General features: G+C 66.8%; 192 protein-coding genes and 2 pseudogenes (1 of these 194 cut by a window edge). 111 read left to right on the top strand and 83 right to left on the bottom strand.

Annotation, left to right across the window (positions count from 1 at the left end):
- Together ASC91_RS25780 and ASC91_RS25775 are read left to right on the top strand one after the other, a co-directional pair.
- Positions 1-237, top strand: the end of a protein-coding gene (locus tag ASC91_RS25780; protein WP_056204150.1) for a DUF3683 domain-containing protein. 3618 nt of this gene lie to the left of the window's left edge; only the last 237 of its 3855 coding nucleotides appear in the window; the start codon falls outside the window, past its left edge; its stop codon occupies positions 235-237.
- Positions 234-674, top strand: coding sequence for an HIT family protein (locus tag ASC91_RS25775; protein ID WP_056204147.1), 441 nt, complete (start codon positions 234-236; stop codon positions 672-674). Before ASC91_RS25780 ends, ASC91_RS25775 begins: the two co-directional genes overlap by 4 nt.
- Here ASC91_RS25775 and ASC91_RS25770 read toward each other — a convergent pair.
- Positions 647-1144: a hypothetical protein gene (locus ASC91_RS25770; protein WP_056204144.1), complete on the bottom strand. Its 498-nt coding sequence runs from the start codon at positions 1142-1144 to the stop codon at positions 647-649. The genes ASC91_RS25775 and ASC91_RS25770 overlap by 28 nt on opposite strands.
- 438 nt (positions 1145-1582) lie before the next feature.
- Here ASC91_RS25770 and ASC91_RS25765 point away from each other — a divergent pair, with 438 nt between their 5' ends.
- A complete protein-coding gene (locus ASC91_RS25765) occupies positions 1583-3400 on the top strand; it encodes a S8 family peptidase (protein ID WP_082533013.1) in 1818 nt (605 codons plus the stop codon).
- Positions 3401-3674: 274 nt separating this feature from the next.
- Here ASC91_RS25765 and ASC91_RS25760 read toward each other — a convergent pair whose 3' ends face one another.
- Complete coding sequence (locus ASC91_RS25760) at positions 3675-5705, bottom strand: M13 family metallopeptidase (RefSeq protein WP_056204141.1); 2031 nt, start codon at positions 5703-5705, stop codon at positions 3675-3677.
- Between the two features lie 114 nt (positions 5706-5819).
- Between ASC91_RS25760 and pstS the strand changes: the two genes are divergently transcribed.
- From pstS to ASC91_RS25665, 20 genes are all read left to right on the top strand, one after another.
- Positions 5820-6863, top strand: coding sequence for a phosphate ABC transporter substrate-binding protein PstS (pstS, locus tag ASC91_RS25755; RefSeq protein ID WP_157282116.1), 1044 nt, complete (start codon positions 5820-5822; stop codon positions 6861-6863).
- An 11-nt stretch (positions 6864-6874) separates the two neighbouring features.
- Positions 6875-7267 carry a gamma-butyrobetaine hydroxylase-like domain-containing protein gene (locus ASC91_RS25750; RefSeq protein ID WP_056204136.1) on the top strand — a complete coding sequence of 131 codons (393 nt, stop codon included), beginning with the start codon at positions 6875-6877 and terminating at the stop codon, positions 7265-7267.
- 17 nt (positions 7268-7284) lie between these two features.
- Entirely contained in the window at positions 7285-8016 is a 732-nt protein-coding gene (gene ubiE / locus ASC91_RS25745; protein ID WP_056204133.1) for a bifunctional demethylmenaquinone methyltransferase/2-methoxy-6-polyprenyl-1,4-benzoquinol methylase UbiE, read from the top strand.
- A 458-nt stretch (positions 8017-8474) separates the two neighbouring features.
- Positions 8475-9467 (top strand): EpsD family peptidyl-prolyl cis-trans isomerase, encoded by a 993-nt coding sequence (locus ASC91_RS25740; protein WP_056204130.1) that lies wholly within the window; start codon positions 8475-8477, stop codon positions 9465-9467.
- Positions 9468-9571: 104 nt separating this feature from the next.
- Complete coding sequence (gene epsE / locus ASC91_RS25735) at positions 9572-10309, top strand: polysaccharide export protein EpsE (RefSeq protein WP_235532104.1); 738 nt, start codon at positions 9572-9574, stop codon at positions 10307-10309.
- Between the two features lie 24 nt (positions 10310-10333).
- On the top strand, positions 10334-11764 hold the full coding sequence (epsF, locus tag ASC91_RS25730; RefSeq protein ID WP_056204127.1) for a chain length determinant protein EpsF: 1431 nt from the start codon (positions 10334-10336) through the stop codon (positions 11762-11764).
- On the top strand, positions 11764-12621 hold the full coding sequence (locus ASC91_RS25725) for a CpsD/CapB family tyrosine-protein kinase (RefSeq protein WP_056204125.1): 858 nt from the start codon (positions 11764-11766) through the stop codon (positions 12619-12621). Before epsF ends, ASC91_RS25725 begins: the two co-directional genes overlap by 1 nt.
- Positions 12622-12681: 60 nt before the next feature.
- A complete protein-coding gene (xrtB, locus tag ASC91_RS25720; protein ID WP_056204122.1) occupies positions 12682-13581 on the top strand; it encodes an exosortase B in 900 nt (299 codons plus the stop codon).
- A 4-nt stretch (positions 13582-13585) separates the two neighbouring features.
- On the top strand, positions 13586-14293 hold the full coding sequence (gene epsI, locus ASC91_RS25715) for an exosortase-associated protein EpsI, B-type (protein WP_082533011.1): 708 nt from the start codon (positions 13586-13588) through the stop codon (positions 14291-14293).
- 91 nt (positions 14294-14384) lie between these two features.
- Complete coding sequence (locus ASC91_RS25710; RefSeq protein WP_056204117.1) at positions 14385-15638, top strand: lipopolysaccharide biosynthesis protein; 1254 nt, start codon at positions 14385-14387, stop codon at positions 15636-15638.
- Positions 15635-16771 carry a glycosyltransferase family 4 protein gene (locus ASC91_RS25705; RefSeq protein WP_162247866.1) on the top strand — a complete coding sequence of 379 codons (1137 nt, stop codon included), beginning with the start codon at positions 15635-15637 and terminating at the stop codon, positions 16769-16771. The genes ASC91_RS25710 and ASC91_RS25705 overlap by 4 nt, the downstream gene beginning before the upstream one ends.
- An 11-nt stretch (positions 16772-16782) precedes the next feature.
- On the top strand, positions 16783-17997 hold the full coding sequence (locus tag ASC91_RS25700) for a glycosyltransferase family 4 protein (protein ID WP_157282113.1): 1215 nt from the start codon (positions 16783-16785) through the stop codon (positions 17995-17997).
- Between the two features lie 6 nt (positions 17998-18003).
- Positions 18004-19359, top strand: a complete 1356-nt coding sequence (locus ASC91_RS25695) for a hypothetical protein (RefSeq protein WP_056204108.1) — start codon at positions 18004-18006, stop codon at positions 19357-19359.
- On the top strand, positions 19349-20359 hold the full coding sequence (locus ASC91_RS29060; RefSeq protein WP_162247865.1) for an acyltransferase family protein: 1011 nt from the start codon (positions 19349-19351) through the stop codon (positions 20357-20359). The genes ASC91_RS25695 and ASC91_RS29060 overlap by 11 nt, the downstream gene beginning before the upstream one ends.
- Before the next feature lie 32 nt (positions 20360-20391).
- The gene (locus ASC91_RS25690; RefSeq protein ID WP_056204106.1) at positions 20392-22824 is read left to right on the top strand and encodes a hypothetical protein; all 2433 of its coding nucleotides are present in this window, start codon (positions 20392-20394) and stop codon (positions 22822-22824) included.
- A gap of 12 nt (positions 22825-22836) precedes the next feature.
- Positions 22837-23922 (top strand): glycosyltransferase family 1 protein, encoded by a 1086-nt coding sequence (locus tag ASC91_RS25685; RefSeq protein WP_056204101.1) that lies wholly within the window; start codon positions 22837-22839, stop codon positions 23920-23922.
- A 28-nt stretch (positions 23923-23950) separates the two neighbouring features.
- Entirely contained in the window at positions 23951-24775 is an 825-nt protein-coding gene (locus tag ASC91_RS25680) for a glycosyltransferase family 2 protein (protein WP_056204099.1), read from the top strand.
- 146 nt (positions 24776-24921) lie between these two features.
- Entirely contained in the window at positions 24922-25929 is a 1008-nt protein-coding gene (locus ASC91_RS25675) for an NAD-dependent epimerase (RefSeq protein ID WP_056204523.1), read from the top strand.
- 66 nt (positions 25930-25995) lie between these two features.
- Positions 25996-27321 carry a UDP-glucose/GDP-mannose dehydrogenase family protein gene (locus ASC91_RS25670; protein ID WP_056204096.1) on the top strand — a complete coding sequence of 442 codons (1326 nt, stop codon included), beginning with the start codon at positions 25996-25998 and terminating at the stop codon, positions 27319-27321.
- 72 nt (positions 27322-27393) lie between these two features.
- Positions 27394-28497: a sugar phosphate nucleotidyltransferase gene (locus tag ASC91_RS25665; protein ID WP_056204092.1), complete on the top strand. Its 1104-nt coding sequence runs from the start codon at positions 27394-27396 to the stop codon at positions 28495-28497.
- Positions 28498-28514: 17 nt separating this feature from the next.
- Here the strand turns inward: ASC91_RS25665 and rfbC are convergent, their stop codons facing one another.
- From rfbC to ASC91_RS25625, 8 genes are read right to left on the bottom strand one after another with little or no spacing between them, the layout of a single operon-like run.
- Positions 28515-29066, bottom strand: a complete 552-nt coding sequence (gene rfbC, locus ASC91_RS25660; RefSeq protein ID WP_056204089.1) for a dTDP-4-dehydrorhamnose 3,5-epimerase — start codon at positions 29064-29066, stop codon at positions 28515-28517.
- Between the two features lie 5 nt (positions 29067-29071).
- Positions 29072-29956 (bottom strand): glucose-1-phosphate thymidylyltransferase RfbA, encoded by an 885-nt coding sequence (gene rfbA / locus ASC91_RS25655; protein WP_056204086.1) that lies wholly within the window; start codon positions 29954-29956, stop codon positions 29072-29074.
- An 8-nt stretch (positions 29957-29964) separates the two neighbouring features.
- On the bottom strand, positions 29965-30846 hold the full coding sequence (gene rfbD / locus ASC91_RS25650) for a dTDP-4-dehydrorhamnose reductase (RefSeq protein ID WP_056204084.1): 882 nt from the start codon (positions 30844-30846) through the stop codon (positions 29965-29967).
- Positions 30847-30850: 4 nt separating this feature from the next.
- Positions 30851-31906 carry a dTDP-glucose 4,6-dehydratase gene (rfbB, locus tag ASC91_RS25645; protein WP_056204081.1) on the bottom strand — a complete coding sequence of 352 codons (1056 nt, stop codon included), beginning with the start codon at positions 31904-31906 and terminating at the stop codon, positions 30851-30853.
- Entirely contained in the window at positions 31903-33336 is a 1434-nt protein-coding gene (locus tag ASC91_RS25640) for a mannose-1-phosphate guanylyltransferase/mannose-6-phosphate isomerase (protein WP_235532102.1), read from the bottom strand. Before ASC91_RS25640 ends, rfbB begins: the two co-directional genes overlap by 4 nt.
- On the bottom strand, positions 33333-34352 hold the full coding sequence (gene galE, locus ASC91_RS25635) for a UDP-glucose 4-epimerase GalE (protein WP_056204078.1): 1020 nt from the start codon (positions 34350-34352) through the stop codon (positions 33333-33335). The genes ASC91_RS25640 and galE overlap by 4 nt, the downstream gene beginning before the upstream one ends.
- Positions 34352-35611, bottom strand: a complete 1260-nt coding sequence (locus ASC91_RS25630; protein ID WP_157282107.1) for an outer membrane beta-barrel protein — start codon at positions 35609-35611, stop codon at positions 34352-34354. The genes galE and ASC91_RS25630 overlap by 1 nt, the downstream gene beginning before the upstream one ends.
- Positions 35592-36980 carry an undecaprenyl-phosphate glucose phosphotransferase gene (locus ASC91_RS25625; protein ID WP_157282104.1) on the bottom strand — a complete coding sequence of 463 codons (1389 nt, stop codon included), beginning with the start codon at positions 36978-36980 and terminating at the stop codon, positions 35592-35594. Before ASC91_RS25625 ends, ASC91_RS25630 begins: the two co-directional genes overlap by 20 nt.
- A gap of 133 nt (positions 36981-37113) precedes the next feature.
- On the opposite strand from ASC91_RS25625, the gene ASC91_RS25620 reads away from it, so the two are divergent.
- The 10 genes and pseudogenes from ASC91_RS25620 (at position 37114) to clsB (ending at position 47822) form a co-directional block, all read left to right on the top strand.
- Positions 37114-37668, top strand: a complete 555-nt coding sequence (locus ASC91_RS25620) for a hypothetical protein (protein ID WP_056204072.1) — start codon at positions 37114-37116, stop codon at positions 37666-37668.
- A pseudogene (ubiB, locus tag ASC91_RS25615) lies at positions 37665-39128 on the top strand (ubiquinone biosynthesis regulatory protein kinase UbiB); the annotation flags it as partial. The gene ASC91_RS25620 and the pseudogene ubiB, both read left to right, overlap by 4 nt.
- 159 nt (positions 39129-39287) lie before the next feature.
- A complete protein-coding gene (locus tag ASC91_RS25610) occupies positions 39288-40751 on the top strand; it encodes a sodium:solute symporter family protein (protein WP_056204064.1) in 1464 nt (487 codons plus the stop codon).
- A gap of 46 nt (positions 40752-40797) precedes the next feature.
- Positions 40798-41103 carry an FmdB family zinc ribbon protein gene (locus ASC91_RS25605; protein WP_056204061.1) on the top strand — a complete coding sequence of 102 codons (306 nt, stop codon included), beginning with the start codon at positions 40798-40800 and terminating at the stop codon, positions 41101-41103.
- Between the two features lie 12 nt (positions 41104-41115).
- On the top strand, positions 41116-41796 hold the full coding sequence (locus ASC91_RS25600; protein ID WP_056204058.1) for a DUF502 domain-containing protein: 681 nt from the start codon (positions 41116-41118) through the stop codon (positions 41794-41796).
- Positions 41797-41883: 87 nt separating this feature from the next.
- A complete protein-coding gene (aspS, locus tag ASC91_RS25595; RefSeq protein WP_056204055.1) occupies positions 41884-43677 on the top strand; it encodes an aspartate--tRNA ligase in 1794 nt (597 codons plus the stop codon).
- A 718-nt stretch (positions 43678-44395) separates the two neighbouring features.
- Complete coding sequence (locus ASC91_RS25590) at positions 44396-45187, top strand: CsgG/HfaB family protein (protein ID WP_056204052.1); 792 nt, start codon at positions 44396-44398, stop codon at positions 45185-45187.
- Positions 45188-45221: 34 nt separating this feature from the next.
- Positions 45222-45692 carry a dihydroneopterin triphosphate diphosphatase gene (gene nudB / locus ASC91_RS25585; protein WP_056204049.1) on the top strand — a complete coding sequence of 157 codons (471 nt, stop codon included), beginning with the start codon at positions 45222-45224 and terminating at the stop codon, positions 45690-45692.
- A 79-nt stretch (positions 45693-45771) separates the two neighbouring features.
- Complete coding sequence (locus ASC91_RS25580; protein ID WP_056204046.1) at positions 45772-46563, top strand: endonuclease/exonuclease/phosphatase family protein; 792 nt, start codon at positions 45772-45774, stop codon at positions 46561-46563.
- Entirely contained in the window at positions 46560-47822 is a 1263-nt protein-coding gene (gene clsB, locus ASC91_RS25575; RefSeq protein ID WP_056204043.1) for a cardiolipin synthase ClsB, read from the top strand. Before ASC91_RS25580 ends, clsB begins: the two co-directional genes overlap by 4 nt.
- Here the strand turns inward: clsB and hutH are convergent.
- Both hutH and hutU read right to left on the bottom strand, forming a co-directional pair.
- The gene (hutH, locus tag ASC91_RS25570; protein ID WP_056204040.1) at positions 47816-49321 is read right to left on the bottom strand and encodes a histidine ammonia-lyase; all 1506 of its coding nucleotides are present in this window, start codon (positions 49319-49321) and stop codon (positions 47816-47818) included. The two genes, clsB and hutH, sit on opposite strands and share 7 nt — an antisense overlap.
- 8 nt (positions 49322-49329) lie before the next feature.
- Positions 49330-51006: a urocanate hydratase gene (gene hutU, locus ASC91_RS25565; RefSeq protein WP_056204038.1), complete on the bottom strand. Its 1677-nt coding sequence runs from the start codon at positions 51004-51006 to the stop codon at positions 49330-49332.
- Between the two features lie 67 nt (positions 51007-51073).
- On the opposite strand from hutU, the gene hutC reads away from it, so the two are divergent.
- From hutC to ASC91_RS30825, 6 genes are all read left to right on the top strand, one after another.
- Positions 51074-51793 carry a histidine utilization repressor gene (gene hutC / locus ASC91_RS25560; protein ID WP_056204511.1) on the top strand — a complete coding sequence of 240 codons (720 nt, stop codon included), beginning with the start codon at positions 51074-51076 and terminating at the stop codon, positions 51791-51793.
- A 69-nt stretch (positions 51794-51862) separates the two neighbouring features.
- The gene (locus tag ASC91_RS25555; RefSeq protein WP_056204036.1) at positions 51863-52402 is read left to right on the top strand and encodes a HutD family protein; all 540 of its coding nucleotides are present in this window, start codon (positions 51863-51865) and stop codon (positions 52400-52402) included.
- The gene (gene hutI, locus ASC91_RS25550) at positions 52399-53586 is read left to right on the top strand and encodes an imidazolonepropionase (protein ID WP_056204033.1); all 1188 of its coding nucleotides are present in this window, start codon (positions 52399-52401) and stop codon (positions 53584-53586) included. The genes ASC91_RS25555 and hutI overlap by 4 nt, the downstream gene beginning before the upstream one ends.
- Positions 53583-54383, top strand: a complete 801-nt coding sequence (hutG, locus tag ASC91_RS25545) for an N-formylglutamate deformylase (RefSeq protein WP_056204031.1) — start codon at positions 53583-53585, stop codon at positions 54381-54383. Before hutI ends, hutG begins: the two co-directional genes overlap by 4 nt.
- Entirely contained in the window at positions 54371-55768 is a 1398-nt protein-coding gene (gene hutF, locus ASC91_RS25540; protein ID WP_056204028.1) for a formimidoylglutamate deiminase, read from the top strand. The genes hutG and hutF overlap by 13 nt, the downstream gene beginning before the upstream one ends.
- Positions 55769-55918: 150 nt before the next feature.
- Positions 55919-57472, top strand: coding sequence for a methyl-accepting chemotaxis protein (locus tag ASC91_RS30825; protein WP_056204025.1), 1554 nt, complete (start codon positions 55919-55921; stop codon positions 57470-57472).
- Here ASC91_RS30825 and ASC91_RS25530 read toward each other — a convergent pair.
- From ASC91_RS25530 to ASC91_RS25515, 4 genes are all read right to left on the bottom strand, one after another.
- Positions 57459-60557 carry an efflux RND transporter permease subunit gene (locus ASC91_RS25530; protein ID WP_056204022.1) on the bottom strand — a complete coding sequence of 1033 codons (3099 nt, stop codon included), beginning with the start codon at positions 60555-60557 and terminating at the stop codon, positions 57459-57461. The two genes, ASC91_RS30825 and ASC91_RS25530, sit on opposite strands and share 14 nt — an antisense overlap.
- Positions 60558-60569: 12 nt before the next feature.
- Entirely contained in the window at positions 60570-61658 is a 1089-nt protein-coding gene (locus tag ASC91_RS25525; RefSeq protein ID WP_056204019.1) for an efflux RND transporter periplasmic adaptor subunit, read from the bottom strand.
- Between the two features lie 5 nt (positions 61659-61663).
- The gene (locus ASC91_RS25520; RefSeq protein WP_056204015.1) at positions 61664-63115 is read right to left on the bottom strand and encodes an efflux transporter outer membrane subunit; all 1452 of its coding nucleotides are present in this window, start codon (positions 63113-63115) and stop codon (positions 61664-61666) included.
- A gap of 155 nt (positions 63116-63270) precedes the next feature.
- Entirely contained in the window at positions 63271-63927 is a 657-nt protein-coding gene (locus ASC91_RS25515; RefSeq protein WP_082533008.1) for a TetR/AcrR family transcriptional regulator, read from the bottom strand.
- Between the two features lie 228 nt (positions 63928-64155).
- Here ASC91_RS25515 and ASC91_RS25510 point away from each other — a divergent pair, with 228 nt between their 5' ends.
- Positions 64156-64647, top strand: coding sequence for a hypothetical protein (locus ASC91_RS25510; protein WP_157282101.1), 492 nt, complete (start codon positions 64156-64158; stop codon positions 64645-64647).
- 12 nt (positions 64648-64659) lie between these two features.
- On the opposite strand, the gene ASC91_RS25505 is transcribed toward ASC91_RS25510, so the two are convergent.
- Together ASC91_RS25505 and ASC91_RS25500 are read right to left on the bottom strand one after the other, a co-directional pair.
- Complete coding sequence (locus ASC91_RS25505; protein WP_056204005.1) at positions 64660-65691, bottom strand: asparaginase; 1032 nt, start codon at positions 65689-65691, stop codon at positions 64660-64662.
- Positions 65692-65723: 32 nt separating this feature from the next.
- Entirely contained in the window at positions 65724-66131 is a 408-nt protein-coding gene (locus tag ASC91_RS25500; protein ID WP_056203999.1) for a RidA family protein, read from the bottom strand.
- A gap of 119 nt (positions 66132-66250) precedes the next feature.
- On the opposite strand from ASC91_RS25500, the gene ASC91_RS25495 reads away from it, so the two are divergent.
- Positions 66251-67159, top strand: coding sequence for a LysR family transcriptional regulator (locus ASC91_RS25495; RefSeq protein ID WP_056203997.1), 909 nt, complete (start codon positions 66251-66253; stop codon positions 67157-67159).
- Between the two features lie 5 nt (positions 67160-67164).
- Here ASC91_RS25495 and ASC91_RS25490 read toward each other — a convergent pair whose 3' ends face one another.
- Positions 67165-67824, bottom strand: a complete 660-nt coding sequence (locus ASC91_RS25490; RefSeq protein WP_056204509.1) for an NAD(P)-dependent oxidoreductase — start codon at positions 67822-67824, stop codon at positions 67165-67167.
- A gap of 102 nt (positions 67825-67926) precedes the next feature.
- Between ASC91_RS25490 and ASC91_RS25485 the strand changes: the two genes are divergently transcribed.
- Positions 67927-68847, top strand: a complete 921-nt coding sequence (locus ASC91_RS25485) for a LysR family transcriptional regulator (protein ID WP_056203994.1) — start codon at positions 67927-67929, stop codon at positions 68845-68847.
- Here the strand turns inward: ASC91_RS25485 and ASC91_RS29710 are convergent.
- The gene (locus tag ASC91_RS29710; protein ID WP_157282098.1) at positions 68844-69203 is read right to left on the bottom strand and encodes a hypothetical protein; all 360 of its coding nucleotides are present in this window, start codon (positions 69201-69203) and stop codon (positions 68844-68846) included. The two genes, ASC91_RS25485 and ASC91_RS29710, sit on opposite strands and share 4 nt — an antisense overlap.
- Positions 69204-69350: 147 nt before the next feature.
- A complete protein-coding gene (locus ASC91_RS25480; RefSeq protein WP_056203991.1) occupies positions 69351-71057 on the bottom strand; it encodes a diguanylate cyclase in 1707 nt (568 codons plus the stop codon).
- A gap of 38 nt (positions 71058-71095) precedes the next feature.
- Between ASC91_RS25480 and ASC91_RS25475 the strand changes: the two genes are divergently transcribed.
- The 4 genes from ASC91_RS25475 to ASC91_RS25460 all read left to right on the top strand — a co-directional run bounded on the left by ASC91_RS25475 (position 71096) and on the right by ASC91_RS25460 (position 75592).
- The gene (locus ASC91_RS25475) at positions 71096-71908 is read left to right on the top strand and encodes a DUF429 domain-containing protein (RefSeq protein ID WP_056204507.1); all 813 of its coding nucleotides are present in this window, start codon (positions 71096-71098) and stop codon (positions 71906-71908) included.
- A 171-nt stretch (positions 71909-72079) separates the two neighbouring features.
- Positions 72080-72538 (top strand): cache domain-containing protein, encoded by a 459-nt coding sequence (locus ASC91_RS25470; protein WP_056203988.1) that lies wholly within the window; start codon positions 72080-72082, stop codon positions 72536-72538.
- A 52-nt stretch (positions 72539-72590) separates the two neighbouring features.
- Positions 72591-74150 carry a methyl-accepting chemotaxis protein gene (locus ASC91_RS25465; protein ID WP_056203985.1) on the top strand — a complete coding sequence of 520 codons (1560 nt, stop codon included), beginning with the start codon at positions 72591-72593 and terminating at the stop codon, positions 74148-74150.
- Between the two features lie 146 nt (positions 74151-74296).
- Positions 74297-75592 (top strand): sensor histidine kinase KdpD, encoded by a 1296-nt coding sequence (locus ASC91_RS25460; RefSeq protein WP_235532101.1) that lies wholly within the window; start codon positions 74297-74299, stop codon positions 75590-75592.
- Positions 75593-75663: 71 nt separating this feature from the next.
- Here the strand turns inward: ASC91_RS25460 and ASC91_RS25455 are convergent, their stop codons facing one another.
- From ASC91_RS25455 to ASC91_RS25435, 6 genes and pseudogenes are all read right to left on the bottom strand, one after another.
- Positions 75664-77085 carry an amidohydrolase family protein gene (locus tag ASC91_RS25455; protein WP_056203978.1) on the bottom strand — a complete coding sequence of 474 codons (1422 nt, stop codon included), beginning with the start codon at positions 77083-77085 and terminating at the stop codon, positions 75664-75666.
- Between the two features lie 29 nt (positions 77086-77114).
- A complete protein-coding gene (locus ASC91_RS25450) occupies positions 77115-77948 on the bottom strand; it encodes a phosphodiesterase (protein ID WP_056203975.1) in 834 nt (277 codons plus the stop codon).
- 90 nt (positions 77949-78038) lie between these two features.
- Positions 78039-78959: an arginase gene (gene rocF, locus ASC91_RS25445; protein WP_056203972.1), complete on the bottom strand. Its 921-nt coding sequence runs from the start codon at positions 78957-78959 to the stop codon at positions 78039-78041.
- Positions 78956-79831, bottom strand: a complete 876-nt coding sequence (locus tag ASC91_RS25440) for an LOG family protein (protein ID WP_056203968.1) — start codon at positions 79829-79831, stop codon at positions 78956-78958. The genes rocF and ASC91_RS25440 overlap by 4 nt, the downstream gene beginning before the upstream one ends.
- 47 nt (positions 79832-79878) lie before the next feature.
- A pseudogene (locus tag ASC91_RS30510) lies at positions 79879-79911 on the bottom strand (hypothetical protein).
- Positions 79899-80645 carry a HesA/MoeB/ThiF family protein gene (locus ASC91_RS25435; protein WP_056203966.1) on the bottom strand — a complete coding sequence of 249 codons (747 nt, stop codon included), beginning with the start codon at positions 80643-80645 and terminating at the stop codon, positions 79899-79901. The pseudogene ASC91_RS30510 and the gene ASC91_RS25435 overlap by 13 nt, the downstream one beginning before the upstream one ends.
- Before the next feature lie 56 nt (positions 80646-80701).
- Between ASC91_RS25435 and ASC91_RS25430 the strand changes: the two genes are divergently transcribed.
- Complete coding sequence (locus tag ASC91_RS25430; protein ID WP_056203961.1) at positions 80702-81868, top strand: MFS transporter; 1167 nt, start codon at positions 80702-80704, stop codon at positions 81866-81868.
- A 3-nt stretch (positions 81869-81871) separates the two neighbouring features.
- Here ASC91_RS25430 and ASC91_RS25425 read toward each other — a convergent pair whose 3' ends face one another.
- On the bottom strand, positions 81872-82489 hold the full coding sequence (locus ASC91_RS25425) for a TetR/AcrR family transcriptional regulator (RefSeq protein ID WP_056203959.1): 618 nt from the start codon (positions 82487-82489) through the stop codon (positions 81872-81874).
- A gap of 45 nt (positions 82490-82534) precedes the next feature.
- Between ASC91_RS25425 and ASC91_RS25420 the strand changes: the two genes are divergently transcribed.
- Together ASC91_RS25420 and ASC91_RS25415 are read left to right on the top strand one after the other, a co-directional pair.
- Positions 82535-83002, top strand: a complete 468-nt coding sequence (locus ASC91_RS25420) for a VOC family protein (protein ID WP_056203956.1) — start codon at positions 82535-82537, stop codon at positions 83000-83002.
- Positions 82999-83388 carry a nuclear transport factor 2 family protein gene (locus ASC91_RS25415; RefSeq protein ID WP_056203953.1) on the top strand — a complete coding sequence of 130 codons (390 nt, stop codon included), beginning with the start codon at positions 82999-83001 and terminating at the stop codon, positions 83386-83388. The genes ASC91_RS25420 and ASC91_RS25415 overlap by 4 nt, the downstream gene beginning before the upstream one ends.
- A gap of 82 nt (positions 83389-83470) precedes the next feature.
- On the opposite strand, the gene ASC91_RS25410 is transcribed toward ASC91_RS25415, so the two are convergent.
- Complete coding sequence (locus tag ASC91_RS25410; RefSeq protein WP_056203945.1) at positions 83471-84907, bottom strand: S41 family peptidase; 1437 nt, start codon at positions 84905-84907, stop codon at positions 83471-83473.
- A gap of 194 nt (positions 84908-85101) precedes the next feature.
- Positions 85102-86481 carry a metallophosphoesterase gene (locus tag ASC91_RS25405; RefSeq protein ID WP_056203944.1) on the bottom strand — a complete coding sequence of 460 codons (1380 nt, stop codon included), beginning with the start codon at positions 86479-86481 and terminating at the stop codon, positions 85102-85104.
- A gap of 95 nt (positions 86482-86576) precedes the next feature.
- On the opposite strand from ASC91_RS25405, the gene pelA reads away from it, so the two are divergent.
- Positions 86577-87875 carry a pectate lyase gene (pelA, locus tag ASC91_RS25400; RefSeq protein ID WP_056203940.1) on the top strand — a complete coding sequence of 433 codons (1299 nt, stop codon included), beginning with the start codon at positions 86577-86579 and terminating at the stop codon, positions 87873-87875.
- Here pelA and ASC91_RS25395 read toward each other — a convergent pair.
- The 6 genes from ASC91_RS25395 to ASC91_RS25370 all read right to left on the bottom strand — a co-directional run bounded on the left by ASC91_RS25395 (position 87859) and on the right by ASC91_RS25370 (position 94923).
- Entirely contained in the window at positions 87859-89223 is a 1365-nt protein-coding gene (locus ASC91_RS25395) for an MFS transporter (protein ID WP_056203938.1), read from the bottom strand. The genes pelA and ASC91_RS25395 overlap by 17 nt on opposite strands.
- A gap of 64 nt (positions 89224-89287) precedes the next feature.
- The gene (locus tag ASC91_RS25390; protein ID WP_056203932.1) at positions 89288-90727 is read right to left on the bottom strand and encodes an aldehyde dehydrogenase family protein; all 1440 of its coding nucleotides are present in this window, start codon (positions 90725-90727) and stop codon (positions 89288-89290) included.
- Between the two features lie 10 nt (positions 90728-90737).
- Complete coding sequence (gene gudD / locus ASC91_RS25385) at positions 90738-92066, bottom strand: glucarate dehydratase (protein WP_056203929.1); 1329 nt, start codon at positions 92064-92066, stop codon at positions 90738-90740.
- Between the two features lie 114 nt (positions 92067-92180).
- Positions 92181-93143, bottom strand: a complete 963-nt coding sequence (locus ASC91_RS25380; RefSeq protein WP_056203927.1) for a tripartite tricarboxylate transporter substrate binding protein — start codon at positions 93141-93143, stop codon at positions 92181-92183.
- Positions 93144-93174: 31 nt separating this feature from the next.
- Positions 93175-94086 carry a 5-dehydro-4-deoxyglucarate dehydratase gene (kdgD, locus tag ASC91_RS25375; RefSeq protein WP_056204504.1) on the bottom strand — a complete coding sequence of 304 codons (912 nt, stop codon included), beginning with the start codon at positions 94084-94086 and terminating at the stop codon, positions 93175-93177.
- 111 nt (positions 94087-94197) lie between these two features.
- Positions 94198-94923, bottom strand: coding sequence for a FadR/GntR family transcriptional regulator (locus ASC91_RS25370; RefSeq protein ID WP_056203925.1), 726 nt, complete (start codon positions 94921-94923; stop codon positions 94198-94200).
- Between the two features lie 111 nt (positions 94924-95034).
- On the opposite strand from ASC91_RS25370, the gene garD reads away from it, so the two are divergent.
- The 3 genes from garD (at position 95035) to pgm (ending at position 99838) form a co-directional block, all read left to right on the top strand.
- The gene (gene garD, locus ASC91_RS25365; RefSeq protein ID WP_056203922.1) at positions 95035-96624 is read left to right on the top strand and encodes a galactarate dehydratase; all 1590 of its coding nucleotides are present in this window, start codon (positions 95035-95037) and stop codon (positions 96622-96624) included.
- A gap of 270 nt (positions 96625-96894) precedes the next feature.
- The gene (locus ASC91_RS25360) at positions 96895-98058 is read left to right on the top strand and encodes a TerB family tellurite resistance protein (RefSeq protein ID WP_056203919.1); all 1164 of its coding nucleotides are present in this window, start codon (positions 96895-96897) and stop codon (positions 98056-98058) included.
- Between the two features lie 124 nt (positions 98059-98182).
- The gene (gene pgm, locus ASC91_RS25355; RefSeq protein WP_056203916.1) at positions 98183-99838 is read left to right on the top strand and encodes a phosphoglucomutase (alpha-D-glucose-1,6-bisphosphate-dependent); all 1656 of its coding nucleotides are present in this window, start codon (positions 98183-98185) and stop codon (positions 99836-99838) included.
- On the opposite strand, the gene ASC91_RS25350 is transcribed toward pgm, so the two are convergent.
- On the bottom strand, positions 99839-100639 hold the full coding sequence (locus tag ASC91_RS25350) for a class II glutamine amidotransferase (protein ID WP_056203912.1): 801 nt from the start codon (positions 100637-100639) through the stop codon (positions 99839-99841). It abuts the gene before it with no gap.
- A gap of 169 nt (positions 100640-100808) precedes the next feature.
- Here ASC91_RS25350 and ASC91_RS25345 point away from each other — a divergent pair, with 169 nt between their 5' ends.
- Positions 100809-101765 (top strand): tripartite tricarboxylate transporter substrate binding protein, encoded by a 957-nt coding sequence (locus ASC91_RS25345; protein ID WP_056203908.1) that lies wholly within the window; start codon positions 100809-100811, stop codon positions 101763-101765.
- Here the strand turns inward: ASC91_RS25345 and ASC91_RS25340 are convergent.
- Positions 101762-102349 (bottom strand): TetR/AcrR family transcriptional regulator, encoded by a 588-nt coding sequence (locus ASC91_RS25340; protein ID WP_056203906.1) that lies wholly within the window; start codon positions 102347-102349, stop codon positions 101762-101764. The genes ASC91_RS25345 and ASC91_RS25340 overlap by 4 nt on opposite strands.
- 89 nt (positions 102350-102438) lie before the next feature.
- Between ASC91_RS25340 and ASC91_RS25335 the strand changes: the two genes are divergently transcribed.
- Positions 102439-103437 carry a saccharopine dehydrogenase NADP-binding domain-containing protein gene (locus ASC91_RS25335; protein ID WP_056204501.1) on the top strand — a complete coding sequence of 333 codons (999 nt, stop codon included), beginning with the start codon at positions 102439-102441 and terminating at the stop codon, positions 103435-103437.
- Here ASC91_RS25335 and ASC91_RS25330 read toward each other — a convergent pair.
- From ASC91_RS25330 to ASC91_RS25300, 7 genes are all read right to left on the bottom strand, one after another.
- Positions 103409-104443, bottom strand: a complete 1035-nt coding sequence (locus ASC91_RS25330; RefSeq protein WP_056203904.1) for a glycoside hydrolase family 5 protein — start codon at positions 104441-104443, stop codon at positions 103409-103411. The two genes, ASC91_RS25335 and ASC91_RS25330, sit on opposite strands and share 29 nt — an antisense overlap.
- Positions 104444-104446: 3 nt before the next feature.
- Positions 104447-105583 (bottom strand): glycoside hydrolase family 5 protein, encoded by a 1137-nt coding sequence (locus tag ASC91_RS25325; RefSeq protein WP_056203900.1) that lies wholly within the window; start codon positions 105581-105583, stop codon positions 104447-104449.
- A 4-nt stretch (positions 105584-105587) separates the two neighbouring features.
- The gene (locus tag ASC91_RS25320; RefSeq protein WP_056203898.1) at positions 105588-106886 is read right to left on the bottom strand and encodes an AGE family epimerase/isomerase; all 1299 of its coding nucleotides are present in this window, start codon (positions 106884-106886) and stop codon (positions 105588-105590) included.
- On the bottom strand, positions 106883-108952 hold the full coding sequence (locus tag ASC91_RS25315) for a GDSL-type esterase/lipase family protein (RefSeq protein ID WP_162247864.1): 2070 nt from the start codon (positions 108950-108952) through the stop codon (positions 106883-106885). The genes ASC91_RS25320 and ASC91_RS25315 overlap by 4 nt, the downstream gene beginning before the upstream one ends.
- A gap of 85 nt (positions 108953-109037) precedes the next feature.
- Complete coding sequence (locus ASC91_RS25310) at positions 109038-109916, bottom strand: carbohydrate ABC transporter permease (RefSeq protein ID WP_056203891.1); 879 nt, start codon at positions 109914-109916, stop codon at positions 109038-109040.
- Positions 109913-110797 (bottom strand): carbohydrate ABC transporter permease, encoded by an 885-nt coding sequence (locus tag ASC91_RS25305; RefSeq protein ID WP_056203888.1) that lies wholly within the window; start codon positions 110795-110797, stop codon positions 109913-109915. Before ASC91_RS25305 ends, ASC91_RS25310 begins: the two co-directional genes overlap by 4 nt.
- Complete coding sequence (locus ASC91_RS25300; protein WP_056203886.1) at positions 110794-112026, bottom strand: extracellular solute-binding protein; 1233 nt, start codon at positions 112024-112026, stop codon at positions 110794-110796. Before ASC91_RS25300 ends, ASC91_RS25305 begins: the two co-directional genes overlap by 4 nt.
- Positions 112027-112343: 317 nt before the next feature.
- Between ASC91_RS25300 and ASC91_RS25295 the strand changes: the two genes are divergently transcribed.
- Positions 112344-114842 (top strand): glycoside hydrolase family 2 protein, encoded by a 2499-nt coding sequence (locus ASC91_RS25295; protein ID WP_056203883.1) that lies wholly within the window; start codon positions 112344-112346, stop codon positions 114840-114842.
- A gap of 158 nt (positions 114843-115000) precedes the next feature.
- A complete protein-coding gene (locus ASC91_RS25290) occupies positions 115001-118081 on the top strand; it encodes a TonB-dependent receptor (RefSeq protein WP_056203880.1) in 3081 nt (1026 codons plus the stop codon).
- Positions 118082-118186: 105 nt separating this feature from the next.
- Here the strand turns inward: ASC91_RS25290 and msrA are convergent, their stop codons facing one another.
- The 5 genes from msrA to ASC91_RS25265 form a co-directional block, all read right to left on the bottom strand.
- Positions 118187-118882, bottom strand: coding sequence for a peptide-methionine (S)-S-oxide reductase MsrA (msrA, locus tag ASC91_RS25285; protein ID WP_056203877.1), 696 nt, complete (start codon positions 118880-118882; stop codon positions 118187-118189).
- 395 nt (positions 118883-119277) lie between these two features.
- On the bottom strand, positions 119278-120810 hold the full coding sequence (locus tag ASC91_RS25280) for a tryptophan halogenase family protein (RefSeq protein ID WP_082533003.1): 1533 nt from the start codon (positions 120808-120810) through the stop codon (positions 119278-119280).
- A 41-nt stretch (positions 120811-120851) separates the two neighbouring features.
- Positions 120852-122342 (bottom strand): tryptophan halogenase family protein, encoded by a 1491-nt coding sequence (locus ASC91_RS25275; RefSeq protein ID WP_056203874.1) that lies wholly within the window; start codon positions 122340-122342, stop codon positions 120852-120854.
- A 2-nt stretch (positions 122343-122344) separates the two neighbouring features.
- The gene (locus ASC91_RS25270) at positions 122345-123730 is read right to left on the bottom strand and encodes a GH1 family beta-glucosidase (protein WP_056203871.1); all 1386 of its coding nucleotides are present in this window, start codon (positions 123728-123730) and stop codon (positions 122345-122347) included.
- 13 nt (positions 123731-123743) lie between these two features.
- Complete coding sequence (locus ASC91_RS25265; RefSeq protein ID WP_056203868.1) at positions 123744-124667, bottom strand: PfkB family carbohydrate kinase; 924 nt, start codon at positions 124665-124667, stop codon at positions 123744-123746.
- 181 nt (positions 124668-124848) lie between these two features.
- Between ASC91_RS25265 and ASC91_RS25260 the strand changes: the two genes are divergently transcribed.
- The 3 genes from ASC91_RS25260 to ASC91_RS25250 all read left to right on the top strand — a co-directional run bounded on the left by ASC91_RS25260 (position 124849) and on the right by ASC91_RS25250 (position 128712).
- Positions 124849-125895 carry a LacI family DNA-binding transcriptional regulator gene (locus ASC91_RS25260; protein ID WP_056203865.1) on the top strand — a complete coding sequence of 349 codons (1047 nt, stop codon included), beginning with the start codon at positions 124849-124851 and terminating at the stop codon, positions 125893-125895.
- Positions 125896-126004: 109 nt separating this feature from the next.
- Complete coding sequence (locus ASC91_RS25255) at positions 126005-127480, top strand: MFS transporter (RefSeq protein ID WP_157282095.1); 1476 nt, start codon at positions 126005-126007, stop codon at positions 127478-127480.
- Positions 127481-127500: 20 nt separating this feature from the next.
- The gene (locus tag ASC91_RS25250; RefSeq protein WP_056203860.1) at positions 127501-128712 is read left to right on the top strand and encodes a glycoside hydrolase family 27 protein; all 1212 of its coding nucleotides are present in this window, start codon (positions 127501-127503) and stop codon (positions 128710-128712) included.
- On the opposite strand, the gene ASC91_RS25245 is transcribed toward ASC91_RS25250, so the two are convergent.
- Positions 128696-129553, bottom strand: a complete 858-nt coding sequence (locus ASC91_RS25245) for a LysR family transcriptional regulator (RefSeq protein ID WP_056203856.1) — start codon at positions 129551-129553, stop codon at positions 128696-128698. The genes ASC91_RS25250 and ASC91_RS25245 overlap by 17 nt on opposite strands.
- A 174-nt stretch (positions 129554-129727) precedes the next feature.
- On the opposite strand from ASC91_RS25245, the gene ASC91_RS25240 reads away from it, so the two are divergent.
- Complete coding sequence (locus tag ASC91_RS25240; protein WP_056204496.1) at positions 129728-130561, top strand: DMT family transporter; 834 nt, start codon at positions 129728-129730, stop codon at positions 130559-130561.
- Here the strand turns inward: ASC91_RS25240 and ASC91_RS25235 are convergent.
- Positions 130558-131427, bottom strand: coding sequence for an NmrA family NAD(P)-binding protein (locus tag ASC91_RS25235; RefSeq protein ID WP_056203853.1), 870 nt, complete (start codon positions 131425-131427; stop codon positions 130558-130560). The genes ASC91_RS25240 and ASC91_RS25235 overlap by 4 nt on opposite strands.
- A 141-nt stretch (positions 131428-131568) precedes the next feature.
- Here ASC91_RS25235 and ASC91_RS25230 point away from each other — a divergent pair, with 141 nt between their 5' ends.
- A complete protein-coding gene (locus ASC91_RS25230; RefSeq protein WP_056203850.1) occupies positions 131569-132477 on the top strand; it encodes a LysR family transcriptional regulator in 909 nt (302 codons plus the stop codon).
- A 77-nt stretch (positions 132478-132554) separates the two neighbouring features.
- On the opposite strand, the gene ASC91_RS25225 is transcribed toward ASC91_RS25230, so the two are convergent.
- A complete protein-coding gene (locus tag ASC91_RS25225; RefSeq protein WP_056203847.1) occupies positions 132555-135257 on the bottom strand; it encodes a TonB-dependent receptor in 2703 nt (900 codons plus the stop codon).
- Between the two features lie 146 nt (positions 135258-135403).
- On the opposite strand from ASC91_RS25225, the gene ASC91_RS29705 reads away from it, so the two are divergent.
- A complete protein-coding gene (locus ASC91_RS29705) occupies positions 135404-135568 on the top strand; it encodes a hypothetical protein (protein WP_157282092.1) in 165 nt (54 codons plus the stop codon).
- Positions 135569-135737: 169 nt separating this feature from the next.
- On the opposite strand, the gene ASC91_RS25220 is transcribed toward ASC91_RS29705, so the two are convergent.
- Positions 135738-136463 (bottom strand): IclR family transcriptional regulator, encoded by a 726-nt coding sequence (locus tag ASC91_RS25220; RefSeq protein ID WP_056203845.1) that lies wholly within the window; start codon positions 136461-136463, stop codon positions 135738-135740.
- A gap of 69 nt (positions 136464-136532) precedes the next feature.
- Here ASC91_RS25220 and ASC91_RS25215 point away from each other — a divergent pair, with 69 nt between their 5' ends.
- The 7 genes from ASC91_RS25215 (at position 136533) to ASC91_RS25185 (ending at position 145994) form a co-directional block, all read left to right on the top strand.
- Positions 136533-137501, top strand: coding sequence for an MBL fold metallo-hydrolase (locus tag ASC91_RS25215; protein WP_056204493.1), 969 nt, complete (start codon positions 136533-136535; stop codon positions 137499-137501).
- Positions 137502-137507: 6 nt separating this feature from the next.
- A complete protein-coding gene (locus ASC91_RS25210) occupies positions 137508-139088 on the top strand; it encodes an FAD-dependent oxidoreductase (protein WP_056203842.1) in 1581 nt (526 codons plus the stop codon).
- Entirely contained in the window at positions 139081-139281 is a 201-nt protein-coding gene (locus ASC91_RS25205) for a DUF2783 domain-containing protein (protein WP_056203839.1), read from the top strand. The genes ASC91_RS25210 and ASC91_RS25205 overlap by 8 nt, the downstream gene beginning before the upstream one ends.
- Positions 139274-140566, top strand: a complete 1293-nt coding sequence (gene hmgA, locus ASC91_RS25200) for a homogentisate 1,2-dioxygenase (RefSeq protein WP_056203836.1) — start codon at positions 139274-139276, stop codon at positions 140564-140566. Before ASC91_RS25205 ends, hmgA begins: the two co-directional genes overlap by 8 nt.
- The gene (fahA, locus tag ASC91_RS25195) at positions 140563-141792 is read left to right on the top strand and encodes a fumarylacetoacetase (protein WP_056203833.1); all 1230 of its coding nucleotides are present in this window, start codon (positions 140563-140565) and stop codon (positions 141790-141792) included. Before hmgA ends, fahA begins: the two co-directional genes overlap by 4 nt.
- Before the next feature lie 252 nt (positions 141793-142044).
- The gene (locus tag ASC91_RS25190) at positions 142045-144600 is read left to right on the top strand and encodes a TonB-dependent receptor (RefSeq protein ID WP_235532100.1); all 2556 of its coding nucleotides are present in this window, start codon (positions 142045-142047) and stop codon (positions 144598-144600) included.
- A 74-nt stretch (positions 144601-144674) separates the two neighbouring features.
- Positions 144675-145994, top strand: a complete 1320-nt coding sequence (locus ASC91_RS25185; RefSeq protein WP_056203828.1) for a sugar MFS transporter — start codon at positions 144675-144677, stop codon at positions 145992-145994.
- 71 nt (positions 145995-146065) lie between these two features.
- Here the strand turns inward: ASC91_RS25185 and ASC91_RS25180 are convergent, their stop codons facing one another.
- Positions 146066-147031: a LysR substrate-binding domain-containing protein gene (locus ASC91_RS25180; protein ID WP_056204490.1), complete on the bottom strand. Its 966-nt coding sequence runs from the start codon at positions 147029-147031 to the stop codon at positions 146066-146068.
- Positions 147032-147180: 149 nt separating this feature from the next.
- Between ASC91_RS25180 and ASC91_RS25175 the strand changes: the two genes are divergently transcribed.
- From ASC91_RS25175 to ASC91_RS25160, 4 genes are all read left to right on the top strand, one after another.
- A complete protein-coding gene (locus ASC91_RS25175) occupies positions 147181-148200 on the top strand; it encodes a TRAP transporter substrate-binding protein (RefSeq protein WP_056203825.1) in 1020 nt (339 codons plus the stop codon).
- A gap of 114 nt (positions 148201-148314) precedes the next feature.
- The gene (locus ASC91_RS25170; protein ID WP_056203822.1) at positions 148315-149529 is read left to right on the top strand and encodes a fumarylacetoacetate hydrolase family protein; all 1215 of its coding nucleotides are present in this window, start codon (positions 148315-148317) and stop codon (positions 149527-149529) included.
- Positions 149530-149557: 28 nt separating this feature from the next.
- Complete coding sequence (locus ASC91_RS25165; protein WP_056203818.1) at positions 149558-150172, top strand: TRAP transporter small permease; 615 nt, start codon at positions 149558-149560, stop codon at positions 150170-150172.
- A complete protein-coding gene (locus tag ASC91_RS25160) occupies positions 150169-151446 on the top strand; it encodes a TRAP transporter large permease subunit (protein WP_056203816.1) in 1278 nt (425 codons plus the stop codon). The genes ASC91_RS25165 and ASC91_RS25160 overlap by 4 nt, the downstream gene beginning before the upstream one ends.
- A 250-nt stretch (positions 151447-151696) precedes the next feature.
- Here ASC91_RS25160 and ASC91_RS25155 read toward each other — a convergent pair whose 3' ends face one another.
- The 12 genes from ASC91_RS25155 to ASC91_RS25105 form a co-directional block, all read right to left on the bottom strand.
- Positions 151697-153289, bottom strand: coding sequence for a beta-xylosidase (locus ASC91_RS25155; protein ID WP_082533000.1), 1593 nt, complete (start codon positions 153287-153289; stop codon positions 151697-151699).
- 199 nt (positions 153290-153488) lie between these two features.
- A complete protein-coding gene (locus ASC91_RS25150; RefSeq protein WP_082532999.1) occupies positions 153489-155153 on the bottom strand; it encodes a glycoside hydrolase family 5 protein in 1665 nt (554 codons plus the stop codon).
- 225 nt (positions 155154-155378) lie between these two features.
- Positions 155379-157025 (bottom strand): glycoside hydrolase 43 family protein, encoded by a 1647-nt coding sequence (locus ASC91_RS25145; RefSeq protein ID WP_200955340.1) that lies wholly within the window; start codon positions 157023-157025, stop codon positions 155379-155381.
- A gap of 77 nt (positions 157026-157102) precedes the next feature.
- Positions 157103-158152, bottom strand: coding sequence for a family 43 glycosylhydrolase (locus tag ASC91_RS29055; protein ID WP_394326342.1), 1050 nt, complete (start codon positions 158150-158152; stop codon positions 157103-157105).
- Positions 158101-158649: a family 43 glycosylhydrolase gene (locus ASC91_RS30975; RefSeq protein WP_394326339.1), complete on the bottom strand. Its 549-nt coding sequence runs from the start codon at positions 158647-158649 to the stop codon at positions 158101-158103. Before ASC91_RS30975 ends, ASC91_RS29055 begins: the two co-directional genes overlap by 52 nt.
- Positions 158650-158946: 297 nt before the next feature.
- On the bottom strand, positions 158947-159999 hold the full coding sequence (locus ASC91_RS25135) for a LacI family DNA-binding transcriptional regulator (protein ID WP_056203808.1): 1053 nt from the start codon (positions 159997-159999) through the stop codon (positions 158947-158949).
- A gap of 566 nt (positions 160000-160565) precedes the next feature.
- Positions 160566-162035 carry a tryptophan halogenase family protein gene (locus ASC91_RS25130; protein WP_056203806.1) on the bottom strand — a complete coding sequence of 490 codons (1470 nt, stop codon included), beginning with the start codon at positions 162033-162035 and terminating at the stop codon, positions 160566-160568.
- A 3-nt stretch (positions 162036-162038) separates the two neighbouring features.
- Positions 162039-163550: an ATP-binding protein gene (locus ASC91_RS25125; RefSeq protein ID WP_082532997.1), complete on the bottom strand. Its 1512-nt coding sequence runs from the start codon at positions 163548-163550 to the stop codon at positions 162039-162041.
- Complete coding sequence (locus ASC91_RS25120) at positions 163534-164259, bottom strand: response regulator (protein ID WP_056203803.1); 726 nt, start codon at positions 164257-164259, stop codon at positions 163534-163536. Before ASC91_RS25120 ends, ASC91_RS25125 begins: the two co-directional genes overlap by 17 nt.
- Positions 164256-165548: an ABC transporter substrate-binding protein gene (locus tag ASC91_RS25115; protein WP_056203801.1), complete on the bottom strand. Its 1293-nt coding sequence runs from the start codon at positions 165546-165548 to the stop codon at positions 164256-164258. Before ASC91_RS25115 ends, ASC91_RS25120 begins: the two co-directional genes overlap by 4 nt.
- A 149-nt stretch (positions 165549-165697) precedes the next feature.
- A complete protein-coding gene (locus ASC91_RS25110; protein ID WP_056203798.1) occupies positions 165698-168040 on the bottom strand; it encodes an FtsX-like permease family protein in 2343 nt (780 codons plus the stop codon).
- Entirely contained in the window at positions 168033-168731 is a 699-nt protein-coding gene (locus tag ASC91_RS25105; RefSeq protein WP_056203794.1) for an ABC transporter ATP-binding protein, read from the bottom strand. The genes ASC91_RS25110 and ASC91_RS25105 overlap by 8 nt, the downstream gene beginning before the upstream one ends.
- A gap of 131 nt (positions 168732-168862) precedes the next feature.
- On the opposite strand from ASC91_RS25105, the gene ASC91_RS25100 reads away from it, so the two are divergent.
- The 10 genes from ASC91_RS25100 to ASC91_RS25055 all read left to right on the top strand — a co-directional run bounded on the left by ASC91_RS25100 (position 168863) and on the right by ASC91_RS25055 (position 177627).
- Positions 168863-169447, top strand: coding sequence for a hypothetical protein (locus ASC91_RS25100; RefSeq protein ID WP_056203791.1), 585 nt, complete (start codon positions 168863-168865; stop codon positions 169445-169447).
- A gap of 13 nt (positions 169448-169460) precedes the next feature.
- Positions 169461-170477, top strand: a complete 1017-nt coding sequence (locus ASC91_RS25095) for a sensor histidine kinase (RefSeq protein ID WP_082532995.1) — start codon at positions 169461-169463, stop codon at positions 170475-170477.
- The gene (locus tag ASC91_RS25090; RefSeq protein WP_056203785.1) at positions 170474-171223 is read left to right on the top strand and encodes a LytTR family DNA-binding domain-containing protein; all 750 of its coding nucleotides are present in this window, start codon (positions 170474-170476) and stop codon (positions 171221-171223) included. Before ASC91_RS25095 ends, ASC91_RS25090 begins: the two co-directional genes overlap by 4 nt.
- Before the next feature lie 231 nt (positions 171224-171454).
- On the top strand, positions 171455-172705 hold the full coding sequence (urtA, locus tag ASC91_RS25085; protein WP_056203781.1) for an urea ABC transporter substrate-binding protein: 1251 nt from the start codon (positions 171455-171457) through the stop codon (positions 172703-172705).
- A gap of 113 nt (positions 172706-172818) precedes the next feature.
- Complete coding sequence (gene urtB, locus ASC91_RS25080) at positions 172819-174360, top strand: urea ABC transporter permease subunit UrtB (RefSeq protein WP_056203778.1); 1542 nt, start codon at positions 172819-172821, stop codon at positions 174358-174360.
- Positions 174357-175403 carry an urea ABC transporter permease subunit UrtC gene (gene urtC, locus ASC91_RS25075; RefSeq protein ID WP_056203775.1) on the top strand — a complete coding sequence of 349 codons (1047 nt, stop codon included), beginning with the start codon at positions 174357-174359 and terminating at the stop codon, positions 175401-175403. Before urtB ends, urtC begins: the two co-directional genes overlap by 4 nt.
- Positions 175400-176233 (top strand): urea ABC transporter ATP-binding protein UrtD, encoded by an 834-nt coding sequence (gene urtD / locus ASC91_RS25070; RefSeq protein WP_056203771.1) that lies wholly within the window; start codon positions 175400-175402, stop codon positions 176231-176233. Before urtC ends, urtD begins: the two co-directional genes overlap by 4 nt.
- A 1-nt stretch (position 176234) precedes the next feature.
- Positions 176235-176927 (top strand): urea ABC transporter ATP-binding subunit UrtE, encoded by a 693-nt coding sequence (urtE, locus tag ASC91_RS25065; protein WP_056204481.1) that lies wholly within the window; start codon positions 176235-176237, stop codon positions 176925-176927.
- 182 nt (positions 176928-177109) lie between these two features.
- Positions 177110-177337, top strand: a complete 228-nt coding sequence (locus ASC91_RS25060) for an addiction module protein (RefSeq protein WP_056204477.1) — start codon at positions 177110-177112, stop codon at positions 177335-177337.
- Positions 177334-177627 carry a type II toxin-antitoxin system RelE/ParE family toxin gene (locus ASC91_RS25055; protein ID WP_056203768.1) on the top strand — a complete coding sequence of 98 codons (294 nt, stop codon included), beginning with the start codon at positions 177334-177336 and terminating at the stop codon, positions 177625-177627. Before ASC91_RS25060 ends, ASC91_RS25055 begins: the two co-directional genes overlap by 4 nt.
- Before the next feature lie 7 nt (positions 177628-177634).
- On the opposite strand, the gene egtD is transcribed toward ASC91_RS25055, so the two are convergent.
- Both egtD and egtB read right to left on the bottom strand, forming a co-directional pair.
- A complete protein-coding gene (gene egtD, locus ASC91_RS25050; RefSeq protein ID WP_200955339.1) occupies positions 177635-178609 on the bottom strand; it encodes an L-histidine N(alpha)-methyltransferase in 975 nt (324 codons plus the stop codon).
- Positions 178606-179748, bottom strand: coding sequence for an ergothioneine biosynthesis protein EgtB (gene egtB / locus ASC91_RS25045; RefSeq protein ID WP_056203765.1), 1143 nt, complete (start codon positions 179746-179748; stop codon positions 178606-178608). Before egtB ends, egtD begins: the two co-directional genes overlap by 4 nt.
- 143 nt (positions 179749-179891) lie before the next feature.
- Here egtB and ASC91_RS25040 point away from each other — a divergent pair, with 143 nt between their 5' ends.
- The 3 genes from ASC91_RS25040 to ASC91_RS25030 are packed head-to-tail and all read left to right on the top strand — an operon-like array spanning position 179892 to position 182670.
- Positions 179892-180911, top strand: coding sequence for a TRAP transporter substrate-binding protein (locus ASC91_RS25040; protein ID WP_056203762.1), 1020 nt, complete (start codon positions 179892-179894; stop codon positions 180909-180911).
- Positions 180908-181363 (top strand): TRAP transporter small permease, encoded by a 456-nt coding sequence (locus ASC91_RS25035; protein WP_056203759.1) that lies wholly within the window; start codon positions 180908-180910, stop codon positions 181361-181363. The genes ASC91_RS25040 and ASC91_RS25035 overlap by 4 nt, the downstream gene beginning before the upstream one ends.
- Positions 181364-181389: 26 nt before the next feature.
- Positions 181390-182670 (top strand): TRAP transporter large permease, encoded by a 1281-nt coding sequence (locus ASC91_RS25030; protein WP_056204472.1) that lies wholly within the window; start codon positions 181390-181392, stop codon positions 182668-182670.
- Here ASC91_RS25030 and ASC91_RS25025 read toward each other — a convergent pair.
- Together ASC91_RS25025 and ASC91_RS25020 are read right to left on the bottom strand one after the other, a co-directional pair.
- Positions 182642-183040, bottom strand: coding sequence for a VanZ family protein (locus ASC91_RS25025; protein ID WP_056203756.1), 399 nt, complete (start codon positions 183038-183040; stop codon positions 182642-182644). The two genes, ASC91_RS25030 and ASC91_RS25025, sit on opposite strands and share 29 nt — an antisense overlap.
- Positions 183041-183061: 21 nt before the next feature.
- Positions 183062-185386 carry a hypothetical protein gene (locus tag ASC91_RS25020; RefSeq protein WP_157282086.1) on the bottom strand — a complete coding sequence of 775 codons (2325 nt, stop codon included), beginning with the start codon at positions 185384-185386 and terminating at the stop codon, positions 183062-183064.
- Positions 185387-185528: 142 nt separating this feature from the next.
- On the opposite strand from ASC91_RS25020, the gene ASC91_RS25015 reads away from it, so the two are divergent.
- The 12 genes from ASC91_RS25015 (at position 185529) to ASC91_RS24960 (ending at position 199214) form a co-directional block, all read left to right on the top strand.
- Positions 185529-185906 carry a hypothetical protein gene (locus ASC91_RS25015; RefSeq protein ID WP_157282083.1) on the top strand — a complete coding sequence of 126 codons (378 nt, stop codon included), beginning with the start codon at positions 185529-185531 and terminating at the stop codon, positions 185904-185906.
- Between the two features lie 125 nt (positions 185907-186031).
- Entirely contained in the window at positions 186032-188125 is a 2094-nt protein-coding gene (locus ASC91_RS25010; RefSeq protein ID WP_056203745.1) for a 3-hydroxyacyl-CoA dehydrogenase NAD-binding domain-containing protein, read from the top strand.
- 30 nt (positions 188126-188155) lie between these two features.
- Complete coding sequence (locus tag ASC91_RS25005; RefSeq protein WP_056203742.1) at positions 188156-189331, top strand: acetyl-CoA C-acyltransferase; 1176 nt, start codon at positions 188156-188158, stop codon at positions 189329-189331.
- Positions 189332-189336: 5 nt separating this feature from the next.
- A complete protein-coding gene (locus tag ASC91_RS25000; protein WP_056203739.1) occupies positions 189337-189762 on the top strand; it encodes a PaaI family thioesterase in 426 nt (141 codons plus the stop codon).
- Positions 189763-189817: 55 nt separating this feature from the next.
- Complete coding sequence (locus ASC91_RS24995; RefSeq protein WP_056203736.1) at positions 189818-191626, top strand: acyl-CoA dehydrogenase; 1809 nt, start codon at positions 189818-189820, stop codon at positions 191624-191626.
- A gap of 15 nt (positions 191627-191641) precedes the next feature.
- The gene (locus tag ASC91_RS24990; protein ID WP_056203733.1) at positions 191642-192433 is read left to right on the top strand and encodes an SDR family oxidoreductase; all 792 of its coding nucleotides are present in this window, start codon (positions 191642-191644) and stop codon (positions 192431-192433) included.
- 7 nt (positions 192434-192440) lie between these two features.
- Positions 192441-192878, top strand: coding sequence for a PaaI family thioesterase (locus ASC91_RS24985; RefSeq protein ID WP_056203730.1), 438 nt, complete (start codon positions 192441-192443; stop codon positions 192876-192878).
- A gap of 133 nt (positions 192879-193011) precedes the next feature.
- Entirely contained in the window at positions 193012-193392 is a 381-nt protein-coding gene (locus tag ASC91_RS24980) for a YXWGXW repeat-containing protein (RefSeq protein ID WP_056204470.1), read from the top strand.
- Positions 193393-193677: 285 nt separating this feature from the next.
- Positions 193678-194319 carry an RpiB/LacA/LacB family sugar-phosphate isomerase gene (locus tag ASC91_RS24975; RefSeq protein ID WP_056203727.1) on the top strand — a complete coding sequence of 214 codons (642 nt, stop codon included), beginning with the start codon at positions 193678-193680 and terminating at the stop codon, positions 194317-194319.
- A 40-nt stretch (positions 194320-194359) separates the two neighbouring features.
- Positions 194360-196681 (top strand): DEAD/DEAH box helicase, encoded by a 2322-nt coding sequence (locus ASC91_RS24970; RefSeq protein ID WP_056203724.1) that lies wholly within the window; start codon positions 194360-194362, stop codon positions 196679-196681.
- A 56-nt stretch (positions 196682-196737) separates the two neighbouring features.
- Positions 196738-197109: a hypothetical protein gene (locus tag ASC91_RS24965; RefSeq protein WP_056203721.1), complete on the top strand. Its 372-nt coding sequence runs from the start codon at positions 196738-196740 to the stop codon at positions 197107-197109.
- The gene (locus ASC91_RS24960; protein WP_056203718.1) at positions 197106-199214 is read left to right on the top strand and encodes a hypothetical protein; all 2109 of its coding nucleotides are present in this window, start codon (positions 197106-197108) and stop codon (positions 199212-199214) included. Before ASC91_RS24965 ends, ASC91_RS24960 begins: the two co-directional genes overlap by 4 nt.
- Positions 199215-199259: 45 nt before the next feature.
- On the opposite strand, the gene ASC91_RS24955 is transcribed toward ASC91_RS24960, so the two are convergent.
- The 3 genes from ASC91_RS24955 to ASC91_RS24945 all read right to left on the bottom strand — a co-directional run bounded on the left by ASC91_RS24955 (position 199260) and on the right by ASC91_RS24945 (position 202490).
- Positions 199260-200750, bottom strand: coding sequence for a tripartite tricarboxylate transporter permease (locus ASC91_RS24955; RefSeq protein WP_394326338.1), 1491 nt, complete (start codon positions 200748-200750; stop codon positions 199260-199262).
- Between the two features lie 10 nt (positions 200751-200760).
- Complete coding sequence (locus ASC91_RS24950) at positions 200761-201270, bottom strand: tripartite tricarboxylate transporter TctB family protein (RefSeq protein ID WP_056203715.1); 510 nt, start codon at positions 201268-201270, stop codon at positions 200761-200763.
- Between the two features lie 257 nt (positions 201271-201527).
- Positions 201528-202490 carry a tripartite tricarboxylate transporter substrate binding protein gene (locus ASC91_RS24945; protein ID WP_056203712.1) on the bottom strand — a complete coding sequence of 321 codons (963 nt, stop codon included), beginning with the start codon at positions 202488-202490 and terminating at the stop codon, positions 201528-201530.
- Positions 202491-202680: 190 nt separating this feature from the next.
- Between ASC91_RS24945 and ASC91_RS24940 the strand changes: the two genes are divergently transcribed.
- Both ASC91_RS24940 and ASC91_RS24935 read left to right on the top strand, forming a co-directional pair.
- Positions 202681-203361 (top strand): response regulator transcription factor, encoded by a 681-nt coding sequence (locus tag ASC91_RS24940; RefSeq protein ID WP_056203711.1) that lies wholly within the window; start codon positions 202681-202683, stop codon positions 203359-203361.
- Between the two features lie 10 nt (positions 203362-203371).
- Positions 203372-204802, top strand: a complete 1431-nt coding sequence (locus tag ASC91_RS24935; protein ID WP_056203708.1) for a sensor histidine kinase — start codon at positions 203372-203374, stop codon at positions 204800-204802.
- Between the two features lie 7 nt (positions 204803-204809).
- On the opposite strand, the gene ASC91_RS24930 is transcribed toward ASC91_RS24935, so the two are convergent.
- A complete protein-coding gene (locus ASC91_RS24930) occupies positions 204810-205541 on the bottom strand; it encodes a siderophore-interacting protein (RefSeq protein ID WP_056204464.1) in 732 nt (243 codons plus the stop codon).
- Between the two features lie 36 nt (positions 205542-205577).
- Here ASC91_RS24930 and ASC91_RS24925 point away from each other — a divergent pair, with 36 nt between their 5' ends.
- Entirely contained in the window at positions 205578-206048 is a 471-nt protein-coding gene (locus ASC91_RS24925; protein WP_056204460.1) for a MarR family winged helix-turn-helix transcriptional regulator, read from the top strand.
- A 6-nt stretch (positions 206049-206054) separates the two neighbouring features.
- On the opposite strand, the gene ASC91_RS24920 is transcribed toward ASC91_RS24925, so the two are convergent.
- Positions 206055-207059 carry an aldo/keto reductase gene (locus ASC91_RS24920; protein WP_056203707.1) on the bottom strand — a complete coding sequence of 335 codons (1005 nt, stop codon included), beginning with the start codon at positions 207057-207059 and terminating at the stop codon, positions 206055-206057.
- Positions 207060-207129: 70 nt separating this feature from the next.
- Complete coding sequence (locus ASC91_RS24915) at positions 207130-208050, bottom strand: LysR family transcriptional regulator (RefSeq protein WP_157282080.1); 921 nt, start codon at positions 208048-208050, stop codon at positions 207130-207132.
- Between the two features lie 88 nt (positions 208051-208138).
- Here ASC91_RS24915 and ASC91_RS24910 point away from each other — a divergent pair, with 88 nt between their 5' ends.
- Positions 208139-209479, top strand: a complete 1341-nt coding sequence (locus ASC91_RS24910) for an aspartate aminotransferase family protein (protein ID WP_235532099.1) — start codon at positions 208139-208141, stop codon at positions 209477-209479.
- Between the two features lie 21 nt (positions 209480-209500).
- Positions 209501-210991: a CoA-acylating methylmalonate-semialdehyde dehydrogenase gene (locus tag ASC91_RS24905; protein ID WP_056203701.1), complete on the top strand. Its 1491-nt coding sequence runs from the start codon at positions 209501-209503 to the stop codon at positions 210989-210991.
- Positions 210992-211019: 28 nt separating this feature from the next.
- Here ASC91_RS24905 and ASC91_RS24900 read toward each other — a convergent pair whose 3' ends face one another.
- The 5 genes from ASC91_RS24900 to ASC91_RS24880 form a co-directional block, all read right to left on the bottom strand.
- Positions 211020-211787: a LytTR family DNA-binding domain-containing protein gene (locus tag ASC91_RS24900; RefSeq protein ID WP_056203698.1), complete on the bottom strand. Its 768-nt coding sequence runs from the start codon at positions 211785-211787 to the stop codon at positions 211020-211022.
- Positions 211784-212812 carry a sensor histidine kinase gene (locus tag ASC91_RS24895; RefSeq protein WP_056203695.1) on the bottom strand — a complete coding sequence of 343 codons (1029 nt, stop codon included), beginning with the start codon at positions 212810-212812 and terminating at the stop codon, positions 211784-211786. The genes ASC91_RS24900 and ASC91_RS24895 overlap by 4 nt, the downstream gene beginning before the upstream one ends.
- 9 nt (positions 212813-212821) lie before the next feature.
- The gene (locus tag ASC91_RS24890; protein WP_056203693.1) at positions 212822-213511 is read right to left on the bottom strand and encodes a hypothetical protein; all 690 of its coding nucleotides are present in this window, start codon (positions 213509-213511) and stop codon (positions 212822-212824) included.
- Between the two features lie 48 nt (positions 213512-213559).
- Complete coding sequence (locus tag ASC91_RS24885; protein ID WP_056203688.1) at positions 213560-214228, bottom strand: hypothetical protein; 669 nt, start codon at positions 214226-214228, stop codon at positions 213560-213562.
- A gap of 169 nt (positions 214229-214397) precedes the next feature.
- The gene (locus tag ASC91_RS24880; RefSeq protein ID WP_056203685.1) at positions 214398-215927 is read right to left on the bottom strand and encodes a tryptophan halogenase family protein; all 1530 of its coding nucleotides are present in this window, start codon (positions 215925-215927) and stop codon (positions 214398-214400) included.
- A 122-nt stretch (positions 215928-216049) separates the two neighbouring features.
- On the opposite strand from ASC91_RS24880, the gene ASC91_RS24875 reads away from it, so the two are divergent.
- From ASC91_RS24875 to ASC91_RS24845, 7 genes are all read left to right on the top strand, one after another.
- Positions 216050-217669 (top strand): hypothetical protein, encoded by a 1620-nt coding sequence (locus tag ASC91_RS24875; protein ID WP_162247863.1) that lies wholly within the window; start codon positions 216050-216052, stop codon positions 217667-217669.
- A 159-nt stretch (positions 217670-217828) separates the two neighbouring features.
- The gene (locus ASC91_RS24870) at positions 217829-220933 is read left to right on the top strand and encodes a TonB-dependent receptor (RefSeq protein ID WP_056203680.1); all 3105 of its coding nucleotides are present in this window, start codon (positions 217829-217831) and stop codon (positions 220931-220933) included.
- A gap of 322 nt (positions 220934-221255) precedes the next feature.
- On the top strand, positions 221256-222995 hold the full coding sequence (locus tag ASC91_RS24865; protein WP_056203678.1) for a tryptophan halogenase family protein: 1740 nt from the start codon (positions 221256-221258) through the stop codon (positions 222993-222995).
- Positions 222996-223190: 195 nt separating this feature from the next.
- Positions 223191-224567 carry a glycoside hydrolase family 43 protein gene (locus ASC91_RS24860; RefSeq protein ID WP_235532098.1) on the top strand — a complete coding sequence of 459 codons (1377 nt, stop codon included), beginning with the start codon at positions 223191-223193 and terminating at the stop codon, positions 224565-224567.
- Positions 224568-224729: 162 nt separating this feature from the next.
- Positions 224730-226412: a glycoside hydrolase 43 family protein gene (locus ASC91_RS24855; protein ID WP_200955337.1), complete on the top strand. Its 1683-nt coding sequence runs from the start codon at positions 224730-224732 to the stop codon at positions 226410-226412.
- Between the two features lie 44 nt (positions 226413-226456).
- Entirely contained in the window at positions 226457-227866 is a 1410-nt protein-coding gene (locus tag ASC91_RS24850) for a glycoside hydrolase family 43 protein (protein WP_056203673.1), read from the top strand.
- A 105-nt stretch (positions 227867-227971) separates the two neighbouring features.
- A complete protein-coding gene (locus ASC91_RS24845; RefSeq protein ID WP_056203670.1) occupies positions 227972-230146 on the top strand; it encodes a galactosylceramidase in 2175 nt (724 codons plus the stop codon).
- Positions 230147-230317: 171 nt separating this feature from the next.
- Here ASC91_RS24845 and ASC91_RS24840 read toward each other — a convergent pair.
- A partial coding sequence (locus tag ASC91_RS24840; protein WP_235532097.1) for a PA14 domain-containing protein occupies positions 230318-230686 on the bottom strand: 369 nt, incomplete at its 5' end.

Below are 230686 nucleotides of genomic sequence, written 5' to 3'. Positions count from 1 at the left end.
ACCGAGACGCAGCTGCGCGACAGCGGCAAGGTCGGCGCGAACGACAACCTGAAGATCCTGACGTCCTGCCCGAGTTGCCTGCAGGGTCTGTCCCGCTACGGTGATGACTTGCAGAACGGCCTGCTGGAGGCCGACTACATCGTCGTCGAGATGGCCAACCAGATCCTCGGCCCCAACTGGATGCCGGAGTACGTGGCCAAGGCCAACAACGGCGGCATCGAGCGGGTGCTGGTGTGAGCTGCCCCTTGTGCGAGGGCGACGGCGGTTTCGTCGTCGCTCGCACGCCGCAGTTCCGCGTCGTGCGCGTCGTCGATGGCGACGAAGCGCAACGTTTCCCGGCCTTTTACCGACTCATCTGGAGCGCCCATGTCGCCGAGTTCAGTGACCTGTCGGTCACGGATAGACACGCCTGCATGGACGCTGTCACCGAGATCGAGCGGACCTTAAGGTCTTTGCTCGCGCCGACCAAGGTCAACATCGCCAGTCTCGGCAATGTCGTGCCTCATCTGCACTGGCATGTCGTCGCGCGTTTCGACTGGGACAGCCATTTCCCGGCGCCAATCTGGGCCATGCCCCAGCGCGAACTGGGCGGCCCGGCGGTAGAGCGCCTGCCGCTGGCGCTTGCTCGCGTCGACGCCGCCGTGCTTCACTCGTTGACCATCGCGATCCGATAGCCACGCCCGGCGCCGGCGACCTGCTGGTTGTTGCGGTCGTCGGGATCGATGAAGTCGACGCGGAAACGATAGATCTGCGCGCCGGCCGTCTTCTGCGGGCCGCACTCCAACATGTTGGCCGCGTTGCGCACGGTGCGCTCGATGCGGTTGGAGATGCCGTCGGTCCTGACAGCAGTGACTTCACCGCCGTCGATGACGATCTGCACCTTCACTTGGCCGACACGGCGCTCGTTCTCCCAGGTGGTCTGCAGCGCGTCCTGCAGTTGGCGGTCGAGGCTGGCGCAGGCGTCGTGAATGTCGTAGCGCACGGGCGCCTCGACGACACGGCCGCTGACTTCGACGCGCTCCAGATCCCCTGGGGCGGCCAGCGCGGGGCCTGCAGTCAGGGTCAGCGCGACTGCACAGGCGACGCCGGCAAACAGGCTGTTGAGCAAAGGGGTGCGCTGGGCAATCGAATAGCGGTTGGACATGACGAGCTCCTGTGGGTTCTTGGTGGGGGGGGCGGGCGCCGCAAAACGCGTCGACCTGTGTTCAGGCTAGGCGCGTGAATGAGCGGCCCCAAGCCGCAAGCGATGAGTTGCCAGTGCCATGCGACGACCCGCTGAAAACCGCGACCGAATTGCAGCCGGCTTGTTTCGCTCGCTCGAGCGTGCGCATGCCATTGGTCACGGGCGCTGTCATCCGTGATTGCCCGCTAGGGTTACTTCCGTCACTGCGGCTGGTGACAAGGCTGCCTTCGCGCCACGGACACACTGCGGCCCGCTTCGGATGCGCCATGTCGGCCAGGACGGTTTTGTTGTTGGGTTGAGTCCTGCCGGCGAGCTGAACACAGTGGTGCTCCTCGTGGAGATCCCGCGGGCCGAGCCGGTGCGCCGTCCGCCACGGTGACTTTTCCGGAACCACCACAAATGAGTTTTGCTTTTGCCAACAAGAGAACCCTGCTCGCACTGGCCTGTGGCCTGCTGACGGCGGGTGCCAGCCAGGCTGGCGTATCCAACACCCAGGTCGACGTGGGCGTTGCCAGCCTGGTGCGTGCGAGCAGTACCGACCGCCTCATCGTCAGCTACCGCGACGCCTCCCAGGTTGATGCCCAGGACGCCACCGTACTGCGCGCCGTCGGCATCGCTACCAACGCACTGGAAGCTCGCCTGAATGTCGTGAACTCGGCACTGGCCCTGCGCGGCGCCAAGGCTCGCGTGCTGCGCCAGATGGGCACTGGCGCCCACATCTACAAGCTCGACAAGGCGCTCTCGCACGGCGAAATGCTGAGCCTGGCCAACCAGCTCAAGGCCGCCGACCCCAACATCGCCTACGCGGAACCCGACCGCAAGATGTACCCGATGTTCACGCCCAACGACACGAGCTACAGCTCGCAGTGGGACCTGTACGAGACGACCGGCGGCATCCGCGCCCCGGCGGCCTGGGACCTGTCCACCGGCTCGGGCGTCGTCGTGGCCGTCATCGATACCGGCTACCGCCCGCATGCCGACCTGTCGGGCCAGATCGTGGCCGGCTACGACATGATCAACGACACGGCCGTCTCCAACGACGGCAGTGGCCGCGACAGCGACCCGAGCGACCCGGGCGACTGGACCGCCGCGGGCGAGTGCGGCACCGGCGAGCCGGCCAGCAACTCCAGTTGGCACGGCACTCACGTGGCCGGCACCATTGCGGCCAAGACCAACAACTCCACCGGCGTGGCGGGCATCGCCTTCAACGCCAAGGTGCAGCCCGTGCGCGTGCTGGGCAAGTGCGGCGGCTACACCTCCGACATCGCCGACGGCATGGTCTGGGCCTCGGGCGGCAGCGTCTCGGGCCTGCCCACCAATGCCACGCCGGCCAAGGTCATCAACATGTCCCTTGGTGGCGGCGGTGCCTGCGACACCACGTCGCAGAATGCCATCAACAGCGCCCGTTCGCGCGGCACGAGCGTCATCGTCGCAGCCGGCAACGAGAACCAGAACGCCAGCAACTCCAACCCGGCGAACTGCTCCGGCGTGGTTGCAGTGGCAGCCACGGATCGCAATGGTGCTCGCGCCTACTACTCGAACTACGGCGCCATCGTGACGTTGGCGGCGCCCGGTGGTGATGTGCGCTCCAGCAGCAGCAACGGCATCCTCAGCACGCTGAACGCCGGTACCAAGGCGCCGGGCTCGGACAGCTATGCCTACTACCAGGGCACGTCGATGGCCACGCCCCATGTGGCCGGTGTCGTCGCGCTGATGATGAGCGCCAAGCCGACCGCCACGCCCGACCAGATCAAGGCTGCGCTGATCAGCAGCGCGCGCGCCTTCCCGGGCAGCTGCTCGCAATGCGGCGCCGGCATCCTGGATGCGGCGGCTGCGGTGGCGGCCATCACGGGCACGGGCGGCCTGCCGACGGTCAACGAGACGGAGTCCAACGGCTCGATCTCGACGGCCAACACCGTCTCGGCACCGGCCAACGTGGCCGGCACGATCAGTTCGACCAGCGACACCGACTACTTCAAGGTGACGCTGCCGGCCGGCAAGACGCTGGCCGCGACGCTGACCATGGGCAGCAGCAGCAACGACTTCGACCTCTACGTCAAGAACAGCTCCGGCACGACGGTGGCCAGCAGCGAGAAGGCGGCGGGGCAGGTCGACAGCGCGAGCTACGCCAATGGCGGCTCGGGCTCGGTGACGCTGTATGTGCAGGTGCTGCGCTACAGCGGCACGGGCTCGTACACGCTGAAGCTGCAGTGGTAAGCGGTTTGGTTGGTTGAATGGGAACGGGGCTTCGGCCCCGTTTTTCTTTGTGGCATTTGCGGTTGTTCTCTTTGTTCGGTGCATTGCCGGGAGTCCGTCCCGGCGGCCGGGTAACTTTCTTCTTCGACACCCTCCTGGCGCGTCAGAGAAAAGTTACCCGCCATCGCGGGGCGGATTCCCGCGGCACTGCACACGGGTCATGAGGACCGCGGCAAGAGCGACCAAAAAAGAAAACGGGGCCGAAGCCCCGTCTCAGTTCAATCAACAACCCGACTCACCACACCGTCAGCGGATCACTCGCCACCATCGCACTCCCCGCCTTGCACGAGAACGCCTGCGCGAAGTAAGCCGAATTGCTCATCGGCGTCAGCACGCGGAACTTGGCCGGCGAGTGCGGGTCGGTTCGCACCTGGTTGATGAGGAACTCGGTGCGCACCTTGGATCGCCAGACCAGCGCGTTGCTGATGAAGAAGCGTTGTGCCGGCGTGTAGCCTTCGATCTTCCGGTCCGCGCCACCGCTGCGCTTGAGCGCGCGCTGCAGGCCTTCGTAGGCGATGGGCAGGCCCGACATGTCGGAGATGTTCTCGCCCAGCGTGAGCCGGCCGTTGATGTTGTAGCCGGGCAGCGGCGAGATTGCGGCGTAGCGGTCGGCCACCTTGTCGGCACGGGCCTTGTAGCCGGCGGCATCGGCCGGCGTCCACCAGTCGGTCAATGAGCCGATGGCATCGAAGTTGCGGCCGCTGTCGTCGAAATGGTGGGTGATCTCGTGGCCAATCACCGCGCCGATGCCGCCGTAGTTGGTCGCGTCGTCGGCCTTGGCATCAAAAAACGGCGGCTGCAGGATGCCGGCCGGCAGGGTGATCTCGTTGAGGCCGCCCGCCTGCGCATTGACGATGTGCGGCGCCATGCGCCAGCGGCCGCGCTCCACTGGCGAATCCAGGTCCTTGACCTGCTGGCCGCTGTGCCACAGCGAGACCCTGAGCCAGTTGCCGGCATAGTCGTTGGCGCTCAGCTGCAGGCCCTCGTATTGCGGCCACTTCTCGGGCGCGCCGATCTTGGCCTGCATGTTGGCCAGTTTTTCCAGCGCCTTGGCCTTGGTGCCAGGTGTCATCCATTCCAGCTTCTCGATGCGCTCCTTCATGCTGGCGCGCACGTCTTCCACGAGCAGCCCCGCGCGCTTTTGCGCCTCGGGCGAGAAGGCGCGTGTGACGAACACTTCGCCCAGCGCCAGGCCCATCGGCTCGCCGCCGGTGCGCCCGCCGATCTGCAAGATGACGTCCTCGCTGCGCGGCGGGGGGGCTTGCAAGCCGGTGATGGTCTTGCCGCGGTACTCGAACGAGGCCGTGGCGTAGGCCTTGGGCAGGCGGGGCGACAAAGTGTCCAGCACGCGTACCGCCAGGTAGCGGCGCCACAGGTCCAGCGGCGCATCAGTGGCCAGCTTGGCCACGCGTGTGGCGAATTCCGGCTGGCCCACGAGGAAGCGCTGCGGCGGCTTGGCGCCCGCGGTCAGCACGGCCAGGTAGGCGCTCCAGTCCAGCCCCGGTGCGGCGGCGGCCAGTTCCGCCGGGCTCATCGGGTTGTAGCTGGCGTTCGGATCGCGCAGCCTGGCGCGCTCGCGGGTGGCCTCGGCCAGTTGGGCCTCGAAGCCGATCAGCGCGTCCAGCTCGGCGTCACTGGCCGGGCGGCCGGCGGCGGCGAGCAGGGTCTGGGCGAAGCTGCGGTAGGCGGCGCCGACGGTGCGGGTGCGCTCGTCGCTGCGGAAGTAGTCGTCACGGTCCGGCAGGCCCAGGCCCGACTGCGAAAGCGCCAGCACGTTGCGGCGCGTGTCCTTGCGGTCGGCCTGCACGCTGAAGTTCAGGGGCGCGTGGATGCCGCTGCGGTTCAGCAGCGCCAGCAGGGTGGGCAGGTCTTCGCGGCGCTGCAGGCCGTCAATCCGGTTCAGCAGTGGCGTGATCGAACTGATGCCGCGCGCCTCGACGGCGGCCTCGTCCATGCCGCTTAAGAAATAGGCCGCAATGAGCTTCAGGCCCGGTGTGTTCTGCAGCGCCGGCTTGTCGGCCAATTCCTTCAGTGCCTTGTCCAGCACCGCGTCGTTGTTCTGGCGCAGCTGATCGAAGTTGCCAATGCGGCCACGGCTGGCGGGCACCTCGGTGGCGGCCTCCCAGTTGCCATTGACGAAGGCGTAGAAGTCGTCGCAGGGGCTGACGTCCTTGGACAGGCCGCTCAGGTCGAGGGCTTGGGCGGTGGCGGCCAGTCCGAGCAGGGCGGTGGCAGCGGCCAGGCAATGGCGGGCGAATCGGGGCATGGAGGTGACGAGCTGGAAGCCGTGAAACCGGGAGATTAGAGCGGCCACCGCCATCGCGGGCCGGAAGACACAAGGCATGATTACGGGTTTTCACCAAGTCACTTGCTCCTGGTCATGCCCGTTTTCCTGCGCCCGATGCTGGCCCTCGCTGCCTCACTTCTGCTGTCCTCAGCGGCCCTTGCCCAACCCGTGCAAGGGCAGGGCGCCACCTTTCCATCCAAGGTCTACGAGACCTGGGCGCGCGCCTTCGAGAAGGCCGGCGGCGGCGCCGTTGCTTACAAGGGCACGGGCTCGGGCGACGGCATCAAGCAGATAGGTGCCCGCAAGGTGGATTTCGGCGGCACCGACGCGCCGCTGCCGCCGTCCGAGCTGGCCAAGCAGAAACTGGTGCAGATCCCGATGCTGATCGGTGGCGTCGTGCCGGTCGTCCATCTGCCGCTGGCCGCGCCGCTACAGCTCGATGGCGAGGTGCTGGCCGACATCTTCCAGGGCCGCATCAAGGTCTGGAACGATGCCCGCATCGCGGCGCTGAACCCGGGTGTCGGCCTGCCGGGCCTGGCGATCAAGCGCGTCGTGCGTGCCGAGAAATCGGGCACCACCGAGGGCTTCAGCCGCTATCTCGCGGGCGCTTCGGCCGCGTTCAAGACCGACGTCGGCATCGGCCAGTTGCCCGCCTGGCCGAGCGACCCGCTGAAGGCCGAGGGCAATGACGGCATGGTGCAGACGCTGCGCGCCACGCCGGGTGCCATCGCCTATGTCTCCTACGACCGTGTGCTGCGCGACAAGCTGGCCGCCGTGAAGCTGCGCAACGCGGCCGGCCGCTTCGTGCTGCCGACCGAGCAGGGCTTTCGTGCCGCCGTCCTGGAGAGCGACATGCACCGCCAGGGCGACGACCTCGCCACGCTGCTGGACCGCCCGGGCAACGACGCCTGGCCGATCACCTTGACCAGCTTCGTGCTGCTTGATGCCGAACCCGCCACGGCCGCCAGGACACAGGGCGCGCTGAAGTTCCTCTACTGGTGCTTCATGCATGGCGACGACCTGACCCGCGGCACCGGCTTCGCGCCGCTGCCCATCAGCGTGCAATCTCGTCTGGCAGCGCGCTTTACCCAGGTGCGGCCCAAGGACGGCCAGCTGCCGGCCTACCAGAGCTTCTAAACTGCCCAGCCATGGCCGCCCCGACAGAACTCACCGTCCACCAGCACTCTCGCGTCCTGGAGATCGCCTTCGACGACGGCGCGCGTTTTCGCATCCCCTTCGAGCTGATGCGCGTCTACAGCCCCTCGGCCGAGGTCATGGGCCATGGCCCGGGCCAGGAAGTGCTGCAGACGGGCAAGCGCGACGTGGGCATCACCGGCCTGGAGCCGGTCGGCCACTACGCCGTGCGGCCCGAGTTCTCGGACGGTCACGCCAGCGGCCTGTTCACCTGGGACTATCTCTACAAGCTGGGCAGCCAGCAGGACGCTCTCTGGCGCGACTACGAGGCCCGCCTTGCCGCCGCTGGCAAGAGCCGCGACGACGCCATGCCCGTCAAAGGTGGCGGCAGCTGCCATTCGCATTGAATCCCGGCACTGAATCCATGACTCAAACGCATTTCGGTTTCCAGCAGGTCGACGAGAACGAGAAGGCCACCAAGGTCCGTGGCGTCTTCGACTCGGTCGCTTCCAAGTACGACCTGATGAATGACCTCATGTCGGCCGGCATGCACCGGGCCTGGAAGGCCTACACCGTGCAGGTCGCCAACCTGAAGCCGGGCGAGCGAGCCCTGGACATTGCCGGCGGCACCGGTGACCTGTCGCGCGCCTTCGCCCGCAAGGTCGGCGAGACCGGCCTCGTCGTGCACACCGACATCAACGAGGCCATGCTGCGCCAGGGCCGCAACCGCTTGTTGGATGAGGGTCTGATCCTGCCCACCAGCCTGGCCGACGCCGAGAAGCTGCCCTTCAAGAGCGAGAGCTTCGACCTCGTCAGCGTCGCTTTCGGCCTGCGCAACATGACGCACAAGGAGCAGGCCCTGGCCGAGATGTGCCGCGTGCTCAAGCCGGGCGGCCGGCTGCTGGTGCTGGAGTTCTCGCGCATCGCCGAGCCGCTGAAGAAGCCGTACGACTGGTACTCCTTCAACATCCTGCCCAAGCTGGGTTCGCTGTTCGCTGGCGACGCCGAGAGCTACAAATACCTGGCCGAGTCCATTCGCATGCATCCCGACCAGGCCACGCTCAAGGCCATGATGAAGACGGCCGGATTCGGCCACGTGGACGTGCACAACCTCAGTGCCGGCATCGTCGCCCTGCACGCCGGGATCAAATGTTGACCCCTCGCTCAGTCTTGCCCTGCTGGACGCGGGCAGCCTGATCGGCCTTGCAGGCCGCGCAGCGGTCAAGCCCGCTGCTCTGCGGCAGGCACGGCGAGTCCACTGGACTCACCATGTCCGGCCTCAGCCCCCGGGGGATGGCGATGCTTGCCGCATTGAGCGGCAAGCGCATCGCCTGAGCGGGCCGGCTAGGGAGCGGCCCGTCGCTCGGCCCGAAAGTCGAATACCGAATATTGCGTATCGAATGACGCCGGAAGGCGTCATCCTCAATCGCAAGCGACCACCCCCCAAGAACGTGGGATCTTGGGAACTTCCCGCTTGTATTTGCTCTAACTGCCGGTCGCCGACGAACCCAGTTATGGCTTCGTGGGCCCCGCAGAAGCGACATATCGCGCCGCTACACTCGTTCGCTCTTTGGGGCGGGTGCCCTTTCTCTGCATAACAAGGACCTTCATCAGATGGCAAACCGACAGAACAAGCACCGTGCCCACCTGCTCTTGGCAGTCGTCGCCGTTGCGGCGCTGCTGACGGCCTGCGGTGGTGACAAGGGCGACAAGGCATCCCAGACGGCGGCCAAGGTCAACAAGGAAGAGATCACCGTCCACCAGATCAATTTCGTGCTGCAGCGCCAGCAGGGCCTCAAGCCGGAGCAGGCCGAGGCCGCCAGCCGTCAGGTGCTGGAGCGCCTGATCGACCAGGAACTGGCGGTCCAGAAGGCGCAGGAGCAAAAGCTCGACCGCGACCCGCGCGTCGTGCAGCAGATCGAAGCCGCCAAGCGCGAGATCATCGCCCGGGCTTACGCCGAGCGCGTTGGCGAAAGCGTTGCCAAGCCCAACAACGAAGAGATTGCCAAGTACTACAACGACAAGCCGGCCCTGTTCAAGGACCGCCGCATCTACAGCCTGCAGGAACTGCAGATCGAGGCCAAGCCGGAGCAGTTCGAGACCATCCGCGCCAAGCTCGCGGCGGCCAAGAACCTCAACGAGTTCGCTGAATACCTGAAGTCCGCCGACATCCGCTTCAACGGCAACCAGGCCGTGCGGGCCGCCGAGCAGCTGCCCCTGGCCGGCCTGGACGCCATTGCCAAGATGAAGGATGGCGACTCCATGGTCAGCCCCAGCCCCAACGGGATGACGGTGCTCTTCCTCGTCGGCTCGCGCAGCCAGCCCGTGGATGAAGTCCGCGCCCGCCCTGCCATCGAAGCTTTCCTGATGAACCAGCGCAAGGCCGAAGTCGTGCAGAGGGACATCAAGGCGCTGCGTGACAGTTCCAAGATCGAATACGTCGGCAAGTTCGCGCAGGCGGCTTCGGCGGCTGGCGGTGTGACGCCTGTTGCGCCTGCGCCCGTGGCGCCGGTCACCTCTGAGGCGCCTGCTCCTGCTCCCGCTGCTGCCCCGGCGGCCAGCGGTCTTGATTCGGCTTCGATCTCCAAGGGTATGGGTCTGAAATGATGAAGATTCGTTTTCACCAACTGCTTCTTGCCGCCACTTTCGGTTTGGCGGCCGCGTGCGTGCAGGCTCAGGCTCCTGCCCCTGCCAAGGCGGCTGCTCCCGCCATGGCTGAATATCATCTGGGCGCTGGCGACGTCGTCCGTGTGGTCGTGTATCAGAACCCGGACCTGACACTCGAAACTCGGGTGTCAGAAACAGGCGTCATCAGCTACCCGTTGCTCGGCAACATCCGCATTGGCGGCTTGGGCGTCAGCGCCGCCGAAAAGCTCATCGCCGAAGGCTTGAAGAGCGGCAACTTCGTCAAGTCGCCACAGGTCACGCTTGTCCTGATGCAGATCAAGGGCAACCAGGCCAGCGTGCTGGGCCAGGTCAACCGCCCCGGCCGCTTCCCGATCGAAACCGCTGACATGCGCATGACCGACCTGCTGGCCAATGCGGGTGGCGTTGCGACGACGGGCGGTGACCAACTCGTGCTGACCGGCATGCGCAACGGTAAGCCCTTCCGCACGGAAATCGACCTGCCCACCGTCTTCGGTCCCGCCGCGGAGCAGGGCCGAGTCAACGATGTGCTGATCCAGAACGGCGACGTGCTCTGGGTGGACCGTGCTCCGCTGGTCTATATCTATGGCGAGGTGCAGCGCCCCGGGCCGATGCGCCTGGAGCGCGGCATGACCCTGATGCAGGTGCTCGCGGTTGGGGGTGGCCTGACCCAGCGCGGTACCGAGCGGGGCGTCCGTGTGCACCGAAAGTCTGCCGATGGGCGCGTCCAGGTCGTCACGCCCGCGATGGACGAGAAGGTCCAGGACGGGGACGTCGTTTACGTGCGTGAAAGCCTCTTCTAAGAGCTCTGAGCCAGGACGGGAACAATGACTTTTGCTCAATTCATCGCTGTCTTGCGCGCCAGAAAGTGGGCGGCGCTTGGTGTTTTCGCGTTTGTTGTCACGGCGATCGTCGTGATCAGCCTGGTGCTGCCCAAGAAGTACAAGGGCGAAGCCAGCGTGGTGATCGACGTCAAGCCCGACCCGATCACCGCGTTCGTCAATCCTTCGGCGATCATGCCCAGCTTCATGGCGACGCAGCTGGATATCCTGATGAGCGATCGCGTTGCGCTGCGCGTCATTCGCGATCTCAGATTGACGGAAGTTCCGGGTATTCGGGAGCAGTGGCAGGACGATGGTGAAGGGAAGGGAACCATCGAGCAGTACGTGATTCTCTTTCTGCAAAACTATCTTGACGTCAAGCCGAGTCGGGAAAGCAACGTCATCAATATTTCGTTCAAGAGCCAGGATCCCACCTTCGCCGCCGCGCTGGCGAATGCATACGCAAAGGCTTATATCGCCACCACGTTGGAACTGCGCGCGGACCCTGCGCAGAATTTCAGGAAGTTCTTCGATACGCAAACCCATGACGCCCGCGAAGCGCTTGAAAGAGCCCAGGCCAAGCTGTCGGCCTTTCAGCGTGAAAAGGGAATCATCGCCACGGACGAACGGCTCGACGTAGAGAACGCGAGATTGAACGAACTCAGCAGTCAGCTGACGCAGTTGCAGGCCATCTCCGCGGAAAGCTCGAGCCGCCAGACCCAGGCCCAGGGCACCCAGACTGATCGGCTCCAAGAGGTGATCAACAACCCGGTGATTGGGGGCCTGAAGCTCGACTTGAGCCGCGCGGAAGCACGGCTGCAGGAACTGTCGCAGCGCCTGGGAGACGCGAATCCGCAGGTGGGCGAAACGAAGGCCAATATTGCCGAACTGAAGCGCAAGATCGACAGCGAAACGACGCGGATTTCGGGCGGCGTCTCGGTCAGCAACACGATCAACAAATCTCGTGAGGGGCAGGTCCGGGCCTCGCTGGATGCTCAGCGCATGAAGGTTCTTGAACTGAAGTCTTCGCGGGACGAGGTCACCGTCCTGCAGCGGGAGGTCGAGAATGCGCAGCGCATCTACGATGGTTTGGCCGCCCGCCTGAGCCAGACCGGACTCGAGGCGCAGAACACGCAGAGCTATGCCAGCATGCTGACCGTCGCGCTGCCGCCCGCGGAACACAGCAGCCCGAAACTCTTGCTGAATACGGCAGTCGGTATCTTGCTGGGCGGTTTGCTGGCGGTGGGCGTCGCGCTCATCCTCGAATTGAACGACCGCCGCATTCGCGCGCTGGAGGATGTGGTGACGGCATTGGGTCTTCCGGTGCTGGGCACGCTTCCCAAGCCAACGGCAAAACGGTTCAACCCCGCACGTCCGATGCTCCATTCGCCTGGCGCACCGGCGCTCAGCGCCCCTGACTCCGGCCGGAGCATTTGATGACGTCTTACGAAAACGTGGCTGACCGCTCCATAGGGAGCATCCTCAAGGACCTGCGGCTGCTGTCTGCCGATCAAGTCGAAAAAATCGTCCAACAGCAACGAAGTGAGGGCCTGCGCTTTGGCGAGGCAGCGGTCGCACTCGGGTTCGCGAGCAATGACGACGTCATGTTCGCCCTGGCCCAACAGTTCCACTATCCGCTGGCAGCGGACGATGAGCGGCGCAAGGCCAATCCCGAACTCGTCGCCCTGAACCAGCCGTTCGGTGTGCAGGCCGAAAGCTTCCGCGCGGTGCGCAGCCAGATCATGATGCGGCTCTACAACGAGGGCCAGCAGCGCAGGGCGATTGCCGTGGTGAGCCCCGACAGTGGTGACGGAAAGACCTACTTTGCGGCGAACCTCGCCGTGGTTCTGGCCCAGCTTGGCGGGCGTACCTTGTTGGTCGATGCCGACATGAGGCATCCGCGTCAGCACGAAGTGTTTGGCGTGAGTAACGATGCCGGCCTTTCCGGCATCTTGAGCGGCCGCGCGGAGGCCAAGGTCATCCAGCAGGTGCCTAACGTGCAAAGCCTGTTCGTCCTGCCCGTGGGCACCACGCCCCCGAACCCGCTGGAACTGGTTGAACGGCCCGCATTTGGCCTGCTCATGCGCGAGCTGGCCACGAAGTTCGATCATGTCGTGGTGGACAGCCCGGCCGCTTGCTATGGCAGCGACAGCGTGGTGATCGCTGCGCGATGTGGCGCGGCGCTGGTTCTTGCCCGCAAGGATCACGGGCGTATCTCGGCGCTACAGGATCTCGTCGGCAACTTGGCGGAAACGCCGGCCGTCGTGGCAGGTGTGGTGGTCAACGAATTTTGAGCAACTCCGGCCAGCGTGCTGGGCAATCCGTCTAACGTTTGAGAATTGGTTCCACGGGACATGTTGAAGGTTTCGGTATCTAGTCCGACGGCTCGAAGCGTCCCGTGGAGCAACTATTGGACGGTGTGGTTGCCCTTGCTCGTTGCCTTTGCGCTCATGTACGTGCCGACCTATGTCGGCCTCTCGCAGACCGTTTGGGCATCGGCGGAACAAGGCCACGGCCCGATCATCCTGGCCATATCGTTCTGGTTGGCTTGGCGGCGGCGTGAGCAGGTTGCTGCGCTGCCCGACAACGAGGGAAGCTTCCTCGTCGCCGGCCTGCTGTTCGCCGTCGGCATGCCGCTCTACCTGCTCGGCCGCACGCAGCAGCTCGATAGCTTCGAAGTGTTGTCTCAGATCTTCGTGCTCGCCGCGGTCTGTCACTTGATGAAAGGGTCGGCAGGCCTGCGAGTATTGGCGTTTCCGCTGTTGTTCATGCTGTTCATGGTGCCCTTGCCCAGCGTGCTCGTGCAGGTGGTCACCACGCCTCTCAAGGCGGCAGTTTCCTATGTCGCGGAATCCATCATGCACATGGCCGGCTACCCGATCGCGCGCAGTGGCGTGATCTTGTCGGTCGGCCCTTATCAACTGCTGGTGGCCGATGCCTGTGCCGGTTTGAATTCCATGTTCACGCTCGAAGCGCTGGGGCTGCTGTACATGAATCTGATGGGCTACACGTCACCGCTTCGGAACGTCTTGCTCGCGTCGGTCCTCATTCCGGTGTCGTTCTGCGCGAATATCGTTCGGGTCATCATCCTGGTGTTGATCACCTACCATTTCGGGGATGAAGCGGGCCAGGGGTTTGTCCACGGTTTCGCAGGGATGGTCCTCTTCATGGTGGCACTCTTCCTGATGCTGGTCGTCGACAAGCTGATCGGGAAATTCGTGCCGGCCACCCGGGCGCACACTGAATTGGGTTGAGCTCATGAACCAGCGATCCCCTCTCCCTTTGCGCCGCCGGGCAGTGCTGGCCGCGGGGCTCATGACCGGCGCCGCCGTGGCGGGCGAGCTGCTCCAGCCCAAGCCGACGATCACGCGGCCCGATCAGATGCCGGATCTTGACCGGATCATCCCGCAAGCTTTTGAGGGCTGGACGCTGGATCGAAGCATCGTGCCGCTGGAGGTGGCGGCGGACGTCGCCAACACGCTCAATGCGATCTACGACAAGATCCTCTCGCGCACCTACGTCAACCGTGCCGGTGAACGGATCATGTTGTCGCTGGCCTATGGAGCCAACCAGTCGCGCGCATTGCAGCTCCACAAGCCAGAGGTTTGTTATGCGGCCCAGGGATTCAGGGTCAGCCAATTGCATCCCGACGTCATGCATGTGGGGGATTCGTCGCTGCCCGTGATGCGACTGATTGGCCAGCTCGGCAGCCGCGTCGAACCGATCACCTACTGGATGCGCATCGGGGATGACGTGGTCAGGGGCTGGTTCGAGCAGAACCGGGCCCGCCTGGCCTACGGGTTGAACGGGAAGATCCCCGACGGTCTGCTGTTCAGAGTGTCCATGATTTCAGGCGACACGAGCGCGGCGTACCAGCTGCAGGACATTTTCGTCAACGCCCTCTTGAGAGGCATTCCGAAACAGCACCGATCGGTGTTGCTCGGCAGTGTCGCGTTCAACGCGTAGCGGCGTCGAACGGCAATCACAGGTCTGAATCTTGCTCGCCGGCTTCGGGCGGTGTTGATGTAGCCCTGCGCCAAACTTTTGATCACCACTCATGTCGAGCGACACCAAAACCAGCCTCCAACGTGCCGCCAGCAAGATGCTGGGCGGCAGCCTGGCTGTGGTCGTGCTGCAGGCGATCAACTTCGCGCTGCTGGCGCGCAGCCTGGGTGCTGCTGAGTACGGCACATTGGCCACCATCAATTCCGCCGCCTCGCTGTTGTTGCCGCTGGCGGGGTTGGGTTATGGCTCCGTGATGCTGATGCGCGTCGCGCGGGAAGCGCAACACGCACCGGTTGCGCTCGGCAATGCGTTGAGCGTCCAACTGGTCACCGGGTCTGCAGGCGCGGCCATTGGGGCTGCTGCGGTGGTGATGATCTCGTCCACGCCGGTCGCCTTCGGCGTTGCCCTGATCGTCCTGCTGGGCGAACTGGTTTTCATGCGAACCGCTGTCACAGCGGCTCAATTGTTCAGTGCCCTGGAGCAGCAGGGGCGCGCCTCCGTGATCAACGTGGCGACATCCTGTGCGCGCGTGGCCAGCGTTCTCGTCGCGATCATCGTTTCCGACCGCGTCACGGCACTGGTGTGGGCCTCGTTGTTCCTGGCGTTCTCGATCATGTTCGCCGCGGCGCTGATCTGGTTCATGGCCCGCGCGGCGGGCGGCCTATCCGTCGACTGGAAGGCGATCGGCAAAGACCTCGGGCATGGCACCGATTTCTCGCTCGGCACGCTGGCCAAGGCCATCTACACCGATGCGGACAAACTCGTTCTGGCGCGTTTCGGCACCGCCGCCGACGTGGGAACCTATGCGGCGGCCTACCGGGTCGCGGCGATGTCGTTCATGCCGGTGCGCGCCATGCTCGACGCGGCGGCGGGCAGGTTCTTCCGGCAAGGGCAAGGCGGAATTGCACAGGCGCTGGCCTTGTCGCGGCGGGTGCTCACGTTCGCTTTGCCTTACTCGTTGGGAGTCGCCGCCGTGTTGGTCCTGGGCGCTGATTATTTGCCTCTTGTTTTTGGCGCGGGCTATGCGAAGGCCATCCCCTTGATCAAATGGCTGGCGGTGCTGCCTGTGATCCAGGCTGTTCACTACACCTTGTCTGACGCCTTGTCCGGCGCGGGGTACCAGCGCTACCGGATGGTGGCCCAGTTTGTCGTCGTCGTTTTCTATCTTGCGACGGCATTGGTCGTGATACCGCAATTCAGGGCGCCGGGTGCCGCCCTCACATGCCTGGCGAGCGAACTGTTGCTCGCGGTCATCATCGCCGCCCTCGTTATCACCCTTTACCGTCGCCAGAAGGAGTCGCGTTGAATATCCTGATCGCCACGCATGAATATCCGCCGTACCCCGGAGGTATTGGTCGGTATTGTGCCGAGGTGCGAAGCGCCGCATTGGCCCGCGGGCACCGCGTCGATGTACTGGCGCCTGATTTTGCGAGAAGTGCTACAGCGCCGTCGCAGGACGACGCTGGGGTGTTCAGATTTCCTGGCGACGTGTATTCGAACCGGACGCTGCTCACCGTCATTCGTGCATTGCGGCGGCAACTGAGGCAGCGGACTTATGACGTCGTCCACGTCGCCGACTGGCCCCTGCTGCTGGCGTTGCCGTGGAGCGGCGTGCCCCGTGCGGTGAAGACCGTCATGACCTTCCACGGCACGGACGCCATCGTCCTCGGGCGGTCTCGTTCGGCGAGATGGTTGAGGGCTCGCCAGGCCGTCCATCGCCTGGACCGCGTGTGCGCCAACAGTGCGTTCACGCTCTCGCTCGTCGAGCGGGAACTCGCGCCGCCCGCATCCGTCGAGCGCCGGGTTACGCCCCTCGGCGTGGCGGAGTACTGGGCTGAGCCGGCCAGCGCCGAAGAGCGCGCGCAAGTCAGGCGGCTGTGCGGGGCGACCGAGGGAGACCGCATCGTCCTGACCGTGGCGCGGCTCGACCCGCGCAAGGGCCATCTCCGGGCGCTGCAGGCTATCGCCCAACTGCCGCCAGGCCAGCGCCAGACAATCTGCTACCTGGCCATCGGACGGCCCGTCGACCCCGTTTACGCGACGCATCTGCAGTCCGAGGCCAAGCGCCTGGGCGTTCGCGCGACCTTCGCGGGCGCGCAGCCCGACGCCATCGTGCGGGCCGCGTATGCCGAGAGCCGCGCCTTCCTGTTGGCCGCAGAGCCGGATCAAGAGCGCGTCGAAGGCTTCGGCCTCGTGTTTCTGGAGGCGGCGTTCCAGGGCCTGCCCACCGTCAGCACCGCCGCCCATGCGGTGCCCGAAGTCGTTCAGGACCGCGTCACCGGTTTCCTCGCGAAACCCGGCGACACCGCCGACATCGCAGCACAGCTGCTCGCCATGCTCGACGCCAACGCCGCCGGCCAGCTTGCCGGCGCCTGCGTGGCGCGCGCCCGCGAGTTCAGCTGGCAACGGTGCGCTGACCTCACTTATGCCGATTTGTAGGAGGGGCTGACGTGCGTGTGTTGATGGTGAATTCCTTTTACTTCCCTGACCAGGTCGGCGGCGCCGAGCGGTCGCTGAAGATCCTGGCGGATGCCTTGACCGCCGACGGGCATGAAGTGGCCGTGCTGGCCACGGGCGAACCGGCGGCCGAGACCGAACGCGTGGGGCAGGTGCGCGTTTTCCGCCGCCCCTCGGCCAACATTGCGCGGCGGCTGCCCGCCAGCCTGCCATCGGGCTTGCGCAAAGCCGCCTTCCACCTCCACAACACCTACACCGCGGGCAGCTTGCGCCATGCCGACGAGGCACTTGACGCATTCCGCCCCGACGTCGTCCACACCAACAACCTCGCCTGGCTGTCGGTATCGGTCTGGGGCGCCGCGTCACGCAGGCGCATTCCCATCGTGCACACGCTGAGGGACTACGCCCTCCTTTGCGCCAACTACGGCTTCTTTCGCGGCGGCCAACCCTGCGGCACCGATCGCTGCTTCCAGTGCAAGCTGCTTTCGGCCAACAAGATTGCCGCGACCCGGCAGGTGACGGCCGTCGTGGGCAACAGCCGCTACACGCTGGACCGTCACCTCGAGGAAGGCGCGTTCCCGCAGGCGCGGCACTCCGTCATCTACAACGGCTACCGCACCGATCAGCCCATCGATGCGCGGCGCCATCCCAGGCGCGACGGGCGCCCCTTCGTGGTGGGCTTCATTGGCACCTTGACGGCGCACAAAGGCGTCGAGATGCTGCTCAAGACCTTTGCCGGCCTCGTTCGCGGCCCTTGGCAGGGCCATGCCGTCGAACTGGTGATTGCCGGAGAAGGAGAACCGAGCTACACCGCTCATCTAAGGGCCTTGGCTGAGGGCTTGCCGGTCAAGTTCCTGGGTGTCGTGCCGCAGCCCGAGTTCTTCAAGCAGGTCGATGTTTGTGTGGTGCCATCGTTGTGGGCCGAGCCCTTGTCGCGGGTTCTGTTCGAGGCTTTCGCCCACGGCGTACCCGTCATCGCCTCCGCAACCGGCGGCAGCGGTGAGCTCGTCAAGCCCGGAGAAACGGGCTGGTTGTTCGACATCCATGCAGCGGATGGCCTGGCTGTTCAGCTCCAGGCCGCCTACGACGACGCTGACCGCTACGAGGCGATCAGCAGGACGGCTCTGGCGCTGGCGGCCACCTTCAGGCCAGAGCGTGTGGTCAGCGAGTACATCGACCTGTACGAAACCGTGCAGCACCGGGGGTAAGGACCTATGGGTTTCATTGCAGCTTCGCTGAAAACGCCGGGCGCTTCCACGCGTCAGCCAGCGTCCACCGGCAACCTCTTCCTGAGCGTCGGAGGGATCCTCTTCGTTGGCATCTGGACCGTGACACTGATGGGCGGCGCCTGGGACTATCTCTTCAAGCGGCTGCATGCACCGACGCCCTCCGTCACGCTGCTCACGCTGCTGGTGCTGGCGATGTTCTCGCTGCGCCTGCTGAATCGCGGTCGCGAGATGGCGATCGGCGCGCCAGACATTATTGCGGCCACGTGGCTGTTCGCCGCTTTTCTATTGCTGGCAGCAATGGTGAACGCAAACACGCAGTCATTGCCCGTGGTGGGGATCCTCCTGTCCTTTCACGTGTATTTCTTCTATCTGATGTTTTTCGCGGTCTCGCCAATAGTTTCGGGCTCGGTGAAATCGGGACCACTGACGATGTATTTGGTCGCTTTTGGTGTCGTTATGGCAGCAATTGGGGTGGCGCAGGCAGTTACTAAAAATCTTTTCTCGTTCGGCTATTACATCACTGCTTCCGTCAATTCCATTAATGCGACGACGGGAGGGCGCGTCAGGGGCTCCGCATTTTTCTCGCATGCAGACGACCTGGGTATATTTTTGTGTATTCCCCTGGTGATCTGTCTTTACAGATCACTTCTCGCGCCGGCATTCTCCAAACGGCTTGCTTGGCGACTTGTCGGGCTCGTTCTTCTCGCTGGCTGCATCGCCACGCTAACCAGAGCGGTCTATCTGACCGCGGTAGCGGTTTCGCTTCTCACAATATGGGGATACTTGCGGTCAAAGGTCAACCGTGCATCGTTGTTTCCGGTGTGGCTGCCCATTGTTTTAATGGTGGCTGGAGTTGGCGTGTTCTTCCTGCGGTATGTGATCGAAGCGTTCATCATGAACGTCGATGCACTCAGGGATTTTAGGTATTTGGTGTCGGCCAAGTCGCTCGACGCTCGACTCTATGGTGTCAACTATTACCTCCACTACTTGAATGTCGAGGGCCCATTGGCATGGCTCTTCGGTTTGGGTTGGGTGTTCAACTCGAACATCAAAGCGGGCGTGCCAATTGACAATGGGTTTCTTGGAATAGTGGTCAGTTGTGGTCTGGCGGGAATGTCCTTTTGGCTGTACCTTTCGTGGCGTATTTGGGTGGTAATTAATCGAATGGCCGGCGCGGGTGGAGGTGCTTTGGCTGTGCCGCTGGCATCGTTCTATTGCGCGTGGCTGATGATGAGCGTGTTTGGGCTTTATTATGAGCCCTTTATGGTCGCTGTATTGCTCGTCGCTACATTGCCTGCTCAAGAAACCGGTAAATTCCTTTTGCCCAGATATGCCCGCTGAGCGTCTTGATTGGATTGACAGGCTGAGAGGGATCGGTATCGTCCTGGTTGTTCTTGGGCACAATCCGTGGCTGAAGAATCATCAGCTCCACGCTGCGATTTATTTGTTCCACATGCCGTTGTTCTTTTATGCGGCTGGCCTAGTGCACAAAGAGGTTCCGCTCACAAGGTATCTTCGCAGCCGTCTTCGGGCATTGTTGGTCCCATATTTGGTTTGTGGTGTATTATTTTCTTTAATAGCTGCGAAATTGGATTGGCGAGCGCTTATTGCGAACTTGATCGGCGTGATTGCAGGCGTAGGCGACCTCATGCCGCAGCCACACATTTGGTTTCTTCCATGTCTCTTCCTGGTCGGCATCGCTCAACTTGTGACGCTTCGCAACACAAGTGAAATGCGCACGCCGCGTTTACTTGTTATTTTGCTTGTTCTGCTAATTTTCGCACAGACGTCCCGTTATGCCATGCCGGGTATTGAAATCGACCGTGATACCGTCACCTATCGGGCACTCCCTTGGTCCTTAGATCTTGTGCCCGTAGGTTTAGCGTTTTTTGCGTTCGGAATTACAGTTAGGCGACGTTATTTACATCTCGTAGGAAGTTCAGCTCATCACCCCGTATGGATCTTAGTGTTGGCCGCCTTGGTGGCTGCCATCGGTTGGTACGCTTCAGGTCTAGGCTTAATGGTTCTCGATTTGAATCATCGGCTCATTGAGGGCGTTGGCACATTGCCCTTCGCTGTTGTTTGCGTCTTGGTCGTGTCAGGACTATGCGTTCTGATCCGCGGTAAGGCGGGTTCGGCATTGGAGTACATAGGGCAACGATCGCTGGTGATTTTCCTGTTTCACTACTATGTGCAAAGCAGGATTAGCACTCGCATAGATGGGTTCGGTGGTGCGATGGTTGGATTTTCATGTGGGTTGATAGTGCCGCTTGCTCTTGATTTCGCAATTCGAAAATATGCTGTTTTGGAATGGATTTTTTACCCCAAGAAGACCACATAAATAGGGGCAATTAAACCCTGAAAGGGGAATATATGTTTAGCATCAAGTTTGTGCGTCGCTTGGGTATCTTCGCCAGCGGAGTTGCCTTTTCCGTCATCGTGTCCGCGGCGACCGCGGATCCGACGCCCGTGAATGGCAGTTTCATCGTCGATACGCTGCCAAGCCAATGGCTCATCGTGCGGGGGACAAAAGGCACCGCATCGGTCACCGTCCGCGATGTCGACGGCCAATTCGCCTACCGCGCCGACAATTTCGTGCTCAATGCGTCGAGCAACCTGCTGACGCTGCCTGCACTCACGCCGGGCTTCTACAGGCTCACCGTCCAGGTGCCCGAAGAGGTTGCGGTCAAGCCGGTCTCCTTTGTGGTCATCCCGGCCACGCGCCCAAAGCTGGACAAGCGTTTCGGCATGGACGCGGGTCTGAGCTGGTACGGCGGCGATGATCAGTCGATAGGCAAGGCCATCGATGCCTTGTCGGCGGCCGGTGTCGGCTCCGTGCGTGACCGACTGCGCTGGTCCCAGGTGCAGCTCACCGCTGCGGTGAACCCGCCGTTGTGGGGGCGATTCCTCAACGTGGCCCGCAGGCTGTCCCTTGCAGGTTTCTCGCAAGTGACGTCGTTCCACGATTCACCGGCCTTTACTCGCTACAGCAGCGACACGGTGACGTCGGGCGACCGCAAGCCGCCACGCGACCTTGCGGCGCTGCAGGCTTTCGGCGCGGCGTTTGCGCGCGACATGGGTCCGTACTTTGACGGGGTCGAATATTGGAATGAGCAGAACACCGATTTCTACCTTGGTACGCCCTGGCAATATGCCTCGCAGTTGAAGGCGTTCTATGCAGGTGTGAAGTCGGCTCGGCCGCAATTGAAGGTGCTGGGTGGAGCGCCGTCCCGCGGGCTCGACGAGTTTTTCAAGGCGACCTACGAGAACAGCGGCGTGGCGTCGCTGGATCTGCGCAACCAGCATTACTACGCCAATCCCGACCAGACGCTGGAGTTCGTTGCGGCCAGCGTCGCTCCAATCGACGCCGCCGGCGGCGCCACGGGTCAGCCGGGCTGGATCACCGAGACCGGCCTGGGCGTGCAGGGTCCGACGGGCACCGCGGGTCCCATCACGGCCGCGACCGAACGGGCGCAAGCGGCTTTCCTCGTGAAGACCTATGCATCCGGGTTCGCTGCGGGCTACGAGCGCGTCTTCTTCTTCTTTTTCCGGGAACTCGTCGAGCAGGGCCGCGCCAACTGGGGCGTGTTGAATGCCGACTTTTCACCGCGCCCGTCCTATGCGGCTCTGGCGGCATTGGTGCGGCACGTGAACGGCAAGCCGTTGGCGGGCTATCGCCACGTGGCGAATTCCGCTTCGTCCGCCGTGTTCTTCGGTGACGGTACTTCCGGTGTCGTCGCGGTGGCCTGGGGTGACGAGGCGGCCTCGGCCAAGTGGCCCGCCGATGCGAAGTTCTGGGACATGTTCGGCCGCCCGCTGAACCGCAGCGAGTTGGGCGGCAGTGAGCCCGTGCTCGTCGCCACGACTTCAACCAGCCTGGTCGGCATCACCAAGCTGCCCGCGGCGGCCGCGTCAGTCGCGGCGCGTGCGACGCTGCGTATCGTCGGCGACATCGAGGCGCCGGGGACCGTTGGCAAGGAGGTCGTGGGTGCTCATGCGCTCGAAGCGGCCACGGTGGCAGGTAGCACCGTTCGCGTCAGCGGTGCCGTGCTGGCGAACTCTTCCATAGTGGCACAGACGCTGAACGTGGATTGCTCGGGCAGCAGCGACATGGTGCCGGTGCAGAGGCAGGTGGCGGTTGGCGTGCGGCCCAATACGTCGACGCCGTTTGCCTGTGAATTCAAGGCCGGCTCGACGGCAGGCGTGCGCGGCTTCATGCGCGCCTCGGTGTCCAGCGGTGGCGTCACGGACGCGCTGGTCGTGCGCACGGTGTCGGTGCCCGACACCAGCGCAGCGGCCTTGGGCGCGAAGTTATCGGCGCCGGTTTGCCTGACCTGGCGTACCCGGTCCGCGCCCATTGTCTCGATGGCGCTGGAGGCGAAGTCCTCGACCGGCAACTCCTGCATGGATGGTTTCATCTCGCGTTCGACGTTGAACATCGCGGGTGACGGCTGGGTGTTCCCGATTGCCGATGTGCCGGCGACCGTCGCATCCACCTTGAACGGGGTTTCGTTCAAGGCAGCCCCGCTTGCCGGCGTGGCCTATCCGCTCAAGCCGCTGATGATGCAGGCCGTGGACAAGGACGGTGCAATCTGGTTGCTGCCACTGGCAACCGAGAAACTGGCGAGCGGCGTAGTCCAGCACACGGCGCTGTTCGCGACGGCGCGGTTGGCGGACTGGTCGACAGTCAAGAAGAGCGCGTTGGCCGCTGGTTCGGTGGCGCAGATGTCGATCGGCTTTGCTGGCGGAGGCGGGACGGCGACCGACAAGACGGCGTTCGTGATTTCGGAGATGCGAGCCCTATAAAGGATGGAGTAGATGCTGGTTGTGAATCTGTCGATGCTGGGCGCGCGCCCGACGGGGCTCGGTGTCTATGCCGAACGCTGTGCGAAGGCGCTGTCGGAGCGGTTTGAGATCTCGGTGGTGGCGGGGCATGGTTTTGTCCCGGATGCGCCGCGGCTGGTTTCGGCTCCCGCCAGCGTGGCGATCGGCGCAAGCCGCGGGGCGGCCATCAAGCGCGCACTGTGGGCGCGCTCGGTGGAGTTGCCCGGCGCCCGGCTGTTGTACTCGCCGACGCACCACGCACTGCCTCGGGCGGCGCGCCAAGTGATCACGATTCACGACCTCATCTGCCTGCGCTTTCCCCAGCAGCATCGGATGCAGTATTGGTACTTCCGGCACCTGCTGCCGCGGGTCTTGAAGCAGTGCGCGGCGGTGTTCACGGTGTCCGAGACCACCCGCCGCGACATTGCCGAGCACTACAAGTTCCCACTGGAACGCATCCATGTGGTGCCCAACGGAGTCGATGCGGCGCGGTTCGCGCCAGCATCGTCTGACGTCTTGCCAGCTGCTGCCCCGCCGTATTTGCTGATGGTTGGTGCACGGTATCCGCACAAGAACGTGCAGGAGGTGCTCTCCGAGTGCGCCGCGTGGTCCGACGAGTACAGGCTGGTGGTGGCGTCCTGCGGTGGCGACTACCGCAAGGCGCTCGAATCGCAGGCCGAAAGCCTCGGCCTGCGGGACCGCATCGAGTTCCTGGACTACGTGGATGACGCCCGGCTGCGCCAGCTGTATCAAGGTGCTGCCGCTTTGCTCTATCCGTCCTTTTGGGAGGGATTTGGCATCCCGCCCCTGGAGGCCCTTGCCAGCGGCACCCACGTCATCGCGGCTGACATCCCGGTGCTTCGCGAGGTGCTGGGCGATGCGGCCCAGTTCGTGCAGCTGGGATCTTCGGCATCGTGGCAGGCGGCCTTTGCGGGTCTAAAAGATGCATGTGCTGGTGCAGCACGCAAGCGCGCGGCAGCAGCCATCCTCGAGACGTTCACGTGGGAACGCTCGGCCGAGGCGTTGCAGTCGGCCTTGCTGTACGTCGATGCCACGCTGCAGCTCAAGCAGCGTCGTTGAGTTCAGAACCTGAGTTGGAGAAGATGCCTTGTCGAAGTTGTCTGCCTTGATCGTCAATTACGCGACGCCCCGCCTGGTGCTGAAGTGCGTCGCCTCGATGCAGCAATACGGTGTCATCGAGCGGGATGCCGACGTGATCGTGGTGGACAACGCGTCCCCGGACGATTCCGTGTCGGTGCTCCGCGCCCAGCTGCCGCCTGGTGTCCGCTTCATCGCTTCCGACCGCAATGGCGGGTTCTCGGCGGGCATCAACACCGGATTGGCCGAGGTTGATTCCGAATATCTGCTGGTGCTGAACCCCGACACCTATTTCGTCGACCAGTCGATCCAGAAGGCGCTGGAGCTCCTGGACACGCAGCCCAAGGTCGGGCTGATCGGCTTGGACCTGGTGAACCCCGATCGGTCGAGGCAGTTTTCCGCGCGGCGCTTCTACAGCCTGATGGACATCATCGGCCGGCGATCCCGTCTGGGGAACCTGCCCTTCATTCGCAAGTCGGTCGCCTCGCACATGATGATGGACGCCTGGGCCAGCGGCGCGCCCTTTCACGCCGACTGGGTGATGGGTACGGGCTTCGTCATTCGTACAGATCTTTTCCGTTCCATCGGTGGCATGGACGAAAGCTACTTCCTGTACATGGAGGACGTGGATCTGTGTGCCCGCGTCTGGAAGTCGGGTCATCAGGTGGTTTGCTGCGCCGGCGCGGTGCTGGTGCACGATCATCAGCGAGCCAGCGTAGACGTCTTCAGCCGCTCGGCGCGTATGCACCTGAAGAGCCTGAAGACATTCATGAGCAACTATCGCGTACCGCTGCTCACCAAGCCGGGAGTCGCCGGTCTGTTCCGGCGCCACTGAACCGGGAGCGTCCCTCTTCGGTCGCGCGGGCGCTCGCTGGCAAGGCCCGGGCCAACTCGAGCGACCTTGTCTCGGGGGTGGGGCAATGATCGCGCCCTGCTGTGCGCTGCACGACAATCGGCGTTGGCTTTTTTGGAGGATTGGTCTTGAAAGTTCTCGTCACCGGCGCTGCCGGCTTCATCGGCATGCATGTCTGCCAGATCCTTCTGGCACGTGGTGACCAGGTCGTGGGCTTGGACAACCTCAACGACTACTACAGCCCGCAGCTCAAGCACGATCGCCTGGCCCGCCTGACGCCCAACCCGGGCTTCAGCTTCGTGCAAATGGATGTGGCCGACCGCGCCGGCATGGCCAAGCTGTTTGCCGATGAGCGCTTCGAACGCGTGGTGCACCTGGCGGCGCAGGCCGGCGTGCGCTACTCAATCGAAAACCCCCACGCCTACATCGACAGCAACATCGTTGGCTTCACCAACATCCTGGAAGGCTGTCGCCACGGTGGTGTGCAGCACCTGGCCTATGCGTCCAGCTCCAGCGTCTACGGTGGCAACACGCTGATGCCGTTCTCGGAGCACCACAGCGTCGACCACCCCATCAGCCTCTATGCCGCGACGAAAAAGGCCAATGAGCTGATGGCCCACACCTATTCACACCTCTTTGGGCTGCCAACGACGGGCCTGCGCTTCTTTACGGTGTATGGCCCGTGGGGCCGGCCGGACATGGCGCTCTTCCTGTTCACCAAGGCCATCATCGAAGGGCGGCCCATCAACGTGTTCAATCACGGCAAGATGGTCCGCGACTTCACCTACATCGACGACATCGCCGAGGGCGTCGTGCGCGTCCTGGACCGCACGGCTACCGCCGACCCCAACTACAACCCCAACAAAGCCGATCCGGCGCGCTCCAGCGCCCCCTACCGCGTCTTCAACATCGGCAACCACGCACCCATCCAGCTGATGAGCTTCATCGAGGCCATCGAGCAGGCCGCGGGCCGCGAGGCTGTCAAGAACTTCATGCCCATGCAGGATGGTGATGTGCCGGCTACGCATGCTGATGTCGAGGAGCTGGCCGAGTGGACGGGTTTCCGTCCGGCGATGCCTGTACCTGAAGGAATCCAGCGGTTTGTCGCCTGGTATCGGGACTACTACAAGGTCTGAATGGCACTGGACCGTCACGTGACTGCGTTACAAACGGGTTAACCGTTTTTTGCACGAGGATTGAGAATGAAAGTCACCGCCATCGGCACCGGCTACGTGGGCCTGGTCACCGGAGCCTGCTTGGCCGAAATGGGCAACCACGTGGTTTGTCTGGACGTGAATCCCGAAAAGATCCGCGTCCTCAACGACGGCGAGATCCCTATTCACGAACCCGGCCTGCTCGAAGTGGTGCGCCGCAATGTGGCGGCCGGCCGCCTGCAGTTCACCACCGATGTGGACATGGCCGTACAGCACGGCACGCTGCTCTTTATCGGCGTGGGCACGCCGCCTGACGAAGACGGCTCGGCCGACCTTCAGTACGTGGTGGCCGCGGCCCGCTCCATCGGCCAGCGCATGACGGACTACAAGGTCATCGTCGACAAGAGCACGGTGCCGGTCGGCACGGCCGACAAGGTCCGCGCTGCGGTCAAGGAAGAACTCGAAAAGCGTGGCCTCGGAGACATGGCATATGCCGTCGTCTCCAATCCTGAGTTCCTGAAGGAAGGTGCGGCGGTCGACGACTTCATGAAGCCTGATCGCGTCGTCATTGGCTCCGACGACGAGCAGGCCACGCTGTTGATGCGCGCCCTGTATGCGCCGTTCAACCGCACGCAGGACCGCATGCTGGTCATGGACGTGAAGAGCGCCGAGTTCACCAAGTACGCCGCCAATGCGATGCTGGCCACACGCATCAGTTTCATGAACGAGCTGGCGCTGCTGGCGGAGCGCGTGGGCGCCGACATCGAGCTGGTTCGGCGCGGCATCGGCTCTGATCCGCGCATCGGCTATCAATTCCTGTACGCCGGCGCCGGTTATGGCGGTTCCTGCTTCCCGAAGGATGTCAAGGCGCTGGTGAAGACCGCCGCCGACAACGGTATTCCGCTGAAGGTGCTGACCGCCGTGGAAGAAGCCAATGAACGCCAGAAGCGCGTGCTGGTCGACAAGGTCGTGGCGCGTTTCGGCGACGACCTCAAGGGCCGCCGCTTCGCCATCTGGGGCTTGGCATTCAAGCCGAACACCGACGACATGCGCGAGGCACCATCGTTGGTCATCATCGATGAGCTGACCCGGCGCGGTGCAACGGTCGCAGCCTACGACCCGGTGTCGATGCCGGAAACGGCTCGCGTGATTGGCCCGCGTGACGACGTGACGCTGGTCGAGCGCGCCGAGGCGGCGCTGCAGGGCGCGGACGCACTGCTGATCGTGACGGAGTGGAAGGAATTCCGCACGCCGGATTTCGACGCCATCAAGTCGAAGCTCAAGGCACCTGTTGTCTTCGACGGCCGCAACCTCTACGACCCCAAGCTGATGAAGGCGCTAGGCATCGACTATCGAGGTATCGGCCGCGGCTGACCCCCTAACTGTGTGCGGCAGGCCTGCCGCTTGCTAGCTTTGGTGCAACCGTCACTACGTTAGGAGGCCGGCATGGCCAAAGCAATGATCCTGGCCGCGGGCCAGGGAACGCGGGTGCGCCCGTTGACGAAGCACACGCCCAAGCCGATGGTGCCCATCCTGGGCAAGCCGGTCATGGAATATCTGGTCGAGCATTTGGCGCGCCATGGCGTCAAGCAGGTCATGGTCAACGTGGCCTTCATGCACTGGAAGATCGAGAACTACTTCGGCTCGGGTCACCGGTGGGGCGTTGAGCTCGGTTACTCCTACGAAGGCGTTCGCGAGCAAGGCGAGGTGATCTGTAAGCCGGTCGGATCAGCAGGAGGCATGCGCAAGATCCAGGACTTCGGCGGCTTCTTCGATGAAACCTTCCTCGTGCTGTGCGGCGACGCCGTCATCGATCTGGACATCGCCGCGGCGCTTGCCGAGCACAAGTCCAAGGGAGCTATCGCAAGCGTCGTTACTCTCGAAGTGCCTCGCGACCAGACCAAAAACTACGGCATTGTTGTCGCGGACGCCGAGGGCCGGGTGACTTCCTTCCAGGAAAAGCCCAAGCCCGAGGAGGCGAAGAGCAACCTGGCGTCGACCGGCATTTACATCTTCGAGCCCGAGGTGCTCGACCTGATCCCGTCGGGCGTCGAGTTCGACATCGGCAGCCAGCTGTTTCCGCTGCTGGTGGAGAAGGGCCTGCCCTTCTTTGCGCAGAAACGGCCGTTCAACTGGATCGACATCGGCCGCGTGACCGATTATTGGGCCGTCACCCAGCAGGTCATGGCCGGCGGCGTCGCGCAAATGGACATCCCTGGGCGCGAGGTGCGGCCGCAGGTGTGGGTGGGGCTGAACACTTCAGTGGACTGGGACAAGGTCCACATCGAGGGCCCGGTGTATATCGGCTCCAACGTGCGTATCGAGTCAGGTGCTCGGGTGATCGGACCTACCTGGATCGGTCACGGATCTCACCTGCGCGCCGGTTCGGTCGTTGAGCGGGCCGTGCTCATTGAGCACACGCGCATCGGTGAAGGCATGACGGTGCGCGAGATGATCATCTCGCCGCAGTACTGCGTGGATCGCACCGGGCACACCAGCTATGTCGGCGACGAGGTGACGCCGCTGCGTTGGGGTGACGCGCGCGCCTGAGCTGCGGGCCGATCGACTCAGGTGAAGGTCTTGGCCTCAACCAGCAGTGGTGCGCTGACGTCCTTTGCCGACAGTTGCGGTATGAGTCCGTCCAGCGGCCATTCGATGCCAATGGTCGGGTCATCCCAGCGCACTGCGCCCTCGCACTCGGGTGCGTAGCGGCCACTGGTCTTGTAGAGGAAGTCCGCGGTTTCGCTGACGACGACGAAGCCATGGGCGAAGCCAGGCGGGATCCAGACTTGCCGCTGGTTCTCGGCCGACAGTTCGAAGCCGACCCAGCGCCCGAAATTGGGGCTGGACCGGCGCATGTCGACGGCCACGTCGAACACGGCACCGGAGACACAGCGCACGAGCTTGCCCTGAGCATGTGGGTCGAGCTGGTAGTGCAGGCCGCGCAGCACGCCGCGCGCGGAGCGCGAGTGGTTGTCCTGCACGAAGTGCACGTCGTAGCCCAGGGCCTGGTTGAAGCGCTCCTCGTTCCAGCTCTCCATGAAAAAGCCGCGGGCGTCGCCGAAGACCTTGGGCTGGATGAGCAGGACTTCGGGAAGGGCGGTTGGCGTGACTTGCATCGTGTTCAGAAGGCCTTGTCGGTCAGCAGCTTGAGCAGGTATTGGCCGTAGCCATTCTTGGCAAGGGGCTTGGCGAGGGTTTCAAGCTGTGCAGCATCGATCCAGCCTGCACGGTAGGCGATCTCTTCCGGGCAGGCCACCTTCAGCCCCTGGCGCTTTTCCAGCGTGGCAATGAACTGGCCCGCTTCGAGCAGGCTGTCGTGGGTGCCGGTGTCCAGCCATGCATAGCCACGGCCCATGATCTCGACATTGAGCTGGCCCTGGCGCAGGTACTGGGCATTGACGTCGGTGATCTCGAGTTCACCGCGGGCGCTGGGCTTGATGGCCGCCGCGATGTCGCAGACCTGCTCGTCGTAGAAATACAGGCCCGTCACCGCGTAATTGCTTTTCGGGCTTTTCGGTTTCTCTTCGATGGACAGCGCACGTTGCTGGGCATCAAAGTCGACCACGCCGTAGCGTTCGGGGTCGGTCACGTGATAGGCGAAGACGCTGGCGCCGCCGTCGCGACCCGTGGCGCTGCCCAGCAGGCCGGCGAAGTCATGGCCATAGAAGATGTTGTCCCCCAGCACGAGGGCGCTCGGCGAGCCATTGACGAAATCGCGGCCGAGGATGAAGGCCTGTGCCAGGCCGTCAGGGCTAGGCTGCACGCAGTAGCTGATGTTCAGGCCCCAGCGCGAACCGTCGCCAAGCAGGGCTTCGAACCGAGGCGTGTCCTGCGGCGTGCTGATGAGCAGGATGTCGCGGATGCCCGCGAGCATCAGCGTGCTCAACGGGTAATAGACCATGGGCTTGTCGTACACCGGCAGCAGCTGCTTGCTCATGGCCAGCGTGGCCGGGTGCAGCCGCGTGCCGGAGCCGCCAGCGAGGATGATGCCCTTGCGGTTTTTCATCGGAGCCCTTAAAGAATTTCGTTCAGCATGCGTTCCACTCCTTGCTGCCAGGGCGGCAGGACGAGGCCGAAGCACTGCTGCAGCTTGGCCGTGGCCAGGCGCGAGTTCAGCGGGCGCATCGCCGGTGTGGGGTAGTCGCTTGTCGGGATGGCGAGGATCTGGTCCGGCGCGACCTTGATGACCTTGCCCTGTGCACGTGCGAACTCGATGACAAAGCGGGCGTACTCGTGCCAGCTCGTCTCGCCGCCAGCGACCGCGTGATAGGTGCCGGTCAGCGCAGGGTTCACGCGCGCGGCGCGCAGCATGTGGACGGTCAGGTCGGCCAGCAGGTCGGCGCCTGTTGGCGCGCCGATCTGGTCGGCGATGACCTTGAGCTGCTCGCGCTCGGCGGCCAGGCGCAGCATGGTCTTGGCAAAGTTGCCACCGCGGGCCGCATAGACCCAGCTCGTGCGCAGAATGAGGTGTTGGCAGCCGCTGGCGCGGATGGCGTCCTCGCCCTCGGCCTTGGTGCTGCCGTAGACGCTGAGCGGGCCGAGGGGCGCTTCCTCATCACGCGCATGGCTGCCACTGCCGTCGAAGACATAGTCCGTCGAGTAGTGCACCAGCAGGGCGCCCATGCGCTTGGCCTCGATGGCCAGCAGGGCGGGCGCGGCGGCGTTGATCTGACGTGCGAGCTCGGGCTCGCTCTCGGCCTTGTCCACAGCGGTGTGAGCCGCGGCATTGACGATCACCTGGGGAGCGACGGCCCTGACGCGCGCCAGCAGCGCCTCGGGCTGCGTGAAGTCGGCGCCGTCGTCATGGTCCATCGCGACGACTTCGCCGGCCACCGCCAGCGAGCGTTGCAGTTCCCAGCCGACCTGGCCACCCTTGCCGAGAAGAAGAATCTTCATGGCTTCAGCTGTATTGCTTGGCAACCCAGTCCCGGTAGGCGCCGCTTTGCACGCGGGCGGCCCAGTCTGGATGGTCCAGATACCACTGCACCGTCTTGCGGATGCCGGTCTCGAAGGTTTCTGCCGGGCGCCAGCCCAGCTCGCGCTCGATCTTGCGTGCGTCGATGGCGTAGCGGCGGTCGTGGCCGGGGCGGTCCTTCACATAGGTGATGAGGCGCTCGTAGGGGCCGTCCGCCGAGGGTTTGAGTTCGTCGAGCAAGGCGCACACCGTCTTGACGATGTCGATGTTGGCCTTCTCGTTCCAGCCGCCGATGTTGTAGGTTTCGCCCAGTTGGCCGCCTGCCAGCACGGCTCGGATGCCGCTGCAGTGATCGGTGACGTAAAGCCAGTCGCGGATCTGTTGGCCGTCGCCATAGACGGGCAGGGGTTTGCCTGCCAGCGCATTGACGATCAGCAGCGGAATCAGCTTCTCCGGGAAGTGATAGGGCCCGTAGTTGTTCGAGCAGTTGGTGGTGACGACCGGCAGGCCGTAGGTGTGGTGCCAGGCGCGCACGAGGTGGTCGCTGGCCGCCTTGCTGGCCGAATACGGGCTGTTGGGCTCGTAGGCGTTGGTTTCGGCGAAGGGCGGATCCGAGGCTTTCAGCGAGCCATAGACTTCGTCGGTCGACACGTGGTGGAAGCGAAAGCCTTGTTTGGCTTCGCCTTCAAGGCCGCCCCAATAAGTGCGTGCCGCTTCCAGCAGCGTGAACGTGCCCTCGACATTCGTCTTCATGAATGCGCCGGGGCCGTGGATGGAGCGGTCTACATGGCTCTCAGCCGCGAAGTGGACGATGGCGCGGGGGCGGTGCTTGGCCAGCAAGCTGTCGATCAGGCCGCGGTCGCAGATGTCGCCCTTGACGAAGACGTGACGCGCGTCACCGTCCAGCGAGGCCAGGTTCTCGAGGTTGCCAGCGTAGGTCAACGCATCGAGATTGACGACGGGCTCGTCGCTCTCACGCAGCCAGTCCAGCACGAAGTTGCTGCCGATGAAGCCGGCGCCGCCGGTGACGAGGATGGTCATGTTCTGCCGTAGGTGTCTTCGAAGCGGACGATGTCGTCCTCGCCGAGATAGGAGCCTGACTGCACTTCGATGATCTCCAGCGGCACCTTGCCCGGGTTGGCCAGGCGATGCGTCTGACCCAGCGGGATGTAGGTGGACTGGTTCTCGGTCAGCAGGATGGTCTTGTCGCCGTTGACGATCTCGGCCGTGCCGCTCACGACGATCCAGTGCTCCGCGCGATGGTGGTGCATCTGCAGGCTCAGGGAGGCACCCGGCTTGACCATGATGCGCTTGACCTGGAAGCGCTCGCCCGAGTCGATGCTGTCATACCAGCCCCAGGGGCGGTGCACCTTGCGGTGCAGGGCATGCTCGCCGCGTTGCTCGGCCCCGAGGCGGTTGACGATCTGCTTGACCTCCTGGCTGCGCGACCGGTCGCTGACCAGCACGGCATCGGCCGTCTCGACGACGATGATGTCCGTCAGGCCGACGACGCCGACCAAGCGGCTGGTGGCGTGCACCAAGGTGTTCTTGCTGTCGGCGATCAAGGCGTCGCCGACGAAGGCGTTGCCGTCGGCATCCTTCTCGGAGACCTGCCAGACCGCTTCCCAGGCGCCGAGGTCGTTCCAGCCGGCATCCAGCGCGACCATGCGCAAGGGGATGTCCGTCCCGGGGCAGCGCTCCATGACGGCGTAGTCGACCGATTCGCTGGGCACAGCGGCAAACTCGGCCTTGCCGGGGCGCACAAACTTGGCGTCGGTCTTGCGCGCATCCCAGGCAGCGCGCGTGGCAGCGGCGATGTCGGGGCGGAATCGTTCCAGCGCCTTCATCCAGACGCTGGCACGCAGCACGAACATGCCGCTGTTCCAGTAGTAGTCGCCTTCGGCCAGATAGCGCTGGGCGGTCTCCAGGTTGGGCTTCTCGACGAACTGTGCGACCACCAGGCCCGCGGCGTCGCCCGAGGTGCGGATATAGCCGTAGCCTGTTTCGGGCCGGTCTGGCGTGATGCCCAGGATGGCGATGGCACCTTCGGCCGCGATGCGGACCGCGTCCTGCAATGCCGCGGTGAAGGCTGCCGGGTTGGTAACGGTCTGGTCGGCCGGCGTGACGACGAGGACGGGGTCCTTGCCGCCCTCGAGTGCGGCCAATGCGGCCAGCGTCAGCGCCGGTGCAGTGTTGCGGCCCAGCGGTTCCAGCAGCACGCTGCTGGGCTCCTGCCGGGTCTCGCGCAATTGATCCAGTACGAGAAAGCGGTGCTCCTCATTGCCGACGATGCAGGGACCGGCGAGCTCGAACTCGGGCGAGGCCAGCGCGGCCAGGCGGCGCGCGGCGAGCTGGAACAGGCTCTCGTTGCCGGACAGCACGAGGAATTGCTTGGGGTAGCCGCTGCGCGACAGAGGCCAGAGCCGGGTGCCGGAGCCGCCGGCCATGATGACGGGTTGAACGTGGGTCATGCGGGATTGAAACCGTGAGGGTTGAGTCGTTGCCAGCGCCAACTGTCTTGGCACATGCGGGCGAGATCGAGCTTGGCCTCCCAGCCAAGCAACTCGCGCGCCAGGGCCGGGTCGGCCCAGCAGGCTGCGATGTCGCCAGGGCGGCGCGGGACGATTTCGTAGGGCACGCTGCGGCCGCTGGCGGCTTCGTAGGCGCGCACCAGGTCGAGCACGCTGTAGCCCTGGCCGGTGCCGAGATTGACGGTCAACGAGCCGGTATTGGCCAGCAGCCAGCGCAGTGCAGCGACGTGCCCTTCGGCCAGGTCGCTGACATGGATGTAGTCGCGCACGCCAGTGCCGTCGGGCGTTGCGTAGTCATTGCCGAAGACGGCCAGCTTGGTGCGCCGGCCCACCGCCACCTGGGCGACATAGGGCATCAGGTTGTTGGGCGTGCCGCGCGGGTCTTCACCGATGCGGCCGCTCTCGTGGGCGCCGACTGGGTTGAAGTAGCGCAGGCAGGCGGCCTGCCAGGTTGGATCGGCGATGCCGAGGTCGTGCAGGATCTGCTCGCCCATCAGCTTGGTCGCGCCGTAGGGGTTGGTCGACGAGGTCGGTGCGTCCTCGCGCAGGGGCAGTTTGTCCGGAGCGCCGTAGACGGTGGCGCTGGAACTGAACACCATGCGCGTGCAACCGTGGCGCTTCATGGCCTCGCAGGTGTTGACGAGGCCGCCCAGGTTGTTGCGGTAATAGGCCAGCGGCTGGGTGACGGATTCGCCAACTGCCTTGTAGGCAGCGAAATGCACGACGGCGGCCGGCTTGTAGCTGCCGAAGACTTCGTCCATTGCCGCGGCGTCGCAGACGTCGGCACGTTCGAACTCGATGGGGGTGCTGGCCAGTTCCGCCAGCCTTTCCAGCACGACGGGCGAGCTGTTGGAAAAGTTGTCCACGCCGACGACGCGATAGCCCGCCTGCTGGAGAGCCAGCCAAGTGTGCGACGCGATGTAGCCTGTCGCACCCGTGAGCAGGATGGTGGTCATCAGAAGAAGATGGCTTGACCCGTGCAGCCGTAGCTGCTGGCGGTGTACACGTATTGGGCAATGCTGCTGTTGCGGCTGGCACGGTCGTACTGGCAGCCCAGGCTGAGGCCGCGTGTGAACGCCCAGCGCATGCTCAGGTTGTACGTCTTGAAGTCGTCCAGCGCATCGGCAACGGCGGCACCTGCCGTGCTGGTGCGTGTGGCGCGGTTCCGGCTCGCCTTGGCGCTGAGACTGACCTTGCCTGTCACGGCGTAGGTGCCGCCCAGCTGATAGGTGGTGTAGACCCGGTTCAGGTCAGCCGTCTGGACGACACTTTCCTGCCCGGTGTCCCGCGCATATTGCAGGTTCAATTGCAACTTGGCTGTGGGCTGCCAGTTCCAACCGATGGCACCGGTGGTGCCGCTGAAATCGCGTAACCGGTCATCGAGGCTGTTTTTTGACTTGCTGCGGCTGATGCGCGTGTTTAGCGTGCTGCGGCCGCCGGTGCTCCACTTGGTGGTGAAGTCGAAGTCGTCCCGGGTGTAGTCATTAGGTACCGAGACGACGACAACCTGCGCCGTCTGCGGGTCCAAGGCAAGGCCAATGGGATAGTGCGGGTTTTTGCCCTTGGTGCGTCGCCCCACCAGGCCCAGCCTGACATTGCCGCCGGGCGTGGCATAGATGCCGAGGGAGCCCGTGTTCTGCTCGAAGTCGAAACGGTCGTACTCCGAGGCGGTGAAGTCCCGGCGGCGGTGCGTCCAACTGCTTTCCAGCGTATACCGCGTCAGTACGCCAAGGCGGACCAAGGCCTGGTATTCGTCCTCGCGTTCGATGTTCTTCTTGAGGATGGGGTCGACGCCGCTACCGATGTTGAAGTCAGCGAGGGATCGGTCCGATTTGGCGCTCAGCACTCCCGACAGATTACCCACCGTCTGCCAATTGAGCGCACTGCGCAAGGTGTAGGAGCGATTGTTGAGCTCGCTAATCGTTGAATAGCGGTTGCTCTGCAGCGAGCCGTCCACCGTCAGATGCTGACGACCGAGCTTCGTGTCGATGCCGCCCAGAACCCCGGCGCTGGTCACTGTGTCATCGTTGGCGGCGTTTGACTGTCGGTACACATTAGAGACATGAGCAACACCTAACGATGCACCGACATAAAAGGGCGTCGTGTCATCGGTCTGAGCGTGCGCGGACTGGACCGCTGAAAGCGCGGCGATCAGCAGCGCAAGCCGGGTCCAACGGTGGCAATGGCGAGCAGGCTTAATAGGCATGGCGATCAAACACCACCAGCCTCACGGTCCGCAAGATGATCTGCAGATCCAGGGCCAGTGACCAGTTGCGCAGGTATTCCAAATCGTATTCGACGCGTGCCACCATCTTGTCGATGGTGTCGGTCTCGCCACGCAAGCCATTCACCTGGGCCCAGCCGGTGATGCCCGGCTTGACCTTGTGGCGCACCATGTAGGCCTTGATGATCTTGCGGTATTCCTCGTTGTGGGCCACGGCGTGCGGGCGCGGCCCGACGATGCTCATGCGACCCTGCAGCACATTGATGAATTGCGGCAGTTCGTCCAGCGAGGTGCGGCGGATGAAGGCGCCAAAGGGCGTGATGCGCGCGTCGCCCTTAGTGGCCTGTTTGACCACGGGACCATTGTCCTGTGTCCGCATGGAGCGGAACTTGTAGACGATGATCTCCTCGCCATCCAGGCCGTTGCGCTTCTGCCTGAAGATGACAGGGCCTGGTGAGCTGAGCTTCACGCCAATGGCCAGGGCAAGCAGGATGGGCGAGATGAGGATCAGGATCAACGTGGCCAGAACGACGTCGCTGACGCGCTTGATCAGCTGGTTGGTGCCGGTGAAGGGCGTCTCGCAGATGCCGACCACCGGCACGCCCGAGATGTCCTGCAGGCGGCCCTGGATGATGCTGATGCCGAACACGTCGGGCACGAAGAACAGCGAGGCCGTCGTGCCCTGCACCTGTTCCAGCAACTCGACGATGCGAGGCTGCGACCCCAGGGGCAGGGTGATGTAGACCTCGCGCACGCCCTTGTCGCGCACGAACTCGCTGAGCTGGGGCAGGGTGCCCAGAATGGAGGCGCCGGCTTCCGGGTGCAGGCGCTCAGGCGCACGGTCGTCGAAATAGCCCAGGCAGACGACGCCCTGAGAGTCGCGCAGCGCTCGCGCCACCTTGTGGCCAAGCACGCCCGCGCCGACGACGACCGCCGTACGGCGCGCGCCCGGGTCGCGTGCCCGCCATTGCTGGATGCGCCGGCCCGTCTCGATGGCGGCGATCTGGACGGCAGGTGTGATGACGGCCCACCACAGCAGCACCTCGTCCTCGAAATAGTGCAGGCTGTTGGTGGCGTAGCCGCACAGCAGCAGGATGCCCAGCAGCACCAGCCAGGAGGACAGCACGTCCACAAGGGCGCTGGCCGGGTGGTCGCTGAAGCGGTTGCGACCCGGGAAGGTGAGGGCGAAGACGAGCAGGCACAGCGTCAGGGTGGGGCGCAGCACCGGCTCGTCGAAGTGACCGTTCACGACAAGAAAGGTCAGAACGATGATGCCGGGCTCCAGGAAAGCGGCGATCAGGGATTCGACCGACTGCGGTGCGCTGTAGAACGTCCTCTTGTAGCTGCGGTCCTCAAACATCTTGGTGGGTTTGGTAGTCCTCGGGTCAGGGTGTACCCGAGGCTGAAAAAGGATCAGGGATTCTCTACCAACAAATTTGACGGCCGAACCGTCGGCGTCCCCTGTTCATGGTCCGCTGCCTACAATCTTGTATATGTCTGCTTCCTGGCCCCTGCCGCCCCTGCCTCCGCTGCCGTCCATCACGCCCTTGCTGATGCCGGCCCTGCAGGATCGCCTTGTTTTGCTGATCAACCATGTCGTGTCGCGGGAGCCCATCGCGGCGCAACGCCTGCGGCCGCTGGCTGGGCGTGGGCTCGTCGTCCACCTGGCAGGCTGGCCTAGCCTGCTGCCGGCGGCGCCTGATTTGATACTCGGTGTCACACCAGCGGGTCTTTTTGAACGCCTGGACGCCGCCCCGGCAGGCGCCGGCGGCCTGCGCATCGAGATCGATGCATCCAACCCCGCCAAGCTGGCTCTGGGTGCATTCACGGGAGAGGCGCCCACCGTCAGCGTGCAGGGCGATGCCGCTTTCGCTGGCGAGATGCACTGGTTGATGGACAACCTGCGCTGGGACATCGAGGACGATCTGGCCGGCATCGTCGGGCCGCTGCCCGCCCGCCAGCTCGCCCAGTTCGGCCGCACCTTGCGGCGCACGTTGTCGGGCATGGCCGCGCGTTTTGCGACGACGACGTCCGGTAGCGGCGCATGAGGTTTGTCTCGCGGCTGCTGGTCATTCTGTGGACGGTCTGGCGCTTCGGTCTCGATGATCTGGCCTTGTCTGGCCTGCGTCGCAAGCGCTTCAGGCTGCTGCGTCGCCTGACCCGGCTGGGCCGGCGCTGGCAGCAGCCGCGCGGCGTGCGCCTGCGGCTGGCGCTGGAGCACCTCGGCCCCATCTTCGTCAAGTTCGGCCAGGTGCTGTCGACACGGCGCGACCTGCTGCCGCTCGATGTCGCGCTGGAACTGGCCAAGCTGCAGGACCGCGTGCCGCCCTTCCCGGCGGCGCTGTCGCGTGAAATCGTCGAGCGCGCCTTCGGCCGGCCGCTGGAGGAACTGTTCGCCACCTTCGACGCCGAGCCAGTGGCCAGCGCCAGCATCGCCCAAGTGCATTTCGCGACGCTGAAGGACGGCCGCGAGGTCGCCGTCAAGGTGCTGCGCCCCGGCATGCTGGACATCATCGACGACGACCTGTCGCTGATGCGCCAGCTGGCCGTCTGGATCGAGCGCTTCTCCGCCGATGGCCGGCGCCTGAAACCGCGCGAGGTGGTTGCCGAGTTCGACACCTATCTGCACGACGAGCTGGACTTGGTGCGCGAGGCCGCCAATGCCGCCCAGCTGCGCCGCAACATGGCCGAGCTGGATCTGATCATGGTGCCCGAGATGCACTGGGACCTGTGCAGCTCCGAGGTCATCGTCATGGAGCGCATGAAGGGCGTGCCGATCTCGCACCACCCGGCGCTGGAGGCGGCCGGCATCGACATCCCCAAGCTGGCCCGCGACGGCGTGACCATCTTCTTCACCCAGGTGTTCCGCGACGGCTTCTTTCACGCCGACATGCACCCGGGCAACATCCAGGTGAGCCTGGCGCCCGAGACCTTCGGCCGCTACGTCGCGCTGGACTTCGGCATCATGGGCACGTTGACCGAGGTGGACAAGGACTACCTCGCCCAGAACTTCATCGCCTTCTTCCAGCGCGACTACAAGCGCGTGGCCGAGCTGCACATCGCCTCGGGTTGGGTGCCGCCCGAGACCCGCGTCGATGCGCTCGAAAGCGCGGTCCGGGCGGTTTGCGAGCCTCATTTCGACCGGCCGCTGAAGGACATTTCGTTGGGCCAGGTGCTGATGCGGCTGTTCCAGACCTCGCGCCGCTTCAACGTCGAGATCCAGCCCCAGCTGGTGTTGCTGCAGAAGACGCTGTTGAACGTTGAGGGCCTGGGCCGCCAGCTCGATCCCGAACTCGACCTCTGGGCCACGGCCAAGCCCTTCCTGGAGCGCTGGATGAACGAGCAGGTCGGCTGGCCGGCGTTCAACAAGCAGTTGATGAAGGAGGCGCCGCGCTTCGCACAGCTCATCCCCGAGCTGCCGCGCCTGCTGCACGACGCCCTCAAGAGCCAGGCCCGGCGTGCCGACGACGCCGAGACCCGCGCTCTCGTGCGCGAGCTGCGGCGCACCAACCGGCTGCTTTCCGGTTTGCTCTGGGGCGCCGCGGGCTTTGCCATCGGCGTCGCCGTGGCCTGGCTGACCGTGCGCTTTCTGGACATCAGCCCCTAGCAAGGCTCGCCAGCCGCGCCCTCATAATCCGCGCCAAATTTTTCGGCCCTTATTGCGCTCATGAACACCACGCTCATCGTTTTCGTCGTGCTCTACCTGCTCGGCACGCTGGGCATCGGTGTCTGGGCCGGCACCCGGATCAAGAACACCAGCGACTTCGCCGTCGCCGGGCGCAGCCTGCCGCTGATCATGGTCGTCACGACGACCTTCGCAACCTGGTTCGGTGCCGAAACCGTCATGGGCCTGCCCGCCAAGTTTGTGCAGGGTGGCCTGGGCGCCGTCGTCGAAGACCCGTTCGGTGCCGGTTTCTGCCTGGTGCTGGTGGGCGCCTTCTTCGCCGCGCGGCTGTACCGGATGAACCTGCTGACCATCGGCGACTTCTACCGCCAGCGCTTCGGCAAGGGCGTCGAGGTGTTCTGCTCGCTGGCCATCATCCTCAGCTACCTCGGCTGGGTGGCGGCCCAGGTCACGGCCCTGGGGCTGGTGTTCAACATCCTGACCGACGGCGCCATGAGCCCGCAGACCGGCATGGTCGTCGGCCTGCTGGCGGTGCTGGTCTACGTCGTCATCGGCGGCTTCCTGGCCGTGGCCTGGACGGACTTCATCCAGATGATCGTGCTGGTCATTGGCCTGAGTGTCATCGCGGTGTTTGCCTCGGACCTGGCCGGCGGCGCAGACAAGGTGCTGGCCCTGGCCAAGAGCCGCGACCTGGGCCGCTTCCTGCCCAACCCGACCTTCACCGAGATGGCCATGTTCCTCGGCTCGGGCCTGACCATGATGCTGGGCTCCATCCCGCAGCAGGACGTGTTCCAGCGCGTCATGTCCGCCAAGGACGCCAAGACGGCACAGCGCGGCGCCATGATCGGCGGCTTCAGCTACATCGCCTTTGCCTTCGTGCCCATGTTCATCGTGCTGGCCGCCGTGGCCGTCATGGGCGACAAGGCGCTGGAGCTGGCCCAGAACGACTACCAGCGCGTGCTGCCCAGCTTCGTCATGGGCCACATGCCGCTGTTCATGCAGATCCTGTTCTTCGGTGCGCTGTTGTCGGCCATCAAGAGCACCTCGTCAGCCACGCTGCTGGCGCCGACGACCAGCTTTGTCGAGAACATCCTGAAGCAGATCCGCCCCGGCATGAGCGACAAGCAGTCTCTCGTGGCGATGCGCGTCACGCTCGTCATCTTCGCCTTCGCCGTGCTGGCCTACGCCATCGCGCTGCAGGGCACGTCCATCTACGACCTCGTCAGCGCCGCCTACCAGGTCACCCTGGTCGCCGCCTTCGTGCCGCTGGTCTTTGGTCTGTACTGGAGCCGCTCGACCACCCAGGGCGCCGTGTTCTCGATCTTTGCCGGCATCGCCGTCTGGGTGGCCTTTTTCCCGCAGGTGACGACCTGGGGCGAGCTCTTCCCGGGGCAACTGGCCGGCCTGCTGGCGGCGCTGGCGGGCATGGTGGTCGGCTCGCTGATGCCCCAGGTGCTGACCGACCGTCGCGAGCACGTCAGCCACCATCTCCAGCCTCATCCCTGAGCGTGTCCCTTAAAATGTCGGGCTTTGCGTCTCTTCGAGCCCGACCATGCCAATCTACGCCTATCGCTGCAGCGCCTGTGGCCACGCCAAGGATGTGCTGCAAAAGCTGTCCGACGCGCCGCTGACCACCTGCCCCGCCTGCGCGGCGCAGAGCTTTTCCAAGCAGGTCACCGCAGCTGGTTTCCAGCTGAAGGGCTCGGGTTGGTATGCAACCGACTTCAAGGGTGGCTCGACCGCCGCCCCCGCGGCCCCGGCCGCCAGCGATGCTGCCAAGCCCGAAGCCGCCAAGGCTGAAGCATCCGCATCGCCGTCTTCCTCCACCTCCTGCGGCGGCTCCTGCGCCTGCCACTGACCGAAAAGCTTCGTGGGCGCTTCCTTACGCAAATACCTCGTTGCCGGCCTGCTGGTCTGGCTGCCGCTGGCCATCACCATCTGGGTGCTGGCCCAGGTTCTGGACGTCGTCAACGGCGTCTTCGGGTCCATGCTGGCCGCGCTGGCCCTGATCATGCCGGCCTCGCTGCGCGAGGCCATCCTGGAGCTGCGCCATGTGCCCGGCCTGGGGCTGGTGATCCTGGTCGGTGGCCTGTTGGCCACCGGCGTCCTCGTTGCCAACATCTTCGGCCAATGGCTGCTGACGCAATGGGACCGGCTGATGTCCCACATCCCCATCGTCAAGAGCATCTACAGCTCGGTCAAGCAGGTGTCGGACACGCTGTTCTCCAGCAGCGGCAACGCCTTTCGCGAAGCCGTCCTCGTGCAGTACCCGCGTGCCGGTAGCTGGACCATCGCCTTCGTGACCGGCACGCCCAGCGGCGAGGTGGCCTGCCATCTGGAGGACGAGCACGTCAGCATCTACGTGCCAACCACGCCCAACCCGACCTCGGGCTTCTTCCTCATCGTGCCCAGGTCGGACGTGAAGCCCCTGCACATGACGGTGGACGAGGCGCTGAAATACATCATCTCCATGGGCACCGTGGCGCCGCTGCCCCATCCCGTGGACCTCGGCGCCATCGCCGACGAGGCGGCGCGAAACCAGCCGGGTTGAACGCCCCGGCAGGCGTTCAATCCTGAGAGCCGAGCGAGCTCGCCAGCGCCCCAAGAACACCCCCTGAAAAGAATTCGGAGAAATCCCATGCGTACCTGCTATGCCGGCCAAGTCAGCGAAAAGCTGCTCGACCAGACCGTGACCCTGATGGGCTGGGCCCATCGCCGCCGTGACCATGGCGGCGTCATCTTCATCGACCTGCGCGACCGTGAAGGCCTGGTCCAGATCGTCTGCGACCCCGACCGCGCCGACAGCTTCAAGATTGCCGAGGACGTCCGCAGCGAGTTCTGCCTCAAGATCGTCGGCAAGGTGCGCGCCCGCCCGGCCGGCACCGAGAACGCCAACCTCGTCAGCGGCAAGATCGAAGTGCTCTGCCACGAGATCGAGGTGCTGAACCCGTCGGTGCCCATCCCCTTCCAGATCGACGAGGACAACCTCAGCGAGACGACCCGCCTCACGCACCGCGTGCTGGACCTGCGCCGCCCCTACATGCAGAACAACCTGATGCTGCGCTACCGCGTCGCGATGGAAGTCCGCAAGTTCCTGGACGAGCACGGCTTCGTCGACATCGAGACGCCGATGCTGACCAAGAGCACCCCGGAAGGTGCGCGCGATTACCTCGTGCCCAGCCGCGTGCATGACGGCCACTTCTTCGCGCTGCCGCAGTCGCCGCAGCTGTTCAAGCAGCTGCTGATGGTGTCGGGGTTCGACCGCTACTACCAGATCACCAAGTGCTTCCGTGACGAGGACCTGCGCGCCGACCGCCAGCCCGAGTTCACGCAGATCGATATCGAGACCTCCTTCCTGACCGAGGAAGAGATCCGCTCGATGTTCGAGGGCATGATCCGCCACGTCTTCCGCAAGAACCTCAACGTCGAGCTGGGTGACTACCCGGTCATGAAGTACGCGGAAGCCATGCACCGCTTCGGCTCCGACAAGCCCGACCTGCGCGTCAAGCTCGAGTTCACCGAGCTGACCGACGCCATGACGACGGTGGACTTCAAGGTGTTCAGCGGCCCGGCCACCACGCCGGGCGGCCGCGTCGTCGCGCTGCGCGTGCCCAAGGGCGCGTCCATGAGCCGCGGCGAGATCGACGCCTACACCGAGTTCGTCAAGATCTACGGCGCCAAGGGCCTGGCCTGGGTCAAGGTCAACGAAGTGGCCAAGGGCCGCGAAGGCCTGCAGTCGCCCATCGTCAAGAACCTGCACGACGAAGCCGTCGCCGAGATCCTGAAGCGCACCGGCGCCCAGGACGGCGACCTGCTGTTCTTCGGTGCGGACAAGGCCAAGGTCGTCAACGACGCCATCGGCGCGCTGCGCCTGAAGGTCGGCCACAGCGAGTTCGGCAAGGCCAATGGCCTGTTCAACGACGTCTGGGCGCCGCTGTGGGTCGTCGACTTCCCGATGTTCGAGCACGATGAGGAGAACAACCGCTGGGCGGCCGTTCACCACCCGTTCACGGCACCCAAGGACGGCCACGAGGACCTGATGACGTCGGACCCGGGCAAGTGCATCGCCAAGGCCTACGACATGGTGCTCAACGGCTGGGAGCTGGGCGGCGGCTCGGTGCGTATCCACCGTGCCGAGGTGCAGGCCAAGGTCTTCGAGGCGCTCAACATCAGCGCGGAAGACCAGCGCATCAAGTTCGGTTTCCTGCTGGACGCGCTGCAGTACGGTGCGCCCCCGCACGGCGGCCTGGCTTTCGGCCTGGACCGCATCGTCACGATGATGACCAAGGCCGAGTCCATCCGCGACGTCATCGCCTTCCCCAAGACCCAGCGCGCCCAGTGCCTGCTGACCGGCGCGCCGTCGCTGGTGGACGAAAAGCAGCTGCGCGAGCTGCACATCCGCCTGCGCAATTCGGCGGCTGCGGCGCAGTAAGCTGAGCAAGCGAATGAACGGGGCCTGCGGGCCCCGTTTTTGTTTGTGGGTTGGCTATGCGACTGTCCTGATCGCTCGTATACATCGCGCCGGGAATCCGCCCCGGCGGGCGGGTAACTTTTCTCTGTCGCGCCAGAGAAGAAGTCACCAAAAGAGAGGCGCTGAACCGCACACGAGCACCAAGTGCCGAGGGCAGGGTTCAAAGCGACAGATGCGTTACGCCCAGACGCGATCCGCTGCGCTCTCGCCGCTGTCCCTGTGAAGAGGGCCATCCATCGCCCCTTCACGCCGCTTAACGTCGGCTGCACGCCGAACTCACCAGGGAATACCGCGTCGCCCGAGCGACGCTGCCTTTGGTTTTCTGGTGAGCTCGGCGTGCAGCCGCGCGTTAAGCGGCCAGGCGGTGCGATGGATGGTGCTGGTGACAGAGACAGCAGCGAGAGCGCAGCGGGTCGCTTCGTCCTGTGGTCCCAGAGGAAGTTTTCGCGCGCCGCTCCTCGCGGCGTCGCGATGGTGTGCGGTTCAGCGCCTCTTCTTTGGTGACTTTCTTCTGGCGCCCCGCAGAAGAAAGTTACCCGGCCGCCGGGACGGACTCCCGGCAATGCAGCGAGTCAAAAGGACAACCGAAAAAACACCCCACCCCTGTCCCCACTTCAAAGCTCAAGCCCCACCTCACACCCAGTGCAGACTCCCGCGTTCGTCCTTCCAGGTGTCCCGCATGAATGTCCGCCCCCTCCTCGCCGCCGGCGTTGTCGCTCTTCTCGCCGGCTGCGGCAAATCGTCCACCACGCTGGGCGATGGCGGCTCCGTCATCAGCGGCTCGGCCGGGCCGGCCGGTGCGCACAAGGCCAGCCGCGAGCTGGTCAAGTGCGATGCACCGGTGGCGACGCTGGCCCTGGTCGAGAACCCCAACGGCTATGCCTACTCCAGCAGCTACCAGCTGCCGTCCAGTCCCGTGCCCCTGGTGCGCCTGCTGGCCCAGCAGAGCGGCTGCTTCCGGGTTGTCGACCGCGCCGCCGGCCTCAAGGCGACCGTGCGCGAGCAGGAACTCAAGGAAGCCGGCATCCTGCGCCAGCAGGGCAACACGGTGAGCAAGGGCAAGGGCTATGAGGCCCAGTACAGCCTGACACCCAGCCTCACCTTCAGCGAGCAGGACGCGGGCCGCCAGATCGGCGGCATCCTGCAGGCCATTCCCTATCTGAACAAGCTCGTCGGCGCGGCCGAGCAGGTCAAGCTCAAGCAGGCCCAGGCAGCCCTGCTGCTGACCGATAACGAGACCACCGAGCAGGTCGCTGCGTCCACCGGTTCGGTCGAGGTGGCCGACCTGGGCGTCGGCGGCGCCGTGCTGGGCAAGCTCGGTGGCGCGGCCGGCGCGGGCTGGAGCAATTCCAACGAAGGCAAGGTCATTGCCGCGGCCTTCCTGGACGCCCACAACCAGCTCGTCGCCCAGGTGCGCGAGCTGCAGGCCAAGGAGCTGCCGCCCGAGGTGGCGCGGCGCAAGAAGACCTGATTCTTCATGGCCTGGCCGGCGCTATGCTGGCCGCATGCCCCCGGCCAAGCCCTTCAAGATCCCCGAGTCCGTCCTCGTCGTCATCCACACGCCGGACCTGCAGGTCCTGCTCATCGAGCGCGCTGACCATCCCGGCTACTGGCAGAGCGTCACGGGCTCCAAGGACACTCCCGACGAGGCGCTCGCGGAGACCGCACGCCGAGAGGTGCTGGAGGAAACGGGCTTCGACATCGCCGCATTGGGCGGTGAGCTGCGCGACTGGCATCTCGCCAATGTTTACGAGATTTACCCTCACTGGCGCCATCGCTACGCCCCGGGCGTCACGCGCAATACCGAACACGTCTTCGGCCTACAACTGCCTGAGGCGTTGACGCCGGTACTGGCTCCGCGCGAGCATCTATCGTGGCTCTGGCTGCCCTGGCATGAGGCGGCCGACCGCTGCTTCTCACCATCCAACGCCGAAGCCGTGCTGCAACTGCCCCGCTTCAGCGCCGCAATCTTATGAAGCCCCCACGCTCACTCCGTTCGCTGCCCCCCGAGGGGGCGCTCAGCGGCTTCGGGCGGCCGCACGCCGCTGAGATGCCATGAGATCCGTCGCCCGCCCCACCCCTCACCCGCCCGGCGAAGTGCTGCGCGTGGCCACCTACAACATCCACAAGGGCGTGCGCGGCCTCGGGCCGGCCAAACGCCTGGAGATCCACAACCTGCAGATGGGTGTGGAGGCCATGGACGCCGACCTCGTCTGCCTGCAGGAGGTGCGTCTCTTCCATCACCGCGAAGCCGCTTACTTCGACCGCACCTGGTTCGGTTGGCCCGAGAAGGGCCAGGCCGAGTTCCTTGCGCCCGAAGGCTATGAGGTGGCCTACCGCACCAACGCGACGACCAAGTTCGGCGAGCATGGCAACGCGCTGCTGTCGCGCTGGCCCATGGGCGACATCGGCCACCACGACGTGTCGGACCACTCCCTGGAGCAACGCGGCCTGCTGCATGTGCCGGTGCATTGGCATGGCACGGTCGTGCACGTCGTCGTCGCGCATTTCGGGTTGATTCATTCCAGCCGCATGCGCCAGGTTGACCGCCTCGCCAGCTTTGTGCGCGACAACGTGCCGGAGGGCGCGCCGTTCCTTGTTGCCGGCGACTACAACGACTGGGGTGAGCGTCTGGACACGCCCATGCGTGCCCACGGCCTGCGTCGCGCGACGGCACCGCACGGGCGGACTCGGGCCCCCACCTTTCCATCGCGCCTGCCCGTGTTCGCGCTGGACCGCGTCTACATGCGTGGCCTGCGCTGCACCGGCGTTCAGGTGCCGCGCGGCCCGAGCTGGTCGCGCATGTCAGACCACCTGCCGCTGATTGTGGAGCTGGCCCTCGAATGAGGCGCCTGGGGTCTAGGCGGCGCCGACGCCACCAGGCCGCCGACCCCGGCTTCGTTGGCGGCAATGAGGTCGAACTGCTGCGCGGCGGCGAGCAGCTTTTCCCGCGCATGCATGCAGCCATCCACGGCGCGAGCCGCGAGGTCTGGCTGGCGACCTATATCTTTCATCACGACGCCACCTCGCTGGCCCTGGCCGATGCCTTGATTGCGGCGGATCAGCGTGGCGTGCGCGTGCGCCTCGTCGTCGATGGCTTCGGCAGCAACGCCAGCATCAGGACGCTGCGCGAGCGCTTTGCCGGCAGCGGCGTGGCCCTGGCGGTGTTCCGGCCCATGGATCGCTGGTGGCGCTGGTTCCAGCCGGGCCAGTTGCGCCGCCTGCACCAGAAGCTTTGCGTTGTCGATGGCGAGCAGGCCTTCGTCGGCGGCATCAACGTCATCGATGATCGCCTGGACATGCACCATGGCGTCACCGAGCTGCCGCGGCTGGACTTCGCCGTGCAGGTGAGTGGCGGCCTCGTTGACCTGGTCGCGCAGAGCGTGCGTTCGATCTGGTCACGCGCCTGGCTGGGCCGGGAGTTCGACGATGCGCTTATCGACTACGTGCCGTTGCGGCGCCGTTTCGGCCTCTGGGTGACTCAGCTCTGGCGTGGGCCGCAGCGGCTGGGCGAGCCGGTGTCGCATCTGCAACCGGTCCGCGCCGCCTTCGTGCTGCGCGACAACCTGCGCCGGCGCCGCACCATCGAGCATGCCTATGCCGATGCCATCACCGACGCCCGCGAGAGCGTCGACGTGGTCTGCCCTTATTTCTATCCCGGTCAACGCATTCGCCATGCCCTGCGCCGCGCCGCCGACCGCGGCGTGTGCGTGCGCCTGCTCCTGCAAGGCAAGCTGGATTACCGGATCGCGGGCTGGGCTGCCGAAGCGCTGTATGCGGACCTGCTCGGCCATGGCGTCGAGATCTACGAGTACACGCCAGCCTTCCTGCATGCCAAGGTCGCCGTCGTCGACGGCCAGTGGGCCACGGTCGGCAGCTCCAACATCGACCCGCTGTCACTGCTGGTCAACCTGGAGGCCAACGTCGTCGTGCAGGACGCCGGCTTCGCGGTTCAACTCGCCAGCGAGATCGAGGCCGCCATCGCGGTCTCGCAGCGCGTCGGCGAGCGTGCCGGTACCGGCCTGCGCGCCTTGCTGCACAAGGCCGTCGTCGTGTGGTTTGCCTACGTGTTCCTGCGCGTCGCAGGCGCGGCGGGGCGCTACTGAGCGAAACCCGGCGCGTGCTCGGCCTTGAGCGCTCCGGCCTGCACCAATGCGGCCGCGCGCTCGATGTCCGGCGCAAGGTAGTGATCGGCCGGGCTGCTGGCGCAGTCGGCGCGCAGCCGCGTGTGCAGGGCCTCCACCGGCGCCGAACTCTGCAGCGGACGCAGGAAGTCGATGCCCTGGGCCGCCGCCAGCAGCTCAATGGCAACGATGTGGGCCGTGTTGTCGATCATGGCGTGCAGGCGGCGCGCGGCAAAGGTGGCCATCGACACGTGATCCTCCTGGTTGGCGCTGGTCGGCAGGCTGTCCACGCTGGCCGGGTGGGCCAGGCTCTTGTTCTCGCTGGCCAGGGCCGCGGCCGTCACGTGGGCGATCATGAAGCCGCTGTGCAGGCCGGCGTCGGCCGTCAGGAAGGGCGGCAGGCGCGAGATGGCCGGGTCGATCAGCATGGCGATGCGGCGCTCGGCGATGGCGCCCACCTCGGCGATGGCCAGGGCCAGGTTGTCGGCCGCGAAGGCCACCGGCTCGGCGTGGAAGTTGCCGCCCGAGATCATCACGTCGTCGAACACCAGCGGGTTGTCGGTGACGGCATTGGCCTCGCGCACCAGCACCTGGGCAGCATGGCGGGCCTGGTCCAGGCAGGCGCCCATGACCTGGGGCTGGCAGCGCAGGCAATACGGGTCCTGCACGCGCTCGTCGCCCTCGCGGTGCGACGCGCGAATGGCGCTGCCGGCGAGCAGCTCGCGATAGACGCCGGCCACCTCGATCTGGCCGGGTTGGCCGCGCACCTCGTGGATGCGGGCGTCGAAGGGGCCGTCACTGCCGCGGGCTGCATCCAGCGTCATCGCGCCGCTGGCCAGGGCCGTGGCGAACAGGCCCTCGAAGCGCAGCAGCGCGTGCAGGGCCAGGGCCGCGCTGGCCTGCGTGCCGTTGATGAGGGCCAGGCCCTCCTTGGCGGCCAACGTCAGTGGTCGCAGCTCCAGGCGGGCCAGTTCGTCGCGCGCCGGAATGCGTTTGCCGGCCACCAGCGCCTCGCCTTCTCCCATCAGCGCGAGTGTGAGGTGAGCCAGCGGCGCCAGGTCTCCACTGGCGCCCACCGATCCCTGGCAGGGCACATAGGGGACGAAGCCGGCGCTGAGCGCATCCAGCAGGGCTTGCACGACCTCGCGGCGCACGCCCGAGAAGCCCCGCGCCAGGCTGCCCGCCTTGGTGGCCAGCATCAGGCGCACGACCTCGGGCGACATCGGCGCGCCGACGCCCACCGCGTGGCTGCGGATCAGGTTGAGCTGCAGTGCCGCGAGCTGGTCCTTGGCAATGCGCGTGCTCGCCAGCTTGCCGAATCCTGTGTTGACGCCATAGACGGGCGCATCGCCCGCGGCGGCGGCAGCGACCAGGGCGGCGCTCTTGTCGACGGCACGCCAGTCGTCGAGCTGCAGCGCAGCGCGGCCGGCGGCGATGTCGGCGAGTTGATCGAGCGTCAGTTGTCCGGGGATGAGTTTCATAGAAGACTTCACAGGGAAGGCAGGTTCAGTTCGTTCTTCTTCGCGCAGTCGACGGCGGTGTCGTAGCCCGCGTCGGCGTGGCGCATGACGCCGGTGGCCGGGTCGTTCCACAGCACGCGCGAAATGCGCTTCGCGGCCGCGTCGGTGCCATCGCAGACGATGACGACGCCGGAATGCTGCGAGTAGCCCATGCCCACGCCGCCACCGTGGTGCAGCGACACCCAGGTGGCGCCGCCAGCCGTGTTCAGCAGTGCGTTCAGCAACGGCCAGTCGGATACGGCGTCCGAGCCGTCCTTCATGCCTTCGGTCTCGCGGTTGGGGCTGGCGACGGAGCCGCTGTCCAGGTGGTCGCGGCCGATGACGATGGGCGCCTTCAGCTCGCCGCTCTTGACCATCTCGTTGAAGGCCAGGCCCGCGAGGTGGCGCTCGCCCAGCCCCAACCAGCAGATGCGCGCGGGCAGACCCTGGAAGGCGATGCGCTCGGCGGCCATGTCCAGCCAGCGGTGCAGGGCTTCATGCTGGGGAAACAACTCCTTCAGCTTGGCGTCGGTCTTGCGAATGTCCTCGGGGTCGCCCGACAGCGCCACCCAGCGGAACGGGCCTTTGCCCTCGCAGAACAGCGGGCGCACATAGGCGGGCACGAAGCCGGGGAAGTCGAAGGCGTTGGCCACGCCCTGGTCCAGCGCGACCTGGCGGATGTTGTTGCCGTAGTCCACCGTCGGGATGCCCAGTTGCTGGAAGGCCAGCATGCCCTTCACATGGTCGGCGCAGCTCTTGGCGGCAGCGGTCTTCAGTTCGGCGTGCTGTGCCGGATCGGCTGCGGCGGCCTTCCACTGCTCGACGCTCCAGCCGGCCGGCAGATAGCCGTGGATGAGGTCGTGCGCCGAGGTCTGGTCGGTGACCAGATCGGGCCTGACGGCCGTGCCCTGCTTGCAGCGCTCGGCAAGCTGCGGGATCAGCCGCGCCGCGTTGCCCAGCAGCGCGATGGACTTGGCCTCGCCGGCGGCCGTGTACTTGGCGATGCGGTCCAGCGCGTCGTCCAGATCGAAGGCCTGCTCGTCGACATAACGGGTCTTCAGGCGGAAGTCGATGCGCGACTGCTGGCATTCGATGTTCAGCGAGCAAAAGCCCGCGAAGGTGGCGGCCAGCGGCTGGGCGCCGCCCATGCCGCCCAGGCCCGCGGTCAGCACCCAGCGGCCCTTGGCCACGCCGCCGTAATGCTGGCGCGCGGCCTCGGCGAAGGTCTCGTAGGTGCCCTGCACGATGCCCTGGCTGCCGATGTAGATCCAGCTGCCAGCCGTCATCTGGCCGTACATCATCAGGCCCTTGCGATCCAGCTCGTGGAAGTGCTCCCACGTGGCCCAGGCCGGTACGAGGTTGGAGTTGGCCAGCAGCACCCGCGGCGCGTCCGGGTGGGTGCGGAACACGCCGACCGGCTTGCCGGACTGGATCAGCAGCGTCTCGTCGTCGTTGAGTTCGCGCAGCGACTTGCAGATCGCGTCGAACGCCTCCCAGTTGCGCGCCGCCTTGCCGATGCCGCCGTAGACCACCAGCGCGTCCGGGTTCTCGGCCACGGCGGGGTCGAGGTTGTTCTGCAGCATGCGGTAGGCAGCCTCGGTCAGCCAGCTCTTGCAGCTGAGCTGGGTGCCGGTGGGCGCTTTGACAGGGCGGGGCAGGGCTGGCATCGGGTACTCCTGAAAGTGCCGCGAACTCTAGTTGTCTATACAAGTCAAGTCAACTAGGATGGCGCCCATGCCCAGAAGCCCGGCCAGCCCCGAACCCCAGTACCTCAAGGTCAAGAACCATCTGCGCGAAGGCATCGCCAGCAGCCACTGGGTGGCCGGCGATCTGCTGCCCAGCGAAGGCGCTCTTGTCGCCCAGTTCGAAGTCAGCCGCATGACGGTGAACCGGGCGTTGCGCGAGCTGGTGCAGGAAGGGCTGATCGAGCGCGTCCAGGGCGTGGGCAGCTTCGTCGCCCAGCTGCATCGCATCTCGTCGACGCTGAACGTGCGTGACGTGCATGAGGAGATCCTCGAGCGCGGCGGCATGCACGAAGCGCGCGTGCATGCGCTGTTGAAGGGCAAGGCGACGCCGCAGCAGGCGGCCGAGCTCGGCCTCAAGCGTGGTGCGCCCGTCTTCCTCAGCCTCATCGTGCACCTGGAGAACGGCGTGGCCATCCAGTGCGAGGAGCGTGCCGTCAACCCGGCCAGTGCGCCCGACTATCTTTCACAGGATTTCACGCGCATCACGCCGACGCATTACCTGCTGGAGGTGGCGCCGCTGTCCGAAGCGCGCTACATGATCGAGGCGGCCCTGCCCGGAGAGGTCGAAGCCAAGCTGCTCGGCATCAACCGCCGCGCCCCCTGCCTGGTCGTCAAACGCATCACCTACAGCCGTGGTGTTGCCGTAACCAGCGTGAAACTGACCCACCCCGGAGCACGTTACCAATTGCAAGGGAGCTTCGCGGCATGAGCTGCGCCGCACAGAGCTGCGGAAAATGCTCCACTCCCGTGAAGCGGGCTTGAGCGCAAGGAAAAGAACATGAGTTGGAGCAGGGTCAGCGCGGCCGACGTGCAGCCGCAGGCCTGGAAAAACACGGGCGGCACCACGCGCGAGCTGCTCGCCTGGCCGCACGCCCATGACTGGGCAGTCCGCGTCAGCGTGGCGCGCGTCGAGCGTGACGGGCCGTTCTCGGCCTTCCCCGGCGTGCACCGCTGGCTGGCCGTCATCGGCGGCGCGGGCCTGCGCCTGTTCGACTGGCCGCAGAGCATCGGCGACGAGCCGCTGCGTTTCGACGGTGGCCTCGCCCCCGAGGCCGAGCTCATCAAGGGTGAGACCGATGTCTTCAACGTGATGGAGAGGCGCGGCAACCTGGAGGTCGAGTCGGCCCACCATGTGCTGTTGCCCAAGACGCCTTGGGTGGGCCTGTTCACCGTCAACGGCGGCCTGCTCGAGCATGGCCACCGCGCGATGCCGATGGCGCCATTGACGCTGGCCTGGTGTGAGGACCCGGTGGCGCAGAGCTGCGTTTTCACGGGCGAGGGCAATGCCTGGTGGTTGACCTGGGGCCCCGATACATGAAGCTATGGCGCGGCGGGGTTCTTGCGACGCTGGCCGGCGAGCATGGCTGGGGCCTGATCGACGACGGCGCTCTGTTGGTCGAGGACGGCCTGCTGCGCTGGGTCGGCCCGAGCGCCGAGGCTCCTGCGGCCGAGCAGACCATCGAACTGCATGGTGCCCTTGTCACGCCGGGGCTGGTGGACTGCCACACCCATCTCGTCTACGGCGGCAGCCGCGCCAACGAGTTCGAGCAGCGGCTGCATGGCGCGAGCTATGCCGACATCGCCAAGGCTGGTGGCGGCATCCGCTCCACGGTCGCGGCGACACGTGCGGCGAGCGAGGCCGAGCTGTTGGCCGCCGCCCGCAAGCGCGCCCAGGCCCTCATCCGCGAGGGCGTCACAACGCTGGAGGTCAAGTCCGGCTATGGGCTGGACGCCGCCACCGAGGCGCGCATGCTGCGCGTCGCGCGCCAGCTCCAGGGCCTGGGCATCGACGTGCGCACGACCTATCTCGCCGCCCATGCCCTGCCGCCCGAGTTCGCCGATGCCGACGACTACATCGCCGCTGCCTGCCTGTGGCTGCCCGACCTGTATGAGGCCGGCCTCGTCGATGCGGTCGACGCCTTCTGCGAGCACATCGCCTTCAGCCCGGCCCAGGTCGCGCGCGTGTTCGACGCAGCGCAGCGGCTGAACCTGCCGGTCAAGCTGCACGCCGAGCAGCTCAGTGACCAGGGCGGCACCCAGCTCGCGGCCCGTTACCGAGCACTGAGCTGCGACCACCTTGAGTTCCTCAGCCCGGCCGGTGTTCGGGCCATGGCCGAGGCGGGCACCGTCGCGGTGCTGCTGCCCGGCGCCTTCTATGCGTTGCGCGAAACCCAGCTGCCGCCGATTGCCGCGCTGCGCGAGGCCGGCGTGCCCATTGCCATCGCCACCGACCACAACCCTGGCAGCTCGCCGACGCTGTCGCCGCTGCTGATGTTGAACATGGCCTGCGTGCTGTTCCGCCTGACGCCCGAGGAGGCGCTGCGCGGCCTGACCGTCAACGGCGCCCGTGCCTTGGGCCTGACCGACCGCGGTCAGCTCGTGGCTGGCCAGCGCGCCGACTTCTGTGTCTGGGATAGCGCGCACCCCCGCGAGCTGGCAGCATGCTTTGGGCATAACCCGCTGAAAGAACGGGTCTTCCAAGGAAATCAGGGAGGGTCATGAGCGTCTATCGCCTGCAGCAGGGCCGCGCGCCGCTGTTGATCAGCCTGCCGCATGTCGGCACGGAGATTCCGCCCGAGGTGGCCAAGCGCCTGGTAACGCGCGCCCTGGCCAGTGAGGACAGCGACTGGCACCTGGAGCGCCTTTACGGCCCGCTGGCATCAGCGCTGGGCGCCAGCCTCATCGTGCCGCGCTACAGCCGCTACGTCATCGACCTGAACCGGCCGCCGGACGATCAGCCTCTCTATCCCGGCGCTTCGGGAGGCACCGGCCTGGTGCCGACCCGTTTCTTCACCGACGACCCTCTCTACGTCGACGGCACCGAGCCGGACGCCATCGAGATCGCCGCGCGCCGCGAGGCTTATTGGCAGCCGTATCACGAGGCGCTGGCGGCGGAGCTGACACGCCTGCGCGCCGAACACGGCCATGCATTGCTCTTTGACGGCCACAGCATCCGCTCCGAGCTGCCCTGGCTGTTCGAGGGCCGGTTGCCGGCCCTCAACCTCGGTACGGCCGATGGCGCTTCCTGCGCGCCGGCCATCACCGACCGCCTGGCCGCGCTGCTGGCCAGCCAGCGGCAATTCAGCCAGGTCGTCAACGGCCGCTTCAAGGGCGGCTACATCACTCGCCACTATGGCCGCCCGGGCGACGGGGTGCACGCGGTTCAGCTGGAGATGTGCCAGCGTTGCTACATGAACGAGGCAGCGCAGCCCTCGGGTGCCTACGACAACGCCCTGGCGACTGACGTGGCGCCGTTGATCGAAAAGATGTTGAAAGAGATGCTCGCATGGCAGCCTTGAAGCGACTGCACGCCAGCCTGGCCTGGGTGGATGGCCGTTGGCAGCGCGACGTGCTGCTCAGCGTCGATGCGAACGGCCATTGGTCGGAGATTACGGTCAACCTGTCGGCACCGCCAGACGCGGAGAAGCTCGGCGGCCCGGTCATTCCCAGCCTCGTCAATGCCCACAGCCACGCCTTCCAGCGTGCTTTCGTCGGGCTGGCCGAGCGCCGCGACGCCGGGCAGGACGACTTCTGGAGTTGGCGCGACCGCATGTATGCCCTGGCCCTGCGCATCTCGCCCGAGCAGCTGCGCGCGGTCGCCAGCCAGCTCTATGCCGAAATGCTTCGCGGTGGCTACACCCAGGTCTGCGAGTTCCATTACCTGCACCACCCCGCGCAAGGCCAGCACTTCGAAGACGAATTGGCGATGGCCTGGGCCTTGGCCGAGGCGGCCGAGGACGTCGGCATCGGCCTGACGCTGTTACCGGTCGTCTACACGCGCAGCGGCTTCGGTGTGAATGCGTCGAACACGGACCTGAGACCCGACCAGCACCGCTTTGCCGCCGATGCCGACTGGGTCTGGCGCGCCAGCCAGCGCGTCTTGGCCGCCGGCCTGCCGCGCGTGAATGCCGGCGTGGCCTTGCATTCGCTGCGCGGCGCCTCGCCGCGCGACATCGCCCGCCTGCGGGATCTGGCCGGCGCGGCCGACCTGCCCATCCACATCCACGTGGCCGAGCAGACGGCCGAGGTGGCCGACTGCCTCGCTGCGACCGGCCGCCGCCCCATCCAGTGGTTGGCGGACGAGGGTCATCTGGATCCGCGCTGGCAGCTGGTCCATGCCACCCATGCTGAACCGGCCGAGATCGAGTCCGTCGCCCGCAGCGGCGCCGGCATCGTCATCTGCCCCGGCACCGAAGCCAACCTGGGTGACGGCCTGGCCGACCTGCCGCGCTGGCTGGCGGGTGGGGTGCCGCTGACGGTGGGCTCGGACAGCCAGGTCACGCGCGGCTGGGTGGAGGAGCTGCGCTGGCTGGAGTACGGCCAGCGCCTGTCGCTGCGCCAGCGCAATGTCGCGTCCGCGCCCGGCAGCCAGCCGTCCAGCGCGGCCCGGCTCTTCGATGCTGCCGTCCAAGGTGGCGCCCGCGCTGCCGGTTTCGCGGCCTGGGGCCTGACGCCCGGTGCCCGCGCCGACGCCCTGGTGTTGAACCGCGACGCCGATGCGCTGCGTGGCCTGCCCGACGAAGCCTTGCTGGATGCTGTCGTCTTTGGCAGCAACGGCTCGCCCTGGCAGTCGGTCTGGGTGGCCGGCCGGGCCCGGCCGTGGCGGGCCCCCACCCGGGTGGGGGATGCCTTCGAGGCAGCCATGCGTGAGCTGTGGTCGCCTGACGCCACCCCGGGGGCTTGAGCCCCTTGGCGGCCGCCTGACAAAGGACTAGGCTCGCGCCACGACCTCTAATAAATCACGCCGCTGTGATCATTCCTGGGTCGACAGGCTGCGGCTGCGAGGGACGACGGTGCCGCCCGTTGCGGCTTGCGTTCGTGGTGAGGAGTGGCGATGAAGCTCAGCAATTTCACGATCAAGGCGCGGCTCTATGCACTGGCGGGCCTCGCCATCGCGGCGATGCTGGTGATCGGCCTGCACGGGCTGTGGAGCCTGTCGCTGGCCAAGGCGAAGTTCGTTCACTACCTCGACAACGACGTCGAGTCTCTGACTCAACTGGCCCACATACGCGCCGGCGTCGGCAACCTGCGGCGCTACGAGAAGGACTTGCTCATCAACCTTGCGGACGCCAAGGCCGTCGAGCGCTACCGCAAGGAATGGGGCGAAACCTATGAGAAGGTTTCTACCAGTCTGAACAAGGTCGCCAAGCTGGACATCGCGCCCGACGTCAAGCAGATGCCGGCCGAGCTCATCAAGCTGTTGCAGGACTACCGCAGCGGCTTCAACGGCATTGCCGAGCGCGTGGCCAAGGGCGAATTCAGCGACACCGCGGCGGCCAATCAGGCGATGGAGCCGATCAAGGGCACGGTGCGGTCGATGGACAAGTCGCTCGCCGAGATGACCGAGAAGGTCGACAAGCATTCGGCCGAAGAAGTCGCGGTGCTGGACCAGCAGGAGAAGGCCATCCGCATGGACCTGACGCTGGTCATCATTGGCGGTGTGCTGGTCATCGGCACCTACACCTTCTTCAACATCCGCTCCATCCTGGAGCCCCTGGCCCGCGCCATCCTCAGCGCCCAGCGCATTGCCGGTCGTGACCTGAGCCAGCCCGTGCGGGCCGAGGGCCGCGATGAGACCGCCGCGCTGATGCGCGGCGTGCAAGGCATGCAGGACTCGCTGGCCGAGGTTGTCACCGGCGTGCGCAGCAGCACCGACAGCATCGCCACCGCCTCACGCGAGGTGGCCATCGGCAGCCAGGATCTCAGCAACCGCACGGAGCAGGCCGCATCCAACCTGCAGGAGACGGCCTCGGCAATGGAGGAGTTGACGGCCAGCGTCACGCACAACGCCGAATCCGCGCGCCAGGCCAACAAGCTGGCCACGGACGCCGCCGAGGTGGCGCGCCGCGGCGGCGCGGTGGTGGACGAGGTCGTGCAGACCATGGGCCGCATCAGTGCGTCGTCAACCAAGATCGGCGACATCATTTCCGTCATTGATGGCATCGCCTTCCAGACCAATATCCTGGCGCTGAACGCGGCCGTGGAAGCCGCGCGGGCGGGCGAGCAGGGCCGTGGCTTTGCCGTTGTTGCTGGCGAGGTGCGCACGCTGGCCCAGCGCTCGGCCGAGGCCGCCAAGGAGATCAAGGGCTTGATCCTCAGCAGCGGCGAGAGCGTGGACAGCGGCACCGCGCTGGTGGCCCGCGCGGGCCAGACCATGCACGAGATCATTGACGCCATCGCGCGGGTCAGCTCCATCGTGTCAGAGATCAGCCTCGCCACCGGCGAACAGAGCACCGGCATCGGCCAGATCGGCCAGGCCATCGCCAGCCTCGACCAGATGACGCAGCAAAACGCCGCGCTTGTCGAAGAATCCGCCGCGGCGGCCGCCAGCCTGCAGCAGCAGGCCGACGACTTATCTCAATCAGTGGCCGTGTTCAAGCTGAGCTGACGGCGCCTTCTTTTCCTTCCGGCTGCGCCTTTTTCTTTCGGCTGACGCGCTGAATGAAGTCGTCCACCACTTCGTAGAGCACCGGAATCACCAGCAGGCTCAGGAAGGTGCTGGTGATCAGCCCGCCGATGACGACGATGGCCATCGGCGCGCGAAAGCTTGGGTCGGTGCCGAAGCCCAGCGCGATGGGCATCATGCCTGCGCCCATGGCCAGCGTCGTCATGACGATGGGCCGGGCGCGCTTGTGGCAGGCATCCAGCAGCGCCTCCAGGCGCGTCAGCCCCTGCTCGCGCTGGGCGACGATGGCGTATTCCACCAGCAGGATGGAGTTCTTGGTCGCGATGCCCATCAGCATGATCATGCCGATCATGGCCGGCATCGACAGGTCGGTGCCGGTCACGAACAGCGCCAGGATGGCGCCCGGGATGGACAGCACCAGCGCACCCAGGATGGTCACCGGCTGCACCCAGGCATGGAAGAGCAGCACCAGCACGATGTAGATGCAGGCCACGCCCGTGCCCATGGCCAGCGCAAAGCCCTGGCCCAGTTCGGCAAAGGCCTCGGCGTCACCGATCTCGGCCTTGCTCACGCCCGGTGGCAGGTTGGCGATGCTGGGCAGGGCCGCGGCGGCCGCCTGCACTTCGCTGAGCGGCATGCCGTTCAATTCGATCTCGAAGTTGACGTTGCGCAGGCGGTCGAAGCGGTCGATCTGGGCCGGCCCGCTGGTCAGCGTCAGTTCGGCCACCTGCTGCAGCGGCACCGGGCCGTGTGTGCCGGGCACCGTCAGCTGGCCGAGCAGGGCCAGGTCGGCGCGCGCCGCGTCGGGCAGGCGCACGACGATGGGCACCTGGCGCTGGCTGAGGTTGAGCTTGGGCAGGAACTGGTCGTAGTCGCCGGCCGTGGCGATGCGCAGCGTGTCGGCAATCGCCGCGGTGGACACGCCCAGGTCGGCCGCGCGCGCCGCGTCGGGGCGCACGATGAGCTCGGGGCGTTGCAGGCTGGAGCTGCTCGTCACCTGGCCGATGCCGGGCAGGGCGCGCAGCTCCTTCTCAACCTTGGCCGCGTGGGCAGCCAGCGCGTCGCCGTCTTCGCCGGCCAGCACGAGCTGGTATTTGTCGTTGGAGCCGCCGAAGGTCACCTTGATGCGGGCGCCGGCGATGTTCTCCAGCTTCTCGCGCAGTTCGCGCTCGATCTGTTGCTTGCTGATGCCGCGGCGCTCGTGGCGTGGCGTCAGATTCAGCGTGAGGGTCGCCTTGCGGACCTCGGCCGCACCGCTCATGGCGAACGGGTCGCCGCCGGCGCTGCCGCCGCCGACGGCCGTGTAGACCAACTTGACCTGCTTGTGCGCAGCGGCGGCAGCGCGCGCCTGTTCGGCGATTGCCGCCGTCTGCTCATAGGTGCTGCCGGGCGGCAGCTCGATGCTGATCTGCGTCTGGCTGAGGTCGTCCGGCGGGATGAAGGCGCCGGGGATGGCGCCCATGAACAGCGGCGTGCAGGCGGCCACGCCGAAGACCGCGGCGATGGCCAGGGTCTTGCCCTTGTGCGTGAAGGCCCAGCGTGCCCAGCCCAGATAGGTCGCCATCCAGAACGGTTCCTTGTGCTGCTTCTTGGGTGCCTTCAGGATGTAGGCGGCCATCATCGGCGTCAGCATGCGGGCGACGACGAGGGAGAAGAACACGGCGATGGAAGCCGTCCAGCCGAACTGCACGAAGAACTTGCCGACCACGCCACTCATGAAGGCGGTGGGCAGGAAGACGGCGATCAGCGTGAAGGTCGTGGCGATGACGGCGAGGCCGATCTCGTCGGCCGCCTCGCGGGCGGCTTCCAGCGGCGTCTTGCCCATGGTCAGGTGGCGCATGATGTTCTCGATCTCGACGATGGCGTCGTCCACCAGCACGCCGATGACGAGGGACAGCGACAGCAGCGTCACGACATTGAGCGTGAAGCCCATCCAGTACATGATGAGGAAGGCCGGGATCGCCGACAGCGGCAGGGCCACGGCGCTCACAAACGTGGCGCGCCAGTCGCGCAGGAACAGGAAGACGACCAGCACGGCCAGCGCCGCGCCTTCCAGCAGCAGCTTCATGCTGCCGTCGTAGTTCTCGATGACGGGGTCGACGAAGTTGAAGGCCTCGGTGACGGTGATGTCGGGGTGGGCGGCCTTGAGTTCTTCCAGCGCGGCGCGGATGCGCTCGGCCACGTCGACCTCACCGGCCCCCTTGGCGCGCACGATCTCGAAGCCGACGACGGACTTGCCGTTCAGGAAGGCGCCGGCGCGTTTCTCGCCCAGGGTGTCGGTCACGGCCGCGACTTGGTCCAGCCGCACGTGGCGGCCGTCCGGCAGCGGGATGCTCAGCGCGGCCAGCTCGGCGGCCGTCTGCACGGTCGCGATGGTGCGCAGCGACTGCTCGGAGCCGCCCAGCGTCGCACGGCCGCCGGGAGCCTCCTGCTGCACCTGCTTCAACTGGCGCGACACATCGGCGGCGCTGACGCGCAGGGCCAGCAGGCGGCTGGGGTCGATCTCCACGCGCAGCTCGCGGCTGACGCCACCGACGCGGGCCACCGAGCCCACGCCGCGCACCGACAGCATGCGCTTGGTCACCTGGTTGTCGACGAACCAGGACAGGGCCTCGTCGTCCATGCGGTTGCTCGAGACCGTGTAGGTCAGGATGGGCATGCCCGACAGATTCATCTTGGTGATGACCGGGTCGCGCAAATCGGCCGGCAGGTCGGCGCGCACCTTGGCGACGGCGTCGCGGGTGTCGTCCAGGGCTTCCTGCAGCGGCTTCTCGAGGCGGTACTCGACGGTGACGGTGGCGATGCCGTCCTGCACCTTGGTGTAGATGTGCTTGACGCCCTGGGCCGTGGCGACCGAGTTCTCGATCTTGCGGGCAACCTCGGTTTCCATCTGCGCGGGTGCTGCGCCTGGCAGCGAGGCGCTGACGACGATGGTGGGCAGCTCGATGTCGGGGAACTGCTGGATCTTCATCTGCTTGAAGCCGTAGAGGCCGGCCGCCGTCAGCATGATGAAGAACATGATGGCCGGCACCGGGTTGGCGATGGACCAGCGGGAGACGTTGAACATGGTGGCGTCTCCTTACTGCGCCACGCGAACCGTGTCACCGTCTGCGAGGAAGCCCACGCCAGACTCGACGACGGCCGCTCCTGCGGCGAGACCTGACTTGACCTCGACGCGGTTGCCCTCGCGGCGGCCGAGCTGCACCTTCTGCTCGCGCACCTTGCTGCCGTCGAGGCGGAAGACATAGCTGAAGCCATCGCGCAGCAGCACCGCCGTCTGCGGCAGCGTCAGTCCCTGGCTCTCGCCGAGCACGAAGTCGCCGCGGGCGAACAGGCCAGCACGCAAAGCCTCGCCGGCCTTCAGGTCCACATAGACCAGGCCGTTGCGGGTCTGCGGGTCGATCTGCGGCGCGACGCGGCGGACGCGGCCTTCCACGGCCTGAGCGCCGCTGGGCTGCACACGCACCGTCTGGCCGACCTTGAGCTGGGCCAGCTCGGCGCCGGGCACCTCGGCCCGCCATTCCAGGCGGCCCTGGCGTTGCAGGCGGAACAGTTCCTGGCCCGGCTGCACCAGGGCGCCGGGCGTGGCGATGCGGGCGTTGATGACGCCGTCGTCGGGCGCCGTGATCTGCGTGTACGACAGGCGCAACTGGTCGGCCTGCACCCGCGCCTTGGCCGCAGCCACGCGGGCCTGCGCGGCCGCGTCGGCTGCCAGGGCCTGGTCGATGGACTGGGGCGACAGCGCCTCGCTGCCCTGCAGCGTCTTCACGCGCTCGGCGGTCTGATGCGCCTCACGGGCCGAGGCCTCGGCCTCCAGCAGCGCAGCCTTGCTGGCGGCGAGATCCGTCTCCAGCGTGCCGGGGCTCAAGCGGGCCAGCAACTGGCCCTTCTTGACGCGGTCGCCCACGTCGACCAGGAGCGCAGCCAGGCGCTGGCCGCCGATCTCGGCGCCGATGACGACCTCCTGCCAGGCGGCGATGGAGCCGGTGCCGGCGAGGGTCTGAGGCCAGGTGCCGGCCTGGGCGACGACGCGCTTGACGGTCAGCGCCGCCTTGGGCGCCGCGCTGGCGGCGTCGGCGGCGAAGGCGGGGCTGGACAGGGCGGCGACAAAGGCCGCCGCAAGGGCGACGGTGAGTGCGGTGGTCAGGAAAGGAATGCGGATCTTCATGGCGTTCAGCGCGCGGAGGCGGTGTTCGTGTTCGTCGTGGGGGCGTCGGCGGTCCAGCCGCCACCCAGGCTGCGGTAAAGGCGGATCCAGGCCAGCGCGTGCTCGGCGCGCACGCTGAGCACGGCGTCGTAGGCGACCAGCGCGTTGCGGAAAGTGGTGTTGCGCTGCACGCCGCTCTGCAGGCCGGCCTGGGCCTGGGAGAAGGAACGCAGGGCGATGCCCTCCCATTCACGCTTGACGGCATCGATCTCGCGCTCGCGCTCGGCGCCGGCGGCCACGCGTTGCAGGGCCTCCTCCACCTCGGCGACGGCCGTCTGCCAACGGGCTTGCAGGGCCGCAGCAGCTTCGTCGGCGGCGGCCTGGGCGCCTTCGGCACGGGCCTTGCGCTGGCCGCCGTCAAACAGCGGCAGGCTCAGGGACGGGCCGACGGCCCACATCGAAGCGCTGCTGCTGGCACCGCCGACGCGCAGCCGCGACTCGCCGGCCAGGGCGCCGAGGCTGAGCTGCGGCCAGCGCTGGGCCTCGACGCTGCGCTGCTGCTGGGTGGCGGCCAGCCAGCGCTGGTGGGCGGCGGCGACGTCGGGGCGCTGGGCCAGCAACTGGGCGGGCAGGGCGCTGACGTCAAAGCCCGGCGCCTTGGGCTGGCTGCGGCGCAGCTCGAACTTTTCGTCGGCGATGGCCGACGGCGCCAGCTCCTTGGCCAGGGCCTGGGCCTGCTCGCCGCACAGCAGGGCCAGGCTCTGCAGCGCGATCTGGGCCTCGGCCCGCCACTGGCTGCGAGCGGCGGAGGCCGCGGCGCGTTCGGTGTTCAGGATGGCCGCGTCGCTGGCGCTCATCAGGCCGGCCTTCTGCTGCTCGCGCGCCCAGCCGGCAATCTGTTCGGCAAACCGGGTGTCCAGCGCCGTGGATTCCTCGTGGCCCTGGGCCAGGCGCAGTTGCACATAGGCCTGGGCCACGTCCGCGGCCAGGCTGACGCGTGCGGCATGCCAGTCCGACGTCGCGGCCTGGGCCTGCAGGTTCTCGGCCGCCGCGGCGGCGCGCTGGCCGCCGAAGAGGTCGATCTCCCAGCTCGCGTTGAACTGGGCGCTGCCCTGGCTGCTGATGCCGGGGACGGCGTTGAGGTTGCGACCGCGCTGGGCCTGGGCATTGGCCGTCAGCTGCGGCAGCAGGGCGGCACGGGCCTGGGTGGCGCTGGCCTCGGCCTGGCGGCGGCGGGCGGCGGCCTGGGCCAGCGTCGGGCTGCCGCTCTCGGCGCGCTCGATGAGGCGGGCCAGCTGCGGGTCCTCGAAGGCCGCCCACCATTGGGTCAGTGCCGCCGTACTGCCGCCGTGGGGCAGCGGCGAGCGCCAGGCGGCGGGGATGGCCGTGGCGGCCGGCGGCGTCGCGGTGGGCGCCGTCATGCAGGCGCTCAGCAGGGCCAGCAGAGGGGCGGCGAGGATTTTTCTTGGGGGGATCATTTCAGTTGTCCATTGCGTGTTCGCGGTACCTGAAGAGGGGGTATTCCGGGCCGAGCGCTGGGCCGCTCCCGAGCCGGCCCGCGCTGGCGATGTGCTCGCGGCTCAACGCCGCGGGCATCGCCGTCCCCACGGGGGACCGGTCAGACGCACCGCGTTCAGCGGTGTGCGGCTGGACGAGGGGCTTCATGTTTGGCGCGTTCGTAGGCGACCAGGGCGCAGCCCCAGTTGGCGAGGCGGGCGCAGGTGTGCTCGAGCAGGGGGTCGTCGGCCAGCAGTTCGGGGTGGAAGGCGTCCAGCATGGGTCGGGTCATGGAGTAGTCGTGAGCCATGGCCTGCAGGCCCATGGCGAGCTGGTGGATGGCGGCCGTCGGCTCGTCCAGGCCGGCGTGGCGGGCCAGCAGGCGGGCGAAGCGGTCGAAGATGGGCCCGACTTCCTGCGCCACCGTCTGCATGAAGATCGGGCTGGGCGCCTGCATCTCGCGGAAGAACATCTGGGCGCTGCAGGCGCCATCGTCGAACAGGAACGGCTGCAGGAAGCGGCGGATGGCCTCGTGCAGGTCCAGCCCCGGGTCATCGAAACCGGTGAGCTGTTGCTGCAACTCTTGCACCGGCAGGCGCAGCACCTCGCGGTAGAGACCGTCCTTGTCAACGAAGTGATAGTGGATGGCACCCGGGTTGACGCCCGCGGCGGCGCAGATCTCCCGCGTCGGCACGGCGTCGAAGCCGCGTTCGCCGAACAGGCGCATGGCCTCCCGCAGCAGGCGCTCGCGCGGCGGCAAGGGTGCGGACGAGGGGGGATTCACAGCACGCATGGGGCTGGACTGTAAAGCCAACCAAGCGCTTGCTTGGTCGCGTTTTGTATCGTTTCTTATCGACTGGCGACTGACGGCGCGCCAAGCAAGGCATCAGATGGGCTCCGCCGGCAGGGGGTGCTTCCGGCACGGGAACGGTCTTTGCCGGCCTGCACAGGCGGCGTCGGCCGCGCCGCGCTGCCAGGTGATGGCAGCGTGAACCGCTTCATCAACCTTGGAGAGTTCATCATGAGCAGGAAATTCAACCCCTTGTCGACGACCGTTGCGCTGGCGACGGCCGCCCTGGTGATTGGTGTCGCCGGCTGCGCGTCCACGCGCTCCAGCGATGAAACCGCCGGCCTGTCGCGCGACGCCGATACGGCCCCGACCCTGGCCGAGGCCACGCCCACCAATCCGCTGGACACGACGAGCCAGCCCAATCCGGTGGACACGACAACGACAGTAGCGATGCCCGCCGAGACCCCGGCTCCTGCGGCGCCTGTGGCCAGCATCGAGCCGCAGCCTGCCACGACAACGACCAGCGAGGCCTCGCCACCGATCTCGCCGGCGACGGATGTCAGCGCCGCACCGCCCATGCCGGCTCAGACGCAGCCCAGCACGCCTGCCTACCCAAGCAGCACCGACACCACGACGTCGAGCACGACCACGACGACCACGACCGACACATCGACCAGCAGCAACGCCGATCAGGCGCTGGCACCGCGCCGCGACCGCCACTGAGGCGGAACGTGCTTAGGGTGCGAGCGCTTGGGTGAGCGCTTGCGCCGGCCTCAGCGAGCCGACATCGATGCCGCGCCAGTTGCGCAATTGCAAGTGGCTGTAGCTGCGTAACAGCTCGTCTTCGATCTTCAGCAGGCCTTGGGCGACCGCGGCAAAAGCCGCTTCGGCCGCGCGGGCGGCCCCGTCGTCGATCTTCAGCGCGATGCCCAGGCCCAGTTCCGGCAGCGCCGCGCAGTAGACGCCCTCGGCGCCGATCTTGCAGAAGACGCGCTCGCCGAAGGCCTGCATGACGCGGGTGTCGAAGCGGTCCGTGCCGCCCACCATGAAGGGCGCTATCGCAGCGGCCTGGCGCAGCCTGCGCGCGGCCCGGGCGTTCGCGTCGGACAGTCCCTGGCCGGTGCCACAACGCGCGAAGGCCAGCGCCAATGAACGCAGTGGCAGCGCAAAGGTCGGGATGGAGCAGCCGTCGATGCCGCGCGGTGCTTGCTCGACGTCCACGCCCGTTGCGGCTGACAAGGCGGAAGACACCTCGCGCATCACGGGATGTTCAGCCGCGACATAGCCGCGCGCGAATTCGGCCGGCTCGGCGCCACCATTGCGCGCCATCAGGCAAGCCACGCAGACAAAGCCGCTGTGCTTGCCCGAGCAGTTGTTGTGCAGCGGCGTCGCGACCTCGCCGCGCGTCGCCATGCCGCGCAGCACCGGCTCGCGGCTGGGCCATTGCGTGCCGCATTCCAGCGCGTCGGCCGTCAGCCCCAACTTGGCCAGCACGCCGGCGGCCGTCGCCACATGCTCGGGCTCGCCGCTGTGCGAAGCGCAGGCCAGGGCCAATTCTTCATTTGTCAGGCCGAAGGTCTCGGCCGCGCCGCTGGCCACCAGCGGCAGGGCCTGCAGCAGCTTGACCGCCGAGCGCGGGAAGATGGGCCGGTCGATATCGCCCAGGGCCGTGTGCACGGCGCCCGAGGCGTCGACGATGGCCAGGGCGCCGGCATGGCGGGACTCGACGGTGCTGCCGCGCAGGACTTCGATGAGGACGGGGTTCATGGGCCGCTCGGACGGTAGGCAAAGGCGCAAGCCTAAACCGCCTGCGCAGCCTCCGGCAGCTTGGCCACCACCTTGATCTCGAACTTGAAGCCGTACAGCCAGGTCACGCCGATGCCAGTCAGCGTGGGGTAGGGCGCCTCACCCCAATACTCGGGCACGATGGCCCAGATCTTCTCGAAGTTGGCCTCGGGGTCGACGATGTAGACGGTCACGTCTTGCACGTCCGCGAAGCTGCAGCCGGCAGCGGCGAGCACCGCGTTGAGGTTGTCAAAAGCCAGCCGCACCTGAGTCTCGAGGTCGGGTTCGGGTGAACCATCGGGCCGGCTGCCCACCTGGCCCGACACGAACAGCAGGCCGTTGGCGCGCACCGCCGGCGAATAGCGGTTGTGCTCGTACAGGGCCTGGCGGCCGGCGGGGAAGACGACGTCGCGTCGGGTCATGGCAATCTCCGTAAGAAAACGATGACTGCACTCTAGGCAACGGCTCTCTTTCGAGCTAGACGCTGCGGCGGACACCACTGTTTTGCCGCATTGGACAATCGCGACCCAAGGAGGGCGCGATGGACCGCTTCGATGCCATGCAGGCGTTCGTGCGAGTGGTGGAGGCGGGCAGCTTCACCAAGGCGGCCGATGCGCTGCAGCTCAGCCGCACGCGGGTGACCCAGCTGGTGCAGGAGCTGGAGGCGCGGCTGCGCGTGCGCTTGCTGAACCGCAGCACGCGGCGCGTGCAAGCCACCGCCGACGGTGCCGCCTACTACGCACAGGCGGTGCGCCTGTTGGCCGAGCTGGACGAGGTGGAGAGCAGCCTCGCCGGCGCGTCGGGCGTGCCGCGCGGGCGCCTGCGTGTCGACGTGCCCAGCCCGCTGGCGCGGCTGGTGCTGGTGCCGGCCCTGCCGGGCTTTCACGCGCGCTACCCGGAGCTGGAATTGGAGCTTGGCGTCAGCGACCGCTTCGTGGATTTGATAGGCGACAACGTGGACTGCGTCGTGCGTGGCGGCGAGCTGGCCGACCCCTCGCTCGTGGCGCGCCGTGTCGGCGAGCTGCAACTCGGCGTGTTTGCGGCACCGGCGTACCTGGCGCGCGCCGGCGTGCCATCCCACCCGCGCGAGCTGGAGGGCACGCATCACCGTGTCGTGGGCTATCGCGGCGCTCGCGCCGGCCGCCCGCTGATGTACGCGATGACGCGCGGCGACGAGACCGTGGAAGTCGCCGGCCGAGCCACGCTGACGGTGGACGACGGCAATGCCTACCTCGCCGCCGGGCTGGCCGGCATCGGCCTGCTCTGGTTGCCGCGCTACATGGCCGATGCGCACGTCGCCGCCGGTGAGTTGCGGCCCGTCTTCGAGGACTGGCGCCTCGCGCCAATGCCGCTGTACCTGGCCTACCGGCCCAACCCCCATGTCAGCGCGCGGCTGCGGGTCTTCATCGATTGGGTCGTCGCGCTGCTGGCGCGGCAACTGCCACGCTGACGGCCTCAGAGCGGCGCGGCGACGGTGAAGCGCGCGCGCAGATGGCGCGGCTGCTCGATCTCGTCGGCGATGGCCACGGCCAGGTCGGCCACCGTGATGCCGGCGGGGGCGTCACCCGCCATCAGCAACTGCTCGCCGCCGACGCGGTACTTGCCGCTGCGCTCGCCCGGGGCCAGCAGGGCCGGCGGGCTCAGCAAGGTCCAGTCCAGCTGGGTGTTGCCGCGCAGGGCGGTCAGGTGGTCGCGCGCCGCACGGGCGCCGGGGACGATGTTGGCCGGCACATGGCTGGCGAAGTCCGGCGTGTCCACCAGCTGCACGCCGGGCGCGACGAACAGGCTGCCTGCGCCGCCGATGACGAGCAAGCGCTTGACGCCGCTGGCTTCCACGCCCTGCGTGATGGCGGTCGCGCCGCGCAGGAACTTGTCGTAGAGCTCGGCCTCATTCCAGCCCGGGTTGAAGGCCGACACGACGGCGTCATGGTCGCGCACGGTGGCCGCCACGGCCTTGGCGTCGTAAGCGTCGCCAACGACGGCGGTCAGCCCCGGGCGCGCTTCCAGCTTGGCGGGGTCGCGCACGAGGGCGGTGACCTGGTGGCCGCGTTGCAGCAGCTCGGCGAGGACGGCAGTGCCAACGAATCCAGTGGCGCCGATGAGAGCGATGTTCATGAGGTTCTCCAAAGGATTGAAAGCGATGGATGAACGATATGGGCTTCACGATCCGGCGATAAGACGGTAAAAATCGCCAAGACCTTGAAGTGGTGCTTAAGGATGGACGAGCTCAAGCCCTTTGCCGTATTTGCCGAAACGGTCGCCGCCGGCTCCATGAGCGCGGCCGGGCGGCGTCTGGGCATGAGCGCTTCGGCTGTCAGCCAGACGCTGCGCACGCTGGAGCGCCAGATGGGCGTCACGTTGCTGCACCGCTCGACACGCAAGCTCGCGCTGACCGAGGCCGGCGAGCGCTGCTACCCGCATTGCCTGCGCCTCGTCGAGGCGGCTCGCGCGGCGGCCGAATCGCTGGCCCAGGCGCGCGATGCGCCCAGCGGTGAGTTGCGCGTCGCCGCACCGGTGGGCTTTGCGGCCCATATCGCCCAGGCCCTGGCGCCGGTGCTGGCCCAGTCGCCTCAGCTGCGGCTGCGCCTGCTGGTGGACGACGCCATGATCGACCTCATCGACGCCCGCATCGACATCGCGGTGCGCGTCGGCCAGCTCGCCGATTCCAACTGGCTGGCGCGGCCACTGTGCGAGGTCGAGATGGTGCTGTGCGCCGCGCCCGCCTATGTCGAGCGCCATGGACAACCTGCGACGCCCGCCGATCTGCCCGGTTTAGACTGGCTGGCCTGGGCCGCCGAGACGCAGGACGCCGGCGACGCCGCGCCGGCCATTGCCCTGCTGCTGCACGGCGCCAGTGGCGAAAGCCAGCGTCTGCAGGTGCCCGTGCGCATCGCCAGCAACAACCACGTGGCCCTGCGGCAGATGTGCGAGCAGGGTCTGGGGATCGCCCGCCTTGGCTATGCGGACGTGCTGGCCCAGCTATCCCGCGGCACCTTGGTGCGCCTGCTGCCGCAATGGCGCTTCATGCCGATGCCGGTGGTGGCCGTCACGCCTAAGCGCGAGGGCGAGCCGGCCAAGGTGAGGGTGGCGATCGAGGCGTTGAAGCGGTATTTCGCGACGCTGCTTACCTGTCCCTAAATGAATTTCAAGAATGAAATTGCCATCAAGATGATGGAACAAAGCAAGGCGCCACCAAGAAAGATGGATACCGATTGCCAGAGGTTGTATTTCTCAAGCAGAAATCCTGGAATCAGATGAGGGCTCTCTTTGGCGGCGGCCAAAATGGCGTCACGACTCTTTGGAAGCGGCTTACCAATCGCACTCATGTGGTCATGCAGTGCCTTGGCACTTTTCTCCATTGGCAAGCTGCATAGATATTGAACGATCGCCCCGCAGATGAACCAATGTTTGGCGAAGGCCGCTAAAGGGGTTTGAACGGCCGCATAGAACGCAAATGCCAATAGAAAAAAAGTAGCGAATCCAGCCAGGGTCACGTTCGTAGAGCCTATCTTCACTGGATATCTCGCGCTGTAGAGGGCTGATTGAGATGGGGAGACGCGGACGAATGGAGATGCTTGCGCGCAACCCGAAATTGCGTGATGAGCATGGCGGCTCTGCCGGAATCTAGTGCCGCCAGATCCTCAATCCACGTGCACCCGATTGCGCCCACCCCGCTTGGCCGCATACAGCGCCTGGTCCGCCCGCAGCAGCAGGCTGTCGCCCTGATGCTGCTGCGGCGCGCCGCCCGAGATGCCGACGCTGATGCGCACCAGCAGGCCCGGCGTGACGGCGGCCCAGTCGTGTTCGACGACGGCCAGGCGCAGTCGCTCGCAGATCTCGGCGGCCTGTTGGGGGGCGATACCCACCAGCACGGCTAAAAACTCTTCACCGCCGATGCGGGCCAGCAGGTCGGCGCTGCGCAGGCGATGGCGCAGCAGCTGGGCGAGCTGCTGCAGCACGGCGTCGCCGACGGCGTGGCCATGGGTGTCGTTGATGCGCTTGAAATGGTCGACGTCCAGCGCAGCGACGCTGATGACCTGGTTGGCCATGCGCGCACCCTCCACCAGCAGAGGCAGGGCGAACTCGGCGTGGCGGCGGTTGTGCAGGCCGGTCAGCACGTCCTCGTGGGCGGCGCGGTCCAGGGCCATGGCGTGCTCGCGCAGGCGCGCCTGCTCGGTCTCGAGATGCACGGCGCGGGCGCGTTCGCGGCGGGCGTCGGCGGTGGCGCTGTCGGCGCGGGCCTGGGCCTGCTCGACCTGGTCGCGGATCAGGATGACCTCGGTCTGCAGCACGAGGTTGTCGCGCGAGATCTGGCGGTCCAGGCCGACGAGTTCCTCCAGCCAGACCAGGGCCTCGCGGTATTGGCCGCAGGCCTTGTAGGTCTCGTACAGCGATCGGATCAGCAGGCGGCGCAGCTTCGGCGGCGGCTCCGCGGCGGCCTGCAGCAGCGCCTCCAGGATGCGCGCGGCCTGCAGGGGCTCGCCCTTCAGGCGCAGGAAGACGGCGCGCTGCGCGTCGGCTTCGACGGCCAGCGTGCGGTAGCCGTGGTCGTGGGCGAGATGGCCGAATTCGTTGAGCAGCGGCAGGGCGTCGTTCAACAGGCCGCCCGCGAGCAGCGCGTTGACCAAGTTGGACACGGCCACCGCCACCTGGAAGGGGCTGCCGGACTGGCGGGCCAGCACGGTGGCTTGATCCGCGGTGCGGCGGGCACTGGCTACGGCGTCGGCCAGGGCTGTGGCGTCGCCCAGGGTCCGGGCCTCCTCGACGCGGCGCAGCCAGAAATAGGCCAGGTTGTTGTGGCAGGAGAACAGCACCTCGGCACAGTCGGTGCGGGCGGCGATCTCCAGCGCCTGCCCGGCCGATGCACAGGCCTGGACGGGGTTGTCCAGGCTGGAATAGGCGACGCCGACGCGGTTCAGCGCCCAGGCTTCGCGCACCGGGTCGGCGGCGCGGCGTGCGGCGGCCAGCGCCTTCATGCCCGACTCCAGCGCCTCGCGGCCCATCAGCAGTTGGCCGTAGACATAGCACTGGCTGGTCAGTGCGTCGGCCAGCAAGCCGTCGTCGTCCAGGCGTTCGGCCAGGGCCAGCGCCTCCGTCGAGCAGCGCGCGCTCGCCGTCAGCTTGCCCAGGCGCGGATATTGGTGCGCCAGCAGGGCCAGGGTTTCGGCGCGCCGGCGCTGTTGGGCCGGCGGGCAGGTCAGCAGCAATTGCTCCAGCGCCTCGCTGGACGCCTCATAAGCCCCGGCTGCGGCGCGCAGGCGTGCGGCGGCAAAGGCCTCGTCGAATGCGGCGGCGTCAAAACCGCGGTCTTCGGCAGGCAGGGCGGGGAGGTCGAGGAGGGCTGACATGGAACCAGCCGATTCTGCCTAGGCCCAGAATGCCGGGCATGACGGACATCGCTGTTTTCGGGGTTGACTTCACGAGTGCGCCTCGGGCAGCCAAGCCAATCCGGGTCGCCGGCGGCCAGCGGCATGGCGCCGTCGTCCGCCTTGCTGGCCTGGTAGCGCTACACAGCCTGGACGAGTTTTCCAGCTGGCTGGTCCGGCCGGGGCCCTGGGTGGCCGGTTTCGACCTGCCTTTCGGTCTGCCGCGTGAACTCGTCGAGCACCTCGGCTGGCCGACCGACTATGCCGCGCTGATGGCCCATTACGCCGCCTTGAGCAGAGTCGACATCCGAGACCGCTTTGCCGCCTTCTGCGACGCGCGCCCGGCCGGCGCCAAGTTCGCCCACCGCGCCTGCGACGGCCCGGCCGGCGCCAGCCCCAGCATGAAATGGGTCAACCCGCCGGTGGCCTGGATGCTGCATGCCGGCGTGCCGCGGCTGATTGCGGCGGGCGTGCATCTGCCGGGTCATCTGGCGGGCGACCCGACCCGCGTGGCGCTGGAGGCCTACCCGGGGCTGCTGGCGCGCGAGCTGATCGGCCGGCGCTCCTACAAGAGCGACACCAAGGCCGCGCAGACGCCGGAACGGCTGATCGCGCGCAAGGACATCGTCGAGGGCCTGGAACAGGGCCGCACGCGGCTGGGCCTGCGCTTGAAGCTGAGCCATGCACAGCGCGACGACCTGGTTGCCGATGCGAGCGGCGACAGCCTGGACGCGGTGCTGGCGATGCTGCAGGCGGCCTGGGCGGCCGAGCAGCCGGACCATGGCTGGCCGCAGGGCGCGGACCCGATCGAGGGGTGGATCGTCAGCGCGTGAAATCGCTTGCCGCCGCGCCGCCGACCGTTGTGCAGAAGATAACTGGACGACTCGACGGTTGTTCGACTTTTCGGCTATCGCACTGGCTTGATGGTGCTTAAGATCGAATCGAGCCTGCCGATCTGCAAGCTCGCGAGTCGAACCTCTTGATGTTTTTGGAAGGACCATCCAATGAACCTCTTACGTCGCTTGATCTTGATCGGCGCTTGCAGCGCCGCCATGGGTGCCGCGTCGGCCGCCGACCCCGCGCGCGGGACGAAGGACGAAGCCAAGGCCTTGGCCGAGGCGGCCGCCGCGCATGTGAACAAGGTGGGTAGCGAGCAGGCGTTCAAGGACTTCGCCGACGCCAAATGGCATCCGAAGGACATGTACGTGTTCGCGCAGAGCATGGACGGCGTGATGATCTATCACGGCGCCAACGAGAAGCTCGTCGGCAAGAACTTCAACGACGTGAAGGACTCCACCGGCAAGGAGTTCAACAAGGAAATGATCGCCGCCGCCAGGAAGGGCGCCGGTTGGGTCGACTACCAATGGGTGCACCCGGCCACGAAGAAGATCGAGGACAAGACCAGCTACGTCGTTCGCATCAACAAGCCGGAGGGCTTCGTTGGCGTCGGCATCTATCGCTGAGAAGCGATAGCGGCGTGGATCGGCCGGATCGAGGGTCTCACCGGGAGCCATCGTGTTCAAGAACCTGAATGATTTGCCCGTGGCCGCGAAGGTCGCATTGGCACCAGTGCTTGTGGTGGTGTGCCTGCTCGTTTCCTCGGGTTCGGCTTACCTGACCAACGTGCGAACGGCCCATGCAGTCGAGTTGATCGCCAGCCAGGGCCTGCCAAGCGTCGCGGAGACCAGTGCCTTCAGCGAGCGGGCGATGCTGGCTTACGGGCTGATCATGCAAAGCCTGGCCTATGAGGGTGCGGGCATGAAGGCAGAGGTCATCTCGCGCCTTGATGCGCAGATCCCTGAGGTCTTCCGAGGCATGCACGCCGACATCGCGCGCATGAGGGCTGCAGCCGCTCAGCGGCCGCAGCTGGCGGAGCGCTTCGATGCCATCGAGGCTGCCCTCGCGAAGCTGGAGAAGGCCACCGCCGGCGCGCTGGACATGAAGAGTGGCGGCCTGGCGGCTTCGGCGATGTTCATGACGGGTGCAGAAGGGGCCTTCGCAGAACTGAAGAAGCAGGCCGCCGTATTGACGGAAGAGCAGCTGACTTCCGGCCGGGCGCAGGCGGCGGCGGCGACGGATGCCGTCGCCTTCGGCAACCGCCTGACCATCGGGCTGGCCGCGGCCGCATTGCTGCTGTCGGCCGTCGTGATCTGGGTGTGCGTCAACGTCATCACCGGCCCATTGCGCCGGGCATTGGATATCGCGCGGGACGTGGCGGGCGGCAACCTGCGGCGGCATGAGATCCAGGCCGGGCGCGATGAGACGGGGCAGGTTCTCCGTGCACTCGATCAGGTGTCGCTGCAGTTGAGCCAGACCATCAACAACATCCGTGAAGCGGCCGACCAGATTGATACGGCGTCTGGCGAGATCGCGCAGGGCAACCAGGACCTGTCCATGCGCACCGAGCAGACCGCCGCGGCCTTGCAGCAGACGGCAGCCACCATGGCGCAGCTGGCCGAGGCCATCCGCACGAATGCTGCGACGGCGCAAGAGGCCACGCGCATTGCATCCGATGCCTGGGCCTTCGCGCGCGAAGGAGGCACGGCCGTGGACGCCGTGGTCCAGACGATGCAGGGTATCAACGACCAGGCCAAGCGGATCAGCGAAATCATCGGCGTCATCGATGGCATCGCATTCCAGACGAACATCCTGGCGCTCAATGCAGCGGTGGAAGCCGCGCGCGCCGGCGAGCAGGGCCGCGGCTTCGCGGTGGTGGCTCAGGAGGTGCGTGCGCTGGCCGGGCGGAGCGGCGTGGCCGCCAAGGAGATCCGCACCCTCATCGGCGACTCGGTGAACCGGATCAGCGATGGCTCGCACAAGGTGCAGCATGCCGGCCAGACCATGCAAAAGATCGTCGCCTCGATCGAGCAGGTGTCCACCATGGTGACCGAGATGTCTTCCGCCAACGCCGAGCAGGCTTCCGGCTTCGAGCAGGTGAACGTGGCGGTCGGCCGCATGGACCAGGCGACACAACAGAACGCCGCGCTCGTGGAGCAGGCTGCGGCGGCTGCGGAGTCGTTGAAGCAGCAATCCAGGGAACTGATGCGGACCATCCAGGTTTTCACGATCACGTGAGGTGACGGGAGGTCACGACTTGGCCTGCGGCGCCTGACCTGTTACTCGGGCCTGCCGCGACGCGAACCGGGTTCGTCACTCAGAATGCGACTTGCCCCGTCGGGCAAACAGAGGACGCCTCGATGCAATCCTTGGAACATGCAGCATTGGGCACCCACCTGAAGCGTCGGCGCGGCGCTATTCTGCAGGCATGGCGGATGGCGGTGACGTCTGACCCGGCACTGACCAGTGGGGCCGCGCTGCCTCGGGCCCAGCTCCACGACCACATTCCAGCGCTGTTGGTCAACTTTGAGCGCAAGCTGGCCGGCGGCGAGATGGCGGCGGACGTGGACGATGACGAGCGCCATCAGGGCGACGCCGCAGCCCACGGCTTGCACCGTTGGCAGCAAGGCTTCGACCTTGGCGAGGTGACGCGCGAACTCGGGCGCTTGAACGAGTGTGTCGTGGTGGAGCTGGAGGACTACGCGGCCGCCAATTCCGGGCTCCACCTCGCGGTGATGGCCGAGGCGCGCAGGATCTGGGCGCAGCAATGCGGTGACGCCATCAGCGCCAGCGTGTCGCAATATTTCCAGCTGCAGCAGATCGAGGCGAGCAGCCATATCCGCGATCTCGAACAGGCCCTGCAGTCCTTGCGCGAGCTGGAGCAGGAGCGCGCCAGCCTGTGGCAGCAGGCGGCGCATGACCTGCGCGGCAGCCTCGGCGTCGTGGCCACCGTCACCGCGGGCCTCGCGTCGCCAAAGGCGTCCGAGCCGATGCGCGGCGGCTTTTTGCGCCTGCTTGACCGCAATGTCGGCTCGCTCAGCCATCTGCTGAACGACGTGACCAGCCTCGCCCGCTTGCAGGGCGGCCTCGAACACCGCAACCTGGAACTCGTCGATGCCGCCGCGGTGCTCGGCGCGTTGTGCGAAGACCTGCAGCCGCATGCACAGGAGCGCGGGCTCTACCTGAAGTTCAACGGGGTCGCCGCCTTGCCCGTGGAGGGCGACGCGGTCAAGACCCGGCGCATCGCCCAGAACCTCGTGATCAACGCGATCAAGTACACACGCAGTGGCGGCGTCACGGTCAGTTGCGGAGACTGTGCGTCTGGCGACATGGAACGCTGGTTTCTCGAGGTCAGCGATACCGGGCCGGGCTTTCACGCCGGGCCCGGCTCGCAGTTGGCGGGCGCGCTGGAGGAAGCGACCGACCAGGCCAAGCAGGTCGTGGCCGACCACGCCACGGGCGCGATCACGCATGTCAGCGTGGACCTGGCTGACGTGCATCCCTCGCCGGAAGACGCGCGGCCGGTCCAGCAGCAGCCGGGCGAAGGCATCGGGCTGTCGATCGTCAAGCGCTTGTGCGATCTTCTGGATGCGACCACCGAGCTGCAATCCCAGGGCGGTGTCGGCACGACCTTCCGCATCCTGCTGCCCAGGCGGTACGACGAAGGCTCGGCAAAGTAGCCCGCCCGCACCGGCATCGGCGTGCCGGTCGCGAGTGCAGAGTCCCAGCGCCGGTGCGAGCGCGAAAGCCCTCATCGCAAGCCGACCTGCCCCTTCCATGCATTCAGGATCTTGGCCCGGTCCCACGCCCGCCCGGCCTTCATCGTCCACGCCACTTCAGGTAAAGCTGGCTTGGCCGCATCCAGCGGCGCGGCGAAGGCAATGAGGTCGGCGCGCAGGCCAGGGGCCACGCGGCCGACATCGGCCGTGCGGCCCAGATAGGTCGCGCCGTTGGATGTCATGACCTTGACCGCCGTCGCGGCGTCGAAGCCGGCTTCGCGCAGCAGCTCGAACTGCCGCAATGACGACCAGCCCGGGATGACGCCGCCATAGCCCGTCGGATCGGTGCCGGCGACGAGCAGGCCGCCAGCGTCGTGGAAGCGCTTCTCCCAAATCATGTTCTTCGCAAGGATGCGCCCATGCGGGTTGGGGCCACCGCGCTGGACGGCCGTGTAGCGGCCCACGTACTGCTCGCGCAGCTGCGGCATCAGCAGGTCCAGCGCCGCGGCCGAGGCCATCGGGCGGCCATACGAGAAGGTCTCGAAGATGGTCAGCGTCGAGGTGAGGGCCACCTTGCGTTCGATCATCTGGCGCTGCAGGGCGGCCATGCGCGGGTCGTCGACGGCCAGCGCGTCGAGGGACTTCGGCACCGCGTCGCCGCTCGGGCAGGCGTCGGCCTGCTTGCCTTCGACGAAATCGCTGGCCGCGAAGAAGCCATGCTCCAGGTTGTCGATGCCCATGGCCGTGGCTTCAGCGTAGGTCACCGCACACAGGTGGGCCGTGACCTTGGCCTTGCGTTCATGCGCGGCCTTGACGATCGCGTCGAGCTGCTCGCGCGTCAGGTGCATATAGCCCTTGTACGAGGTCGCGCCGACATCGGCCCAGTAGCCCACCTGGCGCACTGCATCCTCGGCATTGACCAGGCGCGGCACCTGGGCGACGAAGGCCTGGATGCCGTTCAAGAAAGGTGCGGTCACGTCAAGGTCGGGTCCGGGCGCCTTACCGTCGCGGATGTCCTTCCAGGTGTTGAGGTCGGCATAGGGGCTCATGCTGCCGGCCGTACGCATCGTCGTCACGCCGCCAGCGAGATACAGCAGTGGGAAGCTCTGGAAGAAGGCACCGTAGCTGCCGCGCTCGGTCGGGTAGAAGAGGTGTTCGTGCAGCAGCACGAAGCCGGGCATCAGCGCGCCGCCGGCCAGGTCCTTCACCAGCGCGCCGGCCGGGGTCTTGAGCTCAGCATCGGGCCTCACGTCGGCGATGCGGCCGTCGCGAATGAGCACGCTCATGTGCTCGCGCGGTGCCCCGCCCGTGCCGTCGAACAGCTGGGCATTTCGCAGCAGGGTGACGGGCGCGTTGAAGAGGGTGTAGCGCTCGGTGTCGCCCGGCACTGGCGGCGCTTGCGCGAAGGCCTGCAGGGCGAGTGAAAGCGCGAGCAGGGTGAGTGGCCTTTTCATGCGCCGCATCCTCGCATGCGCGGGCGGTCTCACAGGTCGGCGATGCGCTCGTGGTCCCCTGCCAGCGCAAGATGGCTGACCAGAGGCAGGCCCGGCCCCCAGGCGTGGATGAGCCAGCCGGCGGGCTCCAGCGCCAGGGCCAGCGGTGCGTCGGGCGCGAGGTCCAGTGCGACCTGGTGGGCGGTGGAAGGCGCGCTGATGACCGCGGCATGGGCGATGCGGCCCAAGGTCATGCGGTGCAGATGGCCGCAGACGACGCGCTGCACCTGCGGGTGGGCAGCGACCAGTGCCTCGAAGCTGGCGAGGCCCGCTTGCAGCGACATCGCGTCCATGGCCGCGAGGCCGGTGGCGTGCGGCGGGTGGTGCAGGGCGACCAGCGTGGGCATGTCGGGCCGCTCGGCCAGCAGGGCCTGGGCCTGCGCCAGGCGCGCATCGTCGAAACCGCCTTCGGGCCGGCCGGGCATCAGGCTGTCGAGCACGACGAGTCGCAGCGGGCCGGGCAGGTCCAGCGCGTACTGGATGGCCGTCGCGCCGGGTTCGCCGCGGTGCACGCGGGCCAGGCCCGCGAAAGCCTCCTGCAGCGGGCCGCGTGCATCGTGGTTGCCGGGCAGCAGCGCGAGCGGCAGGCCCGCATCGACCAGCGGCATCAGCAGCTCGCGCAGCTGCGCGTACTCGGCCGGGTGGCCGGCATCGACAAGGTCGCCGCTGACCAGCACGGCCACCGGGCGCGGGCGGATCTGCAGCACACGTTCAACCGCGTGGCGCAGCGCCGCGGCGGTGTCGACGCGGCCGGAGATCAGCCGGCCCGGATGAGTGATGTGCGGGTCGCTGAGCTGGACCAGCAGATAGGGCGTGGCGTCCATACTTGTCAGCGCCGCTCGGCCGTCCGAAGGCGTTGACACACCCCCTCGGGGGGCAGAGAGCGAAGCGAGCGTGGGGGCTTCATCTCGCGCCTACTTGCGCATCAGCGTGCTCTTGCCGAACAGGCTTTCGATCAGGTCCACCGCCACCAGCGCCGTCTTGTTCTTCTCGTCCAGCGCCGGATTGAGCTCGACGAGGTCCAGCGAAGCCATGCGGCCGGTGTCGGCGATCATCTCCATGCACAGATGCGCCTCGCGGTAGGTCGGGCCACCGCCGACCGTTGTGCCGACGCCGGGCGCCATGACGGGGTCGAGGAAGTCGACGTCGAAGCTGACGTGCAGATGGGTGTTGTCGTCCAGCGTGGCCAGGGCCAGCTCCATGGTGTGGCGCATGCCCATCTCGTCGATGAAGCGCATGTCGAACACTTCCAGGTCGTGTTCGTGCACGAAGGCGCGCTCGCCCTCGTCGACGCTGCGGATGCCGATCTGGCGGATCCATTTCGGTGAGATGGCCGGCACATGGCCACCGATCTCGACCAGCTCCTTGGGGCCGAAGCCGCACAGGCAAGCCACGGGCATGCCGTGGATGTTGCCGCTGGGCGTGAGCTCGCTGGTGTTGAAGTCGGCGTGCGCGTCCAGCCAGAGCACGCGCAGCTTCTTGCCGGTGTCGCGGCAGTGGCGGGCCACGGCGCTGATGGAACCCAGGCCCAGGCAGTGGTCACCGCCCAGCATGATGGGCAGGCGGCCGGTCTTGAGTTCGGCGTAGATGGCGTCGTGGGTGGCCTGGTTCCAGGCGACGACTTCCTGCAGATGGCGGTAGCCGTTGGTTGGCGGCAGCCAGGGGTTGGACGGGCCGGCCAGGTTGCCGCGGTCGATGACGTCCACGCCGCGGGCGCGCAGCGCCTCGGCCAGGCCGGCCACGCGCATGGCCTCGGGGCCCATGCTCGCGCCGCGGGCGCCGGCGCCGATGTCGGTCGGCACACCGATGAGGGAGACGTTTCTGAGTTTGGTCATGGCGTTGCGGGGCTGGCGAGTTCAGGAGCGGATTCGAGGATGGCCCAGGCTTCCTCGGCCGTCTCGACGTAGTGAAAGAGCTGTGCGTCGACGGGATTGATCATGCCGGTCTCGATCAGCAGCTCGATGTTGATCAGCTTGGTCCAGAACTCTCGCCCAAACAGCAGGATGGGACGCGGCCGGCTCTTCTTGGTCTGGATCAGCGTCAGCGTCTCGAAGAGTTCATCCAGTGTGCCGAAGCCGCCGGGGAAGCACACCAGGGCGACGGCGCGCATCAGGAAGTGCATCTTGCGCAGGCCGAAGTAATGGAAGCGAAAGCACAGCTCCGGCGTGATGTAGGGGTTGGGGTACTGCTCGTGCGGCAGCACGATGTTCAGCCCGACGCTCTTGCCGCCGACGTCGTAGGCGCCGCGGTTGCCGGCCTCCATGATGCCGGGGCCGCCGCCGGTAGCGACGACGACATGATTGCCGCGCTCGGTACAAGCGGCGGTGGCGATCTGCGCGAAGCGGCGCGCTTCCTCGTAATAGCGGCTCATCGCCAGATGGCGGCGCGCTCGTGCCGCGCCGGCTTCGTCGCCGCGGTCCTCGGCCACGGTCAGCAGGGCCTGGGCGGCCTCTGCCGACAGGATGCGGGCGCTGCCGAAGATGACGATGGTGGACTTGACGCCCTGCTCGTTTTGCATCAGCTCGGGCTTCATCAGCTCCAGCTGCATGCGCACGGCGCGCATGTCCTGGCGCAGCAGGAAGGTCTCGTCCTTGAAGGCCAGGTTGTAGGCGGCGCCCGGGCCGTCGTAGTCGGGGTGAGGGGGCAGGTCGCGGCACTCTTCCTTGGCGGTCGGGAAGTTGCGCGTCGGGACGTCGGTGGGCTTCATGGGGAAAAAGGATTGTGGGCAGGTCGGGACGGAATTTTCCGCCCCATTCAGAGGCGTTCGCGGGATTTCATCCGCCGCAGACGGAGCATTCGGGGTCGCGCTGCATGGCGATCTCGCTCCACTGCATGCGCCGGCCGTCCAGCATCAGCAGCCTCCCGGCCAAAGGCTCGCCCACGCCGGCCAGCAGCTTCAGCGCCTCGGCGGCCTGCATGGCGCCGATGATGCCCACCAGCGGTGCGAACACGCCCATGGTTGAGCAGGCCACGTCCTCGAAGCCGGATTCGGGCGGGAACAGGCAGGCATAGCAGGGCTGCTCTCGCGAGCGGCTGTCATAGACGCTGATCTGGCCGTCGAAACCGATGGCCGCACCCGAGACCAGCGGCTTGCCGTGGCGCACGCAGGCGGCGTTGACGAGGTGGCGGGTGGCGAAGTTGTCGGTGCAGTCGAGGACGACGTCTACGCGCGGGACTTCGGCATCGAGCAGGGCTGCGTCCGCCTTCCTCGCGAGAGCGCGCACCTGCACGCCGGGGTTCAGCGCCGCCATGCGGGCGGCGGCCGAGTCGACCTTGGGTTTGTCCAGGCTGCTCATGTCGTGGGCGATCTGGCGCTGCAGATTCGTCAACGACACGGTGTCATGGTCGACCAGCGTGATGCGGCCGACACCGGCCGAAGCCAGATAGAGGGCCACCGGTGAGCCCAGGCCGCCGGCGCCGATGACCAGGGCGCTGGCGTCAAGCAAGCGCTGCTGGCCCTCGATGCCGATCTCGTCGAGCAGCAGATGGCGGGAATAGCGCAACAGGTCGTCGTCGTTCATGGTGTCAGGATAGCCCTGGCAGCGCAGGATTTGCCGGCCCTCGCGACACTGGCGGGATGAAGTCCGCGCCCCATGTCGCCCCGCTCAGCCCCGCGCTGACGCTGCTGCTTGCCACCGCCACCGGCCTGGCCGTTGCCTCCCTCTACTACGTGCAGCCGCTGCTGGGCCTGCTGTCCGAGCAGTTCGGCGTCGGCAGCGCGGCCATCGGCCTGCTGCCCACGTTGACCCAGCTCGGCTATGCGGCGGCCATTCTGCTGCTGTCGCCGCTGGGCGATCGTTTCGACCGGCGCCGCATCATTGCGGTCAAGTCCGTCGCTCTGGTTGCCGCCCTGGCTTGCGCTGCGCTTGCGCCGGGCTTTGCAGCCTTGTGCATCGCCAGCGTGGCCATCGGCCTGACGGCAACGCTGGCCCAGGACATCGTGCCGGCCGTGGCCACGCTGGCGCCCGAGGCCGAGCGCGGCAAGCGCGTGGGCCAGGTCATGACGGGCCTGCTGCTGGGCATCCTGCTGTCGCGCGTGGCCAGCGGCTCGCTGGCGGCGGTGGCCGGCTGGCGCGCCGTCTACGCGGTGGCGGCGCTGGCCGTGGCGGCGTTGATCCCGCTGCTGTGGCGCGGCCTGCCGCACTTCGTGCCGGCGACGTCGGCGGGCTATGGCTCGCTGCTGCTGTCGATGGCGGGGCTGTGGGCCCGGCATGCCCCGTTGCGCCGGGCTGCGCTGGCCCAGGGCCTGCTGAGCGTGGCCTTCAGTGCCTTCTGGTCGACGCTGGCCCTGGTGCTGGCGGGGCCGGATTTCGGCCAGGGCAGCGCGGTGGCCGGGGCGTTCGGCCTGGCCGGTGCAGCGGGCGCGCTGGCAGCACCGCTGGCCGGTGGCGTGGCGGACAAGCGCGGCCCGCAGGCCGTCATCCGCGTCGGCGCGCTGCTGGTGTTCATCGCCTTCACCGTGCAGGCGCTGGCACCCGCCTCGCTGTGGCTGCTGGTGGGCGTGGCCGTGGTGTTTGACCTGGGCGTGCAGGCCGCGCTGGTGTCGCACCAGAGCGTGGTCTACAGCCTGGACCCGGCTTCACGCAGCCGGCTGAATGCCGTGCTCGTCAGCACGATGTTCGTCGGCATGGCCAGCGGCGCGGCGTTGGGCTCGGCCCTGCTGGCATCGTTGGGCTGGCGGGCAGTACCGGCCCTCGGCGCGGTGGCGGCCCTGGGCGCCTTGGCCGTGACCCGGCGGCGATGAGCGTCAGCCGAGCGCATCTTGCGCCGACGCCACTCCGTTGAAGAGCGTCTCGACCAGTTGCTCCGCCAGTTGCAGCGACAACGGCCGGTGGCCGACGAGCAGCCGGAAGAATAGCGGCCCGTAGATCATGTCGAGTGCCACGTCGATATCGATGCCGGATTGAATCTCGTGCAGCGACATGCCGCGCTCGATGAGCTGGCGGCCGGCCTCGCGGCTCTTCAGGATCACCTGGTTGCGAAAGGCCTTGGCCAGTTCGCTGTCGGGGTCGGCGGAGGCCATGGTCAGCGTGATCTGGCGACCGCGCGGCGTGGCGAAGGTGGCGATGACGCCACGCAGATGCGCCCGCAGGCCGGCCTGCACGGAGTTCGCCCGTGAGGCCGGTTCATCCGAGGCCGGGTGCGCCATGAAGGCGGCCATCGCGAGGTCCTGGGCATTGGTCCAGGTTCTGTAGATCGTTGGCTTGCTGACGCCCGATTCGGCCGCCACGCGCTCGATCGTCAGCCGACCCAGGCCCTCCTCGATCAGGATGCGGTAGGCGGTCGCCAGCGCGAGGCGGCGCGCCTCCTCGCTGGGCGGGCGGCCGGGCTTGCGCGGCGGTGTCGGATCGGTTGCTTGACTCATTACGTGACGTATCGTAATCTAATTCGACACCACCGGAGATTCATCATGCCCGCAGTCGGCACTTCACCCGACAACCTGTCGCCCTACCTTGTGGTTCGGGGTGCTCAGGCCGCCATCGACTTCTACGTCCAGGCCCTGGGCGCCAGCCTGGACTTCAAGCTGATCGATCCGTCCGATGGACGCATCGGCCATGCCGAGCTGCTGTTCGGCGCCACACGGGTCTTCATTGCCGACGAGTATCCTGACTTCGGGGCCGTCGGGCCCGAGACGATCGGCGGCTCCCCGGTCAAGTTCCACCTCGACGTGGCCGATGCCGACTCATTCGTTGCGAACGCCGTGCGGCACGGCGCCACCGTCCTGCGTGCCGTCAAGCTCGAGTTCCATGGCCACCGCAGCGGTCTGATCGCCGATCCCTTCGGCTACAGCTGGTTCGTTGCGAGCAAGGCGGAGGAGGTCAGCGTCGACGAAATGCAACGCCGCTGGGACGCGATGGTCGCGGGGAGCCCGTCATGACAACCGCGCCCGCCGATGGCGAGGTGCTGCGGGCATTCCAGGCGCTCGAAGATCGCTTCAACGACGCCATGGTCAGCAACGACGTCCAGCGCATCGCCCAATGCATCTCCGAGGACTGGACCCTCGTGACGCCGGAGAAGGGGCCGATCTCGCGCGAGGCCATCCTCCATGCCATAGCCAGCGGCATGCTGACGCACGATTCGATGACCAAGCAGGTGGTGCGGGCCAGCGTGTACGGCGACATGGCGGTCGTCACCGGGCGGGGCAGCAACACCGGCACTTTCAGGGGCGAGCCCATCAGCGCCGATGAATGGATCACCGATGTCTACCGCCAGGTGCAGGGACAGTGGCGCTGCGTGCTGACCCATCTCGCCACTGCCGGCTGAGGAGGGGCGTGGCACCGGTTGGGCAAAAAAAGAGGGCCTCGCGAGAGGCCCCTGTGCTTTTTGAAGTCAGGACTCTTTGTAGTTATTCCGTCGTCTTGGCTTCGGCCTTGCGCTCGACAGCCGACTTGGACGCAATGACCGGTTGACCCTTGAGCTTGTTCAGCGCCTGCATCAGCGGGAAGTCTTCCGTCGAGCCGAACTCGGGCAGGGGCTTGGGCGGCTCGGCGCGCTTGGCGTACTCGGCTTCCAGCTTCTGGCGCGCTTCCTCGCGGGCCTTCTGGCGGGCTTCGTTTTCGTCCTCGGGGCCGTTGTTCAGATGCTTTTCGAGGTCGGCCTCACGCATGCGCAGCGCGGCGAAGACATTGCCCTCGGCGGTTTCGTCCAGCAGCACGTCGGGCACGATGCCCTTGGCCTGGATGGAGCGGCCGCTCGGCGTGTAGTAGCGCGCCGTCGTGATCTTCAATGCCGTTTCCGGGCCCAGCTGGCGCACGGTCTGCACCGAGCCCTTGCCGAAGGTCTGGGCGCCCATGACGGTGGCGCGGTGGTGATCCTGCAGGGCGCCGGCGACGATCTCGCTGGCGCTGGCCGAGCCTTCGTTGACGAGCACCACCAGCGGCACGTTCTTCAACGCGGCGGGCAGGCGCTTGATCGGGTCGTCGCTGCTGCGGCGGCGGTAGTCGTCGGGGCTGGCCTTGTAGCTGGCCTTGGATTCGGCGATCTGGCCGTTGGTCGACACGACCTCGACGTCCTTGGGCAGGAACGCCGCCGAGATGGCGATGGAGGCATCCAGCAGACCGCCCGGGTCGTTGCGCAGGTCAAGCACCAGGCCCTTGAGATGGGGCTCCTGCTTGTAGATCTCTTCGAGCTTCTTGGCGAAGTCGTCGACGGTGCGATCCTGGAACTGGCTGACGCGGATCCAGGCATAGCCCGGCTCGATGACCTTGGCACGCACGCTCTGGACCTTGATCTCCTCGCGCACGATGGTCACGGGGAAGGTGCGGTTCTCGGCCTTGCGGTAGATGGTGAGGCTGACCTTGGTCGACGGGTCGCCGCGCATCTTCTTGACGGCCTGGTCGATGGTGAGGCCGCGCACGGCGGTGTCATCGATGCGGCTGATCAGGTCGCCGCTCTTGAGGCCGGCGCGGAAGGCGGGCGAGCCTTCGATGGGGGAGACGATCTTGACCAGGCCGTCTTCCATGCCGATCTCGATGCCGACACCGACGAACTTGCCGGTCGTGCCTTCACGGAATTCCTTGAAGGTCTTCTTGTCAAAAAACTGGGAGTGGGGGTCCAGGCCAGACACCATGCCGGCGATGGCGTCGTTGATCAGTTTCTTTTCGTCGACGGATTCGACGTAGTCGCTCTTGACGAGGCCGAAGACGGCCGCGAGCTGCTGCATTTCGTCCAGCGGCAGGGGGGACAGGGTACTGCGCGCATTGGCCTGCAGCTGCATGGTGGTGAGTGCACCTGCGACGGCACCGAGGGCAACCCAACCGGCGACTTTCAATCTGGAGCTCATGTAGCCGAGTCCTCTATCAACGTGGTTCCCGCCAAAAACAGCTTGACAGGTGCGGCCAGTTTAGCCGGGGGGGCTTTCGATGCTGTATCGATTTACCTGCTGGAAACCCTTCAAATCGGGTGCGCAGTGATGGAATGCGCGGGCGTTACTTCTCGTGCGCCCTGACGAAAGGCACTCGTTACGAGGCGTGCCCATCAGCAACTCAGCTTCTGGCCGGCCAGGCGGCAGGTCGACAGCGGCTGGCCCAGGGCGTCCAGCGCCTGCAGCTGCCAGCCCTCGGGCGTGGCCGTCAGCAGAGACAGGCCGAAGTCCGTGTGGATGCGTACCGTCTCCAGTCGGGCGCCGGGCAGCAGTTCGTGCTTCAGGGCCGCGGCGTCGTTGACGTGGCCTGATGCGGCCGAACCGCCGTTGCCGACGACGAGGGTGACCGGATGATTGCTCGCGAAGCCCAGGGCCTGGTGCATGTGGATGTGACCATGAAGTGTGGCCTGCACGCCTGGCGGGAAGAGGCGGCCGGGTGCCGCGTCCTGCAGCAGCGGCGTCAGGCCCGATCGGGCGGCGCGGGGCGCGCCGATCGGGCTGGGGCTGAAGGCCAGGCTGGGATGGTGGCTGGCAAAAAGGCTCTGGGCGCTGCCCTGGGCCAGCTCTGCGACGCGGTCGAGCTGCTGGCGCCAGCGGGCCCAGGCGGGGGAATCCCGGGGCGGCGTGCGGCTGCCGATCTCCGAGGAGTCAAAGACGATGAGCTGGCTGCGCGGCGACAGCGGCACGGGGAAGGGCGCGGTGAAGTCGCCCTCGTTGACGCCTGGGCCGGCGGGCTGGCAGGCACGCGCCGGACCGGTTTCGGCGTCCAGATAGCGCAGCCAGCCCTGGCCGGCACGGGCGCAGGCCTCGTGGTTGCCGCGCACGAAGACCCAGGGCGCGGCGGCCAGAAGGGCCTTGGCGGGCTGGAAGAAATCGGCCTGCCAGGTGTCGTCGCCATAGCCCCAGGGGCTGCCGGCGCAGACGGCCATGCCGGGCGGGCAGGGGCTTTCGCGGTAGTGGTAGTCGCCGACGTGGATGACGAGGTCGGGCTTGAGCCTCAGCGCCAGGGCCAGCACGCGTGGGAAGGGCCAGTCCGAGGCGTCGTTGCAGCCCTGGAAGTCGCGGTCCGAGGCCTTGAGGCGGCAGCCGGTGTCGCCGATGACGACGATGCGGCGGGCTTCGGCAGTGGGGGCATGCAGCATGATGTCGTCCACCTGCACGCTGGCCGCATCGGCGGGCCAGGGCGCCTCGCAGGCACGCAGCGTGAAGTGCGTCGGCTTGCGCTCGGGCTCCTTGTTGCCCGCGGGCGGCGGCTCGTCGCCGGGGGCGCTGCGTTCCTGCATGGCGGTGACGCTGCTGCCCCAGCGCAGCGTGGGGCAGCTGGCTTCGCCCGTCAGCGCACGTACAGCCCAGGCCGGCCCGGCGACGGCCTGCACCCAGGCTTGCTGCAGGCCAACCGGCGGCGCCGCAGCGGGCAGCGGTGGAGGAGGGCTGGCACAACCGGCCAGCACGAGCAGGGCGGCCAGCCACGGGAAACGCGCGCGATGAATCATGTCTCGATCAACTGTGTGAGCGGCGCGAGATTAGCGCCCTCGCGGCCCGCGCGAGCCGGTAGATTGCCGGCCACCCCCAAACTTCGGCGCCCGTCATGCCCCTTGCCTGCCGTTTCACCCTGCTTGCCTTGGCCCTCTGCTCGTCGGCCTGGTCAGCGCAGATCGGCGTCATCCCGCCGGCCCAGCCATTGACGGCCGAACGGGTCGCGGCGCTGCCGGCGACTGAACGCGGGCCCTGGGTGGCCTATCTGGCCCGCTCCGACGCCCAGCGCGCCGCCGACCGCGCCGCGCTGGCGGCCGAGCGCAAGGGGCTGACGGCCTGGCCCGCGCCGCCCGAGGGCGGTCATGCCGAGGCCAGCATGCCGCTGGACAAGCCCGCCGCCTGGTATGCCGGCGACGCGGCCCTGGCCGTGGCCCGCAACGTCCTGAGCTTCCAGACACCCGCCGGCGGCTGGGGCAAGAACCAGCCGCGCGACCGCGCGCCGCGCCTGCCCGGCCAGGCGTTTGTGGCCGACAACAACTCCAAGCGGGCAACGCCGGGCGACTTCGACCTGGCCCAGGACGCGCAGTGGAGCTATGTGGGCACCATCGACAACGACGCCACCATCACCGAGATCCGCTTCCTCGCCCGCGTGGCGGCCCAGCAGCCCGGCGCGCCCGGTGCCGTTTACCGCCAGGCGGCCGAGCGCGGCCTGCGCTACCTGCTGGCGGCGCAGTTTCCCAACGGCGGCTGGCCCCAGGTGTGGCCGCTGCAGGGCGGCTACCACGACGCCATCACGCTGAATGACGACGCCGTCGTCGAAGTGGCCGAGCTGATGGGGGCTGCCGCGCACGGTGAGCTCGACTTGGGTTTCCTGCCAGCCGCGTTGAAGGCCGACGCCGCGGCGGCACAGGCGCGCGCCGTGCAGCTGCTGCTGGCCACGCAGATCCGCATCGACGGCAAGCCGACGCTGTGGGCCCAGCAGCACGACGCGCTGACGCTGGCGCCGGCCTCGGCGCGCAACTACGAGCCGCCGGCACTGAGCAGCGGCGAGAGCGCGCGGGCGCTGGGCTATCTGATGAGCCTGCCCGACCCGTCGCCGGCGGTCGTCGCCGCGGTGAAGGGCGGCATCGTCATGCTGCGTGCCCTGGCCGTGCGCGACCGCGCCTTCGTCAAGGTGGACGACGCGCGCCGGCTGGTGGTGCAGCCGGGCGCCGGCCCGCTGTGGTCGCGCTTTTACGACCCGGCCACGCTCAAGCCGGTGTTCGGCGACCGCGACAAGAGCCTGCACGACGACGTCAACGACCTCAGCCTGGAGCGGCGCAACGGCTATACCTGGTGGGGGACCTGGCCGGTGAAGACGCTCGCGGCCTACGAAGCCTGGGCCGCCAGGTGGGTCAGGAGTCCTTCCTGAGCTCGAAGCGCTTGATGTCGCCGACGACGAACAGGTAGCAGCACACGGCCACCAGCGCGTTCGCGGCGACGAACACCAGGGCCGCGTTGAACGAGCCCGTGCCCTTGATCAGGTAGCCGATGACGATGGGCGTCGTGATGCCGGCGGTGTTGCCGAAGGTGTTGAACAGCGCGCCGGACAGCCCCGATATTTCCTTGGGCGAGGTGTCCGAAACGACGGCCCAGCCCAGCGCGCCGAGGCCCTTGCCGAAGAAGGCCAACGACATGATGGCGACGACGACCACGGCGCTGTCGACGTAGTTGCACAGGATCATGCTGGTGCTCAGCAGCATGCCGATGACGATGGGCGTCTTGCGGGCCACGGTCAGTGTCTTGCCGCGGCGCAGCAGCCCGTCAGAGATCAGCCCGCCGAGCACGCCGCCGGCGAAGCCGCAGATGGCCGGCAGCGCCGCGACGAAGCCGGCGTTGAGGATGGACATGCCGCGTTCCTTGACCAGGTAGACGGGAAACCAGGTCAGGAAGAAATAGGTCAGCGTCGTGATGCAGTACTGGCCGACGTAGACGCCCATCAGCATGCGGTTGGAGAGCAACTGCTTGATGTAGCCGAGCTTGGGGGACTCCGGCGCGAAGCTGCGGCTCTGCGTGCCGGGCTGGTCCATGTTGACGAGGGCACCGCCGGCCGCGATGTGGTCCAGCTCGGCCTGGTTGACGCCGGGGTGGGTCTTGGGCGTATAGACGGTCTTGAGCCAGACGGCGCTGACCACGATGCCCAGCAGGCCCATGACGACGAAGACGGCCGGCCAGCCGTAGCTGTGCGTGATCCAGCCCATCAGCGGCGCGAACAGCACGGTGGCGAAGTACTGGGCCGAGTTGAAGATGGCCGAGGCCGTGCCGCGCTCGGCGGCCGGGAACCAGGACGCGACGATGCGGCCATTGGCGGGGAAGGACGGCGCCTCGGCCGCGCCGACCAGGAAGCGCAACGCGAAAAGCACGACGACGGCGGTCGTCGCCGTCGCGGTCAGGAAGCTGATGCCGCCCTGCAGCAGCGTGAACACCGACCAGATGAAGATGCTGGCGGCGTAAACCTTCTTGGAGCCGTACCGGTCCAGCAGCCAGCCGCCCGGCAACTGGGCGATGACGTAGGACCAACCGAAGGCCGAGAAGATGAAGCCCATCGTCACCGAGTCGATGCCCAGGTCCTTGGACAACGCCGGGCCGGCGATGGACAGCGTCGCGCGGTCGGCGTAGTTGATCGTCGTGACGATGAAGAGCATGGCCAGGATGGCGAAGCGCTTCTTCGTTCGCGTGACGCTGGCGGCGTGGGCCAGGGTGGCGGTGGCGGTATTCATCGGTTGTCTCCGGGCAATGCAGCGGCTCCGCCTCTTGCCGGGCGGTGGTGCCAAAGGGGTGGGATCAGGCTTGGGTGTAAGCCGTCTTCACGGTTGTGTAGAACTCAGCCGCGTGGCGGCCCTGCTCGCGCGGGCCATAGCTGGAGCCCTTGCGGCCGCCGAAGGGCACGTGGTAGTCCACGCCTGCGGTGGGCAGGTTGACCATCACCATGCCGGCCTGCGAATGGCGCTTGAAGTGGGTGGCGTATTTCAGCGAGGTCGTCGCGATGCCGGCGGCCAGGCCGAACGGCGTGTCGTTGGACAGGGCCAGTGCGTGCTCGTAGTCGCGGGCCCGCAGCACGCTCACGACCGGGCCGAACACCTCTTCGCGGTTGATGCGCATGGAGGGCGTCGTGTCGGTGATGAGGGCCGGCGTCAGGTAGAAGCCCGGTGCGCCGTCGGCATTGGTCTCGATGCGCTCGCCGCCGTGGGCCAGCTTGCCGCCCTCGGTCTTGGCGATGCCGATGTAGTCGGTGTCCTGGCCGAGCTGGCTGGCGTCGACGACCGGGCCGATGTCGGTGCCGGCCTTGCGGGCGTCGTCCACCTTCAGCGTCTTCATCTTGTCGACCATGGCCGCAACGAAGCGGTCGTGGATGCCCTCGGTGACGATGAGGCGGCTCGACGCCGTGCAGCGCTGGCCGGTGGAGAAGAACCCGCTGTTGACGGCGGCGTTGACGGCCACGCCCAGGTCGGCGTCGTCCAGCACGATCATGGGGTTCTTGCCGCCCATCTCGAGCTGGAACTTGGCCATGCGCGCCACACAGGCCGCCGCGACCTTCTGGCCCGTGCCCACCGAGCCGGTGAAGCTGATGGCTGCCACGCGCGGGTCGTTCAGCAGCTTCTCGCCGACCACCGAACCGCGGCCCATGACGAGGTTGAAGACGCCAGCCGGCAGCCCGCTGCGCGACAGGATCTCGGCCAGCGCCCAGGCCGAACCCGGCACGAGGTCGGCAGGCTTGAAGACGACGCAATTGCCCCAGGCCAGGGCCGGTGCGATCTTCCAGGCGGGAATGGCGATGGGGAAGTTCCACGGCGTGATGAGGCCGACGACACCGACGGCTTCGCGCGTCACTTCCACGCCGACGCCGGGGCGCACCGAGGGCAGGCTCTCGCCGCCCGGGCGCAATGCCTCGCCGGCGAAGAACTTGAAGATATAGCCGGCGCGCCCGACCTCGCCGATGGCCTCGGGCAGGGTCTTGCCTTCCTCGCGGGCCAGCAGGTCGCCCAGCTCGGCTCGGCGCGCCAGGATCTCGGTGCCGATGGCGTCGAGGATGTCGAAGCGCTGCTGCGGTGTCGACAGGCTCCAGGCCGGGAAGGCGGCGGTGGCGGCCGTGATGGCCAGCTCGGCCTGGGCCGCGTCGGCCTGGGCGTATTCGCCGACCAGGTCGCGCGTGTCGGAGGGGTTGATGTTGCGCGAGACGGCGTGGCCGTCCAGCCATTCACCGGCGATGAGGTTCTTGAACATGGGTACTGCCTTAGCGATCAAGCGCGGGGCGCTTGGGGTTGAAGGTCCAGCCAGGGATGAGGAACTGCATCGCGATGGCGTCATCTCGAGCGCCCAGGCCGTGCTGCTTGTAAAGGTTATTCGCTTTCTCGACCTCGGCCATGTCGAGCTCGATGCCCAGGCCCGGCTTGGCCGGCACCTTGACGTGGCCGCCGACGATCTGCAGCGGCTCCTTGGTCAGCCGCTGGCCGTCCTGCCAGATCCAGTGCGTGTCGATGGCCGTGACCTTGCCTGGCGCGGCGGCGCCCACGTGGGTGAACATGGCCAGCGAGATGTCGAAGTGGTTGTTGGAGTGCGAGCCCCAGGTCAGGCCCCAGTCGCGGCAGGTCTGCGCCACGCGCACGCTGCCGGCCATGGTCCAGAAGTGCGGGTCGGCCAGCGGGATGTCCACGCTCTGCAGCGACAGCGCGTGCGAGAGTTGGCGCCAGTCGGTGGCGACCATGTTGGTGGCCGTGGGCAGGCCGGTAGCGCGGCGGAATTCGGCCATCACCTCTCGGCCCGAGAAGCCATCCTCGGCACCACAGGGATCTTCCGCATACGCGAGAACGCCCTTCATATCGCGCATCAGCCGGATCGCGTCCTTCAGCAGCCAGCCGCCGTTGGGGTCCAGCGTCACACGCGCGTCGGGGAAGCGCTCGTGCAGCGCGCGGATGGCCTCGACTTCCTCGTCGCCGCGCAGCACGCCGCCCTTGAGCTTGAAGTCGTTGAAGCCGTAGCGCTCGCGGGCGGCCTCGGCGAGCTTGACGACGGCCTCGGGAGTCAGCGCCACTTCATGGCGCAGTCGGCTCCAGGCGTTGTCGGCGCCGGACTCGCTGTTGTACGGCAGGTCGGTTTTCGTGCGGTCACCGACGTAGAAGAGATAGCCCAGCATCTCGACCGCATCGCGCTGCTGGCCTTCGCCCAGCAGGGCCGCGACCGGTACGCCCAGGTGCTGGCCGAGCAGGTCCAGGAAGGCCGACTCGATCGCGGTGGCGGCATGGATGGTGGTGCGCAGGTCGAAGGTCTGCAGGCCACGGCCGCCGGCGTCGCGGTCGGCAAAGGACTGGCTGACCTTCTGCAGCACGCCCTGGTGGCCACCGATGGGCTGGCCCACCACCAGCTGGCGCGCGTCCTCCAGCGTCTGGCGGATCTTCTCGCCACCGGGCACCTCGCCGACGCCGGTGTTCCCGGCGCTGTCGGTCAGGATCAACAGGTTGCGGGTGAAGAAGGGCGCATGCGCGCCGCTGAGGTTGAGCAGCATGCCGTCGCGCCCGGCGACGGGCACAACGCGCAGCTCTTTGATGACGGGGGTCGAGGTCATGTCAGTACTTCAAAGATGTAGTGCCCCACCAAGTGGCACCCATGGAACTGGCTCTGCCAGGCCATCGGGTGCGCCCCCTTGAGGGGGAGGCGCGTCAGCGCCTCGGGGGTGGGCTCAATCTGCGGTGATCTTGCGTTCTTCGATCACTTTTTTCCAGCGTGCGAACTCGCTCGCCTGGAAGGCGGTGAACTGCTCGGGCGTGTTGGCAACGACCTCGAAACCCTGCTCCAGCAACTTCGGTTTGATGTCCGGCGAGTTCAAAGTCTTGACGATGCCGGCATGCAGCTTGGCCTTGATGTCGGCGGGCAGGCCCTTGGGCGCGGCCACGCCTTGCCAGGAGTAGACCTGCAGCCCCTTGATGCCCAGCTCGTCCATGGTGGGCACGTCGGGTTGTACTGGCGAGCGCTGGGCGCTCGTGATGCTCAGCGCGCGCAGCTTGCCCGCCTTGATCTGCGGCAGCGCGGTGTTGATGTTCATGAAGCTGGCATCCACCTGGTTGCCGAGCAGGTCGGTCATGACCGGGCCGCCGCCCTTGTAGGGGATGTGCAGGCCCGACGTGCCGGTCTGCAGCCAGAACAGCTCGGCGGTGATGTGGTCGCTGCTGCCGTTGCCGCTGGAGCCGAAGCTCATCTTGCCGGGGTTGGCTTTCTCATAGGCCAGCACGTCGGCCATGCTCTTGTGCGGCGACGCGGCGGGCACCACCAGCACGTTGGGCGCCTGCACGGCGACGGTGATGTAGTCCAGGTCCTTGGTCGGGTCGTACTGCAGGTTCTTCAGCAGGTGCGGGCCGATGACCAGCGGGCCCAGCGACGAGACGAGGACGGTGTAGCCGTCCGGCGCCGCGCGCTTGACCATGCCGGTGCCGATGGTGCCGCCCGCACCGCCGCGGTTGTCGATGACGAAGCTGCCGCCAAGGGTCTCCTGCAGCTTGTTGCCCAGCAGACGGGCGATGGCGTCGGTGGAGCCGCCGGGCGGGAAGGGCACCAGCAGCGTCACCGGCTTGGCGGGCCAGGCCTGAGCCAGCGCTGCGGTGGTGGCAGCGGCGCCGAGCAGCAAGGCGGTCAGCAGTTTCTTCATGGCTTGTCTCCAGTGGGTCTTGTGGAATGGCTTATTGCGGGCCGAGCTTGGAGATCAGCGCGCCGAGTGCGTCGACCTCGGCTGCAGCCAGGTCCGACAGTGGCGGCCGCACCGGCCCGGCCGTGTGGCCCACCAGCGTCGCGCCGGCCTTCACGATGGACACGGCATAGCCCTCGCCCTTGTTGCGCAGCGCGACGTAGGGGATGAAGAAGTCGCGCACGAGGCGGTTGCAGGTCTCGGTGTCGCCCGCGGCGTGGGCGTTGTAGAACTCCATCGCCGTCTTGGGGATGAAGTTGAAGACGGCGGACGAGTAGACCGGGCAGCCCATGGCCTTGTATGCGCCGGCAAACAGCTCGGCGGTGGGCAGGCCACCCAGATAGGCGAAGCGATCGCCCAGCGTCTGGCGGATGGAGACGAACTTCTCGATGTCGCCGAGACCGTCTTTGAAGCCGATCAGATTGGGGCAGCGGTCGGCCAGCACCAGTAGGCTCTGCGGCGTCAGCTTGCAGGCGCCACGGTTGTAGACGACGACGCCGAACTTGACGCTCTTGCAGACGGCCTCGACGTGATTGATGAGGCCTTCCTGGCTGGCTTCGGTCAGGTAGTGCGGCAGCAGCAGCACGCCCTGGGCGCCAAGGCGCTCAGCTTCCTGCGCGTACTGGACGGCCACTCGCGTGCCGCCACCGGCGCCGGCCAGGATGGGCGTGCGGCCCCGGCAGGTGTCCAGCGCCACCTTGATGATGTCGCTGTACTCGCCCGGCTCCAGCGAGAAGAACTCACCCGTGCCGCCCGCCGCGAAAAGCGCCGAGGCGCCATAGGGCTGCAGCCACTCCAGACGCTCGGCGTAGGGCTTGGGCGCGAAGTTCAGCTGCGCGTCGAAGTCGGTCAGCGGGAAAGACAGCAGACCGGCTTCGAGGACGGCTTTGAGTTCTTGGGGCGACATGGGCGGGTCTCCGTGGGTGTTGGGATGACTGAAGTTGTAGGTCATCGTACAACTTGGGTCAAATCCACAATGACTAGTGAAAACCCGCGAAGGCCGTTTCTTTACCGACGGTCAGCTGGCTTCAGCCTGGGCGCGTCGGCGACGTTCACGGCTGTTGCTGAGGTGGGTGCGCATGGCCGCACGAGCCGATTCGGCATCCTGGCTGGTGATGGCGTCGAGGATGCTTTCGTGCTCCGCGTTGACGCGCCGCATATAGGCCAGCCGCTCCGCACTCATGTCCGCCACCGGCTCCAGCCGGGCACGCGGAATGATCTGGGCCCCCAGCGTTGCCATCAGGTCGGCGAAGTGGCTGTTCTGCGTCGCGCGGGCAATCTCCAAGTGGAACTGGAAGTCGGCGGCCACCGAGTCCTGGCCGGCTTCGACGGCGGCAATAACTGCGTCCAGCGCCTTGCGCAGGGCAATGAGGTTGTCGGCGGTGCGCCGCTGCGCTGCCAGGCCGGCCGCCTCCGTCTCGAGGCCGATGCGCAGTTCCAGCACGGCGATGACGTCCTGCAGCGTGCTGAACTGTTCCGGCGTGATCTTGAATGACGGCCCGTCGCCAGGCCCGAGCACAAACGTACCGATGCCGTGCCGCGTCTCGACCAGGCCAGCCGCCTGCAATTTGGAGATGGCCTCGCGCACGACGGTGCGGCTGACCTCGAACTCGCCCATGATGGCCGCCTCGGTCGGCAGCTTGTCGCCGGCCTGCAACTGGCCGGCCCGGATGCGGTCTCCGAGCGAGTCAACCAGTTCGAGGGCCAGCGTGCGCGGCCGGCGGCGGGCGAGGGGGGCGTGCATTCGCGGGTTTTCCCGGAGTTTTGAAATGATTGCGCCGTCTAAAGTGACGGAAGTTGTACGACAACTAGACGACGTACAACAACTTCAACTGTAGCAACGCCTTGGCAAACCATGACTGCTGTTTCCCCCCGTCCGCCCCTGACGCTGCGCATGCGCATTGAGGACAACGTCGCCATCGTTGCCAACGACGGCGGCCTGGCCGAAGGCACCGTGCTGCCGGACGGCATCCCAGGCGCGGGGCTGGCGCTGCGCGACAAGGTGCCGCAGGGCCACAAGGTCGCGCTGCGCGACATCGCCGAGGGAGAAGTGGTACTGCGCTACGCCGTGCCCATCGGCTATGCGTTGAAGGCCATTCCCGCCGGCAGCTGGGTGCACGAGCGCCTGCTGCAGATGCCCGCCGCACGTGCGCTGGAAGGCCTGCCCATCGCCACCGTGAAGCCTGCTGTCGTTGAACCACTGGACGGCTACGCCTTCGAGGGCTATCGCAACAAGGATGGCTCGGTCGGCACGCGCAACATCTTCGCCATCACGACGACGGTGCAGTGCGTGGCCGGCGTCGTCGCCCAGGCGGTCGCGCGTATCAAGGCCGAGCTGCTGCCGCGCTACCCGAACGTGGACGACGTCATCGGCTTGGAGCACAGCTATGGCTGTGGTGTGGCCATCGACGCGCCGGATGCCGTCATCCCCATCCGCACCCTCAAGAACATCTCGCTGAACCCGAACTTCGGCGGCGAGGTCATGGTCGTCAGCCTGGGCTGCGAAAAGCTGCAGCCCGCGCGCCTGCTGCCGCCAGGCTCATTCCCGATCACCGACGAACGCGACCCGGCCAGCGGCCCCGAAACCATTTGCCTTCAAGACGACGTGCACGTGGGCTTCATGTCCATGCTCGAAGACATCCTGCAAAGTGCCAAGCCTCACCTGGAGCGCCTGAACGCCCGCAGGCGCGAGACCGTGCCTGCAGCTGAGCTGGTCGTCGGCGTGCAATGCGGCGGCAGCGATGCCTTCTCGGGCGTGACGGCCAACCCGGCCGTGGGCTTCTGCGCCGATCTGCTGGTGCGCGCGGGCGCCACCATCATGTTCAGCGAGAACACCGAGGTGCGCGACGCGGTGGAGCAGCTCACCAGCCGCGCCGCCACGCCCGAGGTGGCGGACGCCATCATTCGCGAGCTGGGCTGGTACGACCGCTACCTCGACCGCGGCCGCGTCGACCGCTCGGCCAACACGACGCCTGGCAACAAGGCCGGCGGCCTGTCCAACATCGCCGAGAAGGCGATGGGCTCCATCATCAAAAGCGGTAGCTCGGCCATCTCGCATGTGCTCGCTCCCGGCGACAAGCTCAAGCGAGACCAGCGCGGCCTCGTCTACGCCGCCACGCCCGCCAGCGACTTCATCTGCGGCACGCTGCAACTCGCCGCCGGCATGAATCTGCACATCTTCACCACCGGCCGCGGCACGCCCTACGGCCTGGCCGAATGCCCGGTCGTCAAGGTCGCCACGCGCACGGACCTGGCCCGCCGCTGGCACGACCTGATGGACGTCAACGCCGGCCGCATCGCCGATGGCGAGGCGACGATTGAAGAGACCGGCTGGGAGATGTTCCGCCTGTTGCTCGACGTCGCCAGCGGCCGCAAGAAGACCTGGGCCGAGCACTGGAAGCTGCACAACAGCCTGGTGCTGTTCAACCCCGCGCCGGTCACCTGAAATAACGCTGCCCCTCGCCCAGTCTTGCCCTGCTAAACGCGGGCAAGCCCAGTCGGTCTTGCAGACCGCGCTGCGGCTCGCGCCGCAGCTCTTCGGCAGGCACATGCCGCCCACTGGGCGCCATGTGTCCGGCCTCAGCCCCCGAGGGGACGGCGATGCTCGCGGCATCGAGCCGCGAGCACATCGCCAACCGGGCCGGCTAGGGAGCGGCCCGGCGCTCGGCCCGAAGACCGCGCCGTCCACGATGTGCACCCTCTATGCTTGGTCGCCATGACGACCCAGCAGCAACCGACAGTGGACCCAGCCGAAACCGGGACCGCGCTTGACGACGTCACGCAAGTCGTCGCCGAGCCCTTGCGCTTCAAGGCCAAGCTCGCCATCGGCGAGAACGCCTACAAGTCCCTGCGCATGATCAACCGCACCCGCGAGGTCTGGGACGTGCTGGGTGCCGCGGGCGCGGGCGCCGCCGTCGTGAAGTCGGGTGTGCTGGGCATCGGTGCCGCAGCCACGCCCATTGGCTGGGTGGCGCTGGCCGCGCTGGCCTCGGGCGGCGCCTGCTACGGCCTGTACCGGTGGCTGGGTGACACCAAGGGCGCGCGTGTCATCGAGATCCCCAAGTTCCTGAACACGCCGCTGGACACGCTGGGCCTGGCCCTCTTCGACCTCATCGCGCCGCTGGCGCTGCGGCTGGCCGCGGTGGATGGCCACATCGAGCCTGCCGAGCGGCAAGCGCTGGTGCAACACCTGGTGGACGACTGGGGCCTGGACGCCAGCTTCGTCACGCGGGCCGTCGCGCAGATCGAGCCGGGCGTGATGCAAGGCTCGGTCGAGGAGGTGGCCGCTGAGCTGTCGGCCTTCCTGCATGCCAACCCCGACTGCAACCACAAGGCCATCGCCGCCGATCTCGGCCAGTTCCTGCGCCGGCTGCTGGAAGCCGGCGGGCCGCTGTCCGAGGCCGAGGAGGCGGCATTGGCAGCCAGCCTGACGCTGTTGCTGCAAGAGCCTGACGGCCCGCTCACCAAGGCCTGGGTCACCGCCAGGTCGGGCGCGGGCAAGGCGGCCGAACAGCTGGGCGCTTCGGCCAAGGAGGCGGCCGGCTGGACGCGCGAGCGCCTGCCTTCGCCCGAGGAGCTGCAGGCCGCGGCCGGCACCGCAGCGACCAAGGCGTGGCATGGCGCCAGGTCGGGGGCTGAGCAATTGGGCACGTCGGCCAAGGACGCCGCTGACTGGACACGTGAGCGCTTGCCCTCGCCCGAGCAGTTGCAGGCCGCGGCCGGCACGGCGGCGACACAGGTCCAGCAGTCCGTGCAAAAGGCCGCCTCATGGGCTCAGGACAAGCTGCCCGCCGCAGCCCAGGTCCAGGAAGCGGCCAAGCGCTCGGTGAGTTTTGCCAAGACCGGCATTGCGCGAATCAAGAAGCGGTCTGGCCGCTGAGACGCCGCGCGGCAATTGCGTTGCCTGTAGGTCGGGGCCTGCAAGCCTGTGTGCCGATGTCCGGCACCGTGGCCGCGCCATGCTGGCAGTATGGTCTCACCGAAGAACGGGAGAGCCCCGAACGATGAGTGCCGAACGCCACCCTCTTGCTGGCAAGCCCGCGCCACCCGATGTCCTCATCGACGTCGAGGCGTTGCGCGAAGCCTATTTTTCGCGCCAGCCCGACCCGAGCTGCGCCGAACAGCAGGTCAGCTTCGGCACCTCGGGCCACCGCGGCTCGGCCCTGGATGGCTCGTTCAACGAATGGCATGTGCTGGCCATCACGCAGGCCATTTGCGACCACAGGAAGCAGAGCGACATCGCGGGCCCGCTCTTTCTGGGCGCCGACACGCATGCGCTGTCCGAGCCCGCTGTGCTCAGCGCACTGGAGGTGCTGGTGGCCAATGGCGTGGACGTGATGCTGGCGCCGGCGGGCCAGTTCACGCCGACACCGGCCGTGTCGCTGGCTATCCTTGAATACAACCGCGGCCGCGAAGGCTGGCAGCGCGCCGACGGCATCGTCGTGACGCCGTCGCACAACCCACCGCGCGACGGCGGCTTCAAATACAACCCGCCACATGGTGGCCCGGCGGGCAGCGATGTCACGACGGGCATCCAGGCGGCTGCCAACGAGCATCTGAAGCAATCGCTCAAGGGGGTGCTGCGCAAGGACGCCGAGCGGGCGCTCGGCACATCGGCCTGCCATGAGTACGACTTCCTCGGCAGCTATGTGGCGGCGCTGGGGCAGGTCATCGACTTCGACCTGATCCGTGCAGCCGGCCTGCAGCTGGGCGTGGACCCACTGGGTGGCGCGGGTGTGGCCTACTGGCCCGCGATCGCCGAGCACTACCGCCTGCCACTGACGGTTGTCAGCAACGAGGTGGATCCGCGGTTCGCCTTCATGACGCTGGACTGGGACGGCCAGATCCGCATGGACCCGTCATCGCCCTGGGCCATGCAAAGGCTGACGAGCCTGCGCGATCGCTTCGACGTGGCCTTTGCCTGCGACACCGACCATGACCGCCATGGCATCGTCACCCGCAGTGCCGGTCTGATGCCGCCCAACCACTACCTCAGCGTCGCCGTGGACTATCTGTTCCGCCACCGGCCCGGCTGGCGCGCGAACGCGGCCGTCGGCAAGACCGTCGTCACGACGGCGCTGATCGACCGCATTGCGCGGCGCCTGGGCTGCCCGCTGTTCGAGGCGCCTGTTGGCTTCAAATGGTTTGCGCCGGGCCTGGCTGAAGGCAGCCTGGGCCTGGGCTGCGAGGAGAGCGCGGGCGCATCAATGCTGCGCCGTGATGGCCGCGTGTGGACGACCGACAAGGACGGCATCGCCGCCGCGCTGCTGGCGGCCGAGATCACGGCGCGCACCGGCAGCGACCCGGGGGTGTATTACCAGGGCCTGACGGCGGCCCTCGGCACACCGCACGCCGACCGCGTCGAAGGCCCGGCCACGCGCGAGCAGAAGGCCAGGCTGGCCGCGCTGACGGTTGCGAACGTCCAGGCGACGACACTGGCAGGCGAGCCCATCATGACGGTGCTGAGCCAGGCGCCGGGCAATGGTGCGCCGATTGGCGGCATCAAGGTGGGCACGGCCAGTGGCTGGTTCGCCGCGCGGCCGTCGGGCACCGAGGACATCTACAAGGTCTATGCGGAGAGCTTCCGCGACGAGGCGCATCTGCAGCTGTTGCTCCAGGAAGCGCGCGGAGTGGTGGACGAGGCGCTGGCTGCGCCTTGATCAGGCAGCCGCGAGTTCGGCCACGCCTTCGCTGACGAACACGCAATCGCCGTCCTGGAACACACGCACTTCACCGGCTGTGAACGCCTGCCAGGCCTCGCCATGGGTTAGCGGCTCTGTGGAGACCAGCGCCATGCGGTCAGCCGGGTTGTTGACAGTGGCCAGGTCCACGCTCAGGTCGCCGTCGCGCAAGGAGACGTGGCCGAAGGGCGGGCGGCGCTGCAGCCAGTGCAGCTTGGTGGACGCATGCGCCAGCATGGCGCGGCCATCGGTCAGCAGCAGGTTGAAGCGGCCGTGCTCGGCGATCTCGTGGATCCAGGGCGTCAGCGTTTCGGCCAGTTGCTGCCAGTCGGGCGGCTGGTTGCCGAAGCGCTGCTGGAGCTTCTGCATCAACCAGCAGAAGGCTCGTTCGCTGTCGGTCTGGCCGGCCGGCGTGAAGCTCCCGTCCAGCTGGGGGTGAAAGTCCTTCAGGTCGCCGTTGTGCGCGAAGACCCAGGTGCGACCTGCCCAGTCGCGGCGAAAGGGGTGGCAGTTCTCCAGGGTGCGGGCGCCCTGGGTGGCCTTGCGGATGTGGGCGAGGATGTTGCGTGCCTGCACCGGGTGGTGGCCGAAATGACGCGCCAGTTCGGATTCGGCCGCCGGGCTGTCCTCGACAGTGACTTCGCAGCGCTCGCCGTCGTGAAAGGCCACGCCCCAGCCGTCGACATGGTCTGCGGTGCGCCCGCCGCGGGCGGCGAAGCCGCTGAGGGAGAAGGTGGCGGCGGCCGGCTGGCGGCTGTTGAGGGCGAAAAGCTCACACATCGGTGGTGGCGGAAGCTGTCGGTACGGGTGGCAACGCTGCAAGTCTGCAGGCCGATGACACAAAACCCAACAAAGCTTTTGTCATGAGCTCATGCCTGTGCGGGTTCTCACGTTTCGCGGGCGCGCCGCAGGGCGTTAGGCTGGGCTGTACCACCTTCAGGAGACGCCCGTGCCGAAGTGCCTTGTTCCCGTCGCAGCTCTGCTGCTTGCACTGACCGCAAATGCCCAGGAAACGGCCTGGCCGTCCAAGCCCCTGCACTTCGTCGTGCCCTTTGGCCCCGGCGGCGCCAACGACATCGTGGCGCGCACGGTGGCCGAAGCCACGGCCAAGCAGCTGGGGCAGCCGATCATCATCGAGAACAAGCCCGGCGCGGGCTCCATGATCGGCGCGGCCTATGTGGCCAAGGCCGCGCCGGACGGCTACACCTTCCTGACGCCGGCGGCCGGTGTCATCACCAATGCGCTGATCAAGACACGCATGCCCTATGCCGAGAACGACCTCGTGCCCGTCGTCATGATGGCCGTCAGCCCCTCGGTCGTCGTCGTGCCGGGCGACTCGGCCATCAAGGATCTGAAGGGCCTGATCGCGGCGTCCAGGAAAGGCCAGGGGCTGAACTTCGCGACGGCCGGCACCGGCAGCACGCCGCATTTCGTGGCCGAGATGCTCAAGCTCAAGGCCGGCGCCAAGCTGCAGATCGTGCCCTTCAAGAGCGGCTCCGAAGGCATGGCGGCCGTTGTCGGTAACCAGGTCGATGCGACCTCCGAGGCCAGCCCCGTCGTGCTGTCGATGGTGAAGGCCGGCAAGCTCAAGGCCATCGCCTCGACGTGGAACCGTCGCATCGCGGCTTTGCCCGACCTGGCCACCGCCCAGGAGCAGGGCTTCAATGACGTTTTCATTGGCCATTGGTCGGGCGTGTTCGCGCCCAAGGGCACGCCCGAGGCCATCCTCGACAAACTCAATGCGGCCGTGAATGCGGCGCTGAAGACGAGCGAGCTGCGCGCCAAGCTCATCCCGCTGGCCATCGACCCGACGGGCGGCAGCCGCGAGGACTTCCGCAAGTTCCTCGTCGCCGAAAAGGCCCGCCTGGCGCCGGTGGCCAAGGCGGCGCAGATGAAGGAAGACTAGCGGTCGGCTTCGACGAGGGCGCGCATCGCGGCCAGCAGCACATCCGTCGCTTCGTCGGGCGTCAGCAGCTCGGCGCTGACGAAGGCGCCATTGACGAGCAAGGCCAGCTGAGCGGCGAGTACCTTCGGCGCGCGTGCCTTCAGGCGTTGGGCGATGACCGTGAGGCGTGACCGCAGCGCCTGCATGTGGGCTCGCGCCACGCCGCGTGCCGGGTGATCCTGCTCGGCGAACTCGGCCGCCACATTGATCTGCGGGCAGCCGCGGTAGTTGGCCCGGCCCAGGCGCTCGCCTATCCAGCGCATATGAGCTTCCAGTTCGGCCTTCGCATCACTCGCGTTCTCCGCGGCGACCCGGTCCCAGGTCGCCCAGAAGTCCACATCTTCGCGCTCCAGGAAGGCCACGATGAGGTCGTCCTTGGTGCGGAAGTGGCGGTACAGGCTGCTCTTGGCGACGCCGGCCTGCTCGATGACCAGATCGATGCCGACCGCGCGAACGCCGTTCTTGTAGAACAGCTCGGACGCCACGCCCAGCAGGCGCTCGCGGACGTTCTGAGCTTCGGGGGCAGTTTCAGCAGGCATGTTCATCACGGCGGTCGATTCGGTGTTGACACGATACAGACCATTCTGTATCGTTCAAAGAACAGACAGGTCTGTCTCGTTTTAAAAGGATGATCATGAGCAAGGATTTGGGCAAGAAGGCGGTTGCGGTCTACGGTGCCGGCGGGCACACCGGGCGATTCGTCGTCAACGAGGCGCTGAGGCGTGGCTTGAAGGTGGTGGCGATCGGGCGGGATGCGTCGCGACTGCCGGCTGGCGTGGAGGCGCGGGTCGCGACCATTGACGACGCGGCCGCGCTGGACGCTGCACTGCAGGGCTGCGGCGTGGTCATCAACTGCGCCGGGCCGTTTCTCGACACGGCGGCGCCGGTCATCGAGGCCGCGCTGCGCGCTGGCTGCGGCTATATCGACGTGACCGCCGAGCAGGCCAGCGCTGAAGCCGTCTTCGAGAACTTCGATGCCCGGGCTCGCGTGGCTGGCGTCGCCATCATTCCGGCGGCGGGCTTTTACGGCGGGCTGGCTGACCTGCTGGCGACGGCGCTGATGGGCGACGGCGCCGTGCACGACCTGGCCATCGCCATCGCGCTGGACCACTGGTGGCCCACCGAGGGCACCCGCAAGACCGGTGAGCGCAATCAGGTGCCGCGCGTTGTGCTGCAGGGCGGCCAGATCGTGCGTATGCCGACGCCCGCGGCGCAGCGCGATTGGGCGTTCAGCGCTGAGCACGGTGAGCAGACCATGGTCGAGCTGCCCTTCAGCGAGGTCATCACCATCGCCCGCCATCTGCGCGTGCAGAACCTGCGCTCGTGGCTGACGCTGTCGTCCCTGCAGGAGATCCGCGACACCACCACGCCGCCGCCCGAGGCCAGTGACGCGCAGGGGCGTTCAGCGCAGCGCTTCGAGATGGTCGTCCAAGCCGGCGAAGGGGCGAGCGCGAGAAAGGCCATCGCCCGTGGCCAGGACATCTATGCGGTGTCGGCGCCGCTGGTGGTGGAGGCGGCCGAGCGCATGCTGCAGCCATCCTTCGAGCGCAGCGGTGCGCTGGCCCTGGGTGAAGCCTTCGACGCCAAGGACTTCCTTCAGTCGCTCAGGGACGTTGAACTGCAATTGGGCTGAGGAAAGGCGCCAGCCAGCGCATCTGCGGCTTGTCGAGGCCGTCGGCGGTGGGTTCCAGCGACAAGAAGTAGTCGCCCCAGGTCGGGCCGCCGGCCCACCACAGCCAGCCGTCCCAGACGTCGGCATTGGCCTGCAGATGCTTGAGCGCGCCGGTCACGGCCTGCTCGCAGACGGCATTGGCGCCGCCGCCCAGCTCACCCAGGATGGCGCGGCGCTTGTTCTTGCGCAGCCATTCGGTGAAGCGCTTGAGCCGCTCCGCGCCGATCTCGGGGCTGACGCATTCGGGGCTGGTGCCGGAGCCGTCCTTGTCGAAGTACTGGTGCACTTCGAAGACCATGCGGTCCAGCGGGTCGCTCACCTTGCCCATGACCTCGGCGTTGGGCGTGCCGTACCACTTGGACTCGAACCAGCTCCAGGCACCGGTGTAGCCGTTGCCGGGCACGGTGATGAGGTTGGTCGCGCCGGTCTTGCGGATGGCATCGATGGCGGCCTGGGCGGCCTGGCCCCAGGTCTCGGTCGGCATGTTGCGCGGCTCATTGACGAGGCCGAACTGCACTTTCGGGTTGTCCTTGAACTGCAGGGCCAGGCGCCGCCAGAAGTCGGCAAACGCGGCGATGGGCACCTCGGGCTTGCCGACATGCACCTCCTTGTAGGCCGCGTAGTTGTGCGGGTCCAGCAGCACATGCAGGCCGCGGGCGGTCGTGCCGTCGACGAACTCGCGCAGGCGAGCGAGTTCCGTCGGGTCGAACTCGCCGTTCAACACCGGCTGCAGGCGCTCCCAGCGGAAGGCGATGCGCATCAGATTCATGCCCTTGGCCTGGAAGTAGGCCGTGCTGGCGACGCTGGGATAGACGAAGTCCTTGCCATAGATGCCGGGGAAGGGCAGCTTCTCGCCCCATTCGGCGCTGGACAGGCTGATGCCGCGCCAGGGCAGCAGTTCGGCCGCGCAGGCGCCCTGGACGAGGGACGCCAGCAGGCAGGTGGTGGCGAGGTGTCGCAGCTTCATGGATCAGTCCTTCGTCAGGGTGGTGCCGTACAGCGCCTGGACCAGGTCGGTCCGCCAGGCATGGGCTTGCGGGTCATAGAGGCCGAAGCCCGAGGCCAGTTCCCAGTACATCCAGGGCAGCTGCCGGGCAGCCATCTCGGCGCGCATCGCCTTCAGGTAGCGCACCCGGGCGCCGAGTGCCGCGCGGCTGTAGGCGCCGAACTCGCCGACCACCACGGGGTAGCTCAGGCGCTTGCCTTCGTTGGCGGCCAGGTCGAGGCCTTCGCGGATCTTGGCCAGCTGGGTGGCGTCGCAGCAATCCACGCCCACGGGCGGTGAGGGGCTGACCCATTCCGCACCCTGATGGGTGAAAGTGAACGGCTCGTAATGGTGGACGGTGAGCAGCAGGTTGGCGTCGGCCGGCAGCTGCAGCTTGGACAGGGCCCAGGGGCTGTTCCACTGCACCGGCCCGATCATGACGACGCGGCTCGGGTTGCTGGCGCGCACCACGCGCAGGGCGCGCGAGGCCAGGGTGTTCCAGTCGGCCTCGAGCTTGTTGTGCGGCTCGTTGTAGAGCTCGAACACCAGGCCCGGCCCGGCATTGGCGAAGCGCTCAGCGATCTGGCGCCACATGGCCAGGAAGCGCAACTGCACCACGTCCGCCGCGACGCTGGCTTCGCCCGCCTCGACGGCATCGCCATCGAGCTGGTGGTAGTGGTGCATGTTCAGCACGACGGTGACATTGCGCGCGAGCAGCTTGGTGACGATGCCTTCGACGCGGGTCATGAAGGCCGCGTCGATGGTGGCTGCGGCATCCAGGCTGGCGTGGTTGCTCCAGCGCACCGGCAGGCGCACCGCCTGGCTGTAAGACGGGCTGGCGCTCGGGCCGACGAGCTGGATGAATTCGTCTTCGACCTTCAGCCCCCAGGCGCCTTCGCTGGGCGCTTCCAGCATGCTGCCGAAGTTGATGCCGCCGCCCAGCGCCGCGGCGGCGGTGCGGGCCTGTGCCGAGGCGCCGGGCGGTGTCCCGGACGGCGTGGTCGGGTAGGCGGCCCAGGGGTCTGTGGGCGTGGACGGTGCCGGTTCGGCGGCGGCACCACCACCTCCGCCACCGCAGGCGGCTAGCAGCGCGATCAGCAGGGCAGTTGCAAGGCGAGTCATGGCGTCAGCTCCGTGCCGGCGGTTGCACGCGGAGCGCGGCCAGCACGTCCTGGCAGGCACCCATGGTGTGGTAATCGGTCTTGCCGGCGGGACTTTTCTCGTCGGTGACTTTGCTGTTGTCGGGCGCGAGGATGCGATACCAGGCGCCGTGCTCGTGGTCGACGAAGTGCTGCCAGGCATAGGCCCAGAGCCGGTCGTACCAGGCCCAGTACGCGTCGTCGCCGGTGCGTACGGCCAGCCAGGCGGCGGCGGCAAGGCTTTCGGCCTGGACCCAGAAGTATTTGTCGGCGTCGCACACCTTCATGTCGGGCGCCGGGCCGCTCCCAAGGCCGGCGTGTCCCCCTCGGGGGGACGACTGCGTACCCGCAGGCGGGGGGCGCCATGATTCGTCCGGCGCGAAGCCATAGACGAGGCCGCCGTGAACGCCGTCCCAGCCGCGCTGCATGGCGGTGTCGAAGAAGTGGCGCGCCGTCGGCACCAGCCAGCCGGGTGCCGCTGCGCCCAGACGACGATCCAGCATCAGCAGCAGCTTGGCCCACTCGGTGAGGTGGCCGGTCTGGAAGCCCCAGGGCCGGAAGATGTTGGTCTTGTCGTCGCGGTTGTAGTCCCAGTCGGGTGTCCAGTCGGTGTTGTAGTGCTCCCAGACGAGGCCGCCCGCGAGCGCCGCCTGGCGTTGGGCGATGGACGTGGCCAGGGTCAGCGCACGGTCGAGGTAGCGAGATTCGCCGGTGGCGGCGTGGGCAGCCAGCATGGCTTCGCAGGCGTGCATGTTGGCGTTCTGGCCGCGGTAGGGACCGATGCCCCAGTCCGGCGTCGCCTCGTCGGCGTAGAGGCCGTGGGCGGGTTCCCAGAAGTGCTGCTCCATCAGTTCGAAGGTGGCGGCGATGCCTTCGCGCGCGCCGGGCACGCCGGCTTCTGTGGCGTGCGAGTTGGCCAACAGCACGAAGGCCAGGCCGTAGCAATGGTTGGCGCCGTCGAGCACCGTGGCGCGGCCGTCGTGCCAGTCCAGCACCCAGGCATAGCCCCCTTGCGGCTGAGCATGGACCTGGTTGACGAAGGCCAGTGCGTGCGCGACGTCGTGAACAGGTCCGCCAAACCAGCGCCAGGCCAGCGCGTGGTTGAAGACGAAGCGCGTGCTGCTGACGAGGTGGCGGGTGCGGCGGTCGTAGATCGTGCCGTCGTCCTTGAAGAACTGGAAGCAGCCGCCGGTTTCGTCGCGCGCACGCGGCGCGTAGAAGTCCAGCGTGTGGCGCATGTGCGCCCACAACGCTGCGGGCTGGCGCATGTCGGGAACTGGGATCATTTCAGCACCTCGTCTTTCAGGAAACGGGTCAACTCGTCGGCCATCAAGGCATGCACGTCGATGCGCGGATGGGCCCAGGAGAAGGCCTCGAAGCGGTAGGACCAGACCTTGGCGTCGCCTTCCGCGCGCAGCGTCTGCATGGCGCCCAGCACGGCACGCGGGATGGCGGGTTGTTCGCGCGGGGCCGACATGCCGCCCATCAGCAGCACGATCCTGGCTTGCGGGTAGCGCGCGCGCAGGCCGCGTACGAAGGCGAGATAGCGCGGGCCGAAGTCAGTGGCGATGGTCTGGCCCTTCGAAGCCGGGAAGCCATGGTCGTTCTGGCCGAGGTTGAGCAGCACGACGTCGGGCGCGCGTGCATCGGGCGGCGCAACCCTTGCGTCCAGCCGCGGTGCATAACGGTTCCAGACCTCGGGCATCAGCAGCTGGTCCCAGGTCGCGGTGATGCCGATGCCGCTGATGGCGATGCCAACGTAGTCCGCGCCCAGGTTGGCAGCAGTCACGGCGCCATAGGCCCGCGTGCCGTCGTGGCTGGACAGGTCGGCGTATTGATCCTCGCCGATATCGCCGTTGCACGCGCCGGCGGTGATGGAGTCGCCGTAGAACTCCAGCTTCAGCGGCCGGGGTGCGGGCGGGTCGAGCAGCTTGCCGCCTTCGGCCAGGCGCAGGCCGAGGAAGACGCTTTCAGCCTGCGAAGCCTCGGTACGCTTGACGAGGCGCAGCTCGTGTTCTCCGGTCGTCAAGGGCAGCCGCCAGTCGGCCGGCCCGCTGCTGCGCAGCGCCAGCGCGTGGCGGCGGCCGTCGACCTCGACGGTGAAATGGTTGATGCTGCCGCGCGAGGGTGCCAGGCGCAGCGTGAGCTGGTCGCCGGTGAAGCGGGCGCGCAGCTCGCTGCCGCTCCAGGCGAGCAGCTTCCCGCCCGGCGCGGTGCCGACGCGGCCGATCCAGCGCAGCTTGGGATCGTCCGCGGCTATCAGGCCTGGCTTGCTCGACGGCGCCTCGCGCACGAAGTCGCTCGGGTGGAGTTCGGGCGGGAAGATGCCGGCCGACATGACGGCCAGCAGGCTCGCCGGGCGGCCGCTGCCGGTCCATTCGTCCTTCTTCACGCGCACGTGCAGCAGGTGGGCACCGGGCTCCAGCTCGCGACCGACGACGGCGTAGTGCCAGCCGAGGTAGCCCTTGCGTTCCGGCACCTGGCCGCGGAGCGTGACGACGGGCCCGTCGTCCACCCAGGCTTCGAGGTTGCGGTAGTGCTCGCTTTCGGCGTGGAAGACCGCGACCTCGCGTCCCCAGACGAGAAAATGAGCCTCGGCATCGTCGGCCTTGCTGACCCAGCCGGGCTGCTGGCCGGTCCATTCAGGATGCACCTCGCCGCCACGCTCGAAGCCACGCACCTGGTAGGGCTTGAGGGTCTCGCCGGCCAGCATCCGCGTGAACTCGTGAGCGCGCCCGTAGACGGGCTCGGGCAGCGGCGCGGGCGCGGCGACCGGCCCGCGGGCGGCTGCCCGCAGTGTCTCGGCCAGCGCAAGCGCGATGCGCTGATGGCCGGTGGCGTTCGGGTGGACGGGCTCGTCGTAGAGAGCCGCCCAGCGGTCTTCGCCGGCATCGACGCGGGCCTGCATCCAGCGGCCGAAGTCCAGCGCGGCGAGGCCGTAGTGAGCGGCCAGCTTCAGCTGCGCATCGACCGCGTCGCGCGCCTGGTTGCCCTGCTGCGTCAGGCCGAGCACGACGACCGCGGGCGGCTTCTTGGAAGTCAACAGTCGGCGCAGGATGGCTTCATAGCTGCTGCCGCGCACGGCCGGATCCAGCCACTGGTCGTTGACGCCGAACTCGACGATGACCAGGTCGGGCGACTTGTCGAGCACCTGCGTCTGCAGCCGCTGCACACCGGCGGCCGAGTCGGTGCCGCTGACGCCGGCGTTGACCAGCTTGGCCTTCGGTCCCAGCGATCTGGCGAGTAGTGCGGCCCAGCCTCGTTCACGCGGCGGCTGGGCGGCGTAGCCGGTCGTGATGGAGCCGCCGATCGTCGCGAGCGTGATGGTCTCGCCGGCCTGAAGCCGTTGCATGACACCTTGCAGTCGAGCGTCGGCTTGTCCGGCCGCCGGCAGCATCAGAGACAAAGACAACGCAAATCCTTTCAGCAAATTCATGTCAGCCCTTGGTGGCGCCCGCTTGCAGCCCGGCAACGAACTGCTTCTGGAAAACCAGGAAGAGCACGACGGCCGGCAGCGAGGCGAGCAGCGACCCCGCCATCAACACGGCGGCCGATTGCGGGTTGAAGCTCAGGTCGCCCGCCATCTTGCCCAGTTGCAGCGGCAGGGTCAGCGTGGCCGCGTCGTTGACGACGAGCAGCGGCCACAGGAAGTTGTTCCATTCGCCCACCGCCACCGGGATGGCAATGGCCGCGAGCGCCGGCCGCAGCATGGGCAGCACGACGCTCCACCAGATGCGCAGCGTGCCGGCGCCGTCCAGGGTCGCGGCGCTGATGAGTTCATCGGGCACGCTCAGCATGGCCTGGCGGAAGTAGAAGACGACGAAGGCCTTGGCCAAGCCCGGCACCAGCAAGGCGGCGTACGTGTTGATCCAGCCCAGCTGCGCCACAGTGACGAAGTTGGGCACGATGGTGACTTCCCACGGCAGCATCATCGACACCAGCAGCGCGCGGAACAGCCAGCGGCTGCCGGGGAAGGGCCGCTTGGTCAGCACGAAGGCGACGAGGGACGCCGCCAGCAGGCTGACGACCGTGACGACGATGGTGACGAGCAGGCTGTTGGCATAAAAGCGCAAAAAGCCGTGGCCCTCGACCTGCACCTGCAGGATGCCGGCGAGCTTGGTCGGATCGGCCGTGGTACCGGCCCAGTCGGGGTTGAAGAAGTTGCGCGAGGTCGGCGCCTGCGGCAGCAGCGTGGGCGGCTGGCGCAGCAGCTCGGCCACGGTCTTGAAGGCGCCGGCGGCCATCCAGTAGTAGGGCAGCAGCATGGCGGGCACCAGCAGCCACAGCGGTGCCTGGAGGATGCGAGTCCACTTCATCGCCCGCCCTCCCGGCCGATCAACTTGAGGTTCAGCCAGGTCAGGCCGAACAGCAGCGTCGTCAGCACCCAGGCGGCCGCCGAGGCCAGGCCGAGGTCGAGCTGGCGAAAGCCCCGGTCGAAGAGATAGGTCACCAGCATCAGCGCCGAGTCCAGCGGGCCGCCGAGCGTCTCGACCGCGCCGTAGAGCAGATAGGGCTCATAGAAGACCTGGAAGCTGGCGATCATGCCGGTCACGCTCACATAGACCAGCGTGGGGCGCAGGTTGGGCAGCGTGATGTGCAGCAGCTGCTGCCAGCGTGAGGCGCCATCCAGGCGCGCGGCCTGGTAGAGCTCTTCGGGGATGGCGCGCAGGCCGGCGACGAAGATGACGAGGTTGTAGCCGAGCACCGACCAGACGCCGACGAGGACGAGGACGGGCATCGTCCATTGCGGGTCACCGAGGAAGCGCGCCGGCTCCAGGCCGACGGCCGCGCGGATGCTGTTGAACAGGCCATAGGCCTCGGAGTTGGCGAGCCACTTCCAGGCCGAGATCGCGCCGACACCGCCAGCGACGGCTGGCAGGAAGAAGGCCACGCGCACCCACTGGTGCAGCCGCGAGTTGCTGCCGAAGTTCAGCGCCAGCAGCAGGCCCAGCAGCACCGCGATGACCGACACCGAGGCCATGTAGGTGGCGGTGTTGCCCAGCGCCGTCCAGAAGCGTTCGTCGGCGAAGAGCTCGGCGTAGTTGCGCAGGCCGATCCAGTTGGGGGCGTCGGTGGCGTGGTAGTCCGTGAAGCTCAGCCAGGCCGAGCGCAGCACGGGCCAGACGCCGAACAGGCCGAACAGGGCGAAGAAGGGCGCGACGAGCAACATGTCACGGCCATGGCGGCGCCAGATCATGGCTGCGCTCCCAATGCGGCCAGTGCACGGTTCATGACGGCGGCAGCGCGGCTCAGCTCCACCTGCGGGTCGCCGCCGGCCAGCACGACGCGCTGCACGGCGCGGGTGACGATGTAGTCCTGGCGCATCCATGCGGGGCAGGGCGGCGGGCCCTCGGCGTCGGCGAGCTGGGTCAGCAGAGCCTCGCGGTGGGGCAGGGGCAGGGTGGCGATCTGATCCTGCCGGCCGGAGGGCAGCCACATGCCGCCGTAGGCCAGCGCGGCCTCGGCCATGCGGCGTGTGACCTCGGGCTGGTAGACGGTGCGCATGAAGTCCAACGCCAGCTCGCGATTGGGCGAGAAGCGCGTGATGGCCAGCACCGTGCCGCCCAGCACTGCGGTGCGCTTGCCCGTCGGGCCGATGGGCAGCGGCGCGGCGGCCCACCGCCCGACCAGGCCCTTGTGCACCATGTCCATGCGCGACAGCAGCCAGGTGCCGGACTGCATCAGCCCGTAGGCGCCGCTTTCCAGGCCGCCGTCGGCGTCGGGCCAGCCATCCGTGGGTGCCTGCAGCTCGCGGTACAGGCGCGCGTAATAGGTCAGCGCGCGCACGGCCTCGGGGCTGTCGATGACGGCGCGTGCGCAGTTGGCGTCGTAGACCGCCCCGCCGGCCTGGCGCAGGTAGGGGTAGAAGCCCAGCCAGCTGGTATTGCCCCATTGCTGTGCAAAGCCGTGTCCCTGAGCACGCAGCTTGCGGGCGGCGGTGATGAAGCCCTCCCAGTCCGCCGGTGCCCCGGTGGCCAGATCGCTGCGGTAGTACTGCAGCTGCACATGCATGTCGAAGGGGGCGCCGTAGAGGCGGCCGTCCGGGCGGCGGATGGCGCGCAGCGCGCCGGGGTTGGCGTGCTGTTCGAGCTGGCGGGCGAGGTCGGGTGCCGCCTGGTTCAGGTCGACCAGCGCGCCCTTGGCGCCGAGCGCGATCGCGTAGGAGGTGCTGCCGGTGACGAGATCAGGCCCACGCCGGCTGGCCAGTGCCGCGGAGTACTTGGTCATCGCGTCAGCCCAGGGCACGTCGCGCACTTCCACGGCGACATCCGGATGGGCGGCGCGGAAGGCGGCGACGGCCGGCTGCATGACCTGGGGCGTCTTGTCGTCGCCCACCATCCAGATGACGAGGCGGGCAGCGTGGGCGAGTGGCACGCCGGCTGCGAGACCGAGGACCAGCGCCGCCTGGGTGAGCAGGGCTTTCATTGCGGGGGAAGCGCGTGGCCGGCTTGGCCACCTTGTCTCGTTGTTGTTTACTAAACGGACCGGATTATGTGCGGCAGTTGAGCGGCTGTGTTGACTGTCTCTTCCAGAAAACATCAGGAATATCCCCGAGTGCTAGCGTTGTCGTAGAGAAACAGAATGCGCAACAGAACAATGTTTAGCTTTGCTTGTGGCGAAGCAGGAGACAAGCCGCGGCCGCGTTGAGGCGCGGCGCAGAGGCTGATCGGCGAAGCGTGCCGTTCGGCTCGGGGTCTCCCGCCGCGGGCTGGTGTGCAACGCAACCGCAACGACTCCGACACGTGAGCCCTGAACGACTGATCGATCTGCACGACGACTGGCTGCTGGCCGAGGCGCCCGAGGGCCTTGGCGGGCCGGCGCTGTCGGCTCTGCCCGCTGATGCCTGGCTGCCGGCCACTGTGCCCGGCACGGCCCATGGCGCGTTGCTGGCGGCCGGGCGCATTCCCGATCCCTTCTACGGCATGAACGAGGCCGAGGTGCGCTGGGTCGGCGAGCGCCGCTGGGCATGGCGGCTGGGCTTCGAGGCCGGCGCACTGGCCGACCACGAGGACCTGGTCTTCGAGGGCCTGGACACCTATTGCAGCGTCTGGCTCAACGGCGAGAAGCTGCTGGCATCGGACAACATGTTCGTGCCGCGCCGGGTCGATGTGCGCCGCCGCCTGCAGCCTGGGCGCAACGAACTGCTGCTGTGCTTTGAGCCGCCGCTGGGGCGTGCCCGCGAGGTCGAGGCCGTGCATGGCAAGCGTCAGCTTTGGAACGGCGACAGCGCCCGTCTGCATGCCCGCAAGGCGCAGTACCACTTTGGCTGGGACTGGGGTCCCGAGCTCCTCGTCAGCGGCCCTTGGCGCGCGGTGCGCCGGCACAGCTGGTCGGCGCGCCTGGACGATCTGCACTGCCGCAGCGAGGTTGACGTGGCCGGGCGGCGCGCGACGCTGCAGGTCTCGGCGCGGCCCGCCGGTGCCGCCGGCTTGCGCTGCGCCTTCGAGCTGCTGGACGCCGACGGCCGCAGCGTGGCCCGCCAGGTCGTGCCAGCCGATGCAGCGTGTGCGACGCTGAATGTCAGCGAGGCCCAGCTCTGGTGGCCCCGCGGCCTGGGCGGGCAACCGCTGTACACGCTGGTGGCCCACTTGCTGGACGGCGATCAGGTCGTGGCGCAGGACAGCCGCCGCATCGGCCTGCGCACGCTGCGCCTTGTGCAGGTCCCCGTCGAAGGCGAGGCGGGTAGCAGCTTCCATTTCGAGGTCAACGGCCAGGCCTTCTTTGCCGGCGGCGCGAACTGGATCCCCGACGACAACCTGCTGGAGCGCATCACGCCGGCGCGCTACCGCGAGCGCGTGGCCCAGGCGGCGGCGGCCAACATGAACATGCTGCGCGTCTGGGGCGGCGGCATCTATGAGCACGAGGCTTTCTATGAGGCCTGCGACGAACTCGGCCTGCTGGTCTGGCAGGACTTCATGTTCGCCTGTGGTCTCTACCCCGCCAACGCCGACTACCTCGCCAGCGTGCGTGCGGAGGCTGAGAGCGCCGTGAAGCGCCTGCGCCACCACGCCTGCATGGCGCTCTGGTGCGGCAACAACGAGGACTACATGCTGGCCGAGTCCGTCGGCCTGGCCGGCCCGGGCGTGCCGGCCGAACGCTTCGAGGCGCGGGCGATCTACGAGGGCCTGCTGCCCGAGGTCTGCGCGGCACTGGACCCGGATACCGCCTACTGGCCGGGCAGCCCTTTCACCCCAGGCGACGGCGCCAAGTCCTCCGACGCGACCGTGGGCGACCGCCACAGCTGGGAGGTCTGGCACCAGCAGATGCTGCCCTACCAACGCTATGGCGACGTGCAGGCGCGCTTCGTCAGCGAATTCGGCATGCAGTCGCATCCCTCGCTGGCCTTGTTTGAATCGGTGCTGCCCAAAGCCGAGCGCTTCCCCGAGAGCCGCACGGTGCAGTGGCACAACAAGGCCGGCTCGGCGGCGGGGCCGGACGGGCATCGGCGCCTGTCGGTCTATCTGGCCGACAACCTGCGCATGGGCGGCACGCTGGCGGATCACGTCTACGCGACGCAGTTCGTGCAGGCCGAGGCCATGCGGGTGGCGTACCAGGACTTCCGCCGCCGCTGGCAGCGGCCCGGTGCGCGCGCCGTCGGGGGCGCCCTGGTCTGGCAGCTCAACGATTGCTGGCCTGTGACGAGCTGGGCCCTCATCGACTCTTCGGGCACCGTCAAGCCGGCCTGGCATGCCGTGCGCCGCGCCCTGGCGCCGCTGGCCGTAGCCGTGCGGCTGGAGGCAGGGCAGGCGCGGCTGTCCGTCATGAACGGCGAGGCTCAGGCCTGTGAACTGGCGTTGCAGCTGCGCCTGTTCGCGATGGATGGACGCCAGCTCGCCAGCACCCGCGTCTTGCAAGCGGTTCCAGCGTCGACCAGCGTCGAGACGACCCAGCCTCTGCCGGGCTTTGACGAGCCGGTCGTCGCCGAGTTGTGCGCCTTCGATGCGGACGGCCGCGAGCTCGCGCGGGATTGCGCCTGGACCGAACCCTTCAAGTTCTACCGCCTGGCCGGCGCGCGCATCGCCATCCAGGCCGAGGGCCAGGCCTTGCGGCTGAGCTGCGACCGACCGGTCAAAGGCCTTTGGCTCCAGTACCCGGGCCTGGATCTGGCGGACAACTTCATCGATCTGGTGCCTGGCACCGAACGTCTCGTCGGCTCGAGGATAGCGCTACCAGAATCTCTGGAAACCGTGGCACTCGAGTTGCCAGCACAGCACATCCATCTGCGGAGAAAGGAGGGTTGAATGCAGGAGCCATGCGTATATCCCCTATCCCTAGTAGTCCGGATGTCCGATTACTTGGACATTGTTAGCGTTACCAAATACCTGCGGCATAGAAACCAGCAGGACCGGCACGAGGCCCGCAAGGGCTGAGTGTTTCCCACCGAAGAGGAGCAAAGAGGATGAGACATTTCAAGAGGACAACGCTGTCCCTGGCGGCCGTACAGGCGCTGGTTTGGGCAGCCACACCGGCGCTGGCGCAGAACACGCCCGCGCCAGCTCCGGCGGCAGCACCCGCGGCTGACAAGGCGCCTCAGGCCCTGGAGACCGTCATTGTTTCTGGGCGCCGCGCCGCGCTTGCGTCGGCGCAGAAACTCAAACAGGAATCAGACGAGATCGTCGACTCGGTCGTCGCCGACGAGATCGGCAAGCTGCCCGACCGCTCGGTGTCCGAGGTGCTGCAGCGCATCGTCGGGGCCACGATGTCGCGGGTGTCGTCGTCCAACGACCCGGTGCACTTCTCGGTCGAAGGGTCGGGCGTCAACATCCGCGGCCTGACCTATGTCAGCTCAACGCTGAACGGCCGCGAGACCTTCAGCGCCAACCAGGGCCGCACGCTGGGCTTCGAGGACGTGCCGCCCGAGCTGATGGCCGGCGTGGACGTCTACAAGAACCCCTCGGCCGAGCAGATCGAGGGCGCCATCGGCGGCCTGGTGAACCTGCGCACGGCCCTGCCCTTCGACTTTCCCGGCTTCAAGGGCTCGATTTCGCTCGACGTCTCGCGCAACAGCCTGGCCAAGAAGAACAAGCCCAGCGTCTCGGGCCTGCTGTCCAACACCTGGAACACCGACGCGGGCAAGTTCGGCGCGCTGATCGACGTGGCGCATTCGCTCAGTTCCAACCGCACGGACGGCCTGGTGCTGGACCCGTTCTACAAGGCCACGCCGACCAGCCCGACCTGGTTCTCCCGCGACATGTCGTGGAAGCAGCAGTTCTACGACCGCACGCGCGACGGCATCTACGGCGCGCTGCAATGGAAGAAGGACGACGTCGAGTCCTCGCTGACCTTCTTCCGTTCCAAGTTCAAGTTCAACTGGAACGAGAACAACGTCAGCGCCCAGGTCGACCCCTACAACGTCGAGGTGCTGGACGGCACCTACGACGCCAACGGCGTGATGACCAAGGGCGTGCTGACCGGCAAGAAGGACGCCAACGGCAACTACACCGGCATCGAGGTCGAGAACCAGACGCGCTACTCCAAGCGCAACTCGCAGACCGATGAACTGGCCTGGAAGATTTCCGGCAAGGTCAACGAGCAGCTGACGCTGACGTCTGACTTCCAGTACATCCGCTCCAAGACCAACAACTTCGACTCCACGGTCGGCACCGCTGTAGCCCTGCCCAAGGAGACCGTGGACTACACCGGCTCGATGCCGCGCCTGGTGTTCGACGCCAGTGACATGGCCGTCCTCAACGACCCCAGCAAGTACTACTGGGCGATGATGATGGACCACCTGGACAAGGGCAAGGGCACGCAAAAAGCCTGGAAGGGTGATGCGCGCTGGGTCTTCCACGACAACAAGATCCTCAACGACCTGCGCGTGGGCGTGCGCATCGCCAAGCGCGACGCCGAGACCATCAACAGCAACCCGAGCTACAACTGGGCGACCATCACCCACGCCTGGCAGGTGGGCTGGAACATCGGCGACCTGGCCTACATCACCAAGGCGCCGGATATCCCCACCTACAAGAACAACTACGCCGACTTCATGGGCGGCGGCAAGGCCAACCTCCCGTCGCTGTATTTCCCGGCGGCTTCGGTGGCCTTCGACTGGCCCAACAGCTACAACAAGCTGCACCAGCTCTACCTGAACGAGTGCACGAACTTCAAGCCGGGCTGGGATGGTGCGGGCTGCCCGCAGCAGGCCAACAGCATCCAGGGCGGTGGCAAGTGGGCTCCTACTTCCTTCGGCACCGACCCGGCCGGTCGCAACACCCAGGCCGAGACCACCACGGCGGGGTATGCACAGCTGCGCTTCTCCTTCGATGAGGTGGGCCTGCCCATCGACGGCAACGTCGGCCTGCGCGCGGTCCACACCAAGAACCAGGCCGACGGCTACACCATCCTGACCACGCAGGCCGCGCCCCCCGGTGCGGTCGGCCTGGCCGTGCCGCAGCTGACGCCGTTCGCCAAGGAGCAGAACTTCAACCAGAGCTTCACGGACTACCTGCCCAGCCTGAACCTGAAGTGGAAGGCCACGGCGGACGGCGCGCTGCAGTTCCGCTTTGCCGCGTCCAAGGCCCTGGCGCGCCCGCAGTTCAGCCAGATGCAGGGTTTCCTGTCGATGTCGCAAACCATCGAGGTCGATGCGCAAAGCGTGCCGCCCAACGTCAAGAAGATCAACCTGACCGGCACGGCCAGCGGCAACCCCGAGCTCAAGCCCATCCGCTCCGACCAGGAAGACGTGACGGCCGAGTGGTACTTCGCGAAGAACGGCTCCGTGACTGCCGCCGTCTTCAACAAGAACCTCAAGGACATCATCGTCAACCAGGCTTTCAACCGCACGGTCAACGACGCCAACGGCAAGCCGGTCAACTTCGTGCTGAACGGCCCGGTCAACGGCGCCAAGGGTTATGCGCGGGGCTTCGAAGTGGCCTACCAGCAGTACTTCGAGGGCCTGCCCTCGCTGCTGCAGGGCATTGGCCTGCAGGCGAACTACACCTACGTGGACAGCAAGGTGAAGCGCTACAACGCGGTGTACACGGGCTACTGCTCGCCCGGCGCAGGCCAGGACAACCTGAACCTGTACATCAACGGCTGTGACACCGATGGCCGTTCCTTCGGCGATATGCCGCTGGACAACCTGTCGAAGAACACCTTCAACATCGCGCTGCTCTACGACCGTGGTCCGGTCTCTGCCCGCATTGCCTACAACTACCGCGGCAGATACCTCTACGGCGTGGCGCTGAACTCCGACAACACCGGCCCCAACCAGACCAATGCGCTGGACACCAACCCGGCGAGCGCCAACTTTGGTCAGCACAACCTGCCCGTGGGCCTGCCGCTTTGGGCTGACGGCTATGGACAGGTCGACGCAGGTCTGCACCTGAAGATCGGCAACGATCTGTCCCTGGGTGTCGATGCCACCAACCTGACGAACAAGACGTACAAGCAGATCATGCAGCAGCACATCGGCATGATCGGCCACAACTACTTCACGTCGGGCCGCGGCTATCGCGTCAGCATGCAGTACAGCTTCTGAGCTTGATGAAGGGCGGGCCGCCCGGCCCGCCCGCCACTCGCAAGACCCGGCACCGCGGTTGGCTCCGCGGTGCTTTTTTTATGCGCGTCGGCCACTGGGCCAGGATCAACGCGCTTGCTTCACCAGCATGGGCTCGCTTCTGAACCGTTCGCCGAAAAGCCGCTTCAGCGCCGCGATCTTGGGCAGGTCGTGGAACACGATGTAGGGGTCTCGCGGGTTGTCGACCAAGTAGTCCTGATGGAATTTCTCGGCGGGATAGAAGTTGCCCCTGTTCTCCACCTTGGTCACGATGGGCTTGCCGTAGAGCCCTGTCGCGTCCAATTGCGCGATGTAGGCCTGGGCCGTCTCGCGCTGCGCCGCGTCGGCGGGAAACAGGGCCGAGCGGTATTGGCGGCCGATATCCGGTCCCTGGTGGTTCAGCTGCGTCGGGTTGTGTGCCACGGAGAAGAAGACCTGCAGCAAGGCGCCGTAGCTGACCTGCGATGGGTCGAACGTCACCTCGACCGCCTCTGCATGGCCGGTGCGGCCGCTGGTGACCAGCTTGTAGTTCGCCGTGCTCGCCGTGCCACCCGCGTAGCCGGAGACGGCCTGCTGTACGCCCTGCACATGCTGGAACACACCCTGTACGCCCCAGAAGCAACCACCGGCGAACACCGCGGTCTGCAGGCCGGTTGCCGTGGGTGCCAGATCCTGGGCCGGCGGCGGGATGCTCACCGACTCGCCGGCGGCAGCGCAGCCACCTGCCAGGCTGCCAAGCAGCAGCGCAGCGGTGAATCGGCGGCGGGACGGCAGTGAGGTCATGGCTTTCGATCCGAAGTGAAGCGGTTGGCTGGATGCGAAAGCGTAGGCCGACATGGCGGGTTCAGGCAACCCGCCGTTCGGCCGTCACTTCCGGAACTTGCGGACCAGGTCCTCGACGCAAGGCCCGTCGCTCCGACCTAAACGCCTCTTGCTGTCGTCCGGCGCGGCAGCCGTGGGTGGCGGCTTCGTAGAGCGGGGCCAGTCCGTCGAGGCCGTCCGGGCGGTGCGGCGTGTTCTCGCACAGATAGTCGAACAGCCGCGAGTGGGCCGCCTGGAACGCCTCGGGCTGCTACCGCTTCAGCTGCGCCGCGAAGTACTCGCGGATCAGCGGGTGGGCGTCGATCGCGTCGGGCGAGACGGAGAGCAGTTCCACCTCGCTCAGCCGTTTCGCGTGATCAGACTGGCATCGCTGGGCAGTAGCGCCGCACGAACTCCGCGTGATCGGGCATCACGGCCACGCATTGCGCGATGGTGTCGGACACGCCCTTGAAGTAGGCGGCCGTTTCCTCGACACCTTGCAGCTCGGCGAGCGCCAGCCAGCCCTTGGGGCGCAGGTTCTGGCCTTCCATGACCTCCAGCCAACTCGGCTCGCGGAACAGGTCGCCGTCGACATTGGCCAGGCGGCCGCTGGAGGCATACAGCGCCATGCGCCAGCGCAGGGCCCCGGGAATGGCCATGGCCGCGCAGGCCTTCCAGAACTCGCTGTCGTCGCGCTGGTTCAGGTGATAGTGCAGCACGATGAAGTCGCGCACGTATTCGTAGCGCTCGCGGCTCTGGCGGTTGTACTCGGCGATCTCCAGGGCGTCGAAGCCACTGTGGGGGAAGGCCTCGATGAGCTTGGCCACACCCATCTGGATCAGGTGCAGGGCCGTCGACTCCAGCGGCTCGACGAAGCCGGCCGACATGCCGATGGCAACCACATTGCGCCGCCACGCCTCCTCACGCATGCCAGTGCGGAACTTGATGATCCGCGGGTCGGCGAGCGGCTGGCCGTCGAGATTCTTCAGCAGCACGCCGGCCGCCTCGTCGTCGCTGACATGGCTGCTGGAATAGACATGGCCGTTGCCGACGCGGTGCTGCAACGGAATGCGCCATTGCCAGCCGGCCCGGTGCGCGGTCGAACGCGTATAGGGCAGCAGCGGGCTCGTGCTCTCGCTGGGCACCGCCACGGCGCGGTCGCAGGGCAGCCAGTGGCTCCAGTCCTCGAAACCGGTGCCGAGGGCCTTCTCGATCAGCAGGCTGGCAAAGCCGGAGCAGTCGAGGAAGAGGTCGCCCTCCACCAGTTCGCCGCTTTGCATCTGCACGGCGCGCACATGGCCTTCGGCTGGCCCCGGTTCTTCATTGAGCAGCACGCGCACGACCTTGCCTTCGGTGCGGCGCACGCCGCGCTGCTCGCTCAGGGCACGCAGGTGCTTCGCGTACAGCGACGCGTCGAAGTGATAGGCATAGCCGAGTGCGGCCATCGGCGAGTTCTGCATGTCCGGCCGCGGCAGCATGAAGCGGTTGGCCTTGGCCGCCATGTTGGAGATGACGTAGGCGTCCAGCGGCAGCGCGCGGCCCAGCGCGCGCAGGCGCAGCCAGTATTGCGAGAAGTCCACCGGCCACAGCGCCTCGCGGCCGACGCCGCCGAAGCCGTGGAAATAGCGCTCGCCCTGGCGGCCCCAGTTGACGAATTCGATGCCGAGCTTGAACGTGCCTTGCGTGGCTTTGAGGAACTCCGCCTCGTCGATCTTGGCCAGGCCGTTGAACATGCGGATCGGCGGGATGGTCGCTTCGCCCACGCCGATGATGCCGATCTCGTCGGACTCGACGAGGCGGATCTCATACGGGGGCTTGAGCACCGCGCTCAATGCGGCGGCCGACATCCAGCCGGCGGCGCCACCGCCGACGATCACGACCCGCCGCAGCGGCTTGTTCAGGTTTTCCATCGCGCCAGTCTAGGTAGGGGCTTCGGCTCTGAGCATGGGCGCTATCCCGCAGCACCGCTCAAGCGTGCACGCAGAAAGCTGTCGTGGTCAGGCATGCCGGCGGCCAGCGCGGCAATGGCCTGATGGCGCTCAGTGAGATAGCGGGCTGCCAACTCAGCCGGCATCTCGTCCGGCCAAGGGCTGCGGCGCCGCGGCCAGTCGCCCATGCCGGCGTGGATGGCCAGCCAGCTCGCCGTGTCGAAGGCCTCGTTGTCGTAGGCATGCAGGGTGCCGGTCTCGCGCCAGGCATGCAACTTGTAGTCCAGCGACTCGGGCAGCTCCATGCTCGTCAGCGTGCGCCAGAACTCGCTGTCGCGGCGCTCGCTCAGGGCGTAGTGCAGGATGATGAAGTCGCGGATGCGCTGGTACTGGCGCAGCTGCTGCACGTTGAAGCCGACCGCGGCCTGCGTGTGATCGGCCTCGCCGAGCAGCGGGATGAGCCGGCCCAGCGCGTTGTGCACCATGTAGATGGCGGTGGACTCCAGCGGCTCCAGGAAGCCGGCGGCCAGGCCGATGGCGACGACGTTCTTGACCCAGAACCGCTCGCGGTGGCCGGTGCGAAAGCGCAGCAGCCGCGGCTCGGCCAGCATCGGCGCGTCGAGCTGGGCCAGCAGCTGTTCGCGCGCCCGTCCCTCGTCGATGAAGCGGCTGCTGAACACATGGCCGTTGCCGGTGCGGTCATGCAGCGGGATGCGCCAGGCCCAGCCGGCCTCCAGCGCCGTCGAGCGCGTGAAGGGCGCGAGATCGCCCGGTGCGCGCTCGGTGGGCACGGCCCAGGCGCGGTCCACTGGCAGCCAGTGGCCGTAGTCAATGAAACGCTGCTCGAGCGTCTGGCCGATCAGCAGGGACGCCAGGCCCGAGCAGTCGATGAAGAGATCGCCCTCGACCTCGCGCCCGTCGGCCAGGTGCAGCGCGCGCACACGGCCGTCCTCGTGGCGCTCCACGCCGACGACGCGCCCCTCAGTGCGCCTCGCGCCGCGACCTTCGGCCAGGCGGCGCAGGAAGGCGGCGTAGAGCGTCGCGTCGAAGTGGTAGGCGTAGGTGTAGCGCGAGGCCAGGCTGTCCTCGCCTTCTGCAGGCCTGCAGAATCGGCCTTGGTGCGCCATCACCGTCGGCAGGCAGAACTCGCCCAGCGGCGTGCCGGGGCCTGTCTGCAGGCGGCGCAGTTGGCCCCACAACGCCATCGGGCCGTCCAGTGGACCGAAGTCACCGAAGGTGTGGAAATAGTGCTCGCCGCGCTGCTTCCAGTCGCAGAACTGGATGCCGAGCTTGTAGCTGCCGCGCGTGGCGGCGAGAAACTCAGCCTCGTCAATGCCGAGGATGTCGTTGAAGCTGCGGATCGACGGAAAAGTGGCTTCGCCGACGCCGATGATGCCGATCTCCTCGGACTCGACCAGCTCAACGGCGACGCCGCGCAACCCTGTCGTCAGCGCGGCGGCCGACATCCAGCCGGCGGAGCCGCCGCCGAGGATGACGACGCGCCGGATGCCCATGCTCAACGCGCCGCGGCGCGCTCCTTCAGGAAGTCCGCATAGGCCAGCGCACTGCGCTTGAGCGTGCGCTGCTGCGTCTCGAAGTCCACGTGCACGAGGCCGAAGCGGCGCTCGTAGCCGAAGGCCCATTCGAAGTTGTCCAGCAGCGACCAGATGAAATAGCCGCGCACGTCCACGCCGTTGTCCATGGCACGTGAGCATGCCGCGAAATGCTGCTTGATGTAGGCCTGGCGTTGCTGGTCGTCGATCTCGCCGGCGCTGACCTGGTCGTCGCTCGACATGCCGTTTTCGGTGATGTAGAGGGGCGGCAGATTGGCGTAGTCGCGCTTGAAGGCTTCGAACAGGTCCTGCAGGCCTTGCGGGTAGACCTCCCAGTCCATCGTCGTGCGCTCGACCTCGGGGTGGCGCACCCAGTCGATGGTGTCGGGGCCCTTGGAGCGCAGCACGGCGCGGCTGTAGAAGTTGATGCCCAGGTAGTCGATGGGCTGCTTGATGAGGTCCATGTCGCCGGGCAGCACCAGGGGCTCACAGCCCTTCCACAGCCGCCACAGGTCGGCCGGGTATTCGCCCTTGAGCAGCGGGTCCAGCACCCAGCGGTTCTGGTAGGTCTCGAACAGCGAAGCGGCATCGCGGTCTTCGGCTGTGTCAGTGTCGGCATAGCCCGGCGCGCAGTTGGCGACGATGCCGTGCAAGGCCGTCGGGTCGTTGGCGCGCAGGATGGGCAGCGCCAGGCCGTGCCCCAGCAGCAGATGGTGCATGGCCTGGGCGGCCCAGCGGTTGGACTTGAGGCCGGGCGCGTGGTGCCCGTCGCCATAGCCAAGATAGGCTGAGCACCAGGGCTCGTTGTGCGTCGTCCAGGCCGCCACGCGGCCGCCACCGAGTTCGCGGCTCATCAGCTCGGCGTAGTCGGCAAAGCGGTAGGCCGTTTCGCGGTTCAGCCAGCCGCCGCGGTCTTCCAGGTGCTGGGGCAGGTCCCAGTGATACAGCGTGACGAAGGCGCGGATGCCACGCTTGGCCAGGCCGTCGAGCAGGCGCTTGTAGAAGTCGATGCCCTTCGCATTCGGGCGGCCGGCCTCGTCCATCACGCGCGGCCAGGCGATGGAGAAGCGGTAGGCGTCCACACCCAGGCGCTGCAGGATGTCCAGGTCTTCTTCAAAGCGGTGGTAGTGGTCGCACGCCACATCGCCGTTCTCGCCGCGCAGCACCTTGCCGGGCGTCGCGCAGAAGCGGTCCCAGATGGATTCGAGGCGGCCGTCGTCATGCGCGGCGCCTTCGATCTGGTACGACGAGGTGCCGGCGCCGAAGATGAAGCCGGGGCGGCGCATGGCCGAGCCGGCGGGCGGCGCGACGAGGTCGGCCAGGGAGGTGGGAGGCGGGGTCAGGTCCATGTCGGGCAGTCGTTCAGGCAGAGGTCGGCAGCGCATGCAGGGCGGTGCGCCAGGGTTGCAGGGCAAGGGGTTCGGCGGGCAGCGGGCCGCGCACGCCACAGATGAAGGAGGCGTAGCGATTGGCCAGGGCCAGCGTGGCGGGCAGGTCACGGCCCAGCGACAGGCCGGCCAGCAGCAGGGCGGTGAAAGCATCGCCGGCGCCGACGGTGTCGACCATGTGCGGCTGGGTGACGCCAGCACCCTGCGCCAGCAGTACGCCGCCCGGCGCGTAGAAGCGCCAGCCGCTGGCGCCGCAGGTCAGCACCAGGCGTTGCAGTGCAAAACGTGCCATCAATGCGCTGGCGCGGCCGGCGTCGTCGGGCGCGCCGGCATCGAACCAGCCGGCCAGTTGGGCCAGTTCTTCGTCGTTGACCTTGACCCAATCGGCCAGCATCAGCGACTCGGCGGCCAGCAGTCGGGTTTCAGTGCTGGCCCGCAGGTTCAAGTCCAGGAAGCGCGTGCCGGTGAAAGGCTTGACGAGGGCGCGCAGGGCCGCGCGCGAGGCGGGCTGGCGTTGGGCCAGGCTGCCGAAGTAGAGCCACGCTGGCGCCGTTTCAGCGAGGTGAGGGCGGGCGGCCGCGGCGTCGATATGGTCCCAGGCGGCGTCGCCTTGAATCTCGAAGTGGTGGCCTCCGGCGTCCTCGTGCACGCTGACGCGGCCGGTGGCGTGCTGCGGGTCGCGCTGCACGCCGGCGCTGTCCAGGCCGTAGCGGCGCGCACTGTCGAGCACGAGGCGGCCGTTGTCATCGTCCGCGCCGACGCGGCTGATGAACAGGGCCGGCGCGCCCATGGCGGCGAGCGAGCGCGCCACGTTGAAGGGCGCGCCACCCGCGACGGGTCCGTCATGGAATTCGTCGACCAGGGCTTCGCCGAGGACGGCGATGGGGCAGGGGAGCATGTCGGCGGCGCTTGGCGCGCTTCGTCGGTGGTTCGGAAATATTCTATGCAACAGCGATTGTTTAGTGAACAATATCCAGCCTAGGTTTTGCCCCCGGTACAGGGTGTACCCGGGGCCGCTGGGGTGCCGATGCACAATCGCGCCCGATGCGACGTGCTAAACAACAGCGGGAGCTCGGGTGATGGCCGACAAGGGAGTGACGATTCGCGAATTGGCCGAGGCCGCGGGCGTGTCCATCGGCACGGTGTCGCGCGCGCTGAAGGGCCAGCCCGGCCTGTCGGAGCAGACCCGCGCCCAGGTGCTCGGCGTGGCCCAGCAGATGGGTTATGACGTCGGCAAGCTGCGCACCGGCAAGCCACGCCGCATGCTCTTCCTGTACAGCCGCAGCCTCGGCTCGCTGGCCAACAACCCCTTCTATTCCTATGTGCTGCACGGCGCCGAGACGGCCTGCCGCGAGGCCGGCGTGCCGCTGAGCATCATGTCGGTGCTGGCAGGTGACGACGTGGCCGGCCAGGTACGCCGCCATGAGGCCGAGGCGCTGCTGGGTGCCGGCTATTTCGACCCCGAGGCCATGGAATCCATTCGCCGCTGCGAACTGCCGCTGGTGCTCGTGGACCACTTCTACCCCGGCGTGCGCTGCGTCAATGACGACAACCAGCTCGGCGCCTGGCTGGCGACGCGCCACCTGCTGGAAGGCAGTTCCCAGCGCATCGCCGCCATCTTCGGGCCGCTGGCGCATTACTCGACGTCGCTGCGCGCCAAGGGCTTCCGCCGCGCCTTGTTCGAGGCCGGTCGCCTGTTCGACCCCGACTACGAAGTCACGCTGGACCCGGCGCTGGAATACGGCGACGCCGGCCGCGATGCGATGAGCCGCCTGCTGGCCCTGCCCACCCCCCCGGACGCGGTCTTTGCCTACAACGACTCGACGGCCATGTTCGCCATCGAGGTCTGCCTTGAGCGTGGCCTGCGGGTGCCCGAGGACATCCGCTTCATCGGCTACGACGACATCGAGGAGGCTGCCCGCAACAAGCCGCCCCTGTCCACTGTGAAGATGGACAAGGAAGCACTTGGCAACGTCGCCGCACGCGCCCTCATCGAAGGCGATGTCGCACCCAATGACGCGTCGCTGCCGGTGGAGCTGGTCGTGCGCGAGAGTTCCCGTTTCGTCGCGGCGCCTGAAGCCGAGGCCGCGCCGCGCAAGGCCAGGCGCAAGACCGCAGCTGTCTAGGTGGCTGCCTAGGTAGTTGCACCGCCTTTCGTTCGTGCGATCAACGAACGAAAATAGGACTGTTTACTAAAAATACCGCCTCGCTCAGCGCCAGGCGAAGGAGACAGTCTTGATCGCCGATCCCGAAGGGGCCGCCATGCCGCCCGTGCAGCGCCCGACCGCCTCCGTGCCGCCAGCGCCAACACTTGCGGCCGACCGCGTGCCCGCGCGGCAGAAGATCGGCTTCGGCCTGGGCTCCTTCCTGGACATGTGGGGCCACTGGCTCTACCAGTCGTTGGCCTTTCACGTCTTCAACATCTTCCTCGGCGTGGCGCCGGGGCTGATCTCCACGGTCATCTTCCTGAAGATCGCGGTCGATGCCGTTTCGGACACGCTGTTCGGCTGGCTCTCCGACAACGCCCGCACGCGCTGGGGGCGCCGCCGCCCCTTCATCCTGGTGGGCGGCATCCTCGCCGGCATCGGCCTGCCGCTGATGTTCGCCGTCGGCCGCGGCTGGAGCGACAACGAATACTTCATCTTCATGCTGGTCTCGACCTGCCTGTACGTGCCGGTCATGAGCTGCTTCAACATGCCCTGGAACAGCCTGGGTGCGGAGATGACGCCCGACTACCACGAGCGCACGCGTGTGATGTCGTGGAAGAACGCGATCCAGAAGCTCCCCGAGCTGGCGATGTTCGTGGCGGCCCAGTTCACGACGCTGGCCGTCTTCAACGATGCGTCGGGCAAGCCCGACATCCTGCTGGGTGCCCAGGTCTACACCAGCATCCTGGGCGGCATCATGGTGGTGGTCTCCATCGCCATTTTCCTGCTGACCCGCGAACGCTACTACCAGAAGGTCGTGGCGCAGACCCGGCAGCGCGTGCCCTTCAAGGACACCCTGTACCGCACACTGAAGAACAAGCCCTTCCGCCAGATGCTGGGCACGATGATGGCCTACAACATGGCCACCTCCATGGTGGGCATGCTGGGCTACTACGCCACCGTCTACTACGTCTGCGCCGGCAACGTCGTTGAAGCCACCAAGTGGAACTCGATGATGGGCATCGCCGGTCTGGTCTGCGGCCTCGTTGGCATCGCCTTCGCCGGGTGGGTGGCCAGGCACTGGGGCAAGCGCAATGCGCTGATGACGGTGCTGGTGCTGGGCATCCTCGCCTTCGTCGGCGACTGGTTCTTCTACAACCCGCAGCTGCCCTGGTTGCAGTTGTTTGCCAGCGGCGGCGTGGCCTTCGTCGGTGCCGGGTTCTGGACGATCTACGGCTCGGCGATGGCCGACGTCATCGACCATGACGAGCTCGGCAGCCGACAGCGCCGCGAGGGTTCGTTCGCCGCCTGCGGCTCCTGGATCTCCAAGGTCGGCCTCGCCTTGGGCAACGGCGCCTCCGGCTGGGTGCTGATGTTCACCGGCTTCAACGCTAAGCTGCCGGTGCAGGGCGAGGATGCGCTGTTCATGATCCGGGTCGCCCTGTCGGGCATTCCCATCCTCGGGCTGCTTATCGCCCTCTACATCGTGTCCCGCTACTTCCTGACCGAGCGGCGCATGAACGAGATCCGCGCCGAGCTGGAAGCGCGCCGCGGCACCGTCTGACTTTTTTCGGAGTTTTCCCCATGACTTCAACCTGGCTCGGCCGCGCTTTGCTGGCCCTGTCGACCTGCGTCTTCATTGCCGGCGCCCAGGCCGCCCCGCACGAGACGCTCAAGCTCGACGCCCCCAAGCCCAATCTCGCGCCCACGCCGCCGATGGGCTGGAACTCCTGGAACAAGTTCGCCTGCAACGTCAGCGAGACGCTGATCCGCCAGCAGGCCGACGCGATGGTCGCCTCCGGCATGAAAGACGCGGGCTACCGCTACATCGTCATCGACGACTGCTGGCAGAAGAGCCGCGACGCGGACGGCAACATTCAGGCCGACCCCGAGCGCTTCCCGTCGGGCATCAAGGCACTGGCCGACTACGTTCATTCCAAGGGCCTGAAGTTCGGCCTTTATTCCGATGCCGGCGCCGCAACCTGCGGTGGCCGCCCCGGCAGCGCCGGCCACGAGTTCCAGGATGCGCGCCAGTATGCGAAGTGGGGCGTGGACTGGCTGAAATACGACTGGTGCTACACCGGCCCGCGCACCCCCGAAGCGGCCTACACCATCATGGCCAAGGCGCTGCGCGAATCGGGCCGTGACATCGTGCTGTCCATCTGCGAATGGGGCGGCAGCCAGCCCGGCCGCTGGGCCCATCCCGTCGGCCATCTGTGGCGCACCACGGGCGATATCTGGGATGCCTGGAAGGGCAAGAAGGAGTGGTCGCACGGCCTGCTGGACATCATCGACATGAATGCCGACCTGTGGGCCGACGCCGCGCCCAACGGCTGGAACGACCCTGACATGCTCGAGGTCGGCAACGGCGGCATGACGACGACGGAGTACGAGAGCCACTTCTCGATCTGGGCCATGCTGGCCGCGCCGCTGGTGGCGGGCAACGACATGGCGAAGATGGATGCGGACACGCGCCGCATCCTGACCAATGCCGAAGTCATCAAGGTTGACCAGGACCCGCTGGGCCGGCAGGGCCGTCGCGTCTGGCGCCAGGGCAACCTGGAGGTCTGGGTGCGCACGCTGGCCGGTGGCGAACGTGCGGCCGTGCTGTTCAACCGCGGCGAAACGGCAGTCGACATCAAGGTGACGTGGGAGCAGATGGACCTCGCGCCGCGCATCAAGGCCGAGGTCCACGACCTGTGGTCGGGCAAGAAGACCCGCGGCGTCTCGGGCGAGTTCGGCGGGAGCGTGAAGCCGCACGGCGTGCTGATGCTGCGTGTCAGCCCGACACCCTGAGCGTCTCGATCAGCATCCGCCGCAGGCTGTCCACCGCCTTGTTGCCCTTGGACGTCTTGCTGCGGTAGACGGCTACCTGCATCGGCTCCAGCGGTCCCAGGCCCTGTTCGGCGCCCAGAAGTTGCAGATGCGGCGGCGCGCTGCACTGCGTCAGCACGGCCACGGCCAGGCCGCTCTCGACGGCTGCGATCTGCCCTGCCAGGCTGGAGCTGTTGTAGACGATCTTGTAGGGCCGGCCCTGCAGGGCGAGGGCGTTGATGGCGCTGCGCCGGCCCAGGCTGGCCTCCTCGTAGACTGCAATGGGCAGCGGGTCGCGCCGCCAGATGTCAAACTGCGGGGAGCCGACCCAGACCATGGGCTCGTGGAAGAGCAGGGTGCCGCGCCGTGCGTGGTCGCGCGAAACCAGAGCCAGATCGAGATCGCCACGCGCCACGCGCGGGATCAGCGAGGTCGACTGCTCGCAGTCCAGCTGGATCTCAACGCCGCCATGGCGCGGCGCAAAGCGCTTGAGGACCGGTGTCAGGTATCTGCGAGCGTAGTCATCCGGTACGCCCAGGCGCACGACACCTGAGACATCGTCCTCGCGCAACGCCGCCTGGGCCTCGGCCTGAAGGTCCAGTATGCGTCGCGCATAGCCCAGCAGGGTCTGGCCCTCATGCGTCAGTTCCAACTGGCGCGCATCGCGCCGAAGCAGGCGGTGGCCGACGGCCGCCTCCAGCTTCTTGAGCTGCATGCTGACGGCCGACTGCGAGCGGTGGATCTCGGCCGCGGCGCTGGACAGGGAGCCAGCATCGACGGTGGCCACAAAGCATTTCAGCCAGTCGATCTGCAGATCGCGCATGAATTCGAAAAGCGGATGATTTGGAAGCGAATTATGTGCTTTTCGGATTCGCGGCCGACCGGCACATTGGCGGCCATGAAGTACCTCAATCCCGCCCCAACCGCATTACCCGCCAAGCTTGCCCGGCCGCCCGGCATCACGGCCGGCCCGCTCGACGCCCGCGCCGGCGGCGTCATGCTCCTGCTGTGCTGCCTCTGGGGCCTGCAGCAGGTGTCGCTGAAGGCGGTGACGGCGCAGGCCGGCCCGATGCTGATGATCGGCCTGCGCTCCGGCATCGCCCTGTTGCTGCTCGCCGGTCTGATGCGCTGGCGCGGCGAGGCGCTGGATCGCCGCCGCTGGGCAGCCGGTGCCGCGGCGGGCTCGCTGTTCGCGCTGGAATTCCTGCTCGTGGCCCTGGCGCTGCAGTTGACCCAGGCTTCCCACGTCGTCGTCTTCCTCTACACCTCGCCGCTGTTCACGGCCCTGGGCCTGCATTGGCGGCTGCCGGCCGAGCGCCTGGACCGGCGTCGCTGGGCGGGCATAGGCCTGGCATTCGGAGGCATCGCGCTGGCCTTCCTGCGCGGCGGTCTGGCCCCTGACGGCTCTGCGCTGCTGGGAGACCTGCTCGCGGTTCTGGCCGGCCTGGCCATGGGCGCTACGACGGTCACCATCCGGTGTACGCGTTTGGCCGCCGCACCGGCGACCGAGACGCTGTGCTACCAGCTGCTCGGCGCCTTCGTGCTGCTGCTGCCGGGTGCCTGGGCGACGGGTCAGTGGCGCTTGGAGCCGACTGCCGCCGTCTGGGCCCACCTCGCCTTCCAGAGCCTGGTCGTGTCCTTCGCCAGCTTCCTGGCCTGGTTCTGGTTGCTGCGTCGCTACCTAACCTCGCGCCTGGGCGCCTTCACCTTTATGACGCCACTGTTTGGCGTGCTGCTGGGTGTCTGGTTGCTGGGCGAGGCGTTGTCGCCCAGTTTCGTGGCCGGCAGCCTGCTGGTGCTGGCCGGCGTCGCCCTGGCTAGCAAGCCTTAGGTCGCCACCCGCTCGGCCACGAAGGCCTGGTAGGTCCGCAGCGGGCGGCCCAGCATCTTCTCCAGCGTGCGCGTTGCGCCGGCGGCGGGAATCTGCCCGAGCTGCTGGATGCGGCTCATCATCAGGCGCAGGTCGTAGGCCATCCAGGCGGGCACGTGCTGCGCGGCCAGTTGTGCCTCGAAGGCTTGCACGTCGTCGCCGCCGTAGCGGATCTCGCGATTCAGCGCCTGGCCCCAGACAGCGGCAGCCGCCTCGCCGGTGAAGACCTCGTTGCCGGCCACTTCCAGCGTCAGGCGGGGCAGGGGTTCCGGCGACCGGTCGCGACGCAGCAGCTCGGCCACGGCGATGTCGGCGATGTCGCGCACGTCCACCATCGCGCAGCCCTTGGCGCCGATGGGCATGGGGAAGACGCCGTAGCCTTCGATGACGGACTGGATGGCGGCATCGTTCTGCATGAAATAGGCCGGGCGCAGGATGGTCGCCGGCAGATCCAGGCTTTCGATCATGCGCTCCACGGTGTGCTTGCCGGTGAAGTGGGGCACATCGGTGTAGAGGTCGGCGTGGATGACCGACAGATAGACGATGCGCTGGATGCCGGCTTCACGGGCGACGCTGAGCGCCTGCAGCGACTGCGTGACCTCGTCGGGGGCGAGGGCGTTCAGCAGGAACAGCGTGCGAACGCCGCTCATCGCCAGGCGCAGGGAGTTCACGTCGCCGAGGTCGGCGACGACGCCGTCGACGCCGGCGGGCAGGGATTGGGTGCCGGTGCGGCGGACCATCGCCTTGACCTGAGCGCCTTGCTTGGCCAGGCCTTGGACGACGAGGGAACCGACGGTGCCGGTGGAACCGATGACGAGGATGCTCATGATGGACTCTCTTGAAAGCTGATTAAGGGGAAGGACCAGGGCCAGGCGATTTGTTTCGCTGGCTTGGACGAAAGATAGGCCGTTGCAATCCATAAACACAGACGCCAAAATCAGGACAATGTGTCTTCAAATTGAGACGATATGGACCTGAACGCCCTGACCGACTTCAACCTCGTGGCGACGCACGGTGGCTTTGGCCGAGCCAGCCGGGCCAGCCGGCGCTCCAAGGCCACGCTGTCCAGGCGCGTGGCGGACCTGGAGGAGCAACTGGGCGTGCGCCTCATCGAGCGCGGCGGCAAGGGACTGGAGCTGACCGAGGCCGGCCAGCTGCTGCTCAGCCGTACCGAAGGGCCCATGCACGAGGTGGCCGATGCGATCGGCGCGGCGCGGGAAGGCAGCGGCAAGGTGGCCGGGCGCCTGCGCGTGGCGGCACCCATCCTGTTTTCACAGCTGGCGATGGGGCGGCTGTGCGCGGAGTTCCGCGGGCTCTATCCCGACGTCACTCTGGAGGTGGTGGCGGAAGATCGGGTGGTGGATCTCGTCGACGAGCAGTTCGACGTCGCCATCCGCCCCAACCCGCGGGTGGACACGGCGCTGGTGGGCCGCTGTTTTGCGAAGGACCGCCTCGTGGTCGTCGCCGCGCCGTCCATCGCCAGGCCCGCGCCTGGCGCTGCGCCCGTGCGTGTGCCCGCCGTCGTCAGCGCCTATCGGGACGGCGAGACCTGGTCTGTCGACGAGGGTCGCTTGCTGATCGAGCCCGTGCCGGTGCTCAGGCTCTCGTCGATGCTGATGCTCAGGGACGCCGCGCTGGCCGGCGCCGGTGCCGCGCTGGTGCCGCGGTCCATCGTCGGGCAGCAAGTCGATGACGGCGAACTGGTGCAGTGGGGCAGCCTGGACGGCAAAGAGGTCGAGCTGTGGGTGCTGCACACCTCCCGGCGCCTGGCCAGCCCGAAGGTGAAGGCCTTCGTGGACTTCATGAGCACCCGCTTTCCGGAGGGTGCGCTGGTGCTCCCGCTCAGGACCTCAAGTCAAAGCAGGTCGCCGCTGTAGAGGTCGGCCTTGGCCACGACAAAGAAAAAGCCGCTCAGGCAAGCTGAGCGGCTTTCGGGGCTGAGCCCGTTGGGAGCTTAGAACGAGTAGGTGCCGCGCACGTAGTAGGTGCGGCCCGCTGCGTTTGCGTAGCGCGAATCCCAGCCGCCAGACTGGAACAGGTCGGCCTGGTTGGTGAACGGCGGGTCGCGGTCGAACAGGTTGCGAACGCCCAGCACCAGGGAAGCGCCCTTGATCGGCGACCAGCTGCCGTACAGGTCGGTCGTCGTGAACGCCGAGACATGGTTGGTCGGCGTGAAGTCCACGTAGCCGGACTTGTAGTGCACCGCCGTACCCAGAGCGAAGCTGCTGTAGGCCCAGTTGGCCGTCAGGTTGTGCTGCCACTTGAAGATCGGGCCGGCACCGGAGTAGATGCCAACGTTCTGGTTCCACGGGCCCGACGGGTAGTCCTGGTACTCGTACTTGTTGACGAAGGTGCTGTTCAACGCGAAGTCGAACTGGCCGACGTTGGAACGCAGGCGGTACTGGGCGCTCAGGTCGATACCGTTGGTGTTGGTGCCGCCCAGGTTCTGGTTCAGCTGTTCAACGTAACCGCACTTCGGACCCGGGCAGTTGCTGGTGATGGACAGCAGGTTGCCGGGCTGGGAGAAGTGGAAGTACTGCTGCCACTGCGTGTAGTTCTGGAACAGCGTCGACTGCGGCAGCACGGCGATCGCGTTCTTGATCTTGATCGCCCAGAAATCGATGCCCAGGCTCAGGTCGGTCATGGGTTCGAACACGGCGCCCAGGGTGTAGTTCTTGGCCTTCTCAGGCTTCAGATTGGGGTTGCCGCCGTTCTGGACCTGGAACTGACCATTGCAGTTGGCCTGCGATGCGCCGGGGATGGGGGTGCCGCCCGGGCAGTTGATCGGGTTGTTGAAGTTGCCGGCCGTGTTGGTGAACGAAGTCGAGCTGTAAAGCTCGAACAGCGTCGGCGCGCGGAAGCCCGTCGATGCCGAGCCGCGGAACAGCATTTCCTTGCTGGGCTGGAAGCGGAACGACAGCTTGGGATTGGTGCTGTCGCCGAAGTCGCTGTACTTGTCATAACGCACGGAGCCGGTCAGCTCAAGCATCTTGTTCACCGGCACGTTGACTTCGGTGTACAGGGCGCCGACCTTGCGCGTGCCCTTGGCAGTCGCATCGGGATCGACGCCGGTCGACGCCGAGACGAGCTGGGCAAATTCCTTGACCGGGTGCGAATCGTAGTTTTCCTTGCGGTACTCGCCACCCACGGCGATCTGCGCCGGGCGCCCAGCGCCCAACCAGTCACCCAGTTCGCGGCTCGCCGTGATCTTGAAGATGTTGATCTTGCCGGTGGCGGTCTGCAGCTTGCCGTTCAGGGCCGCTTTTTCCAGCAGGGCGGTACCGGCGGCGCTCTGGGCGCCGAAGGGGTTGATGACGCCTTCGAGCAGGCCTTCACCGATCATGTCGCCGTCGCCGTAGCCACCCGTCAGGTTCTGGTCGACCGTGTTCTTGTTCGCCGAGAACTTGACCGAATAGTCCCAGTTGAGGGCGTTGCCTTCGGCCGACAGCACGATGCGGCTTTGCTTGTTCTCGTTCATCTGCGCGCGCGAACCGTTGGGGAAGTCGCGCCAGAAGACGTAGGCGAAGCCCGGCTGCACGGCCACCGGGTTGGCGAAGGCCGCAGAAGGGTTGAAGGGTTTTGTGCCGGCGGTGCCATCATCGAAGGTCGGGTCGATGTGCGCCGTGGGGAAATAGGGGTTCTTCTGACCATTGGGCATGGTCGGGTTCATGTAATAGCCGCCGTAGGGCACAGGGGCGATGCGCGTCGTGACCCGGTTGCGGGTCAGGAAGCCTTCTGCACCCAGTTCCAGCGAATCATTGACGCGCAGCGTGCCCTTGAGCATGCCGGACACCGTGTCCGACTTGGGCGCGAAGTCAACGAAGTTCGGCGTGACGATCTTGCACTGCGTGCCGCCGGCAATCGGGATCAGGGCAGTGCCCGCGCAGCCCGGAGCGGCCGGGTTGTAGAGCGCGCTGAAATCCTGGGTGTAGTTGGCGGGATCGGTACTGTTGGACAGGCCACCGACGATGCGCTTGTTGAAGTCGCGCTCGTTGCCCGCAATCGGGTCTTCCTTCTTCATGCTGAGGAAGCCGGAGAGGTTGAAGCCCTGCTTGTCCAGCTCGCCGAAGCCGAAGCCGACGTTGGCGCTCTTGGCGCGGCCACCTGCATGCTTGGGCCTGTCATAGCCCAGGGTGATGGTGCCGCCGTTGTAGCTCTTCTTCGTGATGAAGTTGATCACGCCGCCGATGGCGTCCGTGCCGTACAGGGCCGAGGCACCGTCGCGCAGCACTTCGATGCGGTCGATCGCAGCGAAGGGGATCATGTTCAGGTCGGGGGCCGAGCCGTCGACCGCGTTATTGGCGATGCGCTCGCCGTTCAGCAGCACGAGGGTCTTGTCCTGACCGATGCCGCGCAGGTCGGCGAAGGAGGCGCCACCGCTGCCCGAGCCGATGGACTGTGCCGCGTTGGTCGACTGCTGGACGCCCACCAGGTTGGCCATCACCTGTTCGACGGAGGTCACGCCGGCACTGCGCAGATCGGCCATCTTGACGATGGTGACCGGCACGGAGGATTCGGCGTCGATGCGCTTGATCGCCGAACCGGTGACGGTCACTCGCTCGATCTGCTGCGGTTCCGCGGGGGCTTGTTGGGCCCAAGCGCTGAGACCGCCGACGGTCATCAGGACCGCGGCGGCGATTTTGGTTTGCTTATGCATCACTGCTCCAGAAAGGAATGGCAAGCGGGTGTGTTGCCAGACGGTTCAGCCAAGAGACAAACCGCCCGATCGGGCGGCGGCTGAAGCAAATTCTCGGAGCGCACGAAATTCAGACCGGCTTGGGAAAACCCCTAGCCGTTCTTCAAATGCAGCTGATGCAGGGCCGTTTTGGAGCGCAAGTCATTGATCGCAATGAGATTTATCGCCACCCCCAAGCATGCGCGGGTGTGGCTGGAATGCTGCAGTTTGCCAACCAGCAATCCATCTTCACGTTCCGCCATGGTTCGGCAGCATGTGAAGATCAAATGTGACCATCTATCTCTTTATTTGATCAGATATGACGTTAAGAGATATGTTTTGAATCACAAGTTGCCAACTGAGTCGAAAGATTCTTGAACTCGTGTTCCAGGTCGCAAAAATAGTTTGCTTGGTTTTCAGCAAAACTTGCTGTCGCCTGCCTGTCGTGGCGGCTGAGATGTTTCATCGGCCCAGGCGCCGTGACAACAGCGCTGCAGCATCCCGCAACGCGGCGGCCAGCGGTGCTTGAAGACTAATGTCCAAGCCGGCAGTGGGCCCGATGGCTGTCAAGGCCAGCACCAGGCGCCCGGAGGCGTCGAAGACGGGTGCGGCCGCAGCGCTGACCCCGGCGACGACGCTGTCCCGCGACGTGGCCAGGCCCGCCGCGCGCACGGCGGCGATGACCGCCTCTTCCGGCAGGGTCTGCGCCAGCGCCGCCGCTTCCTCGGTGCGATAGGCCGCGAACAGGCGCCCCGACGCCGTGCCCGCCAGGCTCATCACCGTGCCATGGCGCATGCTGATGTGCACGGGCGTCGGCCCCTCGGCCACGCGCACGATGGTGGGGCCGTGCGTGCCCCAGACGGCAATGGCGACCGTGTGGCCGATCTTTTGGGCCAGTTCCTCGATGACAGGCGTGGCCAGCCTCACTGGGTCGTACTGCTGCAGGCTGATGAGGCCGAGCTGCAGTGCCAGCGGCCCGAGGCCATAGGGCCCGCTGCCGCCCTCCTGTTCCACGAGGCCGAGTTTGATGAAGCTGACGAGGTAGGGATGGGCCTTGGCCGGCGTCATGCCAGCCTCTCGGGCCAGGTCCTTCAATGCCATGGGCCTGCCGCGGTGGGCCAGTGCCAGCAGCAATTGGCCACCCACTTCGATGCTCTGGATGCCTCGCGGGGCCTTGGGCTCAACCATGCTGAAAATTCTATATTGGTGAATTGATTTGTAATAGGATAAATTTCGGCTTCGATGTTGGAGACCCGCATGACGACCAAAGCCTTTGCCTCGCAAGCCGACCTGGAAGAGAAAAGGGTCACCTTCGAACGTCTGTCCGAGCACGCCTGGGCCTACACCGCCGAGGGTGACCCCAACACCGGCATCGTCATCGGCCGCGATGCGGTCATGGTGGTGGACACCCAGGCCACGCCCGTCATGGCGGCCGATGTGATTCGTCGCATCCGCGAAGTGACGACCGCACCGATCAAGTACGTGCTGCTCAGCCACTACCACGCGGTGCGCGTGCTGGGCGCGTCGGCCTTCAAGGCCGAGGGCCTGGAGCAGGTCATTGCCAGCGACGCGACGCTGGCGCTCATCAAGGAGCGCGGCGAGCAGGACAAGGCCAGCGAGATCGGCCGCTTCCCGCGGCTGTTCCGCAACGTCGAGTCCGTGCCGGCAGGGCTGACCTGGCCGACGCTGACGTTCAGCGGCCGGCTCACGCTGGACCTGGGCGGCGTCAAGGTCGAGATGTTCTCGCCCGGCCGCGGCCACACGGCGGGCGACACGGTGGCCTGGCTGCCCGAGGAGCGGGCGCTGTTCAGCGGCGATCTCGTCGAATTCGACGCGACGCCTTACTGCGGCGACGCGCACTTTGCCGACTGGCCGGCAACGCTGGATGCCATCGCCGCGCTCAACGCCAACACCCTCGTGCCAGGGCGTGGACCGGCGTTGAAAGGTGCCGAGCAGGTTGCTGCAGGCTTGTCCGGCACGCGCGCTTTCGTCAGTGAGCTGTTCGCAGCCGTGCAAGCGGGCGTGAATGCCAACGAGGAATTGAAGGCGGTGTACCAGCGCACCCTGGCCGCGCTGCGGCCCAGGTACGGCCATTGGGTCATCTTCGACCACTGCATGCCCTTCGACGTGACCCGCGCCTACGACGAGGCCGGTGGCACATCGCATCCGCGCATCTGGACCGCCGAGCGCGACGTGGAAATGTGGAAGGCCTTGGAAGGGGCCTGACGCGGTATGGATCTGCCGCAGTACCCGTATCACCAGAGTTTGGAGCAGCGCAGCGCCCAGCCGCAGCGCCGCCCGGTCGTCATCGTCGGCGCCGGACCTGTCGGCCTGACGCTGGCGCTCGATCTCGCCAGGCGCGATGTGCCCGTCGTCGTCATCGACGACAGCGACCGCATCGGTGAGGGCTCGCGCGCCGTCTGCTGGGCCAAGAAGACGCTGGAGGTGTTCGACCGTCTCGGCATCGGGGAGGCCATCGCGCGCGAAGGCGTGCGCTGGCAGCGCGGCCGCGTCTTCCACGGCGAGCGCGAGGCGTATGCCTTCGACCTGCTGCCACAGAGCCATCACAAGATGCCGGCGATGGTGAACCTGCAACAGGACGTGGTCGAGGCCAAGCTCGTGCGCGCGGTGCAACTGGATGGGCGAATCGAGCTGCGTGGCAAGCATGAGTTGATCGGGCTGGAGCAGGACGAGGCCGGTGTCACGCTGAATGTGCGCACGCCCGACGGCCTGTTCGACATGCGGGCCGACTGGGTCGTTGGCTGCGACGGCGCGCGCAGCCCCACGCGCACGCTGCTGGGCTTGGGCTTTCAAGGACAGGTGTTCGAGGACCGTTTCCTGATCGCCGACGTGCGCCTCGCCCCCGGCGTGCAGCCGCGTGGGCTGGACCCCGCCAAGCCCGAGCGCTGGTTCTGGTTCGATCCGCCTTTCCACCGTGGCCAGTCCGTGCTGCTGCATGCGCAGGCCGAGGGCTTGTGGCGCATCGACTTTCAGCTCGGCCGCGATGCGAATGTTGAGGCGGAGCGCGAAACCGAGCGCATCAAGGCTCGCGTTGCCGCCATGCTGGGCACCGACGGTTTCGAGCTGGCTTGGTCGTCGATCTACCAATTCTGTTGCCGCCGCGCCGAGCGCTTCCGTGTGGGCCGTGTGCTGCTGGCCGGCGACGCGGCCCACCAGGTCTCTCCCTTTGGCGCGCGCGGCGCCAACAGCGGTGTGCAGGACGCCGACAACCTGGGCTGGAAGCTGGCCGCCGTGCTGAAGGGCGAAGGGGGCGACATGCTGCTGGACGCCTATGAGTTCGAGCGCATCGAGGCGGCGGACGACAACATCGGCCACTCCACGCGCGCGACCGACTTCATCAGCCCCAAGAGCGCGCTCAGCTTGCGGCTGCGCAAGGCGGCGCTGGACCTGGCAGCACGCACCGACTTCGCCAAGCCCTTGGTCAACAGCGGCCGTCTGTCCGCGCCGACCGAGCATGTCGACTCGCCGCTGAGCACGCCGGACACCGAGGCCTGGGCGGGTGGCCCTGCACCGGGCTGCCCGGCGCCGGACGCACCGTTGGACGAGGGCTGGCTCAGCGAGCTGTTCGGCTCGGAGTTCGTGCTGCTGGCCTTCGGCTGGCCGGTGCCAGCGGCCGGTGTGCGTGTGGTCACGCTGCCGGCTGAGGGCGTTGCGGCCACGCGCTACGGCGCACGGCCCGGCAGCGTTCATCTGATCCGTCCCGACGCCATCGTGGCCGCGCGCTGGCACCGCTTCGATGCCGACGTGCTGCGCACCGCGCTGGCCCGAGCTCAAGGGAAGCCCGATGCATAAATTGACACTGACCCCAAATTTCGGGGGCGAGGCGGATGTCTTCTACGCCGAGCTCATTGCCGCCCAGGCCGGCCTCACCGACGCCGCCGCGGCCGACTGGCTGGCGCGGCTTGCGTTGATCCTGTGCAACCACATTGGCGACCGTGAGGTGCTTCGGCAAGCCTTCGCGTTGGCGCACGAACACCATGACTGAACTGAGCTCCATGAAGTACCTGACGGGCTTTGGCAACCAGCACAGCAGCGAAGCCGTGCCCGGCGCACTGCCCATCGGCCGCAACAGCCCGCAGCGCGCGCCGCACGGGCTGTATGCCGAGCTGCTGTCCGGCAGCGCCTTCACCGCACCGCGGGCCGACAACCAGCGCACCTGGATGTACCGTCGCCGGCCGTCGGTCGTCGTCGGGGGCTACGAGGCGTTGTCGCATGCGCTCTGGAAAAGCGGTGCGGCGGAGGGCGAATGCGCCTCGCCCGATCCGTTGCGCTGGGGGCCGGCGCCCATGCAAGGCGACGGCGACTTCGTCGACGGCCTGCGCAGCTATGCCGTCAACGGCGAGGTCGGCATGACGGGCATGGGTGCCCACGCCTATGTCGCCACGCGCTCCATGGGTCGCCGCGCCCTGGTGAACGCCGATGCCGAGATGCTGCTCGTGCCGCAGCAAGGCCGCCTGCTGGTGACCACCGAACTGGGCCGGCTGGAAGTCGCACCCGGCTCCATCGCGCTGCTGCCGCGCGGCATGGCCTTCAAGGTCGACCCGCTCGACGTGCCCGCCCGCGGCTATGTCTGCGAGAACTTCGGCGCGGCGATGCGGCTGCCCGAACTCGGCCCCATCGGCTCCAACGGCCTGGCGAATGCGCGCGACTTCGAGGCGCCGGTGGCCTGGCACGAGCAGGAAGACGGCGAGTACGAGATCGTCAAGCGCTACGGCGGCAAGCTCTGGCGGGCGAAGCAGGCGCACAGCCCCTTCAACGTCGTGGCCTGGCACGGCAACCTCACGCCCTATCGGTACGACACGTCGCGCTTCATGACGATCAACACCGTCAGCTTCGACCACCCCGACCCCAGCATCTTCACGGTGCTGACCAGCCCCAGCGACACGCCTGGCTGGGCCAATGTCGACTTCGTCATCTTCCCGCCGCGCTGGATGGTGGCCGAGGACACGTTCAGGCCCCCCTGGTACCACCGCAACGTGATGAGCGAGTTCATGGGCCTGGTGCTGGGCCAGTACGACGCCAAGCCCGAGGGCTTCAAGCCCGGTGGCGCCAGCCTGCACAACAGCTATGTGCCGCACGGCCCCGACACCGAGGCCTTCGACAAGGCCAGCGGCGCCGACTTGAAGCCGCACAAGCTGGACGCCACATTGGCCTTCATGTTCGAGACGCGCTGGCCATTGAAGCCCACGAGCTGGGCGCTACGTGACGCGCCGCTGGAGGCGACCTACGCCAACTGCTGGCAAGGTCTGAAAGACGAGTTCAAAGCATGATTGATCACACGCACGACCAAGCCGCTCTCTCCTGGGTCGCCTCGGCCAACGACCCGGCCACCGACTTCCCGCTGCAGAACCTGCCGTTCTGCACGTTCCGCCGCACCGGCACGTTGGAGCCCTGGCGTGTGGGCGTCGGCATCGGCGACCAGATCCTCGACCTGACCGGCTGGGGCATCACCGATCTCAACGCCCTGATGGCTCGACCCAGTGGCGAGCGCCGCGCGCTTCGCCATCGCCTGTTTGATACCTTGAAGGCCGGCTCGCCTGAACTCGAACTCGTGCCGCAGCCCGAGGCCGAGTACACGCTGCCCTGCCGCATCGGCGACTACACCGATTTCTACACTGGCATCCACCACGCCCGTGCCATCGGCAAGTTGTTCCGCCCGGACAACCCGTTGTTGCCCAACTACCAGTGGGTGCCCATCGGCTATCACGGCCGCAGCTCCTCCATCGTCGTCAGCGGCACGCCGCTGCGCCGGCCCAAGGGCCAGGTCAAGCCACCGGACGCCGAGGTGCCCGTCTTCAAGCCCAGCGCGCGCGTCGACTGCGAACTGGAGCTGGGCCTTTTCGTCGGGCCCGGCAACGCACTGGGCGAACCTTTCGGCATCGATGAAGCGGACGAGCACGCCTTCGGCCTCACGCTGCTCAACGACTGGTCGGCCCGCGACATCCAGCCCTGGGAGTACCAGCCGCTCGGGCCCTTCCTGGCCAAGAACTTCGGCACGACGATCTCGCCGTGGATCGTGACGATGGAGGCGTTGGCGCCCTTCCGCATCCCATTCACGCGGCCCGACGGCGACCCGCAGCCGCTGCCCTATCTCGACTCGCCGGCGCATCGCGCGAACGCGAGCTTCGATATCGAGCTGGAGGTCTGGTTCAAGACACCGGCCATGAGCGAGGCGACACGGCTGTCACGCTCCAACCTGCGCCATGCCTACTGGTCGCTGGCGCAGATGTTGACCCACCACGCCAGCAACGGCTGCAACCTGCAGCCGGGTGACCTGCTGGGCACTGGCACCATCAGCGGGCCTGCGCCGGAAGAGGCTGGCTCGTTGCTGGAGTTGACTGCAGGTGGCAAGCAGCCGATCACGCTGCCCAATGGCGAGACGCGCACCTTCGTGCTCGACGGCGACACCCTCGGCCTGCGCGCCTTTGCGGAAAAACCCGGATACCGGCGCATCGGTTTCGGCGCCTGCGACGGGCAAATCACGGCCGCGACCTGACCCTGTCTTGCGCCAACGTAACGTCGGCGCAATGAAGTCCAACAAAGCGCAACGCCTTGCTCCAGGTGTGAGCGCCGCCGCTAGATTGCGGGCACTGGCCAGGGTCTGACGACAAGAGACAACGCAGCCCTGGCCTTCTGAGTTGAGCCCCACCCGATGGCACATCTGCCATGGGCGAGGCCCCTTGTTGTCCAACAAAACTCGTTGCCCAGGAGCACCTACGTGGCCAAGCCTCACTTCAAGCCCCTTCTCTTGCCCCGACTTATCGGCCTGGCACTCGGCGCGACAGCGCTTGGCGCCATGGCCCAGGACGCCGCCCAGCAGCTCGACACCGTCGAGATCCGCGGCGTGCGGGCCACGCTGAAGAAGAACCTCGCCGAGAAGCGCGAGTCGCAGAACATCGTCGACAGCATCAGCGCCGAGGACGTGGGCAAGTTCCCCGACAAGAACGTGGCCGACTCGCTGCAGCGCGTGCCCGGCATCTCGGTGGACCGCATCTGGGGTGAAGGCAAGGCCATCTTCGTGCGCGGCACCGACAAGAACCTCAACATGACGCAGCTCAACGGCCAGTCCGTCGCGTCGTCGGAGTGGTGGCTGAACGAGCCGCAGACGCGCAGCTTCAACTACGACGTGCTGCCCTCCGAGATCGTCGGCAGCCTGGACGTGTTCAAGAGCCCGTCGGCCGACCTGGATGAAGGCAGCATCGGCGGCCTCGTCATCGTCAAGACCCGCAAGCCCCTGGCCTTCAAGGATCAGTTGACGCTGCAGGCCTCGGCCGAGGCGATGTACAGCAAGCTGCCCGGCAAGACCGACCCGCAGGTCTCGGGCCTGTTGAACTGGAAGAGCGACGACAAGACCTTCGGCGTGCTGCTGGCCATCAGCAGCCAGAAGCGCCACATGCGCCGCGACGGCCTGGAGCAGTTCTCCGACGGCAAGTACGACGTGAAGGACCAGAACGGCGCCGTCACCAACGCCTATGCCTCCTGGGGCGGCGGCTCGGCCATCTTCCGCCAGGAGCGCGAGCGTACGACGACCAACCTGGCGCTGCAGTTCCAGCCCAGCCCGGCCACCGACATCGTCCTGAACCTGATGGATTCGGACATGAAGATGAACAACAACAACCAGAACTACCTCTGGCAGGCCGGCGGCCTGGCGGTGGGCGGCGTCATCAGCGCCGTCGACCCGAAGTTCATCACCGTGGCCGACGGCAGCAAGGCGCTGGTGGGCGGCACCTTTGGCCCCAAGACCGGCGTGTCCTTCGAGCCCATCTACCGCGAGAGCTACATCAAGTCCCGCGTGGCAGATCTGGACGGCAGCTACCAGGGCGGCAACTGGCAGCTCCATGGCCAGGTCGGCACCACCAACAGCTCGGGCGGCAGCTCGCATGACCGTCACTTCTGGATGGAGGGCGACACGCGCACGACGATCTCGCTCGGGCCGGATCACTACGGCGTGAAGTACCTCGACATCAGCCCGCTTGACCCCAAGGTGTTGACGCTCAAGGCCGGCGACGACCGCATCCGCCGCATGGAGGCCAAGGAGAACTACGCCCAGGGCGACGTGACCTTCGATCTCGACAGTGGCGTCATCAAGGCCGTGAAGCTGGGTATCAAGCTGCGCGACAACACGCTGAAGAACACCCGCATCCAGGGCACCGCCGGCCCAGGCTCCACGGGCTGGCAGTCGTTCAGCCTGTCTGACCTGTCCACCGGCCCCTCGCCGCTGCTGAGCCAGGCGGCGGCCACGTCCGACGCGCTGACCCAATACGCCTGGTATGACGACGCGCTGGTTGCGAGCAAGGGCATCCCAATGTTCGACAAGGCCATGACGTACAAGGATGTGCTCAACGAGAACTACCAGATCAAGGAGCGCATCAGCGCCGTCTACGCCAAGGCCGACTATGCGATGGGGCAGTTGCGCGGTGATTTCGGCCTGCGCTTCGTGCGCACGCAGCAGACCTCGGACGGCTACCTCGGCAACGCCAGCGGCGGCTTCTCGCCCACCAGCGTCGGCAACAACTACACCGATGCGCTGCCCAGCCTGAACGTCGTCTACGACCTCAGCAAGCAGCTCATCCTGCGCGGTTCGGTCTCGCGCGCCATGGCCCGCCAGACCTTCGACCTGCTCAGCCCAGGCATGCGTCGCGACGGCACCGTGCTGTCCAAGGGCTATGCCGGCAACCCGCTGCTCAAGCCGGTGCACGCCAACCAGGCCGAGATCGGCGCCGAGTGGTACTACGCCGATGCGGCTTTGATCTCGGGCACCTTCTTCATCAAGAAGCTCGACACCTTCACCTACAAGGCTTCCAAGTCCGAGCAGGTGGGCAGCGAGACCTTGACCATCGAGCGCCCCTACAACGCCGACAACGGCGCCGACATCAAGGGCTTCGAGCTGCAGTGGCAGCAGCCCTTCGGCAACACCGGCTTCGGCACCGTCGTGAACTACACCTTCACCGACGCCAAGGCCGGCGCCGTGGCCGGCCAGCCGCGCCTGAAGGTGCTGGGCAACTCGCGTGACCAGTTCAACTTCAGCGGCTACTACGAGCAGGGCCCCATCACGCTGCGCGTCTCGTACAACTACCGCTCCAAGAGCTATGGCAACGTGGAGATGGGCGGCCAGGTCGTCAACAGCGCCTATGGCCAGTGGGATGCGTCGGCCAGCTGGGACGTGACACCCAAGATCGCCCTCTACGCCAGCGCGGTCAACCTCAACAACGAGGTCATCAAGTCCAACACGGTCGATGGCATCCCGGTGGGCGTGTACGAAAACGGCGCTCGCTACAGCGTCGGCGTGCGAGCCAAGTTCTAAGGTTCGACCTCTGTTGCGGTTCCTGGCGGCGGTGTACACCCACCGCTGCCAGCCCTTGCCTGACGCCTTCTCAAATGCACACCAAAACCCTCACATCCACGGCAGGCCAGGGCGTGCTGCTGCCGATGATCTTCATCGGCCTGATGTTCTTCATCCTCGGCTTTGTCACCTGGCTGAACGGCTCCCTGATCCCCTTCCTGAAGATCGTCTGCGAGCTGAACAACTTCCAGGCGCTGTGGGTGGCGTTTGCCTTCTACATCGCCTACACGGTGATGGCCCTGCCGAGCGCGGCCATCCTGGCGCGCATCGGCTACAAGCGCGGCATGACGGCTGCTCTCGGCGTCATGGCCATCGGTGCGCTGGCTTTCATCCCGGCGGCCAAGTCGGGGCAGTACGCGGTTTTCCTGCTGGCCCTGTTCACCCTCGCCAGCGGCATGACGCTGATGCAGACCGCCATCAACCCCTACATCGTCTGCATCGGCTCGCGCGAGAGCGCGGCCATGCGCATCTCGATCATGGGCCTGTTCAACAAGGGCGCCGGCATCGTCGTGCCGCTGGTGTTCTCGGCGCTGATCCTGTCCGGCATGGAGCGCTTCTCCGAGTCGGCGCTTGCGGCGGTCGATGCGGCGGGGCGCGAAGCGCTGCGCAACGAGCTGTCGCAGCGCCTGGTCTTTCCCTATGCGGTGATGGCCGTGGGGTTGGTCATCTTCATGGCGCTCATCCACTTCTCGTCGCTGCGCGAGCCCGAGCTGGAAGCGGCTGATGCACCCACCGGTGCCGTGAAGCGCTGGGGTGTCTTCCAGCATCCGCAGGTGGTGCTCGGTGCGATGGCCTTGTTCGGCTATGTCGGTGTGGAAGTCATCGCCGGCGACACCATCGGCCTGTATGGCCGTGAACTTGGCGTGGCCCACTACGGCGTGTTGACGTCCTACACCATGGGCTTCATGGTGCTGGGCTATCTGCTCGGCGTGGCGCTGATTCCGCGCTGGATGTCACAGCGTCTGGCCCTGATCTTCTCGGCCGTCAGCGGCATCGCCTTCGTGCTCGGCGTGGCCATGTCGTCGCCGACGGAGTCGGGCATCTCGCAGGCCCTGCTGGGTTGGGCCGGCGTGCCGTCGGTCCCGAACACGGTGTTCTTCCTCGCCATGCTAGGCCTGTCCAACGCGCTGGTCTGGCCGTCCATCTGGCCGCTGGCGCTCGAAGGCCTGGGCAAGTACACGGCGGCCGGTTCGGCCCTGCTCATCATGGGCATCGCGGGCGGTGCGCTGATCCCCATGCTCTACGGCCACTTCGCCGATGTGTGGACGCCGCAGCGGGGCTACTGGGTCATGCTGCCCTGGTACGGGCTCATCCTGTTCTACGCGCTGTTCGGCAGCCGGCTCAGGAAATGGTGAGGCTGTCGTCCGGGGCTCGCCGCGGCTGCTGATGCAGCCCTCGTCGGGGGTGCGAGGGCAGGGCAGCGGACCTACGCTGTCGCGATCGCCTGCTCGGCCAAGTTGCGAATGACGTCCGTGAACGCTTGAACCGCGGTGCTGGGGGGCTCGTCTCGCAATGTGATCAGGCCGAAGTCGGGCATGCGATCGGGGAGGTCGGCGGCAATTCGCGTCAGCAGACCCCGCCGCACGTACTTGTCCACCAGCGCAGCAGGCTGCAGCGACAGCATGTGGGTGCTCTGCATCAGCTCGATCGCAAACAGGAACGACGGTGTCTCGACAATGCCCGAGGTGAGCGACAGGCCCGTGCTGCTGAAGATGTCGTCCGACACCTTGCGCAGCGCCGTGGACGTCGGATAGAGGATCCACGGCCAGCGCGAGAGCTCCAAAAGCCCCGGTGCCTGAACGCCGCGCAGCGGATGGTGAACGCCGGCAGTGATCTGCAATCCTTCGCCGGCGAGCCTTTCGTACTGGAACTGGTCGCTTTGCGATTTGTCGGTGAAACGGCCGATCATCACGTCGATCTTGCGCTCGGCCAGCCAGATGATCAGCTGGTCGCTGCTCTGTTCCAGGATCTTCAACACCAGCAACGGACGCAGGCGCTGCAGCTCGGCCACCGCCGCAATCAGCAGGTGCGCCGCCGAGCCCGAGATGGCGCCGATCGTCAAATGGCCGTGCCCGCCCTGCTTCAGGGTGCTGAACTCGTCGACGAACTTGCGGTGGCTGTCCAACGCCGCGTGGGCGTAGCGCAAGGTGAACAGGCCCAGCTCGTTCGGCCGCATGCCACGCGGCAGGCGATCGAACAGGCGCGACTCCAGCATCTCCTCGATGTCCATGAGCACCTTGGTCGCTGCCGGCTGGGTGATGTGCATCTGCTCGGCAGTCAGCCGCAGATTGCGCGTGCGTCCCAGGATGTCCAGGAAGTGCAGATGCCTGAAACGCAGCCGCGACAGTTGCGCCACGGCCAAGGGTTTCCCAGAAGGCTTGTCGGAACTCATCAGCATTTGGAATGGATGCTAGCTAAAAAATTCAGTGGACTGGGCCAGGGGGCTCACCTAGCCTCCGACTCCATCAAGAACCGCCCCCAGAGGGGCCGGCAGGTCGGAGCAAGGTCACGCGCTCCGAACTTCACGATCCTGGAGACATCATGCAAATCAGATCCCTCGGCCTCGCCGCTGCCCTGCTCGCCGCGCTCGCCGGCCCCGCTTCGGCGCAAATCAAGGAACACGTGTTCAAGATCGGCATCGGCCTCAGCGAGGACCATCCTCAGGCGAAGGCGCTGAAGTTCTTTGCCGAACAGCTGGCAGCCAAGAGCGGCGGCAAGCTGGTGGCGCGTGTTTTCGCCAGCGGCGCGCTGGGCAACGACATCAGCATGACGTCGGCGCTGCGCGGCGGCACGCTCGAGATGACCGTGCCCGACAGCTCGACGCTCGTGTCCCTCGTCAAGCCCTTCGGCGTGATCAACCTGCCTTTGACGTTCAACAACGAACAGGAAGCCGATGCGGTGTTGGACGGCCCCTTTGGCCAGAAGCTGCTGGCCACGCTGCCCGAGAAAGGCTTGATTGGCCTGGGCTTCTGGGAAAACGGTTTCCGGCACGTCACCAATTCGCGTCGCCCGGTGCAGCGCGCCGAAGACCTGAGCGGCCTGAAGCTTCGCGTCATCCAGAGTCCACTGTTCCTGGACACCTTCAACGCATTGGGTGCGAACGCCACGCCGATGCCCTTCACCGAGTTGTACACGGCGATGGAACAGTCGGCGGTGGATGGCCAGGAGAACCCCGCCGCCACCATCCTTGCCAGCAAGTTCTACGAAGTGCAAAAACACATGGTGCTGTCGCGGCACATGTACAGCGCCTGGGTGTTGCTGATGTCCAAGAAGACCTGGGACGGCCTCTCGGCGGACGAACGAAAGATCGTGCAGGACGCCGCACGCGAAGCCACGCTGTACGAGCGCAAGACCATCCGCGCGTTCTCCGAGACGGCCCTGGCCGAGCTCAAGAAGGCCGGCATGCAGATCACCGACCTGCCGGCGGCCGAGCAGGCCAAGATGCGCAGCAAGCTGCAGCCGGTGCTGGCCAAGTTCAGCAAGGAGTTCGGCGAGGACACGACGGCGGAGTTGAATGCCGAACTGGCCAAGGTGCGCAGCGGCACGGCAGCCGCCAAGTAGTTTGTTTCGCATGGCGGCGCAACCGCCCGCCTGGCGTCCACCCTTGTTCGCGACGGCCTGCCGACATCGCCACGCGCTCCGCGTCCCACCTTTCACAACATCCGAGAAGCCTGAATGACCGCGACAACGACCGCCCTGCCTGCGCGCGCCGAGGGCGTGCACCCCCTGCTGCCGCAAGACGGCCTGGCCGGCACGCTGGTGGGCCGCGTCTGGCGCGCCGGCTCGCCCGGTGGTCCATCTGTGGTGCTGCAGCGCCCGGACGGCGTGTTCGACGTCAGCCGGCACTTCGCCACCATGAGCACCTTGCTCGAGACAGACGATCCCGCGTCGGCCGTGCGCTCGGTGACCGGCGAATTGCTGTGCAGCGTCGATGCGCTGCTGGACAACAGCAAGGCGGAAGGCCGCGACCCGGCTTTGCCGTGGCTGCTGGCGCCGTGCGACCTGCAAGTGGTCAAGGCCGCCGGGGTGACCTTTGCCTCGAGCTTGATCGAGCGTGTGATCGAGGAGCAGGCGCGCGGCGATGCCAGTCGTGCCCAGGCGCTGCGCAGCCAGGTGCTGGCGCTGATCGGCGACAGCCTGGCCGACATCCGCCCCGGGTCACCGCAGGCGCAGGCGCTGAAGACGCTGCTGCAGCAGAAGAACCTGTGGTCGCAGTACCTGGAGGTCGGCATCGGGCCGGATGCCGAGGTCTTCACCAAAGCGCCGGTGCTGGCCGCCGTGGGGCACGGCCAGGACATCGGCATCCGCGCCGATTCCGCCTGGAACAACCCCGAGCCCGAGGTCGTGCTGGCTGTCAACAGCCGGGGCGTCATCGTCGGCGCGGCACTGGGCAACGACGTGAACCTGCGCGACATCGAAGGTCGCAGCGCACTGCTGCTCGGCAAGGCCAAGGACAACAACGCCTCCTGTGCCATCGGCCCTTTCATCCGCCTGTTCGACGGCCCGTTCGGCCTGGACGAGGTGCGCCGCGAGACCGTGCACCTGCACGTGAGCGGGGACGACGGCTTCACGCTGCGCGGCATCAACACCATGGCCAAGATCAGCCGCGACCCGGTCGACCTGGTGGCCCAGACGATGGCGTGCCACCAATACCCCGACGGCTTCATGCTGTTCCTGGGCACGCTGTTCGCGCCCACTGAAGACCGTGACGAGCCCGGCAGCGGCTTCACCCACAAGTTGGGCGACGTGGTCACCATCCACAGCCACTGGCTGGGCAGCCTGCAAAACCGCGTGACGCATTGCGAGACGGCGCCGCCATGGCGCTTCGGCCTGCGCGCCCTCATCGGCAACCTGGCTGAACGAGGCCTGCTGCAGGGGACGCGCCTGTGAGAGCCGGGCGTCACACGGGGAAGGCGCTTTGATCGACGCCGCCATCCAGCGGCTTTGCCGCGCTATCGACCTGCTGATCGGCGCTGCGCTCGCCGTGATGGTGGTGCTCGTGTTCGGCAACGTCGTGCTGCGCTATGCCTTCAACTCCGGCATCGCCGTCAGCGAAGAAGTCTCGCGCTGGCTGTTCGTCTGGCTGTGCTTCATGGGCGCCGTGGTGGCGATGAAGGACGGTGCACACCTGGGCACCGACATGCTCGTGTCGCGCCTGCCTGTGGCGGGCAAGAAGGCCTGCATGGTGCTGGGCCACGTTCTCATGCTGTACCTGACCTGGCTGTTCCTTCAGGGCAGTTGGCAACAGGCTCGCATCAACCTGGACGTGGCAGCGCCGGTGACCGGCGCATCCATGGCCATCTTCTATGCGCCGGGCGTGGTCTTCTCTGTCTGCGCCGGCATCCTGCTGCTGTTGCAGCTCGCACGGCTACTGACCGGCAACCTCGAGGAGAGCGACCTCGTGATGGTCACAGAGTCGGAAGAGCAGGCCGAGCTCGAAGCCCTGCAGGCCGAGTTGGCGCGCAGCGAACCGCAGCGTGATCAGCTACCTGCCCACGGCGCCAGCGACACGACCGGTCGCCCACGTCAATGACGGTCCTCATCTTCCTCGGCAGCCTGCTCGGCGCCATGGCACTGGGCATACCCATCGCCTATGCCTTGCTGGCGAGCGGCGTCGCGTTGATGTGGCATCTGGACCTGTTCGACGCGCAGATCCTGGCGCAGAACTTCATCAACGGTGCGGACAGTTTCCCGCTGCTGGCGGTGCCGTTCTTCATGCTGGCCGGCGAGATCATGAACGTCGGCGGGCTGTCGCAGCGCATCGTCAACTTCGCGCTGGCGCTCGTGGGCCACGTCAAGGGTGGGTTGGGCTACGTTGTGATCCTCGCGGCCTGCCTGCTGTCGGCACTGTCGGGTTCCGCGGTGGCGGATGCCGCCGCGCTGACGGCGCTGCTGCTACCGATGATGATCAAGGCCGGGCACAAGCGCGAAGTGTCCGGCGGGCTGATCGCAGCGGCGGGTGTCATCGGTCCCATCATTCCGCCGAGCATCGGCTTCGTCATCTTCGGCGTCGCCGCCAATGTGTCGATCAGCAAGCTGTTCATCGCCGGCATCGTCCCCGGCATCATGATCGGCATCGGCCTGGCGCTGACCTGGTGGTGGGTCGGCCGCAAGGAAATGCTGGCCTTGCCTCAACGCAAGACGCGCGCCGAAGTCTGGGCCGCGGCACGCGAGTCGGTGTGGGCGCTCATGCTGCCGGTCTTCATCCTGGTGGGGCTGCGGATGGGCGTGTTCACGCCTACTGAAGCAGCGGTCGTGGCCGCGGTCTACGCGCTGTTCGTCAGCACCGTGCTGTACCGCGAGCTGAAGCTGCAGGCGCTGATGCGCATCTTCATCACGGCCGCGCGCACCACGGCGGTGGTCATGTTCCTGGTGGCTTCGGCCATGGTGTCTGCATGGCTGGTCACGGTGGCCAATTTGCCGGTGCAGATGGTGGACCTGCTTCGTCCGCTGCTGGACAACCAGACGCTGCTCCTGACCGCCATCATGGTGCTCGTGATGCTCGTGGGCACGGCCATGGACATGACGCCCACCATCCTGATCCTGACGCCGGTGCTGATGCCGTTGATCAAGGCGGCCGGCATCGACCCGGTCTATTTCGGCGTGCTCTTCATCGTCAACAACTCCATCGGCCTGATCACGCCGCCGGTCGGCACCGTCCTCAACGTGGTGGCCGGTGTTGGCCGCATGAAGATGGACGAGGTCACGCGCGGGGTTCTGCCCTTCATGGCCGCCCAGTTCGCGGTGATGTTCGTGATGGTCCTGTTCCCTCAGACCGTGCTCGCACCGCTGCGCTGGTTCTATTGAAGCCTCGGCTGCTTCCAGCTTGAAGGCGCCGGTCGCCTTTGCGGCGGTGCTGCCGGTCGAGATGATGGCCACGGAGGTTAGGTCTCGGCCAGGAGCCGTCACTCGCGGGCGGTTGGTATGCGGAGACCAGCACAGCCGAGCTGCACTGGTCCGGTTGCCAGCGTCTGGGTCTTTTGCGCCGATACGCCTGGGAGAGTGGCTGGAAAGACGGCGGTTAGGGGGCGTATCGTGATGCAAGCAGCACTGCGTTTCAGCGCTTGACCGGGTCCAGCGTCAGCAAGGTGATGTCGTTGCTGCGCATTGGCACGGTGAAGTTCAGCAGGCCGTCCTTGCCGATGTTGACGGTGCGCTTTACTTCGGGAAGGTCGCGGGTCAGTGACTGCAGCTTGGCAAGCTGCGCCGCGTCGAGGTTGATGGGCGAACCCATCTCGAGGTAAGCGGTGTAGGCGTCGTTGGCCTTGTAGCCGGCGCGACGCAGCTCGAGCCGATAGGCGCCCGGCTTCAGGTTTCGCAGCGCGAGCTTGAGCGCTGGCGCCGGGCCGTTGGGCACCGGCTTGGCGAAGAACACGCCGTTAGCGGTGCTCTTTTGATCAGGATGCTGCCAGTCCCATGCCACGACGGCAGTCTTGTCGCCATCGACCGCAGCCAGCACCTTGTCGTCCGCGCTCGGGATCTCATTGCCGCGTAGCGCGTTGAGGTACTTGTAGGCGAACCAGGTCGTCTTGCGCAGGCCATCGCGAGTCATCAGGCCGAAGCCGCCATGGAAGGCGCGGGGCGGCGGGCCCGGCTCCTCGAACAGGTCGCTGTAGGTCCAGTAGCTCATCGCCTGCGCATAGCCTCGCGTGGCGCGCAGCTTGGTCAGGATCCACGGCGCGCTGATGTAGCTGTCATGCACCTTGTCGTACGGGTTGTAGCTGGTGCTCCACTCGGTGAGGTACAGCGGAATGCCAGGGAACGGCGAGGCTTCGATCTCTTTGCGATTGCGGCGCACGTCGCCGACGATGGCGTCGGGGTTAGGGTCCAGGATGCGGTCCGACTTGCCGAACTCGTCGAGGTAGCCTTCCGTGACGCCGTAGGTATGGGTGGTGACGAAGTCGACCGGCACGCCTTCCTGCTTGGCATAAGCCAGCAACTCGGGCACCCAGAAAGCGCCGGCCGTCGCGGGGCCGCCCACCTTCAGTTGGGCGTCCACCTTCTTGAGCGTGCGCGCGGTGTTGGCGTACAGCTCGAAATAGGCCTTCTGGTCGGCCTTTTCCCAGAAGCCGTCGAGGTTGGGCTCGTTCCACACTTCGAACGGCCACTTGCGCACCTCTTCGATGCCATAGCGCTGGATGAGGTGGCGCGCGAACGCGTCGATCAGCTCGGCCCACGGCCCTGGCTGCGGGTGCGAGGTGTTGCCCTTCCAGTAGAAGATCTTCAGGTCGGAGGTCTTCATCACGGCGGGTGTGAAGCCCAGCTCGATGAAGGGCTTGACGCCACTGGCCAGCATGCCGTCGTACAGCTTGTCGATGCCGGTCCAGTCGAACACCAGCTTGTCGCCGTCCTTCTTCACCGTGCCGTAGACGTCGTGAAAGATGTCGTGGAAGCGCACATAGCGAAAGCCCAGCTCGTCCGCAGCCGTCTTGAGCTGGGCGAGGTTTTCGGGGCGGCCGGTGGTGCCCGGGTAGTCCGCGCCGACCGAGAGATCGAAGAAGCGGTCCATGGGCTGGGTCGCAGCAGCGCGGTCCAGCGTCACCACGCGAGCGGCGGGAGTGGCCGCAGGGGTCGCGGTGCACAGGCCAAGTGAAAGGAGCGTCGCCGCGAGGCTGATAACGCTTCGGGGCAGGGACAGGGATGTGTTCATTGGAGGATTTCGGAGGACTTCGGAAGAGAGGGCGGCAGGCCCGGCGCCAGAAGCTGGACGCCAGGCCGCCGAACCATTGGCTCAGTTGCTGTAGAGGAAACCGCGGCCGTTCCCGCTGTCGTAGATACGTCCGGAATCGGCCAAGGAATTCAAAAGAAGGTCCGCCATGCGGCGGACCTTCGGACAAACTCCCAGGGAATTACAGACCCGGAATCGGAGCAATATCGGAAGTGCCAAGCATGGAGCCAAGCAGGTTCCAGTCCAGGACTTCACCGGTCGTCTCGTGGAAAATGTCGTGTTGGGTTACCCAGCCCGTGCCACTGAACCCAAGGCTGGCGATCTTGTTCTGCACGTACTTGTTCCAGTGCGTGGCTGCCCGGTAGTTCTGGTCCTTGTATGAGCCGGTCAGGCCGAGGCTCGCCGGCTTTACCCCCGCGCGATATTCGCCGATCAGCACGGGGATGCCCCGGTCCGTGAAATACTTCATCTTGGCGAGCTGAGCATCAATGGAGCTTTCGTTATATCCCCCCTTGACATTGCGATTCGTAAACTGATTGCTCACGTTATAACTTCCCCAGAAGGCACTCCAAGTCCCCCACGACTCATCTGTTTCCATCAAGGTGAAGTCGAAGGGATCATAAAAGTGCACTTCGACCATCCGCTTATTCGCCGGATCCGAAGGTAGATTCTTTCCATAGTTAATCGTGTTATCGATATTGGTGTTCGGCCCTTGGACGATCAGCCAGCGAACGGCATTGCCGCCGCCGTTGGCGCGCATCGCGGTAATCCAATTCTGCTGGTATTTGTAGAGCACATCGGTCTTGGCCTGGGTTGGCGCGTCAGGTTCGTTGGCGACAGCGAAGGCCAATTTGTCGCTGTCATACCATTTGAAAGTATTCGCAACCTGGGTCCACATGTTGATCAACTTGGCATTGATCGCAGGGTCGTAGGAATTGAAGCCGTTGCGTTCGAACCAGCCAAGGTCATAGTGGTCGTTGATGATGACGTACAGGCCGTCGGCGAGGGCCCAGTCGACCGTCTGCTTGACCTGGGCCATGAACGCGGGATCGATCGTTCCGTTGGTGGAATGAAAATCCCACGCAACGGGTATGCGCAGGGTCTTGAACCCCCTATCCCTGATGGAGTCGATCAGTGCCTTGGTGGGCGCCGCCGCTCCTGGCCAGAATGCTTCGAGGGTGTTTCCCAGGTTGATACCGGGATTCGGAAAGACTTGGGTCTGCGCGCTGGGCACGGTGATCGCGAACGCCTGGGTGGTCTTGGCGCCGCAGGTGTTGGTGTAGGTGGCGGTGGCCGTGCAGCTGGCAGTGGGCGTGATGGTCTGCTGGCGTGCCGAACCCGACGTACCGCAGCCGCTCCACCCCCACGAGCCGCCGGTCGTCGGCTGCGGGCCGAGGATGGCCGAGTTGCCAGCGGTGACCGTGGCTGAGGACGTCTGCGTCCAGGAGCCGTTGGCGCTGATGTAGGGCGTGATGGCTGTCGGCGCGCAGCTGCTGCCGCGTGTGGCGCTGGCCGAGCCGGAGTTGTAGCTGCCGGCGTTGGTCGTGAACTTGACCCAGTACCAGTACGGCGTGCCGGTGTTGGCCGAGCCGTCGGCGTAGCTCCGGGCGCTGCTGCCCGGCACGGCGATGCGGGTGCGGCCGGCGGGGTCGGCGTCGATGTCGCGGTAGACCTCCAGGCGCGAGACGTTGCCGCTGACGGTCCAACTGAGCTGGTTGTTGTTGGCCGTTCCGCTGGCTGTGAGGCAGACGGTGGCGCCGCCGCCACTGCCGCAGCTTTGCGCCTGCGCGAGGCTGCCTGCGCTTGCTCCGAATGCAAGCAGCAGTGCTGGTATCAAGGTTCTCATGTTCTACCTTTCAAGGTTGAAAGTGCTCGGCCGGTTGTCTCCTCCGGACTCGAGCGTTATGGAAGGACGCAGCTCAGTACATGGGCTTACATCCCGACAACTCCGAGGGATTGGGGTAGCAGCTCCAGCACCAGGGGCCTTGCGGGCCGTGCTTCGCGGAGAACGGTGCCGGCACGACGGCCTGCGGCTGCTGGAATGTGTTGTGGGTGAGGCGCACGGCGAAGATCAGCGGGGGTCGCCGGTGGGTCTGATGCGGTAGTAGTCAAAGTCCACACGGCCGCCGGCGGTCTTGGTCGAATAAAAGAAGAGCCCGTAGCGATAGCCCATGAAGTGCTTTGGGTAGGAATAGGTCAGGCGCGAGGGACGTCCGATGGCAGTCCAGGATTTGCCGTCGAGGCTGTAGGAGAAGCGGGCGAGTTCGGGCGCGGGCTCAAATTCGCTTTCGACCTTGAGGTGAACGGTTTTGCCAGCGAGGGGAATGGCGGCGATCTCCTCGGGCTTGTCGGAATCGGCGCTCACCATGACGAGCGATCTGACGCCACCGGTCATCTTGACGCCGACAAAACCGTACTGTTTCTGGAAGACCGTGAGGCCGGCCACATCGCCGTCTTTCATGCCGCTCACATCGATGCTTGTCGTGGCGGAACTGGCAGGGCCAAAGGTGCGCTGGGTGAGGGTGTTCGTGGCCTCCGGCAACGTGGCAACGACCCGGCTGGTGACGAGGCTCAGATGGCCCGCGCGCTTGGTGAGCGACCAGTCATTGGGCCTCGGGTTGTGATTCCATTGCCAGGCCAGGGGCAGGGCAGGGTCGCCGGGCTGGCGGTTGAATTCGTCGGAGGCGACGATGCCGGAGGCGCCCTGTGCGCCGGCCGGGATGTCGAGCGTCATGGGCACCTTGCCGTTTTCGCCGAGCACGGGCCAACCGTCCTTCCAGGTCACGGGCACGAGGTAGGGAATGCGACCGACGGCGCCGTTGCCCTTGAAGAGATAGGCGTACCACTTGCCGTCGGGCGTGTCGATGAGGCCGCCCTGGGCGATACCACGGTCATCGAGCACGATGCGACCCTCGTAGGGCCCGTCGATGCTGTCGGCGCGGTGGACGATGACGGTGGGCGCCCAGCGGCTTGCGGGCGAGGCGATGTTGAAGAGGTAGTAGCGGCCGTTGATCTTGGAAAGATGCGAACCCTCGCCATTGAGCCCGCCCAGGTCGGTGCCGAAGACGGTGTTGACGTTCTCGATGAGAACCTTGTTCACGCCGCCGGGCTTGACGCCGGAGAGATCGGATTTCAGCTCGACGAGCGTGATGCGCCCGCCTCCGTAAACCATGTAGACGCGACCGTCATCGTCGAAGAACAGGCTGTGGTCATGCAGCACGGGCTCGAAGCTCATCTCCTTCCACGGGCCGCGCTCTGGATCGCGCGTGCTGAAGATATGGGTGCGTCCGCTGGTGTACGAAAAGGTCGAGGCATAGAACACGCCGTCGTGGTAACGCAGGCTGGGGGCCCACGAGCCGGCCGCGTAGGCGTCCTTGCCGTTGTCGAGGCGGAGGGCTTCGTTGTCTGCCAGCGTTTCATAGGCGTAGGAAGCCATGCGCCAGTTGACCAAGTCCGTCGACTTCATGATCGGCAGGCCCGGGCTCATGTGCATCGTCGTGCTGCTCATGTAGTAGGTCTTGCCTACTCGGATGATGGCGATGTCCGGAACGTCGGCCCAGATCAGCGGGTTGTGAGCAGGAGCTGCCTGTGCCGCCGGAACGGCCTGAGACGCGACGCAGAGCACGAGGGCCATCACGAGCCAAAGAACCGGGCGGTTCATGAGGCGGGTGGGAGAGGCGGCGCAAGGGCGGCTCAGGTCGTCAGCGTGTTTGTCCATGTTTTGTCCGGATCAGTCATTTGGAGTCGCGTCGGTCAAGGCGACTTGCCGCCCGGCCTGAGGCCGTTTCAGCGCGCCTACCGCGCATACAGCGCGAACGCGAAGTCCGCAGGGCGGCCGCTTTCCTTGTCCTTCAGCGGCCGGTCATCAAGGGTCGCCTCGCCGTCGGCATAGACATCGCTGCGGCTGGCGCGGAGGTTGATCGTCACCGCGTCCTTCTGGCCCTGCAGCGTCAGCGCGTAGCGACGACCGGACTTCAGCACGACAGGCGGATGGGCGCTGAAGTCGAAGCTCAGCAGCCCGGCCCCTTGCGGCCGGTAGGCAATGGCCAGGCCCTCGCCCGCACCGAGCAGTTCGGTGCCGGCCTCCACGTCGCGCAACGACAGGCGCAAGCTGCGCGTGGCGTCCGTGCCGTGGCCGTCACCGGCGTACAGGCTGAGCCGGCCTAGTGGGATGTCGGCGCGCGGCACGAAGGTCTGCACCAGGCGGCTGGCGCCGCCGTCGCGGTTGAAGCCGATGGGCTCGGGTGTCTGCTCGAAAGGCCGGGTGACGGAGGCCAGCGCCGGGCTGCCAGGCCAGGTTTCGGGATAGCCCTGGGCGAACTGCTGGACGGCCACGCGCGGGTCGGAGCGGCCCGGGTCCGCCAGCGCCGGCACCTTGCCCTTGGGCGGCTGGGGCGGCTTGCTGATGCCGGCTTCCGTCTGCGTGATCGGCCACATGCGGCCGTCGGCGTCGTAGTAGAGGTACTCCATCGCGACCGAGCGGCGGGAGGTGGCGCCGGTCTCGCCGTTCAGCGTCAGCGCGGCATTGTGATAAACGAGATAGGACTGGCCCTTGAAGTCGTCGATGACGCCGGCATGGATGGTGAAGCTGTTGGGCACGGCGCCGGTCAGCAGGCCCTGGTAGGTCCAGGGGCCGCGTGGGCTCGGCGCGGTGGCATAGGACAAATGCTCGAAGAGACCCTGCTGCGCCATGGATGCGTAGGTCAGGTAGTACGTGCCCTTGCGCTTGGACAGCCACGGCCCCTCGGTGTAGTTGGGCACCGAGATCTTCTCGATGGGGCCGTCCAGCTCGGTCATGTTGGCCTTGAGCTTGGCCAGGTAGAGCACCGGGTTGCCCCAGGCCAGCCAGGCGATGCCGTCGTCGTCGATGAAGACGGTGGGGTCGATGTCACTCCAGCCGTAGGGGCTGGGTTGAACGGGCCCAGCGGGTTGTCGGCCACCGCCACGCCGATGGCCTTGCCCGGCTGCGTGTCGTTGTGCTGCACGGTGGCGTAAAAGTAGAAGCGGCCATTGCGCTGCACCACCTGCGCGGCCCAGGCATCGCTCACCGCCCACTTGAAATCGGTGGGCTTCATGATGGTGCCGTGGGCGGTCCACTGGCGCAGGTCCTTGGACGAGTAGGCCAGCCACTCCTTCATCAGGAAGAAGTCGTTGCCCTTGGCCTCGTCGCGACCCACGTAGAGGTAGGCCGTGTCGCCCACCACCAGCGGTGCGGGGTCGGCGGTGAAGCGGTCGCGCAGCACGGGGTTGGCGCCTGGTGCCAGTCCGGCGGCCGGAGCGGCGGCACACGTGATGGCTGCGCAGCAAAGAGCGGTGTGTTGAAGCAGTCTGGCGAGGCGCATGGCTAAGTGAGAACCTTCAATTCGGTTGTGGCGGCTGTGCACATGGTGGTTTGCGGACTCATCGATCGACCCCACGGGCAAAGCAGGGTCATCGTCAGCAGCGAGGTCCGCGGGAGAAATGAATGGATTCGCCCCGCGGCATATGACTCCTCCAACCACGCGCGTTAATTCACCGGTTAATCAATTTGATGGGGCGGTTAATCAATTGACCAAAATAGTTGCGGTCGTGCCGCGCAAGCAATCTTAGTTCGTTCGGTGGCCGAACTAACTAGGGAAAAACCTAGCGGCTTCCCCGTGTCAAGGGACGATCAGCTGCGTGCTTCGAGGACCGGGCAAGCTTCGGCCGTGAACGATTTCGATGGGCAGAACGATGTCGCTTGGGCCGGCGTAGGCTTCCCCTCGGCGCTGCGCTTCGATCAACTGCATCAGGACCTCGACCGCGCGGCGCCCCATCTCAAGCAGGGGCTGGCGCACCGTCGTCATGTGCAGTGAGCGGGCCAGCAAGGTGTCATCGAAGCCTGCAATCGAGATGTCCCGAGGAACGCTCAGCCCGACGCCCTCCAATGCCTCGATGCAGCCGAAGGCGATGTCGTCGCTGCCACAGCAGACGGCCTCGGGCAACGGCTGGCCGCGGTGGCGTTGCAGCCATTCCTGCATGGCCTGCCTGCCCCCTTCGCCGGTGAACCACGTGCGGATCACATGGTCGGAAGCAACTTCGACCCCGGCTTCGGCATGGGCGCGCAGGAAGCCCTCGACACGGCGGTCCGCGCCCTTGGCGCGCACCGGTCCCCCCACGCAGAGGATGCGGCGATATCCAAGCCCGAGCATGTGGCGCGCGATGGCATAGCCGCCCGTTTCATCGTCCGCCTCGACGTTCACCTGCGCCCGCAACAGCCTGCCGGCATGGATCGTGACCATGGGCGTATGCGGTGGGAGCCAGGTCGTGCTGTCATCTTCCAGGTAGGGTGCCAGCACGACGAGTCCGTCGACGCGGCCGTCGCACAAGGCCGGGATGCGCTTGGGCGCTTCTTCCCAGCCGCCGAGTGGAAAGATGGATGTGGTCTGGTGGACCTCCGTCGCACCGCGCACGACGCCGTTGAACACTTCCAGGAGGTAGAGGTTGGGTTCCTCATTGGCGATGTTGGCGACGAAGCCAATGGCATTGGTGCGTTGAAACGTCAGCGCACGCGCGGTCGCGTTCGGCCGGTAGCTCAAGCGCGCCGCCACCGCAAGGACCCGCTCACGCGTCTCGATCGATACGCGCGTCGAACCGTTCGCACCGCTGAGCGCGGAGGACGCCGCCGCTTCAGAAACCCCTGCTTCTCGCGCGACGTCAGCGAGCGTGGGCAACTTGTGACGATGGCTCTTCGGTGGCTTGGAAGGCCTGGGTATCGAAGCGGACAGTGTCCGGCGGGCGGGAGAGACGGGGCGGCGCACTCTAGCATCGCGTCTAGCTGGAACCAGGTATCGCCACAGTCAGTCCGACCATCGACCTCCGGTGCTTGCGGGCGCGGCAGCAATCGTCTTGACGAGTCTGGACGGCGAGCCCGAGCCGGCGTGCTGCACGTGGACGAAGGTCTGAGCTGACGACAAACGCAACGTTCTGGCCGCAGAGCGTACCGACGTCCTTGGGAAGGGTGCACCGAAATGCTCGAGCGAAGTCCACCTCGTAAATTCTCATGTTCAGCGAGACGAACTCCGGAAAGTTCTTTATGAGGCGGCGGCTCAGGGTGCCGTGACCACCCGCTTCAGAGCGTCCCGGTCGGTCGTTTGAAAGGAAGCTCGGGAGCTGAGCGGCCAACCTGGGCGTCGCGGCGAAAGACTGCAACCAGCCTGGAGCGAACGTCGGTCAACACCGGAGTTGGCGAGTGGAGGTGACCTCGACGCGACTGACACGGCAAGCTGGTGCAGATGGCTCATTCGCCCATCAAGCAGCGATGGTGTGAGCGGAACGCCCGAGCCATGTTGGCCAGGCTTTGTCTTGCGACCGCGGCCGTGACGGCCTGAGGCGCCGCGCGCAGCTCAGCCGGGAAGCGGCCCATGCCGGCGAACAGGCAGTACCAGGACGGGCGCAGATACATCAGCTTCGCGCCGTGGCGCTCCAGCTCGGCCTCGAAGTCGCCGCCGCGGTCCCAGACGTCGAGCAGGCTGGCGAGCCGGTCGGAGATGTTCTTGTTGGCGCGGTTGGCACGCCAGTAGTCGGTGTCGCGACGCGTGTTGAGCTGGTAGTGGGCGACGACGTAGTCGCGCACGCCCTCGAACATCTCGCTGACGCGGCGATTGAACGCGTCCTGTTGTCGGCGCTCGAATTCGCCACCTTCCATGGCTGCGATGAACTGCTCCACGCTGAGCTGGATCAGCATCAGCGCCGTCGCTTCCAGCGGTTCGATGAAGCCCTGGGCCAGGCCTATGGCGACGCAGTTCTGGCGCCAGTGCTGCTTCACGCAGCCAACGCGCATGCGCAGGCGTCGCGCGGTGGCGCCTTCGGCCGCGGCGCCGACCTGCTCACGCAACTCGCGCTCGGCCTCGTCGTCGCTGACGAAGTCCGAGCTGTAGACATAGCCATTGCCATAGCGTGTCGTCAGCGGAATCTGCCAGGCCCAGCCGTGGCGCAGGGCGGTCGACACCGTCTCGCAGGGGATGTCCTCGCCGTCAACCAGCGGTGTCGGGATGGCGATGGCGCGGTCGTTGAAGAGGTTGTCGCGATAGGAGAGGAAAGGCTCGCCGAGCGTCTCGGTGATCAGCAGGCCTTTGAAGCCGCTGCAATCAACAAAGAGGTCCGCATCGACGCGCGCGCCGCTCTTCATGTGCACAGCCGCGATGTCGCCGTTCTCGCGCAGTTCCACGCGCGCCACCGTGTCGACGATGTGGCGCACACCGAGGCCCACCGCGTGCGTGCGCAGGAAGGCGCCGAGCTTGCCAGCGTCGAAGTGATAGGCGTAATCCGTGCCGAGCGGCGCTCTTCGCTGCCGGGCCAACTCTGCGGCGAGAAAGAAGTCCCGCGGGTTGGCATCGGCCGCCTGGCCACGCCGACGCAGACAGGCGTTGGTGAAGAAGAGATTGCCCAGCTCACGGTCCGCTTCACTGAAGAAAGGATGAACGTAGCTCTCGTAGCCCGCAACGGTGCTCCAGCCGGGGAAGCGGATGCTGCTCTTGAAGGTCGCGTCACAGGCCGGCATCCAGTCGCGTTCTTCAATGCCCAGCGTGCGGAAGAAGTGGCGCAAAAAGGGCGTCGAACCCTCGCCGACGCCGATGGTGCCAATGTCGGCCGACTCGATCAGCGTGACGTCAACGCCGAGCCGCGCCCAGCGGTGCCGCAGCAGGTTGGCCGTCATCCAGCCGGCCGTGCCGCCGCCGACGATGGCGATGTGTTTGGGAGGCGCCATTGCTCAGCCTGCGGGTAGGGCAACCCGGACTTCAAATCCGCCGGCCGGGTGATTACGAAACCCGACCGTGCCGCCGTGGTCCGCCACGATCTCGCGCACGATGGACAGGCCCAAGCCCAAGCCCTCCTTGCGCATCGCGGCGCCATGCTCCAGCCGCGTGTAGGGCTGGCCCAGCCGCGCCAGCGCGCTCTCCGGCACACCGGGGCCATGGTCGCGCACGGTCACGAGCACGAGGCCGTCCTCGTCGCTGCACACGCTGACCTCCACCGGTTGCTGCTGGCTTTCGCCGTAGAACATCGCGTTGTCCAGCAAATTGCCGATGGCTCGCTTGAGCGCCAGCGGCTTGCCGAATACCGTCAGCGCCTCGTTCTGCAGCTCGATCTTGTGCCCTCCCATGTGCGCGTCGCGCACCATCTTCTGCAGCACGAGGTCGATGCGCAGCGGCGCGCGGTTCTCGTGGATGTCGGTGTCCTTGACGATCTGCAGCGCCGTTTTCACCATCATGTCCAGCTCGTCGAGGTCCTCATGGAACTCGTCCTGCACGGCGGTGTCGTCCAGCAACTCGCTGCGCAGGCGCAGCCGCGTGATCGGCGTGCGCAGGTCGTGCGAGATGGACGCGAACAGCCGCTCGCGGTCGCCGATGTAGCGGCGGATGCGCTCCTGCATGTCGTTGAAGGCCTCGATGGCTTGGCGCACCTCCTGCGTGCCGCTGACACGCAATGGCTTGGGCGCCACGCGCCGGCCCACGCGCGCGGCCGCCTGGCTCAGGCCTGCCAGCGGCCGCGTGATGGCGCGCACGGCGATCAGCGTCAGCAGCACGGCCAGGCCCAGGGCCAGCAGTTGCGGCGTCAAGCGTTGCCAGGTGAAGAACTCCAGCTGCTCCAGGAAGTAGGGATCGGGCAGGGTGCTGCTCAGGTAGAGCCACACGCCCGGCTCGGTCTCGGCCTGGATGACGAGAAAGGGCGCGGGCCGCTCGGCGGCAATCAACGAGGGCTCGACCCAGCTCTCCGGCAAGTCGCTCAGCAGCGCGCCGCTGGGCGACACGGCCAGGCCGATGGGCGAGGCCAGCGCCACGCGCAGCGGCGTGCCCTTGGGCAACTGGGCGGTCAGTTCCTGTGTGACCTGTTGCTCCAACATGTGCGCCATCGGCTGGCTGGGAAGGGGCTCAACACTGACCGCGGCGCCGTTGAAGAAGACGAGGAAGCGTGTGCCGCCCATCGTGCGCAACTGTTCGATGAGCAGGGGGCGATAGGCCGCCGGCAGCTCACGCAGCGCACGTACGGCACCTATTGCACCGCTGGCGACGTGATGCGCGGCCAGCTCGGTCTGGCGCCGCACCCGCTGCTCGATCTGGCTGTACCAGAGCAGGTTGACGACCAACTGCACAAGAGCCAGGCCGCCCAGCATGGCCAGCACGAAGCGGCCCTGCAGGCTGTCGAACAGAAAGCTGCTGGCGCGCTGCCACCAGCGGCGCGCCGGTACGGGCGGCCCTGCGTCCTCAACCTCCGAGGGCATGCCTTGGCGTCACCGTCGTTGAGAAAACGTAGCCCGAGCCGCGCACCGTCTTGATCAGCGCCGGCTGCTTGCCATCGTCCTGCAGGCGCTGGCGCAGGCGGCTGACCTGCACGTCCAGCGACCGGTCCAGCGGCCCCAGGTCGCGGCCGCGCGTGACCTCGGCCAGGCGGCTGCGGTCCAGCACTTCGCCGGGGTGCTCGACGAGGAGCTTGAGCAGCTGGAAGTCCATGCCCGACAGCGCGGTGGCTGTGCCGTCGGGGTCGATGAGGCTGCGCTCCAGCAGGTCCAGCGTGAAGCCGTTGAAGGCGTAGTAGCGCGGCTCTTTAGCCTTCTCCTGGCCGGTGCGGCGCGTGATGGCCTTGATGCGAGCCAGCAGCTCGCGCGGGTTGAAGGGCTTGCCGAGGTAGTCGTCGGCGCCCAGCTCCAGGCCGACGATACGGTCGGTTTCGTCGGCGCTGGCGGTCAGCATGATGACCGGCACCTCGGAGCGGCGGCGCACCGACTGGCACAGCGTGAAGCCCTCGGTGTCGGGCAGCATCACGTCCAGGATGCACAGGCTGATTTCGTCGCGGTGGCGTTCGAACTCGGCCATGAAGCTGGCGCCATCGTGGGCCAGCAGCACCTCGTACTGGTTTTTCTCGAGATAGGTCTTGAGCAGGCTGCGAATTTTTTGATCGTCGTCGACGATCAGGATCTTGCGCGGGGTCATGGGGAGGCTTTCGTCTTCGGAGCGAGTGCGCGCAGCAGGCCCTGCAGCTTGCGCTGTGCGGCGGCGGGCGTCTGGCTCGGGTCCAGCGCAAAGCGGTGGACGGTTTCGATGATGGCGTTCTTGCCGACCTCGCCAAAGGCCATGCGGTGCACGAGGCTCGGCACGCGCGGCGTGTTGGGGTTGGCGAAGAGATGGAAGGAGGCTTGCGCGCAGGGGTCCAGCTCGTCCACCGGCACGTCGCGGCGCACGGGGATGGAGCCCTTGATGCGGTTGTAGCCCAGTTGCAGCGTGGCGCTGCCGAGCAGCTCGGCCATCTTTTCCTGGTCGGCCTGGCTGCCGCCATTGCCGGCCAGCATGGCCAGGGTGTCGATGCTGTAGAGATGGGCCTGGGCGGTGCCGGGCACGGCCTTGCAGCTGAAGTCGCGCTCACCTTCCAGCCCCATGGCGCCCAACTCGCCGCGAGCCCAGTCGCCCATGATCATCATGGCCGCGCGCTCATTGGCGAAGTCGGCAACGACGTCGGTCCAAGGGCGCTCGCCGGGCGCCACCCCGCTGGCTGGCAGAGCGAGGTTGCGCCAGTTGCGCAGGCGCTTGAGGGCGCGCTCCAACGCGGGGTCGTCGAAAGCGCTGGGGTCGCGTTGCTCCAGCATGCGGCGGTACAGCGCCGGGCCGGCCTCGCTGAGCAGCATGGCCTCGAAGATGGTGGCCACCTGCCAGGGCTCGTCGCTGAAGGCGACCGGCGTGACGCCGACAGCGCGCAGCTTGACGGCGGCGCGCTCCAGGCCGTCCCAGTCATTGGGCGGCTCGATGCCATGGCGCTTCAGCAACGCCTTGTTCAAGTAGAGGTTGTTGATGCGCTGGATGCCCAACGGTGCCGCGACGATGTGCCCGCGCACCGTCACCTGGGCCATGACCTGCGGGAACATGACCTTGGACCAGTTGCGCTTCGCGGCGACACCGTCGAGTTCGAGCAGCAGGCCCATGTCGGCCCATTCGTTCATGGACGCGCCGTTGAGCTGCGCCACCTTGGGCGCCATGCGGCGCAGGATGCGCTCGTTCAGCACCTTGATGGCCGGCCCGCCGCCGCCACCGGCCACGGCACCGTCCACCCACTTCAGACCGTTCTCGGCCATGCGTGCGGCGACGTGGTTGGCCGCGGCGCGTTCGCTGGCAGACGTCCACCAATGCAGCACATTCAGCTCACCCGCGCCCTCGGCTGCAGGCGTGGCCACAGTCGGCCCAGCCGCCATGGCCGCGCAACTCCAGGGCAACACCGCCAACGCCAGCATGCGCCGCATCTTGCGGGCCGCCCGGCAGCGCCAACCTTGCGTTTCGTACGACTTCTGTAATGTTGTGTGACTCAAGGAGATCGCCACCTGCCGGGAGGCCGCGATTGTCTTGAGAAGTGCTTCAAATGGCGATTGGGGCTTACCGTGACTCAGGCGTAGGCAAGCGCCTGCGCAGCGGGAATGCGCAACGCGCGGCGTGCGGGCAGCGCGCAGGCAATCAGCGAGATCAGCGCCATCAATCCGAGCCAGCCGAACGCCGTGGCCGGGCTCGGCAGCAAGCGCCATGGCACGCTGAACATGATGCGGCCGAAGGCCACCTCGAGCAGGGCGCTGATGGGCAGGGCCAGGGGCAGCGACGTCAGCCAGGCCAGCACGACCAGGGTCAGGCCCTCGACCTGCACCATTGCCAGGATGGCGCCATCGCGTGCACCGATGGCCCGAAGCACACCGATCTCGCGCCGGCGCTCCAGCACGGCCAGGCCCATCGTCGAGGCCAGGCCCATCGCACCGACGGCAATCATCACCAGGCCCATGGCGCCAAGGAAGTCCACAACCATCAGCAGATGGTCCTCGACGACGCGGCGGTTGTCGGCCTGGGACTGGCTGGCGGCAATGCCGATGCCGGCTTCAGTGAGGGCACCACGCAGCTGCTGCACGGCGTCAAGGAGGGCGACCGGCGAGTCCGGCCGATCCAGCTTCAGCACCAGGCTGGTCGCGAGCTCGTTGCCGGCCAGCGCGTCCAGCGTGGCGCGCGAGGTGTAGGCCAGAGCTTGCGGGCCGGCATCGACGAGGCCGACGACGGTCCAGTCGCGGCCGGCGATGCGTTGGTGGCTGCCGACGGTCAGCGCGGGCTGTTGTCGCTGCAGCAGACGGCTGACGACGAGTTCGCCGTCACCCGACAGCCAGCGACCCTCGAGCAGACGCGGCGCCAGCAGACGGCCGCTGGGCGGCACGCCAAGCAGCGTCAGTGGTTCGGCGCCGACGCCGGTGCGCAGCCCACGCCAGGCCTCGGCCGCCGTGATGCCGGGCACGTCCAGGGCCAGCGCCTCCAACTTGCCGGCGGGTGAGGGCGCGGCCACGCGCACCTGCAGCTGGTAGCGCTGGGCATCGAAGAGATCGTCCACCGACCCGCGCACGGCGCTGCGCAGATTGGCGGCACCCAGATACACCGCGCCACCGCTGGCCAGGGCCAGCACGGTCAGCAGCATGCGCTGGCGGCGGCGAAAGGCATTGCCCACCGACAGCAGCAGTGGCCGCGCCCAGCCACCGAGCAGCGGCACCAGCCGCGCCGCCAGCGCGCCACGCTGCAGGCTCAGCGGCCGGCCTTCGCGGGTGATGCCGATGTCGCGCAGCGCCTCGCCCACGGGGCGGCGCAGGGCCGTGCGCACCGGCAGCGCGGCGGCGGCCAGCGGCAGCGCGAGCCCGACGGCCAACTGCAGCGCAACGCCCCACGCCGGTGTGGCGATGCCGTCGAGCGGAAAGTTCAGCAGCTCGGCCTTGAGACCGCCGTAGAGCCGCCCCAGCCACAGCGCCAAGGGCAGTGCGATTGCCGAGGCCAGCAGGCCAAGAGCGCCGGCCTGGGCCAGCACCATCGCGCCGATCTGGCCAGGCGAGCCGCCCAGCACCTTCATGACGGCGATCTCGCGCGTCTGCCCGGCCAGCATCGCGGCCACGAGGTTGACGACCAGGAAGCCGCAGGCCAGCAAGGCCAGCAAGCCGAAGGCGCCCTGGGTCATCAGCAGCGAGTCCATCTGTGCGGCGTGGATGTGCTGGCCGGGTTCGGGCACGTCGACGCTCTTGACCACGTAGCCACCGGCGATCAGCGCGGCCTTCAAGGTGTCGACGACAGCGCGCACGTCGGCGCGCGTCGCGTGCTCGTCCCGCATGCGGAACTGCAATTCGTTGAAACCCGCTGGCGCACCCAGTCGCGTCAGCGTCGCTCCGGTGCCGTACAGGTAGACGAGGTTTTCCATCCAGCCGGGCGCCTGGCTGACGTCGCGCACCAAGCCCCTGATGTCGACCGGCAGTGTCTCGGTACCGGCCACGCGCAAGGACACCGGCTCGCCGACGCTGGCGCCGGAGAAGTCCAGCGAGGAGCGCTCGATCCACAGCCCGCCGTCCGTGGGTGGCGTGTCGAGCTGCAGCCGCCCGATGTCGGCGCGCTGGAAGTCGTCGAGCGCGATGACGACGGCATTGCGCGAGCGGCCATTGGCCTGCACGGCGGCCATCGCGCTGCGCCGCAGCCGTGCGGCGACGACCTGGGGCTGTGCCTTGGCAAGGGCCAGCGCCTGCGCATCGGCCCGGTCCAGCACCAGCGTGGCCGAGACGGGCAGGCTGGCGCTATAGCCCTGGTCGGTGGCGCGTTCGACCAGGGTCCACGCATTCAGGATGGTGCCGGCGGCGGTCAGCCCCAGCGCGACCGCGAGCACAACGAGCAGGCTGCGCGCGCGGTGTTGCCAGAGGTCGCGCCAACTTTTCAGTGCCCTAAGCATGACGGCAGTCCTCGACGAGGCGGCCGTCGCGCAGGCGCAGGCTGCGCTGCACCTGGCCCAGAGCGGCGGCTTCGTGCGTGACCATGACGATGGTGACGCCTTGTTCCCGGGCCAGCTCGGCCAGCAGCGCCAGCAGCGCTTCGGCGTTGACGGAGTCGAGGTTCCCAGTCGGCTCGTCGGCCAGGATCAGCGCCGGCGCGTTGGCCAGCGCCCGGGCCAGGGCCACGCGCTGCTGCTGGCCGCCTGAAAGGGCAGACGGGAACTTGTCCGCCTGGTCGGCCACACCCAGGCGCTCGAGCAAGGCCAGTGCTCGCTCAGGCCGTTCAGCGGCCGGCCACTGGTCGCAGAAGTCCATCGGCAGCATGACGTTCTCCAGCGCCGTCAGCGTGGGCAGCAGCTGGAAGAACTGGAAGACGACGCCGACGGCGCGGCCGCGCCAGCGGGACAGTGCGCGCTCGGGCAGGGCGCGCAGGTCTTGGCCAGCCACGCTCAGCTCGCCGCAGCCGGCGCGGTCGATACCGGCGAGCAGGTTGAGCAGCGTCGACTTGCCACTGCCCGAGGGGCCGACCACGGCGACAAACTCGCCGGCGTGGATGTCGAGGTCGAGGGCGGCGAGGGCCTGGAAATCGCCGCCCGCTTGCGGGTAGCTCTTGCCGACGCCGCGCAGGCGGATGAGTGCAGTTGGGTCCATGGCGACCAATGTAGGAAGGCGCCGGCCGCGCGGCGCACCGTTGGACGGCACCGTTGTGCCACTCGGCGATTTGGCCCTCGCCAGGCGTCGCGCGCGTCGCGATGCTGCGCCATCCCTTACCTGGAGACGTCATGAAAGCTCTTGTCCTGTCCCTCGCTCTCGCCTTCACCGGCATTGCCCATGCCCAGCATGGCGGCGCGGCGCCCGCAGCGGCCACCGCGCCGGCCGAAGCTGCGCAGTTCGACTTCCTCGTTGGCCAGTGGGAGCTGGAGGTGGCACCCAAGGTCGGTGGCCTGGCCGCGATGATCCACGGGGCGCCCAAGTTGATGGGCAGCTGGAAGGCCTGGAAAGCCTTCGACGGCTACGGCCTGGATGACGAGCTGCGCATCTTCGATGCGTCGGGCAACCCGACGTCGCTGAACTACAGCCAGCGCATCTTCGACGCCAAGACCAAGCGCTGGCTCATCAGCGGCCTGGACGTCTACCGCGCGCGCTTCGGCAGCAGCAACGGCCAGTGGCAGGGCGGTGAAATGCTGCTCGAGGGCAGTGGTCAGAACGCCGAGGGCAAGCCGATGCTGACGCGCACGCGCTTCATGGACATCACGGCGGAGCGTTTCAAGATGCGCCAGGACCGCTCCTATGACAATGGCGCGAACTGGGAGGAGGGGACGCTGACCATCATCGCCAAGCGCACGTCGCGCAAAGCAGTTAGATAGGCGCGGAGCAGGAATGGGCAGAGCCTGGATCTGGGTGCAATGGCTGATCGGCTGGCTGCCGGTAGCAGCGCTGTTCGCGGTGCTGATGATGACCGTGCATGGCGCCGGCATTCACGAGGCGCTGCATTACTCGCTGCGTCTGATGGCGACGGCGGCCGTGCTCGGCCTCGTCGTGCACCGGGTCACCGCTCGCCTGCCCTGGCCGCATCCGATGCGGCTGGCCTTCATCGCCAAGCATGCGCTGGGTGCGGCCCTGTACGCCGTGGCTTGGGTGCTGGCCAACAGCATCGTCGAGAGCGTGAGGGTGGGCAGCATCGTTCTGGTGGTGGGCCCCGGCATCGCGGCCTATCTCGTCACCGGCGTGTGGTTCTACGTGATGATCGCCGGCGTCGCCTACGCCCAGCGCGCCGCGGCCCGCAACGCGCAGCTCGAAGCGCTGCAGGCGCGCAGCCAGCTGGCAGCCTTGCGCGCCCAGCTGCATCCTCACTTCCTGTTCAACGCGCTGCACACCGTGGTGCAGCTGATCCCACTCGACCCCGAACGCGCCACGCGCGCGGCCGAGCAACTTGCGGCCCTGCTGCGCGCGAGCTTCGACAACCCGCGCGAGTTCGTCACGCTGCGCGAGGAGTGGGCGATGGTGCAGCTTTATCTGGACATCGAGGCCATCCGCTTCGGCGAGCGCCTGCGTGTTGTCACCGAGTTCGAGGACGCGGCGCTGAACGAGCTGCTGCCGAGCTTCGCGCTGCAGACGCTGGTGGAAAACGCGGTGCGCCACGGTGCCGCGCCGCGGGTCGAGGCGACGACGGTGCGCGTCACTGCACGCGTCGAAGGCGAGACCCTGTTGATCGCCACGGCTGATGACGGCATGGGCGCTGAGCCCGCCGCGCTGGAGACCGGCGGCACCGGCCTGCGCCGGCTGCGCGAGCGGCTGGGTTGGCTCTACGGCGCCAGCGCTTCACTGACAGTGCAGACGGCGCCTGGCCGGGGCCTGCGCGTCGAACTGCGCCTGCCGGTGAAGGACGAGGCATGACGGCCGCTGTCACCGCCCTGATCGCCGACGACGAGCCCGTCGCCCGTGCCGGCCTGCGCCATCTGCTGCGCGGCCTGTCCTGGCTGCATTGCGTGGGCGAAGCGGCCGATGGCCCGGCGGCGCTGGCCGAGATCCAGCGCCTGAAGCCCGAGCTGGTCTTCCTGGACATCCAGATGCCGGGTCTGCTGGGCACCGAGGTGCTGCGCCGCCTGGCGGCGTCCGGCACGCCACCACTGGTCATCTTCACGACGGCCCACGCTGAACACGCCATCACGGCCTTCGAGCTGGGCGCGCTGGACTATCTGCTCAAGCCCTTCGGCGCTGAGCGGCTCAATGCCACGCTGGAGCGTGTGCGCGCCGCCCTGGGCGAGCCCTGCCCACCGGCGTTGGAGCGACTGGCCGAGCTGCTCGGGCGCGGCCCGCTGACACGCCTGTTCGTGCGCAGCGGCGCGGCCATCGTGCCGGTGGCCGTGGCCGAGGTCAGCCACTTCGAGGCAGTGGGCGACTACGTCGCCGTGCACGCCGGCGGTGCCGAGCACTTGCTGCATCTGGCCCTGGCGCGGCTGGAGGAGAGGCTGGACGCCGAGCGCTGGGTGCGCATCCACCGCGGTTGCATCGTCAACTTGGATGCGGTGGCGCGCTTCCGGCGCCTGGCCAATGGCCAGCTCAGCGCCGAACTGAAGGACGGCCGGGCGTTGATGGTCAGCCGAAGCCGGTCCCAGGTCTTGCGCGGCTTGGCTGGCTAGGGTCTACCCGCAAGCCACAAATCGGGGCATGACCAGCCCTGTTTTCGTGCAATAGCCCAATGCTGCAGTACACCAACGGTGCGAATCGCACCGCGACAGGGCTGTCATGGGCCGTGAACGTGCGACCGGCCGGGCGATCGCCGGGTGTGACGAAGTGCACGAAGCTGGCACGAGGCTTGCGCTCATGCCCTCCGGCTACCCGACCCTCACATCCAACCTGGAGGAATACCGATGCTTCGCCGTTCCGCTCTTGCACTGGCCACCGCTGCCACCCTGCTCCCCCACGCCGCCTTTGCTGCCGACACCATCAAGGTCGGCGTGCTGCATTCGCTGTCCGGCACCATGGCCATTTCCGAGACCGTGTTGAAGGACACCGTGCTGATGGCCATCGACGAGATCAACGCCAAGGGCGGCTTGCTCGGCAAGAAGCTGGAGCCGGTGGTGGTTGACCCGGCCTCCAACTGGCCGCTGTTCGCCGAGAAGGCCAAGCAGCTCATCTCGCAGGACAAGGTCGCCGTCGTGTTCGGCTGCTGGACCTCGGTGAGCCGCAAGTCGGTGCTGCCGGTCTTCGAGCAGACCAACGCGCTGCTGTTCTACCCGGTGCAGTACGAGGGTGAAGAGCTGAGCAAGAACGTGTTCTACACGGGTGCCGCACCCAACCAGCAGGCCATCCCCGCCGTCGAATACCTGATGAGCAAGGACGGCGGCGGCGCCAAGCGCTTCGTGCTGCTGGGCACCGATTACGTCTACCCGCGCACGACGAACAAGATCCTGCGCGCCTTCCTGAAGAGCAAGGGCATCCCCGAAGCCGACATCATGGAGGACTACACCCCCTTCGGCCACGCGGACTACCAAAGCATCATTGCCAAGATCAAGAAGTTCGCCGCCGAAGGCAAGAAGACGGCGGTCATCTCCACGATCAACGGCGACTCCAACGTGCCCTTCTACAAGGAACTGGGCAACCAGGGCCTGAAGGCGACCGATGTGCCGGTGGTGGCCTTCTCGGTCGGTGAGGAAGAGCTGCGCGGCGTGGACACCAAGCCGCTGCAGGGCCACCTGGCCGCGTGGAACTACTTCATGTCGATCAAGGCGCCCGCCAACGACGCCTTCATCAAGAAGTGGAGCGACTACGCCAAGGCCAAGGGCATCGCCGGCCACAAGGACAAGCCGCTGACCAACGACCCGATGGAAGCCACCTACATCGGCATCAACATGTGGGCGCAGGCCGTCAAGAAGGCCGGTAGCACCGACACCGACAAGGTCATCGCCGCCATGGCCGGCCAGACCTTCACGGCACCTTCGGGCATCACGTCCAAGATGGACGAGAAGAACCACCACCTGCACAAGTCGGTCTTCATCGGCGAAGTGAAGGGTGACGGCCAGTTCAACGTGGTGTGGAAGACGCCCGGCCCGGTCAAGGCCCAGCCGTGGAGCCCCTACATCCCTGAGAACAAGGGCAAGAAGGACGAGCCCACGAAGTAAGCCGCAGCAAAGCTGCGGCGCGCCGTCCGACCGGCCAGGCCGGGTTGGGCGGCGCCCACTGGAGAGGCGCGCGTGCTGTCGCACCGCGCTGGTTTTGACTCGGCTGGGCCTTCATGATCAAGCGACTTCTTTTCGGTTGGCTGCTGGCGCTGTGTGGCCTTCAAGCCTGGGCTGCGTTGCCACCCGAGCTGCTCACCCGCATCGCTGCGGGTGAGGGTGACGAACGTGTCGCCGCCCTGAACGAGGCCGTGGCCCAGGCTGACCCGGCGCTGGCGGACTATCTGCATGCCCTGCTCGACGGCCGCGTGCGGCTGCGCGAGGGCAAGGCGGTCGTGGCCGCCGAGGGCGCCGCGCCGCCAGAGGGCGACGAACCCATGCTGAACAACCGCCTGCGCCGCGAGATCGACTCGGCCCTGGCCGGGCTGGCCCTGCTGTCCAAGGATCGCGACACGCGCGCCAAGGCGCTGGCGACGCTGCGTGAGGACGCCAGCGCCGCCAAGCTGCCGCTGTACGAGCGTGCGCTGGCGGCCGAGACCGATGCGGACCTGCGCGGCCAGTTGAGTGCGCTGGTGGCAGGCGCCAAGCTGTCGTCAACGGACGCCGCACAGCGCCGTGCCGCTGCCGTCGAGCTGGCCGGCAGCGCCGACCCGACGACGCGGGCCCTGCTGCTGGATCGCATCGGCAGCGAGACCGATGCCTCCACCAAGGCCGCGATGAAGAACGCCATCGACGCCATCGGCGACCGCCTGGCCTGGGGCGAGCGCGCGCAGCTGCTGTTCTCGGGCTTGAGCCTGGGCTCGGTGCTGCTGCTGGTGGCGCTCGGCCTGGCCATCACCTACGGCCTGATGGGCGTCATCAACATGGCGCACGGCGAGCTGCTGATGGTGGGCGCCTACGCCACCTATTGCGTGCAGCAGGGCTTTCGCGCCTGGCTGCCCGCCGCCTTCGATTACTACCTGTGGCTGGCGCTGCCCGCCAGCTTCATCGTCGCGGCCCTGGTCGGCGCAGCGATGGAACGCACCGTCATCCGCTGGCTCTACGGCCGGCCGCTGGAGACGCTGCTGGCGACCTGGGGCATTTCACTCGTGCTGATGCAGGCCGTACGCACGCTGTTCGGCGCGCAGAACGTGGCAGTCGAGAACCCCACCTGGCTGTCCGGCGGCTGGGCGCTGCTGCCCAACCTGACGCTGCCCTACAACCGTCTGGCCATTCTTGGATTTGCAGCGCTGGTGCTGGTCGGCATGGCTTTGCTGCTGGCCAAGACGCGTTTGGGCCTGATGGTGCGTGGCGTCACGCAGAACCGCCGCATGGCGGCCTGCGTGGGCGTCAACACCGCCAAGGTCGACACCATGGCCTTCGCGCTCGGCTCCGGCATCGCGGGCCTGGCCGGCTGCGCACTGAGCCAGATCGGCAATGTCGGCCCTGACCTCGGCCAGAGCTACATCGTCGACGCCTTCATGGTCGTCGTGCTCGGCGGCGTGGGCCAGCTTGCCGGCACCGTCTACGCGGGCCTGGGCCTTGGGGTGCTGTCCAAGCTGCTGGAGGGTTGGCAGGGCGCTGTGCTCGCCAAGATCGCGCTGCTCATGTTGCTGGTGCTCGTCATCCAGAAAAAGCCACAAGGCCTGTTCGCGTTGAAGGGCAGGTCGGTCGAATGAAGAAGACGTTGCTCATCGCGGTGGCCCTCGTGCTGCTGTTCGTGCCCTTGCTGCACCTCGCTTTCCCGCCCGGCCACGCGCTGCACTTGAGCGAGTTCTACGTGGGCCTGCTCGGCAAGTTTCTTTGCTTTGCCATTTGTGCCCTGGCCTTGGACCTCATCTGGGGTTTCGGCGGCATCCTGTCGCTGGGCCATGGGCTCTTCTTTGCCCTGGGTGGCTATGGCATGGGCATGTACCTGATGCGCCAGATCGGCCGTGAAGGCCAGTACCAGTCGGACCTGCCGGACTTCATGGTCTTCCTGAACTGGAAGGAACTGCCCTGGCACTGGGCGCTCAGCGATTCGCTGGCGGGGCAGATCTTCCTGGCGTTGGCCGTGCCCGGCCTGCTGGCGGCGGTGTTCGGCTACTTCGCCTTCCGCTCGCGCATCCAGGGTGTGTACTTTTCCATCATCACGCAGGCGCTGACGGTGGCGGCCATGCTGCTCTTCTTCCGCAATGAGACGGGCTTTGGCGGCAACAACGGCTTCACCGATTTCAAGCGCATCGCCGGCATGCCGCTGAACACGCCGGGCATGAAAGTCGGTCTGTGCATCGCCAGCGGCCTGGCGCTGATTACTTGCTACCTGATCGCCCGGGCACTGACAAAAAGCCGCTGGGGCCGCATCCTGCAAGCCATCCGCGACGCCGAGGGTCGCGTGCGCTTCCTCGGCTATGACCCCGTCGCCTTCAAGCTCAGCGCCTACGTGATCTCGGCCGTCATGTGCGCGCTGGCCGGCATCCTCTACGTGCCCCAGGTCGGCATCATCAACCCCGGCGAGATGAGCCCGGCGGCCAGTATCGAGATGGCCATCTGGGCAGCGGTCGGCGGGCGCGGCACGCTGATCGGACCGGTGCTCGGTGCCTTCTTCGTCAATGGGACGAAATCGGTCTTCACGGCCTGGTGGCCGGAGGGCTGGCTCTATATCCTCGGCGGGCTCTTCATCGCGGTGACGCTGTTCCTGCCGCAAGGCTTGATGGGGCTGGCGAAGAGGTTCAAGAAATGACACCAGAACTTCTTGAGGCGGGCGCTGAGGCACGCTCCCGTGCCATTACCCGCTTCGCCACGTCTGGCGAGCCGGTTTTCAACCAAGGTGTTGCGCTCTACGTCGAAGACCTTAAGGTCGCCTTCGATGGCTTCCAGGCGCTGGGCGGCTTGTCGTTCACGGTGGGCGTGGGCGAACTGCGCTGCGTCATCGGCCCCAACGGTGCCGGCAAGACGACCACCATGGATTGCCTCACCGGCAAGACGCGGCCCGACAGCGGGCGCATCTTCTTCGGCAGCAACCTGAACCTGCGCTTGATGAGCGAGCAGCAGATTGCCCGCGCCGGCATCGGCCGCAAGTTCCAGAAGCCGACGGTGTTCGAGGCGCTGACCGTGGCTGAGAACCTGGAGCTGGCTCTCGCCGGTGATCGCCGCGCGCGCTTTGCAATGCGCGCCAAGCTGAATGGCGAACAGCGTGATCGCCTGGATGAGCTGTTGAAGACGGTTCATCTCGCCGACGAGCGTGAACGCGTCGCCGGCCTGCTGAGCCACGGTCAGAAGCAGTGGCTGGAGATCGGCATGCTGCTAGCGCAAGACCCCAAGCTGCTGCTGCTCGACGAGCCCGTCGCCGGCATGACTGACGAGGAGACCGAGCGCACCGCCGAGCTGTTCCTGAGTCTGGAGGGCAAGCATTCGCTCGTCGTCGTCGAGCACGACATGAACTTCGTCGGCACGCTGGCCGGCGCGCATCGCACGGTCACGGTTTTACATGAAGGCAAGACCTTGGCCGAAGGCACCATGGCCGCCGTGCAGTCGGACGAGAAGGTGATCGAGGTGTACCTTGGCAGATGACATCTTGAAAGTGCAGGATCTGCACAAGCACTACGGCGGCTCTCACATCCTGCGCGGCCTGAGCTTCGACCTGAAGCCCGGTGAAATCACGGTCGTGCTGGGTCGCAACGGTGTCGGCAAGACGACGCTGCTGAAGAGCCTGATGGGGGTCGTGCCTGTCACGTCCGGCAGCATCACGCTGGACGGCGAGGCAATCAACAAGCTGAAGACGCACCAGCGCGTTCGCGCAGGCCTCGGCTACGTGCCGCAGGGCCGCGAGATCTTCGGGCGATTGACGGTCATGGAGAACCTGCAGATGGGCCTCTCCAGCCAGCCCGCCGGCACGCCACTGCCCAAGGAGCTGTTCGAGCTGTTCCCCGTGCTCGACAAGATGCGCTCACGCCGCGGCGGCGACCTGTCCGGCGGCCAGCAACAGCAGCTCGCCATCGCCCGCGCGCTCGCGCCCGGCCCCAAGGTGTTGCTGCTGGACGAACCGACCGAAGGCATCCAGCCCAACGTCATCCAGGACATCGGCCGCGTCATCAAGCACTTGGCCCACGACAAGGGCCTGTCGGTCGTGCTCGTCGAGCAGTTCTACGACTTCGCCGAAGAGCTGGCCGACCAGTATTTGCTGATGCAGCGCGGCGAGATCGTCATGCGTGGGCGGGGCAAGGACATGGCGGCGGATGGGGTGCGGGAGAGGTTGGCGATCTGAGATCGCTGCCAATCGATTCCGTGTTCTGACGCGGCAGAACGCTATATCGCCGGGCTCCAGTAGGGGTGAACGCAGTGAACCGCATCGCCGACCGCATCATGCATCGTTCGGGTTCGCAGTGCCCGAACGGAGTTGTGGCAAGCTACCCAAACTGCCCAAGCTTCGGGCCCCAGGGGATGCTCATGACGACCGCTCTCGAAACCCTTCAAGCAGAAGTACTGCGACTATCGCCAGCCGATCGCGCGAAGTTGCTGGATCGATTGATCGCCAGCCTGGACGTGGACGCTGGCGTTGAGGCTGCTTGGGACAAGCTGGCCGACGAACGCGAGCAAGAGCTTGAAGTCGGCACCGCCAACGCCGTGCCCGTCGATGTGGCCGTCGCCAGACTGGAAGCCCGCTTTCCCGGATGAAGGTCACACTGCATCCGGCCGCAGAGCAAGACGTCCACGAAGCCGCCGCCTTCTACGAGCGTGAGGGCTCGCCCATCGTGGCAGCCCGTTTTGTTGCAGAGTTCAAACGGCTTGCTGCCCTGCTCCTTGAGCATCCCGACATCGGCTCGCCACGCTCAAATGGCCGACGCGGTTTCGCCATGAGCGTCTTTCCATACACCGTTGTCTATCGCGTGATCGCGGACGAGGTCAGGATCATCGTCGTCAAGCACGACAGCAAGCGCCCGGGTTTTGGTGGGAGGCGCGCATAGCGCTGGCCTATTTGCTGCTCTCTGCCTCCAGCCACAGCACCGCAAACCACCCGTTCGCGTCCGTCCACACCTTGCCTGGCTTGAAACCCGCGCGCTCGGCCAGGGACTGGAAGCCCGAAACCGTGTATTTGTGTGAATGCTCCGTGTGCAGCGTTTCGCCCTCGTGGAAGGTGTAGACCTCCCCACCCAAGCTCAGCTCCAGCGGCCGCGTCGCACGCAGATGCATCTCGATGCGTCGGTAGGCCGGGTTGTAGAAGGCTAGGTGCTCGAAGCCGTCCGGTGGGAACTCGGCGCCCAGTTCCTGCCGGGCGCGGTGCAGCAGGTTCATGTTGAAGGCTGCTGTCACGCCGGCCGCATCGTTGTAGGCCGCATGCAACGTGCCGTGGTCCTTCACGAGATCGATGCCGATCAGCAGGCCACCGCCGGCCAGTTCGCCCGCGGCCAGACGCAGGAAGGCGTCCGCCTCGCTCGGCGTGAAGTTGCCAATGCTGGAGCCAGGGAAGAAGCCGACACGGCGGCTGCCCTCGGGGCAGGGCGGCAGCGTGTGCGGGCGCGTGAAGTCAGCCACCAGCGGCTGGATGGCCAGGCCCGGGTAGTCGCCCGCGAGGCCGTCACAGGCCGCCAGCAGGTGCGGGCCCGAGATGTCCACCGGCACGAACTGCACGCTGTCGCGCGGGATGGCGTCCAGCAGCAGGCGCACCTTGCGCAGAGCGCCGGCACCGTATTCGACGAGCTGCACCTGGCCGCCCATCTGCGCGGCCATGTCGTCCGCATGCGTCTGCAGCAATGACAGTTCGGTGCGCGTCGGGTAGTACTCGGGCAGGTCGCAGATCTGCTCGAACAACTTGGAGCCGGTCTCGTCGTAGAAGTACTTGGGCGAGATCGCCTTGGGCGCGCGGCTCAGCGCCGCGTGCAGGTCGGCCGCGAACTGCTCGTTGTCGGCCGAAGCGCGGGGCTGGCGCCATTCAATTCCTGGTTTCATCTTGCGAGCCTCACTCCACTGAACTGCCAGCGTGCGGCCGGCGGGAAAAAATTGCGGTAACTCGGTCGTGCGTGGCCCAGCGGGGTCGCGAGGCTGCCGCCTCTCAATACCTGCTGCCCCACCATGAACTTGCCGTTGTATTCACCAACCGCGCCCGCCGCGGGTTTGAAGCCGGGGTAGGGCGCGTAGCTGGAGCGAGTCCACTGCCAGGCCTGATCGGCGGCCAGCGCGAAGCCCGGCAATCCGCATGCCGCCTCCCACTCGAACTCGGTCGGCAGCCGCGCGCCGGCCCATTCGGCAAAGGCGCAGGCCTCGTAAAAGCTGAGCTGCATGACAGGCGCGTCGGCATCCAGCGGTTGCACGCCATGCAGGCCGAACACACTGCCGTCCTCCAGCCAGTAGGCCGGCCGCTGCCAGCCTTGCGCCTGTACCGCGGCCCAGCCATCGGACAGCCACAGCAGCGGCTCGCGGTAGCCGCCCGCGTCGATGAAGTCTTCGTACTCACCGCAGGTGACGAGGCGGTTGCTGATCTCGAAAGGCGCGAGCAGGGCCTGGTGGCGCGGGCCTTCGTTGTCGAAGGCAAAGCCGCTGCCGCCATGGCCGATGTCGACGATGCCGCCAGCGTGCTTCAGCCAGGCCTGATCGGGGGCGACGGCCTTGAGCGGTGTTGACACGTCGTAGGCCGGCAGCAGTGGGTTGCAGGAAAAGGCGTGCAGGATGTCGGTCAGCAGCAGCTCCTGGTGCTGCTGCTCGTGGTGGCAGCCCAGTTCGATCAGCCGGCGGGCATCGTCGCCAGCATGTGGCAGCAGGTCGGCCAGGGCGGCGTCCACATGGCGGCGGTAGGCCTTGACCTCGTCCAGGCTGGGCCGGCTCAGCAGGCCGCGTTGCGGGCGCGCATGACGCGGGCCCAGGCTCTCGTAATAGGAATTGAAGAGGCGCGGCCAGCGCTCGTCGAAGACGCAGTAGTCCGGCAGATGTGGCAACAGCACCAGGGTCTCGAAGAACCAGGTCGTGTGGGCCAGATGCCATTTGGTAGGGCTGGCGTCGGCCATGGACTGCAGCTGGGCGTCCTCGTCCGACAGGGGCGCGGCAAGGGCGAGCGAATGGGCTCGGGTGGCGCGGAGCAGCTCGGTCAACATGGGTGGCACCGTATCGCAAACTACTGCCAACGGTATGTCAGTGCAGGGTCTTTGGCTGTAGGACACCCCCCCTAGGGTGGGTGCGGGGATGTCAGCAGAGCCAATTCCCCTAGGATCGCCGCCATACAACAAGGAGACCGGGCATGAAAGCAATCGCCTTCATCGCCGCCCTGCTGGCCGCGACCGCGGTGCAGGCCAACGAGCCGATCACGCTCAAGGTGCATCACTTCTGGCCGCCCGGCGCCATGCCGCCGACACAGATCCTGGCGCCCTGGTGCGACAGGATCGCGGCGGACTCCGGCAACCGCCTGAAATGCCAGGTCTACCCGGCCATGCAGCTCGGCGGCACGCCGGCCCAGTTGATCGACCAGGTCAAGGACGGTGTCGTTGACATCGCCTTCACGCTACCGGGCTACACGGCCGGGCGCTTTCCCATCATGGAGGTGTTCGAGCTGCCCTTCATGACGAATTCCGCCGAGGCGGCGTCGCGCGCAGCCTGGGACTTCTATGGCAAGTACGCCGTCAAGGAGTTTGCCGCGGTCAAGCCGCTGATGTTCGCGACGCACGACGAGGGCTATCTGCACACCCGCGAGCGCCAGATCAAGACGCTGGCCGACTTCAAGGGCCTGAAGTTGCGCGCGCCGACGCGCCAGACCAACAAGCTGCTCAGCAGCCTGGGTGCCTCACCGGTCGGCATGCCGCTGCCGGCCGTGGCCGATGCGGTCAGCAAGGGCACCATCGACGGCTTTGCGCTGCCCTGGGAGGTCATCCCCTCGGTCAAGCTGCACGAGATGGTCAAGTACCACACCGAGACCGACCCGAGCCGGCCGGCGCTGTACAGCGCGGTCTTCATCCTGGCGATGAACCCGGCCAAATACGACAGCCTGCCGGCCGACCTGAAGGCCGTCATCGACAGGAACTCCGGCGCCGCCCTGTCACAGGCCGCCGGCCGCACCTGGGATGCCAGCCAGGCGCCTGGCCGAAAGCCGGCGGTGGACCGCGGCAATGTCTTCTACACGGTGCCGGCTGCCGAGGTGGACAACTGGATCAAGGCCAGCCATCCGCTCTACGACGATTGGGCCGCCGACATGGACAAGCGTGGCCTGCCCGGCAAGCAGATGCTGAGCGAAGCGCAGGCGCTGCTGGCCAAGTACAAGAAGTGAAATGGCTTGGGAAGCTGGCGGCAGTATTTGCGCTGCTGGGCGGCGTCTGCGCGCTGCTCGTCGCCGGCATGACGCTGTGGAGCGTCATCGGCCGCAACCTGTTCGCCAGCCCCGTGCGTGGTGATGTGGAACTGAGCCAGATCGGCATCGCGCTGGCGATCGCGCTGTGCCTGCCCTGGTGCCAGCTGCGGCGCGGCAACATCATCGTGGACTTCTTTACCCAGGCTGCACCCGAGCGCGTCAATGGCGCGCTGGACCGCTTCGGCGCGCTGCTGCTGGCCGTCATGCTGGGGTTGCTGGCCTGGCGCACCGGCATGGGCGCGGCGGCGGTGGACGAGGCCGGTGAGCAGACCATGATCCTGGGCCTGCCGATGTGGTGGGCCTACGCCATCCTGGCGCCGGGCCTTGCGCTGACGGCCGTCATTGCTGTCGCGCAGGCGGTCAAGAAGTGACCGCCGGCCTGGTCATCTTCGGCCTGATGCTCGCGCTCATGGCGCTGCGCGTGCCTATCGCCGCGGCCATGTTCATCCCCGGCGCCCTTGGCTATGCCTGGCTCAGCAACGACGCGGCGCTGCTGAACCTGATCAAGGGCTCGGCCGTCGCACGCCTCACCGTCTACGAGCTGTCGGTCATTCCGCTCTTCCTGCTGATGGGCCAGTTCGCCACGCAGGGGGGGCTGTCCAGGGCGCTGTTCCGTGCCGCATCTGCCTGGGTCGGCCACTGGCGCGGCGGCCTGGCCTTTGCGGCCATCCTGGCGTCGGCCGCTTTCGGCTCGGTCTGCGGCTCGTCGGTGGCCACCTGCGCCACCATCACCCAGGTGGCCTACGGCGAGATGAAGGCCGCGGGCTATCACGGGCGCCTGTCCACTGCCGTGCTGGCGACGGGTGGCACGCTGGGCATTCTGATCCCGCCGTCGGTGCCGTTGATCGTCTACGCCATCCTGACCGAGCAGAACATCGCCAAGCTGTTCGCCGCCGCCTTCATCCCCGGCCTGATCGCAACCGCCGGCTATCTCGCGGTCATCGCCATCACCTGCCGGCTGCGGCCCCATCTGGCCGTGCCGGGACCGCGCCACAGCTGGAGCGAGCGCTGGCACGCTCTGCTGGGCGTATGGCCGCTGCTGGCCATCTTTGTCGTCGTCTTTGGCGGCATCTACGGTGGCCTGTTCAGCCCGACCGAGGGTGCCTCCATCGGCGCGCTGGCGACGCTGACCAGCGGCCTGCTGTCGGGCGAGCTGCGCGGCGATGGACTCAAGCGCGCGCTGCTGGGCACTGCCGAGACGACGGCCATGGTCTTCATGATCTTCCTCGGCGCCGACATGATGAATTCGGCCTTGGCGCTGACGCAGATGCCCGCGCATCTGGCGCAGTGGGTGGGCGGGCTGCCCGTGCCGCCGCTGGCCATCGTCGCCGGCGTGCTGGCCTTTTACGTGGTGCTGGGCTGCGTGATGGACGAGTTGTCGATGCTGCTGCTGACCATTCCCGTCATCTTCCCGACCATCATGGGCCTGGACCTGTTCGGCCTTGCGCCCGAGCCCAAGGCGATCTGGTTCGGCATCCTGGTGCTGATGACGGTGGGCATCGGCATGCTGGCGCCGCCGGTGGGGCTGAACGTCTATGTCGTCAACGGCATGGCGCGCGACGTGCCGATGAACGAGACCTACAAGGGCGTCATGCCCTTCCTGGCCAGCGACGTGCTGAGGTTGCTGCTGCTGCTGTTCGTGCCCGCCGTCACCGTCGGCGTGCTGCGCTGGCTGTGATGGGCCAGGCCGCCAGCAGACCCAGGGCGATGCCGACGCTGTCGGCCACCACGTCATGCCAATCGGCCTCGCGCGGTGGCAGAAAGCTCTGCGCGATCTCGATGCCAATGCCGTAGCCGACCAGCGCGATCACCAGCCAGACCCATTGCCGCGGCCGCTGCGAGACGGGCCACATGGCCCAGACACTGCTGAAGGCCAGCGCGGCAAAGGCGAGGGCATGGTTGGACTTGTCCCAGCCGGTGGTGATGGTCTTGGGCGGTGCCGGGCTCAGGGCCAGGCAGGTGATGACGATGAGCAGGACGGCGAGCAAGGCGCGCCACAGCGCGCGGCGCTGCGGCGCGGTGCAAAGGTGCAGGAGAAAGCTGGGCATGGGGGCCGCATTGTGACGGCCCTATTTCATCTGCAGCATCCAGCCCTTGGCCTGGCGCAGATGGGCCACCAGCTGGGCCTGCGCCGCGCCGACGGCCGGGTCGGTGGCATTGAGCTTCTCCAGCAGTGCCGAGTCGATCAGCTCGCGCGAGGCCGAGTTCAGCATCCAGTTCATCGACGGCTGGCGCTGGCCTGGCAGTGCAGGCATGCGCAGCTCCGCCACCTGGCCGCAGCCGCCGATGCGCTTGATGAGCTCGACTGCCGAGTCCCGCGCGCGGGCGTCGTTGCTGTTCAGGATGCCCTGCGCCGGCGCGACCACCTCGTTCAGGCCCATGTGCGTGGCGCGGTAGCGGCGCCCGTCCAGCGGCTGCGCATCGGCAGCCGTGGGTGCGTCGCGGCACAGCCAGTCGTCGACCTGCGAGGCGCTGTTGACCAGCAGCAGCAGGCGCAGCCGCGAGCGGTCCAGGACGCCTTGGGCGGCACAGTTGTCCTCGGGCTTGCAGGCCTTGAGCCGCCCGCTGGCTTCGAGGTCGCGCAGCAAGTCGGAGAGCAGCAGTGTCGCGCTGGCTTCCACGTAGCCGCCATCGCCCAGACGGTCCCAGACGCGGCCGACATCGCCGTTCTCCTCATCCCTGTGCGCCTCCTTGAAGATGACGGCTGCGGCAGGGCTGATGTAGGGGAAGCGGGCGCTGTTGTGCACGGCCTGAGCCAGCGTCATGCGCTCGACCTCCAGGCCGAGCGAGGGGTCGAGCAGGTCGATGCCGTCGCCACCGGCCAGCAGGAAGTCGGACTGGTAGACCCGCTGGCCGCGCGACAGGGCTGTGGCGTTCATGGCCAGCAGCGGCAGCCATTCGGCGTCGGTGGCGCGGCCGTGCAAGGCCGTCATCGCCTCGCCCCAGGGGTTGGGATGGGCGGTCGGGCGCAGCGGACATTGCTGGGCCAGGCTCCTGGGCCAGTCATGCGTCCAGACCTTCTCCAGGCCGAGAGATCGGTCCGCGCCGGCGACGGCCAGGGGCAGGAAGCGCTGCACCAGGTCGGGGTAGAGCATGTCGCCGACCGGCGTGGAGAGATGGTCGCGGCCAGTGAAGTCGCGCACCAGCTTCCAGGGCGTGCAGTTGGCAGCATCGACCGCCTGGCGGCGCGCGTCCACGGCGGCGACGAAGCTGGCCGCGCCCAGGGCCCCGCCCGACGTGCCGCTGATGGCGAAGACCGAGTCGGCGAAGTTGACGCCCTGTTGTTCACCGAGATCCTGCAGGCGCGCCAGCGATGCGCTGCCCCAATACGCCGCGCGCGAGGCGCCGCCGGCCACGGCGACGATCACGAGCGGCCGCTTGCCGTCCGCGCCCACGGTGCGCAGCCAGGTTTGCACCCAGGCGTCGGCCGGTTGGCGGGCGGCGATGGCATTGCGAGCGCTGCGCTCAGGGTCGGCCACACGGTGGTTGTCGTTCAGCGGGGCAAATGCCACGAAGAGCAGCAGCGGCAACGGCGTCAGCGGCATGCGTATCAACGCCTTGGGTGCATAGGTCAGCAGGATGCCGCCAAAGACGATCCAGCTGCCCATGGCCAGCAGCACCAGGGCCGGTGAGCCGATGGCGCGCGCCGTGGCCTCGGGCCAGGCCACGAGGGCGGCGAACACGCCCCATTGCAGCAGCAGCACCAGCGCGACGAGCACGCGCGACGGCGTGCTCATGCGGTCCTCACGCTCCAGCAGCGCGATGGCCTCGCGCCGGCCATCCAGGGCGAGGCAACGCGCCAGCCACGAGCCCGTGCCGAGCTTGAGCAGCCAGGCGCGCCGCTTCCAGACAAAAAGGGCCAGTCCCGCCGTGACGGCCAGCAGCGCGACGCCGATGAGGCGCTCGCGCGTCTGCACCAGGAAGAAGATCGCGATGGGCAGGCCGCCGCCGAGGATGAGCCCGCGCGGCAGCCAGCGACGCAGGCCGTCGCCAAAGCGCGGGTTCATGCACTCGCCCAGCGTGTCGGGCTTGAAGCGGCGGTCCAGCAGCAGGCGGCTCACATACCAGGCCAGCAGCAGCCACAAGCCGAAGGCGAAGACGAGGAGGGCGGTCTGTGCGCTGCCCACTTCCAGCGACAGCAGCGTTTCGCGGGCCTGTTCCAGGCCGAGCAGCACGGCGACGCCGGCGATGACGATGACGACGGGAAAGGCGCACAGGCCCAGCACGCGCAGCAGATAGAGCATCCAGGGCACATCGCCCTCGGTCGTGGATGCCGTGGAAGGCGGCTCGGGCGGTGGAGGAGGCGCGGGCTCCTCCGACTTTGGCGGCGGCGGCGGGGAAAACTGCGGCGGCGGCGCGGGATCGCGGGGTGGGTAGACGACCGGAATCAGCATGGCCCGCACTCTAGCCGGGGGGCGCTGGGCGTCCAAGGGCGAGACGGAGCGGTGGCGACTCGTGACAAACCCTGGCAAGACAGGCGTTGCGCCGTCAGACCGATACAGTGCCAACGGACAACGGTGTCAGGGGAGAGAAAAAATGGACAACGGTCAACTGTTGCAGCTGGTGGGCAGCTTTGCTGTGGGCGGTTTGGTGGCGGGAGGTGCCGTCTACGCCTGGGCAGCCAAACGAATCAAGCGCGAGCATGAGCGGGTGATGCACGTGGAGCAGTCCCGCCAACTTGGCGCCCAGCAGCTCACCCAGGCACGCAAGCAGGTGGAGCAGCTGCAGCGCGATTGCCATGAGCTGCGCCTGGCAGTGCGGCCCGCGCCGCGCCAGGCTCCTGCACCTGTTGCCCCCCTGGATGCCGCCGAGGCCATGCGCCGCTATGCCGAGGCCAAGCTGCAGCCGCCAGCGGAGCCGGAGGCGGCCAAGGCGTTCAAGGACACCGTGGTCCTGCCCAAGTCCCAGTACTGAGCCCTTCACGGCCTTGTCACTGCCGGGACAAGACTGCGCGGCGGGCGCTGCCTAGAATCGAACGGTCGTTCTATTCTGGGCCGGCTGCGCAAGGCGCGGTGGGCCCGCCAACTGAGGTCGTGCCCATGACAGCCCATTACGAAGTTCGCGGCAGCGTCGCCGTGATCACGCTCGACAACCCGCCGGTCAATGGCCTGGGTTTTGCCACCCGCGCCGCCGTTGCGGCCGGTGTGGAGCGCGCCGAAGCCGATCCGGCCATCACCAGCCTGGTCATCACCGGCGCCGGCAAGGCCTTCTCGGGCGGTGCCGACATCAAGGAGTTTGGCAGCCCCAAGGCCTTGGCCGAGCCGAACCTGCTGAGCCTGATCGCTGTCGTCGAGAACTGCAGCAAGCCGGTCGTCGCGGCCATCCACAGCGTCTGCATGGGCGGTGGCCTGGAGTTGTCCCTGGGCTGCCACTACCGCGTCGCGCAGACCGGCACCAAGGTCGCGCTGCCCGAAGTGAAGCTGGGCCTGCTGCCTGGCGCCGGCGGCACGCAGCGCCTGCCGCGCGCGCTGGGCGTGGAGCCCGCGCTGAACATGATCGTCAGCGGCGAGCCGGTCGAGGCGCAGATGCTGGCCATGGTCCCGGGCCAGAAGCTGTTCGACAAGATCGTCGACGCCGACGTGGTCGATGCCGCCGTCAAGTTCGCTGAAGAAGTCTCCGAGAAGCGCCCGCTGCCCAAGGTGCGCGACCTGAAAGCCCGCCACCCCAACGCCGAGGCCTACTTCCAGTTCGCCCGCAACATGGTGGGCGGCATGAGCAAGAACTTCCCGGCACCATTGCGCTGCCTGGAGACCGTGGCCAGTGCCGTCAACATGAAGTTCGACGACGGCATGCGCGCCGAGCGCGAGGGTTTCATGGCATTGATGCTGACGCCCGAGTCCAAGGCGCTGCGCCACCTGTTCTTCGCCGAGCGCGTGGCCAGCAAGATCTCCGACGTGCCCGAAGACACGCCGCTGCGCACCATCGCCAAGGTGGGCGTCATCGGCGCCGGCACCATGGGTGGCGGCATCTCGATGAACTTCCTGAATGCGGGCATCCCGGTCACCATCCTGGAGACCAAGCAGGAAGCCCTGGACCGCGGCGTCGCGACGATCAAGAAGAACTACGAATCGCAGGTCAAGAAGGGCAAGCTGAAGGAAGACAAATACGCCCAGCGCATGGCGCTCTTGAGCACGACGCTGAGCTACGCCGACCTGGGCGACGCCGACCTCATCATCGAGGCGGTGTTCGAGGAGATCGGCGTCAAGGAGGCCGTCTTCAAGCAGCTGGACGAAGTCGCCAAGCCCGGCGCCATCCTCGCGTCCAATACCTCGACGCTGGACGTCGACAAGATCGCCTCGTTCACCAAGCGCCCGCAGGACGTGGTGGGCATGCACTTCTTCAGCCCAGCCAACGTGATGAAGCTGCTGGAAGTGGTGCGCGGCAAGGAAACCGCCAAGGATGTGCTGGCGACGGTCATGGCCATTGGCAAGAAGATCAAGAAGACGGCTGTCGTGTCGGGCGTCTGCGACGGCTTCATCGGCAACCGCATGATCGAGCAGTACAGCCGCCAGGCCGGCTTCCTGCTCGATGAAGGCTGCACGCCGCAGCAGGTCGACAAGGCGGTCGAGAAGTTCGGCTTCGCGATGGGCCCGTTCCGCATGGGTGACCTGGCGGGCAATGACATCGGCTGGGCGATCCGCAAGCGCCGCGCTGTAGAGCGCGCCAACATGAAGTACTCGGCGAGCGCCGACCGCCTGTGCGAGCTGGGCCGCTTCGGCCAGAAGACCGGTGCTGGCTGGTACGACTACCTGCCTGGCAAGCGCGACGCGATCCCGTCACCGGTCGTCGACGAGATGCTCGCCAAGCACCGCGAAGCCATCGGCGCCAAGAAGCGCGACATCAGCGACGAGGAGATCGTGCACCGCCTGGTGTTCGCCCTCGTCAACGAGGCCGCGCATCTGCTGGAAGAGGGCATTGCCCAGCGCGCGTCGGACGTGGACATGGTCTACCTGACCGGCTACGGCTTTCCGATCTTCCGCGGTGGCCCGATGTGCTACGCCGACACCCTCGGCCTCTTCAACGTCATGCAGGCAATGAAGCGCTTTGCCAAGAACCCGATGGATGACGGTGCGTTCTGGACGCCCGCCCCGCTGCTGGCCCGCCTCGTGGCGGAAGGCAAGAGCTTCACTTGATCGCAGCGCGCGACTGACAAGGAACAAGACATGAGCAACGCACTGATCGTCTCCACCGCCCGCACGCCGCTCGCCAAGAGCTGGAAGGGCGCGTTCAACATGACCCATGGCGCGACGCTGGGTGGCCACGCCGTCAAGGCAGCCGTCGAGCGCGCCGGCATCGATGGCGGTGCCATCGAAGACGTGCTGATGGGCTGTGCCACGCCCGAAGGCGCCACCGGCTCCAACATCGCGCGCCAGATCGCGCTGAAGGCCGGCCTGCCGATCACGGTGAGCGGCGTCACCATCAACCGCTTCTGTTCCAGCGGCCTGCAGACCATTGCGATGGCCGCGCAGCGCATCATTGCCGGCGAGGGCGATGTCTACATCGCCGGCGGCGTCGAGAGCATTTCCTGCGTGCAGCAAGAGGCCAACAAGCACATGCTGGTCGACCCGGCGCTGATGAAGCTCAAGCCCGAGATCTACTGGAACATGCTGCAGACCGCCGAGAACGTGGCCAAGCGCTACAACATCTCGCGTGAGCGCATGGACCAGTACGGCGCCGGCAGCCAGCAAAAGGCCTGCGCCGCCCAGGCCGCCGGTAAGTTCGCCGACGAACTGATCTCAGTCACGACGACCATGGGCATGGCCGACAAGGTCATGGGCCTGATGAGCAAGGAAGTCACCATCAGCGCCGATGAGGGCCTGCGCGAAGGCACCACTTATGACGCCATCAAGGACCTGCGCTCCGCCATGCCCGGCGGTCTGATCTCGGCCGGCAACGCCAGCCAGTTCAGCGACGGTGCCGGCGCCTGCGCGCTGGTCAGCGAGCAATACGCGTCCACGCACAACCTCAAGCCCATCGGCCGTTTCCTCGGCTTTGCCGTGGCCGGTTGCGAGCCCGACGAGATGGGCATCGGCCCCGTCTTCGCCGTCCCGAAGGTGCTGAAGAAGCTCGGCCTGACGGTTGCCGACATCGACCTGTGGGAACTGAACGAAGCCTTCGCCGTGCAGGTGCTGTACTGCGCCGACACGCTGGGCATCCCGATGGACCGCCTGAACGTCAACGGCGGCGCGATTGCGGTGGGCCACCCCTACGGCGTGTCGGGCCAGCGCCTGACCGGCCATGCGCTGATCGAAGGCAAGCGCCGCGGTGCCAAGCGCGTCTGCGTGACGATGTGCATTGGCGGCGGCATGGGCGCGGCTGGCATCTTCGAAGTGCTCTGAAGACCATGGCCGTCTCGCCGGAGGTCTTCCTGCAGATGGGCCGCGAGATCCTGGCCAAGCAAGCCTTCAGCCGCCTGCTCGGCACGGAACTGGCGGCGCTGTCCCCGGGCAAGGTCGAGCTGCAGTTGGTGCTCAAGCCCGAGCATCTGCAGCAGCATGGTTTTGCGCATGGTGGCGTCGTCAGCTATCTGGCCGACAACGCGCTGACCTATGCCGGCGGCACGGCCATGCAGGTCGAGGTCGTGACGAGCGAGTTCAAGGTGAACTATGTGCGTCCGGCCGTTGGCGAACGCCTGATCGCCCGCGCCAGCGCCGACGCGGTCAGCAAGAACCAGGCGGTCTGTCGCTGCGAGATCTTTGCCGTCAAGGGCGGCGCCGAGAAGCTCTGCGCGCTGGCGCAGGGCACCATCGTCCGCGTAGCGGGCGACTGATCATGGCCGACCTGGGCATTGAGCCCACGGCCGTCACCACAACGGGATAGCAGCCATGCGCGACACCCTGGAGTTCCTTCTGTTCGACTGGCTGCGTGCTGGCGACCTCACCGCGCGCGAGCGCTTTGCCGACCATTCGCGCGAGACCTTCAGCGCCGTGCTCGACACCTGCGAGCGCATCGCCCGCGAGAAGTTCGCGCCGAGCTACAGGCTGATGGACACGGAGGAGCCGCGCGTGGTTGTGGATGAAGGTGGCGAGCGCGTGCACCTGCCCGCGGCGACGCTGGAGGCGGTCAATGCCCTGGTCGACTCCGGCATGATGGCTGCGGCGCATGACTACGAGCTGGGCGGCATGCAGCTGCCCTGCCTCGTCGAGACGGCCGCCAATGCCTTCGTCAGCATGGCCAACGTCCACGCTGGCTCCTACGGCGTGCTGACGACCTGCAATGCCAACCTGCTGATGGAACACGGCAGCGAGCGCCAGCGCGAGGTGTTCGCCAAGACGCTGCTGGCTGGCCAGTGGTTCGGCACCATGTGCCTGTCGGAGCCGCAGGCGGGCTCGTCGCTGTCCGATGTGGTCACGCGCGCCGAGCTGGAGGACGAGAACGACGCCCTCGGCCCGCGCTACCGCCTGCGCGGCAACAAGATGTGGATCTCGGGCGGCGAGCATGAGCTGCGCGAGAACATCGTCCACCTGGTGCTGGCCAAGATCCCGGGGCCGGACGGCAAGCTCATTCCGGGCACCAAGGGCATCTCGCTCTTCATCGTGCCCAAGCAAATGGTCGGCGAGAACGGCCAGCTGACCGGCGAGCGCAATGACATCGCGCTGGCCGGGTTGAACCACAAGCTCGGCCACCGCGGCACGACCAACTGCCTGCTGAACTTCGGCGAAGGCCGCTTCCAGCCGGAAGGCAAAGCGGGTGCCGTGGGCTATCTCGTCGGCAAGCCCGGCGAAGGCCTGCGCTGCATGTTCTTCATGATGAACGAGATGCGCATTGGCGTGGGTCTCGGTGCCGTCATGCTGGGCTATGCCGGCTACGAGGCCAGCCTGGAATACGCCAAGCAGCGTCCCCAGGGCAGGCCGATGACCGCGACGGGCAAGGACGCGGCCAGCCCGCAGCGGCCCATCATCGAACACGCCGATGTGCGCCGCATGCTGCTGGCGCAGAAGAGCTATGTCGAGGGCGGCCTGGCGCTGGAGCTGTACTGTGCCCGTCTCGTCGATGAGCTGAATACCGGCGACGCCAAGGCCGAGGCGCAGGCCCTGCTGGATGTGCTCATCCCCATCGCCAAGAGCTGGCCGAGCGAGTGGTGCCTGGAGTCCAACTCCCTGGCCATCCAGGTGCTGGGCGGCTACGGCTACACGCGTGATTTCCCCGTCGAGCAGTACTGGCGCGATCAGCGCCTGAACATGATCCACGAGGGGACGCATGGCATCCAGGCGCTGGACCTGCTGGGTCGCAAGGTGGTGCAGCAGGGCGGGGCGTCTCTCGCTGCTTTGGCCGCGCGAGTGCAGCAGACCATCGAGCGCGCGATGCAGACCGACTGGGCGCCGCAGGCCAACCAGCTGGCCGCAGCGTTGGCACAAGTGGGCGGCGCGACCAAGAAGGCCTGGAGCACGGGTGAGCCCGAAGAGGCGCTGGCCAATGCGACGCCGTATATGCAGGCCTTCGGCCACACGGTGCTGGCGTGGCTGTGGCTGGACGTGGTGCTGAGCGTCAGCGGTGACAGCGACTTCGCCCACGGCAAGCGCGCCGCGGCTCGCTATTTCTTCGCCTATGAGCTGCCCAAGATCGGCGCCTGGCTGGACGTCGTGGCGCGACGTGAGCCGTTGTGCCGCGAAATGAAATCCGAATACTTTTGAGAAGCTGGAGACACCATGAGCACCAAAGTCCAAGACCTCTTCGACCTGAGCGGCCAGGTGGCCCTCGTCACCGGCGGCTCGCGCGGCCTGGGCCTGCAGATCGCCGAAGCGCTCGGTGAAGCTGGCGCCAAGATCATGCTGACCTCGCGCAAGGCGGCCGACCTGGAGGAGGCCGCGGCCCACCTGCAGGCGCGCGGTATCGACACCCGCTGGATCGCAGCCGATGCGTCCAAGCCTGAGGACGCACAGCGCGTCGTCAGGGAGACGATGGAGCGACTCGGCCAGATCGACATCCTCGTCAACAACGCCGGCGCGAGCTGGGGTGCACCCGCCGAGGAACACCCCATCGAGGCCTGGGACAAGGTCATGGACCTCAACATCCGCAGCCTTTTCGTCTTTGCGCAAGCGGTGGCCAAGGCCAGCATGATCCCGCGCAAGTCGGGCCGCATCATCAACGTGGCCTCCATCGCCGGCCTGGGCGGCAACTCGGCCGTCATGAAGACCATTGCCTACAACACCAGCAAGGGCGCGGCCGTGAACTTCACGCGCGCGCTGGCCGGCGAGTGGGGCCAGTACGGCATCACCGTCAACGCGCTGGCGCCGGGCTTCTTCCCGAGCAAGATGACCAAGGGCCTGATGGCGACCATCGGTGAAGAGCAACTCGCTTCCCACGCGCCGCTGAACCGCATCGGCGATGACGACGATTTGAAGGGCGCGGCCCTGCTGTTTGCGTCCAGGGCCGGCAAGCACATTACCGGCCAGATCCTGGCGGTCGACGGCGGCGTGTCGGCCATCCACGGGGGATGATCGGTCGATGGAGTTCCCGGTCCACATCCCCTTCGTCCAGCAACTCGGCTTCACGCTGCACTCGGTCGGCGACGGCGAGGCCGAGTTGCGGCTGACGATCAGCGAGCAGCACTTGAACTCCTGGCGCGTCGCCCACGGCGGCGTGGTGATGACGCTGCTGGACGTGGCGATGGCGCATGCCGCCCGCAGCGTGAACCGGCACCTGCCGGACCTCGGTCCGGGCGTCGTCACGGTGGAGATGAAGACCAGCTTCATGCGCCCCGGCGAGGGCGAACTGCGCGCGGTGGGCAAGCTGCTGCATCGCTCGACGACCATGGCTTTCTGCGAGGGCTCGGTATTCGGTGCGGGTGACAAGCTCTGCGCCCATGCGACGGGCACCTTCAAATACCTGCGCGCTCTGCCGGCGGGCCGGCAGTTGAAGCCGCTGGGTGGTGAAGGCGACTGAGGCGCTGCGGCAGGCCTCACCCGCCTTCGATCAGTTGGACGCTTTGCACAACTTTGCGGCGCGACGGGCGCTTGTCCGACCACCGCGCGTCGGGGCCAGTCGTTGAATGACCTCCTGTCACTTGGAGATCGTCATGCTCAACAGAACCCTCCTCGCTTCGTGTCTGGTCGCCAGCTGTGCCTTTGGTGCAGCAGCACTCCCGACCGCAGCCGCAGCACAGGTCAGCGTGTCCATCCGGACCGCACCGCCGCCTCCACGTCATGAAGTGATGCCGGGCGCGCGCCGCGGCTATGTCTGGGTGCCCGGCTATTGGAACTGGAACGGCCGCCGCCACGTCTGGCAGCAGGGCGTCTGGGTGAAGGAGCGCCGCGGCTACATGTACAACCAGCCCGCCTGGGAGGAGCGCAACGGCCACTGGGAGCTGCGGCGCGGTGGCTGGGCCCGCGGCGACGCGGACCGTGATGGCGTGCCCAACGGTGCCGACCGCCGGCCCAACGATCCCCACCGCCGCTGATGCTGCGAGGCTCGCATCGCATCGATCGCGGGCTTGAGTGCTTTTATGAAACGGCGTTCCAATATTTGGCGCAAGTGGCACAATGGCGCCAGCGTCAGCACCTCGCTTCGAGGTGCGCGGTTGGCCAGGTTGCTCCATCGGGACCATGCAGTCCCGGCCTTTCGAGGCGGACGCCTGGCATGACGGCCCGCGCTCGAGCCCCTCTGGCTCGAGCAGCCGCGGCCCATGCAACCGGGGTGGCCTGTGCCGCCCCAGCCCCCATTCCGCTACCGAAAGCCACCCGCCATGAAGATCGCCCTCATCATCGAGAACAGCCAGGCCGCCAAGTCCGAGATCGTCCACAACGCCCTCAAGACCGTCGCCGAGCCGCTGGGCCACAGCGTCCACCACTACGGCATGTACGCGCCCGAGGACAAGGCCTCGCTCACCTACGTGATGAACGGCCTGCTCGCCGGCATCCTGCTGAACTCCAAGGCCGCCGACTTCGTCGTCACCGGCTGCGGCACCGGCATGGGTTCCATGCTGGCCTGCAATTCCATGCCCGGCGTCTTCTGCGGCCTGGTCATCGACCCGACCGACGCCTTCCTGTTCGGCCAGATCAACGACGGCAACTGCATGTCCATGCCCTACGCCAAGGGCTTCGGCTGGGCCGCTGAGCTGAACCTGCAGGACTGCTACCGCAAGCTGTTCGAGAACGAGCGCGGCGCCGGCTACCCCAAGGAGCGCGCCGCCATCATGGCCAAGAACCGCGGCATCCTGAAGGACCTGAAGGCCGCGTCCTGCAAGGACATGCTGACCACGCTGAAAGCCGTCGACCAGGACCTGTTGAAGGCCGCCGTGTCGGGCGAGAAGTTCCAGGAACTGTTCTTCACGAACTGCCAGGACGACGCCATCGCCGCCCACATCAAGGGCGTGCTGAAGTCCTGAGTTCGGTCGCGACAGTCTCGCGGGCTGCGAGACTGTCGCCATGCCTGCCGCACCTCCACCTCACCTGACGCTGCGCACGCTGACGCGCGGCGACGGCTTGCTCGGCCTGCGCCCGCGCGGCGCCCTCGGCCCGCGGGGCGAGCAAGTGACGGTGGCGATGCTGGCTGCGGCCGACGTGCAAGCCGAGCTGGCGCTGCTGACGCGTGGCCTGATTGCGCTGGACCCGGCCCTGCTGCAATGGCGCGGCGCGCCGCTGCCTTTGGACGCTTCGCTCTGGACCCTGGTCCAGGAAGAGTTCTTCGGCGACTTCCACGCCGAGAAGGTGCCCGAGTTGCAGGCCCTGGGCTGGCAGGTCACGACCGAGCCGGGCTTTGCCCACCATAGCCAAGCCGTCAGTGGCTGGCAGCTCGGGCTGGCTGAAGACACCGAAGCGCCACCGCCCAGCCGCCGCGTCGAAGGCCTGGGTCTGGAGCGCCGCACCGGCGCTTGGCTGGTCAGCCTGGGCATGGAGGTGGATGGCCAGCGCATCGACCTGGCCCCGCTGATCGCCAACCTGCTGCGCAAGGACAAGCGCTGGCTCGATGCGGTGGCCATCGTCGCCATCGAGGACGACGCCATCGTGTCACTGCGCGCACCTGGTGGCCGGCGCTATCACGCCGTTGCCGCGCCGCTCAAGGCCATCATGCTGGCGCTGCTGGACCTGCTCAAGCCGGTGGAGCTGGAGAAGGGCAAGCCGCTCAAGCTCAATGCCTGGGACGCCGACCGCATCCGCTGCATCGAGGAGGAATCGCGCGGCCGCTGGCAGATCCATGGCGACGCGGGCCTGAAGGCGCTGGGCCAGCGCCTGCTGGCGGCCGGCGCGCCGACTTCGATGGCGCAGCCCGAAGGTCTCGGCCTGCAGCTGCGGCCCTATCAATTGCATGGCCTGGCCTGGCTGCAATACCTTCGCGAGCAGGGCCTCGCCGGCATCCTGGCCGACGACATGGGCCTGGGCAAGACGGCGCAGGCCCTGGCCCACATCTGGACCGAGAAGCAGGCTGGTCGGCTGGACCGCCCGGCCCTCGTCATCGTGCCGACCTCGCTGCTCTTCAATTGGCAGCAGGAGGCGGCGCGCATCGCGCCGGGGCTCAGGCTGATGACCTGGCATGGCGCCGACCGCGAGGCGGCGCAACTCGCCGATACCGACGTCGTGCTCAGCACCTACAACCTCGTCTGGCGCGACCTGCGCAAGCTGTCCGCCCAGCCCTGGCATCTGCTCATCCTCGATGAGGCCCAGGCCGTCAAGAACGCCCAGGCCCGTGCCGCCCGCGCGCTGCGCCGGCTTGACACCCGCCACCGCCTGGCCCTCACCGGCACGCCGCTGGAGAACCACCTCGGCGAGCTGTGGTCGCTGTTCGACCTGCTGATGCCCGGCTTCCTCGGCGACTCGCGCAGCTTCGCGCGCCATTGGCGCAAGCCCATCGAGGTCAACCGCGACGGCCCGCGCGCCCGCCTTCTCGCGGCGCGTGTGCGGCCCTTCATCCTGCGCCGCATGAAGACGGAGGTCGCCACCGAGCTGCCGCCGCTGACCGAGCTGGTCAAGCGCGTCACGCTGGTTGGCCAGCAAAAGCAGCTTTACGAGAGCGTGCGCGTGGCGGCCGACCACATGGTCAGGCGCATCCTGGCCCGCGACGGCTTCAATGCCACCAGCCTGATCAGCGTGCTGGACGCGATGCTGAAGCTGCGCCAGGTCTGCTGCGACCCGCTGCTGCTCAAGGGCGTGGAGATGCCGCCCTTTGTAGAGCGCGCCAAGCTCGAATGGCTGCGCGAGCATCTGCCCGATTTCGTTGCCCAGGGCCGGCGCCTGCTGGTGTTCTCGCAGTTCACCGAGATGCTGGACCTGATTGCCGCTGAGCTGGACCGTCTGGGCCTGCCCCATCTGCGCCTGACCGGCCAGACCGCCGCATCCGCGCGTGGCGAGGTCGTGCGCCGCTTCCAGGCGCGCGAGGAGCCCATCCTGCTGGCCAGTCTCAAGGCCGGCGGCGTGGGCCTGAACCTCACGGCCGCGGACACCGTCATCCACGTCGACCCCTGGTGGAACCCAGCCGTGCAGGCCCAGGCCAGCGCGCGCGCCCACCGCATCGGCCAGGATCAGCCGGTGTTCGTCTACCAGTTGGTGGCCCAGGGCAGCATCGAGGAGCGCATGCTGGAGCTGCAGGCGCGCAAGAAGGCCTTGGCCGACGGCCTGCTCGGCAGCGACGACGGCAGCAGCCTGAGCAAGTTCGGCGAGATGGAACTGAAGCTGCTGCTGGCGCCGCTGGAGGAGGCCGAATCTGGCCTGCGGCAGCCGCCAGCCGCCGACCTTCCCCACTTCTACGGATGACCCCGGCGCGGGCCGGCGGCCTACTCATGCCGGTCAATCAAGATCAGGAGCCAGCCATGACCACCCGAGAACACATCATCACCAACATCAAGGTCGACCTCGTCGTGAATACCAAGGACGATCTGCGCCGCATCGTGTTCGGGCTGGAGAAGGTCAGCGACGACAACGGCCTGCCGACCTGGACCATCCACTTCAAGCTGTTCCGCCGCGATGACAAGGCCGTGGCCTACGGCGAAGCGCGCGTGAGCCTGGACGTGGTCGTCGACAAGGAATTGCACAGCAAGGCCGCCGCCACAGCCACCAACGGCCTGACCGCCACGCAGGCCGCCTTCCTGGCCGGCCCGGCGTCCAACGCGGCGCTCGCGAGCCAGCAGCCCGGCGGCCCAGCGGCCAATGCCACCATCCAGCGCACGCTGATCAAGCGGTGAGACGCCCGCCACTGGGCGCGTGCTGGGCGCTGTCCCTGCCCGCCCTGCTGGCGCCCGCCGTCGCCAGCGCCGGCCCGCAAGCCGGGCAGGCTGCGGTCGTCGTCGGCAATGCCTGTCCGGCCAACGGCGCCTTTGGCGGCATGCCCATCCATGCCGTGGACGTGCAGACGCCGCTGGCCTTCCTGCCCTGGATCCGCGCGGACCTGAACCAGGCGAAGGCCCTGGCCGAGCCGCTGCGCGGCACGCCCTACAGCGCCAGCCAGGTCACGACCGTGTGGAACCAGATCGCGGCGCTGCCCTTCGCCAACCTGGATGTCGAGGCCCGTGTCGGCGGCCGCGTGCTGCCGGTGATGGTCAGCTGCACGCCGCAGGGCCTGGACCTGGTGTTCTTCGTCTACGCCATCAAGGCCTCCCTGTCGGTGGGGCTCACCTGGGAGTCGCGCCAGCGCGAGACGGCAGCGCCGGAGCGCCAGTCCGGGCAGGAGGCCTTGCGGCCAGGCATGCGCCTGCAGCCCCGCCTGGGGTATCGGGCCGGCGAGGGCGCTGGCGCCGGGGTGGCGGCCTTGTACAACCGCAGTGGTGCGGGTGCCGACGCCTACTGGCGCTCGCTCGCCCTCGATGCGTATGCCAGCGATCGGCTGCGCGACGTGGCGCTCGCGCTGGAGGGAGGCCGGGAGCACAGCGACGGCATCTGGGCCCACACGGCCTGGCGGCTGGGCTATGCCGACCAGTCGGTGCCCGCCAAGTCCGTGTCGCGGCTGGGGCAGAACAACCTCGAGGCCCAGGCCTTCGCTCAGACGCATCCGCTGGGCAGCTGGGCGCTGGCGATGCGCCTGGGAGCGGCGCTGGACGCCGGCCAGCATCGCAGCCGCGGCCAGGACGACCCCGCCGCAGGCCTGGTGGCGGACCAGCGCTACCAGTCGCTCAAGCTGATGGCGGGCACCACGGCACGGCTGGCGCGGCAGAGCCTGGCCGCGAGCTATGCGGTCGAGTTCGGCGCCGGCAGCGGCGGCGCGGGCTTGGACTGGGTCAAGCAGATCGTCGACATCGCCCATGAGGGCCGCTGGCTGGTGGCCGACCATCGCAGCCTGTCGCTGGAGACGCGTCTGACGCTGGGCCATCTGCGCGAGGCAGGCCTGGTGCCCCACGGCGCGCGCTTCTTCGCCGGCGGGCGCGAGCAGCCCTTCATCGGCGGCGAGGAATGGCAGATCCGCGCGGCGCCGCTGCTGCGCAGCCTGGGCACCAATGCACTGGCCGGCAGCGCCGCCAGCCCGGGCTATCGGCGCTTCTCGGGCTTAAGCCTGACGGCGGCGCTGCCGGTGTTCAACCAGCCCCTGGTACCGGCCGAGGCTTACCGCGACGCCCAGGTCCGCGCCGCGCTGAACGGCCAGCTGGACTCCGCCGTCGGCGGCCTCGCGGCGGACAACCGCACCACCATGCCGACCTATCTGCAGGCCATTGCGCAACTGCCCAAGGTGCAGCAGACCCTGGCCGCGCTGGATGGCGCCGTGGCCGCCGTGCAGCCCCCTGCGGGCAGCGCCGACAGCGATGCGTTCGCCGCCTGCAAGGGGCAGCTCGCTCAAGCCCAGGACGAGATCACCCAGGTGTTGCAGGAGTCCAGCCTGACGCAGCTTGGCCTGTTCACCGAACTGCTGCCCGGTGAAGACACCGCCAACACCCTGGGGCAGGTGGTGGCGCTTTGCGTGGAGGGCTTCAACGCCGGCCCGCGCGACCCGCGCGTCACGCAGCAAGGCGCCGCGCTGCGCGCCGACGTCGAGCAGCTGGCGCGGTGGTTCGCGGCGGCCGACCCCAAAGTGGCCGAGCGGGACGCGCGCCGCGAGATCGAGCCGGTGCGCCATATCGTCGACACGCTGATGGACGAGATCAATGCCATCGCTATCAGCCCGCTGCTGATGCTGGATGCGGTGAATCTCGGCCCGCGCCTGAGCGGCCCGCGTACCCGCCTTGCCATGGGCACGGGCCTGCGCGTGACGCTGGTGGACAGCGTGGATTTCAGCCTGGGCTACATGGCCAACCTGCGCCGCCAGGCCGGCGAGGCGCGGGGCGCGTTCTTCGTGACGATGCAGTTCAAAGACCCGTTCTGATCCGGGTCCTCGCAGCACGGGACGGGCCCGCCAATCGCGCCGGCGTCAGCGCCGCGCGGCCACCCAGCGCCATGCACGCGGCAGCAGCAGCACGGCGGCCAGCACCACCAGCAGGCCCACGGACAGCGGCCGCTCGATGAAGACGCTCCAGTTCCCGCTGCCGATGGACAGTGCATTGCGCCCCTGGGCCTCGGCCAGGGGGCCGAGGATCATGCCGACGACGATTGGCGCGGTCGGGAAATCGAAGCGCCGCATGACGACGCCCATCAGCCCCAGGCCCAGCATCAGGAAGAGATCGAAGGCGCTCTGGCGCATGCCGTAGACGCCGACGGTGGCAAAGATCAGGATGCCCGCATACAGCTGCGGCCGCGGGATCTTCAGCAGCTTCACCCACAGGCCCACGAGCGGCAGGTTCAGCACCAGCAGCATCACGTTGCCGATGTAGAGCGACGCGATCAGCGCCCACACCAGGGCCGAGGACGTGGTGAACAGTTGCGGGCCGGCCTGGATGCCGTAGTTCTGCAACGCGCTCAGCAGGATGGCCGCAGTGACCGAGGTCGGGATGCCCAGTGTGAGCAGCGGCACCAGGGTCGCGGTGACGGCGGCGTTGTTGGCGGCCTCGGGGCCCGCCACGCCCTCGATGGCGCCGGTGGTGCCGAACTCTTCCTTGTGCTTGCTGAGCTTGCGCTCGGTGGCATAGCTCAGGAAGGTCGGGATCTCTGAGCCGCCTGCGGGGATGGTGCCAAACGGGAAGCCGATGAGGGTGCCGCGCAGCCAGGCCGGCCAGGAGCGCCGCCATTCCTGGCGCGTCATGTGCACGCTGCCCATCTTGTTGAGGTCGGCGGTGCTGCGGCCTTCGTAGAGGGCTAGGTACAGCGTCTCGCCCACGGCGAACAGGCCGACGGCGACGAGCACGGTCTCGATGCCGTCCATGAACTCGGGCACGCCGCCGGTGTAGCGCACCTGGCCGGTGATCTGGTCCAGGCCGATCAGGCCCAGCGCCAGGCCGATGAAGAGGGACGTCATGCCGCGCAGCGTGCTCTTGCCCAGCACGGCGCTGACCGTCGTGAAGGCCAGCAGCATCAACAGGAAATACTCCGGCGGGCCGAGGGTGACGGCGAAGTCTGCGACGAGGGGTGCGAACAGCGTGACGAGCACGGTGGCGATGGTGCCGGCCACGAAGGAGCCGATGGCCGCGGTGGCCAGGGCAGCGCCGGCGCGGCCGCTCTTGGCCATCTTGAAGCCTTCCAGTGCCGTCACCATGGTGCCGGTCTCGCCGGGGGTGTTGAGCAGGATGGAGGTCGTCGAGCCGCCGTACATCGCGCCGTAGTAGATGCCGGCGAAGAAGATCAGCGACGCCGTCGGTTCCACCTGGGTCGTGATGGGCAGCAACATGGCCACCGTCACCGCGGGGCCCAGGCCCGGCAGCACGCCGATGGCCGTGCCGATGACGCAGCCGAGGAAGGCCCACATCAGGTTGATGGGCGTGCCGGCGGTGGCGAAGCCGCCGAGCAGTTGGTTCCAGAGATCCATCATGGTGTTTTCCTCACAGCCAGCCGCTGGCCGTCAGGCCGGGCAGGTTGATCGCCAGCAGCTTGGTGAAGAGCCAGAACACCGGCGCCGCGATGCAGATGCCGGTCGCAAGGTCCAGCAGGCCACGCTTGATTGCGCCGCCCGTCTTGCCTTCCGAAATTCGCAGGCCGCGCACGGCGAATGCAAAGCACAGCGCGCAGGACAGGATGAAGCCCAGCGTCGTGATGAGGCTCGCGTTCAGGATGACGCCAGCGATGACCCAGGCGACGGCCTTCCAATCGCAACGCTCGGCACCCGACGGCGCCTCCATCTCGCGGTAGCCCCCTGTGCGCGCCTCCCAGACAAGCCAGGCGCCGCAGATCATCAGCACCACCGACACCAGCCAGGGCAGGGCGTTCGGCCCGACACCGGCATAACCGGCCTCCGACGAGATGAAGGTCGCGCCGTAGGCCATCACCGCGCCGATCAGCAGGGTGCCGACGCCGACGAATGTCTGGCCGTTGGAAGAGGAATTGCTGCTCATCAGCGATCCTTGTGAATTCGCGGCAGCGCCGCGTGAATTTCGGGCCGAGCGCCGGGCCGCTCCCAAGCCGGCCCGCGATGGCGATGTGCTTGCGGCTCGATGCCGCAAGCATCGCCGTCCCCTCGGGGGCTGAGGCCGGACACGATAAGCCCTGTGGGCTTGTCGTGCCTGCCGAAGAGCTGCGGCATTGCCGCAGCGCGGTCTGCAAGACCGACCAGGCTTGCCGGCGTTCAGCCGGCGCAAGACTGGGCGAGGGGCTAAATCATCCCCGACTTGACCATGATCGCCCGCAACGTCGCGAACTCGCGGTCGACGAAGGCCTCAAACTCGGGGCCGGACAGCAGTGCCGGCGTCCAGCCGTTCTTGTCGATGGATTCCGCCCAGCTCTTGCTCTTGGTGGCCGCGACGACCATGTCCGTCAGCGCCTTGCGCTGCTCGGGCGTGATGCCGGGCGGCGCGTAGACGCCGCGCCAGTTGCCGATCTCGACGTCGATGCCCAGCTCCTTGAGCGTCGGCGCATTCAGGCCCTTGATGCGGGTCGGCGCCGTGACGGCCAGCGCGCGCATCTTGCCGCTCTCGAGATAGGGCTGGAATTCGCTGAAGCCGCTGCCGCCCACCGTGACGTTGCCGCCCAGGATGGCCGCCACCGCCTCGCCACCGCCGCGGAAGGGCACGTAGTTGATCTTGGCCGCGTCCACGCCGACGTCGCGCGCGATCATGGCCGCGGCGACATGCTCGGTCGAGCCGCGCGAGCCGCCGCCCCACTTGACGCTGCCGGCGTCCTTCTTGAGCTGCTCGACGACATCCTTCATCGTCTTCAGCGGCGATGCGGCATGGACGACGTAGACGTTGTATTCGCTGAGCAGCCGCGCAATCGGCGTGGCCTGGGCCAGCGTCACCGGCGGCTTGCCGGTGATGATGCCGCCCAGCATGACGGCGCCCATGACGATGAGGGCATGCGGGTCGCCCTTGCTGGCGTTGACGAACTGCGCCAGGCCCAGGGCGCCGGCGGCGCCGCCCTTGTTCTCGAACTGCACGGAGGACGCGAGGCCCGCGTCCTGCAGTGCCTTGCCCAGTGCCCGGCCGGTGGTGTCCCAGCCGCCGCCGGGGTTGGCGGGGATCATGAGCTTCATGGGCACGCCGGCGGCGTTGGCCTGCAATGGCCAGGCGCCGGCTGCGGCCAGGGCCGCCAGGGACTTCAGGAAGGTATCGCGACGCATTGCTTGTCTCCTTGTCGTCTCGGGGCGTATCCCGCCCCGGCATGATGGCCGAGCCCCTGCGGATGAGGAAGCGGCCGGTTTTCTTTTGCAGCCCGCATGGTTGACGACGAGGCTGTCAATCCGCTGTCCATGGCCTCGGGGTAAACCTCAGCCCCTGTTTCACAGCGCCGCGGTGCTAGCCTGCCGGCCCATGAAGCTGCTGGTGATCGAGGACAACGCCGCGATGCAGACGACGCTGCAGCGCTCTTTCGAGCGGCGCGGCTTCAAGGTCGTCATCTGCGACGACGGCGCGCGGGCGTTGAGCCGCTGGCGCGCCAGCGTGCCGGACGTCGTGCTGCTCGACCTGTCCCTGCCGGGCCAGGATGGGCTGGACGTGCTGTCCCAGGCGCGCGCCGAGGGGTTGACGACGCCGGTCATCATCATCACGGCCCGCGGCACGCTGGGCGACAAGATCCTCGGCCTGAACACCGGCGCCGACGACTACCTGCCCAAGCCCTTCGACCTCGACGAGCTGGAGGCCCGCATCCGCGCGCTGGTGCGCCGCCAGGGCCAGGCCAGCGAGGCCCGGCCCGCCGACGCACCGAGCTTCTGCGGCCTGCGCGCCGATGCCCAGAGTGGCGCCGTCTATCACCATGGCCAGCCGCTGGACCTGGCGCCGCGCGAGGCCGCGCTGCTGCGCGCGCTGCTCGTGGGACCGGGCCAGGCGGTGGCCAAGGACAAGCTCTTCGAACTGGTGTTTGCGGACGCGGCGGATGCACTGCCCGATGCGATCGAAGTCGTGGCCTACCGGCTGCGCAAGCGACTGCCACCAGGAAGCGCCAAGCTCGTGACGTTGCGCGGCCTGGGCTACCTGCTTCAGCCGGACGACTGAGCCGCCTCCGATGAAGCGCCTCGCCGCCCTGTCCATGCGCGCCCGCCTGCTGTGGGGCATCCTGCTGCCCGTCGGCCTGCTGGTGGCCATCAACACGTTCAGTCTTTACCGCGAGACGCTGCGCGCCGTCGACACCGCCTACGACCGCACGCTGCTGGCGTCGGCCAAGGCCATCGGCGAACTGCTCGGCGTGGCGGGCAGCGGCGAGCAGGCGCGGCTGCTGGCGCCCGTGCCGTATTCGGCACTGGAAGCCTTCGAGACCGATGGCCGCAGCCGGCTCTACTTCAAGGTGCGAGGCTTCAAAGGCGAGCTCGTCTCGGGCGACGAGGACCTGCCCGACTGGACGGGCAAGCTGCCCGACCAGGGCGCCTACCAGGCGCTGGTGGACTTCTACGGCGCGCGCTTTCGTGGCGAGCCGGTGCGCATGGCCGTGTTGCTGCAGCCGGTGTCTGGCCAGACCGGCATGGGCCTGGCGACCATCCAGGTTGCCGAGACGCTGCACCTGCGCCGCGGCCTCGCGCGCCAGGTCTTGCTGCACACGCTGTGGCGCCAGGCGCTGCTGCTGGCCGTCATCGCCATCGTCGTCTGGACCGTGGTGCAGCGCGCCACCCGGCCGGTGCGCGAGCTCAGCGCCGCGCTGCGTACGCGTGACGCCGACGACCTCAGCCCGCTGCAGGCGCCTGGCCTGCCCGTCGAGCTGACACCGCTGATCGTCGCCACCAACGAGGCGCTGGCACGACAGGCGCGGCTTCTGGAGCACCAGAAGCGCTTTGTGCGCGACGCCTCACACCAGCTGCGCACGCCGCTGGCCGTGCTGAAGGTGCAGGTGCAGTCCGCCCGCCAGGGTGATGTGGAGCCGCTGCAGGCCCTGGCCGAAATCGACACCACGGTGAACCGCGCCACCCAGCTCGCCAACCAGATGCTGGCCCTGGCGCGCGCCGAACAGATGCGCCAGCCGGGCGAGGCCATGCCGACGCAGGACTGGGCCGAGATCACGCGCGCCGTGGCCCTGGACCTGGCGCCGCTGATCGCCAAGCAGGGCCTGGACTTCGACATCCACACCGAGCCCGCGGCCGTCGAGAGCCACGAGTGGGCGCTGCGCGAGCTGACGCGCAACCTGCTGCACAACGCCATCCAGCACACGCCGGTGGGCGGGCGGCTGGCCATCGCGCTGTCGCTCGACATGGGCATGGCGCAGCTGTTGATTGCCGATGGCGGGCCGGGGCTGACGCCGCAGCAGCAGGAGAGGCTCTTCCTGCCCTTTGCCGTCGGCGATGCGGGCAAGGGATCAGGCCTGGGGCTGGCGATCTGCCTGGCCCTGGTTCATTCCCTGGGCGGCCAGATCGAACTGGTCAATCGGATCGAAGGCGCGCGCGTGTCGGGCCTGGACGCCCGTGTGCGGCTACCGCTGGCTGATTCGCCGCGCGGCCACAAGGCCTGAACTCGGCTCAGGCCTCCAGCGTCTCGTGAAAGGCTGCGGCGCCGGCCTTCCAGTAGGCCGCCACCTTCAGCGCTTCCTTGGGCAAGCCCTTGGCCACGAGCAGGGCCCGCACCGAGGCCATCGCGGACGCTTCACCCGCGGCCCAGGCGAAGCCCTCGCCATCGGGAAGCTTCAGTGCGGCGACGGCGGATTGCAGCGCTTCGGGCGTTTCGACCCAGTTCACTTCCGTCTGCGCACGGCCGGTAAACAGCCGGCGGTCCGCGGCGTCGCCGACCTGCAACACCGTGATGACGCGCGCCTCGGGCGGCAGTTCTTCCAGGCGGCGATGCACCGCTGGCAGGGCGGAGTCGTCACCGATCAGCAGGTGCCAGTCGTAGTCGGTCGGGATGACCATCGAGCCTCGGGGGCCGCCGACCCTGAGGTGTTGGCCAACCGCGGCCTGGCCGGCCCAGTCGGAGGCGGCGCCGGCGCCGTGCAGCGCGAACTCGATCGTCAGCTCGCGGCGCTCGCGGTCGAACGATCGCGGCGTGTAGTCGCGGCGATCCGTTTCACCGAAGAAGAGCTTCACGTGGTCGTCAAAGGAGTCGGACCGGAAGCTCGCCAGGGACTCGCCGTGCAGGGTCACCGAGACGAAGTGCGGGCTGAGCTGCTCGACGCGGCTGACTTCGAGGTCGCGCATCAGCAGTTCATGGCGGACGCGCTGGATGCGGCGCAGAGGCGCCGTGGTGGGGTCGGACATGGTGGGCTGGAACATTGGTTGATAATGTCATCCATCATGCGCAAACAAGTTGATATTGTCAACAATAAGGGCAACCTCGCCGAAGAGGTCGTGGAGAGCGTTCACTCGGTCATGCACCGGTTCCGCTCGCTGCAGTTCCAGGCGCTGAAGGAAGCCGCGCATGACCTGAGCCACATGGAGGCCAAGACACTGGGTTTCTTTGCCTCTCGCCCGGGCGCGACGCAGAGCGAGCTGGTGCAGCACTCTGGGCGCGACAAGGGCCAGGTGGCGCGTTTGATTGCGGGCTTGCGCGAGCGTGGCCTGCTGGAAGCCAGCGCCGATGCGGCCGACAGGCGCAGCGTGCACCTGCAGGTCAGTGCGGCGGGCAAGGCCTTGCAGCAGCAGGTGCGCAAGCAGGCTCAGCGCGTGTCAGCGCAGGCCGTCAGCGGGCTGGACGAGGCGGAGTGCCGGCATTTGCTGGCGCTGCTGGCCAAGCTGCGCGAGAACCTGGCGGCCCCCGGCGGCTGAGCGGCCTCAGCCGGCGGCCTTCTCGAGCGCCAGCGCGGAGTCGACCGCCGCCAGCTCCGCATCGGTCAGTGGCGCTGCCGAGACGATGCCGAGAGCGTCGTCGATCTGGCCCAGCCGGCTGGCGCCAACCAGGATGGACGTCATGCCGGGCTGCCTCAGCACCCAGGTCAGGGCCAGCTGCGCCAGCGTCTGCCCACGCGCATCCGCCAGTGCCTTGAGCGCGCGCAACGCCGCCAGCCGTCCCGGCGTGATGTCGGTGGGCTTCAGGAAGCCGCCCAGCGCGGCGCGTGAGTCGGCAGGGATGGACGAGAGGTATTTCTCCGTCAGCAGGCCCTGGGCCAGTGGCGAGAAGGCGATGCAGCCGATGCCTTCTTCGGCCAGCACCTCCAGCAGGCCACCCTCGACGTGGCGGTCCAGCATGCTGTAGCGCGGCTGGTGGATGACGCAGGGCGTGCCCAGCCGCCGCAGGATGGCGCTGGCTTCGCGGGTCTGCGCGGCCGAGTAGTTGGACAGGCCAACGTACAGCGCCCGGCCGCTGCGCACGGCCTGGTCCAGCGCGCCCATCGTTTCTTCCAGCGGGGTGTCGGGATCGGGGCGGTGCGAATAGAAGATGTCGACATAGGGCAGGCCGAGCCGCTTCAGGCTCGCATCCAGGCTGGCGAGCATGTACTTGCGCGAGCCCCATTCACCGTAGGGGCCCGGGTTCATGCGATAGCCGGCCTTGGTCGAGATGATCAGCTCGTCCCGGTGGGCCTGCAGGTCCTCGCGCAGCACGCGGCCCATGGTCAGCTCGGCCGAGCCCGGCGGCGGGCCGTAGTTGTTGGCGAGGTCGAAGTGGGTGATGCCGCGGTCGAAGGCGCCCAGCAGCATCGTGCGGGCGTTGTCGTAACGGTCGACGTCGCCGAAGTTGTGCCACAGGCCGAGCGACAAGGTCGGCAGCAGCAAACCGCTGCGCCCGCTGCGGCGATAGGGTTGGCGGTCGTATCGCGAGGAATCGGGCGTGTGGCTCATGCGAGATGGAGGGCGCGAGGCCGCTGAAGATGGCGGTGAAGGCAGGAGCGGGATGGTAGTCGCCGCTTCCTCAGGCGTGAGCCGCTTCGAGCGCCTGCACGAGGGTTGCCGCAGCCCGGGTGGGTGCGGGGTCGTGGCGGTAGATGCAGGCGAAGCTGCAGTCATAACTCAGCTCATCGACGGACACGGCGCGCAGGCGGCCGGCGTCGACAAAGGGCTGGGCGTAATGGTCGGGCAGGAAGCCAACAAAGCAGCCGGTCAGGATCAACGTGGCGACGCCTTCCTGGTCGGACGCCGTGGCCGCACGCTCCAGCTTTTGTCGGTGCGTCAGCACCAGGTTGGGCGAGTGGTAGCCCAGGCCCGCCAGTTGCTGGCCTCTCAGGTCCGCCCAGCTCCAGCGGTGGTCGGCCTTGAACCATGGGTGGCTGCTGCCGGCGTAGAGGTGCATCTGCTCGCCGAACAGCGGCCGGTAGGCCAGGCTCTCCGACCTTCGATGCTCCGGGATGACGCCGACCTGGAACTGGCCCGACAGCACGCCCTGCTCGATGTCGGTGATGGTGCCGACATGGATGTGCAGCTTCACGCCCGGTGCCGTCTCGTTGAACTGCGCCAGCGCGCGGTCGATGTGGCAGGCGGGATTGCTGACGGTCTTCTCGAACAGCGCCAGGTGCAGCTCGCCGCCGATCTGGTGGTGGATCTCCTCCAGCCGGGCGCGGAAATCGGTGGTGGCGGACAGCAGTTGCAGCGCCGCCGCGTAGAGCTCGGCGCCCTCGGCCGTCAGCGCAAACCCGGCGCGGCCGCGGCGGCACAGCACCAGGCCGAGGCGCTCCTCCAGGTCCTTGATCTGCCGGCTGATGGTCGGCATGCCGACGTTGAGCTCCAGCTCCGCCGCCGCCATGCCGCCACATTCGACGACGGCCTTGAAGACCCTGAGCAGGCGCAGGTCCACATCGGCAATCTGGCCCGGAAGACGTGCGTCGTTTGGTTTCATTGACCGGCAAGTAGACATGGCGATGTTGTCATTGTCTACAAGCATTGGCCCGGGCACGATGCGGCGCAAACCACTCGCACGAGCAGCCATGACTCAGACCGCCGACCGACCCGCAGGATGGATGGACGCCCACTGGATGCCCTTCACCGGCAACCGGCAGTTCAAGGCCAACCCCCGCATCCTGACCGGCGCCGCCGGCGCCTACTATCGGACCGACGACGGCCGGCAGATCTTCGACGGCCTGTCGGGCCTGTGGTGCACAGGCCTGGGCCACGGGCGAACGGAGATCGTCGACGCCGTCAGCCGCCAAGCGCGCGAGCTGGACTACTCGCCGGCCTTCCAGTTCGGCCACCCGCTGTCCTTCGAGCTGGCCAACAAGATCGTCGAGAAGATGCCTGCGGGGCTGAACCGCGTGTTCTTCACCGGCTCGGGCTCGGAGTCCGCCGACACGGCGCTGAAGATGGCGCGGGCCTACTGGCGTGCCAAGGGCCTGGCGGGCAAGACGCGGCTGATCGGCCGCGCCAAGGGCTACCACGGCGTCAACTTCGGCGGCATCTCGGTCGGCGGCATGGTGGGCAACCGCAAGACCTTCGGCCAAGGCGTGGAGGCCGATCACCTGCCGCACACGCAGCCGCCCAACGGCAGCTTCTTCAAGGGCATGCCGCCACAGGAGGGGCCGATGGGCGCGGCCCTGGCCGACGAACTGCTGCAACTGATCGCACTGCATGACGCGAGCAACATCGCCGCCGTCATCGTCGAGCCGTTCTCGGGTTCGGCCGGCGTCGTCATCCCGCCGGTCGGCTACTTGCAGCGGCTGCGCGAGATCTGCACCGCGCACAACATCCTGCTGATCTTCGACGAAGTTATCACCGGCTTCGGCCGCGCCGGCGCGTGGACGGGCGCCGAGGCCTTCGGCGTGACGCCCGACATCCTGACCGCCGCCAAGCAGATCACCAACGGCGTGCAGCCGTTGGGCGTCGTCGTCGCCAAGCAGGAGATCCACGACACCTTCATGGCCCAGGGCGGGCCCGACTACATGCTGGAGTTCCCGCACGGCTACACCTACTCGGCCCACCCGGTCGCCTGCGCGGCCGGCCTCGCCTCGCTGGACCTGCTGGAGCGCGAGCATGCGCTGCAGCGCGTGAAGGAGCTGGCGCCGATGTTCGAGACGGCCGTGCATGGCCTGAAGGGCGCCAAGCATGTGGCCGACATCCGCAACTTCGGTCTGGCCGCCGGCATCACCGTCACGCCGCTGCCCGGCGAGCCCGCCAAGCGCCCCTTCGACATCGCGATGGCCATGTACGCCAAGGGCTTCTACGTGCGCTACGGCGGCGACACCATCCAGATGGCGCCGCCCTTCATCAGCACGCCCGCCGAGATCGACTCGCTGGTCTCCGCTTTAGGCGACTGCTTCGACGCGACTCTCTGAACTTTTACTCCCAAACATCCCGTGATCACCCATCTCATCAACGGCCAGCAGGTCGACGGCGGCAGCCGCTCGGCCGACGTCTTCAACCCCGCCACCGGCAAGGTCGGCGCGCAGGTCCGCCTGGCGGACCGTGCCACCGTCGAGTCGGCAATAGCCGCCGCGCAAGCCGCATTCCCTGCCTGGCGCAACACGCCGCCGCTCAAGCGCGCCCGCGTGCTGACCCGCTTCAAGGAGCTGCTCGAAGCGCATGCCGACACCATCTGCCGCCTCATCACCGACGAGCACGGCAAGGTGCTGGCCGACAGCCTGGGCGAACTGCAGCGCGGCATCGAGAACGTCGAGTACGCGACCTATGCGCCCGAGCTGCTGAAGGGTGAGCACAGTCGCAACGTCGGCCCGGGCATCGACGCCTGGTCGGAGTTCCAGTCGCTGGGTGTCTGCGCCGGCATCACGCCGTTCAATTTCCCGGCCATGGTGCCGCTGTGGATGTGGCCCATGGCCGTGGCCTGCGGCAACACCTTCATCCTGAAGCCGTCCGAGCGCGACCCGAGCAGCACGCTGTTCATCGCCCAGCTGGCCCAGGACGCCGGCCTGCCGCCGGGCGTGCTGAACGTCGTCAACGGCGACAAGGAGGCCGTGGACACGCTTCTGACCGACCCACGCGTGCAGGCCATCAGCTTTGTCGGCTCGACGCCGATTGCCGAATACATCTACGCCACCGGCACCAGGCACGGCAAGCGCGTGCAGGCGCTGGGCGGCGCGAAGAACCACGCCGTCGTCATGCCCGACGCCGACATCGACAACGCCGTCACGGCGCTGATGGGCGCGGCTTTCGGCTCCTGCGGCGAGCGCTGCATGGCCATCCCGCTGGTCGTCGCGGTGGGCGATGCGACGGCCGATGCCGTGCGCGAGAAGCTCATCGCCGAGATGGCCCGCATGAAGATCGGCTCGGGCCGCGAGGCCGGCTGCGACATGGGACCGTTGGTCACCAAGGCGCATCTGGAGAAGGTGCGTGGCTATGTCGATCAAGGCGTGGAAGAGGGCGCTGAACTCGTCGTCGACGGCCGCGGGCTGACGGTGGCCGGGCACGAGGCCGGCTACTTCCTCGGCCCCTGCCTGTTCGACCGCGTCACGCCCGGCATGCGCATCTACGAGGAAGAGATCTTCGGCCCCGTACTCGGCATCGTCCGCGTCGACAGCCTGCAGGCGGCGATGGCGATGATCGACGCGCACGAGTACGGCAACGGCACCTGCATCTTCACGCGCGACGGCGAGACGGCGCGGCACTTCACTGACCACATCCAGGTCGGCATGGTGGGTGTCAACGTGCCGCTGCCGGTGCCGGTGGCGTATCACTCCTTCGGCGGCTGGAAGCGGTCGCTGTTCGGCGACCTGAACGCCTACGGCCCGGACGCGGTGCGCTTTTACACGCGCCGCAAGCAGATCACTCAGCGCTGGCCGTCGTCGGGCGTGCGCGAAAACGCGGCGTTTGCGTTTCCGTCCAGCAAATGAGGCCGCCGGCGTGTGCCGACACTGCGCGCTACATCGGCTTGAACCGGGGTTGGAAGCTTTGGCTCACCGGCAACCTCGTCTTGCCGTCCTTGAGCAGCACTTCCATGCTGCCCAGGCTGCGGTCCACACGCGCGACGTGGGCCACGTTGATGACGACGGCGCGGTGAATCTGCCAGAACTGCTCCGGGTCGAGTTGCTGCAGCAGTTCGCGCAAGGACAGGCGCAGCAGGTATTCGCCTTCCGCGGTGAAGGCGCAGGTGTACTTGTTGTCGCTGCGGAAATGGCTCACATCCGCCACCATCACAAGGTGCAAACGTTCGCCCTGTGAAGCCTGCAGCCAGCGCAGCGGCGCGCTGGGCACGGCAGGGGCGCTGGATGGCAAGGAGGGTGGCGCCCACTGCTGCAACCAGCGCGCCAACTCGGCCGGCGGCAACTGCAGGCGCTGCTGCAGGCGCTGCACCGTCTCGCGCAGGCGCTCGGTGGCCAGCGGCTTGAGCAGGTAGTCCACCGCGCCCTGGTCGAAGGCGGTCACCGCGTGCGCGTCGTAGGCGGTGACGAAGACGATGTGGCACAGGCCCTTGATGCGCCGCGCCAGCTGCAGGCCGTCCAGCCCGGGCAGGCGGATGTCGACGAAGACGATGTCGGGCCGCAGTTCCAGCACCAGGGCCAGGCCGCGTTCGCCGTCCTCGGCCTCGGCCAGCACTTGCAGCTGCGGCCACAGCTCGGCCAGGCCCTCGCGCAGGCGCTGGCGTGGCAAGGCTTCGTCTTCGATCAGGAGAGCGGTGGGGTGCTTCATCGGGTCTCGGGAATGTTCCAGGGCAGCTCGATGCGCGCGCAGACGCCGCCCGTGGAACGCTGTTGAACACTCAAGCGCGCCGCCTCGCCGTACAGGCCAGCCAGGCGGTCACGCACATTGGCCAGGCCCAGGCCCTGACCGTTGACCGGCCCCGACTCAGCCGCCTGCAGGCCCACGCCATCGTCGCGCACCTCCAGCATGAGGCGCTCGCCCTCGCGCCGAGCGTCGAGTTCGATGCGCCCGCCTTGCGGCTTGGGCTCGATGCCGTGGCGCACCGCGTTCTCCACCAGCGTCAGCAGCATCAGCGGTGGCAGTTCGTGGTCTTCGCAGCCGGGCTGGACGTCCAGGCCGAAGCGCAGGCGCTCGCCCAGCCGTGTGGACATCACCGTGAGGTAGGCGCATGCCAGCTCGAACTCGCGCTCCAGCGTGCTCATGGGCTCGCGCAGCGAGGGCAGGGCCAGGCGCAGGTAGTCGTGCAGCTCACCGAGAAAGCGCTCGGCCGTGGCCGGTTGGCTGCGGATCAGCTGCTGCAGGCTGGCCAGCGCGTTGAACAGGAAATGCGGCTCGACCTGGGCCTGCAGCGCCTTCAGTTCGGTCAGGCTGACCTGGCGCGACAGCTCGGCCATCGCCGCGGTGTGTTCGGCGTGCGCCAGGCGCAGCGCCAAGGCCTGCTCCTCACGCCAGCGCCACCAGCGGGCCGGCAGATGCATCAGCAGCGCGAAGGCGAAGGCCGGCAGCCAGGGCCGCCACATCGCCAGCGGGTTCTGCCATTGCGCCAGGTCGACGGCCGGCAGCAGCAACGTCCCCGCCGCGGCGCCCAGAGCGGCGGCCAGCGGCACCGCCAGCGGCCACCAGCGCCAGTTGAGCGTGAACCAGGCGGCGCTGTAGGCCAGCCAGAGTTGGGCGGCCGGGGCCAGCCAGCGGGCGTAGGGCCAGATCCAGTGCAACAGGGCCCAAGCCGCCCAGAACAGTAGGGCGGGGAGGAGGGCAGGAAGCAAGGCGCGGCGCAGCGGCGGGCGTGGCATGGCCAGCCTTCAGTCCAGCGCCGCGTTCAGCAGCGGCGAGGGCGGCTTTTTCGCCATCTCCGCCATGTGCTCTGCATCGGCACGGCGCGCCGACTGCAGGTCGACGCCGATCTTCGTCGTGGTCGTCGGCACCTCGTTGCCGACGACCTGGAACTGCAGGTTGCGGGCCCAGACCTGGCCCTCACCGACCAAGCCGAGGCCGAGGATGACTTGCGGTGCGTCGGCTGGCACGTCGAACACGACACTGACGTCATGCCAGTCCCCATCGCTCGCGACCGCCATGCCAGCGGGCAGCAGCGCTTCCGCACCGGGCTGGGCCACCACGATCCGGTTCAGCAGGATCACATCGCCCTGGCCGAGAAAGAGCCCGGCCCATCCCTTCACAGCGTCGGCCCGCAACTGGCCGCTGAAGCGCAGCCGCTTGCCCGCGTAGCCATACAGGGACTGGTGCGCCGCACCCATGTCGACGACCCAAGGCTCGGTTGGTGCCACGAAGCGGACCGTCAAGTTGGGGCTACCGACTGCGTCGCTGGCGGGATCGATGCCGACTTCATAGCCGTTCGAAGCCGACAGCGTGGCTTCGGAGAAGATGAATGTGTTGTGGGCAAGCCAGCCAGAGGGCATGCGCGGCGGGGTGGCGGCGCCGACGCTGAGCACGATAGCGGCCAGCGGGGCGAGAAAAAGAGTGCGGTAGTCCATGTTCGGTGCCTTGGAGAGGGTTCTGATGGAAGGGCAGCCTGCGCGTCGTTACTGCAGCGACAGGTTTTGCGGTGGCGTGGCGCCCCAATTGCGCATCTGCTTCTCGACCCACTCCCCGTTGGCCTTGTTCAGGGCAGCTGCCTCGGCGCCAAAGCGGTGGGTGGTGACCGGCACTTCTCGCCCGACGATCTCCAGCTTGAACCCGCGCGCCCAGACCTGGCCGTTGCCGATCAGGGCCAGGCCGACGGTGGCAATGCCACCGCTTGCCGCGGAGATGTCGGCCACGACGCTCACATCACACCAATCTGGGCAGCCGGCAGCGCCGCGTGGCGCCACGGCTCCGGCTTCGACTTCCTGGAGGTCCGGCACGTGATAAAACGGATGGATGCCCGAACCGACCACGAGCCCGGCCCACTGATCGACGCCAGCCGTCTTCACCTGCGCGGAAAAGCGTATGCGTCGGTCCGCATACCCCGTGAGTCCTTGGAAGATGCTGCCGATCTGGTGGGCCTTGCGCTCGCCGATGGCTTTGACGGTGAGGGCGCGCTGGCTGCTGTTCTCCGTCTCGGGGGCCACGCCGGCTTCGTGCGTCGGGCTGTTGAGTCCATCCCAACCGGCAAAGGAGACCCAGCCGGTCGGCTGGCGCAGCGTTTCGGCACCGCTGGCGGTCAGCACCAAGGCAACCAGTGGAATGGTCAAAAGGGCTCGGTAGTCCATCGGTTCTTCCTTTCAGTTTGGGAGGGACGACCGCAGTGTGTTCAACCCGTGCCGGCGCGGCCGAGATGATGCGACAGGCCAGCGCAGCGGCTGACGAGGCAGCCTGCGCGGCGACGGGTGACTTCGACGCAAAGACCGGGGCTGCCCCTCGTCGGGGGCGCCACGCGCGTCAGGCCTTCGGCGGGGCGGAGATCCTGCCCAGGAAGTCCGCGTGCGACGGCATGGATGCCACCGTGCGCGAGATCGAGCTGTGCACCGAATGAAGGTGCCGGCGGATCAGCTGCGGGTCCACCAGGTCGATATACGGGTCGTACCTCTCGGGATAGACGCCCAGGCCCAGCAGGATCGACGCCCACGACGGTTCGGCAAAGCCTTCCGGCTCGATCACGGCGACGCGGCCGGTCTTGCGGAACAGGTCGATCTGGTGGGCGAGATCGTCGGGAATGGGCATGTCGGCGCAGTAGCGCCAGAACTCGCTGTCGCGCCGCTCGCCCAGCTTGTAGTGAAGGATGATGAAGTCGCGCACGGACTCGTAGCGATAAGCCATCTGCCGGTTGAACTCGTCGGCCAGTGCCGGCTGGAACGACTGGTCAGGCAGCATGGCCGTCAGGCGGCTGACGGCGTCCATGATGAGATGCAGGCTGGTGGATTCCAGCGGTTCCAGGAAGCCGGACGACAGGCCGATGGCCACCACGTTCTTCACCCAGCCCTGCTTGCGTCGCCCAGTGACAAAGCGCTGTTGCCGAGGCTCGTCGAGGGCCTTGCCGTCCAGGTTGTCCAGCAGCGTGCGCTGCGCCTCGTCATCGCTCAGGTAGCCGCTGCAATAGACCAGCCCGTTGCCCGTGCGGTGCTGCAGCGGGATTCGCCATTGCCATCCGGCCGTGCGTGCGGTCGACCGCGTGTAGGGCGTCATGGGGCCGGCGCGCTCGCAGGGCACGGCCAGCGCGCGATCACAGGGCAGCCAGCGGCTCCAGTCTTCATAGGGCGACTTCATCGCACCGTCGATCAGCAGGGCGCGAAAGCCGGAGCAGTCGATGAAGAGATCGCCCTCCACCCGGCGCCCGTCGCTCAGGTGCAGTGCCGCCACGAAACCATCTTCGGGCCGCGTCTCGACGCGCGTGATGGTGCCCTCGACGCGCTTGGCGCCATGCTTGAGGGCGTACTCGCGCAGGTAGGCACCGTACAGCGATGCATCGAAGTGAAAGGCGTAGTCGAAGGCATTGGAAGGCGACGGCTCGCCGGGCGTCGGCGGCACAAAACGCATCTGCCGGGCCATCACCGTCGCAGTCGACCATTCCTCGTAGGAGGGGAGTTGGTCTCCCAGCGCCTGCAGACGGAGCCAATAGGCCCACAGCGGTCGGTTGTGGATGGCTGGGCCAAAGCCGCCAAAGCCGTGGAAGAAGCGATTGCCGATCCGGCCCCAGTCCTGGAACTCGATGCCGAGCTTGAAGGTGGCGCGCGTGCTGCGGACGAAGTCTGCCTCGTCGATTCCCAGAAGCTGGTTGTAGAACTGGATGGTTGGCAACGTCGCTTCGCCGACCCCCACAGTGCCGATGTCCGCCGACTCCACCAGCGTCACCTCGCAATGCTGATCCGGTTGGTCAGGCCGGCACAGCATCCGCGCCAGCGGGGCGGCGGTGATCCAGCCGGCGCTGCCGCCGCCGACGATGACGATCCGCTGAAGTGGACGATTTCGCACAAAAAGTCTCCAAAAAAAAACAGATCTGGTCTGTCCGGGAGTTTGCCCTATGTCTCTTTGGTCTTACCAGTTGTACGCTTGGCGCAGGCATCGGAAAGCATTTCTGACAGACGGCGCGGTTCATGGTGCGCTCGCCAGCCTTGGAACAGGGTGACAAAGACGCAACGGGCGGCTTTCTCTCACCGGCCAATAGTTGGTGCAACGACCGAACCAAGTCGCCGTCAGTGAGGCGGGGCGAGCCGATCTCAAGGAGCAGCGTCGCTGCAGAGCAAGTTCTGCAGCCGGGTGCCCAGTTATTTCAGAACAGGAGACATAAAGTGACGAAAAAGATGGTTCCGCAGGCCCGGAAGTTGACCGTTATTGCGGCTTGCGCTTTTCTGGCCTCCTGCGGTGGCGGTGGCGGTGGCGGTGGCGGTGGCGGCTCAGAGGGCCGCTACCAGGTCATAACTCTCAAATATCCGGGTGGCGCCATAGGCGGCACGCTGCTGAATCCCCCGACGACTTTGTCAGCCACGGCCACATCCGGGCTGCCGGTCAGCTTCCGAACCGGCACACCCACCACCTGCACGGTCGCTGGTGACAAGCTGACGCTGGTGGCCGCGGGTGAGTGCCTGGTCATCGCCAGCCAGCCCGGCGGGGCCGGTTCGGATGGCACCCAATGGGCCGCTGCCGACGATGCGAGCCAGCTGTTCAATGTGTTGAAGCATGCGCAGGTGGTTGATTTCACCCCGCCGGACTACGTCCTCAGCGCGGCAACGAAGTCCATCGCGCTCAGCGCGACCTCGGGCTCAGGGCTGCCGGTCACTTTCTCCAGCGACACGCCTGCGGTCTGTACCGTCAGCGGCAGCACGCTCCAGTTGCTGGCCAAGGGCTCCTGCGCGGTGTCGGCGAAGCAAGCCGGCAATGAGAGCTACAAGGAGACGACGACGCAGCGCTATATCGCCGTCGACCCGCTGCTCATTGCCGACGGCTTCGCGCCGGGAGGTGGTCGCGGAACAATGAACAACCTAGTCACCAAGCAGGGCGGCAACGTCTGGGTGAACCCGTGGGACAGCGCGCTCAACGCTGGCTGGGAGTGGTGCGATGCGAGCGCGGGCGACTGGTGCTACAGCAAGGTCTCCACCGATGGCTCCACGCTCGATTCGGCCCTGCATATCCCGGACACCATGTTCACCGGCGGCTGGCAATACGGCTTCAACCGCATCGACATCTTTGCGCCTGGCCTGAGTGGCTTCAATTCGTCGGGCGACACGGTGGGTGGACTGCAGGTAACCACCGAGAAGGCGTTGGGCTTCACCATGGGCTTGGGCCTTGATCTCTACTCGTCGAACAAGCCCATCGTCGTGCACCTGGACCTGGGCAAGCGCAACAACGGCTGCAACGTCAGGCTGAGCACCTTGGTGTGGGCCCCATTGCCGGGGTTGCTCAGCTACGGCGTGCCGCTTGACAACTTCGCGGTGACCGATGCCTGCGGCCTGTCGGGCGTCACCACGGCGTCGCTTGACGACGACGTGCGCAAGCTGCCGAACCCTTTTGACAGCACGGGCGCCCCCGTCAACGCCGCCGCGTTCAAGGCGGCCCTGGACAAGATGGCGGCCTCGCGCGCCTCGGCTGCGACGCTGCTGCAGTCCTCCAACGTCGTGCGCACGCGCTTCTGGTTGATGGACGCGAACGTGGACAAGAAAACCGCGGGCATCTACGCGTCCGACTTGACCATCAAGGGCGCCATCACCATCCAGTAACCCAGGCCGCGAGCGGCGTTGCGTGTCAGCGACCGGCCCCGTGTTGATCGGGGCGGTGACACCAGCATCGCGAGGGGCGGCCTCGGCATTCGGTGCCGGGGCACGCGGCAGCGCTGAAGCCAGCTGCCGCCGGACACATCGAAGGAATACGGAGACACCATGAAAAAACAGTTCCGCACCACGGCCATCCATCGCGGCATGGTCCACATGATGCTGCTGACCGTCGGCAGCGCCGCAATGGCACAGACGGCGGCTGAAAAGCCGGCAAACCTGGAAACCGTTGTCATCACCGGGCAGCGCGCAGCGCTGCAGTCGGCGCAGAAGATCAAGCAAAACGCCGAGGAAATCGTCGACTCGGTCGTCGCGGAAGAGGCCGGCAAGCTGCCGGACAAGTCGATCACGGAAGTGCTGCAGCGCGTCGTGGGCGTCGTCATCGACCGCAACAAGTCGCGTGGCGACCCGGAGCACTTCTCCGTCGAAGGCTCGGGCATCAGCGTGCGGGGCCTCAGCTGGGGTTCTTCGGTGCTGAATGGCCGCGAGTCGTTCTCGGCCGGTTGGCCGGGCCGCGAGCTGAGCTGGGGTGACATCCCGCCAGAGCTGATGGCCGGCGTGGACGTCTACAAGAACCCCTCCAGCGAGATCATCGAAGGCGGCGTCAGCGGCACAGTGAACCTGCGCACAGCCTTGCCCTTTGACTACAAAGGAACGAAGGCCTACCTGTCGGCAGGCAACAACTACGTGCAGCGCTCGGGCAAGAATTCGCCCAGCGTGTCGGGGCTGTACACCACCCAATGGAATACGGACATCGGGCGCGTCGGCGTGCTGCTGGACCTCTCCTACAACCACTCCAGCTTCCAGAATGAGAGCATCCAGCTGGATGCCTACTTCCCGCGGACCGACCTGATCGCCGGCAAGGTGGCCTGGGCGCCGAAATCGGCCTCGTTCCGGAACAACACCGGCGACACCGAACGTGCCGGCTTCTACGCCGCGCTGCAGTGGAAGAAGGACAGGATGGACTCGTCGCTGACCTATTTCCTGTCGGGCGCACGGGAGACGGGCAGCGAGCAGGGCATCTACACCGGAGTGGAGAACCCGTACAAGTCGGTGATCAAGAATGCGACGTACGACGCCAACAACGTGCTGACCTCTGGCCTCTACACCTACCCCAGCGGGGGCCTCGGGGCGAACACCTTTGCCGATGGCGGCCTGGGCTTCAACGTCTCGCGCGGCTGGAATCGGAGCAATTCGAAAACCGGTGAACTGGCGTGGAACTTCAAGTGGGCCATCAACGACCAGTGGCTGGTGCAGAACGACGTCCAATGGGTTCATGCGAAGAACGATTCGATCGGCCGCAACATGCAGCTGGGCACCTACGTGCCGAGCATGGGCATCGACGTGTCCGGAAAGAGTCCGGTGCGCATCGGGTTCGACCAGACCGCCACGGATTTCCTGGCCGACCCGAAGAACTATTACTGGAACCTGGTCATGCCGGGCATGAGCAAGGCCGATGCCGACCTCTACGCCTGGAAGGCCGACGCGCGTTACCGTTTCGAGGACAACCCCATCCTGCGTGACATCCGTGTCGGCGTGAGAGCCACCTATCGCGTGGCACGCCACTACGACGCCACGGGCAATACCTGGACGTCCACTTCCGATCCTTGGGCCGTCAAGCAGACCTCCACGCCCGGCAAGCCGCCTGCGGTCACCGATGGGCTCGACTGGCAATCACGCGGAAGCTTCGGCTACATGAGCGACCCGCGCTACCAGACCGTGCCGGTCGAAGTGTTCAACTTCAGCAACTTCTATGGCGGCAAGGCGGGCAAGCTGCCGAACATCGTCATGCCGACGATCGGTGCCGTGCGCGACTACCCGAACACATACAAGACGCTGGCCAACGATTACCGCTACCAGCAATGCCTGGATGGCAAGGCGCTGTTCCCCACCATGAACATCACGTGCGACTACGCGAAGGACTATCAGAACTTCCAGGAGCTGGTTTTCGACGGCAACCCGGAAAAGACCAGCACGCACAGCGAACAGACCGACGCGGTCTACGCCACGCTGCGCTTCGGCTTCGACGACCTGAAGTTCCCGATCGAAGGCAACGCCGGTGTGCGTGTCGTGCTGACCCGCGACGTCTCGCACGGCTACACAGCTTTCCAGACGCAATACAACTCGCAGACGCCGCCCGATCTGCCGCGCTTCGACCAGCTCGGAGGGCCTCTGAACGTGCAGAACGAATTCGTCAAGGTGTTGCCGTCGCTCAACCTGAAGATGAACTTCACCGACAGGTTGCAGGCTCGCCTGGCGATGGCCCAGAGCATGAACCGACCCGGCTTCAACCAACTTGGCGAGTACATCAAGCTGTGGCAGGACTACGACGCCATCAACCAGAGGGTCTCCTACCGTGGCGAGAACTCTGGCAACGTCAAGCTCAAGCCGATCACGGCCAACAGCTATGACCTGGCGCTGGAGTGGTACCCGCGTGACGGCCAGTCCATCACGGGCACGGTGTTCCATAAAGATGTCAAGGACGTCATCATGAACACCTCTTACAGCCGCACCTACAACAGTGTGGGTGGCAATCCGCAGATTTTCTCGGTCACGGGTCCTGCCAACGTGGGCAAAGCCAAGGTCAGCGGCCTGGAAGTTGCGGGCATGACCTACCTGGACAAGCTGCCCTTCCTGGACGGCGTGCTGCCGGAGTGGGCCAAGGGCATCGGCGTGTCGGCCAACTACACCTACATCGACGCCAAGCAAAGCCTGTACAAGCAGATCTACAACCCCTATTGCGATGCGGGCAGGACGCAGACGAATGGCACCTTGCACCTGTTCGGCTGCGACACCAACGGCGTGCCGTTCAACGATCTGCCGCTGCCCTACATGGCCAAGAACGCGGCCAACTTCGTCTTGATGTACGACCGCGGCCCGTTTTCGGCACGGCTGGCCTACAACTGGCATAGCCGGGTGCTGCAGGGGGCGGATGCCAATGGCACGCGCGGCGATGATGCGACGAGCGCGGACCCGACGCGCCCGGGTGCCCGGGATGTGGGCTGGGGCCTGCCGACCTGGCAGGAGGCGTTCGGCCAGTGGGACGCGGGCATGAACTACAGGTTCAGCGACCAGTTCAGTATGTCGCTCAACATGACGAACCTGAACAACGTCATCGTCCGCCAGACGCAGCAGCAGCACATCGGCACGATGGGGCGTGCGTGGTTCTACCCTGGCCGCAGCTACTCAATGAGCGCACGCTACGAGTTCTGACGCGGTCCCTGACGCGGCGTAACTGCATGCCGCCTGGACGGACTGTCCGGGCGGCATGCCCACTTGCGTGGGTCGGCGCCGCGTGGCCAGAGATGGAAATGATGGACGTCGGCGCAGATCATAGCCGCTCGCGCGTTGCGGGCGGCGGAAGAACTTGCAGCAGGGCTGACGCGGTCCCTGACGCGGCGTAACTGCATGCCGCCTGGACGGACTGTCCGGGCGGCATGCCCACTTGCGTGGGTCGGCGCCGCGTGGCCAGAGATGGAAATGATGGACGTCGGCGCAGATCATTGATGGCGCCCAAGAACTTGGCAGAGTCTCTATGACGCAGAAAATTGCTCGCATCGTCGTCGTGGGCGGTGGCAGCGCCGGCTGGATGGTGGCCGCGGCGCTGGTCACCGGGCTGAAGGGCCGCGCCGCCGTCGAGGTGGTCGAGTCCGAGGASATCGGCATCRTCGGCGTGGGCGAAGCCACCTTCCCRTCCATCCGCAACTACAACCAGCTGATCGGCATMGACGAGCGCGATTTCCTGCGCGCCACCAACGGCACCTACAAGCTGGGCATCCGCTTTTGCGACTGGCTGGACGTGGGCAAGGACTACTTCCACACCTTCGGCCACTTCGGCAACCTGTTCGGTTCGCAGACGCTGTGGGGCCAGCACCGCCGCATGGGGCTGRCCGARCCGCTGGGCGTGCAGTGCGTGCCGACGGTGATGGCGATGAAGGGCCGCTTCGTGCTGCCCGACGAGCAGGCGCAGTTCAAGTACGCCTACCACTTCGACCCGCTGGGCGTGCAGTGCGTGCCGACGGTGATGGCGATGAAGGGCCGCTTCGTGCTGCCCGACGAGCAGGCGCAGTTCAAGTACGCCTACCACTTCGATGCTGTTCAGTACGCCGCCTTCCTGCGCAAAYTGGCCGTGCAGCGCGGYGCCCGCCACACGCTGGGACGCATCACCGACGTGTCCCGCCGTGCCGATGGTGGCGTGGCCGCCGTGCAGCTGGAGGACGGCCGGCGCATCGARGGYGACCTGTTCGTCGACTGCTCGGGTTTTCGTTCGTTGTTGTTGGGCCAGGCGCTGGCAGAGCCCTTCGTCGACTTCAGCCACTGGCTGCCCGTCGACGGCGCCTGGGCTTGCCCCACGGAGCGGGTTGGCGAGGAACTGGCCCCGTACACCCARGCCACGGCGCTGGAAGGGGGCTGGGCGTGGCGCATCCCGCTGCAGAACCGCACCGGTCATGGCCACGTCTTCTCAAGCCGCTTCATCGACGCCGACCGTGCCCGCGAACARCTGCTGGCCCGGCTCGACGGCAAGCCGCTCGGCGAGCCGCGGYTGYTGCGCTTCACCACCGGCCACCGCGAGCGCTTCTGGGTGCACAACGTCGTCGCCATCGGCCTGTCCTCSGGCTTCCTGGAGCCGCTSGAGTCCACCAGCATCTACCTGATCCAGGACGGCATCAGCCGYCTCATGACCCTGCTGACSGCCGGCCGGCCGGTGGACGAGAACGACCGGGCCCTGTTCAACGACGGCGCGGCWCGCCGCTTCGCGCGCATCCGCGACTTCATCATCCTGCACTACTGCCTGACCCGCCGCCGCGACAGCGAGCTGTGGCGGCGCGACAGCGAGCTGTGGCGGCACCGCCACCATCCCGCCGGCCGGCCGGTGGACGAGAACGACCGGGCCCTGTTCAACGACGGCGCGGCTCGCCGCTTCGCGCGCATCCGCGACTTCATCATCCTGCACTACTGCCTGACCCGCCGCCGCGACAGCGAGCTGTGGCGGCACGTGTCATCGATGGAGCTGCCAGAGACGCTGGCCTTCCGGATGGAGCTGTGGCGTCGCTACGGCGTGCTGCATGAGTACGACGAAGAGGGGTTCGACGCCACCAGCTGGCTGGCCATCCACGCCGGCATGGAGCACTGGCCGGAGCGCAACGATCCGGTCTTCGCGGAGATTTCGCCGGAGCGCGCCACGCAGGCGCTGGACCAGCGTCGCAAGGCCATCGAAGCCTCGGTGGCGCGCATGCCGCAGCACCATCGCATGCTGCTCAAGATGCTGGGCTGATCCCTGGCGCATCTTGAGCTCATGCGGGCACGATAAAAACCATCTGCTGCACGCCCACTGGCGTCAGCTCGGACTGATCAACCTGAAAGGTGAAGCGCCATGCGGCATGGGTCGAAATCGCCCGTAGTTTTCCCAGCGGATGGCCGTTTCGCCGCTCCGCATCGTTCCGAATCGAGGTTTCCCATGATTGCGCGCGTGCTTGCGCTCCTGGCGCTTGTCCAGGCCTGCGTCTGGCCGCAGCCGAGCCAGGCCGAGAACCCCGTCGTCCAGACCAGCTTCACCGCCGATCCGGCACCGTTGGTGCACAAGGGGGTTGTCTACCTCTACACCGGGCAGGACGAGGACGACGCCCGCGACTTCAAGATGCGCAACTGGCGGCTCTACGCGTCGACCGACATGTCGAACTGGACCGACAAGGGCGTCGTGGCGTCGTTGGCCACCTTCCCCTGGGCGGTGCAGGACAACGATGCCTGGGCTTCCCAGGTGGTCGAGCGCGACGGCAAGTTCTACCTTTACGCGTCGGTGAGTGTGCAGGGCTGGCCCAAGAGCGTGATTGCCGTCGCCGTGGCCGACCGGCCCGAAGGCCCCTTCAAGGATGCCTTGGGCAAGCCGTTGATCGACAAGGCCAACGGCTACTTCGATCCCACGGTCTTTGTCGATGACGACGGTCAGGCCTATATGTATTGGGGCAATCCCCATCTTTGGTACGTCAAGCTGAACAAGGACATGATTTCCTACTCGGGCGAGATCAAGCAGATCGACTCCAAGCCGGGGAACTACCAGGAAGGCCCCTGGTTCTACAAGCGCCAGGGCAAGTACTACATGGCCTACGCATCGGCCTGCTGCCCCGAAGGCATTGGCTACGCCATGAGCGACAAGCCCACCGGCCCCTGGGTCTACAAGGGCGACATCATGGACCACAACACCAACTCGACTGGCAACCACCCGGGCATCATCGACTACATGGGTGGGTCCTACCTGTTCGGGTTCAACTACCGGCTGAACTTTGCCGACACGCCCATCCATCGCGAACGCCGCTCCGTCACCGTGACCCGGTTCGACTACAACGCGGACGGCACCATCAACATGCTCCCCTGGTGGGACAACGTCGGCGTCGCTCCGCTCAAACCCTTGTCGCCCTACGAACGCGTGGAGGCCGAGACCATGGCCTGGACGTCCCGCGTGAAGCGGGATCGGGATCGCCCGTTCGACTGGGCGCCTGGCATCAAGACCGCGCGCAGTGACAAGGCCGGCATGTATGTCACGCGCATCACCGATCTGAGCTACATCAAGGTCAACGGCGTCGACTTTGGCAGCAAGGGCGCATCACGCTTCGTCGCCAACGTGGCCAGCGAAATGGACGGCGGCAAGATCGAGTTGCGGCTCGACAGCGTCGAAGGTCCCCATCTTGGCACCCTGACGGTGGCCCGCACCGGCGGCCGGGATCAGTGGCAGCAGCAAAGCGTGCCGGTCTCAGGCGCCACGGGCGTGCACGACCTCTACCTCATCTTCAGGGGTCAAGGCGAGCCGACGATGTTTGAGTTCGATCACTGGCGCTTCGAGCGCAAGTGAGGTCTGCGACCCTGAAGCCGCCCCCGGATCTGAGCGATAAAGAAGAACGAGATTTCCGTCGCCGCAGCTGACGCTTCCTCGCCGTCGCGCCGTGCGCTGCTTCAGGCCGTTGCTGCTGCCTTTACGGCGCTGGACTCGCAATAACTACTCCAGAGACAAAACATGAACACACACGCTGGCAGCCTGGGCCGCCGTTCCGCCGGCTCTCCCGCGCGTCTCATGAACCGCCCGATCTTTCCCATGCTGATGGCCCTCGTGCTCTCCGTCGCGTCTCAGGTCGTTCCGGCGGCCGAGGCTGCACAGGCAGCACCAGCTGCACAGGCGGCTCCTGCCCACAACCCGCTCATCTGGGCCGACGTCCCGGACATCGCCATCATCCGTGTCGGCAAGACCTACTACATGAGCAGCACGACGATGCACATGAGCCCGGGCCTCCCGATCATGAAGTCCACGGACCTGGTCAACTGGAGCATGGCTTCCTACGCCTATGAAACCCTTGCCGACAACGAAGCCATGCGCCTCGAAAACGGCAAAACCGCCTACGGTCGCGGCTCCTGGGCCAGCAGCCTGCGTTTCCACAACGGCGTGTTCTATGTCTCGACGTTCGCCTCTACCAGCGGACGCACCCACATTTACACCACGCGCGATCCGGAGCGCGGCCCGTGGAAAGAGACGAGTTTCGAGCCAGCGCTGCATGACCACAGCCTGTTTTTCGACGACGACGGTCGCGTTTACATGCTCTGGGGGGCCGGTCGCATCACGCTCACCGAGCTGCAACCCGACCTCTCCGGAATCAAGCCCGGCGGCGTGAACAAGGTCATCATCGAAAATCTCAACGCCGTCTTCGGCTCCGACCTGGGCGGGCTCAGCGAGGGTTCGCAGCTTTTCAAGATCAACGGCCGCTACTACCTCGTCAACATCGCCTCGCCCGGGAGCCGCTGGGCGCGCAGCGTCATCGTCCACCGCGCCGACAAAATCGACGGTCCCTACGAGGGTCGCATCGTGCTCGATGACCGCGGCATCGCCCAGGGCGGCCTCATCGACACGCCCGAAGGCAAGTGGTACGCCTATCTTTTCAAGGACAACGGCGCCGTCGGTCGCATTCCCTATCTCGTGCCGGTGACCTGGAAGGACGGCTGGCCCGTGCTCGGCGAAAACGGCAAGGCGCCCATGACGCTCGACATCCCCGCCGGCGTACAGGGCGTCTCCGGCGTCTCGGGCGTCGTCGCCTCCGACGAATTCGACCGCCGGCCCGGCGATCCCGACCTGCCCCTCGCCTGGCAATGGAATCACAACCCCAAGCCGCGTGACTGGTCGCTTACCAAGCGCCCGGGCCACCTGAGCCTCGTCACCAGCCGGGTCGTTTCCACGTTGCCGGAGGCCACGAACACCCTCACCCAGCGCACCTTTGGCCCCAGCAGTTTCGCCACCACGAGCATCGACGTGAGTGGCATGAAAGACGGCGACCTGGCCGGCATCGCCGCTTTTCAGAAAGACTATGGGTTTGTTGGCGTAAAGATGAGCGGCGGCACCCGATCTCTCGTCATGGTGAGCGCCGACTCCGGCAATCCCGAGGAAATCGCCTCCGTTCCCCTCTCCGGCAAAACCGTTCACCTCAAGGTCGAATGCGAATTTCTGCCCGCGCCTGACGTCGCCCGCTTCTCCTACAGCCTCGACGGCAAATCCTGGACCCCCATCGGACGTCCCTCGGCTCTTCACTACACCCTTCCGGAGCACTTCATGGGTTATCGCTTCGGTCTCTTCTATTACTCGACCAAAACCGCCGGCGGCCGTGTGGACTTCGACTATTACCGAATCGGACAAGGGGCGAAAGACGGGCGCTGACGCGGCGCGACCTTATTTCCCACTTCCCCCAATTTCCGCCCGTCATGAAAAAACCAACCTTCTCCGCTGTCGTTCTCTTGTCCGTGTTTGCTCTGCTGCCCGCGACGTCATTCGCGCTCAACCCGGTTATTCAAACGATGTACACGGCCGATCCGGCCCCCATCGTCCATAACGGCACGCTCTACCTGTTTTCCGGCCACGACGAAGATGTCGGGGAAAAAGGTAACTTCAACATGAAGAACTGGGTGCTCGCCACGACGACGGACATGGTGAACTGGACCCAGCATGGCGCCATCGCCTCCCTCCGGGATTTTCCCTGGGCCGCCAAGGAGATCTCAGGCGGGGATGGTTTTGACAACGGCGCCTGGGCCCTCCAGGTGATTGAGCGGGATGGCAAATGGTATCTCTATGCTCCGTTGCAAGGCCGGGGCATTGGCGTGCTGGTCGCCGACAATCCCCTCGGGCCTTACACCGATCCCCTCAAAAAGCCGCTGATCGGCGGCCAGTATGACAGTATCGATCCGACCGTTTATATCGACGACAAGGGCCAGGCCCATCTCGCCTGGGGCAATCCCAATCTGTGGTCGGTGAAGCTGAACAAGAACATGATTTCCTACGACACCAGCGTCGGGGAGAACGGCCTCATTCGGCATCCGATGACCATCAAGGCCTTGGGCGAGCGCATCCCTGCGGACGCAAAACGCGGCACGTCTTACGAAGAAGGCCCCTGGCTCTATAAGCGCAATGAGCGCTACTACCTGTTTTTTGCCGCTGGTCCGCTCCCTGAGCCTCTCGGCTACTCCACCGGCCCCACACCGCAAGGGCCGTGGACTTACGGCGGCCCCGTCATGGCCCCGCAGAGCGCCTTCACCAACCACCCGGGCGTGGTCGATTACAAGGGCAAGACCTACCTTTTCTATCACAACGCCGCGCTTCCGGGAGGCGATGGCTTCAAACGTTCCGTGTGCGTCGACGAGTTGAAGTTCAACCCCGATGGCTCGGTCCCGATGGTGCAGCCAACCAAGGAAGGGCCGGCACCGGTCGGCACGCTCGATCCCTACAAGCGAGTCGAAGCCGAGACCATCGCCTGGTCTTCCGGCGTCAAGATCGAACCCAGCAGCGCCGGCGGCCAGAACGTGCGCGGCATCCACGATGGCGCCTACATCCAGGTGCGAAATGTCGATTTCGGCGTGACCGGCGCGCGCGCCTTCATGGCCAGCCTCTCCAGCACGGCCAAGGCCAAGGAGGCCAGCGGGGGGAAGATCGAGATTCATCTGGGCAAGCTCGACGGCCAGTTGGTCGGCACCCTGCCGGTCTCGGGAACCGGCGGCGAATGGAAGCAGCAGTTGGCCGAGATCTCTGGAGCCTCCGGCGTCCAAGATCTTTTCTTCGTATTCCGCGGTGCGGCCGGCGAAGAACTGTTCAAGTTCGATTACTGGCAATTCTCAAAATAGCTGTAGGCATCGGATCGACACGAAGTCGAACTTCCCAACACCCGAGGCTTATTTGTTTTTAATTGCCGGCCTCAGCCCGGCCTGACGATTTCGTGGAAGTTTCCTATGCGCGGCCGTTTTTCCTTGCCAGTTATATTTCTGTTATTGATTATCGGATCCAACGGCGTGCTCGCATCACCGCCAGAGCAGCGCATTACGCTGCAAGGCGATGCGGGCGGGAAGCGTTTTGACGGCATCGGCGTCGTCGATGGTGGCGGGGCCACGTCGGTCTTGTTGAAGGATTATCCAGAACCCCAGCGTAGCCAGATTCTTGATTTAATTTACAAGCCCAGGTTCGGTGCTTCCGTCAGCGCGCTGTACGTCGAAATTCCCGGCGACGGCAATTCTACGCAGGGCTCCATGCTCAGCCACATGCACAAGCGCGATGACTTGAATTATTCGCGCGGCTATATGTGGTGGGTTATGCAGGAGGCCAAGAAGCGCAATCCGAAACTCTCGCTTGATGCCACCGCCTGGAGCGCGCCCGGATGGCTGGGCGACCAGGGTCCGGTGTTTGCAAAACAAGCCGGTAGCGACGACAAGGGCGACCTCAACTTCTTTTCACGAGACACGGCCAACTACTACGTGACGTGGCTCCAGGGCTTGCGCCAGGTGTATGGGCTGGAGCTGGACGCGATCGGAATTCGCAATGAAAAGGGCGTGAGCTATGACTTCAGCAAGGCGCTGCGCACGACCCTGACAGCGAATGGTTTCAAGTCGACAAAGATTCACGCCTTTGACAACTGGCCGGACGATTGGAAATTCAATTTTGTGAAGGACATGCTGACGGACAAAGACTTGCGCGACTCGATCGACATCATCGGCGCCCATATCAATCCGCCCGCGTCATTTACGCCAGCATCGGTGCGCGAGTTGGCTGAAAGCCTCAACAAGCCGATCTGGAATACCGAGCAGCACGTGTACAAGGCGGGCTATGACGGCCTGATCTCGATGGTGCAGGGTTTCAACGAGAATTTTGTTCGCAGCGGCGCCACCAAGGTCGTCAACTGGTATGGCATTGCAGGCCTGTACACCATGACCCCGTATTCCGGAGAGAAAGAAGCGGCCATACGGGCCAACTGGCCTTGGAGTGCGCATTACCAGCTCAACCCCGTGCTTTGGGGTTACGCCCATTACGGCCAATTCACCGAAATTGGCTGGACCTACCTCAAGGGTGGCAGTGGCGACCTGACGGCGGGCGGCACTTATGTCACCCTGAAATCGCCAGCCAGCGACTACAGCATCATCCTTGAAACCAAAGACGCCAAGGCCCCGCAGCAGGTCCGCTTCGAAATTGGCGGCGGCCTGTCGTCGAACAAGCTGGCAGTCTGGCGCAGCAATGAGAAGGAGCATTTCGTACGCCAGGATGACCTCGAACCGGTCAATGGTGTCGTGACGCTCACCCTCGATCCGCATGCTGTCTATTCACTGACGACCACCCGTGGGCAGCGCAAGGGTGGTTTCGACAAGATCCCGGAGGTCAAGGCTTTTCCCTTCCCCTATTACGAGACCTTCGAACAATATGCCGATCCGAAGCAATGGGGTTATTTGCCGCGCTACTTCTCCGACATCAGCGGTGCCTTCGAGTTGACCGCTTGTCCAGGGGGGAAAGGACGTTGCTTGCGTCAGATGACGCCAGTGCCAACGATCTCGTGGGGGCCCGACTGGCAGCCGTACACCATCGTGGGTGACGACGCCTGGCAAGACTACGAAGTCAGCACCGACGTGTATCTGCAGCCTGGCGACACGGCCGCCGTGATGGGGCGTGTGAACCACGTTGGCACGGGTTTCGGTGTCATCCCCAAGGGCTACTTCGCGCAACTGGACGACAGCGGGCAGTTGCGGTTGGTGGTCATTCGCGGCAAGGCTGACCCGAAGAAGCTGGAAGGCGACGCCGAGCAGCAGGCCTTGATCAAGGCGCAAAACGACAGCAGTCCTGGCGGGGAAAAAGTGCTCGCGACGACGCAGTTAGCGGGCATCGCGCCAGCTCAGTGGCACAAGTTGGCGCTGCGTTTCAGCGGGTCCACCATCACCGCCGTCGTCGATGGCAAAGCGGTACTGAGTGCGACCGACACGCTGTACGGGAAGGGCATGGCGGGTCTGATGGCGGGCGCATCGCAGAACCGGGTCAGCACGCCGTACTTCGACAATGTGCTGATCAACAGGCTGGATGGCACTTTGCCGAAGCCAGCGACCGCCATCGCTGGACAGCGTTCGGTTTATCCAAGCTCGGCGCAGTGAACTTCTGCGGTCGATCATCGGTCTGACCGATGATGGTCGATCTGAAATCGACATGTTCTCCTACGAGAAACGCAGCGAGCATGAGTCGCGGTGGGCAGCCGGCAGATGGACGCTGACCACAGCGGTCAGCGCGTAACCCAGCGGTGCGCTGGTCAAGCTCGCGGCATCGTGCTATCCCGGGGCCGAAGCGGCGGCCGGCGGGCGTCCGAGCAGCCGGCGGGGGATGTACTGGTAGTCCTTGCCGTCCGGCTTCTTCCAACCCAGGATCAGCGCGAGACCGTAGCCAGGCCCCTGAAAGTAACGCACACGGAAATTGCGCAAACCCTTGGCCAGCTTCACGGTTTCCATCAGCGGATAAGCCGCATGGATGCCGTCGTTGTTGATCACCTCCACGTCATCGATGGTGAGGATGGCCCCATCATCAGACAGCAGCATGAGGTCCATGGTGAGGTCCTGCGGCATGTTGACGGTGAAGCGGATGTCCAGCCCGAACCATTCGTTCATGTCCAGGCCAGGGAAGTTCATGTCCAGGCCAGGGAA

Origin of the sequence: Pelomonas sp. Root1237 (assembly GCF_001425055.1) — a bacterium.
GTDB lineage: Bacteria > Pseudomonadota > Gammaproteobacteria > Burkholderiales > Burkholderiaceae_C > Pelomonas.
Note: the sequence above shows the minus strand (reverse complement) of the source record. Positions and strands in the feature narration are given on the sequence as shown.

What these genes read in the sequence shown, in the direction of transcription:
- ASC91_RS25435 (WP_056203966.1), bottom strand. Translation starts at nt 80,645, where the DNA reads ATGAACGACGACGACCTGTTGCGCTATTCCCGCCATCTGCTGCTCGAC.
- ASC91_RS25765 (WP_082533013.1), top strand. Translation starts at nt 1,583, where the DNA reads ATGAGTTTTGCTTTTGCCAACAAGAGAACCCTGCTCGCACTGGCCTGT.
- rfbC (WP_056204089.1), bottom strand. Translation starts at nt 29,066, where the DNA reads ATGCAAGTCACGCCAACCGCCCTTCCCGAAGTCCTGCTCATCCAGCCC.
- hmgA (WP_056203836.1), top strand. Translation starts at nt 139,274, where the DNA reads ATGACTGAACTGAGCTCCATGAAGTACCTGACGGGCTTTGGCAACCAG.
- ASC91_RS25405 (WP_056203944.1), bottom strand. Translation starts at nt 86,481, where the DNA reads ATGATTCATCGCGCGCGTTTCCCGTGGCTGGCCGCCCTGCTCGTGCTG.
- ASC91_RS24975 (WP_056203727.1), top strand. Translation starts at nt 193,678, where the DNA reads ATGAAGATCGCCCTCATCATCGAGAACAGCCAGGCCGCCAAGTCCGAG.
- ASC91_RS25095 (WP_082532995.1), top strand. Translation starts at nt 169,461, where the DNA reads ATGGGCAGAGCCTGGATCTGGGTGCAATGGCTGATCGGCTGGCTGCCG.
- ASC91_RS24930 (WP_056204464.1), bottom strand. Translation starts at nt 205,541, where the DNA reads ATGTCCGACCCCACCACGGCGCCTCTGCGCCGCATCCAGCGCGTCCGC.
- ASC91_RS24850 (WP_056203673.1), top strand. Translation starts at nt 226,457, where the DNA reads ATGAAAAAACCAACCTTCTCCGCTGTCGTTCTCTTGTCCGTGTTTGCT.
- ASC91_RS25395 (WP_056203938.1), bottom strand. Translation starts at nt 89,223, where the DNA reads ATGAATACCGCCACCGCCACCCTGGCCCACGCCGCCAGCGTCACGCGA.
- ASC91_RS25620 (WP_056204072.1), top strand. Translation starts at nt 37,114, where the DNA reads ATGTCTGCTTCCTGGCCCCTGCCGCCCCTGCCTCCGCTGCCGTCCATC.
- clsB (WP_056204043.1), top strand. Translation starts at nt 46,560, where the DNA reads ATGAGGCGCCTGGGGTCTAGGCGGCGCCGACGCCACCAGGCCGCCGAC.
- ASC91_RS24915 (WP_157282080.1), bottom strand. Translation starts at nt 208,050, where the DNA reads ATGAAACCAAACGACGCACGTCTTCCGGGCCAGATTGCCGATGTGGAC.
- epsE (WP_235532104.1), top strand. Translation starts at nt 9,572, where the DNA reads ATGGCTGAATATCATCTGGGCGCTGGCGACGTCGTCCGTGTGGTCGTG.
- ASC91_RS25670 (WP_056204096.1), top strand. Translation starts at nt 25,996, where the DNA reads ATGAAAGTCACCGCCATCGGCACCGGCTACGTGGGCCTGGTCACCGGA.
- ASC91_RS24970 (WP_056203724.1), top strand. Translation starts at nt 194,360, where the DNA reads ATGCCTGCCGCACCTCCACCTCACCTGACGCTGCGCACGCTGACGCGC.
- ASC91_RS25490 (WP_056204509.1), bottom strand. Translation starts at nt 67,824, where the DNA reads ATGAACATCGCTCTCATCGGCGCCACTGGATTCGTTGGCACTGCCGTC.
- ASC91_RS25520 (WP_056204015.1), bottom strand. Translation starts at nt 63,115, where the DNA reads ATGATCCCCCCAAGAAAAATCCTCGCCGCCCCTCTGCTGGCCCTGCTG.
- ASC91_RS25110 (WP_056203798.1), bottom strand. Translation starts at nt 168,040, where the DNA reads ATGCTTAGGGCACTGAAAAGTTGGCGCGACCTCTGGCAACACCGCGCG.
- ASC91_RS25725 (WP_056204125.1), top strand. Translation starts at nt 11,764, where the DNA reads ATGACGTCTTACGAAAACGTGGCTGACCGCTCCATAGGGAGCATCCTC.
- ASC91_RS24940 (WP_056203711.1), top strand. Translation starts at nt 202,681, where the DNA reads ATGAAGCTGCTGGTGATCGAGGACAACGCCGCGATGCAGACGACGCTG.
- ASC91_RS25290 (WP_056203880.1), top strand. Translation starts at nt 115,001, where the DNA reads ATGAGACATTTCAAGAGGACAACGCTGTCCCTGGCGGCCGTACAGGCG.
- ASC91_RS24890 (WP_056203693.1), bottom strand. Translation starts at nt 213,511, where the DNA reads ATGGACTACCGCACTCTTTTTCTCGCCCCGCTGGCCGCTATCGTGCTC.
- ASC91_RS25485 (WP_056203994.1), top strand. Translation starts at nt 67,927, where the DNA reads ATGGACGAGCTCAAGCCCTTTGCCGTATTTGCCGAAACGGTCGCCGCC.
- aspS (WP_056204055.1), top strand. Translation starts at nt 41,884, where the DNA reads ATGCGTACCTGCTATGCCGGCCAAGTCAGCGAAAAGCTGCTCGACCAG.
- ASC91_RS24845 (WP_056203670.1), top strand. Translation starts at nt 227,972, where the DNA reads ATGCGCGGCCGTTTTTCCTTGCCAGTTATATTTCTGTTATTGATTATC.
- ASC91_RS25105 (WP_056203794.1), bottom strand. Translation starts at nt 168,731, where the DNA reads ATGGACCCAACTGCACTCATCCGCCTGCGCGGCGTCGGCAAGAGCTAC.
- ASC91_RS24995 (WP_056203736.1), top strand. Translation starts at nt 189,818, where the DNA reads ATGCGCGACACCCTGGAGTTCCTTCTGTTCGACTGGCTGCGTGCTGGC.
- urtA (WP_056203781.1), top strand. Translation starts at nt 171,455, where the DNA reads ATGCTTCGCCGTTCCGCTCTTGCACTGGCCACCGCTGCCACCCTGCTC.
- ASC91_RS25155 (WP_082533000.1), bottom strand. Translation starts at nt 153,289, where the DNA reads ATGAACACATCCCTGTCCCTGCCCCGAAGCGTTATCAGCCTCGCGGCG.
- ASC91_RS25120 (WP_056203803.1), bottom strand. Translation starts at nt 164,259, where the DNA reads ATGACCCCGCGCAAGATCCTGATCGTCGACGACGATCAAAAAATTCGC.
- ASC91_RS25555 (WP_056204036.1), top strand. Translation starts at nt 51,863, where the DNA reads ATGAGTTGGAGCAGGGTCAGCGCGGCCGACGTGCAGCCGCAGGCCTGG.
- ASC91_RS25310 (WP_056203891.1), bottom strand. Translation starts at nt 109,916, where the DNA reads ATGAAGTGGACTCGCATCCTCCAGGCACCGCTGTGGCTGCTGGTGCCC.
- ASC91_RS25015 (WP_157282083.1), top strand. Translation starts at nt 185,529, where the DNA reads ATGGACAACGGTCAACTGTTGCAGCTGGTGGGCAGCTTTGCTGTGGGC.
- pgm (WP_056203916.1), top strand. Translation starts at nt 98,183, where the DNA reads ATGAGTGCCGAACGCCACCCTCTTGCTGGCAAGCCCGCGCCACCCGAT.
- ASC91_RS25055 (WP_056203768.1), top strand. Translation starts at nt 177,334, where the DNA reads ATGAAGGTCACACTGCATCCGGCCGCAGAGCAAGACGTCCACGAAGCC.
- ASC91_RS25005 (WP_056203742.1), top strand. Translation starts at nt 188,156, where the DNA reads ATGAGCAACGCACTGATCGTCTCCACCGCCCGCACGCCGCTCGCCAAG.
- ASC91_RS25130 (WP_056203806.1), bottom strand. Translation starts at nt 162,035, where the DNA reads ATGGCGCCTCCCAAACACATCGCCATCGTCGGCGGCGGCACGGCCGGC.
- hutC (WP_056204511.1), top strand. Translation starts at nt 51,074, where the DNA reads ATGCCCAGAAGCCCGGCCAGCCCCGAACCCCAGTACCTCAAGGTCAAG.
- ASC91_RS25525 (WP_056204019.1), bottom strand. Translation starts at nt 61,658, where the DNA reads ATGAAGATCCGCATTCCTTTCCTGACCACCGCACTCACCGTCGCCCTT.
- ASC91_RS25640 (WP_235532102.1), bottom strand. Translation starts at nt 33,336, where the DNA reads ATGACCCACGTTCAACCCGTCATCATGGCCGGCGGCTCCGGCACCCGG.
- ASC91_RS25690 (WP_056204106.1), top strand. Translation starts at nt 20,392, where the DNA reads ATGTTTAGCATCAAGTTTGTGCGTCGCTTGGGTATCTTCGCCAGCGGA.
- ASC91_RS25510 (WP_157282101.1), top strand. Translation starts at nt 64,156, where the DNA reads ATGAGCAGGAAATTCAACCCCTTGTCGACGACCGTTGCGCTGGCGACG.
- rfbA (WP_056204086.1), bottom strand. Translation starts at nt 29,956, where the DNA reads ATGAAAAACCGCAAGGGCATCATCCTCGCTGGCGGCTCCGGCACGCGG.
- ASC91_RS25245 (WP_056203856.1), bottom strand. Translation starts at nt 129,553, where the DNA reads ATGCGCGATCTGCAGATCGACTGGCTGAAATGCTTTGTGGCCACCGTC.
- ASC91_RS25115 (WP_056203801.1), bottom strand. Translation starts at nt 165,548, where the DNA reads ATGCTGGCGTTGGCGGTGTTGCCCTGGAGTTGCGCGGCCATGGCGGCT.
- urtB (WP_056203778.1), top strand. Translation starts at nt 172,819, where the DNA reads ATGATCAAGCGACTTCTTTTCGGTTGGCTGCTGGCGCTGTGTGGCCTT.
- urtD (WP_056203771.1), top strand. Translation starts at nt 175,400, where the DNA reads ATGACACCAGAACTTCTTGAGGCGGGCGCTGAGGCACGCTCCCGTGCC.
- nudB (WP_056204049.1), top strand. Translation starts at nt 45,222, where the DNA reads ATGCCCCCGGCCAAGCCCTTCAAGATCCCCGAGTCCGTCCTCGTCGTC.
- ASC91_RS25390 (WP_056203932.1), bottom strand. Translation starts at nt 90,727, where the DNA reads ATGTTCAAGAACCTCATCGCCGGTGAATGGCTGGACGGCCACGCCGTC.
- ASC91_RS25350 (WP_056203912.1), bottom strand. Translation starts at nt 100,639, where the DNA reads ATGTGTGAGCTTTTCGCCCTCAACAGCCGCCAGCCGGCCGCCGCCACC.
- ASC91_RS25280 (WP_082533003.1), bottom strand. Translation starts at nt 120,810, where the DNA reads ATGGAAAACCTGAACAAGCCGCTGCGGCGGGTCGTGATCGTCGGCGGT.
- ASC91_RS25605 (WP_056204061.1), top strand. Translation starts at nt 40,798, where the DNA reads ATGCCAATCTACGCCTATCGCTGCAGCGCCTGTGGCCACGCCAAGGAT.
- ASC91_RS24965 (WP_056203721.1), top strand. Translation starts at nt 196,738, where the DNA reads ATGACCACCCGAGAACACATCATCACCAACATCAAGGTCGACCTCGTC.
- ASC91_RS25360 (WP_056203919.1), top strand. Translation starts at nt 96,895, where the DNA reads ATGACGACCCAGCAGCAACCGACAGTGGACCCAGCCGAAACCGGGACC.
- ASC91_RS25590 (WP_056204052.1), top strand. Translation starts at nt 44,396, where the DNA reads ATGAATGTCCGCCCCCTCCTCGCCGCCGGCGTTGTCGCTCTTCTCGCC.
- kdgD (WP_056204504.1), bottom strand. Translation starts at nt 94,086, where the DNA reads ATGTCGCCCCAAGAACTCAAAGCCGTCCTCGAAGCCGGTCTGCTGTCT.
- ASC91_RS25420 (WP_056203956.1), top strand. Translation starts at nt 82,535, where the DNA reads ATGCCCGCAGTCGGCACTTCACCCGACAACCTGTCGCCCTACCTTGTG.
- ASC91_RS25210 (WP_056203842.1), top strand. Translation starts at nt 137,508, where the DNA reads ATGGATCTGCCGCAGTACCCGTATCACCAGAGTTTGGAGCAGCGCAGC.
- ASC91_RS25185 (WP_056203828.1), top strand. Translation starts at nt 144,675, where the DNA reads ATGCACACCAAAACCCTCACATCCACGGCAGGCCAGGGCGTGCTGCTG.
- ASC91_RS24920 (WP_056203707.1), bottom strand. Translation starts at nt 207,059, where the DNA reads ATGAGCCACACGCCCGATTCCTCGCGATACGACCGCCAACCCTATCGC.
- hutI (WP_056204033.1), top strand. Translation starts at nt 52,399, where the DNA reads ATGAAGCTATGGCGCGGCGGGGTTCTTGCGACGCTGGCCGGCGAGCAT.
- ASC91_RS25380 (WP_056203927.1), bottom strand. Translation starts at nt 93,143, where the DNA reads ATGAAGAAACTGCTGACCGCCTTGCTGCTCGGCGCCGCTGCCACCACC.
- ASC91_RS25315 (WP_162247864.1), bottom strand. Translation starts at nt 108,952, where the DNA reads ATGCAACGGCTTCAGGCCGGCGAGACCATCACGCTCGCGACGATCGGC.
- egtB (WP_056203765.1), bottom strand. Translation starts at nt 179,748, where the DNA reads ATGTTGACCGAGCTGCTCCGCGCCACCCGAGCCCATTCGCTCGCCCTT.
- hutF (WP_056204028.1), top strand. Translation starts at nt 54,371, where the DNA reads ATGGCAGCCTTGAAGCGACTGCACGCCAGCCTGGCCTGGGTGGATGGC.
- ASC91_RS25740 (WP_056204130.1), top strand. Translation starts at nt 8,475, where the DNA reads ATGGCAAACCGACAGAACAAGCACCGTGCCCACCTGCTCTTGGCAGTC.
- ASC91_RS25475 (WP_056204507.1), top strand. Translation starts at nt 71,096, where the DNA reads ATGACGGACATCGCTGTTTTCGGGGTTGACTTCACGAGTGCGCCTCGG.
- ASC91_RS25495 (WP_056203997.1), top strand. Translation starts at nt 66,251, where the DNA reads ATGGACCGCTTCGATGCCATGCAGGCGTTCGTGCGAGTGGTGGAGGCG.
- xrtB (WP_056204122.1), top strand. Translation starts at nt 12,682, where the DNA reads ATGTTGAAGGTTTCGGTATCTAGTCCGACGGCTCGAAGCGTCCCGTGG.
- ASC91_RS25220 (WP_056203845.1), bottom strand. Translation starts at nt 136,463, where the DNA reads ATGGTTGAGCCCAAGGCCCCGCGAGGCATCCAGAGCATCGAAGTGGGT.
- ASC91_RS25150 (WP_082532999.1), bottom strand. Translation starts at nt 155,153, where the DNA reads ATGAGAACCTTGATACCAGCACTGCTGCTTGCATTCGGAGCAAGCGCA.
- ASC91_RS25470 (WP_056203988.1), top strand. Translation starts at nt 72,080, where the DNA reads ATGAACCTCTTACGTCGCTTGATCTTGATCGGCGCTTGCAGCGCCGCC.
- ASC91_RS29060 (WP_162247865.1), top strand. Translation starts at nt 19,349, where the DNA reads ATGCCCGCTGAGCGTCTTGATTGGATTGACAGGCTGAGAGGGATCGGT.
- ASC91_RS25340 (WP_056203906.1), bottom strand. Translation starts at nt 102,349, where the DNA reads ATGAACATGCCTGCTGAAACTGCCCCCGAAGCTCAGAACGTCCGCGAG.
- ASC91_RS25430 (WP_056203961.1), top strand. Translation starts at nt 80,702, where the DNA reads ATGAAGTCCGCGCCCCATGTCGCCCCGCTCAGCCCCGCGCTGACGCTG.
- ASC91_RS25100 (WP_056203791.1), top strand. Translation starts at nt 168,863, where the DNA reads ATGAAAGCTCTTGTCCTGTCCCTCGCTCTCGCCTTCACCGGCATTGCC.
- ASC91_RS25530 (WP_056204022.1), bottom strand. Translation starts at nt 60,557, where the DNA reads ATGTTCAACGTCTCCCGCTGGTCCATCGCCAACCCGGTGCCGGCCATC.
- ASC91_RS25260 (WP_056203865.1), top strand. Translation starts at nt 124,849, where the DNA reads ATGGCCGACAAGGGAGTGACGATTCGCGAATTGGCCGAGGCCGCGGGC.
- ASC91_RS25215 (WP_056204493.1), top strand. Translation starts at nt 136,533, where the DNA reads ATGACGACCAAAGCCTTTGCCTCGCAAGCCGACCTGGAAGAGAAAAGG.
- ASC91_RS24910 (WP_235532099.1), top strand. Translation starts at nt 208,139, where the DNA reads ATGACTCAGACCGCCGACCGACCCGCAGGATGGATGGACGCCCACTGG.
- ASC91_RS24900 (WP_056203698.1), bottom strand. Translation starts at nt 211,787, where the DNA reads ATGAAGCACCCCACCGCTCTCCTGATCGAAGACGAAGCCTTGCCACGC.
- msrA (WP_056203877.1), bottom strand. Translation starts at nt 118,882, where the DNA reads ATGACCTCACTGCCGTCCCGCCGCCGATTCACCGCTGCGCTGCTGCTT.
- hutG (WP_056204031.1), top strand. Translation starts at nt 53,583, where the DNA reads ATGAGCGTCTATCGCCTGCAGCAGGGCCGCGCGCCGCTGTTGATCAGC.
- ASC91_RS25275 (WP_056203874.1), bottom strand. Translation starts at nt 122,342, where the DNA reads ATGGGCATCCGGCGCGTCGTCATCCTCGGCGGCGGCTCCGCCGGCTGG.
- ASC91_RS25270 (WP_056203871.1), bottom strand. Translation starts at nt 123,730, where the DNA reads ATGGACCTGACCCCGCCTCCCACCTCCCTGGCCGACCTCGTCGCGCCG.
- ASC91_RS25300 (WP_056203886.1), bottom strand. Translation starts at nt 112,026, where the DNA reads ATGAAAGCCCTGCTCACCCAGGCGGCGCTGGTCCTCGGTCTCGCAGCC.
- ASC91_RS24955 (WP_394326338.1), bottom strand. Translation starts at nt 200,750, where the DNA reads ATGATGGATCTCTGGAACCAACTGCTCGGCGGCTTCGCCACCGCCGGC.
- ASC91_RS25415 (WP_056203953.1), top strand. Translation starts at nt 82,999, where the DNA reads ATGACAACCGCGCCCGCCGATGGCGAGGTGCTGCGGGCATTCCAGGCG.
- ASC91_RS25500 (WP_056203999.1), bottom strand. Translation starts at nt 66,131, where the DNA reads ATGACCCGACGCGACGTCGTCTTCCCCGCCGGCCGCCAGGCCCTGTAC.
- ASC91_RS25175 (WP_056203825.1), top strand. Translation starts at nt 147,181, where the DNA reads ATGCAAATCAGATCCCTCGGCCTCGCCGCTGCCCTGCTCGCCGCGCTC.
- ASC91_RS25750 (WP_056204136.1), top strand. Translation starts at nt 6,875, where the DNA reads ATGGCCGCCCCGACAGAACTCACCGTCCACCAGCACTCTCGCGTCCTG.
- galE (WP_056204078.1), bottom strand. Translation starts at nt 34,352, where the DNA reads ATGACCACCATCCTGCTCACGGGTGCGACAGGCTACATCGCGTCGCAC.
- ASC91_RS25180 (WP_056204490.1), bottom strand. Translation starts at nt 147,031, where the DNA reads ATGAGTTCCGACAAGCCTTCTGGGAAACCCTTGGCCGTGGCGCAACTG.
- ASC91_RS25125 (WP_082532997.1), bottom strand. Translation starts at nt 163,550, where the DNA reads ATGCCCTCGGAGGTTGAGGACGCAGGGCCGCCCGTACCGGCGCGCCGC.
- ASC91_RS25515 (WP_082533008.1), bottom strand. Translation starts at nt 63,927, where the DNA reads ATGCGTGCTGTGAATCCCCCCTCGTCCGCACCCTTGCCGCCGCGCGAG.
- ASC91_RS25240 (WP_056204496.1), top strand. Translation starts at nt 129,728, where the DNA reads ATGCTCCTGCTGTGCTGCCTCTGGGGCCTGCAGCAGGTGTCGCTGAAG.
- ASC91_RS25505 (WP_056204005.1), bottom strand. Translation starts at nt 65,691, where the DNA reads ATGAACCCCGTCCTCATCGAAGTCCTGCGCGGCAGCACCGTCGAGTCC.
- ASC91_RS24870 (WP_056203680.1), top strand. Translation starts at nt 217,829, where the DNA reads ATGAAAAAACAGTTCCGCACCACGGCCATCCATCGCGGCATGGTCCAC.
- rocF (WP_056203972.1), bottom strand. Translation starts at nt 78,959, where the DNA reads ATGACCAAACTCAGAAACGTCTCCCTCATCGGTGTGCCGACCGACATC.
- ASC91_RS24980 (WP_056204470.1), top strand. Translation starts at nt 193,012, where the DNA reads ATGCTCAACAGAACCCTCCTCGCTTCGTGTCTGGTCGCCAGCTGTGCC.
- ASC91_RS25580 (WP_056204046.1), top strand. Translation starts at nt 45,772, where the DNA reads ATGAGATCCGTCGCCCGCCCCACCCCTCACCCGCCCGGCGAAGTGCTG.
- ASC91_RS25770 (WP_056204144.1), bottom strand. Translation starts at nt 1,144, where the DNA reads ATGTCCAACCGCTATTCGATTGCCCAGCGCACCCCTTTGCTCAACAGC.
- ASC91_RS24875 (WP_162247863.1), top strand. Translation starts at nt 216,050, where the DNA reads ATGGTGCGCTCGCCAGCCTTGGAACAGGGTGACAAAGACGCAACGGGC.
- fahA (WP_056203833.1), top strand. Translation starts at nt 140,563, where the DNA reads ATGATTGATCACACGCACGACCAAGCCGCTCTCTCCTGGGTCGCCTCG.
- ASC91_RS25025 (WP_056203756.1), bottom strand. Translation starts at nt 183,040, where the DNA reads ATGCCCAGCTTTCTCCTGCACCTTTGCACCGCGCCGCAGCGCCGCGCG.
- egtD (WP_200955339.1), bottom strand. Translation starts at nt 178,609, where the DNA reads ATGAAACCAGGAATTGAATGGCGCCAGCCCCGCGCTTCGGCCGACAAC.
- ASC91_RS24925 (WP_056204460.1), top strand. Translation starts at nt 205,578, where the DNA reads ATGCGCAAACAAGTTGATATTGTCAACAATAAGGGCAACCTCGCCGAA.
- ASC91_RS25010 (WP_056203745.1), top strand. Translation starts at nt 186,032, where the DNA reads ATGACAGCCCATTACGAAGTTCGCGGCAGCGTCGCCGTGATCACGCTC.
- epsF (WP_056204127.1), top strand. Translation starts at nt 10,334, where the DNA reads ATGACTTTTGCTCAATTCATCGCTGTCTTGCGCGCCAGAAAGTGGGCG.
- ASC91_RS24935 (WP_056203708.1), top strand. Translation starts at nt 203,372, where the DNA reads ATGAAGCGCCTCGCCGCCCTGTCCATGCGCGCCCGCCTGCTGTGGGGC.
- ASC91_RS25410 (WP_056203945.1), bottom strand. Translation starts at nt 84,907, where the DNA reads ATGAGCTCCAGATTGAAAGTCGCCGGTTGGGTTGCCCTCGGTGCCGTC.
- ASC91_RS25225 (WP_056203847.1), bottom strand. Translation starts at nt 135,257, where the DNA reads ATGCATAAGCAAACCAAAATCGCCGCCGCGGTCCTGATGACCGTCGGC.
- gudD (WP_056203929.1), bottom strand. Translation starts at nt 92,066, where the DNA reads ATGACCTCGACCCCCGTCATCAAAGAGCTGCGCGTTGTGCCCGTCGCC.
- ASC91_RS25370 (WP_056203925.1), bottom strand. Translation starts at nt 94,923, where the DNA reads ATGCACGCCCCCCTCGCCCGCCGCCGGCCGCGCACGCTGGCCCTCGAA.
- ASC91_RS25685 (WP_056204101.1), top strand. Translation starts at nt 22,837, where the DNA reads ATGCTGGTTGTGAATCTGTCGATGCTGGGCGCGCGCCCGACGGGGCTC.
- hutU (WP_056204038.1), bottom strand. Translation starts at nt 51,006, where the DNA reads ATGCCAGCCCTGCCCCGCCCTGTCAAAGCGCCCACCGGCACCCAGCTC.
- ASC91_RS25000 (WP_056203739.1), top strand. Translation starts at nt 189,337, where the DNA reads ATGGCCGTCTCGCCGGAGGTCTTCCTGCAGATGGGCCGCGAGATCCTG.
- ASC91_RS30975 (WP_394326339.1), bottom strand. Translation starts at nt 158,649, where the DNA reads ATGCGCCTCGCCAGACTGCTTCAACACACCGCTCTTTGCTGCGCAGCC.
- ASC91_RS25440 (WP_056203968.1), bottom strand. Translation starts at nt 79,831, where the DNA reads ATGAAGCCCACCGACGTCCCGACGCGCAACTTCCCGACCGCCAAGGAA.
- ASC91_RS29705 (WP_157282092.1), top strand. Translation starts at nt 135,404, where the DNA reads ATGCAGCTGATGCAGGGCCGTTTTGGAGCGCAAGTCATTGATCGCAAT.
- ASC91_RS25425 (WP_056203959.1), bottom strand. Translation starts at nt 82,489, where the DNA reads ATGAGTCAAGCAACCGATCCGACACCGCCGCGCAAGCCCGGCCGCCCG.
- ASC91_RS25145 (WP_200955340.1), bottom strand. Translation starts at nt 157,025, where the DNA reads ATGGACAAACACGCTGACGACCTGAGCCGCCCTTGCGCCGCCTCTCCC.
- ASC91_RS25170 (WP_056203822.1), top strand. Translation starts at nt 148,315, where the DNA reads ATGACCGCGACAACGACCGCCCTGCCTGCGCGCGCCGAGGGCGTGCAC.
- ASC91_RS25710 (WP_056204117.1), top strand. Translation starts at nt 14,385, where the DNA reads ATGTCGAGCGACACCAAAACCAGCCTCCAACGTGCCGCCAGCAAGATG.
- ASC91_RS25020 (WP_157282086.1), bottom strand. Translation starts at nt 185,386, where the DNA reads ATGCTGATTCCGGTCGTCTACCCACCCCGCGATCCCGCGCCGCCGCCG.
- ASC91_RS25625 (WP_157282104.1), bottom strand. Translation starts at nt 36,980, where the DNA reads ATGTTTGAGGACCGCAGCTACAAGAGGACGTTCTACAGCGCACCGCAG.
- ASC91_RS25250 (WP_056203860.1), top strand. Translation starts at nt 127,501, where the DNA reads ATGACTTCAACCTGGCTCGGCCGCGCTTTGCTGGCCCTGTCGACCTGC.
- ASC91_RS24990 (WP_056203733.1), top strand. Translation starts at nt 191,642, where the DNA reads ATGAGCACCAAAGTCCAAGACCTCTTCGACCTGAGCGGCCAGGTGGCC.
- ASC91_RS24855 (WP_200955337.1), top strand. Translation starts at nt 224,730, where the DNA reads ATGAACACACACGCTGGCAGCCTGGGCCGCCGTTCCGCCGGCTCTCCC.
- ASC91_RS25090 (WP_056203785.1), top strand. Translation starts at nt 170,474, where the DNA reads ATGACGGCCGCTGTCACCGCCCTGATCGCCGACGACGAGCCCGTCGCC.
- epsI (WP_082533011.1), top strand. Translation starts at nt 13,586, where the DNA reads ATGAACCAGCGATCCCCTCTCCCTTTGCGCCGCCGGGCAGTGCTGGCC.
- ASC91_RS25060 (WP_056204477.1), top strand. Translation starts at nt 177,110, where the DNA reads ATGACGACCGCTCTCGAAACCCTTCAAGCAGAAGTACTGCGACTATCG.
- ASC91_RS25265 (WP_056203868.1), bottom strand. Translation starts at nt 124,667, where the DNA reads ATGCTCCCCTGCCCCATCGCCGTCCTCGGCGAAGCCCTGGTCGACGAA.
- ASC91_RS25030 (WP_056204472.1), top strand. Translation starts at nt 181,390, where the DNA reads ATGCTCGCGCTCATGGCGCTGCGCGTGCCTATCGCCGCGGCCATGTTC.
- garD (WP_056203922.1), top strand. Translation starts at nt 95,035, where the DNA reads ATGACTGCTGTTTCCCCCCGTCCGCCCCTGACGCTGCGCATGCGCATT.
- ASC91_RS24895 (WP_056203695.1), bottom strand. Translation starts at nt 212,812, where the DNA reads ATGCCACGCCCGCCGCTGCGCCGCGCCTTGCTTCCTGCCCTCCTCCCC.
- rfbB (WP_056204081.1), bottom strand. Translation starts at nt 31,906, where the DNA reads ATGACCATCCTCGTCACCGGCGGCGCCGGCTTCATCGGCAGCAACTTC.
- ASC91_RS25610 (WP_056204064.1), top strand. Translation starts at nt 39,288, where the DNA reads ATGAACACCACGCTCATCGTTTTCGTCGTGCTCTACCTGCTCGGCACG.
- ASC91_RS30825 (WP_056204025.1), top strand. Translation starts at nt 55,919, where the DNA reads ATGAAGCTCAGCAATTTCACGATCAAGGCGCGGCTCTATGCACTGGCG.
- ASC91_RS24885 (WP_056203688.1), bottom strand. Translation starts at nt 214,228, where the DNA reads ATGGACTACCGAGCCCTTTTGACCATTCCACTGGTTGCCTTGGTGCTG.
- ASC91_RS25305 (WP_056203888.1), bottom strand. Translation starts at nt 110,797, where the DNA reads ATGATCTGGCGCCGCCATGGCCGTGACATGTTGCTCGTCGCGCCCTTC.
- ASC91_RS25040 (WP_056203762.1), top strand. Translation starts at nt 179,892, where the DNA reads ATGAAAGCAATCGCCTTCATCGCCGCCCTGCTGGCCGCGACCGCGGTG.
- ASC91_RS25450 (WP_056203975.1), bottom strand. Translation starts at nt 77,948, where the DNA reads ATGGACGCCACGCCCTATCTGCTGGTCCAGCTCAGCGACCCGCACATC.
- pelA (WP_056203940.1), top strand. Translation starts at nt 86,577, where the DNA reads ATGCCCCTTGCCTGCCGTTTCACCCTGCTTGCCTTGGCCCTCTGCTCG.
- ASC91_RS24950 (WP_056203715.1), bottom strand. Translation starts at nt 201,270, where the DNA reads ATGAGCAGCAATTCCTCTTCCAACGGCCAGACATTCGTCGGCGTCGGC.
- ASC91_RS25320 (WP_056203898.1), bottom strand. Translation starts at nt 106,886, where the DNA reads ATGATCCCAGTTCCCGACATGCGCCAGCCCGCAGCGTTGTGGGCGCAC.
- ASC91_RS25325 (WP_056203900.1), bottom strand. Translation starts at nt 105,583, where the DNA reads ATGACTCGCCTTGCAACTGCCCTGCTGATCGCGCTGCTAGCCGCCTGC.
- ASC91_RS25235 (WP_056203853.1), bottom strand. Translation starts at nt 131,427, where the DNA reads ATGAGCATCCTCGTCATCGGTTCCACCGGCACCGTCGGTTCCCTCGTC.
- rfbD (WP_056204084.1), bottom strand. Translation starts at nt 30,846, where the DNA reads ATGAAGATTCTTCTTCTCGGCAAGGGTGGCCAGGTCGGCTGGGAACTG.
- ASC91_RS25160 (WP_056203816.1), top strand. Translation starts at nt 150,169, where the DNA reads ATGACGGTCCTCATCTTCCTCGGCAGCCTGCTCGGCGCCATGGCACTG.
- urtC (WP_056203775.1), top strand. Translation starts at nt 174,357, where the DNA reads ATGAAGAAGACGTTGCTCATCGCGGTGGCCCTCGTGCTGCTGTTCGTG.
- ASC91_RS25335 (WP_056204501.1), top strand. Translation starts at nt 102,439, where the DNA reads ATGAGCAAGGATTTGGGCAAGAAGGCGGTTGCGGTCTACGGTGCCGGC.
- ASC91_RS25330 (WP_056203904.1), bottom strand. Translation starts at nt 104,443, where the DNA reads ATGAAGCTGCGACACCTCGCCACCACCTGCCTGCTGGCGTCCCTCGTC.
- ASC91_RS25665 (WP_056204092.1), top strand. Translation starts at nt 27,394, where the DNA reads ATGGCCAAAGCAATGATCCTGGCCGCGGGCCAGGGAACGCGGGTGCGC.
- pstS (WP_157282116.1), top strand. Translation starts at nt 5,820, where the DNA reads ATGCCCGTTTTCCTGCGCCCGATGCTGGCCCTCGCTGCCTCACTTCTG.
- ASC91_RS25760 (WP_056204141.1), bottom strand. Translation starts at nt 5,705, where the DNA reads ATGCCCCGATTCGCCCGCCATTGCCTGGCCGCTGCCACCGCCCTGCTC.
- hutH (WP_056204040.1), bottom strand. Translation starts at nt 49,321, where the DNA reads ATGAAACTCATCCCCGGACAACTGACGCTCGATCAACTCGCCGACATC.
- ASC91_RS24985 (WP_056203730.1), top strand. Translation starts at nt 192,441, where the DNA reads ATGGAGTTCCCGGTCCACATCCCCTTCGTCCAGCAACTCGGCTTCACG.
- ASC91_RS25205 (WP_056203839.1), top strand. Translation starts at nt 139,081, where the DNA reads ATGCATAAATTGACACTGACCCCAAATTTCGGGGGCGAGGCGGATGTC.
- ASC91_RS25695 (WP_056204108.1), top strand. Translation starts at nt 18,004, where the DNA reads ATGGGTTTCATTGCAGCTTCGCTGAAAACGCCGGGCGCTTCCACGCGT.
- ASC91_RS24945 (WP_056203712.1), bottom strand. Translation starts at nt 202,490, where the DNA reads ATGCGTCGCGATACCTTCCTGAAGTCCCTGGCGGCCCTGGCCGCAGCC.
- ASC91_RS25455 (WP_056203978.1), bottom strand. Translation starts at nt 77,085, where the DNA reads ATGAAAAGGCCACTCACCCTGCTCGCGCTTTCACTCGCCCTGCAGGCC.
- ubiE (WP_056204133.1), top strand. Translation starts at nt 7,285, where the DNA reads ATGACTCAAACGCATTTCGGTTTCCAGCAGGTCGACGAGAACGAGAAG.
- ASC91_RS25480 (WP_056203991.1), bottom strand. Translation starts at nt 71,057, where the DNA reads ATGTCAGCCCTCCTCGACCTCCCCGCCCTGCCTGCCGAAGACCGCGGT.
- ASC91_RS25230 (WP_056203850.1), top strand. Translation starts at nt 131,569, where the DNA reads ATGGACCTGAACGCCCTGACCGACTTCAACCTCGTGGCGACGCACGGT.